This window comes from Vibrio kagoshimensis, assembly GCF_050337535.1.
In the GTDB taxonomy this organism is placed as follows: Bacteria; Pseudomonadota; Gammaproteobacteria; order Enterobacterales; family Vibrionaceae; genus Vibrio; species Vibrio gallaecicus.
In genome coordinates, this window is sequence record NZ_JAKJSZ010000008.1 from 1 (window position 1) to 230,686 (window position 230,686).

Consider the following 230,686-nt stretch of genomic DNA (forward strand, 5'->3'; position numbering starts at 1 on the left):
TTTTGTATTGGTCACTCAGTTCATTGAAACCAAATTGATTTCCGAGGAAATCTTGCTTTGCTAATGCAAAACAAATTTTGATATTCATCAACGAGTGCCCACACAGATTGATAGGTTTAAATTGTTAAAGAGCTGTTCTTCTTAGTAACTAACATCACTTCGGAAGAGGCGGCTATTCTAGCTATTTAAATCTCAGTGTCAAACACTTTTGAAATTTAATTTCCACTTTTAAAAAGTAGAAGCGAATTATCGCTTTAAGCTAGCAACCTAACTAACATTCTTCGCTGAAGCCTTGTGGCGTCTACCGTGTCAGTGAGGCGGCATTATAGAGAACCTCAGTATATTGGCAAGCTTTAATTTAAGATAATTGCAAAAATAGAGGCTAAATGGCAAATAAACAACCAAACACCTATTTTATTACATTTAACCCCAAAACAAATACACCATACCCACAGACTTATCCACAAACATCATATTTTCTTAATCACCAAAATAAAAAAAGCAGCCTAAAGGCCGCTTTTTTCACTAATTAAAATCAAATACCAGATCCGTGTGACTCACCATCATCTTCATGAAGACCACATTCTCGCTTCAATCCATTGAATCGAGTTTCTTCTTCAGTCATACCTGGTTCCCACTTTTTCGTAGTGTGAGTATCGCCAATTGACAAATACCCTTGATCACGTAGCGGGTGATACTGAAGATTATGTTTCTCTAAGTAATAGTGCACATCTTTATTTGTCCAGTCGATAACAGGTAAGAATTTAAAAACACCATTTTGCAGAGACAGTATTGGAAGATTAGCACGTGATTGAGATTGCTCACGTCTCAGCCCAGAAAACCAAGTACCAGCTTCTAGTTCATCTAGCGCTCTTCTCATTGGTTCAACTTTATTAAGTTTATTGTATTTCTCTATTCCTTCGATCCCCTGCTCCCACAGCTTACCATATTGCGCTTCTTGCCAATTAGGGCTTTGGTGCGATCGAAATACTTGTAGGTTAAGAGTGAGCTTATGACTTAACTCATCAATGAAGCGATAGGTTTCTGGAAACAAATATCCAGTATCAGTAAGGATAACTGGAATATCCGGTTTAGCCTGAGTCACTAAGTGCAGCATTAACGCTGCTTGGATACCGAAGCTAGAAGAAACAACATGCGTCCCTTCTAAATTCTCTAATGCCCATTGGACTCTTTCTAATGCCGTTAGCTGCTCTAACTCAGAATTAATTTGCCCAAGACGAAGTATCTGCTGCGTCTTGGTCAATGTGAGTAGTTCTGCTAACTTCAATTTTGAAGCGACAGAGTTATGCATGTAGATCCCTCTTAGAAATAATCACCTCTTCGATGATCCCAGCTCGGATAGTGAAGTCACCAAAGCCTTCATTTTCCTCACGCTCTTTAGACCAACGATCCACCAGCGAATCAATTTCTTCTAAAATTTGAGCTGATGTGATGTTCTCTTTATACATCTTAGGGATACGAGTGCCTGCTTTATTACCACCTAGATGCATGTTGTAACGACCAGGAGCTTTACCAACTAAACCAAGTTCAGCCAACATTGCACGCCCGCAACCATTTGGACACCCGGTAATACGAAGGATGATATTGTCATCTTCTGGTAGACCGTGCTTCTTAAGAATATCTTCAACATCAGTAACAAACTCAGGAAGGAAACGTTCAGCTTCAGCCATTGCTAGCGGACATGTTGGAAACGCAACACACGCCATCGAATTTTTACGCTGTTCTGAAACAGCATCATCCATCAAACCATATTGACGAGCTAGCCCTTCAATTACTTCTTTTTGATCTTCAGGTACACCAGCCACAATTAAGTTTTGGTTTGCTGTCATACGGAAGTCACCTTTATGGATCTTCGCAATTTCTGCAACACCAGTTTTAAGTGCCTTACCAGGAAAATCCAGTAAACGACCATTTTCAATAAATAGTGCTAAATGGTGTTTACCATCGATGCCTTCAGCCCAACCGATACGATCGCCACGTTCAGTAAATTCATAAGGGCGACTCTGTGAAAACTCAACGCCAGCTCGTTTTTCAACTTCAGCTTTGAATACATCAATGCCTACTCGGTCTAACGTGTATTTAGTTTTGGCATTCTTACGATTTGAGCGATTACCCCAATCTCGTTGAGTTGTAACAACTGCAGCTGCAACTTCTAATGTTTTCTCTAACGGTACAAAGCCAAAATCATCAGCTTTACGTGCATAAGTAGAAGTATCGCCATGAGTCATCGCCAGACCACCACCGACTAATACGTTAAAGCCTACTAACTTTCCATTATCTGCAATCGCAATGAAGTTCAAATCATTAGCATGAACATCTACATCATTTTGCGGCGGAATCACTACCGTCGTTTTGAATTTACGAGGAAGGTAGTTACTGCCTAAAATTGGCTCTTCATCTGTGGTTTCTAGTTTCTCACCATCAAGCCAGATTTCTGCATAAGCGCGTGTCTTAGGTAATAAGTGCTCACTGATCTTTTTCGCCCACTCATAAGCTTCTTGGTGAAGCTCAGATTCTACTGGGTTAGTCGTACACAAAACATTTCGGTTTACATCGCCCGCAGTTGCAATCGAATCAATGCCTATACTATTGAGCGTTTGGTGCATCAACTTGATATTTGGCTTTAAAACACCGTGGAACTGGAATGTTTGACGTGTGGTTAAACGAATACTTCCGTAAGAGGTACTTTCATCCGCGAACTTATCAATCGCTAGCCACTGTGTTGGAGTAATGATTCCGCCAGGCATACGCGCACGAAGCATCACATTATGCAGAGGTTCTAGTTTCTGTTTAGCACGCTCATTACGAATGTCACGGTCATCTTGTTGATACATACCGTGGAAACGGATCAGCTGAAAGTTATCAGCCTTAAATCCACCAGTGATTCTATCTTGCAAATCTGCTTCAATCGTACCGCGAAGATGGTTACTTTCTCTCTTTAAACGTTCATTATCAGAAAGAGGACCTAATACTTGTCCTAATACTTCTTGTTTGCTCATTAGTACACATCCCTTTGGTAACGCTTCGCTTTGCGTAAATCATTAATATATTGTTCAGCTTGCTCACGCTCTAACTGACCTTGCTCTTGAGCAATTGTCACTAGTGCATCATGAACATCTTTAGCCATACGAGTTGCATCACCACACACGTACAAGTAAGCGCCATCTTGCAGCCATTGCCAAACTTGTTCTGCTTGCTCAAGTAAACGGTGTTGAACATAAACTTTTTCATTCTGGTCTCGGCTAAATGCAACATCGAGACGAGTTAACACGCCGGACTTAAGATACTTCTGCCATTCCACTTGATATAAGAAATCTTGAGTAAAGGTACGGTCACCGAATAACAACCAGTTTTTACCTTCAGCTTCGCGGTTTTCACGCTCTTGAACAAAACTACGGAACGGAGCAATGCCAGTACCAGGACCAACCATGATTATTGGAGTACTGTCATCTTGTGGAAGTTTGAAGTTATTATTATTTTCAACAAAGACTTTAACTACCCCACCTTCTTCTAGGCGTTGAGATAAGAAGCTTGATGCTCCACCGAAACGAGTCTTTTCACCTTTTTGGTATTCAACTAAACCAACCGTTAGGTGAACTTCTTCATCTACTTCCGCTTGGCTAGAAGCAATTGAGTACAATCGAGGAGTTAGCTTACGCAACAACCCAATTAATTCTTCAGCCGATAATTTAGTTTTCTTTTCAGCTAATACGTCAACAACTTGAGTATTACCTGCGTATTCACGTAATTTGTCTTTATCTGCCACCAGCTTTTCTAGTTTTTTACTGCCAGATAACTCGGAAAACTTGGTCACTAGTTGCGGGTTTGATGAAGTAATTTCATATTTACTGACAAGAGCACTATGAATAGAAAGACTCTCACCATCGACTTCAATGCTTTCAACACCAGATAAACCAACCTTCGCTAAAATTTCATTTGCTAGATCAGAGCTGTTTTCATACCACACACCAAGTGCGTCGCCAGGTTGGTAAGTAATACCTGATTCATCTAAATCAATTTCGATGTGGCGAACGTCTTTACCTGAATCTCGACCTGTTATTTTCTGGCTAGTCAGTAAAGTGGCGGTATATGGATTTTGTTTCGTGTATTGGGAATGACCAGGTGCAGCTTGACCAACAGGTAATTGAACCACTTCTGCTTCACTGCCTGAAGAAAGCGCTTCTTTAACAGTTTCTAATGCCTTGGCATTCCAGTCACTTGCCGCTTCTTCGTAATCAACATCACAATCAATACGGCCAATGAAGGGAGTCGCACCTAATTTAGCAAGGTAGCTATCAAAATCTTTACCCGTTTGGCAGAAGAATTCATAGCTAGAGTCACCTAATCCAATCACACCATATTGTAGATTGGATAACTTAGGCGCTTTCTTTGATTGTAAAAACTCGTGCAGTTCAATGGCATTATCAGGCGCTTCACCCTCACCATTTGTTGATGCTACGAAAATAACGTGCGTTTCTTTCGCAAGGTTTTTACCTTTGTAATCGCTCGCATCAAACAATTGAACTGAAATACCTAATGCCTTAGCTTCAGCTTCTAAAGTTTCAGCAACGCCTTTAGCATTACCAGTTTGAGAAGCGAAGATAATAGAAAGCTTACCTGCAGGTTTTGCAGCAACTGCGGCTGCAGCATGAGCGATAGGCGCAGCAGCTCCAACAGGTTGAGATTGACTCACTCCCCAAAGGTAACCACTCACCCAAGCAAGTTGTTGAGGTGATAATTCAGAAACAGTTTGTTGAAGTTGACCAAGTTGTTGGTCATTTAAAGGTGCAGCTAAGCCAGGTAGCGATACCGAAGCAGCGTTTCCTGATGACTCATTATTTTGTAAAGATTCTTTTTTGTGTAACGACATGGTCACGACATCCCTAATCATTGCGTGCCGTTAGATTAACCACTCCTCTTAATAACAAGAAAGAATAGATAAGTATGTTTTATAACTTTTTGGAAGTAAGAAGCCTATAAACTCAATATATTCACTTATTTTCAATACGCACTTGCTGAAAACCAACAGCCATGGCTGATTTAGAAGCAAGATCTAAATCATCATAATGGCACTCTCCACCATGGGTATCCGTTAATAACACAAAGCCACCACTTAAGTGCCTAAACTCTACAACCCAAGTCCCTTCTTGTATTGAGGGCTCTATAATAGCTTCTACTAACAAGTTTTCTCTGTATAAATTTCTCAGCTCATTGAGAGTCATAGTCTATCCTTCCTTCAAACCCTAACTTAAACGTTCGGCAATACGTTCAACTTTAAGGATGGTAGAAAGTCATGAATGTGCTAACTAATTCCAGAACGATATAATCAATAGGTATAAAAAAACGCCACTTAATAAAGTGACGTTCTAAAAATAAGCAGGAGGATCTTAAAAGCGCAGCTCTGCACCCATAAACCAGCCATCAACCATTACGAAAGCTTTACCTGCATCTGAAGCGAATACCTCATCAGAATCAAGGTCGATAACTCTATAGCCGCCTCGAAATGCAACTTCAGAATCAACAACTGGCAAACGATATTGAACACCAGCCATTAAGTCAGTGCTTTTAATGCCCTTACTGTCACCAAATTCCATTGAGCCAATAAAATCAATATTCGTTTTAGGAACGTTTATCTCAGCGCCGCCATAAAAGCTCCAAGTTAACTCGTCAAAATCAGACTGAGCACCGTTTACAGGTTCAATATACTTAGAACCAGAATACTGAGTCACAGTGATACCAGCATCAAAATGCATTAAGTCATGATCTAATACATTGTAGTAAAAAGTATAATCGTATTTATCAAATGCTAAGTCACTAGAGTCAATTGTGGTATAGCGAATGCTTGCGTTAGGAAGCATTGGAAATTTATGTTCAAATGCAAAATACAGCGAAGGTGAACTCGAGTCGTCTTTTCTAACTTCATTCAACTTAGTGCTTCCCCACCACATGTCAGCCCCCACTTTTCCTTTATAAAAAGAATCAGTTTCAGTCGCAGCGAAAGAAGAAGCATTAAAAGACAACAAGCCTACTAACGCAACCAACGGTAGTTTATTCATTTGAGATGGCTCCGATTTTATTCTGGTGCCAGCACATGGGCACTTTCAATCAATTAATGAACAAAATTCTACCACACATCTTTAAAACTAAACGACAAACATTAGCAGCGGTGACATTTAACGAGTCGAGTAGACAAAGTTCTTAAAGAACCAAACACCAAGAGCAATCACAATAAGCCAAGGTAAAAGTTTAAGCACGACACCCATCATGCCTAAGACAAACATCACAATTAATGCGATAGCGGTTGCAGCTAGGACCGTCATAAAAGTAATACCGGTAACCAACAGCGTTGCGACAAAAATTAAAACAAAAATCAATTCAAACATTCTTATTCTCCTAACTTAGCTAATTCACTACAGTTAAGACATTGCAGCATCCATACCAAGATACAAAAATAAATAAAAACCATATAAATCAACAAAATAAAAAGCCACACCTATTTAGGCGTGGCTTCTCACTTTATGGAGGAGGTAAATTTAGCCTTTAGTGGCAAAATTCACACTCAAAAACATTCTATACATTAAGCTCTTTAGGGATTTTAGCGAGAGCCGTTTCGATTACTTCGATTCCAGAGCCTTTCTTATGAGCATTCTCACTAATATAACGACGCCATTGTCTTGCGCCCGGCATGCTTTGGAACAAACCAAGCATATGACGAGAAATGTGCCCTAGGCTTGCGCCATTTGATAACTCACGTTCAATGTACGGATACATCTCTTCAACTACCTGTGAGCGCTTCTTAATTGGCGTATCTAAACCAAATATTTGCTGATCAACTTCAGCCAAGATAAACGGGCTATGATAAGCCTCACGACCAATCATCACACCATCTAAATGCTTCAGGTGCTCTTTCGAGTCTTCCAGTGTGGTGATACCACCATTCAACGCAATAACAAGCTCAGGGAAGTCTTTCTTAATTTGGTATGCTCGCTCATAGTCTAGAGGTGGGATCTCTCGATTCTCTTTTGGGCTTAGACCACTTAACCAAGCTTTACGTGCATGAATAGTGAATTGTTCACATCCGCCTTTCTCAGAGACAGTTGAAATAAACTGCGTAAGAAACTCATATGAATCTAGATCATCGATACCAATTCGCGTTTTCACAGTGATAGGAATATCAGCCACTTCTTTCATTGCGCTTACACAATCAGCCACCAGCTCTGGTTCAGCCATTAAGCACGCACCAAAACGTCCATTTTGAACACGATCAGAAGGGCAACCTACGTTAAGGTTTACTTCATCATAGCCACGCTCTGCCGCTAACTTAGCGCAAGCCGCTAAATCAACTGGGTTTGAACCGCCAAGCTGCAAAGCAATTGGATGTTCCTGCTCACTGTATTGAAGGAAATCACCTTTACCATGAAGGATTGCACCTGTCGTCACCATCTCTGTATACAAAAGCGTCTGCTGTGAAAGCAAACGGTGGAAATAACGACAATGGCGGTCAGTCCAATCGAGCATTGGAGCGACGGATAAGCGGGATGATGGATACATATTTGATACCTCTTAGAAATTCAACGATATAGCTCATAGCACACCGCTTTATGTGTTAGCTGTTCTTATGTAGAGAGAATGAACGATCACCCTCGGTTCAACATAAGGCGGGGGATTATACAGCCCTACTAACATTGCTTCAATCATAAGCAGGCTTGGCACGTTCCCTTTCATTTCAGGTCTAATTGCCAAACCATGAGCCCCTAAATGGTCTCGATAATTTCTATCAATATTCATACCTCCTAACCAGGCATAAATAGATTTATATCTAATATTGTCAGATTTTATTCTAAAAAAAGTACTATCCACGATCTAATGGTTTGCCTTATGTCCATTAAACCCATAAGCAAACCTGAATATAAAAAGGACGTATGATTAATGAAAAGAATAAATTTCTTAACAGCAGCGATTATCGTAGCTTTGGTTGGTTGTGGTGATGATGATGACTCTCCATCGCAAACCATTGATGACGCATTTATTCAAGAAAGTGTGTTTTCAACACAAGGCTTTACGCGTGATCATTTGTCTCAGTCTTATAGCAATATGCTTGAGTACGGATCGGATGAAACGATCTCCCCAGTTCGCACTGACGGCTCTTATTGCGGTGCTGCCGCTTGTCTCGATGGTCACGGGAAGACTTCGGAAGAACAAGCTGCCGCGTGGGCGAATCTCTCTGCCCTAAACATTCATGAGGGTAAAACCCTAAGATACCGCACGGAACCTGACGTGAATGGGGTTTCGTCAACCAATCCAGTTAGTGATGATGGGTATAGCCGTTTGGTAAGTGTTTTTATCAATGATAATGAACACCTAACACCTGAGCGTCGCACTTTAATTTTGGATGCAGTCCAAACAATCGAGGCACAAGTAGGTGTCAAAATCTTTAACGATGAGATTTTGGATGTGAACTTGGCACAGTTTGACCCTGATTTTTACCTAGAAGAGCAGCGCAAGCTTAAAGAGTCAATTGAAGAGGGTGACGGAAGTTACGTGATTGCAAATCAGTTTCGCAACCTATGGAAAGGGCACACATACAACAGCGATACCACCCGTAACTACGACGCAGATACTGCTACTCACACAGATCTTGAGCACCCTCAATACGGTAACGTCATTGAGACCGACAGTTATGAAGACATCGTTGATTACTATGGTGTTCGTGGTGCAATCACTATCTCATACGGTACGACTCACACAGTGTTAGATCCTTCATATTGTAACTACTATAAAGCTAACCATAGTACGTTCCCATTTTATGGTGGTGACACGGGCTTCAAGATTGATGACAAAGCCTACTTCACCAACAGCAACTGGCACATGGTTAATCTAGGTAGCCATAACAGTATCTGTAAGAATATGAACACCATCACTAAAGACATTATCATTCATGAATTAGGTCACGCACTAGGTCTTGGGGCTCACTTTAATGGCTTCGGCATGGACGGAATTTGGGATGAGCGAGCAATCGCCGTTTTGAAAGCTATCTACCATAACCCAGTGGCAACACCAATCAGCGAACTAACAGTTGTTGAGGAATAACCTCGCATAAGTCAAAACAAAACGATGCCACTTGGCATCGTTTTTAGGCAATAACCATCACCATCTAAATCAAGTGCCCCTAAACAGATATTGCCAAAAGCACACAACCACTACTTAAGAAGATAAAGCATTAATAGCGGCAGCCTTAACCTTTTCCGTCAACCAAATAATAGATGGGTCAAGGTTCCTAGATTTTGACCAATACACACACGCCTCAACTTTCTGCTCTAAAAAATTATTATCCAAAATTTTTAAATTAAATACGTCCGAGTTTTTTTCCACCATTTTACGCGTAAAAATAGCTAGGTTATTACTACTTTGAACAGAAGATAGTAACCCCCAATAACTCGCAACTTGTCTTTTCACTTTTCGTTTTTGCAGCAGTTGAATGCTCGAGGGTAATAAACTCTCGAAAAAACTATGATTACCAGAGATACTTGAAAGTGTAACGTGTTGATGTTCTAGAAACTCACTCTCGCTTATCGTATTTTCAGAAAATGCAGGATGATTTTTCCGACAGACGATAACTAACTCATCATCGTAAATCATGTGGGAAAGTATTGATGATTCAGTATCAGAAGAACCTTCTAGTGAGAGATCAATCGTACCTTGCCTCAACATATCTTTGGTTTCTTTTGTACTGTGATTATCAACTAAAATCGTCACATACGGAGCTTCATCTTCAATTTCCTTAAAAAGCTCGGGTATTAAAGTGTGCTCAAATAGACTGATGGTTGATATTTTAAATACACGCTTACTCAGACTCGGATCAAATCGAGTCCTTGTCGCTGATAATGCATCTAACTTTAAAATTGCATCAGCAATATCTGGGTAAATTTCTAACGCAAAAGCTGTCGGTCTAACGCCTAACTTCTCCCTAATGAAAAGTGGATCGTTATAGATATCTCGCAGCTTTGAAATGCTTTGGCTCACCGATGGCTGAGTTATCCCTAACCGCTTCGCCGCATTGGTATATTGCCTTTCTTCCACCACCGCAGCAAAAATAGCTAACAAGTAGTACTCATTAAAGTTCATATTGATTATTAATATAAATATTTTTATATTTAATAGTATCAGTAATACCTCTTCAGAAAGTTGACTTCATTCACTTTCCACTCGTTACACCACGCTGTTCTAGTTAGTCAATTAACAATCTGTGTCTTATTACCCCCCTCCTCTACTGCATCAACCAAAAGCTATATTCCAAAATTCACAAGCTGAATTCTCTCCAGCCAGATATAAAGTTAATTATATTTGATAGTGCCAAATTTCACCCTCAAAAACGTAGACTTCGCGATCTTATTAAATGGTTATATTTCATTTAAATCCTAATAAGACAAAGACTAAAACTCACCTACGAAGGACGTAAGAGTAATGAAAAAAATCAGCTTGCTGGCAGCGGCAGTTTCAATGGCGTTAACGGGTTGTGGGAGCGATGACTCAAACTCTTCTCCAACACCAACACCACAGTTCACAATCACAGCCATTGATGGCTACCTAAATAATGCCGAAGTTTATATTGGAAATAACTGTGACTTGTTTGTAGGTAGAACCAACCAAAGTGGTCAACTGACACTCGATCTTACGGATGACATTGTCGATCAAAAGGTGTGCATTAAAGCCATTGCAAACGAAACGATTGATATGACCCGCGGTGTTGTTATTGATGAGTTTACTCTTGCAGCCCCTTCGGTACCAAAAAGTGCTGACGAACCTGTGGTTGTTAGTCCAATGACGAACCTTGTTGTTGAACAAATTGAGCATTCCGAAGCTAATGGCACTGAAATGACTCAAGAAGAGGCAGAGCAAGCTGTTGTTAAGTCTTTCAATACTAATGACAATGTAGTTTTTACTTCTGAAGATATCTTTGGTGATTACGTCGCAGTGGCAGAAGGAGAAGGCGAAGAAGCAGAAAAGGCTAAAGCCATCAATATTGTAGGTGAAACGTTAGTTGACTATGACGATGTGCTTGCTCCGGCAGACCAACTCAATGTTATTGAAGATATATCGACAGAGACTTCAGATATTATTGCGGATGAAAACCAAACTCTAAGCGATGAGTATGCCCCTGTAGTGAACACTGGAGAAAACGGCTATATCGGTATTACACCAAATAATCGCCCTACTCATGCTGAAGACACTAGCATTCAACCAGTCACCTTCGAACTTGGCCAATCACGCAACTATGAATTAAATGCACTTTTCATTGATGCTGATGGCGACGCCTTAGTGTATACCGTTGACGCACAAGAAGAAGCAGGTGCTGATATTACGAACAGTGGTACAACTTTAACGGTTACTCCCACTCAAGCTGGTGTATACGATGTGCTGATCTATGCATCTGATGAAGCATCTCGTTCTTACCCATTAGTGCTAAATGTAACAGCAACAACACCCAATACCGCGCCAATATTAAATGAGCAAAATACCTTACAAGCCGATCTCGACGCTCTAAATCTGACTGCGACGGTAAGTACAGATGCGCGTCTATTGATTGACAATTTATTTATCGATGCCGATAACGACGAACTGACCTACGAGGTTACTGAAGCCGAACAAAGTGGGCTGAGTATCAACGTTGATAACGCAAGTGATGAGATCCACATACTTGGAACACCAGAACAAGAGGGTGTTTTTACATTTAACGTAACGGCTAATGATGGCGTAAACCCAGCAGCAGCCCAAAGCTTCTCCCTTACAGTTTCAGAAGCTCCAAATACAGCTCCTGTTACAGAACCAACACAGCAGCAGCGCGTGGCAGATGAACTGACAGCCCTTGAGTTACAAGTTGGTATTGCGGTTAACGCCAACATAAGCCTTGACCAACTATTTAGTGATGACGATACATTAACCCTGACAACGCAAGACACTATCGAAGGTGTTAATACAACAATTAACGAGGCAACTCTTTCACTAATAGGCATTCCTACCACTCAAGGTAATGCTGATCTCGAAATTTTTGCTTCTGATGGTGTTCACGATCCAGTCTTAGCCAAATTTGTTGTACCTGTAGCAAAAGAAGACTCGTCAGAGCCTACAGAGCCTGTTTTACCCACTCCAACCCCTCGCTTTGAAGAGAAGCATTTTATTGGCGGTGAGTGGCGGATGGGTGAAATCGGGAGAGATTACGGTGACATTGGAATGGGCTGGGCTTCACTGATGAAAGACCAAGATCAACACTACTTCTGTTGGAAGAAAAGTTTCGACATTGCAATCCCAGCCCAACTGGAAGCACTCGAAGATCCAGAAAATAAAAAACTAGTAATTAGCCCGAACAGTGAGGACTGCAAACCTGTCACTATCCAACCTGATGGCACCTTATTGGGTGACGGTGACATATATACTCCGGTCTACTCATCAGAAAAAAATGGTGACTATCAACTTGTATTAAAAATGAAAGATGACTTGTATTGGTTAGATTCAACTGAAGAACTTCCATTTACTGCAATGCTTCCTATTCCACCAATGGATAATACAATTTATCAAAGCATTGAATCTGTTGGATACGTTCCCTTAAGAAGCGTTAATTTTATGGTTAACGAACAACATATCTATGCTTCCGAGGTTACACAATCAGGAACATATACAGCCCGTGAACTAGAAGCCTATGATGATAACTATTTGTTACCTTCAGTTTGGGCGGGCACCTGGGAGGTATCGACCTGGAATGATGGAAAAGAGTTACTAACTTATCAAAATTGGGAAAGCGCTTTTAACGAAGGTCGATACATGCGTCAGTTTAATGATGGTGAACTAAACATCATTGTTGCACAGCATGAAGATGATATGGATGAAGAAGTTGTAATTGTCTTAGAATCACCCGATGAGTCATTATTGCGTAGTATCAATGCGGTATGGGACCCAAGCTCAACACAACCTAAGCCAACGCCAACATTACCAGAGATCCTTGACCCAAGCTTACTTAACGGCAAAACGTTCTATATGACTGAATACGGTTCATCTACTGGGGATGGGGAGTCTTTAGAGCATAGCGTTGTATGGTGTGATGCAGTCAAATTTGAAGATGGAAGTTACTACTGGAGTAAACGTAATCCATCGAACAATACCACTTGCCCCACAGATGCTGACTTGATTGAAAGCGGTACATATACCATTGATGATGAAAACTCAGTAATAGTTGTTCAAGCTGGCATTTACTCAACAATTTATACCGTGATTGGAGATGCTAGTGACCTTTCACCTGGCGCTCTATCCGTCATAGCTCATAGCTCTCGCAAAACTCACTTTACAGACAAAAGCGCTGCAGAAGAGCGTTTAAATGCGAAATCAAATATGGGTGGTCACACTGGCAATAGTTTTGATTTCTACTTACCCACAGAGCAAAAGGGAACATCTGTACTAGGGAAAGTAAGTATCAACCTGACACAATCTAACGCAAGTATTACCTTTGAAAAATCACCAAATGGTGAAGACCTCAATTGTCAGTTGATTGATGATAGTTTTGATGGATTCTGGTTAAGTTCTGGCGATAAAGCTGACTATTTGTGGGAAATTTCATCTCACTGTAGAAGCGATTATCGAGGCAATGTTTCCATTAGCATCCCTAGAAGGTTTGAACTAGAGACAAATACTATATACAGCTTTGTTGGAAAATCAGATTATGCTCATCAAGAGTCCGTTAAATACAATATTCATTGGAATCGCAATTTAGCCGATTAGTTTTTATAAAAAACACCATTATCAATAAAAGCCCTGCCATGTAGGGCTTTTTAGTTCTTTCATCAATGTAATTCAACCTTAAAAACTGCAGGTTTACCCTCTCGTTCATCTGTTCAATAAACTAAAATAAACAGTTAAAATGCCGCGCAAACATGTGTGATATGAACTTTACCTCACACTTTTTATTTAAACCGTTTTATCAATGAACAATTTCCTTTTGAACAACCACTTATACCTTGAGTCATACGGGTACTTTGAGTTACCTTGTTTAATCCAAAGTAGTGGTCCACAATACGCTCTGTACCTCACTTTAAACGTAAAATTATTGGTTCTCCCACGAAAGTAGTCTAGAAATAGTTTATGATTATAAGAGTCCAACTATTATGGTGAAAAAATTGGACCAAACATTGATAGAGCAAGTTGAAGGGATATGCGCAGCGAGAGGAGTTCGTTTAACTCCACAAAGAAAGCGAGTTTTTGAACTGATTTTATCTAACAAGAAAGCATCCAGTGCTTACGAGTTATTAGAACAATTAAAAATAAGCGAGCCGCAAGCAAAGCCTCCCACTGTATATCGCGCTTTAGATTTTTTATTGGAACAAGGTTTCATTCACCGGGTCGAGTCGACAAATAGCTTTATATGTTGCTGCTCATGCAATGCTAATAAACATTTTTCTCAGCTATTAATTTGCGATAAATGTGGCACTGTTATTGAATTGCAAGACGATGCTTTAATCGCTCAACTGGCTAGTAACGCAGAGAAGCATGGCTTCCAACTGACGAATCACGTCATTGAGTCACACGGAATATGTCAACCTTGCTCCTCCAACATGAAAGAATAAAATAGAAGAACATTATGCGCGCTGAATTTGTAAACCCGTTTTTAGCCTCTTTAATGAATGTACTAAAAACGATGGCCTCTCTAGAATTGAAGCCACAAAAACCAAGAGTAAAGAAAGACGAAATTGCTCGAGGTGATGTATCAGGCTTAATCGGTATGGTTGGCCAACAAAGTCGCGGCTCTATGTCGATTACCTTTGATGAAGGGCTTGCGCTAGAGATCATGCAAAACATGCTTGGTGAAAGACCAAATGGTCTAAACGAAGAAGTGACAGACATGGTCGGCGAAATCACCAATATGGTGACGGGCGGTGCTAAGCGCATCCTTGCTGAAAGTGGATTCGATTTCGATATGGCAACACCAGTTGTTGTATCAGGTAAAGGTCATACGATTCGCCATAAATGTGAAGGCTCTATTATTATCATGCCATTCACATCTCAATGGGGTAACGCCTTCATTGAAATTTGTTTCGAGTAATTTTTACCGCTAATGAATAAACAAAAAGCCGACGCAATTGCGTCGGCTTTTTTATACCTGGTATTTTCAAACCTGATAATAATGGCAAGTAAAGCCAAATGTATGGCTCTACTTACAGCACCCCGACCATATCGCGTTAGCAATAAGCGTCAGGCAAAACAGTTATTATGCTTTGAACGCGTTAAATGCGTTGATCAGACCATTTGTTGAACTGTCATGAGATGATACTTCAGAACCATCAGCCAGCTCAGGAAGAATTTGGTTTGCCAGTTGCTTACCAAGCTCTACACCCCATTGATCAAAGCTGAAGATATTCCAGATAACACCTTGAACAAAGATTTTATGCTCGTACATGGCAATCAAGTTACCTAGTGTGCGAGGTGTAATCTGTTTAACCAAAATAGAGTTTGTTGGGCGGTTACCCTCAAAAACTTTAAATGGTGCCAGTTCAGCCGCTTCTTCTGCAGTTTTACCCGCCGCTAGGAACTCAGCTTCAACTACTTCTTTCGTTTTACCAAACGCAAGTGCTTCAGTTTGAGCAAAAAAGTTCGACATCAGTTTTTGGTGATGATCAGATGCAGGATTATGGCTAATTGCAGGAGCAATGAAATCTGCAGGGATCAACTTAGTACCTTGGTGGATCAGTTGGTAGAAAGCGTGCTGACCGTTTGTTCCAGGTTCACCCCAAATAATAGGACCAGTTTGGTAATCCACAGGGTTGCCATTACGGTCAACAAACTTGCCATTTGATTCCATGTTACCTTGCTGGAAGTAAGCAGCAAAACGGTGCATGTACTGATCGTATGGCAAGATCGCTTCAGACTCAGCGCCATGGAAGTTATTGTACCAAATACCAATAAGAGCAAGGATTACAGGAATATTGCTTTCTAGGTCAGTTGAAGCAAAATGGTTATCCATATCATGAGCACCGTCTAATAGCTCAACGAAGTTATCGAAGCCAATAGAAAGTGAGATAGAAAGACCAATAGCAGACCATAGTGAGTAACGACCGCCAACCCAGTCCCAGAATTCGAACATATTGTCTGTATCAATACCGAACTCAGCAACAGAAGGTGCGTTCGTTGAAAGTGCAGCGAAGTGCTTAGCAACGTGTGCTTCATCACCAGCTTCAGCTAAGAACCAATCACGAGCAGAGTGTGCATTCGTCATCGTCTCTTGAGTGGTGAATGTTTTAGATGCAACCAAGAACAACGTTGTTTCTGGGTTTAGAGGCTTAAGTGTTTCAACGATGTGAGTACCATCAACGTTAGAAACAAAGTGCATATTTAGGCGAGTTTTGTATGGCGTTAGCGCCTCAGTTACCATGTATGGACCAAGATCTGAGCCGCCGATACCGATGTTTACAACGTCAGTAATCTCTTTACCTGTGTAACCTTTCCAATCACCAGAAACGATGCGGTGCGTAAACAGTTCCATTTTTGCTAGTACTGCGTTTACTGCTGGCATTACATCTTTGCCATCAACGATTACAGGGTTATCGCTGCGGTTACGTAGAGCAGTATGAAGAACAGAACGACCTTCTGTTTTATTGATTGCTTCACCACTAAACATAGCTTCAATTGCTGATTTCAGTTCTGTCTCGTTCGCAAGAGAGAACAACTTATTCATAGTGTCAGCATCAACTAGGTTCTTTGAATAATCAACTAAGATATCTGAACCAAATTTTGTAGAGAATTTTTCAAAGCGCTGCGCATCTTTTGCAAAAAGATCTTTAAGATCCATATCTTGTGCAGATTCAAAATGAGCTGTTAGATCTTTCCACGCAGATGTTTGCGTTGGGTTAATGTTTTTCAACATGATGTCTATCCCGATATTTCTGTTGGTTTTATTCTAGCCACCGTTAACGATGAGTAGAACCCCCGATTAGGCGATAATATTTTCATTCAAAAAAGTACTTAGGCTTCTCTTGAACTCTTATTTGTAATTTATTTTCATGACGTATTATGCAGCAGTTAAAAATCAACTTATTGAGATAAATCAGATTACATTTGTTGATTTAAAAAGCAGCATGAGTAAAGCTCCACTCTATTAGCAAATTGAGTCAAACCTTGTAAATTCAAGTCTAAAAGATAGCGTTAAACGATTATTTTTCCAAATACAATATAAAGGATGCCATATGTGGGTTCAGAAGACGATTCATCTCGATGCCAGAGAACGTGGCTTTCACCTTATTACTGATGAAATTGAACAACAAATTAATTCTATCGATAATCTCTCTGTTGGTTTATTACACCTTTTTATACAGCACACTTCTGCCAGCTTAACTTTAAATGAGAACGCAGATCCGACAGTTCGTATCGATATGGAGTCACATTTTAATAAATACGTTCCAGAACGAGCAAGTTACTACCTTCATACTTACGAAGGAGATGACGATATGCCAGCTCACATCAAAGCTTCTCTTTTAGGTAATAGCATTACCATCCCGATTACCAATCGTCGGTTAGCTTTAGGTACATGGCAGGGTATTTACTTAGGAGAGCACCGTGATTACGGTGGGAGCAGAACTGTCATTGCAACCATTCAAGGTGAGTGACTATTCACTGTTAGTCACAATTAACGGTGAGCAACAGTTCAAAATAAGCAACAACACGCTGGCAATGGCAAATAAAAAGGGTGGTACAGTTATGACCACCCTTTAACGATAAGAGACATGGTTTATCAAAGATGACATTCTATCTTTGGCCATAAACTTTTGATGCAGGCTTTAGATACTAGATTTAAATACTGGCTTTTAGCTTAAAAGGGTTGGTTTATCATAACCCGAAAAGTACCTTCTTCACTGCCTCTGGCTATTTCAGTACGAACTACTATACCTTCAACTTGAAAGCGTACCGCACCACCTAGGCTCCACTTCATATCCGTGTGTAAGGTCTTTAAATCGTACTCTTCAGAGACTCGTCCTACTTCAGCAAAAGCCACCCATTGCCACCAAGGCAAATCATAGTAATTGATCACTGGAATGCTCTCTAAAGGCTGCCAATCCGGGAGCACTCGATACTCTGCAGAGTAATGGATTGCCGAACGTCCGTGGAAGCGCCCGCCAGTATAGCTTCTTAATCGATATAAGCCGCCAAGACGAGCTTGCTCCATTTCTGGAGGGCGAGCACAATGATCAGAAGAGCAGTTATCCCAAGTAGGGGTATCTGATGTATAGAAATCGAACGCGACAACTTGTTGGTCAAATAACTCCCCAAGAGGTCCTAATGCGTAATAATGGCTATTTTGGAAAGTCCATTTAAGCCAAAGATCATCGTCTCCCCAACTCTCTGCACCAGTCATTAATTCAAAAGAAGTGTGAGAACCTTTGGTTGTGTTACGCGTGCTGTCACGGTTATCCCAATCAAACGCTAAGCTTAAACCAGTGGCTTTCTCATCGTCATAAAAACCATCTAATTCACGAGAGCTGAAAAAAGGCGTCACAATTATCGAACTGACTCCAGATTCTATTGGAGAAGCAAAGCTAACATCGCGAATAGGCTGGAATGCACCGAGCAAACCATGCTCAGCAACATTACCCCAGGGTAATAAATACTTAAATTCAAACTGATAGTTTTTTTCTACACCATCAATGATCGTTTTATCAGTGTTCGATGAATTGTTGTCTCCTTGAGAGCCAAGGTAGTAGGGATTGTCATTAAAGCGGGCTTGGTACATTTGAGTACTGAACAGCCACTCTTCCGATAACGCATAATTGAAAGCAGAAACGAAGCCTACATAACTGTCTTTATCAGAATACAACGCCATACCAAATAAAGCTGCTTGTGGCTGACCCGCACCTTTAGCGACACCGGCAACCCCAAAGGTATTTCCCATCACTTCCGTGCTGAAGTAAAAAGGTAAGAATGCTGAATCCTTTTCTTCACTAGCAACATTTAATGAGAAAAAAACACACATAACACTGAGCAATGAAGGTAGCAGCAAGGTGGCTATGCGCTTTGTAAAGTTCGCCAAAGGCATCATTAGTACTCGTATTCCATTTCTACTCTTGAGGTCAGTTTAGTCACTAATTCATACGCTATCGTACCGATATGCAGTGCGACCTCCTCCGATGGTAATTCCCTTCCCCACAACGTAGCTTCATCACCAACTTTATCTTTAGCATCAGGACCTAAGTCAACAGTGAGCATATCCATAGAAACTCGACCCGCAATTGGCGCTTTACGACCATTAATAAAAACAGGTGTACCATTAGGGGCTGTCCGAGGGTAACCATCACCGTAACCTATTGCGATGACACCAATTTTGGTATCTCGCTCACTAGTCCAGTTACCACCATAGCCAACACTTTCACCTGCTTTCAAATCACGCACTGCAATCAGGTGAGATGTCAGAGTCATTACCGGCAGAAAGCCTAATTCTTTAGCTGACTTATCAACAAACGGAGATACACCGTAAGAAATAATCCCAGGTCGAACCCAATCTAAATGGCTGTCAGGCCAAGCCAGTAAACCTGCTGAATTCGCAAGAGAGCGCTCCCCTTCACAGCCTTCAGTCAAAGACAGGAACAATTCAGTCTGTTGCTCGGTCGTAGCTTTGTCTAACTCATCAGCGCAACCAAAGTGGCTCATGTAGCGTAGTGGTTTTGCCACATTCGGGCATTGATGTAGGCGCTCAACAAAATCTTGATACTGTTCAGAGCGAACACCTAAACGGTGCATACCGCTATCGACTTTCAACCAAACGACAACAGGCATTTCAAGTTGAGAATTTTCTAGGGCACTTAACTGCTCTTCACAATGGACCACTGTTTGAATGTTATTAGTCACCAGAATTGGTAAGTCACCCTGGGAGTAAAACCCTTCAAGCAATAAGATGGGTTGAACAATACCGCCAGCGCGAAGCTGTAAGGCTTCTTCAATTCTAGCGACACCAAAAGCATCCGAGTTTTTAGAATGCTTGGCGATATGCAGTAAGCCGTGTCCATAACCGTTGGCTTTGACTACCGACATCACTTTACTGTTCGGCGCTTTGGACTTAATCAACCGCAAGTTATGTTCAAGCGCATTTAAGTTAATACTCGCCGTTGCGGCTTTCATATATGTCATAGCTGCTTACTCGTCATCAAATGCAGGACCTGCATAGTTATCAAAACGAGAATGCTGACCTTGGAAAGTAAGTCGAACTGAACCGATAGGACCATTACGCTGCTTACCTAAGATTATCTCTGCAATGCCTTTTAATGAGCTGTCAGGGTTATAAACTTCATCACGATAGATAAACATGATCAAATCGGCATCTTGCTCGATAGAACCTGATTCACGCAAATCTGAGTTTACAGGTCGCTTATCTGCACGTTGCTCGAGGGAACGGTTAAGCTGAGAAAGGGCTACAACCGGCACATTTAGCTCTTTGGCTAATGCTTTTAGTGAACGAGAGATCTCTGCAATTTCAAGAGTACGGTTTTCAGATAAAGCAGGAACACGCATTAATTGAAGGTAATCGATCATGATCATCGAAATACCGTCATGTTCTCTTGCAATTCTTCGAGCTCGTGAGCGAACTTCAGTAGGAGTCAGACCGGAACTGTCATCGATGTACATGTTCTTCTTATCCATAAGAATACCCATACTCGAAGAGATACGCGCCCAATCCTCATCATCTAGCTGACCCGTTCGGATCTTGGTTTGATCGACACGAGAAAGAGAAGCAAGCATACGCATCATTAATTGTTCGGCTGGCATCTCTAGAGAAAAGATTAAAACCGGCTTGTCTTGTTTCATCGCTGCGTTTTCACATAAGTTCATCGCAAACGTGGTTTTACCCATCGATGGACGAGCCGCGACAATAATTAAGTCAGAACCTTGCAGACCAGCTGTCTTCTTGTTGAGGTCATTGAAACCAGTATCGACACCTGTTACGCCATCTTGTGGTGATTTGTATAGGATCTCGATTCGTTCCAAAGTTTTCTCTAGAATGCTGTCTACATTCTGAGGGCCTTCATTTTCACTCGCACGCCCTTCAGCAATAGCAAATACTTTACTTTCGGCTAGATCCAATAAATCTTCAGAGCTGCGACCTTGAGGGTCATACCCTGAATCTGCAATTTCATTAGCGACACCAATTAAGCTACGGACAAGCGCTCTCTGCGCAACTATTTCAGCATAAGCATTAATATTAGCTGCACTTGGGGTGTTCTTAGCTAAATCAGCCAAATAAGCGAAACCGCCGACTTCTTCAAGTTGCTCGCGAACTTCTAAAAATTCGGAAAGTGTAATCAGATCAAGTGGGTTACTTTCTTCAAGAATTGCTTTTACCGCTTCAAAAATTAAGCGATGAGGTCGACTGTAAAAATCTTTACTCACCACTTTTTCTGAAACCGTATCCCAGCGTTCGTTGTCCAGCAACAAACCGCCAATCACAGATTGCTCAGCTTCTAATGAATGCGGAGGAACTTTGATTGCGTCCACCTGATCGTTGGCTGATTTCTGATTTCTGGTATCCACTATGACTACACTCAATAACTATTAATGACCGCTCATTATACGCAAGAACGATAATTTGTAATCCACCCGACAGCGTTTGTTTTACTCTTAATTAAGAATTTACTTATTGCTGACTCAAATAAGCAAAGGTACGATTACGATCCTTCTATTCATATCACTTATAATGAGGTCTGCGTGTCCAAAGTATTAGCGCTCAGCATTGGGCTTTTGAGTGCTCCGCTGGTTTTTGCAGATGGTGTCACCGCCACTACTGCAACTGATAATATGGATATTGCACCCGCAGACACTGAACTACCTAGCCCCTGGGCAACTGAAGTCGAGTTTGGTTACCAATCTCATACCGGAAATTCGGATACTCACTCGTTGAATGCACGCCTTAAGGGTGAGTATACGGCCGGTCGTCATAGGACTAACGGTGAATGGAAATACTACAATTTATATAAAGATGGTGAAGAAGATAAAAGGCAATCGACTTACTCAGCGCAAAGCGATTATAAGCTAAGCCCGAAAACCTATTTTTATGGAAGCTTTAAAGGTATAGATTCAAGGTACAGTGCGTATTTTAAGGACTATACCGTTTCTAGTGGTTTAGGTTATCAATTTTCCAACACTGAAGTCTTTGTTTTAGAAGTCGAGATGGGCCCTGGTTTTCGATACCAAGAACCTAATTTAGATGAGATTGATGATGACGATATTATCTTTCCCGATATTGTCGAAGAAGGGATTTTCCGAGGGAATATCAATACATCATGGCAAGTTTTAGACAACTTACAGTTTAAAGCGGACATGACATTGGTCTCAGGCAGAAGCAATATTCGATTGGATACAGATTTAGAAGTCATCAATGACATTACCGATAATATCGCGCTGAAAATTGCGCACTCTCGTCAGTATCACGATAAAGTTCCTGAAGGGTTGAATAAAGAAGACTCTGTATTATCCATAAACTTATTATTTCAATTCTAACCAAACCTGCTAGTTAGTAGGCTCTACTGCTCCACATTGTTAATGTTAACAGCCACACCTTTTAATACCTCATATTTTAGACATAAAAAAACACCAGCCGAAGCTGGTGTTTAAAACTTTCAAAACGAAAGAATTCGTCTCGTACTGAAATTACGCAGTAGCAACGATAGAGATTTTCGCAGTAGCAAAAACTTCAGAGTGAAGTTGGATGCTTACTTCGAATTCACCGATGTTACGTAAAGCGCCTTCAGGTAGGCGTACTTCGCTCTTAACTACTGCAACACCAGCTGCTGTAATAGCGTCTGCGATGTCACGAGTACCGATAGAACCGAATAGTTTGCCTTCGTCACCAGCTTTAGAAGCGATTGTAACGCCTTCTAGAGTGTTAACTGTCTCTGCGCGAGCTTCTGCAGCAGCTAGTTGCTCAGCAACTTTAGCTTCTAGTTCAGCACGACGAGTTTCGAACATAGCAACGTTTTCTTTAGTTGCCATAACTACTTTACCCTGTGGGATAAGGAAGTTACGAGCGTAACCAGATTTAACGTTTACTTGGTCGCCAAGGCCACCTAGGTTACCGATTTTATCAAGTAGAATAACTTGCATTATCTTAGTCCTCTTAAACTATTGTTAACTATTACCGATTACTGATGCTTGTCAGTGTATGGTAGTAGAGCTAGGTAACGAGAACGCTTGATAGCGCGAGCTAGTTGACGTTGGTATTTAGCACTTGTACCAGTGATACGGCTAGGTACAATTTTACCAGCTTCAGTGATGTAGTTTTTTAGAGTTGCTACGTCTTTGTAGTCAATCTCTTGTACGCCTTCTGCAGTAAAACGGCAGAATTTACGACGACGGAAGAAACGAGCCATGGGCTATCTCCTGATCTAAATTTAATAATGCGGTATTCACACAAACTTATAATTAAGTTAAGCAAATGCTTATAGTGAAAATACCTAAACGAGTCGAATAAAATTTAATGACCTAAACGGTCAAAAAAGAATTACTCAGCAGCAGCTTCTGGCTTAGCTTCTTCTTCACGACGTGGTGCACGTTCTTCACGGTCATCACGACGAGGAGCACGCTCTGCACGCTCTTCTTTTTGCTTAAGCATGATAGATTGCTCAGTCACAGCGCCTTTAGTGCGCATGATCATGTTACGTAGAACTGCATCGTTAAAACGGAAAGCAGTTTCTAGCTCGTCCATCACTTCTTGACCAGCTTCAACGTTCATAAGAACGTAGTGAGCTTTGTGAAGTTTGTTGATTGGGTAAGCCATTTGACGGCGGCCCCAGTCTTCTAGACGGTGGATAGTACCACCAGCTTCAGTGATTGAACCAGTGTAACGCTCGATCATGCCAGCTACTTGCTCGCTTTGATCAGGGTGAACCATGAATACGATTTCATAATGACGCATTTGGTTGCTCCTTACGGATTATTAGCTTCCACGAAAGGCTCGGTCGTCCAAGGGAAGCAAGGAACTAAAGAAAAATGACCGAGTTTTAAGGACGGCAAATATTATAGAAAGAGCTCGTTATTAGCAAGCAATATTTGGCGAAAAATAAAACAGTTTAGTGCGTATCGTTTTCGCTCTCTTATCGCAATAAAAATCCCTACTACAAGTAATAGGGATTCACGAATAAGAACTCAATAAAAACGCTAGGCTAGGCGTTGGCGAACCGCTTCAAATAAGCAGATACCTGATGCAACAGAAACGTTCAAACTTGAAACGCTACCCGCCATTGGGATCTTAATTAAGTCATCACACGTTTCACGAGTCAGTCTACGCATACCGTCACCTTCAGCGCCCATTACAATCGCTAATGGACCAGAAAGTTTAGCTTGGTAAATATCATGTGTCGCTTCACCAGCCGTACCCACAAACCATACACCTTGTTCTTGTAGTGCACGCATTGTGCGAGCGAGGTTGGTTACACGAACTAGAGGAACTGTCTCAGCAGCACCACACGCTACCTTACTTACTGTTGCCGTTAACGGCGAAGAACGGTCTTTAGGAACGATAACAGCAGCCACACCTGCGGCATCTGCATTACGTAAGCAAGCACCTAGGTTATGAGGGTCTGTCACGCCGTCTAGAACCAATAGCAGAGGCTGTTCGTGCTGAGCAAGGATATCATCTAGGTGCGTTTCATTAAGCTGTTTAGCTGGCTTAACTTTAGCAATCAAGCCTTGGTGATTAGCACCACTAGCTTTGTCATCTAAGACTTTTCGACCCATTTGCTGAATGGAAACACCAAACTGTTGTAATTGGTTCAATAGAGGAAGTAAGCGCTCATCCTGGCGCCCTTTAAGGACATAAGCTTCAATAAAGCGTGCTGGATCTTTCTCTAGTACGGCTTTCACCGCGTGAATACCGTAAATAAATTCGTTACTCATTGTCTCAAGTTACTCTTATTGCTCAGAGATGAATATCATCAATACCGATGTATCCATCTCTGTGTTGTTTATTTCGAGAGCATTCGTCTTTCGCCTGATACTCTCGCATTAAAGTGATTTCGCATTTAATTAGTTAGATGCTGAACTTTATCAGCACCAAGCCTTAAGACTTATCAGCCTTTGGCTTACGGCTTGCCGCACGTTTTTTCTTTGCACGAGCCTTAGCAGCACCAGTTTTATTCGCTGGTTTTTTCTTTTTAGCAGAGCTTTCGCTGCTGCCATCAGGTCGCTTCGTTGGTTCAACCAAAGGCTTCGCTGATACGCCCGGCTTATTACTCTTCACTGCAGAACGCTTCTTGCTTTTTGCCTTTTTCATTGCTTCTGCTGCACGCTTTTTGGCAGTTTTTCCTTTACCACGTGGCTGACGAACAGTGTCTTCTAAATCAAAGTCAATTTGGCGAGTTTCTAAGTTAACCGCAGAAACCTTCACTTTAACTGAATCACCCAAGCGGTAGATATTACCTGAGCTTTCACCAACCAGACGCTGACCAACAACATCAAACTGATAGTAGTCATTCGCTAGTGCGGAAATATGTACTAGACCATCGATGTGCAGCTCCGTTAGACGCACAAAGAAACCGAAGCCAGTCACGTTGGCAATCACGCCATCCATCACTTCGCCAACATGGTCTTGCATGTATTCACATTTCAGCCAGTCGTTCACTTCACGTGTAGCATCATCAGCACGACGCTCAGTCATTGAACACTGTTCGCCGTAGAAGTCCATATCATCGAAAGTGTAATGGTAACCACCGGTTGGCGTCCAACGTTCGCTGTTACGACCTTCTTCTTTCGCAATAAGGTACTTAATCGCACGGTGCAATAGCAAATCTGGGTAACGACGAATTGGCGAGGTAAAGTGTGCATAGCGTTTAAGAGCTAGACCAAAGTGACCCGCGTTATCCGCGTTGTATACCGCTTGCTTCATTGAGCGCAGCAGCATAGTTTGGATTAATTCACGATCTTCACGTTCATTAATCTGTTGCATCAGTTGTGCATAATCTACCGGAGATGGTGATAGACCACCTTCCAGCGTTAAACCTAATTCACTTAAGAAGCTCTTAAAGCCCATTAAGCGCTCTTCACCCGGAGTATCGTGAACACGGTACAGCGCAGGCTCTTTTGCTTTTTCTACGTAAGATGCCGATGCGATATTCGCAAGAATCATACATTCTTCGATGATCTTGTGTGCATCATTACGAATTACTGGTTCAATACGGTCAATCTTACGATCCGCATTGAAGATAAACTTAGTTTCTACCGTTTCAAATTCAATCGCACCACGTTCGTCACGCGTTTTCTTAAGCACCTTGTACATCTTATGAAGCTCTTCAAGATGTGGTACTTCTGGTTCGTAACGTTCACGTAATTCTTCATTACCATCTAAGATCGCGCCTACTTTGTTATAAGTAAGACGAGCATGAGAATTCATTACCGCTTCGTAATGCTTGTAGCCCGACAGTTTACCTTTGTCTGAGATAGTCATCTCACACACCATACATAAACGGTCTACCTGAGGGTTCAATGAACACAAACCATTTGAAAGTACTTCTGGCAGCATTGGTACTACTTGTGACGGGAAGTATACCGAGTTACCACGGTTAATCGCTTCTTTGTCTAGCGCTGTCTCAGGGCGAACATAGTAACTCACGTCAGCAATCGCTACCCATAGACGCCAGCCGCCGCCTTTCTTCGCTTCACAGTAAACCGCGTCATCGAAGTCGCGCGCATCTTCGCCATCAATCGTAACCAATGGGAGTTTACGTAGATCAACACGCCCTTCTTTTGCTTCTTCAGGAACATGCTCACCGAGATTTTCGATTTGTTTATCAACCGCTTCAGGCCACTCTTGTGGGATCTGGTGAGTACGGATCGCGATCTGCGTTTCCATACCCGGAGCCATATTTTCACCAAGAACTTCGGTCACTTTACCCATCATGTTACGAGAACGACCACCGCGATCCGTAATTTCAATCACAACCACATTACCCATTCGAGCACCGCCTTTATGCTCAGTAGGGATCTGAATATCATGACTAATACGTGAATCATCAGCAACCACGTAAGAATGACCGTACTCTAAGAAGAAACGACCAACAAGTGGGGTTTTACGCTCTTCAAGAACACGAACCAAACGACCTTCACGACGGCCACGCTTACTGTTGTCAGTAGGCTGAGCCAATACGTAATCACCGTGCATGATGGTTTTCATCTGATGATGCGGCAACACGATATCATTGTCTTTACCAACGCTTCCATCAGGACGAACCCAACCATGACCGTCTTTATGACCAATCACATAGCCTTTAATAAGTTCCATCTTCTCAGGTAATGCATAGCACTGACGACGAGTAAAGATAAGCTGCCCATCACGTTCCATTGCACGTAAACGACGACGCAGCCCTTCATATTGTTCCTCTCCAGCAAGGCCCAGAGCTTCGAATAGATCGTTACGGTTCATTGGAATATTCGCTTCTGTTAGAAACGAAATAATAAACTCTCGGCTTGGTACTGGATTTTCGTAATTTTTCGACTCTCGGTCGGCAAAAGGATCAACAGTGGTTGTCGCTGTCGTGTTTTCTGACATTGGTGTGTTTTTTGACATAGGCGGACCTGCTTAAGCAAGGAAGGTATATATCCCTAGTATATCTGATGCTAGGGGTAACCTACAGATATGCTTTGGAAATCACTCTAAATAGGGAAGATTTATACTACTTTAAATTATCGCCACTATTTAAAGCTCTAGAACTTGGAAAATTTTAAGTGCACTCCCCAACAGACTATTTTTACTCCATGATATAAACAAAAACACTTCGACAAGCGAAGTGTTTAAGTCAGATTTCAGTCTAAAACGTCATAAAGATAAAGTGCAGGTTCATCTTTATGTCAGCCTTTTACCAAAAGACATCACGGCGTTTAGCTCGAGCAATGATGTTATCAGGCATTCTTTGCTCTAAACCATTTCGCAAAACTGAAATTCTTTTATGCTGCCTTTGATCAGCAGTCACAGAGTTATATAGCCAGCGATAAGCATCTTCATAATCGAGAGGGCTTCCGTAATCACGGAGTAGCAATTCCGCTAAATGAATACGGGCTTTAAGGTTCCCCATAGCCGCAGCTTCGCGCAAGTAAGGGATGGCTCGCTCTTTATCTTGCTGAACTAAAGTACCTCTCGAGTAATAGCGCCCGAGTTGCTCTAGAGCCACAGGTAAACCTTGGTGTGCTGAGTTTTCCATGTAGTAAAGACCAAGCTCTACATCTTGTTCAACACATACTCCCCACGCAAGCATGTCACCGTATAAGAATTCATAAGACGGCAAACTAATACGCGTTGCACGGGCAACAATATCTTCAACCAACTGACATTTATCCGCCTTTACACGCTCTAAATGTTGATTGCGTTCTATTAAATTAATCAACTCAGCTTCAGTGTATATCGGTACTGGCTCTCCAACATCAGCTAAATCTGCATAGCTGAAAGTTGAGCTCAACGCGAATACTAATGAAGCTGCTACAATTCGTAGCTTCATACCTGCACTCTTTTATCTGTCTTTGAAACGCAAGACTCACTGCTTTTAATGCAGCAAAGACTTATAGCACTTCACTTACCATGATAACTGTATCGGCAACTGACATATTTGCTTTAGACAAAACTTGCCGATGATGGGCAATATTTTGCCAGATAGCGTACAAAAGATCATCAGCAATAATAAAAACTATAAATCATAGATATAAAAAAGCCGACTTAATAAAGTCGGCTTTTAGAAAACTATTTTATTATCAAAGCACTAAATTAAAGTGCTTGGTAATCACTCAAAGGCATTACGCGCCGTATGGATGAACCTTGATGATAGTTTCGTTACGATCTGGACCCGTTGATACGATATCAATTGGAACGCCAGTTAGGTCTTCAATACGCTTGATGTAATCTAGAGCAGCTTGTGGAAGCGCATCAATAGTCTTAGCACCAAATGTGTTCTCGCTCCAACCAGGCATTGTTTCGTAGATTGGCGTTGCTTCTTCAAATGACTCAGCAGCCATTGGAGAAACTTCTAGAACAGAACCATCTTTCATCTTGTAACCAGTACAGATTTTTAGCTCTTCTAGACCATCTAGAACGTCTAGTTTAGTTAGACACATACCAGATAGAGAGTTGATTTGGATTGCACGACGCATAGCAACGGCATCAAACCAGCCAGTACGACGTAGACGACCAGTTGTAGCACCGAATTCGTGACCAACATCGCCTAAGTGTTTACCTACTGGGTCTTGCTTCTCAAGACCATCGTAAAGCTCTGTAGGGAATGGACCTGAACCAACACGAGTACAGTAAGCCTTAGTAATACCAAGGATGTAGCCGATGTGACGAGGACCGAAACCAGAACCTGCAGCTACACCACCAGCAGTAGTGTTAGAAGACGTTACGTATGGGTAAGTACCGTGGTCGATATCTAGTAGCGTACCTTGAGCACCTTCGAACATGATCTTGTCGCCGCGCTTACGTGCTGCATCTAGTTCGTCAGTTACGTCGATAACCATCGCAGTTAACATATCTGCGTAGCTCATCGCTTGCTCAAGAACTTCTTCGTAGCTTACTGTTTCAGCTTTGTAGAAGTGCTCTAGTTGGAAGTTGTGGAATTCCATAACTTCTTTCAGTTTCACTGCAAACATTTCTTTATCGAAAAGGTCACCAACGCGTAGACCGCGACGAGCAACTTTATCTTCGTAAGCAGGACCGATACCACGACCCGTTGTACCAATAGCTTTAGCGCCACGAGCGATTTCACGCGCGTTGTCGATAGCAATATGGTACGGAAGAATTAGTGGACAAGCTTCAGAAATGAAAAGACGTTCACGAACAGGAATGCCGCGATCTTCAAGAGGCTTCATTTCTTTTAGAAGTGCGTCAGGCGATAATACTACACCGTTACCGATAACACATTTTACGTTATCGCGAAGAATGCCTGATGGAATTAAGTGAAGAACGGTTTTTTCACCGTCAATGACAAGAGTGTGACCTGCATTGTGACCGCCTTGGTAGCGAACCACGTATTTTGCATCTTCAGTTAAAAGGTCAACAATTTTACCTTTACCTTCGTCACCCCATTGGGTGCCCAGAACGACTACGTTATTTCCCATCTTTCCAATTTCTGTTGCTAATTAAAAATGGATTCTAGCACCGAATCGCTCTATTTGCAGTCATTTTTTGTTCATAACTCAGATTATTACCCATAGAAAATGCGGCAGGTATACTGATATGATCACAAAAACCATTGATATATTGAACATTTTCACTCACTAGGGACAAACGATGTCAAATTCAATCTGGCTTGCGATAGGACTGGTTCTAATTGTAGAAGGTCTAGGACCTTTAATTGCACCGAATGGCTGGCGAAATATGGTCGCTCAATTGAGCCAACAGCCTGATAATCAACTTAGACGAATTGGTGGGTGTTTAGTCGTTGCTGGAATTGTGATTGCGGTGATGACTGCATAAATACCAATGTTGCTAACTTCCTAAGATCCTAAGATCCTAAGATCCTAAGTAAATCATAAAATTCATAACATTTGAAAAGCAAAAAGGCTCCCTGAGGAGCCTTTTTATTATCAATACACTTCTAATCTAACTAGCTTAGATAAAGTCATCGGTCTCAATAGTTATTGAGCGCCTTTTGACGTATTCATGTACTGGAAGAAGTCCGTTTTAGGATCAAGAACTAGGATATCGCTCTTGTCACTAAATGAAGCTTCATATGCTTGAAGTGAACGTAAGAAACCGTAGAACTCAGGGTCTTTGCTGTACACATCAGAGTAAATTTTTGCAGCTTCTGCGTCAGCATCACCACGTGTTACTCGAGCTGTACGATCAGCTTCAGCAAGAACAGTAGCCACCTCTAGCTCAGCTTGAGCTCGGATAACTTCAGCCTTTTCACGACCTTGAGAACGGTGTTTACGCGCAACAGATTCACGCTCTGCACGCATACGTTTATAGATAGAGTCACTGATGTTATCTGGAAGGTTGATTTTCTTCATACGGAAATCAACGATCTCAACACCTAGATCTTTCATTGCAGAATCACGTGTACCAACCAGTACTTCTGACATGATTTGATCACGCTCACCATCAATTTCTAACGCTTCTTTTGCAGCTTCAGTCGTTACAACTTCAGTGTCATCAGCTTCAGGCAAAACATCTTTGTTTCGAGGACCAGAAACAATCTGCTTAATTTCGCGAGAACCAATTTCAGAACGAAGAACATCTGTTACTTTACGTTCAAGCAGTGCTTCAGCTGTTAGAGCATTACCACCACCAGTTGCTAAGTAATATTGTCCGAAATCTTCAATACGCCACTTCACGTAAGTATCGATGATTACATCTTTTTTCTCTGACGTTACGAAACGGTCTGAACGACCATCCATTGTTTGGATACGTGCATCAAGAGTTTTTACACGGTCAAATAGAGGTAGCTTGAAGTGTAAACCAGGTTCATGAATACGAGAGATATCATTGTTATCTTTCAGTACTCGACCAAAACGAATCACGATGCCGCGCTCGCCTTCTGGTATCACAAATACAGACATCAGCATTAGAGCCAATGCTACAACCAATACAGGGATCATTAACTTACGCATTATTAGTATCTCCCTTGACGTGAGCTGTCTGAACGAGTTTGAGAGCTAGACTGAGGATCGGCTTGAGTTTCAAGTTCAATCTGGTCATAAGTCGATGGTGCTTTTTGACTTTTCACTGCTTTCGAACCGCCTTGACCCAACTTATCGATTGGTAGGTATAGCAAATTACCGCTCGATTCAGAATCAATCAGAACTTTAGATGTGCTTGAGTACACTTTTTCCATCGTATCTAGGTACATACGGTTACGTGTTACTTCAGGTGCAGCTTGATATTCAGGTAATAGTTTCTCGAATTGAGCCACTTGACCTAGTGCACCATTAATTGTGCGCTCAGAGTAACCTACGGCTTCTTTCTTCAAACGCTCAGCACGACCTGTAGCTTTAGGAAGAATATCATTACGGTAAGCTTCAGCTTCACGCTCAAAACGCTCTTCATCCTCTCGAGCAGCAATCGCATCATCAAATGCATCTTTTACTTGCTCAGGTGGACGTGCTGACTGGAAGTTAACATCAACAATAAGAATACCCATATCATAGCCATCAATAATGCGGTTAAGCGTTTCTTGAGTGCTTTGACGAATCTGTTGACGACCACTTGTTAGGATACTATCCATCAAAGAATCACCAATTACCGCACGTAATGCAGAGTCTGTAGCTTGACGCAAACTATCGTCAGCATTCGTTACTCGGTATAGATATTTGTATGGGTCAGAAACTCGGTATTGAACACCCATTTCAACTGTGACTACGTTTTCATCTTTCGTCAGCATCGTACCCGAAGCACGTAGTGAACGAATAGCTTGAACGTTTACAAGTTGCTCTGCTTTCACTTCATCAATGAAACGCGGGTGCCAGTTAAGACCAGGTTCTTCGATTCGATCAAATTGACCTAAACGTAAAACAACAGCTCTTTCTGCTTCGCCAACGGTATAGAAACCAGCGAAGAACCAAACTGCGACAGCGATTACTGCAATGACACCAAAGCCAATTGCACCACCACCGCCAATTGATGGACCATTACCACCTTTTTTACCAAACTTGCCACCCAGCTTTTGACTCAGTTTATTAAATACTTCGTCTAAATCTGGCGGTCCTTGATCTCGGCCACCGCGATTATCTTTCTTACCCCAAGGGTCATTATCGCGGCCGTTATTGCCGTTGTTATTTCCAGGCTCATTCCACGCCATTAGAAAGCTCCATCATTTGATATGACGTTATACTCTAGCAGTCTCTTCAGTAACGATAAAGTCACCTAAGAGTGCCCCTTCTCTTTTTTCGAGTTTAGACCAATCTACTTGTTGCATTCGAATATCAATCAACAAGTTACCATCTTGGTCATATTCTTCTCGTTGAATACAATTCAGCTGAAAGAACTTACTACGAATTTTACCTTGGTACTGAGGTGGAATTCGTAATTGGTATTGCACAATTTGACTCGCTAACCGCTCAGTTAACGCTTCAAATAGTAAATCCGTACCCAAACCATCCATTGCGGAGGCCCAAACCGTGCGAGGCACGCCTTCGTCATCTCTTTCAATGCGTGGTTTTTGATTGTCCATGCGATCGATTTTATTCATGACAACTAATGTCGGCACTTCATGCGCATCAATTTCTTCTAGCACATCATGAACAGCCTGGATATTCTCACGAAAACGGTCATCACTGGCATCAACAACATGTAACAAAATGTCAGCTTCTTGCGTTTCTTGCAATGTTGCCTTGAATGCCGCAACCAAGTCATGAGGCAAATGTCGAATAAACCCAACAGTGTCTGCAAGGATAGCTGGACCCACATCGGCTAATTCGATCTTACGTAGTGTAGGATCAAGTGTTGCAAATAATTGGTCTGCAGCATAAACACCAGCTGAAGTAATTCGATTAAACAACGTCGATTTACCGGCATTGGTGTAGCCTACAAGAGAGATTGTCGGTATCTCAGCTCTATTTCGAGCACGACGACCTTGTTCACGCTGCTTAGCCACTTTAGCTAAACGACGTAATATCGCTTTAATACGATCACGCAACAAACGGCGGTCTGTTTCTAGTTGAGTTTCTCCAGGACCACGTAAGCCTATCCCACCTTTTTGTCTTTCTAGGTGAGTCCAACCACGAATCAATCGAGTCGATATATGGCGAAGCTGAGCAAGCTCAACTTGCAATTTACCTTCATGGGTTCGGGCTCTTTGAGCGAATATATCTAAGATCAAGCCAGTACGGTCAATCACTCGACATTCACACAAAGCTTCAAGGTTACGTTCTTGGGCAGGAGAGAGGGAATGGTTAAAAATTACAATTTCAGCGCCAGTAAGTTGGACAGCTTGAGCAATTTCTTGAGCCTTACCCTCACCAACATAGTATTTAGGGAGCGGGGATTGTCGACTACCAGTAATTACCTGTAGCGTTTCAACCCCTGCAGAAGAAACCAGCATTTCACACTCGCTAAGATCTTCCCACTCACCTTCTTGCGTGAAGTTGATATGAACAAGCACCGCTCGCTCACCGGATTCATAACGGTCAAACAAGCAACCAACTCCTTATTACAGCAATTGCTGTATTACTAATACTATTAATCTTCAGATTTCTCTGGACGATCAGATGGCGCACGTTGCTCGCCGCTGTGGTGGCTTACTGCACGTGCAGGTACCACAGTAGAAATAGCATGCTTGTATACCATTTGGTTTACAGTATTTTTCAGCAAGATCACGAATTGATCAAAAGACTCGATCTGACCTTGTAGTTTGATACCATTCACAAGGTAGATAGACACGGGAATACGCTCTCGACGGAGTGCATTTAGAAACGGGTCTTGTAAAGATTGCCCCTTAGCCATTTTATTTTCCTTATTTGTATTTTGTTGTAATTATTTAGCTAGTGGTGCACTCAAAGGTGCGGCCTTTGCTTCTGAGCTAAATGAATAAAAAACTCCGTTGTTATTGAAAGACTGCAAGTTTAAAAGTCTCAATAACGGATCCTTTCCAGAGTTTATTCACGAAAAAGCGATCACATTATACACAGCATTACTCATCATGTGCTATTGCATCTGATAGAGTTTCTAACGCTTGTTCAATGTTTTCACTATCTAACCAAGTTAAATTGTCCCAGCTACGTAGCCAGGTTATTTGTCGCTTGGCCAATTGACGAGTTGCGCAGACACCACGAAAAATCGCTTCGTCTAAACCACAGTTCCCATCTAAATAATCCCACATTTGTCGATAACCTACGCATCGAACAGAAGGGAGATCCGGGTGAAGATCTTCTCTAGCGTATAACGCTTTCATTTCATCTTCAAACCCTGCTTCAACCATCTTTTCAAAACGAAGTTCGATACGACGGTGTAATTCAGATCTTTCCTTTGGTGCTATCGCAAATTGCTTAACACGAAAAGGAAGGCTTTCACCTTTTGTTTGAGTAAGCTCAGTTAGAGTTTTACCTGAAATTCGGTAAACTTCCAATGCTCTTGATAATCTTTGCGGATCGTTGGGGTGAATTCGGTCACCCGCAACTGGATCTATGTTTTTTAATTCTTCGTGCAGCGCAACCCAGCCTTTCTCAGCCGCTTCAGCTTCTATTTGTTGACGAATATCTTTATCAGCGGCTGGAAGTGGTGATAGCCCTTCTAATAGAGCCTTGTAGTACAGCATAGTTCCGCCAACTAGCAACGGAATTTTCCCAGCAGCTACTATCTCATTCATTTCCTTTAAAGCATCACGTCTAAAGTCTGCCGCAGAGTAAGCTTCTTTTGGATCTAGAATATCGATTAACCGATGAGGCGCTTGTGCAAGTTCGCTTTCATCAGGCTTTGCCGTACCGATATCCATACCTTTATAGATCAGCGCTGAATCTACACTAATGATTTCCACTGGAAACTTTTGGCGTAAACGGATAGCCAAGTCAGTCTTTCCTGATGCAGTAGGGCCCATTAAAAACAGCGCTAAAGGTAACTTTTGAGTCATGATTATTTATTTCTACTATTAAAAATCGGTTTATCTAATACGCTCGTCTAGGACGAAAATATAATGCGAATAAAATATAAGGCGGTACTAGTGAGGTGAAAATGCAGCGATAGTCGCTGAAAAATCTATAGGCTTCACAAACTCTGGGTCATCTAACGGAAGTAGACCATGCCACAGTTGTTCAAGTTCCCCAACTAGTTGAATCGCTTCTGATAAAGTGTAGTCGCTTTTTACTTGAGTCGTTTGAAATGCGATCCAATGAACCAATAAAGGCATCACCTCATCAGTCCCTCTATCAGTGACATTAGTGCTATCGACTACACTATTGCTGTCAACTGCATTTATTGAAGCCGCGTACGATAACAGATCTGGGATCAAAGTCTGTAAGTTTTGCTGCCTTAACGGAGATGGCACGCCCATCACCATAATCGCTTCTTTATTTCTCGCTTTAAGCTCTATACCTAACTGCAATAGCTTTGGACCAAAAACCTGCGAAGCTTGCATAAGCTCAGGTTCAACTTTTAAAGATAAAGGAACAAGTAATGGCTGACTCTTTAGTGGGGCTTGTTGAGTATCAAGTTGCCCTATAATTCTCAATAGTTCAGCTTTAGCTAATGAAAGTAGAACACAACCATGTTTCCCGCCCATGACAAGATATTGCTTTTCTACAACTGAAACGGCTTTTCCTAACTCTGTTATTGGTTGTATCGCACTTGATACAGGTTTCGAACTATTCCCTACTTTATGAGAAATATTTAGCTCTGAGCTCATATAAGGTTCGGGACGATTAAGGCTATCCGAACTATCAAATCTAGTTGGTAAATCAATTGAAGCCTGGCTTTTCTCTTTTTTTGAATCATTAGGCTTATCGAGAATATCTGATGAATGATCCACATGAGGCGTATTTAAAAGCTCTTTATACGCCTTCACCTCTCGCTTCGAAGGTGCAGGTTCACCATAGTGTTGTTGTGACTCTTTCTCTTTTCTTGGCGCTGGTTTTGACTCAATCCAATCTTGGCGGTCCACTACCCCTTCCCTTTGATTTGGAATTGAAGTGGTTTGGAAGTAATGACTTGGTTGATCTTGAACCTTATTTTCAGCCTGAGGAGAAGGTTCTACTTTTCTAGGATAAGATGGTGTTTGCTCGATAGCCTGCAACACTCGCTCAGGAACGAAAGAATCGACATGATTTAAACCGGCCGTTTCTTCATGAACCTGCGTTGGTGATTCTTGATGAAAGGCAGACTCTCTCATAGGTACTGCATCTATTTGTTTAGTTTGAGCAAGACCATCGCTTAAAGCTTGATAAATGAAATCATGTACAAGACGAGCTTGATGAAAACGAACTTCGTGCTTTGCAGGGTGTACATTAACATCAACTTGATGAGGGTCGATTTCAATAAAGAGTACATACGTAGCAAATTGTTCTGGGCGTAAGCTGCTTTCATAGCTTTGGCGAATAGCATGATTGATCAGCTTATCTCGCATCATTCGTCCATTCACATAGCAGTACTGCAAGTCACTTTGCTGCCTTGCTCCATCTGGAGTTGTTATCCAACCATGTAATTTAAGCCCTTGGTGATCAAGCTCAATTCTAAGCATATGACGAACGAATGAATTTCCACACACAGCTGAGATACGCTTTTCAGCTTGCACTTCTGTTTTTGCCGCTCGATATTGACGAATCATCTTGCCGTTATGACGCAAATTGATAGTCACATCAAAACGACTCAGAGCAATACGCTTAAGGAGTTCATCAATATGAGTGAACTCTGTTTTCTCAGTTCTTAAAAATTTACGTCTTGCTGGCGTATTGAAGAAAAGATCGAGTACTTCAACAGATGTTCCAATTGGGTGCGCGGCAGGTTGTAATTTCACCTGCATATCACGACCTTCACTGTATGCAGACCATGCTTGATCTTGAGTAGCCGGTCTTGAAGTCATAGTCAGGCGCGCGACCGAGCTAATACTAGCAAGTGCTTCACCACGAAAGCCAAGACTAACAATGGCTTCTAGATCATCCAGAGTATGAATTTTAGATGTAGCATGTCGACTCAAAGCTAGCGCGAGTTCATCTTTCACGATCCCTTTGCCATTATCTCGGACACGGATCATTTTCGAGCCACCTTTTTCGATATCAATATCGATTCGTGTTGCCCCTGAATCCAAGCTATTTTCAACCAACTCCTTTACTACTGAAGCTGGTCTCTCTACCACCTCACCCGCTGCAATTTGGTTTGCCAAACGGGCAGGCAATATCTTTATCGTCATAACTTCATCTTTTATTCTGATTCCAGCAATTACTTATGCGGAATTATCAGTACTTGCCCAATTGCGAGTTCATCCGAACGTAACTTGTTGGCTTGTCGAATGCTATTCACACTCACCCCATATTTGGATGCGATCTTGCCTAAGAACTCCCCTCGCGTGACTTTATGCCTACGCAACGGAATATCTTTCAAACTCACGGTCACTTTCAGTTTTTGTCCAACTTTAAGTGTTTCTGATTTCAGGCGGTTTTCACGCTTAATCGATGCTACTGAAACTTTATATTTACTCGCAATCTTTCCTAAGTATTCGCCAGACTTAACAACATGAGTAACCGTTTTAGTCTCGACTGTGTTTGTTATTTTAGGCACAACTAAAGAATCTGCGGTTCCAGGGATTTTAAGTATCTGACCAATCGCTAGGCTACTTGATTTCAAACCATTTGATTTCATTATGGCTTGTGTTGAAGTTCCGTATTTTTTAGCAATAACCGATAGAGATTCTCCACGACTGACTTTATGGGAAGTTTGCTTTGAAGAGGAGCCTGAGAGGATAGTGCCTTCAGGTGGATTCGCCTTTAAATACTTCACAACAGCTTGTGCAATAGAACGAGCAAGTTTGTCTTGATGCGAACGCTGGAAAAGCAACTTTTCTTCTGTTGGGTTAGATATAAACCCCGTTTCAACCAATACTGATGGGATTTGAGGTGATCTCAATACGGCTAAACTTGTATTGATCGGCTTTGAATTATGTAATTTAGCGACTTTGCCCATCTCCGACAAAATCTCTTTCGCCAGTTTATAGCCTTCTTTCTGCGAATGACTAAACTGCAAATCCAGCAATGTTTGGTTTACATTTTTATCTGCAATGTTCCCTGTAAATGCCGCACCACTGCCACCTAATAATTCAGACTGCTTTTCTTTATTTTCAATCCAGCGTGAAATTTCCGTATTCGCTCGTCGCGTATTAAGTACAAATACAGATCCACCACGAGGTTGTGGAGTAGTAAAAGCATCGGCGTGAATAGAAATAAGCAGATGAGCTTCATTTTCACGAGCAATAGCAACCCGTCGGTTTAAATTAACAAAGTAATCCGAGTTTCGCGTTAAACGAGTTTTAATACCAGGAACGGCATTTAAGTTCGCAGCTAATTTTTTAGAAATACTCAATGTTGCATTTTTTTCATACTTACGAGAAGGGCCGATCGAGCCAGGGTCTTCACCACCATGTCCAGGGTCAATAACAATCAAAATATCTTGCTTACGAGGAACTTGAGTAATGCTCTTACTTACTGCTGGTTTAGTATTTGAAGCTGTAGGCTTAGTCGAGGAGCTTTTAGCCCCATGTGGGAAATCAATAACTAAACGATGCCCATACTGACCACCAGGAGTTGGTTTCAGCTTAAATAACTCAGCTTTAGAGGCTTTCTTTAACTCAAAGACTAATCGGTAAGTACTTTTTTCTGGAGGAGAACTTTTGCGTACTTTACTTAATACTGGGCTGTCTTTTACCGTAATAGGTAACTTACTCGCCAGCGTCGTGTTTTTGAGATCAACGACTAAACGGCTTGGACTACTCAAAGTGAAATAACTGAAGTCTACTTCCGACTTCAGATCAATCACGACTCGAGTTTCGTCCGGTGAAGGCCATACCCTCAACCCTTCAAGTGCGTTAGCAAAAGTAGGAAGGGATATAAAAAATGTAAATGCAGTGATAACCGTGATTACTGCAGAAAGAAGATGCCTAAAAATCAATTTAACTCCAACTGATCAAGCAAACGCTGCCCATATTCATTATTAGCGGTTAAAGAAACAATACGGTGATCATCTTGGTAGCGAATATCAATATCCATATCAGCTTCAGGTAACATGCCAACTCCCTTTTCAGGCCATTCCACTAAACAAATAGCATCGGGAGTAAAGTAATCACGAATACCCATAAATTCTAACTCTTCAGGATCGGCAAGTCGGTACAAGTCGAAATGATAAACCTGCCAATCAGCCAACTGATATGGTTCAACTAAAGTGTAAGTCGGGCTTTTTACATTCCCTTGATGACCAAGCGCTCTTACAAAACCACGACTAAATGTCGTTTTCCCTGCGCCAAGATCACCATGCAAGTAAATAGTCGTTTGCTGTGAGCATAGATTTGAAAGACTGGTGCCTAATTGAATCGTTGCTTGCTCATCTTTCAAAATAAATTGTTTCGTGCTCATGGATAAGTTCTCTAAATATCGATCGTTGACTATATAAAAATCAAATGAACAAGAATAGTAAACCGTGTTGCTTTTGAGAGACAAGATCTCAAATGTAAGTTATATGAAAAATAAGCAAGAAAGTACGCGAGTTCTGGTTAATTTCTTCAAGATCCGTTAAGATCCGCCCCCATTTTTTGTTTGACCTCATAAAAACAGAGCTGACAACATGAACCTTGACCAACTTGCTGAACAAATTAAAGTTTGGGCCAAAGAGCTCGGATTCCAAAAAGTAGGGATCTGTGACATTGACTTAAGCGAACACGAAGCAGCGCTGCAAGATTGGTTAGACAAAGGCTACCATGGTGAAATGGATTGGATGGCACGCCATGGAATGATGCGAGCACGCCCTGATGAACTTCATCCGGGCACCGTTCGAGTAATCAGTGCTCGAATGGATTACCTTCCTCCTGAAGCTCAGTTTGCTTCTAATCTAAATGATACTACTCAAGCTTACATCAGCCGTTATGCCCTTGGCCGCGATTACCATAAACTCGTTCGTAACCAGCTTAAAAAACTAGGGCAAAAAATCGAGCAAGAAGTGGAAGGTTTAGACTACCGTCCTTTTGTTGATTCTGCTCCAATATTAGAGCGCCCACTAGCGCAAAAGGCAGGACTAGGTTGGACAGGTAAACACTCCTTAATTCTAGATAAAGAGTCAGGTTCTTGGTTTTTCCTCGGAGAGCTACTCGTTAATATCCCATTGCCGGTAGACACACCAAGCGTTGATGAATGTGGGAAGTGCACAGCTTGTATCACTTCTTGCCCTACGGGAGCAATTATCGAAGAAGGAATTGTTGATGCTAGAAAGTGCATCTCATACCTTACGATTGAATTCGATGGAATTATCCCTGAGGAATTCAGAAAACCAATGGGAAATAGGATTTATGGCTGCGATGACTGTCAACTAGTTTGCCCTTGGAATCGACACGCTGAAGTTAGCATCCAAAAAGACTTCCACCGTAGAGACGATTTCCAAGACTCAGACCTTGTTCAACTCGCAAGCTGGGACGAAACAACATTCCTGAAAAAGATGGAAGGCTCAGCAATTCGACGTATTGGGCACCAACAATGGCTTCGCAACTTGTTCATCGCAATGGGGAACGCTCCTTACCAACAACGAATCGTCGATACCTTAGAAGGTAACTTAGGAAAAAGTGAATTATTAGATGTTCATATTTTATGGGCATTAGAGCAACAGTCTCAACAGTTACCTACAGGTACAAGTAAGGTAGCAAGCAAAAAACAACGATTGATTCGTATTGTTGAAAAGGGGCTACCAAGAGACGCATAGCCTACCTGTCTTTATACATCGCCATTGTTAATCACTACTCAGCCAGAATTGATAATGGCTTCATACGCAATGACATCTCTTTCCTGCACAAATTTATACTGCAATATTTGATATTGTTCTCAAATTCAATAATGTGGAAAAGGTTTAATAAGTTGGTGGGATTGAAGCATATCGTGAAAGTTAAACACATTCCTAATAAATGACTAAGATCAAAAAACAAGAGCTTAACGATCTTTAAATTCTAATGTAAAAATAGCCACTTGACACAATATTCAAACAAAAACAAACAGTTATGTTTGATTATTACTTTTTCAACAAACAAGAATCAAAAAAAGATCTTTTATATAGACAATAATAATTAGCTCTGAAACAAGTTTATCAACCAACTTATCCACAGCGGGGATTTTGTGGATAAGTCTGTTTACAGGTGCGAATAAACCTCAGATTCAATTATATAGATCTGATAGTTACTAGCATTCCATTTGCTAATTCATATTTGAGACGCAAAAATATCCACCGAAAAGGAGGATTAATTGTTTATTTTGGGGGATTATGCTTCGCAGCATTAAAGAAAGAGCGTGACCTAATGGTATAGGTCTATCTCAAAACTCAGGGCTTAGAGATAAATTGGAGCGATACATCGGGTTCGAACCGATGACCTCAACCTTGGCAAGGTTGCGCTCTACCAACTGAGCTAGTATCGCATGAGCTAACCGTTCATCTTGTCTGCTAAGAAGCTAAGTTCTTACTGCAAGACAGTATTAAACGTTCAACTGTAATGTGGTTGCGGGAGCCGGATTTGAACCGACGACCTTCGGGTTATGAGCCCGACGAGCTACCAAACTGCTCCATCCCGCGTCCGGATGCATTATTTAAGTTAATGACTCTATATTCCCAACATCAATCCTAAGAAAGAAATTGGAGCGATACATCGGGTTCGAACCGATGACCTCAACCTTGGCAAGGTTGCGCTCTACCAGCTGAGCTAGTATCGCTTAGTTAACCGTTAAACTTGCCTACTAAGAAGCATCAAATCAACGTTTAGCTGTAATGTGGTTGCGGGAGCCGGATTTGAACCGACGACCTTCGGGTTATGAGCCCGACGAGCTACCAAACTGCTCCATCCCGCGTCCGGATGCATTGTTTAAGACAATGAGACTAAACCATTTTCATTCTGAGCACTTTCTCAAAGAGACAGCTTCTAAGAATAGAATTTGGAGCGATACATCGGGTTCGAACCGATGACCTCAACCTTGGCAAGGTTGCGCTCTACCAACTGAGCTAGTATCGCATAAGCTAACCGTTCATCTTGTCTGCTAAGAAGCATCAAACCAACGTTTAACTGTAATGTGGTTGCGGGAGCCGGATTTGAACCGACGACCTTCGGGTTATGAGCCCGACGAGCTACCAAACTGCTCCATCCCGCGTCCGGATGCATTGTTAAGTACAATGAAACTACTATTTCTTCGAAAAGAAATTGGAGCGATACATCGGGTTCGAACCGATGACCTCAACCTTGGCAAGGTTGCGCTCTACCAACTGAGCTAGTATCGCAATCATGAACGTCTTTCGCCGTTCAGGGCTGCGAATTATAAGAGCATTTTTTTGTGATGCAAGTCCTTAATGCAAAAATATGAAAAAATTTCATTACTTGCTGAAAAAGCACACAAAAAAGAGCACTGTCAATATGCTCTTTGCCATTCGCTCAAATGGTTTCGCCATACACAGACTAGATACTTATGATTGTTTTACGGTAATACTGTAATTCAGCGATAGATTCACGAATGTCATCTAATGCAAGATGGCTTCCTGTTTTAGAAAAACCATCAAGAACTTCAGGTTTCCAACGGCGAGTAAGTTCTTTCAAAGTACTCACGTCAATGTAGCGATAATGGAAATACTGCTCTAATTCTGGCATGTGTTTATACAAGAAACGGCGATCTTGCCCTATGCTATTTCCACAAATTGGGGATTTGCCCTTTGGTACCCACTTTTCCAAAAACTCAATAGTTTGGTCAATGGCATCTTGCTCAGTAACAGAGCTTTCTTTTATACGTGCAACTAAGCCACTTCCAGTGTGAGTAGTAGTGCACCATTCATCCATTTTATCCAACTCTTCATCAGACTGATGGATAGCAAGTACCGGTCCTTCGGCGAGAATATTCAACTCGCTATCTGTAACGATAGAAGCAATTTCAATAATTTTATGAGTTTCAGGATCAAGACCTGTCATCTCAAGATCAACCCAAATTAGGTTCTGATCACTAAAGGACATAAGGGAGTTGCCTATTTGTTTACGTATAAAAGAGGTACTATACCCAAATATGTATACTCAAACTAGGTTTAGAGCAACTGAAATGCAGTCGTGCTAATTAGCACCTTGTTTGAGTCCCCTATCATCAATTTAGATGTGTTAAGTGGAAAATTGTGGCTAAAAAGAAAAAGTTAACCAAAGGTCAAGTACGACGCGTACGCAGTAACCAGAACAAACGTCTTAAAAAAGAAGATTCTATCCAGTGGGATGAGAATATGCTTGGCGGCACTAAACATGGTCTTGTTATCACTCGATTTGGTCAACATGCCGATATCGAAGATCTAGAAACGAATGAGGTTCATCGATGTAACTTACGTCGTAGCATTGAAACATTAGTCTCTGGAGACAAGGTAATCTGGCGTGCTGGGCTTGAATCGATGGCTGGTATTTCTGGTGTTGTCGAAGCGGTTGAACCTCGAACGTCAATGCTAACCCGCCCTGATTACTACGACGGCTTAAAACCTGTTGCGGCAAACGTTGACCAAATGGTTATCGTTTCAGCTGTACTACCAGAGCTATCACTTAATATCATCGACCGCTACTTGATAGCCTCTGAAACGGTGAATATTGCGCCATTAGTTGTGCTCAATAAAGTCGACTTACTGACAGAACAACAAATTAGCGAATACCGCGAAACGCTAAAAGTGTACGAAAAAATCGGTTATAAAGTGATGTTCGTGAGTAAAGAGTCTGGCTACGGTATCAAAGAGTTGGAAGCCGAATTGAAAGATCGCATCAACATTTTCGTTGGTCAATCCGGCGTGGGCAAATCCAGCCTAGTGAATGCACTTATGCCAACATTAGACATAGAAGAAGGCGCTGTTTCTGAAAACTCAGGGCTGGGGCAACACACCACCACGGCAGCACGTTTGTATCACTTCCCTTCGGGCGGCGATCTTATCGACTCTCCAGGGGTACGTGAATTCGGTCTATGGCACCTAGAACCTGACGAAATCACTGACGCTTTCATTGAATTCAAACCATACCTAGGTGGTTGTAAATTTCGCGACTGTAAACACAATGACGACCCAGGATGTCTTCTGCGTGAAGCCGTTGAAGACGGAAAAATTAGCCGTTTACGTTTTGCTAGCTACCACCGCATTATTGAAACAATGGCTGACAACAAAGATAACCGTCAGTACTCACGAAGTAAGAAAGCGGATCTATAATCGCATTCTTGTGAACAAACATGTGCATTTACTGACAAGTTGCGCGATTTTAAGTAACATCTCGCGCCCTAAATCGTCATTAATTCGTTTGCATTAAAAACGATTAGCATCAAAAACAAACAGCATCGGAAAATTAATACAATGGATAAGATTAAAGTTGGATTGCAATACTGGATTCCACAACACGGACTGACTCGTCTAGTCGGTAAACTAGCTTCTGCAAAAGCGGGCGGTTTAACCACAGCAATCATTAACTGGTTCATTAAACAATACAAAGTAAACATGGATGAAGCGCTGCACAGCGATCCTAAACACTTTAAAACATTCAATGAATTCTTTGTACGTGAACTCAAAGAAGGCATGCGCCCTATCGCTGAAGGTGATTCAGTTATTGTTCATCCTGCAGATGCTCGTGTAAGCCAATTTGGTCCAATTACTGATGGTCAGCTGATTCAAGCAAAAGGTCATGACTATTCTGCTCGTGAACTTCTAGGTGGCGACGCGGCACTAGCTGAAGAGTTTGCTGATGGTGAATTCGCAACTCTTTACCTATCTCCAAGTGATTACCACCGCGTGCATATGCCGTGTGACGGTACACTTCGCCAGATGATTTATGTCCCTGGTGACCTATTCTCTGTTAACCCATTAACAGCAGAAAATGTACCAAACCTTTTTGCTCGTAACGAACGTGTTGTGTGTATTTTCGATACTGAGTTTGGACCTATGGCTCAAGTACTGGTTGGTGCAACGATTGTTGGTAGCATTGAGCAAGTATGGGCAGGCACGATTACTCCACCTCGTGGGAACAGTGTTTACAAATGGGATTACCCAGCAGAAGGTAACAATGCGATCATCCTGAAGAAGGGTGAAGAGATGGGCCGCTTTAAACTTGGTTCAACTGTTATTAACCTATTTGCTAAAGACTCAATCAAGTTTGATGAGACTATGGTCAATGGCGAAAAAACAGTACTAGGTACGCCTTTTGCGCACAACATTGTTAGTCAAGAAAAACAGGCCGAAGCTGCAGAAGAATCAAAAGAAGAAAGCAAAGACATTCAGTCAGCTGAGTAAAAACAGCATGCTTTCATAGCGCTCTAAAGCTATCTGGGCTTAATCGTTATTATAAAGATACACGAAAGGCGAGTTTTTCATAACTCGCCTTTTTTTATACCCAAAATTCAAAAGTTAGTCGGAATATCAATTTCAGCTCCCCCTATTGCAACTCAAATTTCGACTTAAGCCAACACGCCTTCCAACTTAAAAGATTGACTAAAAACAAAACACCTGACGAATTATTAAACGAGTTTCATTTTTTATAACGCTTATCCAAGTACCGAAGTCAGAGATAACTTACTCTAATTGAAGTTATTTTTTCATAAGGTCTCGGTGTCATGCCTAAGCTCGATATTGGCGTTTTAATTAAGCTATTGATTTGCTTTTCTATCCCCCTTGGTGTGCTGTTTATGCCTATCGACTCCATACCAATTGAGAATTTAACCTTAATTCAGCATCGTTTGTTGGCTATATTTTTGCTCGCGGCATTGCTGTGGGTGCTTGAGCCCGTCCCAGTATTTGCCACTTCCATTTTGATCATCGCCCTTGAATTAGTCATGATCTCAGATAAAGGTTTGCACCTATTTCGAAACCCACCAGCAGGACATGACCTTGGTGAGTTAATCAAATATACCGACATCTTTGGTGCTTTTTCTTCGCCTATCATCATTCTTTTTATGGGTGGCTTTGCCTTAGCAATTGCCGCCTCAAAATACGAATTAGATAACAACCTAGCGCGAGTATTACTCAAACCATTTGGTACTCAACCTCGCTTTATAATGCTTGGTTTAATGCTAATCACAGCTGTGTTTTCAATGTTTATGTCCAATACTGCAACCACAGTTATGATGCTGGCATTATTAGGACCAATTGTCGCCTCTGCACCCAAAGGCGATATTGGTATCAAAGCATTGGTCCTATGTATTCCAATCGCCGCTAATACCGGGGGTATTGCAACACCAATCGGCACACCACCTAACGCAATTGCTTTGCAGTATCTTACTGGTGAAAACAGCATTGATTTCCTATCTTGGATGATGATGGGACTGCCATTTGTGATCATCCAACTCACAATTGCCTGGTTCCTGCTTCAAAAGTTTTTTCCTTCTCAGCAACAAAATATGATTTTGAAGTTAGACGGAAAATTCAAGAAAAGTTGGCGTGCTATTGTTGTGTACGCCACCTTTGCTCTTACTATTATTTTATGGATGACCACAAAACTGCATGGCATGAATACCTACGTGGTTTCCATCATCCCATTAGCTGTCTTTACCCTGACGGGTATCATGGGCAAGGAAGAGCTAAAAATGATTAACTGGGATGTGCTTTGGTTAGTCGCAGGTGGTATTGCCATTGGTATCGGTTTAGATAAAACCGGGCTTGCGGTTGCACTCGCGCACGCTATTGACTATGAATCCTTATCTCCGACTTCCGTTGTTCTGACGCTGTCTATTGTATGTTGGTTAATGGCGAACTTTATGTCGAATACAGCAACAGCAAACTTATTAATGCCGATTGCAGCTGCAATTGGTGCATCAATGGAAAGCTTAGTTGCGATTGGTGGGCTACAAGGGTTGCTGGTTGTTGTCGCCTTCTCAGCTTCGCTTGGTATGATCCTTCCAGTATCAACACCGCCTAACTCCTTAGCCTATTCAACGGGTCTTATTGAAAGTAAAGACATGGCAAAAATGGGGATAATTCTAGGGCTTGTCGGACTCGGAATTGTCTACCTTGCGCTGTTCATATTGACTTAATATTCAAATACTGCGACTTGAGCAGCAAGGCTACTGCGTTCTTTGATTAACTAAACCACCTTCAGATCAAATCTCACTTTGCTCTGAAGGTGGTTTAGTGCATATTGGATCACTACTTTCCCCTCATGGACGCTCTTTCAAATGGGATTTGAATGGCTAGCACTTGCTGCTGCATTTCTTTGGGCTATCGCAAGCCTATTATCGGTAAAGCCCGCTCAGCATCTAGGTTCGTTTGCCTATAGCCGATGGCGGATGGGTTGTACCGCCGTCATACTATCAACAATGGCCTGGGCAACTGGTGGCTGGTCTACTGTTGATAGCGCCCTTGTGACTCCCATGATGCTGTCTGGTTTGATTGGCATATTCATTGGTGACACAGCTCTATTTGCTTGCTTGAATCGAATGGGACCAAGACAAGCTGGTCTGCTATTTTCTTGTCATGCCGTATTCTCTGCCATATTAGGCTACTTCCTTTTTAGTGAAAGCATGACAGGCATGGAGCTAATCGGCTCAGCTTTAGTATTCAGTGGTGTATTAACCGCGATATTCTTTGGTCGTAAAGGGCAAACTCAAAATCAGCTAGAAGATATTAAAGGGAAAATTTGGATCGGCGTTGGCCTAGGAATCCTAGCGGCACTTTGCCAAGCGCTTGGGGGAATCATTGCTAAACCTGTTATGCAAACCAATATTGACCCTGTTGCAGCTTCTGCTATTAGGATGATCACTGCGTTTATTGCACATTCCCTTTTTCGTTTAACAGGGGCGAAGCTCTCACTTCCTATTAAACCAATGAATAGGCAAATGTTCGGTATTACAGCCATCAACGGATTCTTAGCAATGGCAGTGGGTATGACTTTGATTTTGTATGCTCTGCAAGAAGGTAACGTGGGTATGGTTGCGTTACTCTCTTCTACTACTCCTATTATGCTGCTGCCTATTCTTTGGTACTACACCAAACAAAGACCTAATATCTATGCGTGGTTAGGCGCAATAGTTGCAGTAGTAGGAACCGGTATTCTGGTTCAATAAGTGAGAGTAAAATTAAAGCCAAGAAGTTAAGAGATTAAGAAGTAATAATGAATACACTAAAAGCAGACTGCCATTGTCTGCTTTTAGTGAGACTCGTTACTCAAAAGTCACCATTGAGCTAATGAGCTAATGAGCTAAATAATTATGACCTAGGGAAAGGGAACGCTGTGACATCATCAATATGATCGTACCCTAACGCCAGCATGATTAAGCGATCAATACCTAAAGCCACCCCTGCACATTCAGGCAAACCTGCTTTTAGCGCCTCTATCAAATGATGATCGATTGGCTGAGCTGCTAACCCCATTTCTAGCCGTTTCACATTATCTTCTTCAAAACGCTTAAGCTGTTCTTGTGGGTTGTCCAATTCATGGAAACCGTTAGCTAATTCGATGCCTTTAAAATAGACCTCGAAACGATCAGCAACACGTGAGTCATGAGCGTTTATTTTAGCAAGAGCCGCTTGTGAAGCAGGGAAATCAAAGACAAATGCAGGAATAACCTGACCAATCTTAGGTTCGACCCCTATACTGAAAAGTAGCTGTAACAAAGTATCTCTATCTTTTTCAGGATCGGCTATGTCACTAAGCCCTAGTGGCGCTGCGACTTGCTTCAATTCATCCATAGACGCTTCTAATGGGCACACACCCAGCACATCCACAAAAGCTTGCTGATACGTCACTCGCTGTGCACTTCCGCACTTCAAGACTTGCTGTAAGAGTAAATCCATTTCATCCATCAAATCATGATGATTGAAACCAACGCGATACCACTCCAACATAGTAAATTCAGGGTTGTGATAACGACCGTTTTCTTCGTTACGGAAAGACTTACAAATCTGATAGATAGAGCCACTGCCTGCCGCTAGCAGTCGTTTCATATGAAACTCAGGGCTAGTCATAAAGAACAGTGGCTGACCGTGCGCATAACCCGGCCCTACGAATTCAGTTTTGAAAGTATGTAAATGCACGTCCGTCACAGTGGCGTGACTCATCGCTGGTGTATCCACTTCCATCACGTTTCTTTCTGTAAAGAACTGGCGAATTTGACTAAGGATATCAGCACGTTGCTTTAACTGCTTAATGGTTGCGGCTGGTTGCCATGTAGAGTGCATTATTAAGTTCCATATCACTGAATTCTAGGCGATGAAATTACCACCTTTCATCTCTTTTGTAAGCTTCTATCTTTCTACAAATGAAAGCAAAATATTGTTTTAATGAAGCCAGAAAATTACGTTCTACAATACAATCATCAATACAGTTTTCACATCAACATTGATAACAAAAATCATACTCAACAAGCCGTTAACACCACGCCTGTGGGTTAATCGTTTTCAACAATTCATTGCCGTGATTGCAGTCACATAACCTATAATTTCTATGCCTCCATATGCATTACCGACCTAAAAACCCAAATGCATCAACTTTTCCAATCCACTCCTCTCTTACACTGAACCTACCACTTAAGGCTTAGGGGTGATAAACGGCTAACGCTGTTTCATTCTCCCTAAATTGGCTTTTATAATAACAAGCGGAAAATTCCGCATCACACACTGGAGGATAACTGTGAAGGTAATCACCACAGATATCGCAGTCATCGGCGCAGGCGGCGCCGGTCTTCGTACTGCTATTGCAGCGGCTGAAGCTAACCCTGATTTAGAAGTAGCCCTTATTTCTAAAGTTTACCCAATGCGCTCGCACACTGTTGCAGCCGAGGGCGGTTCAGCAGCAGTAATCAAGGACGAAGATAGCTTAGATAACCACTTCAACGATACAGTTGGCGGTGGTGATTGGCTATGTGAACAGGATGTTGTTGAATACTTTGTTGAAAACTCGACTCGCGAAATGATCCAAATGGAGCAATGGGGTTGCCCATGGAGTCGTAAAGAAAACGGGGAAGTTAACGTACGCCGATTCGGCGGCATGAAAGTAGAAAGAACGTGGTTTGCAGCGGATAAAACCGGCTTCCATATGCTTCATACTCTGTTCCAGACTTCGATGAAGTACGATCAAATCAAACGATTTGACGAGTACTTTGTGGTAGACCTCATTGTTGAAAAAGATGAGAACGGCGAAGACGGTGAAATCCAAGGTCTTATCGCTATTCATATGTCTGAAGGTGAGCTTGTTACTATCAAAGCAAAATCAGTTGTTCTTGCAACTGGTGGCGCAGGTCGTGTTTATCATTGCAACACTAACGGCGGTATTGTAACTGGCGACGGCATGGCAATGGCTTATCGTCATGGTGTACCTCTGCGTGACATGGAGTTCGTTCAATACCACCCAACAGGTCTTCCTGGTACAGGGATTTTGATGACAGAAGGTTGCCGTGGTGAAGGCGGTATTATCGTCAACAAGAACGGCTACCGTTACTTGCAAGATTACGGTATGGGTCCTGAAACTCCTGTCGGCGAACCAAAGAACAAATACATGGAACTAGGACCTCGTGACAAAGTGTCGCAAGCGTTCTGGCATGAACAACAAAAAGGCAACACCATCAAGCACCCGCTTGGTGATGTCGTCCACCTAGATCTTCGCCACCTTGGTGAGGAATACCTACAAGAGCGTCTGCCTTTCATTTGTGAACTAGCAAAAGCTTACGTAAACGTAGATCCAGCAAAAGAGCCAATTCCAATTCGTCCAACGGTTCATTACACCATGGGTGGCATTGAAACTAACGGTACTTGTGAAACTCGCATTAAAGGTCTGTTTGCCGTTGGTGAATGTGCTTCTGTAGGTCTGCACGGTGCAAACCGCCTAGGCTCCAATTCATTAGCTGAGTTCGTTGTATTCGGTCGTGTTGCGGGTGAAGAAGCCGTGAAACGTGCCGCCGAGTTCAAAGGCTGGAATGAAGACGCTATAGCACAACAAATCAAAGCCGTTGAAGAGCGTATCGCAGGTTTGATGAATCAAGAAGGCGATGAAAATTGGTCTGACATTCGTACTGAAATGGGTCATACCATGGAAGCGGGTTGTGGTATCTACCGTCAAGAAGACTTGATGCAAGCAACCATCGACAAAATCACTGAACTGAAAGCACGCTACAAAAAAATCAGCATCAAAGACAAAGGTAAAGTGTTCAACACTGACCTGCTTTACGCTATCGAAGTGGGCTATGGGCTAGAAGTTGCAGAAGCAATGGTGCATTCAGCGATTCTTCGCAAAGAGTCTCGCGGCGCACACCAACGTTTAGACGATAACTGCACTGAACGTGATGATGTGAACTTCCTTAAACACTCTCTTTCTTTCTACAAAGAAGATTCTGCACCGACTATCGATTACAGCGGCGTGAAGATTACTAAATCTCAACCTAAAGCTCGTTTGTACGGTGAAGCCGCAGAGAAAGCCGCAGAAGCTGAAAAGTCTGCTAGCGAAAGTGCAAAGAAAGATGAGATAAGCGAAGAGGAGAAAGCATAATGTCAGCGAACCGTATCCAAAAAGTAGACATTCTGCGTTACGATCCAGAAAAAGACGCAGAGCCTCACCTTCAAGGCTTTGAGATTCCATTTGATGAAACGATGTCAGTCTTAGATGCGATTGGCTACATCAAGGATAACCTAGATAAAGATCTGTCTTACCGCTGGTCTTGCCGAATGGCTATCTGTGGCTCATGCGGCATCATGGTCAACGGCGTGCCAAAACTAGCCTGTAAGAGTTTCTTACGTGACTACCCTGATGGTTTAAAAATTGAGCCTCTATCGAACTTCCCAATTGAGAAAGATTTGATTGTCGATATGACGCCATTCATTGAGCGCCTAGAAGCTATCAAACCCTACATCATTGGTAATGATCGTACACCAGAAGACGGCACGAACATCCAAACGCCAGAGCAAATGGCAAAATACAAGCAGTTCGCAGGTTGCATCAACTGTGGTCTTTGCTACGCAGCATGTCCTCAATTCGGTCTAAACCCTGAATTTATAGGCCCTGCGGCTCTTACTCTTGCTCATAGATATAACTTAGACAGCCGTGATAACGGTCAAGCTGAGCGTATGGAATTGATCAACGGTGAGAATGGCGCTTGGGGCTGTACGTTTGTTGGTTACTGTTCTGACGTTTGCCCTAAAAAGGTAGACCCAGCAGCCGCAGTAAACCAAGGTAAAGTCGCTTCTTCTATGGACTTCGTAATCTCAATGTTTAAGCCAGACGGTAAACCAGTTAAATCGGCGGAGGAAGCGTAAGATGAGCAATCGTAAACCTTATGTTCGTGAGATGAAAAGAACGTGGTGGAGTAATCACCCGTTCTACCGCTTCTACATGCTACGAGAAGCGACTGTCTTGCCTTTGATCTTATTCACTATATTCCTGACCTTTGGTTTGGGGTGTTTAGTGAAAGGGCCAGAAGCTTGGCAAGGTTGGCTATCTTTCATGGCAAATCCATTAGTTGTGGGCATTAATATTGTTGCCCTTGCTGGTAGCCTACTTCATGCTCAAACCTTTTTTAGCATGATGCCGCAAGTAATGCCGATTCGATTGAAAGGCAAGCTGGTTGATAAGCGAATCATCGTACTGACCCAATGGGCAGCAGTCGCGTTTATCTCTCTTATTGTTCTGGTTGTGGTGTAGGAGACGATTTGATGAACAGTACTTACAAAGTTGACCGTAATACGGTGAATAAGCACCCTCAACGTTCAGACGAACCAATCTGGTGGGGTCTATTCGGTGCAGGTGGTACATGGTTTGCCATGATCACGCCTATCACTATTTTAGTCTTGGGTATTTTGGTTCCAATGGGAATCATTGATGCTGATGCAATGAGCTATGAGCGTGTGTCTGAATTTGCCACCAGCATTATTGGTGCACTATTCATTATCGGGACGCTAGCACTGCCTATGTGGCATGCAATGCACCGCTTACATCATGGTATGCACGACTTAAAGATCCATGCAGGTGTCGCAGGGAAAGTAGGCTGCTACTTCTTTGCAGGCTTAATTAGCGCGCTGTCTGTTATTTTCATCTTCATGATTTAATAACACTCAGTACAAGCTCTAATAAAAAAGGCTGACGAAATATCGTCAGCCTTTCTATTTATGAGCAAATATTAAGTTATTGCTTCGTAATTTTCTGAGTTTGATCCATCACACCTAATGCGCCAAAAGCCGTAATCACATCCAGGTTACTTTTCAAAGCTCCATCACTGCTTCCGCCTACGTAATTCTGTGGCATTTCAACTTTGAAGTTTTGCAAATTATTGTACAAAACATTTGCCACATCACGATTTAGCTCTGCAAGGTAAACCTCTCGGTTCGCCCCCAGTGCAGCATATTTTTCTTTCAAGATCGTCGCTTCAGCGCGACCTTTCGCAATGATCGCTTTAGCTTCAAATTCCGCCGATAGAGCATTCGCTTTTTGAATCGCCAAATTAGCTTCAGCCATCGCTAATTCTTTCTCTTTCTCAACTTCAGCCAAATGTTTTGTTTTCTCGACTTCAACAATCTCACGCTCCGCAATATGACGAGCAACCGCAACATCTTTTTGTTGAGATATAATGGCTAACTCTTTTTGGCGTTGAGCATCTTGCACTTCACGAGTTCGTTGAATTTCTTTACGTAACTGTTCAGTTTCAGCTTGAGCTTTAGACGTTTCCTGCTCTTGAATCGCTCGAATTCGATCTGCAACTAAGCGTTTCTTATCCGCAAGTAACTGATCAAGTTGCTTTTCTGGCTGAGGATCTCCAATCGTTACTTGTGTCACTTGGATACCATATTGCTGAAGCGGATTTTCTTGCCTAATCGTATGACCTGACTTATCCGTAATAGGTACCGTTTTCCACACTAACTGCTTGGTTTTCTCTAGCTTATTGCCATTCGATTGCTGTATTCCGACGGGAGCTAAATCAATTTGTTCAATTTCAACCTGACGACGCTCTGTCGAATAAATACCTTCACGTAATTGGTCGCCCAATTTAGATTTGAACTGGTTCAAACCACCTTGGAAAAATTCTTCGCCAGTGTATTGAGTTGCGGTAATAACTGTCACATTACGCGCATTCTTCACTAATAAAGCATCGATCAAGTTACTGTTATTACGGAACTCACGGTGCATTTTTTTCACTGCTTCAGGGTCATTACTGAGTTTAAACCTGAATGTGACTGGGATTTGTCCAATATACGTATCCGCAAAACGAACTTGTACTGGGTCTAGCCTCTGGTAAAAGTCCTCTCCCATATTATTGCCAAAAGATACCGTGATCACCTGATCATACTGAGTGATCTTTGATAAAAATGGCATGCGAAAGTGAATACCAGGTTCCGTGAATACATCCAGTTCACCCGTCATATTGTTTTGGTGAACATAGCTATAACCAGCATCTGTCATTAACACTGAACTGTTAATGGTAAGCCCGAGAGCCAAAAGCGGCACTCCAAATACTGCAAATTTTAAACCACGGTGTAGCAATTGACGTCTTTCATCTACTTTAAGGCTTTGTCCTAAGCTTCTATTTTCCATTATTTTTTCCTTTATGTTGAACGATGTCGTTAAATCGAATAGGTAAAATGCACCGCCAACACAGGTAATGTAACAAATAATTACATTACGGAATATTCGAAAGATTCATGGAATTTATAAGATTTAGCCGAATATCACATAAATAGATATATTAAAAAATCAAAACTGAGAAAAGGGACAAAAACAAAAAAAGGCCACCAAAGTGACCTTTCTTTCTTAACAACAAAACCTTTATAAACCATAACTTTGAAGAAACAGTTTCTACAAAAGCTGTAATTGCTACATGTTGTAATCAAATTGATTACTTAACACGACCAACGTATTCGCCAGTACGAGTGTCAACTTTCACAACTTCACCGATAGCGATGAATAGAGGTACGCGAACAACCGCACCAGTTGCTAGAGTTGCTGGTTTACCACCAGTACCTTGAGTGTCACCCTTAAGACCAGGATCTGTCTCAGTTACTGCGATCTCAACAAAGTTTGGCGGAGTTACTGTGATAGGGTTATCATTCCACAACGTTAGAGTACAAACATCATTCTCAACAAGCCATTTAGCTGAATCACCCACTGCTTTTACGTCAGCTGCGATTTGCTCAAATGTTTCGTTGTTCATGAAGTGGTAGAATTCGCCATCGCTGTATAGGTAGCCTAATTCGATATCGACAACATCAGCAAGTTCAAAGCTTTCGCCTGACTTGAATGTTTTCTCTAACACTTTGCCTGACAGCAGTTTACGAAGTTTTACACGGTTAAACGCTTGGCCTTTACCTGGCTTAACGTATTCGTTGTCGATAATTGAGCAAGGCTCGTTATCTAACATGAATTTTAAACCGCCCTTGAATTCATTGGTGCTTACTGACGCCATGATTTTCTCTTCCACATCTTTGAGTTAATTTCAATGCCGCATATCATAACCCGAAAAGTCGAATCTGTTGAGCAAAACTGGCTCAAACAACTATCGAATGCGATCTCAGACCCGACAAAACTGCTTAAAGCATTGGAAATTGACCCAACACCATGGGAGCAAGGTTTTGCCGCTCGTAACTTATTTGCTTTACGAGTTCCGCTAAGTTTTGTTGAGAGGATGGAGAAAGGCAACCCTCACGATCCATTGTTGCGTCAAGTTCTACCATTAAGTGAAGAATTTGAAGTGCACGATGGGTATTCAGCGGATCCACTCGAAGAACAAAATAATGCGCTGCCTGGGCTTCTGCACAAATATAAGAATAGAGCTCTGATGATAGTAAAAGGCGGATGCGCGATTAACTGTCGTTATTGCTTTCGCAGGCACTTCCCCTATCAAGACAACAAAGGCTCTAAATCGATTTGGAAAGACAGTATTCAATACTTTGCAGAGCACCCAGAAATCAATGAGGTCATCTTATCTGGTGGCGACCCTCTAATGGCAAAAGACAGCGAACTGGCTTGGTTAGTCAGCGCTATAGAATCGGTTCCTCATATCAATACATTGCGTATCCATAGCCGGTTACCCGTTGTAATACCAGCAAGAATAACGGCAGAGCTTTGTGAAACATTGGAAAGCACTCGCCTTCAAGTTGTATTTGTTACCCATATTAATCATGCGAATGAAATCGACCAAGAATTGAAAGGGGCACTATCCAAACTGAAACAAAGTGGTGCAATTATCCTAAACCAAGGAGTCATGCTTAAAGGGATAAACAATTCGGTTGAAGCACTGACAGATCTTAGCGAAAGCCTTTTTTCTGCTGGAGTGCTCCCTTATTACATGCATGTGTTAGATAAAGTTCAAGGTGCGGCGCACTTCTATATTCCAGACACGGAAGCCAAGCATTTGTTCTCGGGGTTGATTGAAAATGTCTCTGGCTATTTAGTGCCTAAGCTAACCAGAGAGATTGGAGGCAGAACCAGTAAGACGCCACTCGATCTACACTTAGAGTGAGTCATTGGGGAACTTGCTGTGCCACTAAAAAGGCACAGCGAAAATAAGAATTAATACTTATTCATTACATGGGGAAAAGCTTTTAGTACATTCCAGGTTCACCACGGAATATGATCCTATCATTACCTCTGTAGATACCAAATGTTACAACTGCAGTTGGGTTTTCATCCCCACGGCCATCCCAATTGTAATGTAAGTACTCCAACCCACCAGAATCTGAACCTACACAATTTTGTCCGTTTTCAAATGTACTAGGTGCCTCACCAATACGCAGCCATAATTTAACTTGTTCCCGTGCTGCATCACCAACTTGGTTTTGTTGAGCCATTAAGCTACTGCTAAGTCCATTGGCTACAGTATTCATCCCAGAAGAGAAACTTGCTAATGACGCTCCGTCTTCAGACCAAATAATTGTCCTACAATAATTAGCGCCATTAAACGCGCTATCATCGTCTAGTGTATTCGTTTCAAAGCGATTACTATCCCAATATTCAACCGTTAGCGGAACCGGCAATTCGGAAGCTGTGTTTCCACCAACATTCGATATACGCATTCGGCCGTATCGCATATCCAACTCTTCTGGCAAAGTTCTAATATCTTTATCGCCTGAGCCGTCATTTCGATAGGCGTCGGTGCTATCAAAATAGGTGCAGCCTATCGTGGCACAATCTATACTTCCTGAGTTTACTTCCAATCCCATTTGTACTCGATACGGTCCATCAGGTGTCGTTTTTAACGGTGAAGATGATGTTTCTATTTTATTGAATATCAAAGTAGAAGCGCTAATACCTAACGTACCACTAGACCAATCAGATTCCCAACCAGTCGCTATCGAGTCCATATCAATGCGGCTAGTAAGATCATTTTCTGCAGGTGACGTTTGACTCGCATCGATAGCTTTAAGCTGTATTGTCATGCGGTTGTTGTTGCTCGCATTGAAAATATCATAAGCAAAGGACTCATAGTTTTGAGTCACCGCTGCTGCAGCATTTTGTGCCTCAACTTCAAATGCAGCGCTATATCCTTGAAGCATATAAGTGAAGTCAGATTGCCCTTCATTTACCACACCAGATTTTAGTGAGAAGTGATCTGGGTAAAAACGCCCAATAGCCGCAACGCCTTGCTCTACCGCACCTAGCATATAGTCAGAATAATCGGCTTGAAGCCATAAACTACCCACCTCACTCCAGCTCAAACCATTAATGATGAGACCATCTTTTGCCTGCCCTGTATTAGCAAAGCTATAAGTTGCTTCACCAGCTAAATTTCCGGGTTGACCTCCTGATGGAGTATGCAATGCATGAGATATGTTAACCCCAGCAAACAAAGCTCCATCAGTGTAATAGTTCGGAGTCGTACTCTTAGAACATAGTGCATCTGCAACAACATCATTATCTCCATCTCCGGAGCTATCGCCAGAAATAGCGGTACCCAACCACCTAACCGGTTTAATCGTCACGCTAAATGACTCACCCGCTTTGGCGAAACCATTACCTGAAGTCGTAGTACCGTTATAACCAGCATTCAACCCTGTAGAGGTGATATTACAGATTGCAAAGGTATGAGGTCTTGAATAGACAAGCATGTCTCCCTTAAACCCATCGCTAGCCTCTTGTATCGAAAGGCTTACTTGCCCCGCATCGACATAATTAACGGTTACTTGCGCTTCTCCAGCTATAAACGTTACATTTTGAGTTAATAGTGTTGCATCATACGTTCCTGTGGAGGGGGTTATCTTTGAAGTTTCACTTATCGATAAAACTTTCGCTCCGTCATAGTCAGTAATGACATTCCCACTACTGTCTACGGCTTTAATCGTGGCGGTCGTATCTTGCCCTGCTATCATTCTTAAAGGGCTTGGTTCAAAGACATAGCCGTTATTTACAAAAGAATAAACTCCAGCACTGTCAGTCACCGTGTCCTTTTCAACCCAAGTAGCAGTAATGTTTACATCAACTTCAACGCTTGAATATAAATAATAAGTAACAATACCCGCTGAAATTGGGACAGATGAGGTATCTGAAATACAAGCACCAGCCTCCGAAGATTTCCAGCAAACATCTGAACCACCAGAGTGAGTAAGGTTAAGGTTGCCATAGACTGAACTATCTACCGCTCCTTCGCTATCCACGATGGAAAAAGTTACGGCAACGGCACTATCAATAATTTCTGAAGCTGAAGTAGGGCTAATAAGCATTTCTTGTACTGACACTTCATTACAACTGGAAATGTCACCGAGTAGCTGTCCAGTGTTATACATTTTTAAATATAATGAAGCTGCAGCGCCATAAACAATACTCTGCCCTCCATTGATATCAATAAGTGATTCTGAAATTATAAATGCCGCCGCTTTTGCCGAACCTGAGACATAAACCCCATTCTTAACCGAGTTATTATTGTTCAAATTTAAATAGTCGACGTTTGTGTCTATACCGTGAGATATCAAATGCAATTGATTAGGAGTCGTTGTTACAGCTCCCCCTGCAGTGCTGTAGTTAACCGAGGAATCTCCTGACAACTCTATTTTATGAGAATGGATTCTGACGTCACCTCTTACAAGAACGGTTGCTCCTCCGGTTACTAGAAAGTCCTCCATAAAATAATCACCGCTGCTCAACGTGACCGTTCTACCACCTTTGATGCTAATTTTTTTGTACTGACCAGGAACAAGTACATCCCCATCGGCAGGGTTCAATACACCATTACCCGGAGTGTAAGAAGCAAAATTGTATTGGGGGACTTTTAATGACGAGTCAGTGGCACATCGATAACCATCACAGAACTTAGGGTTTCCGCTTCCCCAATCAGGTTGAGTCAAATTATCAAATCCCACGCGACCATCAGGAACAGAACCCTCAATAATGACACTAGTGCCCAAGTCAATCTCACCATCAGAGCTCCAAGTTTGAGCTGCCCCAGTAAACTGAGTACATTGATTCACTTCAAACGGAACTTCAAACAAAATAAAACCAATTCGTTCTGCCACATGGCCTCGCTCAGAGTCAAGGTCCTGATCTTCATCAACCATAAAGCTCGCCCGCGCAGTTTCAAGCCGACATCGTCGAACAAAGGCACCATTATTACCTTGTCTTGAATTCATCTTTCCTATAATAACGGGGACAACATCAAGCTCATCATAAGTTGCAAAAGTTTCACAGCCTTGAGTAACTGGGTTACTTGAACTTAGTGAACTAGACGTTTGCTGGTTTCTGATTTGAAATTTTATGCCATCTTTTTCTCCTTGCCCTACGGCAGCAAGGTAAGCAATTTCTTCTGGTTGTTGGGGATAATCTCGATTCGCTAAAGACTTTCTACCATCTATTTCTAATCGCTCTAACGCAATATCAAAATTGTTCCTCGTTACTCTAGGAACAACAGAGGTAAGCCATAAATCATCTGGGTTATTCACCGTTTGGACTTGGTGCAAGATCGCAGGAATACTTGAAAAAGAAAGTATCTCATTCGAAGATTCAGTTGCATAACGTGCTCTGACCCTACTGTCCCTATTATTAGTAGGGTCAGAGTTGTTAATTTTAGTTCTGTAGCGAGCAGTATTAACAGAACCTACGAGGACTTTGACGCCATCGAAATCATGCACACCATGTTCGATAACTAAATAATCAATGACCATCATTGGTACTTGCTCCATATCCGCTGGAGCTCTTGAATTTGGCGGATACTGTTGTTCAAACTCAACGTAGGTATCAGTGACGGTTAAGATCCTAATTGCTGAGGGAGCATCTTTTTCATTTTGAAAGCCGACTGTATCCATAAAAAAGACTGCTGGAGTTGAAGCATAGGTTTCTTCAAAATCGATTCGACAAACGGTATCAATACAATCAGCATGTGAATAAGCATTTACGTTATAACGACCGTATTCAAGCTCGAGTGACCAACTTGAAAAGCTTACTAGCAGCAATAATATAGTTAATAATCGGGTAACTAAATCCATCAATGATCAGCCTCAGGCTTTCTATTAAGCTTTTAAATAAGATTAGCCCATTATTCCACAAATATATCAAACAAATACATTAACTCTGCGAACTTTATCAACAAGAAAAGAGGCATATGATTTCAGTTCTTCATAAGTCATGAAACAAGCTAAAACCACTAGTAAATACAACTTAAAAACCGAAAAAACGGCTTAAAGTACGGAAATTCCCTCAAAGAGAAAACTGTCATTTAATCGTCTGGATTAAAATTTTTTGTTCGATAGGCGGGTCTAATATCTGCATACTCCCCCATTTTCTTATTGCTACAAGTTAATGGCTGACCTTTGGAGGAGACTATGTCGCTATCGATTGAACAATTATTGGATCTCACCCCTTTTAGCTGGGCGGCTTTAGCCACTTGCATGCTATGTGGTGCACTAATTGGGATTGAAAGACAGACCCGAGGAAAACCAGTAGGAATAAGAACGTCCATCCTAATTATCATGGGCACGTATTTCTTCCTAACGATGGCTATTAGTTTGTCCCCGAACTCCTTAGATCAAGCTCGAGTACTTGGTCAGATCATTACAGGTGTCGGCTTCTTAGGGGCTGGTGTGATGATGACGCTAAATGGCAAAATTCATGGTGTCACTTCTGCTGCCATTATTTGGGTATTAGCGGCTTTAGGCATGATGATCGCACTGAATCATTTACAGCAATCTATTTTGATCACTCTGTTGATGCTTTCTATCTTGCTCGGTGTTGATAAAGTTGAAAATAGCTTTCAGAGCCTGCGTAGAGGCGTCCATCAAAAATGGATGAGGAAAGGGAAAAGTAGAAAGTAGCCTTTATTCTTCAATCATATAAAGCACATAGAAAAACAGCCCAGAAACATCTCTGAGCTGTTGTAATCGAAATATTATAATACAGTTTCTATAGCAGAAATTTGTATAACTAAGCTTGGTATAAAAAGTCTGTCTTACTTATCAATTACTTCGCAAAGTTTATAATAGGGAAACAAGGGAAAAAGCCGTTATCGGCACAGTTAATCAGCCCCACTTGCACACCTTCAATTTTGGTCGTCTTATTAAATACACCCACCTGAACCGTCGATACTTCTGAGATATTCGCAGCGCCAACATCCACCATAGTGTCACCTTCAGAATAGTTAACGAAACTCACGTTGGCACCTTGTACATCGTTAGTAATGTTTACTGCGCCAAGGTTAAGACCCGTTGCTTTACCTGTATTCCAGTTAAAAAAGCCCAGTGATGCACCTGTCATTTCTTGGTTTACTTTTGATGCACCAAAGAAGCCTAGGTTTACACCTGTGGTTTTTTGCGTTTCAGACATGCCCACAATTGCGAGATCTAACCCTTTCACTTCATCAACTTGACCATGAAGTGCAGCGACACGCACTCCTGACACTTTACTTTCTGCCGGTGCATTAAAATCATTCACTGACGAAAACATAACTGGCGTAGATGCCATTGCTACCGGTGCTGCTACTGCGGTAGATATCGCTAGAACTGAAAGTAATTTTTTCATTGGGAGTCTCCACTGACTTATTTGAATTCGATGATATTTTAATTATCAATCAGATAGTTATTTTGCTTTATATAACAGCCATCCATGTTAGACCAATGTCATAACTGCCTTTTGAATATAAACACCGTTTCAAGCATGCGCAATTTTTTATAGAACAAAATACGAATATTAGATAATAAAGATAAAAAAACCGAAGCATCACTGCTTCGGTTTCTATTCATATAAGCTTATCTATACTGTCAGCTTTGATTTAAGTAGCCAGTATAAATGGTTAGCCTATGGGAGGATTACATCATACCGCCCATGCCACCCATACCGCCCATGCCACCCATATCAGGCATTGCAGGAGCTGAATCTTGAGGCTTATCAGTGATCATAGCTTCTGTTGTGATCATAAGACCTGCAACTGATGCTGCGAACTGAAGTGCAGAACGCGTTACCTTAGTTGGATCTAGGATACCCATTGCAATCATGTCACCGTATTCGCCAGTAGCCGCGTTGTAGCCGTAGTTACCTTCACCAGCACGAACGTTGTTAGCAACAACCGATTCTTCATCACCAGCATTCTTAGTGATTTGACGAATTGGTGATTCCATTGCACGTAGTGCAACACGGATACCTACGTTTTGCTCTTCGTTGTCGCCTTCAAGACCAGCAACTTTAGACGCAGCGCGGATAAGTGCAACACCACCACCAGCAACCACACCTTCTTCAACAGCAGCGCGAGTCGCATGAAGTGCATCTTCAACACGGTCTTTCTTCTCTTTCATTTCAACTTCAGTTGCTGCGCCAACTTTGATTACTGCAACACCGCCAGCTAGTTTAGCTACGCGCTCTTGAAGTTTCTCTTTGTCGTAGTCAGACGTCGCATCTTCGATTTGTTGACGAATTTGAGCAACACGACCTTTGATCATCACTTCATCACCCGCACCATCAATGATAGTTGAGTTTTCTTTTGTGATAGTAATGCGCTTAGCTTGACCTAGGTCTTCTAGCGTTACTTTCTCAAGGTCTAGACCGATCTCTTCAGAGATCACAGTACCGCCAGTTAGGATAGCGATATCTTGAAGCATTGCTTTACGACGGTCACCGAAACCAGGCGCTTTAACAGCGGCTACTTTAACGATGCCACGCATGTTGTTCACAACTAGAGTTGCTAGAGCTTCGCCTTCTACATCTTCAGCGATGATTAGAAGTGGACGAGATGCTTTAGCAACCGCTTCTAGAGTCGGAAGAAGTTCACGGATGTTTGATACTTTCTTGTCGATAAGAAGAATGAATGGGCTTTCTAGATCAACAGAACCCGCTTCTTGGTTGTTAATGAAGTAAGGAGATAGGTAACCGCGGTCGAACTGCATACCTTCAACTACGTCTAGCTCATCTTGTAGAGCCTGACCTTCTTCAACCGTGATAACGCCATCACGACCTACTTTTTCCATCGCTTCAGCAATGATGTTACCCACTGTTGAATCAGAGTTCGCAGAAATAGTACCTACTTGCGCGATAGCTTTAGTGTCTGAACATGGAACAGAAAGGTTCTTTAGCTCTTCAACTGCAGCAATAACTGCTTTGTCGATGCCGCGCTTAAGATCCATTGGGTTCATGCCAGCAGCAACCGCTTTTAGACCTTCAGCAATGATAGATTGAGCCAATACTGTTGCTGTTGTTGTTCCGTCGCCCGCCGCATCATTTGCTTGCGAAGCCACTTCTTTAACCATTTGTGCGCCCATGTTTTGGAACTTGTCTTCAAGTTCGATTTCACGTGCAACTGAAACACCATCTTTAGTGATTGTTGGTGCGCCAAATGATTTATCTAAAACAACGTTACGACCTTTAGGACCTAGCGTTACTTTTACAGCGTCAGCCAGAACGTTTACACCTTCTAGCATTTTAATACGTGCGTCATTACCAAATTTAACGTCTTTAGCAGCCATCTTAATTTCCTTTAAAATTCTTTATTCAGTCAGTTCAATATATGTGGCGCGGATTACTCTACGATCGCCATGATGTCGTTTTCAGACATGATAAGAACTTCTTTACCGTCGATTTTTTCAGTTTTAGTGCCGTAGCCTTCTGCAAAAATAACAGTATCGCCAACCTTAACATCTAGCGCTTGTACGCTACCGTTTTCAAGAATACGACCTTTACCTACCGCTAGGATCGTACCACGTGTCGACTTCTCAGCAGCAGAGCCAGTTAGGACAATGCCACCAGCAGATTTAGATTCAACTTCTTGGCGTTCAACGATAACTCGGTCGTGTAATGGACGGATATTCATTGGTCGTCTCTCCTGATAATTTCCATTTAATTTGATAAGTGCCGATATTGGCATGTGATTAGTAAAGTATGTTGGGGAGAAACCACTAGATCCCAAGGGGGAGCAACGGAAAAAGTGTGATTAATTTAACGAAAAGGCGTGTTCACTCTCACACTCTGCTTCTAGGAGCTGAAGAGTGCTTCCTGTATCCTACGTTTTTGTTCTAGATGGTTTCGATATGTTGGGCTCACAAAGTATGCAGTTAGGTCACCAGTATGCAAGATAAGCATGGCTTACTCACCGCTCCCATACCTGAAACATTAAGAACGATGACCGTTCCGATGGTATTCGGCATGATCGCCATCTTGATGTTTAATCTCATCGATACTTTCTTTATTTCGCTGCTCGGCACACAAGCCCTGGCGGCGATCAGCTTTACCTTCCCCGTCACCTTCGCGGTAAACTGCATTACGATGGGCATTGGCGTCGGCATCTCTGCCTGTATCGGGCGACTTTTAGGGCAAGGCAATTCCGCAAATGCTGCTCGTTTTACCACTCATGGTTTGTTATTGGCCGTCACCTTAGTCATTCTCGCATCGACTCTTGGGCTTTATAGCATTGAGCCGCTGTTTTCGTTACTAGGTGCCGAGCCCGACCTTATTCCACTCATTAAGCAATACATGCAAGTGTGGTATATCACTATTCCGTTATTGGTGATCCCAATGGCGGGAAACAGTGCAATCCGAGCCACAGGGGATACTAAAACACCCGCTAAGATCATGATGTTGGCAGGATTCATCAATGGCATTCTCGATCCATTACTTATCTTTGGTTACGGTCCGTTTCCCGAACTGGGTATTCAAGGTGCCGCCATTGCCAGTGGATTCAGTTGGTTCGGAGCGCTTTGCGGATCGCTCTATGTACTCATCAAGCGTGAAAAATTACTGGCTTTGCCACGCTTTGATGAAATCATCAACGACTGGCGTACTATCTTAAAAATAGGCACACCTGCGGCATTATCTAATGCGATGAACCCATTAGCTGGCGCGATAATTATGATGATGCTCGCTAAACACGGTACGGAAGCGGTCGCCGCTTATGGTGCTGCGCAGCGTATTGAGTCCATTCTGATTTTGGTTCTCATGTCTTTGACCTCTGTGCTCACGCCTTTTATGGCGCAAAACTTTGGGGCGAATAACCCTAAACGTAGCTTTCAAGGCTTGTTTATAAGCATGCGGTTTTCATTACTCTTCCAAGCATTGATCTTTTTGATGATGGTACCACTTAGCATTCCACTTGCTGCCCTATTTTCTCAAGAAGAAACCGTTCGAGATCTATTGTGGCATTACCTGTTGGTTGTACCTTTTAGTTATGGGTTCCAAGGCATTGTGATGATGTTAGTCAGTGGGCTGAACGCCATGCATCAGCCTTTAAAAGCTTTCCAGTGGAGCTTCATGCGGCTGTTCATTTTCACCCTACCTTTTGCTTGGTTGGGCAGTTATCTATACAGCATTGAAGGACTCTTCATTGGTATCGCGTTAGGCAATATTACCGGAGGGGTTTCAGGTTATTTATTTGCAGTTAGAGAGCGAAAAGCAGCCTTAGCTGAGTGACCTTACAGCGAAAATACGCGATTCAAAAAAGTGAAACGAGAGCACTGCCCACTCTCACATTTAAAATATCCAAGGTAACCAATGAACACGAATACTTTTACTGCCGTTTATCAGGCACCTATTGGCACCATGGTGATTATCAGTAATGGCGATGCCATCATCGAAATTGACCATATAAACCATGAAGAACCCATTACTGAAAACCCAGATAAACTATGCGAGCAAGCCACCAAGCAACTTGATGAATACTTCTCAGGCTCTCGTACAGCCTTTGACTTGCCTCTCTCTTCTAAAGGCACGTCATTTCAAGAAGCGGCGTGGCTTTCATTACAAACCATACCTTACGGAGAAACCATTAGTTATGGCGAGCAAGCAAAACGCATGGAAAACGCCAAAGCGGTAAGAGCGGTTGGCGGGGCAAATGGAAAGAACCCTTTTAGCATCGTAATCCCATGCCACCGTGTGATTGGTGCAAATGGCACTTTAACGGGTTATACCGGAGGCATGAGTCGCAAAGAGTGGTTATTAAACTTCGAGAAGAAAAACTCAGAGAAATAAAAAAGCCCCGCATAAAAATGCAGGGCTTTACATAATATTAAGCCATCGAAGCGACAGCATAATGAACGATTATGCGTTCATTATTTTACTAGTACATCACCAGACATTTCTGCCGGGATATCAATACCAGATAGAGATAGCATAGTTGGTGCTAAATCAGAAAGCTTACCGCCTTCTTTAAACTCAAGGTCTTTGTTACCTACGTAGATAAGCGGAACAGGAAGGTTAGTGTGAGCAGTGTGGATGCCACCTGTCTCTGGGTTAACCATCATTTCAGCGTTACCGTGATCAGCCGTGATAAGCAATTGACCATCGACTTCTTTAATCGCAGCCACTACTTTACCAATACACTCATCTAGTGCTTCACTTGCTTTCACTGCAGCATCGTAAACACCAGTGTGACCAACCATGTCACAGTTCGGGTAGTTACAAACGATAGCATCGTATTTGCCACCTTTAATTGCAGCAACAAGCTTATCTGTTAGCTCTGGCGCGCTCATTTCTGGCTGCAAGTCGTACGTTGCTACTTTTGGAGAAGCAACAAGTTGGCGCTCTTCGCCTTCAAACTCGTCTTCTTTACCACCGTTGAAGAAGAAAGTAACGTGCGCGTATTTTTCAGTTTCTGAAATACGTAGCTGCGTTTTACCTTCTTTTGATAGCCATTCACCGTATGTGTTCTCTAGAGAGGCCGGTGGGAATGCGCAAAGAAGTGGAATGTCTGCTGCGTATTGGGTCAGCATCACGAAATCGATCGCTGGGAATACGTTACGAGCAAAACCATCGAAATCAGGTACGAATGCGCGAGTAATTTCACGAGCACGGTCAGCACGGTAGTTCATGAAGATAACCGCATCGCCATCAACGATAGCTGCAGACTCTTCACCTTCCGCTTTGATTTCAGTCGCTTTCACGAATTCATCATTTTCGTCACGAGCGTAAGCCGCTTCAAGACCTGCAACTGCAGTATCAAACGTGAATTCTGCTTTCGATTGTGTAAGAAGGTCGTAAGACTCTTGAACGCGATCCCAGTTGTTGTCACGGTCCATTGCGTAGTAACGACCAATTAGAGAAGCAACACGACCTTTACCAAGCTTTGCAAATAGCGCTTGGAAACGTGCTAGCGTGTTTTCAGCGCTGCGCGGCGGTGTATCACGACCATCTAGGAAAGCGTGTAGGTAGATTTTTTCTGCGCCACGTTCAGCAGCCATTTCAACAGCAGCGTAGATGTGGTCTTCATGAGAGTGAACGCCACCTGGAGACATAAGCCCCATGATGTGAACCGCTTTATCCGCTTTAACCGCTTTATCGACAGCATTAACTAGCGCTTCGGTTTGAGCGAATTCGCCGTCAGCAATCGACTTAGTGATACGAGTAAGATCTTGATACACAACACGACCAGCGCCGATGTTAGTGTGACCTACTTCAGAGTTACCCATTTGACCATCAGGTAGACCTACATCTAAGCCAGAAGCTGAGATTAAAGTGTTTGGTTGGCTTGCAATAAGACCATCTAAAACTGGCGTATTTGCGTTCGCAATTGCGTTGTCTTGGTTGTCTTCACGGTAACCGTAACCGTCAAGGATCACTAGAGCCATTGGCTTCTTAGCTGACATAGGACTGACCTCGTTCAATTCAAAATAAATCGGTATAAAAACAAATTAGCGTAATTTTACTACAGTTTACAGTCAAAACTGTAGTGGAAGATCAAGAAAGGTGGCAGGTAGGATGACAAGATATGAAAAAAAGCATCATTTGATGAACAGCGTGAGGCTATTTATTCCTTCATGATAAGGTGATTCTTAGCCGTTATTTTATATGACTAGCAATTCGAATAAAGCGAACCAGACAAGCCTTCTTTAAGCAGTAGACCGACTCTTTTGATACATAAACGCGACTAAGTACGCCATAGTTAAGCCCGTTAAGTTCGCGAGCCAATCATAGAAAGAGGCATGACGCGTAGCTTGAGCCCCTTGTAATAGCTCAATACCACCGCTCATAGCCCAAAAACCCACTAACGTAAATACAAAATAACGCCTTGGAACCGCAGCAAAGGCCACCAGCCCTAGAACAAAATACGCATAGGCATGTTTAATTTTATCGGCGCCATCAAAGCTCATGATCGTCGCAGAATAATTAGGTGTAAGAGATAGATAAAAAATACCAGCAAGCACACACAGTAAAGCTAACTGACAAACAATAGAGAAAAGGCGTAGATGTGAAAGCCCGAACTTACGAGAACCTTTATTAGACGCTATCGAAATATCATTAATTGGCATAAAGAGTCATTACTTAAAAAGGTGAGAGGTTCGATCGTATTTTATCTGCCTAAACCCGCGGCGGATAGTGAAAAAAATCTTCAAACTAAAACTAGGAAAATTATACAAGGTTTGAGTGAAAGAAAAGTCACCAAGCATCGATTTATCACCACGCTAAATTGATTCAGAATATTACAGCGCTCATTACCACTCGCCTCTCTATGAGTAAATTTTAATTTTCTAGTCAAAAACACAAAAGGGCTAGGTAATAAATACCTAGCCCTTTAAGCAAATAATACGTATGTAACCGACTACTTGTACCCTTCTGGATTATTCGATTGCCAGCGCCACGCATCTTCCACCATGGTTTGCAATGAACGCGTTGCTTTCCAACCCAGAACTTCTTCCGCGTAACTTGGGTCTGCCCAGCACTCCGCTATATCGCCGGCGCGGCGTGGCATCACTTGATAAGGCACAGCACGATTTGAAGCTTGCTCAAACGCGGCAACCATTTCAAGTACGCTATTGCCCTGTCCCGTACCAAGGTTAAAGATATGCAAACCTTGCTGGCTGCCCACTTTATTTAACGCCGCTAAATGGCCATCAGCCAAATCAACCACATGGATATAATCACGTACGCCCGTTCCATCCGGTGTTGGATAATCATCGCCAAAAACACCAAGCTTTTCACGGCGACCGACCGCAACCTGCGCGACAAACGGCAGAAGATTATTTGGAATACCTTGCGGATCTTCACCAAGTAAGCCCGATTCATGCGCGCCCACAGGGTTGAAGTAACGAAGCAGTGTAATGCTCCACTCTGGGTTCGCTTTATAGAAATCAGTTAAACATTCTTCGACCATCAACTTACTGCGACCGTATGGGTTGGTTGCTGATGTTGGGAAATTTTCCCGAATAGGCACAGAAGCAGGATCGCCATAGACCGTCGCTGACGAACTAAAGATGATGCTCTTTACGCCCGCTTTATCCATTTCACTGACTAGGTTTAACGTACCCGACACGTTGTTATCGTAATACATCAATGGCTTTTCAACCGATTCACCCACAGCTTTAAGACCCGCAAAGTGGATCACTCCGTCAATGTCATGCTCAGAAAAAATGGTTTGTAAAATCGCAGGATCTCGAATGTCACCTTGGTAAAAAACAGGCGTAATGCCAGCCACTTGATTCACGCGCTCTAACACCATTAACTTACTGTTGTAGAGATTATCTAAAATGATGGGCGTGATACTCGCTTCAATCATTTGAATACAAGTATGGCTGCCAATATAACCAGTACCACCGGTCACTAAAATTTTCATTGATTGCCCCGCCCCCCCCCCTCAATAAAGACTATGTGCAAGACCAGTTTCCTGCCTGTTTATCCACATACTAATCAGGAGCATAGTTCAAAATACAGACAATTCTTCTCCGATTTAAAATCTGTATTTTCAGACATAACTTATATTATAACGGTCTGTTAATAGTGAGTATCACAATATAATTACAATAATCAATATAGGTCTAGGATATATAAAGTCAATTATGAAATGACCAAATCATAATCAACTCAATGTACATCGCAACGTTTTTCACGTATGATTATTACATTTAAAATACTAATAATCATTGGCTAGAGTTAAACATGCTTTTAGAACTTTCTTTTGTTGGCTTTTTTTCTTTTACATCATTATTTCTTATGCGTAAAGTAGCGAAGTCTATAGGTCTTGTGGATAAGCCTAACGCACGTAAACTGCACACAGGAGCAGTACCACTTGTCGGAGGGATTTCAATTTGCCTCTCAATAGGACAGTACATTGCTTCTAACCCCAATATCATCCCACATAGTTACTTATTTCTTTCATGTATCGCAGCTTTAATTATAGTTGGCGCACTGGATGACAAATTCGATATCAGCTTTAAAATCAGGCTGGCAGTCCAAGCAGTTCTTTCCATTGCAATGATATGTTTTGCGGATATCCAACTGGAAAACATTGGTAATATCTTTGGTTTTGGAGACATTCATTTAGGCTTATTGAGCCCTATTATTACCATTCTTGCTGTTATTGGAGCTATTAATGCTTTCAATATGGTAGATGGTATTGATSGACTCTTAGGTGGTCTTGCGATTGTGACTTTTGCTGCAATTGCGGTTTTACTAAAGGTCGACAGCCAGCACGGGTTAGCTTATTTATGTGTTGTATTTATTGTCGCTATTATCCCTTACATCCTGATGAATTTAGGCATCTTGGGGCGGGAGCGTAAAGTCTTTATGGGCGATGCAGGGAGCATGATGATTGGATTCACCGTTATTTGGCTACTGCTTGGCGCTAGCCAAGAATCCTCAGAGATACTGATGAGACCGATCACTGCACTTTGGTTAATCGCCATCCCACTAATGGATATGGCAGCCATTATGTTTAGGCGCGTACGTCGTGGTGACTCACCGTTTAAACCAGACAGGGAACATTTGCACCACATTTTCCAGCGCCTAGGCTGCACCCCTAGGCAAACACTAGCTATCATATGCCTTATCGCTGGTGTTTTTGCTGGGTTTGGTATTTACGGAGAAATACATGGTATTTCAGAAAGAACTATGTTCACCTTATTCATCATTTGCTTTTTAGGGTATGCAATTGCAATGAGCTATGTATGGCGTATTACGGGATGGGTTAAACGTTGTAAAAAATCACCTAATAAAGCATATTAAGTACTAATTAGAGAAATATACTAGAATCCGAGAGTCCGTAGGCAATAAATTATTTATTGGCGATTTTTCCTTTCACTGTTATTGAAGACTTAATTTTCGTTAAGCTATCCGTAACGCTCATATACAAATTCCAATCAAGATATTTTGCTACGAGCTATGAAATCGCTAAATCCATTTCTTGTTTCAGCAGTAGTAGGGGTTCACGTTCTAAACATGAACCCCCTTGGTCAATAACGTTAATACCAAGAGATATATTGAGTTATTTAAACACTAACTGATTTAAGGTGTATGACCATCGATACAGAGAGCATTATATTTTTCAAGCTTACCTTTACGCCCCCTCTATCTCATCAGATAATAGCGATTCAAAATATATCCCTCCAGCCTCTTACAGCCAGCACTAGTACCTAGTATTCTTTAGAATTACCACCGCTTTTATAGGTTTACATTCACGTTTCTTCAAATCTTTATCTGAGTATATGAACAAAGCTCTATCAGCTTCAAAACACCCTCAGGCTTAGATTTACTTACGTTATAAGTATCTCAAGAAAACGGAGTATCCTTCGAACAGACGCTTTCAAGTTGATTACGTACTCTTTCATAATACATTGCTATCCAGCATACATTTCATGTAGTTAACCCATTACTCTTTGTACCGTATCCGAGCAAGCAAATATCATAAGCTGATCTTGAGAAATCATCATGTCACTTAGGGTCTTAAAAAGACAAAGCAGTCACACGCTAGACAACCATAACTTGGATAACGTGCCTGTTTAAGTGTTTTGTCTTCCCTGTAGAGGCTGTTACTTATTCGATTGCATAATATGCTTTGCTAAAAAAACAGCCACTATCAAATAAAAATCAAATTGAACCTCGGTTAAGTTTGATTTTTTTTCCTATTTTAATAAACGATTTTTCAACATATTCATATAAAAAATAAGATATTAACAATGTTATCGAAAATGATGAAAACAATAAGCACAACAAGTAATCCATTTGAGATAAATTTGTAAAATACAAGTTAATCCCATACATAGACAAATATATTACAGGCATATGAATCAAATAGAATGAATAAGACATCTTCCCAAAGGATTGGAAAATATGGATATTAACAAGACATGAAACTCTTCTAGATAATGTACTACTGCTGTCTAAGATAAGCCAAAGAAACAAACTCCAAATAAACAATGGAATAGATTTTGTCAATAAAAACACAACAGAGATTAAAATAATAAAATAATGCAATGCAATTGCAGTATTTTTAAACTTTTCATATATTAAATATGAAAAAATACCAACTATAAAAAACTCAATTTTATTAGGTAAGAAAGACGGATAACTATAGAAATACCTGATAAAAGTCATAAAAACAGCTACAACAACAACAAATGTTGTAAGTCTGCAAGCAATTTTGTTTTTAAAAATAACGCCAATAATAAAAGGGGCAATTAAGTAAAACTGCCACTCTAGTGATATGCTCCACGCGGGACCATTAATCGAATATGAAGAGTAAGGTAGAATAAAATCTAAAACACCGTGCATCATACTCATATGAGCAACTATATGAGTATAAATATTACTGCGTGATGCATCTAAATATTCTAACCTGGTAAAATTCTGCTTAATTTCCCATGGTAAAGTTTCTAGTGCTGAGATAGAAACATTTATGAGTAGTGCAGCAAAAATCGTAGTTACAAACAATATAGGAAATATTCTAAAAAATCTGGCTTTTATATAATCTATATAAGTATAAGTATTAGCCAGATACTGCTTATTTAATGTTAGAGTAATAACAAAGCCACTAAGAATTATAAATACATCTACAGCAAGACCTCCACTAAGGAATAATTTATAGAATAAATTGGCACTATCACGATCAATTCCAGCAGAAGGAAGAGCATGACTGACGAACACCCATAAGGCCATAGCGCCTCTAAGTGATTCTAGCTGTGTTAATTTCAAAGTAACTCCTGTTTATTTTAAATCATAAAATTTGTTGTTAAACGTACTATCCCATCGAATTAAGAGCGTTCAAAATAATAATCAAAATATCGCTATAGTCGAAAATCCAAACTCGCTTTAAATACATAATTAACTAAGAATCAACCCTTAGGGCTCACTGACTATTTTAGTTACAAGATAAAAAGAAATATTGCTAATTAAGAGGATACAAAAGCTAATCAGATATAATTATATATTCTTAAATTAAAACGAAAAAATGTCAAAATATAAACATCATCCAGTTATTTAAAAGATCATCTTGCTTTATAATACTCTAGAAAGGGAATTTCGCGCTATCAGCTATTCTATAGAGGCAGTGTTTATGTTTTTCTCATCTTGGGGCTGTCATATAGTCACATGACTTCTTTATTTACACCGACTATATCTAAGAAACACTTCCTAAACCAAAGGTGATTCCCTAATAGTTTCTTAAATTATATGTAAGTTATTCTTCGAGCCTTATCATTACTTGGCCGGCTAACACCCTACAAAGAGCTAAAAACAACTCATAAGGTGATACCAACCCCAATAATTAGATGCAATTATAATTATTGTACTATTAATAAATTAATGATTCTAATCTTTAAAGCTATCAACATTTTTATACATTTTATATCTTAAATATAAATTTGAAATAACTGCTTTAAATAAATACTTCCCCTTTGAATCCCCTCCTAAACCATGAACTAAGCGACAATCATCCAATAATTCTATTTTATTACCTTGTTTTCTAACTCTATCACAAAGCTCTGTATCTTCTGCATACATAGGAAATCTAATATCAAAACCACCAATCTCATAAAAAAAGCTCTTATTCAACAATATTGCTGCGCCAAAGTACCAATAACTACCTTTTGGTGATTCAGATTTAGCCCCAAACAAACTAAAAATAGTGGTCTTTGCTTGGTTAATTAAGCTAGGTTTAGCCTTGCCGTGTACCTGATAAGTTAAATCAGGATTCAACAAACTCGGGTAAAAAAGCCCCTTAGGCAAAGGAGCCTCCTTTTTAAAGAATTCAAACATACTGTTATCAATTAACTGTATATCAGGGTTTATAATTGCAATGTGCTCATGACTAGCAAGAGAAACACCAATATTATTATTGATTGAGAATGAAAATGGTGTGATATTTTTCACTAGCTTGAAATTAACAACACCCAAAGACAGAAGTAACTCATCTGTAAAAAAAGAAGAATTTAGATTGTCAATCAAAATAAATTCAAAATCCTCGGGAGAGCTAAACTTAACGAGTGAAGAAATTAAGTCACTTACCATATCATTGTGACCGTGTGAAACTGTAACAATACTAAGCATTATCTATAAAACCTAAAATATTATCTCGATAAACAGGAAAATCGAATGAACTTGCAGATGAAATAGCGTTACTAGAAAGTTTAGCGTAATCCTCGCCTTCATAAGATAAAGCTAATTTGATCTTATTACCTAAATCAACACTATCGCCAGAAAAAAAAGTAAAACCGTTATGCATAGTTACTAACTCAGGATATGCACCAACGTCACTCGCGATAATAGGAACACCAACCGACAAACACTCTAAAACGGAGAGTCCAAACGTCTCAGGCAATATTGATGGAGCGACCATAAAATCACATTTTCTAACAATATCAAGCGGTTTAATTGAAAAACCATGCTCAATCACGATGTTTTTATTTAGCTTTAAATTATCTATAAGAGTACTATATTCGTGTTCAAATAAAACATCATTTGATAACTTATCTCCGATCAAATGCAATTCAAAAGGTTCTCTTATACTCTCATTAAGAGCAGTTAGTAGTGTGATAATGCCCTTCCTAGCACTAATTCGTCCTAAATATCCAATCTTAGTAATTCCTTTATTGCGTTTTTTTACCGCCACTTTTGGTAAGTAAATACAATCAGGTATCACGGGAGAATCTAACCTACTAAACATTGAACTAGTATAATGAGAGTTACTAACCACATGATCACAAAATAATTTAAGATACCTTTCATATAAGGAAAAAAAATTACGGTAATCTATTAAGCTTTCTCGAATAAAAACAATCGACTTTATCCTGAGGAGTTTAGTAACAAAAAAAACCTCTGGAATTAGCGATATGTTGACTATAACTAGATCTGGTCTTTCTTTTTTAAATACTTTAAACCAAAACAATAACGAATAAAATGATACTCTTTTATTTTTTTTGGATACTACATTATATCTTCCAGCAACAGAATTTACAGATAAAGAGAACTCTTCTGGTACAGGAACTGCCTCATTTAGATATGTTTTAACTTCATATTTATCTTTTAATGATAAATACAGCTTTTCTAACATCAATTCTGAACCATAACTTCCAGAATAATTACTTACAAGAATTATTTTTTTCATAACTAAAAACACAAACCGAAAAATTCAACAATAAAAATAAGCTATAAAATGTATCAGCGTATAAAGAATACCCGACCATTGAACTGACAAAGAACGAAGATTTTTTATCAAACGCAAAACATTTAAACAGTAAAAGTATCCCAAGAATACCCCAAACACCATAATTTACAAAAAGATTAATATACATATTATCAGTAGTAGCCTGGAACTTATCATAGCCTAGCCAAAAGAAGTCAAACTGAAATTGTGAATATAAATCTAAAGCCATATCGACCCTAGCATTAAAAGTGCCGAAAACAGCAACTCTACCAGCATCAACTAATAACGGCTTAATAAATATTGGAAAAGCAAAAAAAATAGTCAGGTAACAAACAAGGTTGAAAAACAAAGAGGTAAAAACGGCTTTGAAGCCAGAAAATTTATTTTTGAGTATAAACATTGTTAAAAAAGCAATTGATGTTGAGACAATAACCCCTCTTGAACCAATATAAAACAACATTAAAAAGAAAACAAAACACAGAAGGTTCTGCTTTCTTTGGAATGACCAATAACAAAATATTGAACAAATGAATGCAAACTCAGGTATTCCAGAATAAAAAGAAAAAGGGCGCATACCATCATTTACGAAGTAACCTGCCTCATTAACGGCACCAACTCCTGATCTAATCCAAGCCATTTCAAATGGAAGGTAACCAAATGTCATTTGATAAACACCATAACCAAAACTAATTAAAAAGAACATAAAAAACTTTTTAAAAAAGCTGTCGAATTCAATTCCTTTGAATGCTGGTTTAAACACAAGCAACACAAATATAAATAAAATACTAATTATTTCATAGTTATTTGTTATATAGAAATATGTTACAGATAAAATTGAAATGATTATGAGAAAGATTATTGATCTAATACTAACCTTGGTACTAAGTAATAATAAAACTGGTAGATATGTAAATATCTGGTATGTCGTACTATTAAAGAAAAATATCCTTTTCAAAAAAGGACTGAAATTAAAAAGAACATACCTGAATAACAAAGGTTAACCTCTGGATTTTATATTAATTAATTCATTACAGAATTTTTTCCATGAAAAACGTAACGCCGATATTTTAGAGACATAGCTCTTATCATACTTATAAAGCTTTTCATTTTTTATTTTTATTAGAACAGATGTGATACCACTTTCTCCCAACTTCATAATTGGAAATCCATAATTATCATCTTTAATAATTTGTGTTATTGCAGTGTTCGAAATACTCGAATCAAAGCCAATAACTTTTGTGCCACAGCAAAGAGATTCAATCAAAACCTGACCAAAACCTTCATAATATGTTGGTAGTATTGTAAAATCAGCCTGACTATACAGTTCACTTAGTTCATCTTTAATTTTGGTACCTAAAAAGATAATATTATCATCTTGATATCGAGATTTTAATTCGGTTTCTAATGTTCCAGAACCAACTATATAAAGTCGACAATTAGAATCGCAATTACTTTCAAACGCTGTTAACAATAACTCAACATTCTTACCAGGTTCAAGTCTGCCAACGTATAAAAACTTTACTTTTCCATCACTTTCAAATTTTTTTTCAAATTTAAAAACACTATGATCAACACCAGGCTCTGATATAAAAGCATTCTTTTTATATTTCTTTAGAAACTGATGTTTTATATTCTGGCTAAATGTACACACAGTAACATTTTCATTAGTTACCACTTTGCATTCATAGAACCTATGTATCTTTGATACTATTTGATATTTTAAATATAAAAGAGGCTTGTCTCTAAATCTAATATCGTTCAAAACCCCTTTATAAAAATCTTCCATGACTGCAGGAGGGATATATACATGATTTTTAAAATTAAGTATTACTCCAGCAAAAGCAAATAAAGGATGGCGGCTTATAAAAAATAAATCATTGTTAAAGTTCCTATTAATATATAACACAGCGTACAATAAAGATGCTATTTCTCCGGAAAGTAAATATTTTAATAAATTATATACACCGGCTCTTTCAATAAAATGATGTTTTTCCTTTATGCTGCATATTTCTGGCTTCGAGAAAGAGACCGTTTCACAGTCTATCCCCATATCACTTAGAGATGATGTGATGTTTTTAATACTATTTTCTATCCCACCAATACCAGGATAAAACATCGAGGAGATTAAAATTTTATTCATCATTTACTCCCTAATATACCTTTCACAAACTTCATCAATTGAAATCTAAAGAAAGTTGTTGCATGGTTTTCTTTACCACTGAATTCGTTTTCTTCAATCCTTTTATAGCAAGCTATAATTGATTCATACTCTGAATCATCCAGCATATTAGGACTGTGGGTTTTTAACTTTGAAATCGATGCAATGACCCAAGCGTCAGACCTAGGGTAAAAGTTACGATCAAGTGGAGTACCTTCATTATTTAAAACAGGATAAAAGTAATCACTTTCAAACGCCTTATCCATAATCCAATTTTTAATGTCAAAGGCTGCATTACTATATTTATCATTACCATAGTATTCAAATGCATCTAAAAATGCGGCTATACATGATGAATAACCCCATAAATGAACTTGATTGTCAAACTGGTTATTATTCAAATATGGTATAACAACCCCACTTTCATATAGAGTGTATATTGTTTGCCAAAATCCTTCACATATTTTTAATGCAGTTTCATCACCAGTATACTTATACGACAAGTAGTGCATTTCTGCCTGCTGTGCTAAGTGATAAAAATCAACTTTCTCTCGGTCTTCAGGTAAAGTATTTTCATGTGGATCATTATATCTAATATACCCACCCAAATTATTAAACTCTAACTTATCGAATAAATAGCGGTTGAGCCTTTCTGATAAACTATATAACCTGTTATCATTAGTAATTTTAGCCCACATTGCTATTGAAGCTAGAGCAAATGATGTACCATTATACACAGCTATATCACGTGTACTGTATGGACCATAAGGAATATAACTTCTATCTTTATCTACCTTTTCTTCATTACTAACAATCCAGTTAATCCCTTTATCAATAGCTTTTTTTGTTTGTGTATCTTGCGTTATTTCGAATGCTCGTATTAAAGCTACAACTGATAATGTTTCTGGTGCTGTTGACTCACCTTTACGATGATAGTACCCAAAATAGAAATCATAGCCGATATCAAAACCACCATCCTTTCTTTGAATAGATATTAAGTTATCAACACAAATATTAACTCTTTTTAGGTTATCATCACTTTTATCGCTATGGTAAATATTAATTGCAAACATTAATACTTCATAAAGAGTTTGTGAGCAATTCTTTACATAAATTACTGGGAAAGTTTTTTTATAAATTTCTTTTGCAATTTTTCTTATTTTAAACATCTTTCTTTACCGTGCAGGGAATACCTGCTGCTAAAACATTTACTGGAATATCATGGGTTACTACTGAATTAGCCCCAATCAAACTTCCATCTCCTATTGTTACACCAGCAACTACGGTGACTTTAGCAGCTAGCCAAACTCCATAGCCGACCCTAACTTTCCCTTGCTCGCCTTGAGCAAATCTGAAGCTCCCTCTCTCCTTACCGTGATTCCCAGCTACGATTGTTACATAAGGACCAAGCATAACCTGATCACTGAATTCAACGCCTTCACGAAGACCATGAATCCAAGAACCATAGCCTATATATACGTCATCGCCAATTTCAATATTACGTAAACCTTGTAATTGAACGTTTCTATCAACCTGAAAATTCTTACCTATTTTTTTACAAAAAGGGCGATAAATCCACCCTCTAATTCGGTGGCAACGAGGAGTTTGAGGTAATATATCACAAAGTGTAGCGTAAATTTTAATTAATATTTCTATTATGTTCCACATATATTTTCTTCTTTAAATTAATTATAAAAATAAGCATCATAACTACTGAAATTTCAACATATATATTTTCATTTAATACAATACAGGTAATAAGTGATATGGTATTTAAAAAATAGAATAAAAAATATGAATTACCCTTCACTTGAGATATTACAGTAATTCTTTTGAGTAAAACCAATTGCCCTATAAATCCAGAAATGCATTTTATTAGTAGCAAGTCTCTCAACTCAATTGATTCATTAAAAAAGATATAAATTAACAATAAAATTAAGTATGAAGAAAAAATATATAAATTGCACTTAGTTAGATCTTTAACATCACCTAAAAATATAAGGAACTGATTATAAACCACACCTAAAGTCGTCATTGTTACAAAATATACAATTAGATCGATATTATCATATGAAAAATATAGTCTACTATTTAAATCCAAGCCTATATATTTAAAAGGTAGTACAATTAGTATAACTAAAGTAGTAATTGACATATATACTAAGGTGATTTTTCTAAAATATTCATCGCTTACGCGGGTTATCGAAGCTAAAAGCAGTTTAGATGTTTGTGTTTGTGTGTATTTTAGAAAGTTTATTATTTGTATTGCTAAAAAGTAAACACCTAAATATAGGCCACTTTCTTTTGTCGTACTAATTATCCATTGATCTAAAAAAAGAAATAAATACGAGCACAATGCATTAACTGAGTTATAAAAGAAAAACTTTCCGTTATAATACTCATTTTTTATGTTATCGGCACTTGAATTAGAAATAGACAATGTGCTTATTAATTTAAACAATGAAAAACAAACAAAAATTGAAGCAATGATAACGGACATTCTTATAACATTTTCTTGCCAGCCAACTATAACAAGAAATAATGATATAGTAATCGAGACAACATTACACTTTTCAATTACAATAGCTAAGTTACTTTTTCCTAATGCATAAAAACCACATGCTATAAAACCGCTAATCATTCCTAATATTGAGATAAATAGATAACTAATTGTTTCTTCTAAGTTATAGCCCCCCCAAATATTGATTCCAATAATAAATAAGGTTGCATTTATTAAAACTCCAAATTTAACCTTATTTATTAGTGCCTTAAAGTTATTAGCAATATCGTTACTTTTCTTTAAATAAACAATATACCCATTATATCCATAGCAAACTACAGTCTGGCCTAAATTAAAAAACATCGCTAATAATGCTATCGATGCCAATATATTACTATGAAATTCCTCTTGAGCTGCTATAAATGAGTTAAAATATGTTAAAAGTGCTATAGCATATGCTATAGCACTTACTTTCAAAAATTTACTTACTTTCATTACTATTCAATGATTTCTTGAAATCGTATATATATTCGAAGCTACATTTTTTCTCTATTAATTCCAAAACCTTATCATGTGGTACAGCTAAAAATGCGATATCAAAGCTATTATCTATCTCATTAGCGACTCGAATTGAGTATTCTGACATTGCTTCCTCTACATCAACTAATGGATCATAAATTGTAACACTTAGACCTAAAGATACCAATTTCAAATACAAATCAAAAACTTTTGTATTCCTTAGATCTGGACAATTCTCTTTAAAAGAAAAACCCAGTATTACAATTTTTTTATTGGTAAATTCTATCTTGTTCTTTACTAATTCTTCAATAAAATCACTTGCTAAATAATCACTCATTCCATTATTTATTTCTCTAGCCGTGCGAATCATATCTGGTATATAACCGATCGAAGATGACTTGTGGAGCATATAATAAGGATCAACGCTGATGCAGTGCCCACCAACCAAGCCAGGATAAAGCTTCATAAAGTTCCATTTTGTCGAAGCAGCATCAATAACCTTTTTAGTATCGATATCTAGCTTTCCAAATATCTGATGCAATTCATTAATCAAAGCAATATTCACATCTCTTTGAATATTCTCAATTAATTTCGAAGCTTCAGCAACCTTAATGCTCGCAGCCTTATGAGTACCTGCAGTTATAACAGAACGATAGAGATTATCCACAAAATTGGTCACTTCTTCAGTAGATCCACTTGTAACCTTATGAATATTTGCCACTCGATGTAATTTATCTCCTGGATTAATTCTTTCTGGAGAATATCCTGCGTAAAAATCTTTATTATACTTTAATCCAGATACCTTTTCTAATTCCGGCACGCACACTTCTTCTGTCGCACCTGGGTATACAGTCGACTCATAAATTACTACATCACCATATTTAATAACTTCACCCAACGCTCTTGAAGCACTTATTAACGGTCCTAAATCTGGTTGATTAGAGGTAGTAATAGGGGTTGGGACTGTAACTATATATACATTACAGTTTTCGATATCTTTAATGTTAGTGCAAAAAGTTATGTGTTCAGAAGCTTTAATTTCATCGGAGGTACACTCCAATGTAGTGTCAATATTATTATTGAGCTCTGTCACTCTTCTTTCATTTAGGTCATACCCAATTGTTTGATATTTTTTTCCAAACTCTAAAGCCAGCGGAAGCCCTACATAGCCAAGACCCACAATTGCAATTTTTGAATCTTCAATTAGCATTGTTATCTCCATAAATTTCTTTTATTACTTCATCAAATTTTTTTGCTTTCTTATCTTTTACAGACAAAGAAGGTTCTGATTCTAGAGGCCACTCTATACCTAACTTAGAATCGTTCCATGCAATAGAGATTTCGGCATCAGGGTTATAATAATCTGTGCACTTGTAAACAAATTCAGCACTATCCCCTGTAACATAAAAACCGTGTGCAAAACCTTCTGGCACCCAAAGCTGTCGCTTATTATCTGCAGAAAGATATTCGCCTACCCACCTTCCAAAGGTCGGCGAACCATTTCGAATATCAACAGCAACATCAAATACTTCCCCTGAAACTACTCGTACTAGCTTCCCCTGAGTGTTTTCTATCTGATAATGCATCCCACGTAAGATTCCTTTCTTAGATTTAGAATGGTTATCTTGTACAAACTGGATAGGTTTACCGGTTACTAGCTCTTCGAATTGTTTTTGATTCCAGGTTTCCATAAAAAAGCCTCGATCATCGCCAAATACGCTTGGCTCTATAATTTTAACATCGGGGATACGAGTATCGATTACTTTCATTGTCTTACCTTGTATATGCTTGAATATTGTTCAGCGCCGCCTTCCAGTTACTCCCCTTAATAGAAAAACCTTGAGTGATTTTCTCTGTACTTAGTCTAGAATTGCTTGGGCGCTTAGCCGGTGTAGGGTATTGGTCGGTGGCAATACTAGTTAAATTCGGTTTTTTATCAAGAAAGCCTTGCTCAAAGGCAATATCAAAAATTGCAGCAGCAAAGTCAAACCAACTCACATGTGGTAAGCCTGAATAGTGGTAAACACCGTACTCAACCGCATCACCCTGAGCGATGCGCTTCGCAATTTCAATCAACACGCTAGCGATATCACCTGCATAGGTTGGTCCACCAAATTGGTCACCGACAATACTCAATGCGTCTCGATTCTCCGCCAAACGCAGCATAGTTTTAACAAAGTTATTGCCATTTTCACCAAATACCCACGCAGTACGGAGGATAATGTATTTGTCACACGCCTCGGCCACTGCAATCTCGCCGGCTAGTTTACTTTCCCCGTAAACGCCTTGCGGGTTGGTGATATCCGTTTCTACATATTCACCTGCTTTGCTGCCTTCAAATACATAATCCGTTGAGATATGTAAAATCGCCGCACCGACACTTTGCGCAGCTTCTGCTAGGTATTTGGGGCCATTACGGTTTATCGCGTAAGAAAGGTCTACTTCTTCTTCAGCCTGATCTACTGCAGTATGTGCCGCTGCATTAATAATGATGCTAGGCTTAAACTCAGCAATCACTGTATTAACTGCTTCTTGACAAGTGATATCAAGATTCTCTCTATCAAGCGCTAACATTGTTATATTTTCATTGTTAGCTAACTGCTGAGTTAAACAGGAACCCACTTGGCCATAACAGCCAGTAATGAGTATTCGCATCACTTTACCACCTTGTTCTGAGTTTCGTTTACTAACCGTGTTAAATATTGACCATACTCGTTTTTCATCATTGGTTTTGCTAACGCTAGAACTTGTTCATCACTCAACCAACCGTTACGCCAAGCGATTTCTTCTAAGCAAGCCACTTTCAACCCTTGAACATTTTCAATAGTTTGAACAAATGAAGAAGCTTCATGCAGACTTTCGTGCGTACCTGTATCCAACCATGCAAAACCACGACCCAATAACTCGACATTCAGCGAACCATCATTGAGGTACATTTCATTTAGCGATGTAATTTCAAGCTCACCACGATGAGATGGCTTCACTTGCTTAGCCATTTCCACCACTCGGTTATCATAGAAATACAAACCGGTTACGGCATAACTGGACTTTGGTGCTTCCGGCTTTTCTTCAATTGAAACAGCCTTCATCTCTTCATCAAATTCAACGACACCAAAACGCTCAGGATCTTTCACTTGGTAACCAAACACAGTCGAGCCCGAATCTCTTGACGCTGCACTTTTTAATGTTTTAGAAAAAGATTGACCATAGAAGATGTTATCACCTAGCACTAAACACACGCTGTCATCACCAATGAATTTTTCACCAATAATAAACGCCTGAGCTAAGCCATCTGGGCTTGGCTGAATCGCGTACTCTAGGTTAATACCAAAATCTGAGCCATCACCAAGCAGGCGCTTAAAACCGGCGTTGTCTTCTGGTGTCGTTATAATCAAAATATCTTTAATGCCAGCGAGCATTAACGTCGAAATAGGGTAAAACACCATTGGCTTATCATAAATTGGCAATAATTGTTTTGATACACCACGGGTCAATGGGTATAGGCGCGTTCCAGAGCCGCCAGCTAATACAATACCTTTCATTATTTTCCCACCTTTGTTTCAACTACTTCTACACCCAAGCGCTCACGCTGGTAGCTACCGTCTTGTACATTTTGACACCATCTTGAGTTATCTAAATACCATTGCACCGTTTTACAAAGACCTGTTTCAAACGTTTCCTCAGGTGTCCAATCTAGCTCACGCTGCATTTTACTCGAATCAATCGCGTAACGGCGGTCGTGACCTGGACGGTCTTGAACATAGGTTATTTGCTCTGCGTATTTGGTATCTTTCGGCACTAGCGAATCTAGGATGTCACAAATAGTGTTAACCACTTCGAGGTTTTTCTTCTCGTTGTGACCACCGATGTTGTAGGTCTCACTTACTTTACCTTCCGTCACCACTTTATAGAGTGCACGCGCGTGATCTTCTACAAATAGCCAGTCACGGATTTGGTCACCTTTTCCGTAAATAGGTAACTCTTTGCCTTCAAGCGCGTTGAGGATAACCAGAGGAATCAGTTTTTCAGGAAAGTGGTAAGGACCGTAGTTGTTCGAGCAGTTGGTTACGATAGTAGGCAAACCGTAAGTACGTAACCATGCACGCACAAGGTGATCGCTCGATGCTTTTGACGCCGAATATGGGCTCGATGGCTCATACGATGTAGTCTCCAAGAACATTGGCAAGTCGGTCCCTTCAGAAACATCATCTGGGTGCGGTAGGTCACCGTAAACTTCATCCGTTGAGATGTGGTGAAAACGAAACTCTGACTTTACACTGTCTTCAAGCGTGTTCCAATACTCTCGAGTTGCTTCTAACAAGGTGTACGTGCCGACAATATTAGTTTCGATAAACGCAGCTGGACCAGTGATTGAACGGTCAACATGTGACTCTGCCGCGAGGTGCATGACGGCATCCGGTTGGTGCTTTTGAAACACTAGATCTAATTCTGTACGATTACAAATATCCACTTGTTCAAATGCATAACGTTCGTTCAAATCTACTTCAGCAAGTGATTCTAGGTTGCCCGCGTATGTGAGTTTATCAACGTTTACAACGCTGTCAGATGTATTATTAATAATATGACGAATGACTGCTGAACCGATAAAGCCAGCACCGCCAGTGACGAGGATCTTCATAGTTTTCTCTTATATTATTTTTTGAACATACTCACGAGCGTGAAGATGCATTTGAATTTTGGAACTTAATCTCAAAAAAATGTCTCAGTCACTTTAAGCCACTGAGACACTTTTTATTCATTTTGAGACAGTCTTATTTCGACCACCCCTTATAAAACCTAAATTTTACTTACTTTCAAAAAAGGAGCCCAATAGGTCCTGCCTTTTATTTCTTATCGCTTGAATATGAGTAATTGTAGTATCCATAACCGTAAGAACTTGATGCTTTTTTCTCAATCGCGTTGAATATCACACCTTTTACTTCTATACCTGATTGCTCAAAACGATTACGAGCCACTTCAATTTCTTTGATAGTATTCTGCCCATAACGAGCGACCATCAAAGTTGTCCCTGCAAATGCGCCCACAATACTCGGATCAGTTACAGCAAGAACAGGTGGGGTATCAACAATAACCAAATCATACTCTTCTGATGCCCATTCTAATAATTGAGCAAAACGAGAATGCATTAATAGTTCTGATGGGTTTGGTGGTACTTGTCCGCGAGTAATAATATCTAAGTTTTCAACAGTTGTTGTTTTTATTACTTTAGAGAATTCATCAGTATTCGATAAAATATCAGACAAACCATTATCCCACTCCATGCCAAAGCTTTGCTGTAAATAACCTTTACGCATATCAGCATCAATCAATAATACTTTTTGTCCTGTTTTAGCGGCAACAGCAGCAAAGTTTGTTGAAATGAACGACTTACCGATACCAGGGGCAGGACCTGATATCATTAGTACATTATTTTTTGCTTCTAACATCGCAAAGTGCAAGCTAGTGCGAAGACCTCTTAAAGCTTCTACAGATAGATCCGCTGGGTTTGATTCAGCAAGTAAACTTTGAGTACCTTTGGTTTTACGACGCTTTACTTTGAAGCGGTTGGTTAGTTCGATCTGCAAATCAGATTTAGGTACTGCGGCATAAACAGGAAGACCAATCTGTTCAATTTGATCCGGGCTTTCAACACCACGGTGAAACGCAGCTTTTACTAATACAAATGCAACACTTAACATCCCGCCAAGTAAAGTTGCTAACACAACAATAAGAGGTTTCTTCGGTTTTACAGCTCGATTGTAAGCTTGAGCATCATCTAGAATACGTACATTGCCAACCGTACCCGCTTTGATAATACTTAACTCTTGAACTTTATTAAGCAGCTGAATATAAATTTGTTGATTTACTTCAACGTCACGTGTCATTCGTAGAACTTCACGCTGAGTCTTCGGTAGCTTTTGAACTTGCTTATTTAAGCGTTCTTTTTCACCAAGTAACGTTTCACGCTTATCAAGTAGTGATTTATAAGCCGGGTGATCTTTCGTAAATCGTTGGCTAATTTCACTTTCTTTAAAAGTAAGTTCATTAAGTTGAGCTTCTAATTCAACCATTACCTTCAAGGTAGACTGTGCTTCTAAGCCTAGATCTATAGATTCATTTTCTTGACGATAGTTATTTAAAACGTCTTCAAAAGTTGTTAACTGGGTCTTAATCCCCGGCAAGTGCCCTTCTAAGAATGACAAACTCTTTTCAGCTTCTGCAGAGTTACGTTTAACATTTTGCAAAAAGTAAATTTGGCTAATATGGTCAAGAATTTCAGATATTAACTGTTTATCCTCGCCCTCAAAGCTTAACTTCAAAATCCCAGTTTGCTTACCTTGTTCAGACAAAGATAGAGCACTCTTGAGCCATTCAATTGCTTCCAACTTACTACGTTTGCCAATTGAAAATTCAAAGCCAGTTTTGGATTCAAAACCAGCAACAAAAATACTGTACTCATCAGAACTGGCTAAACTCCCCACTTTACCTTCAAGAATAACTCTTTCATTGTCACGGATAAGTTGGTAAGTACCTTCATCATGGTCAATAATTTTTATTGTATGAGCATATCCCCCAGCAGAGCCAGGCATGGTAAAGCGGCTTACAGATATACGATTTACATCCGAACTTAAACGAGCAAAACCTTTACCCGCTAATGGCAAGTAGTTAGGTGACGTTACAGTCGTCAAATTAAACTTATCGACAGTCTCCCCTAAAATCATTCGTGACTTTATAATTTCAATTTCTGTCGTCGCCGAAGATTCAGATGAAAAAAGCTCCCCCATATCTCCAACCATTGAAGATATACCACCTGAACTTTTTTCTTCTATTTGAATCAATGCATCAGCTTTATAAATAGGTGTTGAAAGCACAGCAAAGGCTACGCCTCCCACCGTAAATATAAAGGTCGTTATGATAATCCACCATTTAGCATCAAGTAGAATACCAAATAGTTTTCCTAAATCGATTTCATCTGAATTGTCAGCTTGTGATTGATGGGATTGTTGCTTCATCATTAGTTTACAAATTCCTAAAACTTTCGCGTATTATCACTGACGAATATATTGTCGGTGTTCATTTACATTCAGCGTTCAATAGCTAAACACCTATTACGTTCTTCTTATGTACTTTCTTCATGCTACTGCATTTTTACTAGAGTTTTTTAACCCAAGCTTGAGCCGATTCATTAATTAACTTATAAGCATGCTCAAATGCTTCCCGACTTTGTCGGTATGGATCTGGGATATCTTTTTGCCCAACCCATTGACCAAAAAGCATCGCTTTTCCTCGAGCTTCAGGTGATATTTTAGTTAATGCTTCTAAGTGACCTTTTTCCATAACTAAAATCAAATCGTATTTAGCACATAGCTCAGAAGTAAGTTGCTGCGCTTTATGGTTATCTACATTGACACCATTCTCAGCAGCAATTTCAATGGCTGTCTTATCTGCAGGCTTGTCAAGCAAACGGCTACTTTCTGCAGCAATACCAGCTGAAGCAATTTCTTTGTTGGGTAGTAGATTCTGCAAGACTCGCTCACCCGTGGGTGAACGACAAATATTACCTACGCAAACTACTAAAATTTTATTAAACATCAGCTCTTCCAATCATATAAATAAGGCCACATTTCTGCAGCCCTATCATTTATTTATAGCCTATGGCCAATTTCTAATACGCAGTACACCTTCAGTCAGCTCATTAAACCCAGTAATGGTTGGTACTAACTGACCAATCACACGATTCCAGCGAGTAATTGGAGCTGCTGTCACGTATACAATATCATAGGGTTTTAGGTCAAATTCTGTGCCAATAACCAAAGCTGAAGCATCTTGAATGTTCAGCTGATAAATGTCGGCCATACGCTCAGATTTATTATCAGACGTTCGAATCACAAACACACCAGTGGCATCTGCAGAGAGTTGATTAATACCGCCAACATTGCTTAGAGCTTCTGTCAAGCTCATGCCCACACGATCCATTTTCAGAAGTTGAGGCTCATTGACCTCACCCATAACAAACACTTTCTGATTATCGTTACGTGGTACATGAATGATATCTCCCGCCTGTAACAAACGGTTTTGAGTTAAATCACCACGTTGCATCAAGGCGTAGAGCGAAATATTTTCTTCGACACCATTTCGAGTAAGCGACACATTTCGCCAATCAGCATCTTCGCCTAAACCACCAGACCGGTTAACCGCATCTAGTAGAGTTAAAGGTATATTGGTAATCGCTTGCTGACCAGGATTACCGACTTCACCTGTGATGTATGTTTTCTTTGAACGGAATGCAGCAACGTTAACATCAACTTGCGGGCTTTCAATAAACTTAGCTAAGCGACTAGATAGTTCTGAGCGAATCTCACGGACTGTTTTTCCTGCAACTTCTACCGTTCCAATATAAGGATAAAAGATAGTACCGTCGGCATGAACCCAGTTACCCGCCTCTGCCGAACTACGGTAAGAGCCTGCAGGAATCGTTAATTCTGGATGGTCCCAAATGGTCACATTCAAAATATCACCAACCCCAACCTTGTACTCATATTTCGCTATTTCAATATCTAAGTCAGCATTCGCACGAGATACAACAGGTAAAATGTTTTGATAATTTGAAACAGTTTGAGCAGAAAGAGGATATAAATTTACGATATCTGACACGTCAGATTCTTGTTGTAACTCTTCAGGAGCAATAACATTTTTGTTATCAGTTGAAAGATATGCTCCAGGGGTAGTACAACCTGCAAGTAGGACAGGAAGAAGAGCAAAGAGAAGCCGATTTTTCTTAATTTTCATATTAACCAAATCATATAATGTGTAATCACTGTCAAGTGATTTTAACCAATGCTATTAGCTATGCACTTATAACAAACCAACAATGAAGCCTAGCTTTACATTGAAGACTAGCTTTCATCAGGCACAGCGGTATTAGTATTCTGTATGGTTAGTGTCAATTGGATACGCTACCGCCCATTGATACAACGCGACATCACACTACGCAAGCTAATCTTTTCACTGTTAGGGCTATGATTTTATTAGCCTAAAGTGTTGTCAAATTGAACTAATGATTAAATATGAATTTAATCCGCACGTATTATCCACATTTTATGTAGCCATATCAACCTAGTTTCAAATTCAAAGTAGCCTCGATTTACTAACAATAAACTGAATAACAGAAAGCTATTTGTAGTCTATATCGCTACGAATAACATCCGAGTATCTGTAAAAAAGCTTTATAGATCATCCTATAAAGCTTTTTTACATAACAATTATCAATGCGACATGACTATCGATAAAATAGGGTTAACTATACGCAGCGACTAGCACTTAATCATAAACTACTTAACTGAACTTGGTCTTTGGAACCATGTTGAGCGAGCATCTGTTTGATTGAACAACTCATATTGCTTATTCAGCATTTGACCGCCATCACGAGTTATCGGCAACCAAGTAAATCCTGCACGGCTTGCACTTGGTTTCACTGTCAATAAATCAAATGGTATTGAGATGTAAAAGCCCTTGGTGTAACTTCCTTCTCCATAATCTTCAGTGCTCATATCCGTTAAACTGACAAAAGCACCTGCAATAACACCACTTTTAAATTGTTTCGAAAAATCAATACGCGTACCGATATCTCCAGCTAAGAATTTACCGACGCCAACTTTTAATAAAGTGCTCTCTAGGAATTGCCATTGAGGCATGTAATAACCCGTAACAAATCCAGTAGTGCCCCTGTCTATCACTTTATAATAGCGACCGTCGTCGTCGTGATATTGCAGCTCTGCGTCAAATGTCGCAAACCAACTTTCAGGGTCTCTCTGGCTAATCAGGTTTGCATCAACCCCCACAGCCCAATTGCTATTGAGTGGTCTGTATAAAACCTCACCACCTACACCTGCAAACATACTTTCGAGATACCCAGCATAGGCTTGGCTATAAATACCAGAACCATAGTCTTCGAACCAAGTTAGCTGTAGGCTGTCTAAACGTACAGGATCTTCTACATATGAACGGAACATTGTGCGAACTCTTGGAGTTTGTGCTGTGCCGTCCTCAGGTACTGTATAGTTAAATTGGTCATAATTATCGAATAAGTTAACGTACAAGGAACCAGAAAATTCAACATTGTCTAGAGCCCAAAATGAGGCGTTTGTATATAAACCAAAACTATAGAGATAAAAATCCTCTGCCGAGCCAAAAGATTGGGCTAAGTGAGGAGAGACCGACACCTCAAACCTTTCCCTAGCGTCATAATGGTTCACAGCTTGATTGCTTTCTAGTTCATGTAAAATAGATGCATCTGCAACTTCCGCATTGATGTAGTGTTCATAGGCAACCGCTTTAAACTGCTTCGAGTCGATACGGGTTTCCGTTAACTCTACCGAGCTCTCCGTCTCGACAATTTTATACGTATCAATGTAAGTCGGTACATGATTGGCAATTACAGTAGCACCACGCTCCAATGCAATACCTCTGTCTCGGTATTTAACTTGCTTACCTTTGACTATAAACGTATCACCATCAACTAACAGCTGAGTTTGTTCATATCCAGCAACAGTCTCTAATTCTTCAGCAAGCTTAGCCATATCAACATCTTCAATCGAAGATGCTTCTGTTGGGCGAAGTGTTTCTACTTTGCTGTCACGCCAGATAGACTTAATCTCATTAAAGTTGGTATTTAAGTTGAAACCTAAAGTAAGAGTATCACCACGTTCATAACTGACTTTAGCAACACCCCAATCATCCAGTCGGTATATCACACCAAAATTCCACGGAGTATGCTGAGTCATATCCCCTCCCCCAACTCTTACAGGGAAATCTTGTCTATAATCGTTACTGTCGTATTCAATTTTTAAAGTGAAGGGCTTATAAATAGTTTGATATTCAAGCCCGCCATAAATTGCAGTATCACCTTTAAACCAACGTTCAAAATCAATGCTACCTCCGTTTCCTTTGAAATCAGACTGACGATCACAATACTTATCACTCGCTTTACAGAAAGGGTTAGTAATATTGCCACTTTGCCCCATGTAACCCCACCCCATACCTAGAGTGAAATCAACCGGACCAAAACGTTTCGTGCCCGCAACAAATTCACCATCAAATAGACCTGTTCCGCCAAAATCGCGAACACCAGCTGAGACTTCAGGTAGGTAATAGCTTTCTTCAATCAAACGTATTTTAAAATCAATTCCTTTATCAGCATATTTGTTACATCCACTAAACGTGTTATCTGAACAATCACCCGTTCCAGAACCGCTATAAAGCACATCCTGAACCTGAGTATAACGAACCGTTGCTTCCAACCACGGCATTAACTGCAAACTTGCACTGTAAAAATAATATTCATCATTAAATGAAGCACCAAAATTAAATTCGCCTTCTGGAGCCATGCGCCCTGTTGGCATTTGCATTAGGCCGACACCACCAAAATTCATTTGAGATGTCTTTAGTTCAGGGTGCTCAAATGGGTTCGATTCCGCATTAGCCGAAAAACTGTTCGTCATCAAAAGTGCGCTAATAACGGAAAAGCTGAGTATTGATAAGGAAAACGATGGATGAGAGTACATTACAAGTTCACCTTATTGCGTAGTAGTTCAGCGATATCTTGATTAAGAGATGAGTGTGATGATGGTAACGAGCCAAAGCCAATAAATATCATTGCGCCTGGAGCTAAATAAGTTGGTGAATTATTCCAGTAAGCATAAGGTGCTTTTTTAACGTGCCCATCAGGTTGGATAACATAAAAAAAGCTATCATCAGCGCTAGTATCAAGTGCTCCTTGTGGTATTAACTGGAGGTAATCACTTATAGAACCATGCTCAATAAGTGGGAGGCTCAAGACATCATCAAGCACACCTATAATCTGTAAATTTTCAGGGCGTTGTTCTAAATAAAGGGAAAAGTGTAAAGATGCTTTCAAATTTTCCACGTGGTCTCGTCCAATTAGCATTGGATTTTTACCAAGCTGAGAAATCACAACATTACGGTCTAAATTAATAAACTGCCTAGGTGCAAACTCAAACTTCGACAATTGCTCTTTCATCTGCAGGGCTTCGGGATTTATAGACGCATATTCAGTAAGCAGGTCGAATACTTTTTCTTTCTTGTCTTGAAATGAAGACGGTTTTGACAAGTCAAATAACTGAGCAGAAAGAGGGAAATAATCTCCAGCACCCTGTGCTAGAACATCACTCAAAACCTGATCGAGTCGAACGGGTTGAGGGTAAGATAAAGTTATCCCCTGCTTTGGAAGGTCAACAGTTAGTTTTTGATGTCCCATTAACGTATCTATTAGTGCATTTGATGCATGACTCATAGAAATAGAAGCTAACATGAGAAATGTATAAAATAAGCTTCTTACAATCGATACTGAATGTTTCATTGTATTGTCCATAATAACGGGTTTAATGACCTTTAAAGTCTTTTAAAATTGTTAGCTCTAATTGAGTCATACTAGGTCCAATTGATTGTATGGTTTTAACAACCCTACCATTTGAATCCACCCAATATATATTTTCAATTTCGGCATCTAAAGCAGGAAAGCTAACGGTTTCAATATATTTTTTTGTCTCAATCGAAGTGATCGGAGTCGTGACTACGTCTGAACCAATATAGCTACGTACTATGTCTGCTGTATATCCAAATCGGTATTCTGGTTGCCAATCATAACTGCTTTGCCACTGTTGTGATTTCGGGTTAGCTGACAAATCAAAATTTGGGGCATTATTCTCGATCGAGACTAGGTTTTCGTAAGGCAATAACAAAGTTTGAACAACACGACCGTTTTCAGTGGTGACCATAGCCCTATCTGAAGACATCCATTTCAATTGCTGTACTTGAGTTTTCGGATTAGCTTCAGCATATGCTAAAACCATAAATATCTTACCCTGCTCATTAATTTCTGCGAACATGCTTGAGTAAGGCAAATCCTGAATATAGCTTGTGGTTATTTGAACATCATCACTGCCATATATAGCTTCATAAGCGGTTGCATTTATATCTTTAAATCTCTGAGAGCAGCCAAACAAAGTAAAGCTGAGTATCAATAGGGTAAAAATTTTCATCAAACCTATACCTGTAATTCACGGGAAAAAATAAACTGCCACTAAAAAAAAACCATTCTCACTGTAAGCAAGAATGGTTTTCAATAGAATTCACTACTGCATTAACAACTAATTAGTTAGTGTTTGTTGCAGTTGTTGTTGTTGCTGTGCTGTCATTCGCAGCTACTGCTACTGCTGCACCTACAGCTACTGCACCTACAGCTACTGCTGCTGTTGCTGCTGTACCAGCTGCTGCACCACCTGCTGCTGCGCCACCTGCTGCTGCACCAGTAGTAGAAGCTGCTGGAGCTGCTGCTTCTACTGCTGCGAAAGCACCACTTGAAAAGCTAACAGCTAGTGCTGCTACTAAAGCAATCTTTTTCATAATCTTTCCCATTTATATAAACGTTTATAGTTAGGAGCTAAACCGTTAATAGTAGCCCCTTTTGGTTGTTCAGCTTAAACAACCAAGTGATTATGATAGGTAAAGTTCTTGATCAAGTAAATGCATAAATACTGAACACACAAAGTTTTTATAAGCAACAGCTTGCGAGAAGAAAATATTTATTGAGGTTTAAAGCCCTTGTACAAGCTTTCCCACTTAGCTAATACTTGCCTTTTTAAGACGGCTATACCTTTTACTCTATCGACAAACGCCTTCTTCTGTATTCTATTAAGCATTCTAGCTATACTCTCGCCCTATACTTTCAGTTCAACTAACGAAAAGAGTTTCAGACATGCAAGATTTGGTACCATTTGTTCAAGAAAATATGATTTTAGCCATTGTGTGGATTGGCTTAGTTGCAGCTATTATCATGAACACCGTTAAAACATCTACCGCCGCTTATAAAGAGATTACTGCAGCACAGACAACTCAGTTAATGAACCGTGAAAACGGCATTGTGGTTGATATTCGAACAAAAGATGAATTTAGAAAAGGTCACATTACTGACGCACTTCACATTTTGCCATCAGAGATTCAAGCAAATAACTTGGGAAGCCTTGAAAGCCATAAAGCAGACCCAATCATTGTGGTATGTAAGACAGGTCAAACTGCTCAAGCAAGTGCTAACTTATTAGCAAAAGCTGGATTTGAAAATGTAAGCTTGCTAAAAAATGGGTTAGTCGCTTGGAGCGAAGCAAACCTGCCATTAGTAAAAGGCAAAAAATAGTTACCAAGGTTTGGTTACCCATTAAATACAAAATAGATGGGATCATGTAACGAAACCTCAAAGTTAAATTTTTAAGGATTAAGAAAATGGCTGAAGCAGCACAACAAGACGCACAACAAAACTTCGCAATTCAACGTATCTTTCTAAAAGACGTATCTTTCGAAGCGCCTAACTCACCAGACATGTTCCAAAAAGAGTGGAATCCAGATGTTAAACTGGATCTTGATACTCAAAGCCGTGAGCTTGGTGAAGGTGTTTACGAAGTAATCCTTCGTCTTACTGTTACTGTTAAAAACGCTGACGACACAGCTTTCCTTTGTGAAGTTCAACAAGGCGGTATTTTCACAGCAGGCGCAATGGAAGCTGGTCAACTAGCACATTGCCTAGGCGCGTTCTGCCCGAACATTCTTTTCCCTTATGCTCGTGAGACTATCTCAAGCTTAGTAGTTAAAGGTACGTTCCCACAATTGAACCTTGCACCAGTAAACTTTGATGCATTGTTCATGAACTACCTACAAAACCAAGCTCAACAAGCAGAAGGTGAGCAAGCTTAATATTAGCTAGCTTTCAAAATTTGTTATTCAAATAAGCTGTTATATAAATAAGTTGCGCCTCCGCCTTCTGAAAATATATAGCAAATTAAAATGCACAAAGCGTCTTAACATCTAGATGCGATGTGCATTTTTTATTTATACTCAGTAACACTCTTCTCGTTTCTTAATCACTTTCAGGTGGAAGCATGACAAATACAACTCCCCGAGATGACTCTACAAAAACTAGCGCAGCGACCAACGCTTATGGTCAAGAGATAGCCATGACAGTGATCGGTGCCGGATCTTACGGAACATCTTTGGCTATCTCCTTAGCTCGTAACGGAGCTAATGTTGTATTGTGGGGACACGATCCAAAACACATGGCACAGCTTGATGAAGATCGTGCTAACCATGAGTTCTTACCTGGCATTGATTTCCCAGAAAGCCTAATTATCGAATCAGATCTTGAGAAAGCCGTTTCATCTAGCCGTGATTTATTAATCGTAGTTCCAAGCCACGTATTTGGTCTAGTTCTAAACAGCGTAAAACCTTTCCTTACAAGCGAATCACGTATTTGTTGGGCAACCAAAGGGTTAGAACCTGAAACTGGGCGCCTTTTAAAAGACGTTGCCAACGACATGCTGGGTGATAAATATTCTTTAGCCGTTCTTTCCGGACCAACATTTGCCAAAGAACTCGCAATGGGCATGCCTACCGCAATTTCTGTCGCTTCCCCTGATGACCAATTTGTTGAAGATCTCCAAGAAAAGATCCACTGCAGTAAAACATTCCGTGTTTATGCAAACTCTGACTTTACGGGGATGCAATTAGGCGGAGCCGTTAAGAATGTCATCGCCATAGGTGCAGGCATGTCTGACGGAATTGGCTTCGGTGCTAACGCTCGTACTGCACTGATTACTCGCGGATTAGCTGAAATGACTCGCTTAGGCGTTGCTCTTGGGGCTCAACCAGAGACTTTCATGGGTATGGCTGGCTTAGGTGATTTGGTACTGACTTGTACTGACAACCAATCTCGTAATCGCCGTTTTGGTTTAGCGTTAGGCTCAGGTAAAGATGTCGACACTGCTCAAGAAGAAATTGGGCAAGTGGTAGAAGGCTATAGAAATACAAAAGAAGTCTGGTTACTTTCTGAAAGAATGGGCGTGGAAATGCCTATTGTTGAACAAATTTATCAAGTATTGTATCAAGGGAAAGATGCTCGATTAGCGGCACAAGATTTACTTGCGCGTGATAAAAAATCAGAGCGTTAATTTTAAAGATATATGCGATTGACTTAAACTTAATACATCAGCAATAAAGACGGCGTAGTTTCGACTAATAATGGATGATGGTCAGATCTAGGAAATAATGATGAAACATTGTGAACAACAAAAAGTATGGCAGTGCATTGTCCGTGAAGCTCGTAAGCAATCAGAGCAAGAACCTATGCTTGCTAGCTTTTATCACGCCACGATCATAAATCATGAAAGCCTAGGTGCTGCGCTAAGTTATATTCTTGCTAATAAATTAAAAACAGCCTCAATGCCAGCAATGGCAGTAAGAGAAGTGGTTGAGCAAGCATTCGCACAAGATCAAAGTATTATTGATGCGGCGGCATGTGACATCTGCGCGACGGTAATGCGCGACCCTGCAGTAGAAATGTATTCAATGCCATTACTGTACTTGAAAGGCTATCACGCTTTGCAAGGTTACCGCGTTGCCAACTGGTTATGGAAGCAAGGTCGAATTGCATTAGCGACCTATCTGCAAAATCAAATATCAGTGGCTTGCCAAGTAGATATCCACCCGGCCGCTCGTATTGGTAAAGCCATCATGCTCGACCATGCCACAGGAATTGTGATCGGTGAAACGGCTGTTGTCGAAAATGACGTCTCTATTTTGCAAGACGTGACATTAGGCGGAACAGGAAAAGAAGGCGGCGACCGTCACCCTAAAATTCGTGAAGGTGTAATGATTGGAGCTGGGGCTAAGATCCTAGGCAACATCGAAGTCGGTGAAGGCGCAAAGATTGGCTCCTGCTCAGTAGTACTTCAGCCAGTCCCACCTCATACAACGGTAGCCGGTGTTCCTGCAAAAATTGTTGGTAAGCCTAAAACGGACAAGCCATCACTCGATATGGATCAAGCTTTTAACGGTCGTTCGCAAAATTTCATTTATGGTGATGGCATCTAAGCGCAATGAGTATTTTGTAATGAGAGACACCAATAGCACTTTGCTTAACTCTTTCACTGAAAGCCTTATTTATTCTATAAGGCTTTTTTCTACTGCGTACAAATCTCTATTCCCTTTATTTCAAAGCCCTCAACCAGCTCTACTACACCGATCAAAGTTGAATCTGCTTCTAGTCTTAGTTATGACTTTTGGCTCTCTTTCCACAACTAGTTGGGCTGCATCCCAAAATGAACTTAAAGGTGTTAAAGGCGAAATATCCCGCCAAAAGAAAGATTTAACATCACAACAGAAGAAATTAGACAACCTTCAAAATAGTCTTAAAAAACAAGAACTCTCGATTATTTCACAAGAAAAAGAGATCAAAGAAACCAAGAAGAAACTGCTTACCGCTAACGCTAACCTAGATCTACTCACAAAAAACATTGCAGAACTCTCTTCACAAAAACAAGTGCAGTCAGAGAAACTCGAACAGCTGATTCAAACTTATTATATGACGCGAAGAGCCAAAGCACCTTCCGATATTCTTAATACCGGTGTTGAAGAAGATCGCATCAGCCAGTATTACCAACATCTAGCTAAAGCACGATCCACTACTATTAAGAGCATTGAAAAAACTCAAATAGCACTTCAAGAAAGCCGGAAACAAAGACAGTTAGAACAAATCCAAATTACCAAGTTACTCAAAGAACAAACGAGTAAAAGAGATCAATTAGCCAAGACTCAGTCTAAACGTAAAACTACCGTCGGCAGTATCAAGAAAAGTATCTCAGGGGATAAAAATTACCTAGCGGAATTGCAGCGCAATGAAACTCGATTAAAAGCCGAAATAGCCAAAGCTAAAAAAGCGGCACTCGAAAAGCGCAATGCTATTCCTATGGATGGTTTAGCCAAACGCAAAGGTAAACTGCCATGGCCAATTAAAGGCAGAGTCTTACATAGCTACGGCTCACAGCAAACAGGGCAAGTTAACTGGAAAGGCATGGTCATTAATGCTCAATATGGCCAGCAGGTGAAGTCCATTTACTCTGGGACAGTGGTATTTGCAGAATACTTAAGAGGTTATGGTCTTGTTGTGCTACTCGACCACGGTAAAGGTGATATGACCCTTTATGGCTTCAACCAAGCGTTGCTCAAAAAAGAAGGGGATAAAGTAAAAGCAGGAGAAGCGATAGCGTTAGCCGGTGATACTGGCGGGCAAAGCCGTGCTTCCCTCTATTTTGAAATTCGCCGAAATAGCCAAGCTCAAAACCCTAAGCGCTGGTTAGTGAGATAAAAATTACAGTGAAAGCTATCTTGCATAGCTTTCACTCAACTTCGCTCTACTTTGTTCGAGAGTTAAGGGCTTTAACACCATCTTCAAGCAATGTTAACTCTTCCACACCTTGAGTTGTGGCTATCGGCTTCACAACTGCAATCATATGCAACATTCCCTGATGCACCACTTGCTCTGTAATTTTCGCCTTAGGTGACATGGCAGACTGATAAGCTAACCAGCTCGACGCAATTATGTGTAAAGACGTCACCATTGGCTTCATTTCTTGTTCAGAAATCACTAATAACTTCAAATCAACAAACGCTCTCATAATATCCACAAGGTTCGCCTGTAGCTTTTCTTGAACAGCCATATATTCCAAATGAAGCTGTTCATCTCTTGAAAGAATTTCAGGTAGGTTCGCGTAGAAAAAACGGTACTTCCACATTAAGGTGAAAATAGAATCAAGATAATGCCTTAATAAGGTCAAGCTTTCTTGTTGTCCTTGAATAGGAGTAAAACGTTCAAGTAGCTCCGCTGAATATAGAGCAAAAATATCACGAACAATTTCTTGTTTATTGCGGAAGTGGTAGTACAAGTTACCAGGGCTAATTTCAATATGTTCAGCAATATGATTCGTCGTAATACTACGCTCACCATGCTCGTTAAATAATTCCAAAGCCGCGTAAACAATCTTGTCTCGTGTTTTCATTATCTATCAGTATCCCTATCTGTTTGGAAATCAGTATATAGATACTACACAGATAGATCGAGCGACAGAAATGCTGGAGCAATAGAATAGGCAGTGATCAGATCAGTCGCTACCTCTACTCAGTCAAACTAATTAAGAGAGAACATACCTCACGAAGAAGGAATGCAAATACGCGATATCTGCAACTTAATGTTAAGGCATGATTCCACTAGCCCGTTTTATTCATTACTTGCTATACTCGCGATAGTTTTGTATTCAAAAAGAGTAAGAGAATTATGATCATCGTAACTGGCGGTGCTGGCATGATTGGCAGCAATATTGTTAAGGCACTCAACGAGGCAGGCCATAACGATATCCTTGTAGTGGACAACCTTAAGAATGGTAAAAAATTCAAAAACCTTGTTGATCTAGATATCACTGATTATATGGATCGCGATGATTTCCTTACTCAGGTAATGGCCGGTGATGATTTCGGTCATATTGAAGCTATTTTCCACGAAGGTGCTTGCTCAGCAACGACTGAGTGGGACGGGAAATACATGATGCTCAACAACTATGAATACTCAAAAGAGTTACTTCATTACTGTGTTGAAAGACAAATCCCATTCTTATATGCCTCTTCTGCTGCAACTTACGGTGAAACGGATACCTTCATTGAAGAGAAAGAATACGAAGGCGCACTCAACGTTTACGGTTATTCTAAGCAACAGTTTGATAATTATGTTCGCCGCTTCCAAGCCGATGCTGCAGCGCACAACGAAACTCTTTCTCAAATTACAGGATTCCGCTACTTCAATGTATACGGACCACATGAAGAACATAAAGGTAGCATGGCTTCTGTAGCCTTCCATTTGAACAATCAAATGAATGCCGGCGAAAACCCTAAACTATTTGCAGGTAGCGAAACATTCAGACGTGATTTTGTGTACGTTGGTGACGTAGCTGCCGTAAATTTATGGTTCTTAGAAAATGGCGTTTCTGGCATTTTCAACCTAGGTACAGGTAATGCGGAATCATTCCAAGAAGTCGCAAAAGCGGTAATTAAGCACCACGGCAAAGGGGAAATTGAGACAATTCCATTCCCTGAACACCTAAAAGGTGCTTACCAAGAGTTTACTCAAGCCGATCTAACAAAATTACGTGCAGCAGGTTGTGATATTGAATTCAAAACCGTGTCTGCGGGTGTTGCTGAATACATGAAAATTCAAAACCCAGCTTAAAAAGTACAGCCCTAAGTGAGTCACTTGGGGCTATATTATTTTTGTACTTCCAAGCCATATGCTCTAAGCGATACCAACCTTCCCTTTCTTGCTTTAGCAACCAGATAAATTCACTAATCCAGATCGAGTTAATATGACAGATAAACGCGATGATTTTGACCCTAACGCCTATAACCCAACGTTTGAGTGGTCTTTTCTTGCCCCTAAATTTTGGGGAACATGGCTAATTGTTCTGGTTGGTCTCCCGCTCGCGCTATTTCCTCATAAAGCAAAACTATTCATTGCGACCAAGCTCGCTCGAATGCTGATTAACAAACCGAGCAGAACCATCAATAACGCTTGGGTAAACCTTTCAGTTTGCTTTCCGGATAAATCAGAGCAAGAAATAAAAGCACTCTTAGAGAAAACGCTTGTAACGGCAGGAACCTTCCTACTTAGCTTTGCAAGCTTGACTCTACGCAGTGCTAAATGGCTACAAAACAATACAACTATCAACGGTATGGAGCATTTACAAGAAACTCTAGATAGTGGCAGTAAGGCAATTTTACTCGTGCCCCATACTTGGGGGATTGATATTCCAGCAGTTGTACTCGCTTCACATGACCTGCCGGTATCTGCTATGGCAAAAAGACAAAAAAACCCAGTAATGGACTGGCTAATGCATCGCCAACGCGTTCAATATGGCGGTAGAGTCTACGAGCGTGATAATGGCATTAAACCTTTTATCAAATCAGTACGTGATGGTTACTTAGGTTACTACCTACCCGATCAAGATCATGGGCGCGATCATAGTATCTTTGTCGACTTCTTCAATATTCCAAAAGCAACACTGCCTGGCTTAGGCAAATTGTCGAAAGTCAGCCGTGCAAAAATCATCCCAGTCTTTTCAGGGTTCGATGCTGAATCGGGGAAGTACATAATAAATATTAGCCCAGCATGGGAAGACTACCCTTCCGCTGATGAGCATATCGACACTCGAAGAATGAATGCGTACATTGAAAGTGAGCTAAACAAAACACCAGAACAATACATGTGGGTTCTAAAATTTCTTCATACGCAAGAAGATCCAAAAAGTTTTGCGTCACCGTATAATAATGAAAAAAACTGGATGGCAGGCTATAAACGATGAAGAAGATTTTAGTAATCGGTCCATCTTGGGTTGGTGATATGGTGATGTCTCAAGCCCTATACACAACCCTAAAGCAGCAAGATCCTGACTGCATTATCGATGTGATGGCACCGGCATGGTGTAAGCCTATCTTAGAGCGCATGGTTGAAGTTAACCAAGCGATTGAAATGCCACTTGGTCATGGCGATTTTAACTTTTTAGGCCGCAGAGCTTTGGGTAAACAGCTAAAGCGTGAAAACTACACTCATGCTTTTATCTGCCCAAACTCTGCTAAATCTGCTCTTATTCCTTGGTTCGCTGACATTCCAAACCGTACCGGCTGGAAAGGCGAAATGCGCTATGGTCTATTAAATGATTTACGCCCCAATAAGAAAGCTTTCCAATACATGGTTGAGCGATATGTCGCTTTAGCTCACCCTAAGAAAATCATGGTAGGCTCGGAATCATTAGGCGGTTTAGAAACGCTTCCAAAACCGAACCTATCTATAGATTCTGAATTACAGCGGAACACCATACAAAAATTTCAGTTAACTCACTCAACTGACATCATTGGTTTATGCCCAGGTGCAGAGTTTGGTCCAGCTAAGAAGTGGCCTGAAAATCATTATGCAGAAGTTGCACATACCATGTGTAAGCAAGGTCGCCATATCTGGCTGTTTGGTTCACAAAAAGACGTTGATACCTGCAATGGAATAAAACAAAAAGTACCTGAGCAATTTCATTCACAAATCCATGTACTTGCCGGGCAAACCAGCTTAATTGAAGCAGTGGATTTGCTTGGAGCCTGCCAAACCGTTATCAGTAATGACTCAGGTTTGATGCACGTTGCAGCGGCTGTTGGCTGTAATGTGGTGGCGGTATATGGTTCAACATCACCGAAGTACACACCACCTTTGGCTAAGAATGTCGATATTGTTCATACTGACATTGATTGCCGTCCTTGCTTCAAGCGTGAATGTGAATTTAAACATTTAAAATGCTTAACAGAGCTTACGCCTATCTCAGTCATTGATAGTATTCGAAAGTTAGAATCGATTGCCGTTATTGAGGTGCCTTAGGTCATATGTTTATTCGCACTTTATATACTCTTATCCTATGTCTAGCTGCGCCCTTTCTTCTTTTAGGGTTATATAAAAGCAAACCAAATAAACCTAAGTTTGGTTCTCGCTGGAAAGAGCACTTTGGTATTACTACCCAGCTCAGCTCAGCTAAAAGTAAGCCTCTGTGGATTCACGCCGTTTCTGTCGGAGAGTCAATCGCTGCGATTCCGCTGATCAAAGCCTTGAAAGAGCAAAACCCAGAACAGACTATTGTTGTAACAACAACGACGAGCACTGGCGCTCAAGAAATTCAAAAGCTGGGAGGTTTAGTTGAGCATCGCTATATGCCGATCGACTTTAGCTTTGCGGTTAAAGGCTTTATCCGCGCTATACAACCTGAGAAAATGTTAATCATTGAGACAGAGTTGTGGCCTAACACTTTACAAGCCGTTCATACAGCCAACATTCCAATCATTGTCGTCAATGCTCGTCTATCTGAAAAATCCTGCCGTAATTACGCAAAAGTTCAGGCTTTATTCAACCAAATCCACCCAAATCTAAATAAAGTACTATGCCAATCTCAAGCCGATGCAGACAGATTCAAGCGACTCGGCATCCCACAAGATAAGCTTGATATAACCGGTTCAATAAAGCTTGATATAAAAGTCTCGCCAGCAGTGATTGAAGAAGGTAAGGCTTTACGAAATGATTTAGGCTCAAAGCGCCCGGTATGGATAGCAGCGAGTACACACAAAGGTGAAGATGAAAAAATCTTATCGGCTCATAAGACTATTTTAACATCCCTTCCAGATGCTTTGCTTATTTTGGTTCCCAGACACCCTGAACGCTTTAAAGAAGCCTTCACTTTATGTGGAAGCCTCGGTTTTCAAAGCGTAACAAGAACATCCCAAGAAACAACCACGAATGACACTCAAGTTTATGTTGGTGATACGATGGGAGAAATGCTGAAACTCATTGGGGCTGCTGATGTGTGTTTCATGGGAGGAAGCTTAGTTGGCGATAAAGTTGGAGGGCATAATGTTCTTGAACCTGCGATTTTAAGCGTACCTGTCATTACAGGTCCTAGTTATTTTAACTTCAAGGAAATTGTCCACGATTTAGAATCAGAACAGGCAATAATAATTACGACTGAAAGTACCTTGATAAGTTCGACTCTGCTTTTATTGACTGATTCACAAATCAGAAAAACTCAAACATCCCGAGCACTTCATTATTTAAATAAAAACCAAGGAAGCTTAAGTAAAGTACTTAGCTATCTTTAGGGGTTCCATATTTATGAATATTTTTGTTGCAACATCACCATTCCAGTACATTTGTGCAAATGAAGCTAGAGCTGCTTACAACACCAAAAACAACATCCTTTTTCTTGTAAAGCAAAATAGAGAACCCGGCATTAGCCAACTAAATAAAATTTTTTGCTCTGAAGATTGGGATCATGTTATTTGGGTAGAAAGACACCAACGTACTTTAAATGTTCCTAAAGCCATTAAACAAGCTATCAAGATCAACAATGGCAGTTCGAACTTTGATAGTTTTTTCTATGCTGAATACAACGCATGGAGAACAAAGCTAATTCGTAGAAATATGACCTTTTCACGAGAAGTATATTTTGATGATGGAACAACGACAGTTTTTGAATATGAGCAGTATATAAGAGATGAGAAAGTATTCTATAGACCAAGGTTCCTACAAGACTTACTAATCCGTCTACAAGGTTTAACTCCCATTGGTAAAATGGGGCATTTCAAAAACTTTGAGATATTTTCAATATTTGAATTACTAGACCCTATACACCCTAGCAAAAAGAATCATTTTCTAGCTCTTAAAGAAAAATATGGGAACACCAAGGTTTTCAACAAAGATGCCCCCGCTGGCTTTTTAGGACATGGTGCCGTTGGCGGAAAAAATGGTAAGTGCATAGAAACGTACTTGGAAGAAGTCACTCAGTTTATGCAGCATGTCGATAACAAGATACTTTACTTCCCGCATCGTACTGAACTACCAGAAGTTGCCGATTCACTTAAAAAGATGCCTAACATTCAGTACCATAACTCAACACTACCATTAGAAGTTGAGCTATTAGATAAAGACATCAAATTATCAGCCCTTTACGGTACTTACTCTAATGCTCAATACAGCATCTCTGTCCTCTACCCAGATGTTCCAGTGTTCAACATAATTCCATCAGGCAAAGGAATAAATGAAACCAGGCAAGAAAGCTATACAGTGATCCATAAGCTTTTTGAAAAAATAGCCATTCCTAATGTTCAAATGTAAAAAAGCCCTGCTTAGCAGGGCTTTTTTATTAAAGATAACCAGCCATTTTCTCGTAGCTAGGAAATAGTATAAGTTGTTCTTCAATACTGCATAACAGTGCATCATCACCAGATAAAAAGGCTTCAACTTGCTTATACAAGCCGGGCTTAAACTCTTGATCTAAAGAGTTATCAACCTCAACGTTTATACAAGGAATTGTTCCCCTCTTTTGTACCTGTAGCGCCTCCATAGGGCGGAAAACATAACGATTCTCTTTCGTTAATACTTCCACTGACCATCGACCAGCCGATTCCCAGTTAGCAGCGTAATTAAACAATGCACCACCTTCACTGATTCCGGCACCCGAAAATACAGAAGATGAAGGGTGCCATTCAAGGCTACCTTGAGTAAAGCTAGCAAGCTCTTTCGGTTTACCACCAAGGTAAAACGCTAAATCGGCAACATGGGTAGAGTTTGCTAAGAACCATTTATTCAAAACATCTAATGGCTTATCTATTTTCTCAATTACATGAGCCCATTCAGTTAACTCAAAATTAAAAGAAGTCACGCCGCCTTCTTCTGCAATTTTTTCTCTTGCAGCAAGCACAGAGGAAAAGAAACGGCGGTTATAAGCAATGTAAACCTTACAAGCAAGCTCTTCACTGCGTTCTTGTAGAGTCGTAATTTCCGCAAGTGTCATTCCTCCTGGTTTCTCAACCAAGATTTGTTTTACACCGCTCTCAATAAGTTTTAACGTCGTTTCAAATAATTGTGCAACACCTACACTAACAATTGCCGTCTCCGCTAATTCAGGCTTTGAATCTAAAAACGAATTCAACCCGCCCTGAACTACCTCTTTGCCCGTTTTATTTGTGAACTCTTCAGCAGAAGCTTCACCACGGCCAATAACGATATAGTCATGCTTTTGCGCTTCTAGAACTTTCGCATAATCTACAGACATGAGGCCTGAGCCAATTAACCAAATCATTTTTTATCCTCAGTTAGGTAATAGGGCATGCATCTAATTCTTTCTCAAGAACTGCTGACATGTGAACAAGTAATGCGTTAATGAAAGGCACATGCAAATTACATGACTGTTCAAAAGGTGTTAGCCCACATGTATTAGAGCTAAGTAGCTGATCAACAGTGCCACCTGTTAACTGACTCTGGAATAATGGCTTATGGGTAAATTGCTCTGTATTTTCACCCTGAGATTTAGTCCAAACACCTTCAACTTCATTAACTACAAAGCGAGTATCTCCGTTAACCAAAGATACTGACAACTGAGGTGTCTCTTCTTGACCACTTTGTATCGTTAATGTGTGATTACCCGCTGTAAATGACAATTGACCCGTCGTTTCATAAAAGCCAACACGCTTACTCTCAATAAGTTCAGAATCTAACTTTGATTCAACAAGCTCTAACGTTGAGTTTTCCGCTAGAAAAGCAAAGACATCAAGGAAATGAACACTGTTACAAGCCATTCCCCAAGCATGACCGTCAACGACCATATTGATTGGCTTAGATGTATCTAATTGCTGTTTCAAAGCTGTATACGTTGGGAATAAACGTCTAGGGCAATTTACCCACCCCGTCGTTGATGTATCAGCAAGCAGAGCTGATATCTCAGAATAATCAGCAATTTTTTGAAATAGAACCTTTTCAAAGACAATATGCTCCACTTGATTTTTATCAAGCAATTGTTTTGTCACAGCAGCGCGCACTTGAGCAGCTGTAGCGATAATGCACACGTCTACGTTTTCATTCAGAGGTAATTCATTGCTATAGCTGACTGTAGAATTCTTATTGCCGTACTCGACTTGCCCAGCTCTTTCCTTTGCAATATTCAATGACTCTGAAGACGGATCAATAACTGTAATTTTCAGTTCATTTGGACTAAGAAGTGCACCTTGTAAATGTCGACTACCTAGTTGCCCCGCACCAATAATTAAAATGTTATGCATGTTTTTCCTTATACTTCAAAACTGTTTCTGCTAATAAGAAATCTAACTCGTGGTCGATATCTACAGAACTTTCATTATCCATTAAATAAGCGTAAATGTTTGAAGATAAAAATAGAGAATCCTCTTCATAAAAACGACTCACTTTCGCAAGATAAATAGCCCCATTCAAACGATAATATGGCTGTAAATCTTGGCTTCTTGTGTTCTTTATTTCGTCTTTAATGAAATGATCCATTGCCAAATCCGAAGGCAAGGTGTTACTCCATAAAGGGGAGTGATCGCATTCACAAACCGATACTACTGCATCCGCTTTTTTATCTTTCAGAAGATTTATCGCTTTCTCATTATGTATAGCGTTACGAATGGGAGAAGTTGGTTGTAACAATAAAACAAAATCAAAAACCTCCCCTTTTTCTTTATAGTGATCAAGAGCATGTCGAATAACATCAGAGCTAGAACTTGTATCTGTTGCTAAGCTATCTGGTCGTATAAAAGGTACTTCTGCACCAGCTTGTAATGCTATATCAGCAATTTCCTGGCAATCAGTACTTACCATCACTTTACTGATGTCTTTATTACCTAGCGCAGACTCAATCGACCACTGAATGAGCGGTTTTCCATTTAAAACTTTAATATTTTTACGAGGTAGCCTCTTACTACCACCTCTAGCTGGAACTATCGCTAAAATTTTCATGCTTATAAACCCAATGTAAGAATATCAACCTGAGCACGTTTAAAATCATCCATTCTTCCAATATCTAGCCAATATTCATGGAACGGAAATACATGCGCATTATTATCAATTAAAGACTCAAAAAGAGCTGGCATATCCAGATATTCATTCTTAGCAACATCAGCAACGATTTCCTTATCAATAACATAAATACCCGCGTTCACATGGAAACGATAGGTTGGTTTCTCAACAAGCCCTGTGATTTTATTATCTTCAGCCTCAACCACACCAAAAGGAACTTGGTAATCAAACTCTCTAACACACATCGTCGCTTTTGAGTTTTGCTTAGTATGAAACGAAAGCAGTTCTTCAAAGTTGATTTTAGTCAAGACGTCGCCGTTCATAACAATAACCGGTAGATCAGGCAGATCATCAGGTAACAAGCCTAATGCACCTCCAGTACCTAATGGGGTATCTTCATGAATATATTGAACATTAACTCCCCACTTAGAGCCATCACCAATAGCCGCATGAATCATTTCGGGTAGATAGTGAGTAGAAATATAGAAATTAGTAAAACCTGAGCGGATAAAACTCAATATAACGGTTTCAAGGATCGGTCTTTCACCCACTTTAAGTAAAGGTTTAGGGCATTTATCTGTTAACGGCTTTAATCGCGTTCCAAAGCCGCCAGCCATGAGGAATACTGGATTGTCGTATTGTGTTTTCTGCAGTAACCCATGTAATGTTTCTAACCCAACCACTTGACCATTGTTCAAAATTGGAATTGCATGCAACTCCTTTTTTTCCATTAGTCCTAAAAGGCTTTCTCGCGTCATACCTACATCAGCAGTGGTTGGCTGACGATACATTACAGTTGAGATATCATCTTCTAGAGATGCATCGCTCAAGATAGCTCTACGAATATCACCATCACTTACAGTACCAAGCAGCTGATCATCTTCACCAACTACTATCGCGAGTTTAAGCGCCTGCTGATCGATAATCTTCAAGACACTACGAACAGTTTCACTTGGTGATACTAGGATTTTTTTCCAGTTATGGCTCATAGACTGACCCTTTATTATTTGCTATTTGTTATTTCGGGAAAATTTTACAAACTTCACTTTATCGGTGAATTGTGCGAGAGCTCTATATTCAATATCAGAGGTACTTTCAAAGCCAAGTGCTTGAATTGTCTTAATTGAAGGAATATTAGATTCCGCAATCCAAGCGACTTGCGTAGAAAACTCAGCAGCAACTCTCTCTAAGCCAAGTGAAATCATAACTTTAGCTAAACCTTTACCCGACTGATATTCAGACACACCGTATGCCAGTTCAACCGTTTTATCTTTCGGTAAATGATCGACATATAGGTAACCTACAACCAAGTCAGTGGTTTTGAGTAAATAAATATCTCTTGTCGTACTGTTAATTGCCATTTGAAAATGGCTAAAAAGCTTACTTGCATTAGGAGCCTCTTCAAAACCAGACCAATAGATATTTGCAGGCTCTGATTTAAGACTTAAATAAGCATCAAAATCAGGTTCACTTGCCAACTCTAAAACAAATTGGTTATTCATCGACTAACTCCTGTATTAGGTGGCAGACACGCTCGATATCACGTTGGTTATATCGGGAGTCGAGAGGAATAGAAAGTATGTTTCGAGACAATGGATTTTGAACTTGATCAGTCTCAGGCCAATGCACCGCAAGGAAAATACCTTCACTCATTAAGGCTCGCCTAACTTTGTCTCTATTTCCCAAAATCAAAGGTAGAAAACTTGGAAATTTAGGTGAGATATCAACATATTGAGATGGCTTCAATAATTGTTTTGCTAAGGACAAATTATGACGACGAACTTGGGTTTCAGCTTCAATTGTTCGATAGAAATTTGAGGCGTGATATAAGCCAATGTCACTTGGCTGATAAATTAATTCAGCACCATTTAATACAGATTCACCGTCTGCAAATAGGTCTAAATAGTCACCTTCTTCACCCAAACCATTATTGATGTAATTATATTTAGCATTTTTTGCAGCATACTTAGCTTCAGTGAAGTTGGTTAATTCAACCTTATCAACATCACTTAAAGGTAAAGTAGATACCACTTGGCTATAATCCGCTACCGCTGAAATTTTTCTTAAACTGTTAAAATAGCACCACGGTTGAGTTCCGCTTAACGTTGGCGCTTCAGTGCCAAAAACATCATCAATAATAGTCGGCATCGTTAAAGGTGCTTTCAGAATCTCCGGATCTTCACCAAAGTAACGAATAACATACAGAGCATCGCAAAGGGCTTCCGAGTTATTTATTTCGTAAGAGAAATCAGAGCCTACATTGTAGAATATCGGTTCTATGTCATATTCATTGAGTACATCAAGAACGATCTGACATAAAAAGTCAGGCACGAGCACCCGCTTTCCTCTTAAATCCATAGATTCAAGAATCCAGCGCAATGAAGAGCGCCCACTATTTGTTACCCCATAAAACAAGTCATGAGAAGAGAGTTCTTGCTCTCCCCCCATAGATACATAGTTAGTATTCGACATCATAAAATAATTTTGATTTTAAGCTCTTCAACTCGATATTCTTCAAAACTTGTACGACTTTTTGAGAACTATCACCTTGCCCATATGGGTTTGTAGTGTCTTTTAGCTTTGATTGAAATTCATCAGTATAGACAGACCGTAGCGCCTTCTGAATGCCTTTCTTACAAACATCAACATCCAGCGTGCTCGACGCTCTAACACGACCTTTTTGTCGGTCGCCAATATTAATAGTAGCGACTTTAAAAGAAGGAGCTTCGACAATACCGCTAGAAGAATTACCAACAACGACATCTACATACTGTAGAGCGGACAAATATCTAAGCTGACCTAAAGATGTAAACGCAATTGCCTTATGACTGTTTTCAGCGACGTAATCATCAATCATTCTATTAATCAGACGCCCACCAACATCAGCGTTTGCTTTCGTGAAAATAAGCAATGTATCTTCAGTTTCATCTAATGCTTGAAGAATCTGAATAAAATCGCTCTCAATTTCAGATATCTCTTGAGTGGTTTCTGGATGGTAAGTAATAAGCAAGTTATTAGTTTTAAGCTTACAATCAATCGCTACTTCAAAATCTTCACGAGAGAGTAAAGTCATTCTTTGTAAATTATCTAACCCGACTTCACCAACATTAAATACTCTATCCGGTTGCTCTCCCATTTGAATAACTCTTCGGGAATACTCATCCATAGCGGTAAAATGAAGGTGAGATAGTTTTGTCAGAGCATGACGAATCAATTCATCAATAGCTCCCTCTGTCAGCTCCCCACCGCTAAGGTGAGCAACAGGGATTCGGGCAATATTTGCAGCCGTCACGATAGGGATTAATTCGTATCGATCGCCTAAAACAAGCACTATGTCAGGCTTTAGCTCATCGAAAGCCTCAGCAAAGCTAATTTGAGCAAGCCCCATACTTTTGCTTACACCAATCGGTGTATCTGATGACAGAAGGATTTCAATTTTCTTGCTGACAGCGAAGCCATCGGCTTCGATTTGTTGATTAGTTAAACCAAACTCTGGAGATAAGTGTGTTCCAGTAGAGATAACCTGTAGCTGTAGTTCATCATCCACTCTTATGTCATCCATCAGACATTTAAGCAGACCATATTCAGCTCTTGTTGCTGTTACAACACAAACTTTACGCACTAGATTAACTCTCCATCTTTGTAGTCTTTTTTAGCAACAGAGCCAACTACTTCATCCCAGCGAGTTGGCGAAATACCATCACCAGGTCGTTTAATTACCAAGTGCTCGCTCGTGATAATCGTTCCACAAGCAATATCACCAGCCGCTACGAGACTCTTACGAACAATGTTTCTATTCTGCTGCTCTGTTGGTGTTGGAACTTTCCAACCAGAGCCTAAAGCGACTTCAATATTACGAATCGCTTTAACCATCGCGTTCAATTCATCAGGTTCTAAACTAGCTTTATGATCCGGACCTTCCATTGTGTTATCTAACGTAAAGTGTTTTTCTATCACTTTCGCTCCCATTGCAACTGCAGCCACAGGGATTTCAATACCTAATGTATGATCCGAATAACCCACCGTAACACCCGGAAATGAGCGACCAATAGTAAGCATTGCATTAAGGTTTACATCTTCTGGAGCTGTAGGGTAATCAGTGGTCGCGTGTAAAACCGTTATGGCATCAGTAGAAAGCCCCGATTCCTGCAAAGTGAATACCGCATGTTCAACTTCAGATAAATATCCCATACCAGTAGATAAAATCACTGGCTTCCCGAAACTTGCAATGTGTCTGAGGAAAGGGGTATTGGTCAACTCACCAGAGCCGATCTTAAAGATATCTTGAAGGTCATCCAAAAACGTAGCACTCTGCTCTTCATCAGGAGTCGACATGAACAGAATATCTTTTAACTCACAATATTCTTTCAATTCAGAAAAGTCGTCATAGCTCAATTCCAATCTTTTCAACATTTGGAACTGAGACTCTACTTTTTTTGTATTATCAATCTGGTACTCAGCCATCTGAGCATCTTCAGTTACTAATAACTCTGTCTTCCAAGTCTGGAATTTTACCGCATCAACACCAGACTCTGCTGCTGCATCAATCAATTCTTTAGCTAAAGAAATATCACCATTATGGTTAACTCCAGCCTCAGCAATAATAAAAGTATGGTTGCTCATAAATTCCCCTTAAGCTCGATATAACTGAAATAATTTAGGTGATGGCTTATCTTTATTTTGGCTAACCCACAGAGAGTTTAAGTGAGCACGCCTCTCTGGCATAAAATCTAACCCAGAGATATAAAATGGCATATGTGTTGACGAAAATTTTGATTTAAATTTGAATAAATTGTCATCAGGAGATGATGTTCTCCCCCCACCAAGCATCATGTACTTACAACCCTTAGACTTAGCTAAGTCAAAAGCAGAATCTAGGAGTAGGTAGTTGCCGTTCTCTTTAGATAGGTTGGGGTTATTTGCAGACAAATGATAATGTGCAATTTCTTTTCCGCACATAAAATAACCGATGGCAGCTAATTCATCTTCTAATCGAGTTCCAATTAGAGAAACACCATCGAGCTTCATAAGATCGGTGAAGTAATTTTTTTTGAAAAAGAAAAAATCATCCGCCGCATTTTTTTCCATCGTTTGATAATAAACCGACATGAAATCATCAGCCGTGTTCACGTCAATATCGACAGATAAGCGTTTAATCGTTCTTTTTACAATATTACGCGTGGTTTTTGAGTATTGCTTACGCCTTTCTTCATCTGAATTTTGCAAATCAACAATAACGACTTGGCGTTCAGCAAAGTGCATATCGAATAATTCACCTCGGCTCGCCATAGCATTAAATGGATGAAAGCGAATAAACTCACAGACAATATTTTGATTTTTACAATGCTGTTTATAGCTAGCAAAAGCTTTTTGCAAGAATGCTTCATCGCTAGAGTTAGAAACCGGACCACCATAACCATATGGTGTTTCAAGGTCATACAGTTCTTCTTCAACTTGCACACCAGCAACATTTTCAATTAAGCGTTTAATTGCTCGAAACTTAACAAAGAGATCACCTTCTGCGTAGGTGTATTCAAAAATCTCACCATCACCACTCGTTAGGTAGAGATTTGAATACTCTTTCTGGTAGTAAATATCAGACTCAATGTCGCTAACTATTGGGGTACTCATCATTTCTCCAGCAGTACAGGGCTACTTGGCAAATTAATCAAATGCGCTTCTATATGCTCAGATTGAGTCAAATCACCACGCGGCACATCTTTAAACATTGGCAAACGATGCATTAACTGCCAAATTGGTCGAGTCATGACTCCAGAGTCATTCGTCTGCTTAAGTAGCTCGTCACGAGCCTCTGCTGATGGGCAAATCAATGCATTAAGCCAGTAGTTTGATTGGGCATATTCAGGTTCAACCACAAATTGGAAATCACTATTTTCAAAGAATGAATGGTATCGATTCGCCAACACTCTCTTTTGTGCTAAGTATTGATCTAGGACTTCCATTTGAGCACACCCGAGCGCGGCATTTAAATTCGGCATTCGATAATTAAAGCCAGCTTCGTCATGATAAAACTCATACGGATGAGGTACTTTCGCTGTCGTAGTAATATGTTTAGTTCTCGCCCCTAATTCTTGGGTTCGACATAAAACCATACCACCACCGCCAGTTGTAATAATTTTATTTCCGTTAAAACTCACAGCACCAAAATCACCAAAAGTACCCGTATGTTTGCCTTTATAAAATGAGCCTAAACTCTCGGCTGCATCTTCAACTAATGCAATATTCCATTTTTGACAAACTGCCAGCAGTTCATCAAGTTCAACGGGGTGACCAAAAGTATGCATAGGCACAACAGCTCTCACAGGTCGTTGCGTTTTCTTATGAATACACCCTGACTCTACAACTTGGCAGTGCTCAGTTAAGAACTCATCCATCGCTTTAGGACATAGACCTAGGCTCATAGGAGACACATCAACAAAAATCGGCTCAGCACCCATGTGATGAAGAGCATTGCAAGTTGCCACAAATGTCAGGGCTTGAGTAATGACAAAATCCCCTCTTTGAACACCGGCCATGTAAAGTGCAGCGTGAAGTGCGGCAGTGCCATTAACGGTTGCTACTGCTTTTTGAGTACCCGTGTACGCTTCAATATTTTGTTCAAACTGATCGACAAACTTCCCTACGCTCGAAACAAAAGTACTTTCAATGGTTTCTTGTACGTATTTTTGCTCGCTACCATTAAATGTAGGGGCATGCAGCGGAATAAAATCATCGGTTTGATATATGTCACGGACAAATTCAACTAGAGACGCAGGCTTCATATAACCTCTCCTACATTTTGCTATCTAGGTATTTACCCGTTTCTTTGTGACCAAAGTCTGGGATCATAGTAAAAAAGAGTTCAACAACTTGCTCTTTGGTCCACTCACGGTTTGATTTCATTTCACCGATCGTATTTTCAAATAAAGTTAGCAGTTCTTGCTGGTAAAGAGGGTCATTTTTGATGATACCTAGATTTTCAAAACGCTCCATATTCAGCGTTTCTTTATCAGTAAAGAACTCTTCAAAATCCTTTTCACCTGTGGTGTCACTAGATGTAAACAAACATGGCCATTTGCCCTGAGCAGGGAGAGTCTGAGCAAGTTCTCGAGCTTCATCTTCGCTATCAGTTAAACTTGGTTCATAACCAAGTTGTTCTAAATATTTAACAGCAATATCAGCAAACGAAATCAGATGAAGAGCTTCACTTAATTTAGGGAAGAATATATCTCGGTTTTCACCAAAGATACATGACATCAGGCATAGCTCGCCCGACTCTTGTGGTGTTACAAAATAACGTTTGATGTCGTTCGGTGCGACAATTGGCTGTTTTTTCTGGATGCGCTGATTAAAACCATGCAGTAAAGAACCATCTGAGAATGCAACATTCGCAAATCGTGCGGTTGAAATTGCAATTTCCTCACTTTTTCGCATTAAGAACATTTCCATAATACGTTTGGAAGCTCCCATCATATTGACTGGGTTTGCCGCTTTATCTGTTGATACACAGAAATACTTTTTCACACCAGCATCGATAGATTGTTGAATGGTTTTATCCGTATTAAAGATATTCACATCAATCATTCTCATAAGTGTGAATGGATCTTTTTCACTGCGAACATGTTTTAGTGCCGAAAGGTTAAGTACATAATCATACTGACCATCTGCTTTGATAAATGCATCGTACTCAACAGAACCAATATCTAGAGCAAACGTCTGAAAGTCACCATTAATGTAACCAAAAGAACTACGGATATCTCTGACTAATTCCACCATATTATTTTCACTAATATCAACCACATGAAGCTTTTTAGGGTTGCGTTTGAAAATTTCTTTTGTTACCGCTTGACCGATTGAGCCTGCACCACCGAGTACAAGAAAGCGTGATTCAGAAACAATATTCGATAGCTCTTGTTCGTGGTTCTGGATGTCGCCACTAAAAAGAGCTTGGGTACGCCCAATAAGAGGTAAAATGGTGTTCATAACTGTCTACTCTGACTGAATTTGATACTTCTATTGTACTATAAAGATTTCGTTGATTGCAGTTCTAGTCCAATTTTATGAACAAAGATTCGTTGGGTTTGTTAAAGGCTCTCATCTCTCAATAAAGCACCTAGACCTTTCATATTATTCGCTTAAAATACATAGATATCTGCCATTTCAATAGAATGACGTCTAAACTATCACTATGAATATTTTCCTAACCACATCACCATTACAGTTAATATGTGCAATAGAAGCTAAATCAGCATACAAAACTAAAAACAATATACTCATAATTAGAGATGAAAAAACTGAACCTGGTAAAAAACAAATTAAAAACCTATTAGTCGACAACCAATGGGATCATATAATAAAACTAGGTAGGAAAAATAAAATATGGAACACATCAAAAGTAATATGGCGATTAAAAAAAATAAACCCTTCACTTTCTTTTGAGAATTTCTTCCTAGCTGATTATTTTGCATGGCGTAGTAATGTTATTCTTGCAAACATAAAAACAGAAAATGAAATAATTATAGATGATGGTACTAATACCATTCAAACTTATAATTACTTATCAGTTAAGAGTAATAAAACTCATAGAAACAAACCCTCATTAGATAGAATGCTTTCATTATTAAACATAAAAAAACCGAGGGAGATATCATACAAAGATAACCTTTCGGCATTTACAATGTTTAACTTGAAAGAAAGTACAATTAAAGTTCAAAAAAACACCTTTAATCAACTTCAAATTAAATTAAAGACCAGTGATAGTTATGATAAAGATGGAAAGGTCGGGTTTATTGGGCAAGGGCTTGTTAATGCTAGAGGTATAAACTTAACAAGTTATTTAGAAATCTTAAATTCAATTTTAAATAAACACCCTCAAGGAATCATTTACTTCCCCCATAGAAGTGAAACACAAGAAGTATCTGATGCTATAAAAGAGTTAGATAATATAGATTTCCACAACTCAAAAAGCCCTCTTGAATTTGAAATTTCAGAACAGAAAATAAAATTATCGGCTATATATGGAATAACATCTGCAGCATCTTTCACAATTAGTAAGATATATAAAGAATTACCTGTTTATGATATACAGGTTCCAGTATCTGAATATGGCATGGAAGAATTAGGAAAGACCATTAACTATTTACATAAAGAAATTGGTCTTCCTATTGCAGATTTATAAAAATATGCATGTTATAAATAAAATGGCTTCGATTAAGAAGCCATTTTTATTTTACTTATTAAAACGACTAATTTGCTCTAGTGCTTCTTGCAGGTGAACAAAGTTCGGCTGTTGGTCTTTTACTTGACGGTTAGTTTTATCCATAAACTGATACTGCCCACCAGCGCCAACTTCTAGGATATTGTCATCAGTGATTACCGCATAGCCACTATAACTAGAAGAGATAACCCAGTTTCTATCTACAGGTTCACCCAGTAAATCTTCACCAACAGAGTAATCTTTAATATCACTCGTCACGCCTAAGTAGTTTTTCATCAGAGTTGGAATCACATCTTCATGAGATGTGAGGCTATTAACATCCCAACTGATGCTATCTGGTGAAATGCCAGGTCCAAAAATAGCAAATGGCACCTTAACTTGAGCATCTGTAAAGTTACTGTTGTGTCCCCAGAAGTTAAGCTTATTGTCATTCATCTCTTGGCCATGGTCACCAGTAATGATCACCACGGTATTATCTAGATCACCGCTTTCTTTCAATGTATCTAAAACCTGAGTAGCGACACTATCAACATAGCGAACACTGGTTTTATAACGATTAAAGAATGGGGTTGGATCCGTTTCATTATTCAACTTCAAGTAATTAACAACTTGCAGCATCGGCTCATATCTAGGCTCAAAACCTTTAGGGAAGTCATAGCCATGTGGAGCATCATAAAACAGGAATGAGAATGCAGGTTTTGACTGATCACGGGAGTCATACCACTCAAGCCAATCTTTCGTTAAATCCGCATCAAGAGCCGATGGGCGGTTACCCTTAGATCCATTACGTAGGTTTTCAACATTCGTAAAGACGGTTTGATTAAATTCAGGCTTCTTCAACTGAGCAGCAGTAAAGATACCAAGGTCGTAATCTAACTCTTGAAGGCGATCAATAAACACAGGGCTTTGTTGGTTCGCTAAGAACCCATGCCAGTATGTACCAGGCAGACCATAAAACAGCCCAAAAATACCAGTACGTGTTGAGTTACCTGTCGCCACATGATTATTCAATACAACACCAGATTGAGCGTATTCCCACATCTTCGGTGTGTTGTCTGCATTGAACGTATCGTAGCGCCATGAATCAACCACTAAGAACATAATGTTCAAAGGTTTCTGTACTGCTTCTTTTTGTAACGGTGCTAAAGGATAATTCAAATCACTCTTACGATTCATTGTTAATGATTTTTGTCGAGCAATCGCTTCTTCATCAATCCAGCCGTGTTTTTTCATCATGCTGTTTGATGTCGCCGGGTAAAACAAAGGTAAGTAACGCTTCACCATTGTCACAGGCTGGTATGCATGAGCCGCAGCCCAAATATGGATACCATTAGTTGCCAGTAAAGTTAAGAAGGTTACAAATGCGAATTTACGACCTAACTTTAGCTTACGAATTGGAGCGTCGTTTTCTAGCCAACGGATAAGCAACCATTGCCCAGCAATTAACGCCGCAACACCACCAAGTACCATTACCCAAGTCACAAGAGGGAAGCTAACAATTTGCCCCGACATAACTAAGTCGAGAACAACGGCATTAATATGAAAGCGATACTGCGCAAAAACGATAGTATCTATAAATAATGTGGCAATCCCTATTGAAGCAATTAAACACTGGATACTATTTCGAAGGTTTTTAGGCAAGAATATGCTAGGTAAAGAGATTAAACCCACTAATGCGGCAATTAAGGTCATTTGACCAAAAGTACCAACAAGAATAAAAATAATACCTAGAGGTTCTGATGGGAATTCCGGCAAAAATGCAAAGTAACGACTAGCAATACCGATCGCAAGTAACGCATTAACTAGGATAAACCAGCCATGTACATGCAACCTTTGTTTCAAAGACATATTAATTTCCTAAATCTAACTTTCTTTTGATGCAGACTGCGCTGCTAAAAAATCATCGTAACCAGCCAAGAGGTGAGCAAACTCTGACTCTTGCCAGTGAATTTGTCGCTTTCCAACTTCTTTAATAAATGAACGCTTTAATCGAGATAAATTTTTCGGTTTCCATTCATGCCCTGCTTGCTGGCTGCATTTATCAAAATCGATAATCCAAACCTTGCACGCTGAATCTAATAGAATGTTATGGATATTCAGATCCGTGTGATTGACTTGAGCTGCATGCATTTGAGCAATTTGCGCCCCGATAGTTCGATAAATATCAGATGAAAGGCTGTTTTTTTCCAGTACCACAACAAGGTCTTGAGCATTAGCTATTTTTTCACTGAGCAAGTCTGCACGGTAAAACACACCCGCTTTAAACGCACGAGCAGCAAGGGGTTTTGGCACATTAACGCCGGCTTCATCCAAGCGTTTAAGCAACATAAACTCTTGGTAGCTGCGAGTGCTCTCCCATCCAATGAACCAGTAATTATCTTTTACGATTTTGCCAAATAGCCCACCACGACGGTAATGTCTTAAAGCGGCTGCGATTACTTCAGTTTGTATGAACCAAGTCGTTCCCCGACCTTGTGCACTGCCAATAACTTTACCTTCTTGATGCCAGTATTCGGCATCAAACACGCGCTCTATTGGCTCTTTGACTAACGCTTCATCAAACCAAATCGCTTGGTCTTTTGTGATTATTTGCTTCATTACTTAGTCATTACCAATAATAGCTTAGTAAGATATACGCCCACGAAAAGCCCGCAAAGCTGAGAGCAACCAATACCGCAGCTGAACCTATATCTTTTGCGCGCCCACTTAATTCATGATGCTCAACCCCTACCCGATCAACTACCGCTTCAATCGCCGAATTGATCAATTCAACAATCAATACTAAGACCACAACACCAAGCATAATGATTCGTTCAACTACGGTGACATCAAGCCAACACAGCAAACCAATCGCAATAACAAGTAAACACAACTCTTGGCGAATAGCGGCTTCATGCTTAAATGCAGCCTTCAAACCTTGAATAGAGTAACCTGTTGCTTTAATAACTCGTTTTATTCCGGTGTTACCTGGTTTTCCTGATGACATAGTCGATAATCTTAAGTTGGGGGCTCAGAACATAATGAGTGCCATTTTACATTTATCGAGACTGTCTGCATAATCTTAGCGAATTAATTTTAAGAGCTTCAACTATGCCTCTCTTTTCTAAAGCGCCTAAATCTCTCTGCTTTTTGCGCTTATCTGCAATTGGTGATGTCTGTCATGCAGTTTCGGCAATACAAGCCGTACAGCGCCATTGGCCAGAAACTAAAATTACATGGATCATAGGAAAAGTAGAAGCTCAGCTCTTAGATGGCTTAGAAAATGTTGAATTAATCGTCTTCGATAAAAAATCTGGTTTTCAGGGAATGAAATCAGTTTGGGCGCAACTTAAAGGTCAAAACTTTGATGCTTTAATCCACATGCAGTTAGCCTTAAGGGCAAGCCTTCTTACGCTAGGTATTAAAGCTCAATATAAAGTTGGTTTTAATTTTAAACGAGCCAAAGAAGCACAATGGTTATTTACCAATAAAAAAATAACCGACACACAATCTCAGCATGTACTTGATAGTTTTTATGCTTTTATTGAGTATTTAGGCGTACCAAAGTCACCCCCTACGTGGTCAATGCCTATTTCGCAAAATGATTATGCCTTTGCAGAACAAACCATTGCCAACAAACCCACATTAGTAGTCAGCCCTGCCGCCAGCAAAGATGAGCGGAACTGGATAACTGAACGCTATGCCCAATTTGCAGATTATGTCATTGAACATGGCTACCAAGTGATCATTTGCGGGTCGCCAGCAGAACGAGAGAAAGTATTAGCGGAAGAGATTCAAAAGCAAATGACTCATACCGCAATCAGCCTCGTTGGCCAAACTAATTTAAAACAACTAACAGCGATTTTGCATCGAGCAGACGTTGTTCTTGCTCCTGACTCTGGTCCTGCACATTTAGCAACCACACAAGGTACGCCAGTTATTGGATTATATGCTCATAGCAACCCCAAACGTACTGGCCCTTATAATGACTTGCAGCATGTTGTGAGCGTATATGAGCAACATGCAGAAGAGCAGCATGGAAAGCCTGTTTCACAGTTATCATGGAGCACTCGAGTCAAAGGTGAACATGTTATGGCAGATATTTCATTTGATGCCGTAGTCCAATCATTTAATACCATTACACAAGGTAAACAGCTTAATGCAAACTAATTCAAAGCCCACTCTCGCTGTCGCACTCATTGTTAAAAATGAGGCTCAAAACCTTGATGCATGTTTAAAAACCGTGGCTGATTGGGTAGATGAAATTGTAGTTCTTGATTCTGGCAGCACAGATGAAACCGAAGCTGTTGCTCGTCAATATACTGAAAAGTTTCATACCAATATTGATTGGCCTGGGTTTGGTCCACAAAGACGAATCGCACAACAATATGTTGAGTCAGATTTTGTTCTTTGGCTTGATGCCGATGAACGTATCACGCCTGAACTACAAAGCAGTATCCAAGCCGCCGTTGCTAAGAATGAACCAAATACCCTCTATAACATTTGTCGATTAAGCTGGGTGTTTGGTCGTTATATTCGCCACTGTGGTTGGTACCCAGATCGCGTTGTTCGCCTCTACCCAACGAAGCTCACTCAATATGACAACTCGCTAGTCCATGAGAAAGTTGAAACCACTTCAGACATGCAAGTGAAAGAGCTATCGGGTGATGCCATTCACTATACCTATAACGACTTGCACCATTATTTGGTTAAGTCTGCGGGGTATGCTAAAGCTTGGGCTGAGCAAAGAGAAAAACGTGGCAAGAAAAGCAGTATTTTAGAAGGCATGGTGCATGCAATCGCCTGCTTTGTGAAAATGTATATTATTAAAGCGGGCTTTTTAGACGGTAAGCAAGGGTTCTTGTTATCTGTATTATCAGCGCATTCCACACTTGTGAAATACGCTGATCTTTGGATCAGGACAAGTACTGAGAAGCCCAAGGATTAAGTGTCTCTAGAGTCGTATCTACCTTGATACGGCTCATATCCGCTTCCTGTTCAGCACCGCCGCCTTTCGGTGGACAAAACGCTAAATGGCGACCTTCTGAATTCAGTGGCAACCAACGAAGTGGTGTTGAAGAACGCTTGCTCGGGAAGAAGCCAACCGTTGGTACATCAAGAGTAGCAGCAATATGTAAAGGACCTGTCGACCCAGCCATAAACAGATCAGCGCAAGCAATTGAACGAGTAAAATCGACTAGCCCATCGTTTTTTGCATAAACTACTCCAGAGCCACCTTTCTTTTCAACCAGCTCCAACAATTGAACCGCTTTTTCTTCTTCACCCGGTCCTGCCGTCACAACCAACTCATAGCCTGTATTCATACCAACTAGAAGGTCAGAGTATTGATCTAAAGATAAATTATTAGCGGAACCACCGGTGCCGGCATGTACAAAGACCCATGATTTTTCATGAGAGAGACCAAGATTAGCGACTAACTTCTGCTTTTGCTCAAGTAAGTCTTTCTGATCGAATGTTAAATATGGCGCATCAGGTTCAACAACGGTGCAATTGTGATCTTTCAAGAATGCACGTATCAAATCTAAATTGTATTGATATTCTGGTTTAACAGATTGAGATCGCTTTTGCTTAATTCTGTGGTTATAAAAAATTTGAGCAATCTTAGTCGCAGGAGCAAGGCGATATTTAATTCCTGCTTTCCAAACTAGTAGAGCGTTATACGTCGTTGAGAATAGGTTAATAGACGCATCAAATTGACCGGCTTTAATATCGGCAATCAACTGCTTTTGTTTCGATTTATCCTCTTTCGCTGTGCAATCAACAATCACCTCGTCAATCCAAGGACATAGCTTCGCAAGCTGCACTGTGTAATTGGGAACTAAAGCCGTAATATGACAATCAGGCATGGATTGCTTGAGCATGGCAAAGCTTGGCCAAGCCAACATGAAATCGCCAATTTTATCGTTTCTGATCACTAATATTTTTTTCATTTCAGTATTCGCTGTCTACTTTTCTCTCACTATCATACCTACTTAAATAGTTAAATAAGAGTGCTTTTGATAGCATGGTGGAAACTAACTTTTTGAGAAAACACTGTGTCTAATAAAATCATTTCTCGCGTCGTCTACCCTGGCACTTTTGATCCATTAACTAACGGGCATTTAGATTTAATTGAACGTGCTTCAAAAATGTTCGATGAAGTGATTATTGCTGTTGCTGCTAGTCCAAGCAAACAAACCATGTTTACACTTGAAGAGCGTGTGAACTTTTGCAAAGAAGTGACTCAGCATTTAGACAATGTATCAGCACAAGGCTTTAGTGGTCTCATGGTTGATTTCGCTAAGCAGGTTAATGCAAATATACTGATTCGTGGGCTGCGAACTACTGTTGATTTCGAATATGAGTTTGGTCTAACCAATATGTATAAACGCTTAATGCCCTCTCTCGAAAGCGTATTTTTAACCCCAGCTGAAGAGTACGCATTTATTTCTTCAACGATTGTTAGAGAAGTGGCTATACACGGTGGAGACGTTACTCCTTTTGTTCCTGAAATTATTGCCGACGCATTACACGGTAAAAAAAGCGTTTAACGGCTTCATATGAGAGTTTCATTTCCCTCTGAAACTCTCATAACCTACACCAGTTAAATAACCAATCTCAAAAATTACTGCTTAATAATTTGCGAACGTAAGTAATAGTTTTGAAGCTTTCTATATTCACTTCCCCATTCTGGTTCTTCATTTAATTCAGATTGAGGATTAGACAACAGCTCGCTATGCTCATCCCATGAATACAACTGTTCAGGGTTTGCATTACTGTACGCACCAGACTCTTTTATCGTCCTTGAATTATTGTACCCAATATTACTAATACCTTCCGCAGACAATAAATTTTCTCCACCCAATGAGATATAACTCTGATCCGATAAACTAAAACTGTACAACGTTGGGAAAATATCACGGTGTGAACCAATTCTTGTACGATCAAATGAGTATTCAGTATTTTTTAAAATGCTATCTGGTACATACATATAAAGTGGAACACCAAAAGTTAAACCAAACTCATCTTTACTGTCGGTTGTTAGATAACGCATACGGTGATCGCCTGATGCCGCAATAACCGTTTTATCTCCAAGAACAGACGCTTTGATCCCCTTAACAAAAGCCCCCAAAGAGTCGCTTGAGTATTGGTACGCTTTGAGTAAATCTTCACCTTGATCTTGCATAGGACCCAATAAAGTATTCAGTCTTTCACTTACTTTGACTGGTTGCGCTTGGTAATAATCCGGCGCTCTGAATGGAGAGTGGTTGGTCACTGTCATAATGTAGACCATCAGCGGTTTATTCGATTCATCCAGCAACTTACGTGCAAATTTGAACGTATATTCATCAGGCACACCCCAAGTATCGGCATCCTCTTCAGCATCAGGAAAAGCTTTTTTAATACTGTTTTCATCGTAAACCTTATCAAAGCCTTGACGAGGCAAGTAGTTCGATAGATTCCGCCACATACTGTTTCCGCCATAAATAAATACGACGTCGTACCCAGCGTCTTTATAAGGCAATACCGCAGAGCTTGGTAAGACTTTTTTCTGCGCACTAGAATGACTAATGGTTGGAATATCACTATGAAATAACATCATTACAATGCTATCTATCGTAGCGGAAGTGCCAGCCATAAAACGTTTAAAAACAAAGTCACTCTCAAACCCTTCTCTTAAAGAACCTAAGAGGTCATTGGTCTCTTTATCATCTTCAATCAAGATGTTATTGCCCATGCCTTCCATTAAAGCCATCACAACATGAGGAGGGTTATCAGCTAAGTAATCATTCTTAGGTGTTTGGTAAACTGGGGTTGGTTGACCAAGTACTTTCACCATCTGAGCTTCAACCGCTTCATCAGAGATAGGCTTAAACTTCGACTGCTTTTTATAATCACTCTTTGCCCAGTCCAACGCCATGAAAGCATTTGGCGTAACAATATTTAAAACCTTATATTGAGAAACGTTAGCATGGTAACGCTTTAATGGAAGTGACCCGACAGAGCCCCGAGCCGCGACCACATATACAGCAATAGCAACAATGACAGACACAGTTGTGATTGCCCAATGGCGAGAACTGAACTGCCATTTGGAAGATATTTTTAATAGATATCGAGATGATATATAAGCAGATATGGCAACACAGAGAGCCGTAAAGAATGAGCGTAGTATAGGAAAATCCGCCCATGCGTTGCTGAGTACCGCTTTAGTATCATCGTCTACTAAGCCAAAAACAAACACATCAAAATAGCTGCCGTAAGTGACGTAATAGTAATAGTTGGCAATCGAGACACCCGCGAGTAAGAAAAAAATCACTCCACTATAGGCGGGAATAACACGAATAAATCGACTGAATATTTTTGAAAAAGAAGCCGTTAATAGACCAAACAAGAAGATTGGAGCAAAGGCAATCGCAACAATTTTTAAGTCAAAACGCGCACCAACAAAAAAAGCACGCCACACATCGGAACTCAGCCCAGTTAGCTGAGATACTTCGACAGCTTGTATAAAGAACAAAGCGCGGGCAAGAAATAAAAGTAAAACACCACTAAGGATGTGTATTAAGGTAATGCGGCTCAAAGAGCGATAGTTATGTGAAAAAATCATCTACTGGTACTTAAAAAATATAGTTATTTTTCTGATGTGGAATAGTATTCACGAATCATCAGGCGGTCGTTTATTTTAATCGAGGCTTATGCTGGCTGAAGCTTATTACAATCTATGCCTCTCTACTTTTGGCACTCACCACAAAAGAAGGTATTTCGTTGCCCGATTTTCTGCTCTTCTATCAGAGATTGGCAATTAGGGCATTCTTTTCCCGCTTTACCATACACTTGTAGCTCTTGAGCAAAATACCCGGGCTTGCCGTCCGCCTGTGCAAAATCTTTTAAAGTCGTCCCACCTTGTTCAATAGCAGTCGCCAGTACAGACTTTATATTTTCCGTTAATACTTGCCACTCGGTAAGACTCACTTTATTTGCAGGGCGCAGAGGATGAATTCGAGAAGTAAACAAAGCTTCGTTAGCATAAATATTACCAACCCCTACTACTACTTTGTTATCCATGATGAACTGTTTTAGTGCCAGTGTCCGTTTCTTTGCTTTTTCAGCAATATACTGAGCATTAAAGTCATCAGTTAACGGTTCAGGTCCAGAGCCCTCAAGTACCTTATGACTGTCACCAGGAGCGCACCATAACCAAGCTCCGAAACGACGAGGATCGTTATAACGTAAAATTTTTCCATTCGTTAATTTAAGATCCACATGATCATGCTTTGCCGCTGGGAAGTCAGCATCAAGTACTCGAAGTGATCCAGACATGCCCAAATGCACAATAGCAGTACCAGCATTGGTTTCAATCAGCAGATATTTTGCTCTGCGGGAAATGGATTGAATGGTTTCGCCTTCAAGTCGTTTTAGCTCTGCTGGTATATCCCAACGCAATTTAGGAGTGCGGAAAGTCAGTGACTGAATCATTTGCCCGACTAAGTGAGGGCTAATCCCCATTCGGCTGACTTCGACTTCTGGTAACTCAGGCATAAAAATCCTTTATAAATGTCGTAAACGTAAAATTGGTACTTAAAGCGCTTCTAGGTAGTTAACTTTTAAGAGGAGTGGGAGATAAATACTCTTCCGCAACTGAAATGGCGATCCACTTACCCTGCCAATTCTTCAATAACCAAAAGTCCGGTAATTGGTAATAAGTGATTCTATGAGGCTCTTCTTGATCTTGGTACCACACCTCTACAGTTTGAGGCTGACCTAACTTCTCTCCCAAAGTCTGGTACATTTCCTCATCAATTTCCGTCCCCACGATACTTTTCCAGCGACTGATTAACTCATTTGCACCAATAGGTAAACGAATAGAGCTTGGTCTAACTTGCCACTGATCATTGCTTTGTTCGATGGAGAATGAAGGGAAATGCATAGATTGAAGGTCAAGTGACGGACTAAGCAGGTAAGGGTAAGCGCTCTCTTCCGGTTCAATGAGATAGGTTTTAATGATGGCAGGCAGGTTAAGTACACCGATAAATGCAACCACACATAACATTAAGATGTTGTTCCATTTGCGTCCGCGGTATCTCATTGTTCATTCTCTATGTCCAAATTTTGTGCTTTATCGATTATATCCTTGATTGACACATATCGCTAACTTGGCTGAAACCCGAAACTTCACTTAGATCTCGAATTTTAGATATAAAAAAACCCAGCCAAAAGCTGGGTTTTTAATTTTACTCTTCTACTAAAAGAAGAGGCAAAGGGGCTATCAATTACTTGATTTTAGCTTCTTTGTACATAACGTGCTGGCGAACTACTGGATCAAACTTTTTGATCTCAAATTTGCCTGGCATGTTACGCTTGTTCTTGTCAGTTGTGTAGAAGTGACCAGTTCCAGCAGAAGATACTAGACGGATTTTCTCACGAATGCCTTTAGCCATTGCTTAATTCCTCTTAAACGTTTTCGCCACGTGCACGGATATCAACAAGAACAGCATCGATGCCTTTCTTATCAATAATACGCATGCCTTTAGCAGTTAGACGTAGTTTAACAAAACGTTTTTCGCTCTCTACCCAGAAACGGTGAGTTTGTAGGTTCGGCAGAAAACGACGCTTGGTAGCATTGCGTGCGTGTGAACGGTTGTTACCCGTTACTGGACGCTTACCAGTTACTTGACATACTCGGGACATGAATGTCTCTCCAAATCGTTTCAGCTCGATATCAACCTTGGTGGCCGAACCTCTCTATCAATTCTGAAAATAGAGGTAAAAACCATAATGGAAAATCCATTCAAGGCTATCAAAGGTCGCGTATTATACTAACTTGACATGCATTGCTCAAGACCCGAACAGATCCTTTTTAAGGATTTCGTGATCTTTTTTTGAACAGAGCAGCTATTTGAGTAATCAGAGCTGATTTAAGGTTCTAAAATGTGGTCGGGATGATAGCAGATTTCTATCAACTAACAAGCCATAATGTGATTCAAATCCACCCTCTTTCTGCAAAAGACACAACTTCACCATCTCCAACAACAAAATGGTCAAGGATTTGTATGTCTACCAACTCTAAAGCATCACTTAATCTACGGGTAATTCTTCTGTCTGCATTGCTAGGCTCTGCAACGCCTGAAGGGTGATTATGCGCTAAGATCAAAGACGCCGCATTGTGATATAAAGCGCGTTTGACCACTTCTCTTGGGTAAACTGAAGCAGCATCAATTGTCCCTTCAAATAAAACTTCGTCTTTTATTACTCGGTTTTGATTATCTAAAAATAGAATATAGAAGGCTTCTCGCTGTCGATCACGTAAGACACTCGATAAATACAACTTTGTGTGGCTAGGACTCGTAAGAGCATCTCCTCGAGTTAAGGTTTCTGCCAGATACCGCTGAGTCATTTCTAAAACAGCCTGCAATTGCACATATTTGGCTTGCCCCATCCCTTTATGAAAACAGAACTCTTCTTCACTCGCTGAGAACAGCTTCCTCAATGATCCAAAATCATTAATCAGTTGGTCCGCGAGCTCAAGAACATTCATCCCTTGAGTACCCGTCCTTAAAAAAATCGCGAGAAGTTCAGCATCACTTAAAGATTCAGGTCCTCGTGCAAGTAACTTTTCTCTGGGCATCGACTCTTTGGGCAGACTTTTTAATAACATAATAGATAAATGCACTCAGTAGATGGAATGAAAGATGAAGAAGAAAGGTCTTATTATGTGAATCAGACTACAAACACACTTTAATAAGATCTTTGAACTCAGCATTTTTATTCCACCGATCTAACATGCCGATGTAATTGACTATTTTATTAGACACTATTTGATGATCGTCAAAGGTTGTTGATTGATGCACAGAGAGCCAAAGCATTGCTCTGGGAACACAAGCGTTACTCTGATATCGTAAGTCGCAGAAAATTTAAGGAATAAAAGCATGCAAAAATTGGGTAATGAACAGAGCCTGGCAGGGAAAAAAATACTGCTCGGTATTAGTGGTGGTATCGCAGCTTACAAATGTGCAGAGCTGACACGTCGTCTTATTGAACGCGGCGCTCAAGTGCAAGTCGTCATGACTCACGCAGCGAAAGAGTTTATTACCCCATTAACCATGCAAGCCGTTTCTGGCAGACCAGTATCAGACAGCTTACTTGATCCTGCTGCTGAAGCATCAATGGGGCATATCGAGTTAGCCAAGTGGGCGGATCTCGTTCTTCTCGCGCCTGCCACCGCGGATTTAATTGCGCGCATGGCTGCAGGTATGGGCAATGATTTATTAACCACATTAGTACTTGCCAGTGATGCGCCGATTGCCGTATCACCTGCAATGAATCAGCAAATGTACAGTCATCCAGCAACGCAAGAAAATATCCAGACTTTATCTCGCCGTGGGTGCCTGATTTGGGGACCAGCAGCAGGCGAACAGGCATGTGGTGATGTGGGCATGGGTCGTATGCTTGAGCCAATGCAACTGGTTGGTTTATGTGAAAGCTTTTTCCAACCAAAACTACTAGCCGGGCGTTCTGTCTTAATCACAGCAGGTCCGACTCGTGAAGCCATCGATCCAGTACGCTATATTACGAACCATAGTTCAGGAAAAATGGGCTATGCCATTGCTGATGCCGCGGCCAAATTAGGTGCACAAGTGACTTTAGTTAGCGGCCCTGTTGCTTTAAGCGCACCCAATGGCGTTCAGCGAATTGATGTTGAAAGCGCACAAGACATGTTTGATGCCACAACCAGTAATGCAAACTCACACGATATTTTCATCAGCTGTGCTGCTGTCGCAGATTACCGCCCCGATGTGATTGCTAAGCAAAAAATCAAGAAAACGGATGCAAATAATGACATGAGCATCCACATGGTGAAGAACCCAGATATCGTAGCAACCATTGCGGCAATGACAGAAAACCGCCCTTTCACCGTTGGCTTTGCCGCTGAAACTCAAGACGTTGAGCATTACGCTCGTGGGAAGTTACAAAAGAAAAATCTAGACATGATTTGCGCTAATGATGTGTCTGTTGAAGGGCAAGGTTTTAACAGTAGTGATAATGCTCTGTATTTATATTGGAAAGATACTGACAAATGGGAAGCGGGAGAAAAGTCCTTACCGTTAGACAGTAAACAAACGTTAGGCTTTAAAATTTTAGAACAAATTCAAAAACTCTCGTCCCTTTAGGTCTTTACGGCTACACATCACTCGATTCTGTTCCTAGTAAGTAGAAGCGGAATCGATTGATGTTTATAATCCCCCCTCTCAAACCTCATATCTAGCAAAGGAAGTAAATAGATGGCTGGTACTCGAAAATCAAACCGTCGTGAGGAAATCCTTCAAGCTCTAGCACATATGCTCGAATCAGCAGAAGGTGCTTCTCGCATTACAACGGCTAAGCTGGCTAAACAAGTTGGTGTATCAGAAGCTGCTCTCTATCGACACTTCCCAAGTAAAGCTCGCATGTTTGAAGGGTTAATCGAATTCATTGAAGAGGCATTAATGTCTCGCATTAATCGAATTCTTGATGAAGAAAAGGACACGTTAGAACGCATTAGACTTGTTCTACAACTCATTCTTGTCTTCTCTGAGCGTAACCCCGGCTTAACTCGAATTCTTTCTGGACATGCGCTTATGTTTGAAAATGAAAGACTGCGCGAGCGCATTAACCAATTATTCGAACGTATTGAAACTCAGCTAAGACAAATACTTCGAGAGAGAAAGATCCGCGAAGGCAAGGCATTCCCTGTTGATGAAAAAATTCTTGCAACACAACTGCTAGGTCAAGTAGAAGGCAGCTTAAACCGCTTTGTACGTTCAGACTTCAAATACCCGCCAACTGCAAACTTTGAAGAATACTGGGCACTGTTGAGTGCTCAAATCAAATAAAAATAGTGAGACTTATGACGAATAAAACAGCCGGACAGTACGTTATTACCAAGCCCACTTTTACCTTGTCTCTTCTACACCCAAAAAACTGGGGCGTTTGGCTTGGTTTCGGTTTGCTGGCTTTGGTCGTCAATGTGCTGCCCTACTCTGTTCTACTCTTCATAGGGCAAAAGCTCGGCAGCCTTGGGGCTAAATTCGGAAAGAAAAGAGTCGCAATCACGGCTCGAAATCTAGAACTGGCCTTTCCTGATAAATCCGAGGAAGAAGTTAGCACACTCGTTGCTGAAAACTTTAAGAACACTGGGCTTGCATTAATAGAAACTGGTATCGCTTGGTTCTGGCCAACATGGCGCTTGAAACGCATTCTAGTCGACAAAAACACACAAGCCCTACGAGATAATTGTGCAGAAGGAAAAGGCACACTACTTTGCTGTGTACATGCACTCAACTTGGAAATTACGGCTCGTGGGTTTGCTATCTTAGGTATTCCTGGGCTTGGGGTATATCGCCCGCACAATAACCCTGCTTATGAATTTATCCAATATCGTGGACGTACTCAGAATGGCAACCGACTGGTCCATCGTAAAGATGTGAAGCGGATGATTAAGATCCTACGTAAAAACGAGGTGCTTTTCTATCTGCCCGACCATGACTACGGTCGTAATAAATCTGTCTTTGTTCCATTTTTTGCCGTGCCTAATGCCTGTACCACCACAGGTACCAGTATTCTAGCTTACGTGAGTAAGTGCGCGCTTATACCGGGTTCTGGATTTAGAAACCCTGAAGGGAAGTATGAGCTTATCGCAGAAGAGTCCATTGAAGATAACTACCCACAAAAAGATGAAAAAGCCGCAGCGGCTTACATGAATCGCTACTTAGAAAAGACGATTTTAAGAGCTCCAGAACAATGGATGTGGATACACAAGCGTTATAAAACGATGGAAGATCCAAGCCAGCCAAAAGATACGCTCTACAAGTAAGAGCTTAATGGCTTTCAAGCATTAAACTACTCATAAATCAAAAATTCCGAAAATCAAAAGGGGCTGATAGATAACTATCAGCCCCTTTTCGTATCAACTACACTAATATTCACTAGAACGGTTTTGCTTATGAACGATTAGTTTCTCACTTATCAATAGCTAATAATTGATAAGCTAAATGCCATATTCAGCACGGTACGCTTTAACCGCTTCAAGGTTAGCTGCATCTGTACCTTTCTCTTCAAGGAAAGTCACAAGGTCAGTCAGACTAACAATTGAAATGATAGCGCAGCCAAAGTCACGTTCCACTTCCTGAATTGCAGACAGCTCACCTTTACCTTTCTCTTGGCGGTCAATCGCAACAAGAACACCAGCCAAATCAGCACCGTTAGCTTGGATAATTTCCATAGACTCACGAATTGCAGTACCAGCAGTAATAACGTCATCCACCAGCATGATACGACCTTTAAGCTCGCTACCGACTAGGTTGCCACCTTCACCGTGGTTTTTTGCTTCTTTACGGTTAAAGCAGTAAGGCGTGTCTACATCGTGGTGATCAGCCAAAGCAACAGCAGTCGTTGTCGCAATTGGGATGCCTTTGTATGCAGGACCAAACAGTACATCGAATTCAATACCTGAATCTGCCAATGCTGCCGCGTAGAAACGACCTAGACGCGCTAAATCACGACCTGTATTAAACAATCCAGCATTGAAGAAGTAAGGGCTCTTACGCCCAGACTTTAAAGTAAACTCACCAAACTTAAGTACTTCTTTTTCTAGTGCAAATTCAATAAATTCACGTTGATATGCTTTCATGTTCTTCCTCTACGTTTATTCAATAAAACTTAACTTACGTTCTGCATTACCCTTTCGGGTTTACAGACAAAAAAATAGCCCCTTATGAAAGGAGCTATTAAAAATGATTAGTCGGCCAACGCGGCTTTCTGAGCGACGACGATATCGGCAATGCCCTTATTTGCCAGGGCTAAAAGCTGCATCAGCTCTTCGTGGCTAAACGGTTCGCCTTCTGCGGTGCCTTGAATCTCAATCATCTTACCGTCTTCCGTCATTACAACGTTCATGTCGGTATCTGCTGCTGAATCTTCTACATACTCTAAATCACACAAAGCTTCTTGCTTAACAATGCCCACTGAAACAGCCGCAACATGGCCTTTCATTGGGTTTTTCTTAAGCTTACCTTTTTCGATTAGGCTTTGAATCGCATCCGCTAAAGCAACGCTTGCACCAGAAATAGAAGCAGTACGAGTGCCGCCATCCGCTTGGATAACATCACAATCAACAGTGATCATTATTTCACCCATCGCTTTTAAATCGACAACAGCGCGTAGGCTACGAGCGATCAAGCGTTGGATTTCCATAGTACGACCGCCTTGCTTACCGCTCGCCGCTTCACGACGGTTACGAGTGTGCGTTGCACGTGGCAGCATGCCGTATTCAGCCGTTACCCAGCCTTTACCTTGACCTTTCAGCCAGCGAGGAACATTTTCTTCCACAGAGGCATTACATAAAACTTTGGTATTACCAAACTCTACTAATACAGAACCTTCAGCATAAGCTGTGTAGTTACGAGTAATTTTAATTGGACGAATTTGATCTACAGCGCGGTCATTTGGACGCATTAGCATCTACCTTGTTATCTATGTAAAGAATGGGGGTGAGACGGATTTTATTGGGGCAGGATTATATAGGAAAAGAACCTCTGTGGCGAGTAGGCATCAACAGCCTCACCTTCGTTTTCCTCACTAGTTTATGTGCTACTATTGCCGCGCGTTATTTTCAGAATGATAAAAGACAGGAAAATTCGATGATTTATAGTATGACGGCTTACGCACGTAAAGAAGTGAAAGGCGATTGGGGCAGCGCAGTATGGGAAATCCGTAGTGTGAACCAGCGTTACCTAGAAACTTACTTCCGTATGCCAGAACAATTCCGTGGTCTAGAGCCAATTTTACGTGAGCGTTTCCGTAAACGCCTAGCGCGCGGAAAAGTAGAATGTAATCTACGTTTTGAAGCAAACCCTGCTGCGAAAGGTGAACTAAGCATTAATGAAGGTTTGGCTCAGCAAGTAATCAATGCCGCTAACCAAGTGATGTCGATGACTGGTGAAGAAAGCCGCCTAAACCCGTTCCAAATCATGAACTGGTCTGGCGTAATGGAAACACCAGAGCAAAACATGGATGCGATTAACAAAGATTTATTGAATGCATTTAACGATGCAATTGGTGAGTTTATTGATGCTCGTGGTCGTGAAGGCGACAACATGAAAGTTCTGATTGAGCAACGTTTAGAAGCAATTACTGAAGAAGTCGTGAAAGTACGAGCTCGTATGCCTGAAATTCTAGAATGGCAACGTGAACGTCTGATCAATAAGTTTGAAGAAGCTAAAGTAGAACTTGAAGGTTCTCGCGTAGAACAAGAGCTTATCTTATTGGCTCAAAAGTCAGATGTTGCGGAAGAGCTTGATCGCTTAGACTCTCACGTAAAAGAAGCGAATGCAGTGCTTAAGAAAGGCGGCGCATGTGGCCGTAAACTTGATTTCATGATGCAAGAGTTCAACCGTGAATCTAACACGCTAGCATCTAAGTCTATCAGCACGGATATCACAGCATCAGGTGTTGAACTGAAAGTACTTATCGAACAGATGCGTGAACAAATTCAGAATATTGAGTAATCACTAACTCATTTATTCCAATTAAATAAAAAGCCTCTGAATTTCAGAGGCTTTTTTATTCAAGCTATTCTAGAACTAAACAAACTTCGATCTAATTAATCGAGATCCAGTAAGCATAGTTCTAATTAACTTAGCGTTAAAGAATGATTCCGCCTGCAGATGGCGTGTCATCTTTTTTCTTAACGGGTGCTGCTTTAGGTTTTGCTGCTGATTTTTTTGGTCGAGGAGCATAAGTAGACTTTCTCGCTATACTCTTCGTTTTAATCGCACTGGCATCCCCTTTCACTACAGTAACGTACGCTAGTTTAGGTAAAACCTTCGTCACTTTTACTGTTCCCACTTTGACTTCATCACGACCAAGACTTTCTTTAGTCACAGGATCAACAAACTTTTCACCTAGGCTAAATACATCATAGTACTGACCTTTCTTAACCGTCGAACCACCCGAGTTAAGCACCATTGAACCATTATCACCAACAAGCAAAACTAAAGGGTAGATATTGTCTTTCAATTGGGTAAACACTTTCTTCGAAGCAATATCGACAAGTAAGCTTAAGTTATTTCGGCTTGAAGTGGTTGGGATCGTCGCTGACCATTTAACTTGGTTATTGACGACATCCACAATGCGAAACTCAACTAACACTTTAGAACTGTAGTAAGTCTTCACATCTTTGATGTTCTCACCTGTTAATTCAACTGTGCGAGAATTATCCACAACACGCTTATGCGTCTTAGCCGTCAGTACCTTGCCCGTAACAACGTATTGAAGCGCTGGATCTTTCTGGTTACTTAAGACTTTAAACTTACGGTCTTGAACAAGAAATTCTTGTACTTTTTTACCGATAGTCGAGCCTTTAGGTCCTGAAAATTGCCCTACAGCAATAGTACGACGGTTAGAGTTAAGGTCTTTTATCTTATCTCTTGGGTCAACTTTCACGCTCACTTCAAGCTTCACATTACAGAAGTCATTTAAGCACTGTTCATTTAAGATTCGGTACTTAACGTTTCCTTTTGCGGTCGTATGAATACCATCAATCATCGCCTCTTTCGCTTCGCTTTTATCTCCATTTGAAGAATAAGTCGTAGTCGAAATTCGAGAGCTATCGATGGAAACGCCAGACACTTGTTCTACAGCTCGACGTAACCCGACATCAATCGCTTGATCTAACGTTTCGCCTTGCCCAGTAGTCACTACTTTTTCGTAACTCGCAGCCTGCACAGAAGATGCACCGAATAGAAATGCACTAATTAATAAAAGCTTTTTTATCATTTAGAAATCCGCCGCATCAAACGTATCTTCAGATTCAGCAGAATGTCGAGAACCCACCACCTCTTCTTGTACTGCTTGATCTAGCTGTGCTTCGCTCTTACCACTGGCTAAGTTCTTCGCATTCGTCACTTTCTTTGGATGCCATACCAGTACAGAACCGACCATTTCATGACCCGTTACTGGGTGCTTACGACGCCAGTCATATTCAACACTCACACCTGTCATATTTCGCATTGAGGACTGCATTGAGGCACGTTTTTCCATGCTTTCATACATTGACTGCGTTAAGCCTGAAGAAGTAGAACGAACAGAGTCGATAATCAGTTCAAATTTCTCACTTTCACTTTCTTGTGCTTCAACTGACGTAGAGCTTTTTAGATCACCGTTAAGATTGTACGCACGAGTCAAATTTGCCCACGCATTATTAGTCGCAAACTCTTTCGCTACTTTGCGCTCAATTTTTTTCTTAGTCGAAGACTTAGAGTAAGTCACTCCCGACTGGCCATAAGCAACAATAAGAGGGTAACCTTCAGAATCGTACAAAACGTCGGTTCCTGCTTTTAGGTATAAAGAGTCTTTCTTAGATGAAAACATCTGTTGTAATGATGAAAATTGAGTATTCGCTTTCTCAGGTTGAGGAGCAACTTCACCATGCGATTCGATCATCGCTTTAATTTCGTCACGTTTAGTCGCAGACAAAATCATTACTACACCAATGGTTCCGTGACCAGATTCAGTGATTTCTTCGTACTGCTTAACCACGACCATGCCAGACAGATCACCGTAAGAAGTACGGACAGTTTGCTCAACTACAGATTCTTTGTATAAGTCACGCTTCATTGCAGGAGGAGCAGCGTTAAACTGCTTAGGGTCAATGCCCATTTCTTTTAATTCACTGTCGAGCTTGCCATCGATAACAGCGATAACTTTATCGAGGAAGCCTTCCATTTGTGAATCAGTTTTAAAGTCATCAACCGTTGGGATCGGTAGACCACTCATACTATTCATAGAATAAATAACATTGTTCGCAGGGCTCGTATTTAACGTCGACAAATAAGAGATTCGAGCATCTAAAACTGCTTTTTCTAAAGCCCTTTCTCGATACTTCGACCAACGAGGATCGCTACTACTAACACTCAATTCAGCCGTACCTGAATATACAAAGACTTTATGGGCTTTGCCTGATTTTTCTAAGCTACTTTTCACTTTAGTGATATAGCGATCGAGCTTACCTTCAACAACATCTAGGGTATCAACGTCTTCTTCTGCTTGAACGACATCTTTATCAGATTGCTCGCCTAAGACTTCTGCCGGTACTTCTACCGTTGTTGTTGTATCAACTAATTCTTCTGCCGCTGTCGTATCAACCGATTCTTCTGCCAAAACAGCAGGAGCGCTTGCGCCTGTCAGCATCATCGCTAATAGAAGTTTATTAAATTTCATAGGTCACCTAACTTTCTTAATAATAATGGATAGCCGAAGCTATCCATTTTTTATGTTTTACTAATCAATCACTCTACTACCAGCTTACGCTAGAGCCATCAGCAACTTTGCCGACAACGCGTTCGCCTTCCCAATATGCCAGACCATTTTCTACATTAGTCATTGATAGCTGGAAGTAGTATTCGATACGTGTGTCGTCATTATCTAACGATGTATTACGTTGTAGGATTTTGCCTGACAGGCTGAAGTCTGGTGCAAACACTTGGTCATCACCCTTCACTGTCGACTGCTTAACCATTTTTGAATCTTTTAGCTCACGCATCTTCTTAGTTGCATCGTCTTCGCCGAATGCAGTCGTTACTAAAAACTTACCTGATTGAAGTAAGTTAACGCGCAGACCTTTTGTTAGTTGGTCTGTGTCTAAACGCTGCATCGTATCGTTTTCGATATCATTTACGTAAACGATGTAACGACCGCCTTCATCAGCTTGAGGGTGCGTCATTAATTTACTTGCGACGATCTCTTCTGCCATTTCATTCGCTGCTTTTGAGAAGTCAGCGTAAGACAGAGCTGCAACTACATTCGTTTGAGTGTCTGATGCATCGATATACGCTGTTTTTGTCGCACAACCAGTAAGTGTTAGAGCTGCAACTGCGGCTGCAAGTGCCAATTTTTTCATGATATGTCCTTAGATATTAACTACTTTGATTGTCGGCTCAATTACCGGAGAAATCGCTTTTACATAAATGATGTGTTTGCTTGAATCTGCATCAAGTTCAACAGGAATCGTGAATGCCCCTGCTTTAATTTCAACTGTGTTATTTTTTGCATCGATACGTGTTGCTTGATACTCGCTTGGTAATGCCGAGAATGAACGAATATCAGCACCCGTTGTTAACATTTGCACAATTGCAAATGCATCACCCAGCAATGCGTTTTCGTCTTTCACTTGTTTTTGAGCGATAGTTTTCAACGTTACACGAGTAATTTCACGGGCAAGGATGTATGGGAAATCTTGGTCGAATTCAGCACCAATGATCTTATCCATATCTGCGATAGTTTCAGTGTCGTTGCCTTCGATAGTGATGTTATTTAGCGCTTTACCGCGTTCTTTTAGACGTGGAATGGCAATACCAGTGTATGAAACATTGTCAGAAAGGATGAAGACAGGGAGGTCGATTCGCTTTTCTTCACGTACTGTCGATTGACCATTTTCAAAGATAACCCAAACTTTATTAGCAAGTTTGTCTTGGTTATTTGAACGAGCCATCGAACGAGCAAGCTCATAATCGGCTTTCGCCGCTTTTGAATCGGTTAGTGAGTAAACACGCTTGAAAGAATCAGCTGCCTTCTGGAAATCAGATTTGCTCTTACCAGTAAGAAGAAGGTTTAGACCGTAAGAATAAGTAGTAAAAGGGTTTACATAGCCTTCATAAGGTTTCCACTGACCTTGCTCGATACCAGCATCTGCTAGAATCTTTTTAGTTTCTTCAGATTCCATAGATTGCTTAACAAGCGCACCAGATTCACCCGCCTCTTCTTTGATTTCAGCTCGGCGTTCTTTAATCACATCAGCGAAGTGCTGAGCTGCGCGGCGTTGGCGCTCTTCAGCACGGTTTAATTCAACGCGAGCGTTTTGGTAATCATTTTGGGAAATGAAGTTCCAAGCTTTAATGGTGTTAGACATTACGCCATCGTAATGAGCTTGTTCATAAGCAAGCATCGCATCATTACCCAGCATAGAGCCAACCAGCTCAGCGCCTTCTACCACTGCGCTTTCAGTATCTTCGCTCTTCATCATATTTTCTGTAGAATCTAATAACTTAGTGGATAAGTCATACTGCCCTACATAGTTTAATGTGGCGCCAGCTTGAAGCGTCCATAGAAGATCATCGGTTTCACCAGACTCTTCATCATAACCTGCATGATCAAGAGCCACTTCAGCAGCTCCATTATAATCACCGGTATTGAGCTTATTGTTAAAGCTCTCAAAATCATCTTTTTGCATCATTGACGTACAGCCTGAAAGCATAACCATGCTCACCAAGCCACTGACAAGTTTTAATTTCATAGCACAACCACTTATTTTTTATAATTAAATTTTTGGTCGTGAATATACTCGAATTATAAAACCATTCACACTGCCACTTGGTTGGTATTTGACCTGTTGCATTAATATATAAATATTTCTTTTGATTTTGTGGAGTTATTCATCAGGCTGCTTGGTTTTTCTATCAACATATGGCCAATAATGATGACCGACTCGAATTAATAAGGTTGCTGCCGCTAAGATAAAGGCTGCGACAGAAAGCCAAACTACTAGCACCGCATCCAACTCTTTCATGCCTAATGTGATGTACCTAGCTATCGCCATCATTGCAATATAAATAGGGTAGCGAACAGGGATCTTACCGTTCATCACAAATTGCTGGACCATCGCTAATACTTCAAGGTAAATGAACATCAGCAATATATCGGTAAGCTGGACTCTCTTTTCTACAAAAACATGTACAAATTCATCTACCATCGCAACCAAAGTTGCTAGCGTAATTGCAACCAGCAATACCGCTTCAAGCATATGGAAAATTTTGAGAAATGGTTTACTAAACGAAGGGGGAAGATGAGAAGGCATAATCACTATTCATAATTTATGAGCTAAAGAAATCAGTTTATCACGCCCTTTTGCATATTCACTCGATGTAATAAAAAATGATTCATTTAACTTACCAATGCTTTGATAAAAAAGCCATGTGACAAACCCCTCAGTAAAAACCGCAGATTAAACACACGTATACGATTGCCTTATCAATAACAATAAAACAATCAACAAAACAATCACTTACACATTAAACCGTGATTCATATTGTAATAAAGATCCCATGTTTCTGTAACAATTCCCCTCCAACATAAACCGCATTTAAACCATATTTAAATTTGAGGTAAACATGAAAAATTCGGGGAAAATACTACTCTCGGCAGCGATAGCAATGGCACTAGTGGGCTGTAGTGATTCAGATGATGATTTTGTCAGCATCGACTTACGCTTGATGGAAACAACCGACTTGCACGGTAACATGATGCCGTATAACTATTTCAGTGACAGTGACAAACAAAGCTATGGATTTGCTCGTACTGCTCCGGTTATCCGCGCTGTTCGTGAAGAAGCTAAAAATAGCATGTTGTTTGATAATGGTGACCTTATTCAAGGCAGCCCAATGGCTGACTATATGGCGAGCTTAGGTGAAGACAACTTGCAGTCAAACCTTCACTCCGTTTATAAAGCCATGAATTTACTCAATTATGATGCGGCTAATATTGGTAACCATGAATTTAACTACGGTTTGGATTATTTGAAAGCGGCGATTCAAGGGGCAGACTTCCCTTATGTTGTGTCGAATGTATTTAAATATGACGACACTCTACTTTCAAGCAGCGATTTTTCGAGCCAATCATGTGAGCCTCGTATCAATGAAGAATTCCTATCTCAAGCTGAAAATGCTTTTACTCCTTATCTCATTCTAGAACGTAACTTTGAAGGCAGTGATGGCAAGATGCACCCGGTGAAGGTCGGTGTCATTGGATTCACACCACCAAACATCATGAGCTGGGATAAAACCAATTTAGAGTGTCAGGTTGTCGTTTCAGATATTAAAACCACCGCCGAATTCTATGTTAGTAAAATGAAGGCTGAAGGCGCTGACATCATCGTCGCGATTCCACATTCAGGCCTTTCTGGTAGTGATGCTGATGTACCATTTATCGATAATGCAACATGGGGGCTTGCCAATATTGATGGTATTGATGCCATTATGTTTGGTCATGACCACAACAACTTCCCAACCACAACAGACACATACGATGGCATGGAAGGTGTTGATGCCGAAAATGGTAAGATTTTTAATAAACCGGCAGTCATGCCAGGCTACTGGGGAAATAATGTCGGTATTATTGACCTGAAATTGGAGTCGACTAACTCTGGGGGGACTTGGAGCGTCAATTATGGTCAAAGTACCGCTGAATTGCGTGGCTTATATGAAGACACAGAAATCATGGCTCAAGATGTGGTTGATGCAGTGGCAGATGACCACCAAGGTACCATCGACTACATGCAAACCCCTATCCTAAAAATTGACCAAAAGATTAATAGTTTCTTCTCAGCAATCGAACCTGATCTATCTGTACAAATCGTCAATGAAGCCCAATACAACTGGGGTATGACGGTGACTCAAGATGGCACTGTTCAGATGGAAGATGGCGCTATCTTATTGTCAGTATCTGCACCTTTCAAAGGTGGTCGTGGTGGCGCTGAAGATTATACCAACATTGATGGTAGCGAATTAACCAACGCCAGCGTTGCTGACCTTTATGTATTTGATAACAACACGCCAGCAATTCTTAAATTGACCGCTGCTGATGTTAAAGAATGGCTAGAAACTATTGCATCACAACAATACCAAACGGTTAGTTCTGGTGGTGATTACCTTCTGCACCAAATGTTCCGCAGCTACAATTTAGATGTGTTCTATGGCGGTTGGAAAGCAGATGGCAATTCGAACAGCTTAAATTACACAATTGATGTCGGCACCCCACCTCGTTACTACGTAAATGCTAATGGTGAGTTAATCAACGACGCTGACGATAAGCCACAACTTAATCCGAATGGTGATTACCGCCGTATCAGTGACATTACTTACAACGGTGTGGTCCTTGAAGACTCGCAAGTTCTTTATGTCGTAACCAATAACTACCGAGCTTCAAACAATTGGATTCCTGGCGTAGATCAAGCTGAAGTTGTTCATGAAGATGGAGCATTTTCAAACCGAGAGTTAGTTGATCAATACCTAAAAGGTATCGCTTCTGAAAGTGCAGAAGAAGTGCCGCTACACCGTTTTGACAATGCTGAGAACTTCTCATTAACGGGATTAACATCAGGCACAGCCGTGAAGTTCTTATCTTCTCCAAGCGGAGAAACATTTGCTGGTGAGGTCCCATCTGTATCATTCACATCAGAAACGGGTAATGTCGGTGATAACACTGGATTCAGTGTGTATACCTATACCTTTCAATAAGAGCACGTTTAATTAACACGAGCTAAAAACCGTAAAAACAAAAATGGCTTTACCTAACGTAAAGCCATTTTTTTATACTTGCGAAGTATGTAAATTAAAGCAGCACTAAATATGCCAAGAAAATTACCGAAAGTGCATAAATTAATGGGTGAACTTCTTTACCTTTGCCTGCAACAATCATTGTGAATGAATAGCTGATAAAGCCCATCGCCATACCATTTGCAGGAGAGAAGCTCAGAACAGTAAACATAATGGTAAAGAATGCCGCAATGCGTGACTCTTTCTTTTCCCAATTAATCTGACCTAAGCGACCGACCATGTAGATGCCTACCACTACCATCGCTGGCGCAACCATCGCCGCCGAGAAGATGGAAAACAGTGGGTATAAAAACAATGACACTAAGAACAAACCAGCCACTACAACCGCCGCTAGACCTGTTTTTGCACCTTGAGAAGAAGCAATACCAGATTCAGAGAACGCAGTAATTGAAGTGGTACCTAAAACAGAACCAATCACAGTACCACCAGCATCTGCTACAAGGGCTGATTTAGCGTTAGGCACTTTACCATCTTTATCAATAATCCCTGCATCACGACCTACACCAACAATCGTGCTTAACCCATCAAAGAAATCGACAATCAAGAAGATCATCACGACAAACAGCAAATCAAACATTTTCTCTGCAGTGAAGTGAGAGAAATCAAAAATCGCCCCAAACGTACCCGACATACTTGGCGGCATAGATACGAATTGCTCAGGAATAGGAGCGTTAGATGTACCCATGAAAACGTCAGCAAGAATGGTCAAAACGATTGCAGAAATGAAAGAGATAAAAGTCGCTAATTTAATGTCACGAACCATGCAGCCCAAAGCAATAAAAATACTGATGTAAGCGATAATGACCGTTGGATCTGAGATGTCGCCTAAACCCACTAAAACAAATGGATTTGAAACGATAATACCGGCGTTTTTTAAACCTAAAAACGCAATGAACAAACCGAGGGAAACGGTAATCGCCAACTTCAAGTCTTCGGGAATCGACTCAATCATCGACTTACGAATATTGGTCATCGAAAAAGCCAAGTACAAAAGACCAGACAAGAAAATCCCAAAAAGCGCTTCATTCCATAATAAAGCCACAGAGCCGCTGAGTAACATCCCTTTGAAAAAACCATTCATACTCATGCCTGGCGCAAGCATTACTGGGTAATTTCCCCAAATACCCATAATCAAAGTTGCGATAGCAGCAGACAAAGCTGTAGCCGTAAATACCGCGCCTTTATCCATTCCAGGAATCCCTCCCAGAATTGCAGGGTTAACCGCAAGAATGTAGCTCATCGCCAAAAAAGTAATAAAACCCGCATACAGCTCAGTGCTGATATTGGTTTTTCTTTCTGAGATTTTAAACAGTGCATCAAGCGAACCAGAAGACTTCTGGGCTTTGAGGGTTGATTCAGTACTCACAGCGAAACCTTTGCAATTAATTAATAAATTTGAAGATTGAAATGCTGTGCGAAATAGACGTACTTCTACACTAAAAACTGTAGTCACCAAGATAGGCTTGGTAGTAGAAACATCTAATCCATTTCATTAGATATATACAGCATTTAATCGTTTGCGCGGATTGTAAGGTTTTCGTTTAAAAGTTCAACGTCTTTATATCTAGATCACATTAAAATAGTTAAATTACATTTTATTGCACAACGGTTTTACCCTTTACGATCATAAGGAAGATCTTTTGAAAGCAAATAACGATCAAGATGATTGTTCTCAAGGATCGAAATATGCTACTCTTCGCCTCCATTTTTCTGACCTAATTTTCATCAATTCGCATTTATTATTGCTTAGTGTTGATGAGGCAGAACTATCTTTTTGTGCTGGCTTGTCAGCCTGCATTCAATCCAACAACAGTGGAAACATACAGATGGGCAAAGGTACTCTTTACATCGTATCTGCACCTAGCGGCGCAGGTAAATCGAGCTTGATCTCAGCAATGCTAGAAACCAATCCTACCTACGCAATGAAAGTGTCTGTTTCGCACACCACTCGTGGCATGCGCCCAGGTGAAGAAAATGGTGTTCACTACCACTTTGTAGAAAAGCATCACTTCGAAGACCTAATCAAGAAAGATGAATTTCTTGAGTACGCTGAAGTATTCGGCAACTACTACGGCACTTCACGAGTATGGATTGAAGAGAATCTAGAGCGAGGCATTGATGTCTTCCTAGATATCGATTGGCAAGGCGCACGTCAAATCCGCGAAAAAATGCCTTTAGCGAAGAGTGTGTTCATTCTTCCGCCATCAAATGGTGAGCTAGAGCGTCGTTTAAATGTTCGCGGTCAAGATAGCGAAGAAGTTATTGCGAAACGCATGAGTGAAGCGAAATCAGAGATCTCTCATTATAATGAGTATGATTATGTGATCGTAAATGATGATTTTGATGCTGCCTTAATGGACTTCAGAGCTATCATCCGTGCGGAACGCTTAAAAGAAGATAAGCAAGCGGCAAAATACAGCGGCATGCTTACTGCACTACTAGCGGAATAATCTAGAAGCACTAGATTTTCCATTGAGATAAGTATACGGTGAGCTAGAAAGTCTCTAGTTAAACTTGTATACTTTCTCGTCATCAAAAATTTATTAGTTAATTACTATTTGGAGTCCTCATGGCACGCGTAACTGTTCAAGACGCTGTTGAAAAAGTTGGCAACCGTTTCGACCTAGTTCTTATTGCGGCTCGCCGCGCACGTCAAATGCAAACTGGCGGTAAAGATTCACTAGTGCCTGAAGAAAACGATAAGCCTACGGTTATCGCTCTTCGCGAAATCGAAGACGGTCTTATCACTAAAGACGTACTAGACGCTCGTGAGCGTCAAGAGCAACAAGAGCAAGAAGCGGCTGAACTTGCAGCAGTTAGCAGCATCGCTCACACTCGTTAGCTCATATTCGTCGCTAATAGCGTCATTCGAACTAATTAACCTTCCGGGCCTTTAATTTGTATCTATTCGATAGCCTCAAAGACGTTGCCCAAGAATACCTAACAGAGCCTCAAATTGAGGCTCTGCGTCAATCTTATGTGGTAGCGAGAAACGCCCATGAAGGGCAAACCCGTTCAACGGGTGAACCATACATTATCCATCCTGTTGCTGTTTCAAGAATCCTGGCAGAAATGCGTCTGGATATCGAAACCCTGCAAGCCGCCCTACTCCACGATGTAATTGAAGATACTGAAGTTACAAAAGAAGAGTTAGAAGCTCAATTTGGCAATACAGTTGCTGAATTAGTGGATGGTGTATCTAAGCTGGATAAGCTTAAATTTCGTGATCGCAAAGAAGCGCAAGCAGAGAACTTCCGTAAGATGGTTCTCGCCATGGTGCAAGACATCCGCGTTATCTTGATCAAATTAGCTGACCGAACTCATAACATGCGTACGCTTGGGGCACTTCGTCCTGATAAAAAGCGCCGTATTGCACGTGAAACTCTCGAAATCTATTCTCCTCTCGCACACCGCCTTGGTATTCATAATATCAAGACCGAGCTTGAAGAATTAGGTTTTGAAGCGCTCTACCCTAACCGCTATCGCGTTCTTAAAAACGTAGTGAAAGCGGCGCGTGGTAATCGTAAAGAGATGATTCAACGTATCCATAGTGAGATTGAAGGTCGCCTTGAAGAAGTCGGCTTACCTGCTCGCGTACTTGGTCGTGAAAAGAATCTGTTCTCCATCTATAACAAGATGAAAACGAAAGAGCAGCGTTTCCACACTATTATGGATATCTACGCTTTCCGCGTTGTAGTTGATACCCCAGATACTTGTTACCGCGCACTTGGTCAGGCTCACAGCTTGTACAAGCCACGCCCTGGCCGCATGAAAGATTACATCGCGGTACCAAAAGCCAACGGCTACCAATCTCTGCATACCTCAATGATCGGCCCTCACGGGGTGCCTGTTGAAGTTCAGATCCGTACTGAAGATATGGATCAAATGGCTGATAAAGGTGTCGCGGCGCACTGGTCTTACAAAGGTAATGGCTCACGTAGCAGCAATGGGACTACCGCACAGGTTAAAGCACAGCGTTGGATGCAGAGCTTACTTGAGTTGCAACAAAGCGCAGGTAACTCATTCGAATTCATCGAGAATGTTAAGTCTGATCTCTTCCCTGATGAGATTTTCGTCTTCACGCCAAAAGGTCGCATCGTTGAACTTCCAGCAGGTGCAACAGCGGTCGATTTTGCTTACGCGGTGCATACTGACGTCGGTAACATGTGTGTAGGTGCTCGTGTAGACATGAACCCTTACCCACTAAGTAAATCGCTTAAGAATGGTCAAACGATTGAGATCATCAGTGCTCCGGGCGCACGTCCGAATGCAGCATGGCTCAACTACGTGGTGACATCACGTGCGCGCACTAAGATCCGTCAGGTTCTGAAAACAATGCGCCGTGAAGAGTCGATCACGCTTGGTCGTCGATTACTTAACCATGCGTTAGGTGAACTATCGATTAGCGATATCGCTCAAGAGAACATTGAGCATGTGCTGTCTGACCTTCGTCTCGACAATCTCGAAGACTTGCTTGCATCGATTGGTCTCGGTGAACTAATGAGCATCGTGATTGCGCGCCGCCTATTAGGTGATGCGGACGAACTGACTGAAGTCGCGAATACTAATGGTACGACGAAGAAGAAACTTCCTATTCGTGGTGCAGAAGGGTTACTGCTCACTTTTGCTAATTGTTGTCACCCAATTCCTGGCGATCACATCATTGCGCATGTCTCTCCGGGTCGTGGCTTGGTTGTTCACCGTGAAACTTGTCCAAACGTACGTGGTTACCAAAAAGAACCAGATAAGTACATGGCGGTAGAATGGTCTGAGGATTATGATCAGGAGTTCACAGCAGAGCTTCAGATCGATCTTCAAAATCACCAAGGTGCATTAGCTGAATTGACGAACGTCATTTCTAAAACAGGCTCCAACATTCACGGTATTTCCACGGAAGAACGTGACGGCCGCTTGTATACCGTGACAATACTGCTAACGACTAAAGATCGAGTTCACTTAGCGAGCATTATGAAAAAGCTGCGTGTGATGCCACATGCGCTAAAAGTAAGACGCCGTAAAAACTAAGTGATACGAGAATAGCAAGTAAGGCTGAGCTTAATTTAGCTTAGCCTTGCTTAGCTACGAAGCATTTAAAATCTCCTTAAAGTGACAAACTTTAAGGAGATTTTTTGTATCGGCTTATCGACCAAACATTCAACTTCATCCTTTACCCTCTCCCCTAAAATTCTGCCTGTACAAAAATCCAGTAAAATGATTGAATAGCTTGTCACTCTTATGTTTGCGAGCCATGTATGTCACAACTTTTATCTGCCATCCCTCTCACGTCCTTATCTGGTGTTGGAGCGAAAGTCGCTGAAAAACTCGAAAAAGTTGGGCTCAATAATGTACAAGATTTACTTTTCCACCTTCCATTACGTTATGAAGACCGCACTCGTATTTACCCAATAGCTAAACTTCACGCCGGTTTATGGGCAGCTGTGCAAGGAAAAGTCATGAGCGTAGACACGACTTTTGGTAAGCGTAAAATGCTGACCGTAAAGATCAGTGACGGAAATGGCACTGTTACTCTGCGCTTTTTCAACTTTACAGCTGGGATAAAAAATAACTTCTCTGAAGGTAAACAAGTTTACGCTTACGGGGAGATAAAACGGGGTGGTATGGGGCTAGAAATAGTACACCCTGATTACAAGTTTTTCGCCCCAAGGCAGCAGCCTGATATCGAACAAAACCTAACGCCTGTTTATCCAACAACAGAAGGATTAAGGCAGGTCACTCTACGTAACCTAACCGATCAAGCATTAGCATTACTCGATAAAGCCGCGGTTAAAGAATTACTTCCTGCAGGTTTATACGACCATCAAATCACGCTTGGTCAAGCTCTGCATACTATACACAGACCACCGCCTTCGATAGATATTGAAGCCTTTGATGAAGGCAAACACCCAGCTCAACTGCGCCTGATCATGGAAGAATTACTCGCACAAAATTTATCTATGCTTTCTGTGCGCAGTAAAGGTCAGCAGGATAACGCCTTACCTCTCACCGAAGTAAACAAACTAAAAACTCAGCTACTTGCCCAATTGCCGTTTTCTCCAACTAATGCGCAGAATCGAGTAGTGAAAGAAATCGAAGCGGACTTAGAAAAATCACACCCTATGATGCGCCTAGTTCAGGGTGATGTGGGGTCAGGTAAAACATTAGTCGCCGCTTTGGCTGCCGTAAGAGCTTTAGAGCACGGGCAGCAAGTCGCGCTAATGGCACCGACAGAGTTACTGGCTGAGCAGCATGCTATTAACTTCGCTAACTGGTTTGAGAGCATGGGCATTCAAGTTGGTTGGTTAGCCGGAAAATTAAAAGGCAAAGCAAGGGAAAAAGAGCTCGCTAGCATTGCCAGTGGTGAAGCAAAAATGGTGGTTGGAACTCATGCTTTATTTCAAGAACATGTGGAGTTTAATAACCTCGCACTGGTCATTATTGATGAACAGCACCGTTTTGGCGTTCACCAGCGTTTAGAGTTACGAGAGAAAGGGGCAAAGCAAGGTTATTACCCACATCAACTGGTAATGACAGCCACTCCAATCCCAAGAACTTTAGCCATGACGGCTTACGCTGATTTAGAAACGTCAATTATTGATGAACTTCCACCGGGAAGAACGCCAATTCAGACGGTCGCGCTGCCTGACACTAAGCGTGATGATATTGTCCAACGAGTAAGAAACGCCTGCCTCAATGAAGGTAAACAAGCATATTGGGTGTGTACCTTAATTGATGAATCAGAAGCTCTAGAAGCCCAAGCTGCCGCTGACACGGCAGAAGAGTTACAACGCACACTGCCAGACGTTAAAATAGGTTTAGTGCATGGGCGAATGAAACCAGCCGAAAAGCAAGCCGTGATGCAAGAGTTCAAAGAGAACAAGCTTCACTTACTGGTAGCAACCACCGTAATTGAAGTTGGGGTTGATGTACCCAACTCCAGCCTGATGATCATCGAAAACCCGGAGAGGCTTGGTTTAGCACAATTACACCAATTACGAGGCCGTGTCGGTCGTGGTTCAGTTGCGAGCCACTGTGTACTCTTGTACCACTCACCTTTGTCTAAAACCGCTCAGAAACGTCTAGGGGTTTTACGAGAAAGTAATGATGGGTTTGTCATTGCGCAGAAAGATCTTGAGATTAGAGGGCCAGGTGAGTTACTTGGAACAAAGCAAACAGGGTTAGCCGACTTTAAAATTGCAGATTTAATGCGAGACCAGCGTTTAATCCCAGAAGTTCAACGAATTGCTCGTCATATTCATGATCAATACCCAGACAATGCATTGGCTATTATTGATCGCTGGTTAGGCGAGCGAGACGTTTACTCTAAGGCCTAACTCTTATTAAACCCGCTAGGTTCGTTTTAACCCAACTCAATTCGGCAGCTGATAATCAGTAAATATCAAAAACGGGCTCTATTTTATAGCCCGTTTTATTATTTTAGAAATTATACCTAACTGATTATAATTTAAGACTTATATGTCGGAAAACTGATCTGCGCTTTTAAGCCACCTTGGCTACGATTATTCACCACAACGGCTCCTTGGTGTTGGCTAACAATCCTTTTTACGATTGCTAAACCTAACCCTGTACCCTCACTACCTCGTGCGGTATCACCTCGGGTAAAGGGTTCAAACAATTTACTTATTTGGTCTTGTTCAATACCAGGACCATTATCTTCAACCGTCACCCACACTAGTTTGTTATCTGCGGTCATACCCGTTGAGATCTTGACCCAACCATTACCATAGCGGAGTGAATTAACCACCAAGTTACTTACCGCTCGCTTAATCGCAATCGGGTTACCTAAAGCCGCTTTCATTGACTCAGCAATATCCGTTTCTATCTGAACTTCATACCCACCTTCAGAGCTTGCTACTTCACGAGCGATATCATCAAGGAATACATTGGTGAACGACTCGGTATTCACTGGCTTCAAATAGTCCATAAACTGGCTAATAATCTCATTACACTCTTCAGTATCACTGATGATCCCTTCCGCTAGATAAGCATCTTCCGGAGACATCATTTCTGTCGCTAAACGAATACGAGTTAATGGGGTTCTTAAATCATGGCTAATACCAGCCATTAGTAGCGCTCTGTCCTCTTCGAGCTCTTGTATTCCTTTGGACATACTATTGAATGCTCGAGTTACCGAACGAATTTCAGATGCACCTTTCTCAGATAATGGAGGTGGAATTTCACCCCGCCCAACACCTTTAGCCGCTTTTTCTAATGCAATCAAAGGTCGATTTTGTAAGCGTATAAACAACCAACCTCCTGCAATAATCAGCAACGCCATAATCAGGCTGTTTCTAAAGAGTGGTGCGAAATCTTCTTCTTGTAGTTCAGAGAGAGGAATACGAATCAGAGAATTGGGTAACGCATCAATATCCATCCACAATACGTAGCTTTCTGCACCTAAAATCAACCGGACTTCCGTTTGAGAACCCAACTCCTTGCTCATCTCCTCGCTCATTAGATCAATAGTCACTGCGTGAAAATATTCCTCTGAAATAGGACCATCTTTTGCATGAACCGTAACTCCTAATTGCTCTAATACACGACGCCTTAATGGGGCATCCATCTCTAAATCTTCCCCGCTACTTTCATCCAAAACTAAATTCAGCTCATGAGCTAAAATTTTGTTGAACTGCTGGAGACTCGGCATCAATGCGTAATTGAACACCGCGTAGTAAGAAAACACTTGGCTAGCGATTAATAGAGAAAGAAATAGAACAATAGATTGAGTGAAGGAACTACGGATACGCATAGGAAACCTTAGAAGAGCAGATAATGGAAAGCTGAGAGGCACAAGCCTCAATCATAATGTATAAACAACAAAAAGACCGAGAAACAAAAAGGCCATCGTAAATAAATACAATGGCCAGACATTTTACTTAAACCGCTTTTCCATCTGGAACAAAGACATAACCTAAACCCCAAACGGTTTGGATGTATCTAGGTTTGCTTGGATCTTCTTCAAGCATGCGTCTTAGGCGAGAAATTTGAACGTCAATCGAACGCTCCATCGCTGAATATTCACGACCACGAGCCATGTTCATCAACTTATCACGAGACATTGGCTCACGAGCATTCGTCACCAAAGATTTCAAAACAGCGAACTCACCAGACGTTAATGGCATTGGCTCTTCACCACGGAACATCTCACGAGTCCCTAGATTCAAACGGAATTCACCAAATTCAACTATTGATTCTTCAGTACTTGGTGCGCCTGGTGCTTCAATCACTTGGCGACGCATAACGGCTTTAATACGAGCCAGTAGCTCACGCGGGTTAAAAGGTTTTGGCAGATAGTCATCTGCACCTACTTCTAAACCAACAATACGATCGACTTCATCGCCTTTTGCCGTCAGCATTAGAATTGGCAACGTATTATTCGCATTACGTAAGCGGCGACAAATAGATAAACCATCTTCACCCGGTAGCATTAAATCCAGTACCATCAAATGGAAATTTTCACGAGTCAGTAGGCGGTCCATCTGCTCACTATTTGCCACGCTACGAACTTGAAAGCCCTGCTCCGACAAATAACGCTCAAGTAATGCACGCAAACGAGCATCATCATCGACCACTAAAATTTTATAGTTTTCTTGCATGTAATGATTCCACCTAATAAAAGCTTACGCCTGAAAATTTATGATTTGGGGTAAGGCATTAAAAATGTAACATTCTTAGCGCAAATGTCGCCCAAAGAATTGTTAACGTATGTTGCCTTTCTATATATTCTATCTTAGAACATGATTTAATTTAGTCAGAGTTATGAAAACAAACTTAATCACTCGTGAGGGTTATGAAAAACTCACAAAAGAACTGAATTTTCTGTGGCGAGAAGACCGCCCAGAAGTCACTAAAAAAGTAACGTGGGCTGCAAGTCTAGGTGACCGCAGTGAAAATGCAGATTATCAATATAACAAAAAACGCCTTCGAGAAATCGATCGTCGTGTGCGCTATCTCAGAAAACGCTTAGACCAAGTTAAAGTTGTCGACTATTCGCCACAACAAGAAGGCAAAGTGTTTTTTGGAGCTTGGGTCGAAATAGAAAATGAAGACGGTGATATCAAGACGTTTAGGGTTGTTGGTCCTGATGAGATCTATGGTGGCGTCAAAGATTACGTTTCGATTGATTCGCCGATGGCACGCGCATTACTCAAAAAAGAAGTGGATGATGAATTTATCGTGAGGACGCCTGAAGGTGATAAAGAATGGTTCATTAACGCGATCCGTTATGATGGCAAACCTTAAGAAATAAACGCTTCTAGCCGAGCCATATCGCAAATATGTATTTGATTACCTCGCTTTTCAATCAAGCCTTGCTCTATCAAGGTATTGAGAGCACGACGGTAAACTCGGCTTGAAGTGCCAAATCGTTCCGCTTCAAACTCTACCTTATCAAAAGCATCCAAAAAGACATTTTGACGCGCCCTATGCCAAAGGTCATAAGCGATATTATACGCTATCGAGTGCAACACTCGGTTAGTGTAAATCTCCATTGATTCTTCGTAATCATAAGCCAATGCCGACGCAAAGAAGAGCGCTAAATTGGGCTTATCGGTAATACACTTTTGTAGTTGATTCGCGCAAATCACATCAGCTTCAATGTCATCATCCGCAACCACATTCCATTGACATGCGTTACCAGAAAAAAACTCCATCTCACCAAAAATATGATGATCACACTTCACTTCACCTAATTGAAAACGTCGGCTATTCACCGCACAAATATGCATCGCTACTCGTCCGACCGAGATAATATAGAGTTTATTAACGGGCTGACCTTGCTCTAAAATCGTGTCACCACGACTAAAACGTTGGGTGCCAACCCGACATTGAAAAAGAGCCGCTTCAAAATCACCGTATTGCTGTTCTAATAGAGGAGTAAAGCGTGTATTGGCATAAGGACGTAGCTGCATTGGATTCTTCATAATAATGGAGACTGCAAGAACATACGCATTTGAGAAGGGCTTTGGAATAGATGATGTCAAAAATTGACACAATAGCACCCATTACAACGGTCTAATTATCACAAGAGCCCCCACTTAACTGAGCAGCTCTTGTAATTCGATGGCTAAGTTAATAACTAAAAAAGCTATCGCGTTAGAGCATACAGGGCCGCCAGCGTAGCGTTTTGCTCGCCTTGTGATGTCAGTGTTCCTTCATCAACATAATCGCTAATGCCTTGCTGAACATCTTGCTCGTACAGCACAACGTTATTCAGAACCGAAGCAATTTGCACGCCTCTTAATCGACCTACAGTTAATAGCGCAGATGTCTCCATATCGGCACCTAATACACCTTTTTCATGCCAATACCGGCATACATCAAGTTCATTATCGATGTAAAAACTATCATGAGAACGTACGACTCCACGATGAAAGCTCTGCAGAATTTTGTTGCTAAATTCCACCAGCCCACTCACTAAATCTATATCGGAATAGGCAGGATAATTAGGTGAAATATAACTCGCCGATCCACCTTCATCTCGTACCGCAGCTTCTACAATGATCAAGTCACCCATCGCAATATCATGCTGCAAAGCACCAGCGGAACCAACACGGATGACTTGTTTGGCACCGCACATTACTAGCTCTTCAAGGGCAATAATGGCAGAAGCCGCGCCAATACCTGTACTACAAACAGTAATATCTTGTTGATTGTATCGCCCTCGTATCAAGCGAAATTCTCGATTGTTAGCCAGTGACACCACGTCAGATAAATGTTCTGCAATGCGATCTACACGTGCAGGGTCACCACACACAATGACCTTATCAGTAACTTGTGTTTCATCGACACACAAGTGGGGTTGTTTGTTCATAATCTACCTTACTGCTCAACGACCTTACTCATCATGGTAGGCTGCGCGATACGCAGCCTCATTCAATTACACAAACAGGCCAACAACCGCCGCGTTCATTAAGTTTGCTAGTGTTGCCGCCAATAGAACTTTCATGCCCAGTTGACCAATAACACCTGCACGCTGTGGGATCATTTTACTCAATGCGCCACATACCATTGCCACCGAACCGATATTGGCAAAGCCACACAGTGCAATGGTCATAATAGCGGTGGAACGTGGGGTCATTTCAACGCCACCCATACTTGCAAAAGCAACAAATTCGTTAAGTGCGATTTTCTGACCTAAGAAAGAACCCGCAATACCCGCTTCTTCCCAAGGAATACCAATTAGCCATGCAACAGGCGAGAAAAACGTTCCTAGAATGACATCAACCGTTAGGTCTGGCTTCCCAAACCATTCGCCAATCGCTCCTAAACCGCCATTTAGCATCGCCATTAAACCGATACATGAGATAATCACAGCACCGACAATAGCGGCAATTCCCATACCTGCTATCGCACCTTTTGCAACCGCATCAATAAAGCTGCTCGGCTTTTCATCGTCTGGAAGTTCTGGTACTTCATCAACGGTCTCTTCTGTTTCAGGGATCAACAATTTAGCAAACATCAAACCAGCTGGAGCCGACATGAAACACGCCATAATAAGGTAATTAAGGTCCACTCCCATACCCGCTAAACCAGCCAGAATAGAGCCAGCAATAGAGGACAAACCGCCAACCATCACAGCAAAGATTTGAGAACGAGTTAGTACACGGTGGTAAGGCTTCACCAATAAAGGGGCTTCCGTTTGCCCCAACACAATATTGCCAGCCGCATTCATTGACTCAGCACGAGAAGTACCTAATACACGCTGTAAACTGCCGCCAATAATACGAACGAACCACTGCATAATGCCTAGGTAGTAAAGCAATGATGTTAACGATGCCGTAAAAATGATTTGTGGTAATACTTGCAGAGCCCAAACAAAGCCAATGCCATCGACACTAAAGTTCACTAAGCTACCAAAAGCGAAACGAATACCTTCAACTCCATAGCCAAAAACATTCCCCACGGCATTAGACACAGACAGCAACACACTCGCACCCACATCCGTTGCTAGTACGAAGAAAGCAACACTAATAATGACAACAAAAGCACCACCAACTGCACGCCAGCTTATTTTGCTGCGGTTTTCAGAGAAGATAAAACCAACACTCAATAGCGCGATAATTCCGAGTAAAGACTGGATCATTTTGAAACCTCTAAAGCTTGATTAACGACTTGAATAAGGCGTTGTGCATGTTGGTGAGAGAGTTCTAAAGTCATGGCTTTATCACCGCCTTCTTCTGGGGTAGCGTTCATTTCAAAGGTCACTATCGTATCGACAATGTTGACCTCTGCCGCTCTGAATGGATGTTCGTACGCGACTTGATAGGCTAAGAGAGGTAAAAAATTGAAGCCAGTTTCGCTGTATGACTCTTCTGTTGCACCAGCAGTGACAGAAAACAACACCGGCTTATCTTTAAGCTTGCTACCCTCTGGACCAAAGGCAAAGCCGTATGTGAATACTTCATCAATCCAACGCTTAAGTACAGACGGATACGTACTCCAATAAAGTGGGAACTGAACCACGATTAGATCTGCTATTTGCAGCGCAGTTTGTTCCGCTTCAATATCACCATTAAAGTTTGCAACGTGATTAACATGCCACTCGGTTTGCTGAGTAAGGTCAGCCAAAATTGTGGCATTTGCGACTGACTTGGATAAGTCAGGATGACCATCTATCACTAAAATATTCATAATTATGTCCTTGGAGTTACGCTCATTTCGCACAACACATAGCCACTCGATTACCATAGAAAAAGGTTTATCGATTATTGGCTGAATTATAAATAATAAAGATGGTTGGACAGGAGGACATTTGTCCCCTCACGAATGAGGCAGATCATAATCTTTGACGAAACAAACAGAGTAAATAAATAAACTGGAGATAAAAGGGAAGGGATATGTACAACCTAAATAAAAGAAACCCCGCTAAGCTTTCGCCTAACGGGGTTATGGTTCTTTTGCAGCAATCCGGCTACTGTTCATCTTATGAGGTTTCCCTTCAATAAGACTGATGCTCCCTGCATCTATCCTTGACTGTGGCTAAATCCTTTAACCGATTTCCATAGTTCATCGCCATCCTAGCGGTGTCCATATTGCCCATCATCCTGACTGGCTAATCTCATCCAAAGATATTACTGATTCAGTATTTTACTTCCTTGCTGATAACTCATCCTAAGTCACCAAATCTTCATCCTGAAGATACCTATTCCTTTAGGCTTTGTCCTGTTCCTGCCAACTCCCTGTCGACAAAGTGAATATTACGCGGATTGTTTGACATTCACAGAGGCTAAAAACAAAAATTCATCTGAAACATTAATTAAACAAAATCAAACATCAAATTAAATCAATCACTTATAATAAAATTCGAGACATTTCATGATAAATACGAAGCGTATTCTCACATTAGCTGTGAGAGATCTCTTACAAGCCCCATAACAGATAGAGAAACCTGTTCTAGCCCATATTATTCGGGGTTAGCTCTAGAAAACACCCAAGTGACTCCCCATATTACTTCTATGATACTAAATAAGAGATTCAACGGATGAGCCACGCTATCTGTACATTGATTGCCCAGGAACTGAATGTTCGCCCTGAGCAAGTTATCGCTGCTGTAAACCTCATTGATGACGGCAACACTGTTCCATTTATTGCGCGTTACCGTAAAGAGGTCACTGGAGCATTAGACGATACCCAACTGCGTAACTTAGACAGCCGACTTTCTTACTTACGTGAATTAGACGATCGCCGTCAAACGATCCTAAAATCAATTAAAGACCAAGATAAGCTGACACCTGAACTCGAAAAAGACATCAATCAAGCAGACAGTAAGACTCGCCTTGAAGATTTGTACCTTCCTTATAAGCCCAAGCGTCGCACCAAAGGGCAGATTGCTATTGAAGCCGGGCTTGAACCCTTAGCCGATTCCCTTTGGACCAATGCACAGCAAGATCCTGAAACGGAAGCAGCGCGTTATATCTCTACAGATAAAGGCATCGCAGACACTAAAGCTGCACTTGATGGCGCACGAGCGATCATCATGGAACGTATTGCCGAAGATGCAAACCTACTTGAAAAAATCCGCCAACACTTAACCCGCAATGCTGAACTAGCAGCTCGTGTTGTGACTGGCAAAGAACAAGAAGGTGAGAAGTTTAAAGATTACTTTGAACATAATGAAGCAATGAGCAAAGTCCCTTCACACCGAGCTTTAGCTATGCTGCGCGGTCGTAATGAAGGCTTCTTAACGTTAGCTATGAATGCAGACCCAAGCCAAGATGAAAGCATTCGAACTTCATATTGTGAAAACATCATTTCTGATCATTACGGTATTCATTTAAGCAGTGCCCCTGCCGATGCATGGCGTAAGCAAGTGATCAGCTGGGCTTGGCGTATAAAAGTTTCTATGCATATGGAAACTGAACTTATGGGCTCAATGAAAGAACGCGCTGAAATTGAAGCCATCGAAGTATTCGCGACCAACCTTAAAGACCTGTTAATGGCAGCGCCTGCTGGCCCTCGTGCGACTTTAGGTCTCGACCCTGGTTTACGTACGGGTTCTAAAATTGCGATTGTGGATGCGACAGGTAAAGTACTCGCGACAGATACGATTTACCCTCACCCACCACAAAAGCAATACGACAAGTCGGCTCATGTTGTTGAACAATTAGTCCGAAAATACAATGTTGACCTTATTGCGATTGGTAACGGCACCGCTTCACGTGAAACCGACAGTTTTGTGGCTGATGTGATTAAGCGTGGCAACTTGAACGCGCAGAAAATTATCGTCAGTGAAGCTGGAGCCTCTGTGTATTCAGCATCAGAATTAGCGGCGAAAGAATTTCCGAATATGGATGTATCGATTCGTGGCGCCGTGTCGATTGCTCGCCGATTACAAGATCCTCTCGCAGAGCTTGTGAAAATTGACCCGAAATCCATTGGTGTGGGTCAATACCAACACGATGTAAGCCAAACTATGCTTGCTAAACGCCTTGATGCGATTGTAGAAGATTGTGTGAATGCCGTTGGTGTAGACGTCAATACCGCTTCTGCTGCACTACTGACACGTGTGGCTGGGCTGTCTACCACCATCGCTCAAAACGTTGTGGATTACCGCGATGAGAATGGTCGATTCGAAGCGCGTACGACTCTAAAGAAAGTCGCTCGACTCGGACCAAAAGCGTTTGAACAATGTGCGGGCTTCTTAAGAATTATGGATGGTAAAAACCCGCTTGATGCGTCATCCGTTCACCCTGAAGCTTATCCTGTCGTGAAAGCCATTGCAGAGAAGAACCAAAAAGACATTAAGTCTCTTGTTGGGGATACGGATTTCTTACGTGGTTTGCACGCGATTGATTACACCAACGACAATTTTGGTGTTCCGACGATTACCGACATCATCAAAGAGCTTGATAAGCCAGGCCGAGACCCGCGTCCTGAGTTTAAAACCGCGACCTTTGCAGATGGCGTAAATAGCATGTCTGACTTAGAACTCGGCATGATATTAGAAGGTGTTGTCTCTAACGTGGCAAATTTCGGTGCTTTTGTGGATATTGGTGTTCACCAAGATGGCTTAGTACATATTTCTGCGCTGACTGATCGCTTTGTCTCTGACCCTAGAGAAGTCGTAAAAGCCGGTGATATCGTTAAAGTCAAAGTCATGGAAGTAGATGTTCAGCGTAAACGTATAGCTCTGACCATGCGTATGAAAGATGAACCAGGGCAAGACAATAAGTCACAACGTTCTAGTTCACCTCGCGATCAGCAGTCTAGACCTCGAAACCAGAATACCCAAGGTAACCAGCGTCGTCGTGAAGAACCACAAAACGCGGCTATGGGCGGTGCATTCGCTGCTGCTTTTGCTAAAGCAAAGAAATAAGCTGAATAGGTAGTAAACCGAAGTAAGCAGCTAACGAAAGCAATCGGTTAACAAGAGCAATCAATAAACAAAAGAAAAGCCTGACCTTCCATAAAATGGGAAGAGCCAGGCTTTTTTCTTAAGTAGCCAAAGATCTCCGTCATAAAACCGCTATAACTTCTGATGGCGTATGAGGCGCTACCGCATGACCATAGTGATACTTAATGATCTTACGCCGTTTATCCATCTGATCTTGCCTTATCGCCGCATCTAAAACATGCCTAGGCAGTCGAAAACGCATCGTGTAACCTTTTCCTTGATCAGCACTGTATGTCTGTAATGCTAATAGACCAAATAACCGATCTAAGATGTCTTTGGGTTCTTCATGATAAATCGAACTGGCTTCCGACTCGTTATCCATCTCATAACCTGGGTGATCAGAGGGATCCCATGCCGACTGCTTTCGTCGTTTCTCATCAGACTTAACCCTACGTTCTGCATTAGTTTTTGCCATTGCAACCGTTGGGGCTATTGGCTCACGAACTCTATTATCGCGCGCAACTTGCTCTGTTTGCACATTAACTGATGGGGCGATCAATGGCACACTTACAACTGATGCAGGTGGCACTATCATCGCGAAGTCTCCTCAGAATCGCCCAACGTTTATGCTTTCTTGCTTATCTATTTATCTATTTATCTATTTATCTATTTATCTATTTATCTATTTATCTATTTATCTATTTATACAGCTTTATCCCATCGATAAATTATTCTCGTTATACTCTTTTGCTTGGCTTTGACCTGGTATGGTCTCCTACCTACGAATATCTATAGATATATCTAGACCAGCAAAGAAACAACTCCCATTGATAGCCAGTTACTTAACAACTCACCTCGTTGGTTAGCTTATATATCGACCAGTTTGATCATAAATTTAGCATTTAGTTTATCTTCAAATAAAACAATAATCATTTGAAGTAGTTATCACTGGGGCGTTATCTCTGCAAAATTGAGTAACTGGCTGCAAAATGCTTCCGCTTCAGTCATGAATGGCGCATGCGATGATTGAGTAAAAATAAACTGCTCCGTATGAGGCAAAGCTTTATCTAAATCTTTCGCCACTTTAATCGGAACTAAGCCGTCTAACCGACCATATAAGCGCAGCATTGGAACGGATATTTCCGGTAGTTGCTCTCTTAGATCTACATCAGATAACATCTTCAAACCCGCTAATAATGATTCTGGATTTGGCAACGGACGAGATAACACAGCTTGCTTTAACTGTTTAACATCCTGCCTAGCTGAAGGGCTACCCATCGCTTGTAAAGCCATAAATCGTTCAATGGTGGTTTGAAAATCTTCAACAAGCTGCTCAGTAAAAGCCGTCAATACATTCGGCTGAATACCACGCCACATCACTGGTGTTTTCTCGGCTGAAAATTTAGGTGAACTGGCAACCGTCACTAATTTACGGACATAATCTGCATGGTGCAAAGCCATATGAGTAGCAACTAATCCACCTAGAGACCATCCGACCCAAATAGCATTTTTAGGTGCATCTGTAATCAATAAATCAGCAATACCAGCAAGATCTTTAGCGTGGCTGTGAGAACTGTGCCCATAACCAGGAAGGTCGACGACATGAACCGTAAAATGACTTTCTAGCGTTTTAACGGTTTGCTGCCAAACAGCGCCATTCATCCCCCAGCCATGAACCAAAACTAAGTCAGGACCTGAACCTGATACATGCCAATACAGTGCTTTACTCATTCTTGCAGTGTCTCCTACTTTTTTCAGCCACGTAAGCCAAATACGCCACCTACTATTAATGATTGTCCTTTAAAGAATTGAGCTCATGTTATCTGATTGGCTACAAAAGAACACCCAACGCCTGTTCACGCCTCTGTGCCCATTATGCCAACTAAAAAAGTCGGACGCAGATAGTGCTTCAATCTTTTGCAATACGTGCATGGAGTTTATTGTCTCAACGCCTCGCTGCTTACGCTGTGGGTTAGAAACACCTTCAGCCATTGAGCAATGCGGCAGTTGCTTATCTGCCCCTCCGCTATGGGACAGGCTATATTGTGTGAGCGACTATACCTTCCCTACGTCTTCTTATATTCATAAATTCAAATACACCAAACAGTTTTGGCTAGCTCGGGATTTAGCTTCACTCATTTCAAACCGTATAGACCAACCCGCACCGCTGATCACAAGCGTCCCTTTGCATTGGCGACGCTATCTACAACGCGGATTTAATCAGAGCGATCTACTTGCCCGTTACACAGCAAGAACACTGACGACAAATGAAATGAAGAGTGAAAGCAAAACACTTTTCAAACGAATAAGAGCGACAGCAACTCAGCAAGGCTTATCTAAGCGCCTTCGAGAGCAGAATCTCGCCAATGCATTCACACTAATAAAAACGTCATTACCTAAACACGTTGCCATTATGGATGATGTGGTCACAACAGGCAGTACCGTGAACTATTTATGCCAGTTACTACGAGAAAGAGGGGTTGAAAGAATTGATATCTATTGTATTTGTCGGACGCCCGAGCCAAGTAAATAAAGGCGACGAGCTTGATCTGTACAGCAATCCAACAAAAAGAGGCTGAATTACAATTCTGACCGGAGTAGAATGTCCGGAATAGCCTACAAATTTACTCAGGTATTAGTCGTGTCAAATATTACAATTACAGAAACAGCTCAAACTCACTTTGCCAATCTGCTTTCACAGCAACCTGAAGGCACAAACATTCGTGTATTCGTGGTAAACCCAGGAACACAAAATGCTGAATGTGGCGTATCTTACTGCCCAACAGACGCTATTGAAGCTTCAGATACTAAACTGTCTTTTGAAGCATTCGATGCTTATGTAGATGAGCTAAGCTTGCCATTCCTAGACGAAGCAGAAATTGATTTCGTTACTGACAAAATGGGCTCTCAGTTAACTCTAAAAGCACCAAACGCAAAAATGCGTAAAGTCTCTGATGATGCACCACTACTTGAGCGTGTTGAATACGCAATTCAAACACAAGTTAACCCGCAACTTGCAGGTCATGGTGGTCACGTAAGCCTTGTTGAAATTACTGAAGAAGGCGCTGCTATCGTGGCATTCGGTGGTGGTTGTAATGGTTGTTCAATGGTTGATGTAACTTTGAAAGAAGGCATCGAAAAAGAACTACTAGAACAGTTCCAAGGTGAACTGACTGCCGTTCGAGATGCAACAGAGCATGATCGCGGTGAGCACTCTTACTACTAGTCTCACTAGAAGTAACACCAAACAAACAGCAAAAGGTTGATGTGTAAGCATCAACCTTTTTTAATGCCTTATCTCATCCTATTATTGAATAAGTTCATTGCGTGAATGATGAACTCTCAGGTATTCACCCTCAGAATTTTGCATAAGGTTCAGAATTAAGTCGAAACACAAAATCCGCCAGTATCAATCTATTCCGTTTTTTCATATATTGGGGGGTATCTAATTAAAGCTAAGGAGCGAGCGTAATGACAAAAAGGAAAGTGCCAGAAATTTTGGCTCAGCAAACTGTCGCTCAATCAAAACTTTTCTCTATTGAATCTCTCGATTTACGCTTCTCTAACGGTGAAGAAAGAACTTACGAACGCATGAAGCCCAGTGGGCGAAGTGCCGTGATGATGGTTCCTATTTCTGAACAAGGTGATCTTTTACTGGTTCGTGAATACGCTGCAGGCACTGAGCGCTACGAACTTGGCTTCCCAAAAGGGTTAGTTGATGAAGGTGAGACACCCCCAGAAGCCGCAATCAGAGAGCTTAAAGAAGAGATTGGGTTCGGATCGCATAAGTTAACCCCTTTAAAAGAAGTCATCCTTGCTCCTTCCTATTTTTCGAGCAAAATGACGCTGTTCATTGCTGAAGACTTATACCCTGAAAAGCTTGAAGGTGATGAACCTGAACCTTTAGACATCATACGCTGGCCACTTGCTCAAGCCGAAGAATTACTCACTCATCTCGATTTTAGTGAAGCTCGCTGTATTACCGCCCTACTACTAGCCCTCAGAACATTAAAAGAACAAGCTAGTACATTAGAAGAATAAGAGTCAGCCCTATGCCAATAACAAAAGATCTATCCCACCTCTTACCTTCCGTCATCGAAATTGCTCGTTCTGCTGGGCAATTGATTCTCGAAATCTATGAAAAAAAGGATTACGAAGAATTTACGAAAAGCGATGACACGCCAGTAACCAGTGCCGATTTGGCCGCACATAAGCTTATAGAACAGCGCTTAACGGAGCTCACTCCTGATATCCCAGTGCTTTCTGAAGAAGCTGCTGACATTAGTTTAGAGCAACGTAAACAATGGGATCGCTACTGGTTAGTCGACCCACTCGATGGCACTCAAGAATTCATCGCGCGTAGTGGTGACTTCGCGACCATCATTGCACTAATTGAGCATAATCGACCTGTGATGGGGGTTGTGTATGCGCCGGTATCAGGTGTGACTTATTACGCTTATCATGGCAAAGGGGCATGGAAAATCCCAGAACTAGCTGACAGTGTGAAAATTAAAACACATCATCATGAGCTGCCAAACCAATCTATTGCGATGGCGATTAGCCGCCGCCAAGATATAAATCGAATCACCAGCTGCATGAGTTCAGCATGGAACTATGATTTAGTACCTTTGGGCTCTGCAGCATTAAAGGCATGCTTAGTGGCGGAAGGCGCGGTTGATTGCTACCTAAGATTAGGACCAACTGGTGAATGGGATACAGCTGCTACTCAATGTATCGTTGAAGAGGCTGGAGGGAGGATTTTAAGTACTCAATTAGAGCCCCTTTCATACAATGAAAGAGAAACTTTAGAAAACCCAAACTTTATTGTTTTAGGGGATGAGAACTTACCATGGGACGAAATCCTAACGGTTAAAAAGTAGAACGTACACATTCTAAAGCTTTATCTAAACCGCTCAATTCAATTGCCGTAACCTTGTTACGGCTTTTTTATGCCTCAAATAACCACCTTCAATTTTATAAAACCCACCAATGATAACGATTACATTTGAAATGATGAAATTGAGTAAATTATCATTAACAATCAAACAATTAATGAAGTCTGATTTTTTTAATTAAGTTAACAAATAATGTTTACAAAGTGACTCTAGTTTCATAAAAATACCATTCATAAAATCTATACCTAAAAAGTTACTAAAGGAAATGGTAATACACATGAACGTTCAGTGGTCCAAAAAAAAACTCATCGCAACTTCGATTGCATCTATTTTACTCGCCGGGTGTGGCGGTGGTAGTGACGGTGGTTCATCTACTCCTACCGATCCAGGTAATGGCTCTTTAAGCATCACCTCAACTGCAGTAACAACTGCGACTGAAGATATTCTCTACCAGTACCAATTAACAACTGATTACGCCGATGCTGTTAGCTATTCAGGGACGAATTTACCAACAGAAATGACACTTAGTACTGATGGCTTACTAACTTGGACGCCAGTCGAAAACGTTTTAACCTCAGATGAAATAACGATCAATGTAGAATCGAATTCAGATAACACACTTAAAGACTCCCAGAGCTTTACTATTCAAGTGACTCCCGTCAATGACCCTGTAGTCGTATCTTCAATACAACCTCTTTCTGTAGAGTCTGGGCAATCGATTACTCATCAAATACAAGTTACCGATCCAGATGATGAAAATAACGGAACCGATATACTTTTCTCTTTACGCAATGCACCAGCTGGTTTAACAGTATCGCCTACTGGCGAGCTGTCCATCTCTTCAACTGTGACCGCTTCAATCGATCATTCGGTGACGGTTTTGGTACAAGATGGATTAGAAGATAATGCGCAAGTCTCTGAAACAACTTTTGACCTATCAGAATTATTTTACTACTACGTAAATGGACAAGTTGCTAGCTATTATACCAATGACGTAATACCAGCAAGTACCGTTAAAGTTTCAAATGACGGTCAATTAATCAATCAAGGTCAAACAACAGCCGAAGGTACGTATTCGATAAAAGTACTCGATACTTCTCTTGATCAGTCATTACCATTGATTGTATCTGCAGACGCGGTCGGTTTCTCCGAAGCTTCTGAGGCTAAATCATTTGGTGAGCTTTCTTCTGAGATCAACCTTTTCTTACCAGAAGTTCACGCTTCAGTTACCTTTGATAGCCAAGCTCCCTCTAACTTACAGGTCGACAATGAAACGCTAGTGACTGTTGAAGCACAAAGTTTTGTGAACCAACAAGGCGAAGTGGTAACTGGTGATATATCTTCAGAACTTTTCATCATTGACCCAAGTTTAGATATTGACCTAATGCCTGGTGAAATGGTTACCGAGACACCTCAAGGTGATAGCGTACCAATCGAATCATTTGGTGCTATCACTGCAACATTCACCGACAGTGAAGGCAATGACCTTCAATTAGCTGACGGTAAAGTAGCTGAGGTAAGAATACCAGCATCAGGAAATAACCCACCCGCAACTATCCCTCTTTTCTACTATGATGACATCCAAGGTATTTGGGTCGAAGAAGGAACCGCAACTCTAGAAAATGGCTACTACGTTGGTCAAGTTTCTCACTTTACGACTTGGAATGCTGACCGTATTTATGAAACCATCTATGTAGATGGCTGTGTAGTCGACAAGGAAGACCTACCAATTGCAAATGCAAGAATCCGCTCTGAAGGTGTCGATTACAATGGCAGATCATCGGCTTATAGTGACGACCAAGGTGTATTCCGAATCCCAGTAAGACAAGAGAGTACAGTGCTGATTTCTGCAGAAAGCAACTACCAAAGCCGTACAGAAACAGTTCATACCAATACAACTGATAAAACGATAACTGAATGTCTAACACTTGATGATGCAACAACTAAGATTCAGCTCACGTGGGGCGAAAACCCAAGAGATTTAGATACCCACTTCTACGGACCTGACGGACAAGACGGGCGTTTCCATGTTTACTATTCGAATAAGAACTTCAACCAAGCAGGAAATAACATTTACTTAGATGTGGATGATACCTCTAGCTACGGTCCTGAAATCGTAACTATTCCTGATTACACAGTACCAGGGACGTACCGCTACGCTATTTACAAGTACTCTGGTAACGGTGAGATTAGACATAATGAAACTAAAGTTGAGCTTATCTTAGAAGGCAATCGAACAGTATTTACTCCGCCTGAAGGTACAGCAACACGCTGGTGGCATGTATTTGAAATCGAAGTGGCTGCTGATTTAACCCAAACTTTGACTCCTATTAATATCTGGTCAAACACTGATCCTGATTCTGCGAATGAGAATGCGGCACCTCAAGCTCAGTCTCGCTCAGCAGACGTAACAGAATCGAAAGGTATTGCTGAAACATTACTAGAAGAAAAGTACTACGCTAAATAACGATACTTTTCAGATACAATAAACAAAGAGTTAAGTACCTATAAATAAAAAGCCCTCAAATTGAGGGCTTTTTTGTGCTTCAAGCAATTGCTAAACATCAAAATAAAGCTAACTTCTAAAAACGCCCTTGGTAAGTAAACTGATATTTACCTTGCGAATCAGGGTTACCTAGCCATTTCAGTTGGCTTTGCATTGCAGTAGGGAATTCAGCACCAGGCTTAAACCAAGCCGAAGTCTTATAGCGTTTATTCGGTGTTAATTCAGCAGAGAACTCACTTGTTACGTTAGGGCTATTTTGCTCACCCTTAGCCGATATCGTATTTTCTTGGCAAGTAATATCAGCGATAACTGGACCAAGATCCAACGCACCAATTGGCGACTCAACACCCGCACTTGACCATGCTAGTGTCCCTTCAGCTTCTTGGCACCATGGCTGACCATGTAAAGCATGCTTAATAGTTAGCTCCACTTGCCCAGCAACAGAAACAGGGACTGGAATACTCGGAGCATAATCGAGTATCTTTTCTGCAGGCATAGTCGCGACTAAATTCTCAGCATAAATACCAGCTAGGCTGTAGCCAACATAACCTTTACCACGAAGAGTCATATCACTGTTACGGCCAAAACGTACCGCTAGCTCAGCTTTTGCCTGAAGCAATTTACTGAACTGAAAATCCCACTGTACCGAACCATAATTAACTCGTTGCCATGATATATTCTGAGCACTGCCCTTCCATAGCGAACCTTCTACTCCTTCAATACTCAAACCTCGAACAGGTGGCACTTGTTTCAAGGCAAAAGAAGCCGGCAGGTGAAGAATGAGGCTGACTGAAAAGCAACCGACAAAAACACTACTAAATAGCAGCCCACGTTTAGTAAATAAACCTAGCTTCACGTTATCCTCGCTTAAACTGTAGGCGGTTAATTTCAATAACACCCGGGCTTTCAGCACGGTCAATATCCATAAACTCTACTTCAACACCCTGCTTTTCCTTTAGATACGTTATCCAGTCTATGAACTGGTTAAATGAAACCGGGTTTATCCACACTTGAAGCATTTCACCGCGAGGCTGAACACGAATTAAATCAATTTTATAACGACGTATTGAGGATGATACAACTTGGTTCAGTGGCTGATTTGAGGCTTTCAGCCCACCACTTCCGCGCAGTTCAACAATTTCATCTGCTTTATCTGTCACCCATGCCAATAGCTGCTTTTCACTCTGAATACGAGTTTGAGCAAGCTCTGCCCGTTGGCTTAAGGGTTGTAATACCCCCCAATAAATCAATCCAACCACAAGCAACAATGAACATGCGATCATTAATCGCTGCTCTCTCTGGCTTACTGAACTCCACCACGCTTGGAGTGGCTCAATCATTTTTTTCATCACTGATCTCCTAACGTTTTATTGACGAGCTTTTAAAGTGAAGCTGCCAAATACCGACTCACCATTACGGTTCAACGGACCTTGTTCAACATCAAATTGCTCTGATAGCTTGGCATTAGCGCTTTCAAAACTTTGGAAGTCAGCACTCTTCGCTTGTAGGCGAACCTCTGAACGATTGCCATCATACTTAATGCTTTCAATCTCAATCGCCGTCACTGTGCCTAATGTTTTAGGTAGTAAAGTCAGCCAGCTAAGTAAAGATTCATCCGATCCAGAACCACCCAAACTGCTTGCCTCATCATTCATCTGACGCTTCAAATAGCTTACTGTTGGGATCTTACGTTTATTGGGAAATACCGTTCTAAATATCCGCTCACTTTCCGTTCGGTAAGCTTGAGCTTGTGTTTCATACTGCTGAACTAACAACACTTGCTGAGTCACTAAAACAGCAATTAATAGCGACGCAGCAATCGCGACTTTTTGCCAAATTCGCCAATACTTACTAAAAGATGATTTCGCTTTAAAGCTGCCACTCAGTAAGTTAATACTGCTGGTAATGGCTTGCTGGCTTAGCAAAGACATGATCAATTCAGCAGGCTTTGCTTGCCACGCCACGCGGCTTTGTTCAATCACATCTGAGCTTGGTAACGACGTATAACAATGAATGCTTGGTCCATTTTCATGATCCAGCCAATCTGTTTGTAGAAACAGTGCAAGCCAATCATTATCGACAGAAACCGCTTGGTATTCACCTTGACGAAGCAACCACTGAGAATCGATTTGTACAGCCGACACTCCTTCGTCTTCAACAGGTAATGCCAAAATATCAGGAAGGACTTTACGAACGGTAATGTTCACTTGTTTAAAGTCATCCATGATTTGGCTTAACCACGCTCTATCCACACCACATACCGTGGCATGAGTGGCACTCTTTTCCAAGATAGTAAAATGAAGGTCTTCAACATCTTGCGCGATTTCATCTTCTAATAAAAAAGGCAGCATGGAATCAAACTGTCTTGCAGCCCCTTTCGGGATTTCGACATGATTCAGTAAACAATCATTACCAGACAACAACGCAATACAAGTGCGTTGCTCGGCATAAGGTGTCAATTCTTCTAATTGATGCCAACCAGCAAGCTCACCACTTGCGATGACTTCCTGTTGACTTGTCGACCAGACCAACCATGGTACTGGGCTTTGTGGTTCGCTACTCAGCCGAACGGTCAGAAACTCGCTCACTGATCCCTCCAAAACGACGGCGTACTACCGTCACGGTTTTTCGATTATCACTATAGAAAAGGCTGCGAATTCTCACGCGAGACTTCTCCACTAAAATTTCTGCATCTAACTCAAAATAAGCACTATCAACAGCCAAATAAGACTTGGCTGACTTTTTAACCGCAGAGCTCACTGCGGCAACAGACGCTTCCGCCATAAAATCATCGATGCTATCCCAACCATCAAATGGTCTATTTTTAATGAGCTCTTTGGCATTACTTTCACTTAAATTTGGCGAAAACATTGCCACTAAAATAGGAGTTTGCTTTTCAGATAAGGTATTCACATTTAAGCGAAAATCATCCGTTGGCAAGGCGCACACTAAGGGAGCGACTTTTTCTATAACATCACCAGACACTTGATAAATTGCTCGAAGTTCAGAGCTGTCAGCAAGCAAACCATTCGCAGCAACATACGAAGGGCTCATAGATTCATAAGTGCTGTCTTCCACACCTGTGGATGAAGAAGTGCTGCTATTACTGTCAACAAACTCCCATGTGGAGTGTGCAATCACTTCTGCCTGATAAGGCTCAACTTCGACTTCTTCAAGCAAGGCTTGCCACACAGTGACTAAGTAAGGCGATTTACTTGAGCCCGTACTACTTTTTGCTTCAGCAAGCGCATTCAGATTAAAGCATGCTTGCTTATCAAGGATTCGACCAGAAACTTGTCCATAGTCCAAAGGAAACACTTGCTCTTCCAATGCCCAAGGCTGGTTTAGGTTGACTGTATCGCTATCTTTATAACTTTGTTCAATACCCACTTCAGCTAAACTTTCAATACCAATGCTGTACCAGTAAGCTTGCTGATAATTGAGTTGGTTTCCTACTCGTTTGAATTGAGTAAAAAGACGCTCAGACATGCTACCAGCGATGCCCGCCATGATCGCTAACAGCATCAAAATTACAATTAAAGCCACACCAGACTGACGATGCTTAGGCCTTAAAGACCTAGACTTTAGGGTGCCCGCTTTTGAATTGCTAGCTTTTGAAGTATTAGCTCTTGAAGTACTCGTTCTTGGAAACTTATCCATTGTCAGAACCTTCTGAGCTATCACTATCACTGGCACGAGTCACCTTTCCGTCTGGTGTTAAATAAACTCGCTCAACGTCACCATAGTCTTCAAGTGTGAGGATAAATTTTACGGCTTTGGGTAACGTTAGCTGCGCAGCCCATTCTTTTAGCCAGTTTTTTCCATCATAGAATTCCAACTCAAAACTTTCGACATTCGACAGCATGGGTGTAATAACGCCAAGTTGACCTGCAGGTGTATCTGGGTAACGCCACCAAACTCGCTCTAGTGCCTTTTCCTTTATGCGATAACCAACTTTTGTGACTTCACCGCGTGGAAATTGTTGTTGAGGGTTATGCCAACCTAACCGAGTAAACATCACTCCGTTACTGTCTGAATCTAATAAATAAGGCTGGGAAAAAATCAGCTTAGAAGATGCGTTTTCACCGTCCGTTCGAAATTGGCGTAATGCCATTTGGCGAAAATCATTGTCTAAGATGACTAAAGATCGTTGTAGCTCATTCAACCGAGCGCTACGTTCTATGGATACTTCATTACTGCGCTGAATTTGGCTCACAACCTGATAAGCAGCCATACTCAAAGTGGCAAAAATCGCAATAGATACCAAGACTTCAATCAGTGTGAAGCCTTTGTTTCTAGACTTAGATGGAAGTGACTTTAGACTAGCTCGATACGTATTCATCTGGTGCTTATTAATTCGGGACATAGCTGCGCACCGTCACAACAGGAGAGGAGGTTTTACTTGTTGCAACACTGACATCAAAAGCTTTCAACAAACTATCACTAGTCGCGATAGGGGTAACGGTCCAAAACCATTGGCGTCCTGCCATTTCTTGTTCACCCTTAGATTTTTTTAATTTATCAGGGTGTAACATCACCATCGCCATTTGGTTATCGACCACAATTGAGGCAAATGTTTTTTCTTCCAAATACCCTAATGTATTGATGTGCTGAGTCACCGCACGAATAACACTGATCGCTGCGGTTGCAAAAATTGCTAATGCTACAAGCACCTCTAGTAACGTCATACCACGAGTAGTATGAAGGCGTTTACTTTTCTTCATCAAGTATTTCTCCTGGTGCCAGCAAGGTTATCACCCCGTTATCTGTTACTTGAATACGCCAACCATCTTCGACGGTGTCACCCACATTCGGATGGAATGAAAGAATAAAAGGCGTGATTTCAGCACTCGAAAGAATAAAAACTTGAGGAGGCTTAGGTTTACTTTTCTCTTCAACCTCAGCAAACATGTCTTCATCAAACAGGCTACCAGGAGTAAATAGCCTGTCGCTATCAGCCCAAGCTCCACCACCTAATGTGAGTGATAAAGATTGATCTTCAGACAATTCAGTTAAAGACGGGATCTTTTCAAAATCAGTATCTTGCCAGCCATCGGAATTAAGGGACATCAAGGTATAAGTGGATTTTTTCTCATCAATACGTATCCCAAAATCCAACCCACTTAATATAGCTTCTTCATTGAGTAGTTGAATCCGCTGATAAAAACTCTGCGCATAACGCTTAGTTTCATCTTTGCTGTTGGTTGGGATTGTTGCAATAACCGCCATGGCAGTCACTGATAGCAACACGAGTACCAATAATATTTCAATTAAAGTAAAACCTTGCGAGTGCTGGCGAGAGCGAGAGGCTTGGAACATATTGGTTCTTAAAGCCCCTTTATCTTTTGGCAAGTCACTCAACTTATTAGGTTCACTTACACAATGAAACCTTGTTGGTTTTCGCATCACTATCAATCTATGCAAACTGCGTTGACGTATTCAACAAGCCGAAGCTTATTGATAGTCTTGCATGTTCCAGTTACCGATATCTGCCATCACACCTTCACCACCTTCTTGGCCATCAGCACCAAGCGTAAAGATATCAATGTTGCCATTGTCACCAGGGCTTAAGTACTGGTATGCGTTACCCCATGGGTCATTAGGTAGACGTTTGATGTAACCACCATCGCGGTAGTTACGCGGTTCTGGGCTGCTTGGCTTAGAAACCAAAGCATCCAAACCTTGATCTGTTGTTGGGTAAACACTGTTATCAAGCTTATACATATCCAATGCATTTTCTAACGCAACAATATCTGTAATGGCTTTTTGTTGATCCGCTTTCTCTTTGTTTCCTAGCAAATTAGGTACAACAAAACTGGCTAATACGCCTAAAATCACAACAACAACCATTACTTCAAGTAAGGTAAAGCCAGACTGTTTCTTCATTTTATTTTTCATTATTTTCTCCATATAACGGGCTAAGGTATTAGATCAAGATGACCTCTACTCCTTAGTTCCAAATTGTTCGACAAGTGCCATTAACCATTAAAATTAGCTATTAGCCACTCATCAAATTATTCATTTCCAGCATTGGCATTAAGGTTGCCATTACAATAAACAAAACCAAACCAGCCATCAAAGCAATTAAGGCTGGGGTAAAGATGCCTAAGGCGATATTTACCGTTGATTCAAAGCTTTGATCTTGGTTATCTGCCGCGCGAGTCAGCATCGACTCTAACTGACCACTTTGCTCACCACTGGCAATCATGTGTAGCATCATTGGCGGAAACAGCTTAGTTTGATCCAGTGCTTTTCGTAAACTCGCACCTTCTCGCACACTGTCTGATGCCAGTAAAACCTGCTGCTTAACATGATGGTTAGACATGACATCAACGGCCACCTTCATCCCTTCAAGAATCGGAATGGCGCTTGAAGTACATATGGAAAGCGTACGAGCAAAACGAGCCGTATTGATGCCTTTCGCAATTTTACCAATTAAAGGTAAAACCAATAACTTTCTATCCCAACTCATTCGTACTGACGGTTTCTTCAATACCGTTTTTAACAGCATAAATGCACCGACTGTCAGCAATAACAGTTGGATGCCCCAATTCTGAATAAATTCACTGGATGCGAGTAAAAATTGTGTGGATTGAGGAAGTTCTTGTCCCATCTGAATAATAGGTTCGACAATTTTTGGCACAACCGTAGCAAGAAGAAATGACACGATTGAGACAGCAAAAACCACCAGCACAACCGGGTAAATCATGGCTTGCATCAGCTTTGAACGCATTTTTTGACGATTCTCTGCGTAGTCTGCCAATCTTTCGAGCACAGCATCTAAATGCCCTGATTTTTCACCAGCGGCCACCATTGCACGAAACAGCTCATCAAAAATATGAGGATAATCAGCAAGACTATCTGCCAGCGTATAACCCTCTGTTACTTTTGAACGAACGGCTAATAACATGGTACGAATACGAGGTTTTTCTGATTGCTCAGCGACCGCTTTTAGACACTCTTCAAGTGGCATACCTGATTGAACAAGTGTCGATATCTGACGAGTAATCAGCGCTAGATCTGGCGTACTGATACCACGTTTGAAGCCCGTTGGTTGTCCACTAGACTTGGTCGACTTCGCTTTCGCTTCGGTCATATCTACAGGAATCAAACCCTGCTCTTTTAGACGTTGGCGAGCTTGGCGAGCATTATCAGCTTCAATCGAACCTTTTTTATGTTTGCCTTTCGAGTCCAAGGCTTTGTATTCAAACGCCGCCATCTATACTTCCTTGGTCACTCGCATCACTTCCTCAAGAGATGTGATGCCTTGTCTTACTTTCAGCAAACCGTCATCACGAATACTTGGAGTCGTGCTACGAATCGCTTTCTCAATAGCCTGCTCACCCGATTCACTATGGATAAGCTCTTGTACTGAATCATCAATCATCAACAACTCATGAATACCGGTACGACCGCGGTAACCTTTTTGATTACAGTGTTCACACCCTTTTGCATGATAAAGTGTTAAGTCATCTTTCTTTTTCAGACCAAAGATTTTCTTCTGTTCTTTGTCCGCTTCATAAGGTTCTTTGCAATCCTTACATAAAGTACGAACCAATCGTTGGGCTAATACGCCAAGTAAAGAAGAAGAAATAAGGAAAGGCTCAATGCCCATATCACGTAGACGAGTAATGGCACCCACTGCGGTATTGGTATGCAACGTAGACATAACCAAGTGACCCGTTAAAGACGCTTGAACTGCAATTTCAGCGGTTTCTAAATCACGAATCTCACCGATCATCACGACATCAGGATCTTGGCGCAAAATGGCACGTAAGCCGCGCGCAAAAGTCATATCAACTTTAGGGTTAACCTGTGTTTGACCAATGCCATCAATATCAAATTCAATCGGGTCTTCAACGGTCAAAATATTTCGTTCGTTACTGTTGAGTTCTTGCAGACCAGCATAAAGCGTGGTGGATTTACCTGAACCCGTAGGACCAGTAACCAAGATAATACCGTGCGGGCGTTGGATCAGCTTACGGAAATTTTCGTGATTTTCACCAGTCATACCAAGGCTGTGGAGATCCAGACGCGTAGCATTTTTATCAAGTAAACGCATTACCACGCGCTCACCATGAGAAGAAGGCATGGTGGATACACGAACGTCTACTGCTCGCCCCCCAATACGCAACGAAATACGACCATCTTGTGGCACGCGTTTTTCCGCAATGTCCATTTTAGACATGACTTTTACACGAGAAACCAACAAAGGTGCAAGCTTGCGACTTGGTGCTAATACATCACGTAAAACACCATCAATACGGAAACGAATACACAAAGACTTTTCAAACGTTTCGATGTGGATATCCGATGCGCCTTCTTTGATTGCTTCACCAAGCATCGCATTGATTAACTTGATGATTGGAGCGTCATCTTCCGATTCTAATAAATCTTCATCTTGTGGCAGTTCTTCTGCTAAGGAAAAGAAATCATCACTATCCGCGCCGATATCTTCCATTAACTGGCGAGCTTCTGAAGAATCTCGCTGATACGCTTGAGTAAGTTTGGTATCAAAGTCACTGGCTGAGATTGCAACAGGTGTGAAGCCACCTTTCACCACTCTACGCACTTCTAAAATGGCAGAAGCATTAAGAGGCTCAACAAAGTAAAGACTTGGTGGACGTTCAGGGTGCTGATATTCCAGCACCATTTTATAACGGTTTGCGAAGCTAAACGGTAAACGTTGATAAGCTCGCGCCATATCGACCATTTCTGCCATTATTTCGCTTCCATTTGCATTTGATCAATAAAGGCTTGGATTTCAGCTGGGTGCCTGATGTCATCACCAAACTTAGGTAGAACTGGAATATTGTCATTGTCCATCAACTTCAGACCTTGCTCGAGTTTGAACAATTGCTCTGCACGAATGTAGTTGTATTTACGCTGTGTAATACCATCGGCAGTCATACCATCGCGGATGATTGTCGGCTTAATGAAGACCATTAGGTTCTTCTTCTCAACCTGAGTGCTGGTTGATTTAAATAGGTGACCGATTACTGGGATATCACCTAATAGTGGCACTTTTGATTCACTTTCAAGCGCACGTTCATCAATCAAACCGCCAAGTACTAGCATTTGTCCATCTTGTACAATCACTGACGTGTTCAGTTGGCGTTTAGCAAAACGTACATCCACTGCGCCATTTGCACCTAAAACGTTAGACACTTCTTGTTCGATATTCAGCTGAACAGAATCACCTTCGTTAATCTGTGGCACCACTTTTAGTTTGATACCCACTTCTTTACGATCAACAGTTTGGAATGGGTTGTCGTTGCTTGAACCCGCCGTTGAACCCGTTAGTACTGGCACTTCTTCACCTACGATGAAAGAGGCTTCACCGTTATCCATCACTGTAATACTTGGAGAAGACAGAATGTTCGAGTTTGAGTCTGTCGCTACTGCACTGATTAATGCTGTCCAGTCACCCATTGCTAAGCTTACCGCAGCCCCATTCACGCCAGAAAGTGCAGATGCTAGAGTTGAGTAATCACCTTCTTCTGTTGTAGTTTCATTACGTAGGAACTTACCATCCGAGTCATAAACAGCAGTGGTGGTTGTGGTGTCTTTTGCTTCTTCTAAGCCAACCATTACACCGCCAATTGACGCACCAGTGTTTCCATATTGGATCATGGCACCCGTTTCTAGATTACCCCATTGAACACCGAGATTAACGCCATCACCTTCCGCCATTTCTACAATTAAAGCTTCAATCAATACTTGAGCTCGACGAATATCAAGCTGAGCGATCACGTCTTGTAGAGCATTCATAATGTCTGGTTGAGCAGTAATCACCAGTGAGTTGGTTTCTACATGAGCCGCGATCATCACTTGGTTACGGTTTGCATTCTTGCTCTTACTTGACGACTGCTTTTCAGATTGTAGGTTATCTGACACACCCTTAAGTACATCAACTAAATCTTCTGCTTTAGCATATTTTAGGTAAACAACTTGGTTGTTACCTTTTGTCGCCATCTCTACATCTAGCTGCTCAATCAGCTTTCTTAGACGGCTACGAACTTTAGGATCACCAGAAATAAGAATAGAGTTAGTACGATCATCAGCGACTAGTTTTGGCTGTAAGAAAGCAGGAGTACTTTTCGCGTCTGTTGTCTTATTTAAAGCATCGACGATTCTTACCATTTCAGCAGCCGATGCATTTTTTAGATCGACAACTTCAATTTCTTTATCACCCGCTTGGTCAACACGTTTAATGATTTCCGCAAGACGGTTCACAACCGCGGCACGACCAGTAATCAAAATGATATTCGCTGGATCATAGTGAACAACGTTACCTGCGCCAGCATTATCATTTAGCTGACGTAATAGCGGTGATAATTCACGAACCGATACATTACGAACCGCAACAACACGTGTAATTACGCTATCGCCTTGGATAGAGTCACGATCACCAACCACAGGAATGGCTGAAGTTTTAGAGTCTTTTGCTTTAATGATCTTAAGTACGCCAGATTCCATTTCAACAACAGCGTAGCCATACACTTCTAATACGTTGAGGAAGAAGCTGTAGTATTGCTCTTCATCAAGTACGTCGTAGCTGCGTACATCAATTTTACCTCGTACCGAAGGGTCAACGATGATCGTTTTTTCTAGGTTACGTCCAACAATATTAATAAATTCTTGGATATCTGTGCCTTTGAAGCTTGCACTAAAATCATTGGCGATAGCGGCTGGTGAACAAACCAAGCTTCCTGCTAGTAACCATGCACTTTTCTTAAACCAATGTTTCACGTTTTTCTCCTGCATTTTCGCCCAAATTCTGGCAAAAAGTCTTAAAATTCAATAAATATATCATGTTGCTGACCGTCTCTTTCAACAGTAATGCTGAGCTCTGATTGTTCTTGTAATGTACGAAATACCTTGCCCATAGCGGCAGGATCTGTGAGGTCATTACCATTCAACTGAATTGCAATATCACCCGATTCGAGCCCAACAGACTTAAATAGTTCCGGCGCTTTACCAGGACTAACACGATAGCCCAGTACGTTTCCATCTCGCTTAACCTGCGATAAACGAACGTACTGAAATAGCTGCTGTGGGTCCTTTGCGATAAGTGCTTTAATTTCCGACAATTTATCAGCAGAACTTGGGTTATTTCCACGGTTTGAAGGGGCCGGCTTTGCTTTCATTTGTGTAGCTGAAAGCTTTTTATATTCACGCCCATCTAACATTAAAGTTTCATCACGACCTGAATTATCAATAATTACACGGTCAATAAGTACGGCTTTGAGTTTTGCTCTCGTACCTTCAATTTCTTCATTGATCCCGTAAGTCGCTTGCTTACCGCGATTGGCAATAACGGCAAGACTAAGATTTGGGTTAGAACTCGCCACCGCCCCAACTAACACTAAGTTAAGTCGTGTTTTCGGTGCGTCAGTCACCACGGGCTGCTCAACAACGGGCGCAACTACTTGGCTGTAAGCACCAAATAGATTGCCTTTCTGTAAAGCTGAAATATCTAAAGATGCTTGCTGACGGTTCGATGAGGAGATACTGGCTTTCCAAGGTGTGACAGATTGCTCTGATGGCTGGATAAACCATACTAACTGACCTAAGATCCATGCTGTGATACCAAGTAGTATGCAGCAAGTTAGTACACTGATCTTTTGCTGGAATACTGTTCCATTCTGTAATAACCGGTTTAATGCAGGAAACCTATCAAGCCCACTACCGAGTTCTAATAACTTCACTCGTCTACAATCCTTTCAATACTCTAAGGGCCACAATGTTGTCGCTCTCAACTGACTAACCTTAGTGACAATATATAAGCCACAATGATTACAACATCATATAGTCATAGGTTTTTCGACTATACCACAAACCCCAATTTCGCAAGTGACTCAGCAGCTATTTTGCAATGAACCTTGAAAAAAATAGGTCGCGACACCACTTTAGCTTCTACGAAATGATTGCTCAGTCCCTTATCGTGATTTTACACACAACAATACTGAATAATTTATATCTACAATATTTCAATATAATGAGGCGCAGCGCCGTATGAAAACTCCTAATGAAGCTGTCAGGCTAGATAAATGGTTATGGGCAGCTCGCTTTTACAAAACTCGCTCAATTGCTCGTAATATGGTCGATGGTGGTAAAGTCCACTATAATGGTCAACGCAGTAAACCAAGCAAAATTGTCGAACTTGGGGCCGTAATTTTACTGCGTCAGGGTAATGAAGAGAAAACCGTTACGATCGAAAAAATTTCCGATCAACGACGTGGAGCTCCAGAAGCTCAAACTCTCTACGCCGAAACGCAAGAAAGCGTAGCAAAACGTGAAACATTCGCTGAGCAACGAAGGTTACACGCACAAAACCCAAGCCCTGAGCGCCGACCTGACAAAAAGCAGCGTCGCGACATCATCAAATTCAAGAGTCAATAAGCTGGAAGGAATAGCCACATGGCAAATAACGTTTTAAATCGCTACCTATTTGAAGACCTATCTGTACGCGGTGAATTGGTGCAACTGGATGAAGCATACCAAAATATCATTTCTAGCAAGGAATACCCTGTAGCGGTTCAAAAACTACTTGGTGAGCTATTAGTTTCTACGACTCTTCTTACTGCAACATTAAAGTTTGAAGGCTCAATCACAATGCAACTGCAAGGTGACGGTCCTGTTTCCCTTGCTGTGATTAATGGCGACAATGATCAAAAAATCCGTGGTGTCGCTCGTTTTGAAGGTGAGATCGCAGATGATGCTGGTCTTCACGATTTGATGGGTAAAGGTCACTTAGTGATCACTATCGATCCGAAAAAAGGCGAACGCTACCAAGGTATCGTAGGTCTTGAAGGCAATACATTAGCTGAAGTGCTTGAAGGGTACTTTGCTAATTCTGAACAGCTAAAGACGCGCCTATGGCTGCGTACTGGCGAACATGAAGGGAAAGCTCACGCTGCTGGTATGCTTCTACAAATCATGCCGGATGGCACTGGCTCTCCAGATGACTTTGAACATTTAGAGCAATTAACAGATACAGTTAAAAATGAAGAGCTATTCTCTTTAGAAGCGAATGATCTGCTTTACCGTTTATACAACCAAGAAAAGGTTCAGGTGTTTACACCACAACAAGTCGAATTTTTCTGTGGGTGTTCTCGTGAACGAAGTGGTGCTGCGATCATCACCGTTGCTCAAGAAGAGATTTACGACATCATTAGTACTGAAGGCAGTGTGGCACTTCACTGTGATTACTGTGGCACAAACTACGCGTTCGACAAAACTGATGTGGACGCTTTATATGCTCAAGCGGCAGATAAAGGCAATAATACGGTTCATTAATTTCACCCGTACAGTAAAGACGTAATTTACCCAAAAAAAGGCCTGCACTACGCGGGCCTTTTTGTGATCTAAGGTCAGTAAATACGGGACTTTAACGTAAGAAAAGCACCGCTTAATTTTAGTCAATTAATAAAGCATTTTGCTCTAGCGCAAAGGTTTGCGCACAGGATAGACTAGCTAGGCCAATATGTGACGAGACACTTAAAACCCTATGGTTGATATGGATATTTTTTGAGCTATATCCCTGTTTTCCCCCAGTCTCGTTGCTAGCATGGTGAGCAGATAACAATAAAAAATTAATAAAAAATCCCTACAAAATATCCTACAAGGAGCACCTATGACTGTTATGGAACATACAAAGGCTGCACAAATTGATCTAACTAAGCACGGACTTACTGGCGTTACTGAGGTTCTTCGCAACCCAAGCTACGAACAGTTATTCGTTGAAGAAACACTTCCAGGTTTAGAAGGCTACGAAAAAGGTGTAGTCACAGAGCTTGGTTCTGTTGCTGTTGACACTGGTATCTTTACTGGCCGCTCACCGAAAGATAAATACATTGTAAAAGATGACACAACACGCGATACCATGTGGTGGTCAGATCAAGGCAAAAATGACAATAAAGCAATTACTACTGAAGTATGGAGCGAGCTAAAAGAATTAGTTACGACTCAACTATCTGGTAAACGCCTATTTGTAATTGACGGTTATTGTGGTGCAAACCCAGACACTCGCCTAAGTGTTCGAATTATTACTGAAGTGGCGTGGCAAGCTCATTTCGTTAAAAACATGTTCATCCGCCCATCAGAAGAAGAATTAGCAACGTTTGAACCAGATTTCGTGGTAATGAATGGTGCTAAAACAACCAACCCTAACTGGGAAAAACAAGGTCTTAATTCAGAAAACTTCGTCGCATTCAACCTAACTGAGCGCGTACAAGTCATTGGCGGTACTTGGTATGGCGGTGAAATGAAGAAAGGCATGTTTGCAATGATGAACTACTTGCTACCTCTGCAAGGTATTGCATCAATGCACTGTAGTGCTAACGTCGGCGAAGAAGGCGATGTTGCGGTATTCTTCGGTCTTTCTGGTACAGGTAAAACAACACTGTCAACAGATCCTAAGCGTCAACTCATTGGTGATGATGAGCACGGCTGGGATGACGACGGTATCTTCAACTTTGAAGGCGGTTGTTACGCTAAGACCATCCGCTTATCTAAAGAAGCAGAACCTGAAATCTACAATGCGATTCGTCGTGATGCTCTATTAGAAAACGTCACCGTTCGTGGCGATGGCTCTATCAACTTTGATGATGGTTCTAAAACAGAAAACACTCGTGTTTCTTACCCAATTCATCATATTGATAACATTGTTAAACCAGTATCAAAAGCGGGTCATGCTCAGAAAGTTATCTTCTTAACAGCCGATGCTTTTGGGGTTCTACCACCTGTGTCTAAGCTGACACCAGAGCAAACGAAGTACCACTTCCTATCTGGCTTTACAGCGAAACTGGCAGGTACAGAGCGTGGTATCACTGAACCAACACCTACGTTCTCTGCGGCATTCGGTGCGGCATTCCTAACTCTTCACCCAACTCAGTACGCTGAAGTGCTTGTGAAGCGTATGGAAGCGGCTGGCGCTGAAGCTTACCTAGTAAATACTGGTTGGAATGGTTCTGGTAAGCGTATTTCAATTCAAGACACACGTGGCATCATTGATGCGATTCTTGATGGCTCTATTGATAATGCTGAAACGAAAGTTATCCCTATGTTTAACTTAGAGATCCCACTTTCTTTGCATGACGTTGACCCAACGATTCTGGACCCTCGTGATACCTACACTGACCCACTACAATGGGAAAGCAAAGCGAAAGATCTAGCAGAACGCTTCATCAACAACTTTGATAAGTACACTGACAACGACGAAGGTAAAGCACTGGTTGCAGCAGGTCCTCAGCTAGACTAAGCGAATAGCTAAACTGGCTTCAGACTTGTGTTAAAAGTGATATTTTTGTAGCAAGCCCCTCTTTTGAGGGGCTTTTTTGTTGCTGTTACACTTTTTTTGCTCCACTCTACTTCAAGGCTTAATGAGACTTTAAGGTATTCAAGGAATGAAAAAAGCACTGATGGCTTTTGGTATTGTGTTATCAATAATGATAGCAACCGTTGCCGCGTTGCTATTAAGCCTGCAAACCTCTTATCGTGTAGATATCGCCAACTCGATTCTTAAACAAACGGCGACTTACCCCATTACGATTGAAGACATTGCTTACAACGCCCCTTATCAGCTCTCGCTATCAGGAGTTCAACTTGGGCAAGAGAATCCCTTATATATTGATCAAATCACGCTGTGGTTAAGCTCCGATACGCTTAAAACGAGAAGCTGGATTTTCGATAGCGTACTTATCGACGGTCTTAACCTTCAACAGACTAGATCGTCACTACTATCCGCTTCGGCTTTTCTTAACAAGCACAACATTCTTCTTCATCAATTAGCATTCAATAACCTCGACTTTGCCCACGAAGGTGTATCTCCAGGTGAAACCTTTAGCGCCCGAAGCCTCAACCTACAAATTACTGAGCCCACTTGGGAAAGTGAACAACAAGTTTTTCCCTACGGAAAACTGCAGCTAAGTGCTGAGCAAATTTACTGGCAAGATGAGGCCATAGACAATTTATTAATTGATGTTGACTACAAACCTAAAGACAGCACCGCTTACGGGGTATCTTTTTTATGGCGAGACGCACAAGTTTCAGGACAAGCAGAGCAGTTTGACCAAGCTTGGTCATTAATCAACGTCACTATTGATGGATTAAGACTTAATGAGCAACAAGCCAAAAATATTCTTACGAAAGATTGGAGCCTAAGTGCTTTTAAGATCAACCACCTCAATAGCGTCGATATATTACGAAGTGATGTTCAGTGGCAAGATGGGCACTTTGCTGGGTTTGATATTTCACTAGAAAATATCCAACTTCCATTTAAACAATGGCAACAAAATAAAGGCAGTATTTCCATTCAAGCGAATAGCTTAACTTTAGGTCAGCATATTTGGGTGGAACCGAGTGTGAAGCTAAGTTTAATGCCAGACACTATCATTGTGGATGACTTATTTACTCAATGGTTGCAAGGCAGCATTCAGCTCAGCGGAGAAATCACTCCAGATTCAATGCGCCTTAATCAACTCTCAATTCAGGGGGTTAAATGGTTTAAAGAGGAAGCTAAAAATCAAGTTTTACCTTCATTCATTAACTCTGAGTGGTTAAGTGACCTCAAAGATTTATCCATAAACGAACTCAACATAGAGCGCAGTCAGTTTATCCAACTTGCCCAGCATCCCTATTGGCAAGTTTCCGGTTTTAATGTTGAAGGTCAGCAATTAACAATAGTAAAGAATCGCAAGCTGGGGCTATGGCAGGGGCAACTTAGAGCCAGTGCTAATAATGCCAGTTACCAAAGCATTGTGAGTTCACATCCTTTGCTCGAAATGAACAGTAATCAAGGTGTATGGCAATTAACGCGCTTCTTTGCTCCACTTGAGCGTGGATATGTGGATGCACACTCAACGTTTGATTTTTCGAAGCCAAGTCAGCCTTGGAGTCTATCTCTCACAGCTGATGGATTACCCATCACACCATTCACCAACTTGCTAGCTCTGCCATTTGAAGTCACAGGGCTTAGTGAATTTGAACTGCAAGCCAGCGGTTTAGGCGGTGATCTGTTGATGTTTAGCCACACTCTCGACGGTCAGGTAACCGGTAGCATTAGAAATGGAGAATTGGTTTTTCCTGCACATCATTCTCAAACCGATCAACCTCGAATCGAAAATGCGAATTTTGAAATTCCAGAGTTAGCAATAAACGCAGATAGGGGACGATTGGAGCTATCTCCCGCAGAGATATCAGGGAAAGATTGGAATGGAGATATAAGAGGGAAACTTGATTTGTCACAGGTACAAGAAAGTACATTATTCATGTCGTTAAGCAACGAATGTGCTCGTTATAGTGGTAAACCAAACGATATTAAATTCTCACAAGATAACCATTGCCAATCAAAAAACGCAGATCAACTAAATACCACTCAACTAAACGCCACCCAACCTGAGTAGCGCTTTATGGTGAACGATGTGCATGCACTGCAGGTAAATCAGATTGCGCTGTCATTACACTTTGAGCTGTAATAACACCTGAAGCGAAATGAACAGCTAGGCTGTTATTGGTTCATCAGTATTATCTGGAACCGTCAGCACCTTCTTATAATCAGGAAGAAGCATGTAAGTTCCCACGAAATCGACAGCCGCGACGTCGCCACTAAAAATGGTCACATGAATGATAATTCGAGCTTTACGACCAGAAGCTAAACGGTCTAAATCACCACTGATACCGTCTAGTGATGTTGAAGCCACTGGGTTTTGTTCAACAGGATGTCGATAGCGAATATTACTGTCTGCTAAAACGATATCACCCGTGAGGTTGCGCTCTTTCATGAGTAACCATGTCATCCCCCACCCAGTTAATGTAGCTAAGGTGAAAGCAGAACCTGCAAACATTGTATTATGTGGGTTCAAATTAGGGTTCAGCTGAGCACTACATTCAAATTGATAACCAGTATATTGGTTAATTTTGATTCCCATCTTATCGCTGATAGGGATTTGATGTTCCCAACGCTGCTGCAACTCATTACACCATTCAGGCTTTCTCAATACATCTGCCATTGGGTCTAAATGCTTCACCATTTGCTGGTGACGAACCGGACCACGCTGGTCATTAATCTCACCTCGGCGCTCAAAGCTATTTTTCTCATAAAATGAGATGGCATCTTCACGGGCGTTACATACTAAGCGCTTAGCGCCTTCTTGCCTCGCTAATGACTCCAAAGCAACCAAGATCAATGAACCCATACCTTTACTACGACGGGAATTTTTTACCGCCATATAGCGTATTTGGCCTTCAGAATCAGACGTAATGTATAAGCGACCAATCGCCATTGGCCGGCCTCGACCATCAACAATCATTCGATGGTGGCTCATGGGATCATATTCATCACGTTCCGATCCAACTGGCATACGCCAAGGCTCTCGGAGCATTTGCCATCTAAAGTGGTAATACTTGTTGAGTTGATTTTCAGTTGTCGGAGTAATGAGTTTAAACATGCTTGTCCTTTTTAAGCCTAAACTTGTAGCCAGAATGTCACCGGTCCATCATTGACGAGCGACACTTTCATATCCGCCGCAAATTGACCGCGCTCTGTGGGCAGTACTAACTCGCATTGTTCAGAAAAATAGTCATAAAGACGTTCAGCTTCACTAGGGTGAGCACCACGAGAAAAACCCGCACGCGTCCCTTTTTTAGTATCCGCAGGTAACGTAAATTGTGATACCACGAGTACCTTACCATTAACTTGTTGAACATTAAGGTTCATCTTACCTGCTTCATCCTCAAAGACGCGGTAAGTTGTCACACGTTCTACTAGACGTTTAGCTTTTGCTTCATCATCATCACGCTCAACACCTAATAATACCAATAGACCTTGGTCTATTTCGCCAACAACCTCACCATTTACTCGAACGGCGGCTTCACTCACTCTTTGGATCAGTGCTATCACTCGGATTCCCTTTTACTACAACAGTAGAATTATCAAGAGAGTGTACCATTTCTTGATTCTCTCTCCACTGTTCCTGCTCCCCTAGCGCAGCCGTCACTTCGGCACCAACCAAAACAATTAACCAGCATAAATATACCCAAACAAATAAGATTGGAATTGCCGCGAGTGCACCATAGATCAATTGATAAGAAGGGAACTGAGTAATGTAATCAGCAAAACCCTTTTTACTGAGTTCGAATAGAATAGCGGCAACAAGAGAACCAATGACCGCATGAGAAAAATGTACTTTTTTGTTCGGCACTAGTAAGTACAACCCAACAAATGCACAGAATGACAAAATAAAAGGTAATTTACGTAATAAGGTATGGTAGATCCCAGACACAGCTTCATGCTGTATCACATTTAAAGACGTAATATACGAGGTTGCCGCAATACTGGCACCAACCAAGATAGGACCAAGAGTCAACACCATCCAATACATAGAGAATGACAAGACAGCACGTCTTTTGTCTGTCACTCGCCAGATATAGTTCAGGTTTTTATCTATATTGGATATCAACATCAATGCTGCAACAAACAAGAAAGCACTACCAACTGCCGTCATCTTGCCGGTATTTGCAACGAAATCTAACAATGCACCGTGAACAGCGTCTCCGGCGGCTGGCACAAAGTTATTAATAATAAAGCTCTGTAGCACTATACCGACATCAGAGAAAACAGAAAATGAAGACAAAATAGACAGTAAAACCGTCAGCATAGGGACAATTGACAGCAAGGTTATATAAGCCAAATAACCGGCATTCACATTTACTCTGTCGTGCTTCATACGCACGAGTAAATAACGAAAAAACATCATCACGAGTGCCATTCCCTTTGCAATCTTCAACTTGTAACTCCTTTGTAACTCGTTCATAGTTCTAAGTAATACTTCCGCTATTTACCAATAGGAATCAAGGATGCCTTATTTACTCGTCATTATGCTATCTATTTTTACATTGACTGGATGTCAATCGGCATATTATTCAGCGATGGAGCAAGTCGGTTACCACAAGCGTGACATCATGGTTGATCGGGTAGAAGACGCTAAAGAGTCTCAACAAGATGCTCAAGAGGAATTTACCAGCGCCTTAGAAGCCCTCACTGCATTAACAAAGTTTAATGGTGGTGAACTGGAAGGCATGTATAACCAAGTCAATGACAAATACCAAGACAGCGAAAAAGCCGCTCAAAATGTCAGTGACCGAATTGCAGCGATAGAAGATGTATCAGACGCATTATTTGATGAATGGCAAGCTGAATTAGAACTCTACACAAGCAGTTCACTTCGCCGTTCCAGCGAGCAAAAGTTACGAGAAACTAAAGCCTCATACAAAACCATGCTTTCAGCAATGAAACGAGCTGAAAAGAAAATGGACCCAGTACTGAACACACTAAGAGACAATACTTTGTATTTAAAACATAACCTTAATGCTAGTGCGGTAGGTTCTTTACAAGGTGAGTTCATGAGCTTAGAGAAAGACATTGCTTATGCGATCAAGCAAATGAATACCGCGATTGCCGAGTCAGATAAGTTTTTAGAGCGACTCAATACTCAGTAAAATTAAGCTCAGCCATATTGAACTAAATAACATTTTAAAAGACAGCTCTATACTCTTCATAGGGTTGTCTTTCCCAAAAGTTATAACCCCCACTCGATGTTATCTCACGCCTAAACTTTCTCTGTTTGTAAGTTAAGATACTGCTCAACAAAACTCACTCGTTCAGCTACTTTTCCCCATGGCACATCGACCACTTCAAAACCCACCCCTTGATAAGCCTCAATTAAAGCTTGGTGAATTTCTAATGCTCCATCAAATGGATAGGGACGAACATCATCTTGAACATACACAGATACTTCAGGTCGGCAGAAAAAGACTTGGCTATGATAACCTTGGCACTCTTCAATATAACTCGCCGGAATAGTCAGATTCTGTTGCTTTAAATACCCGAAAATATCTGGGATAGCACGGTCTAAAAATACAGTATCAACGCGGCCCGATTGTCTCTTTTGCTGCCTCATAGAAATAAAACATAACTCAGCAAAAGCTTTCATATTAGCCCATGGAAGAATGCCATTATCTAGCTGACTTTGCTCTTCAATGAGAATACGAGAAACCTCTGGATACGTAGTATAACCAGCACTTGAAAGCGCATTAATCAGCGTCGTTTTCCCAGCACCTGGTCCACCCGTGATGATAATCGGCAGCATGGTTTTCCTTTATGGTGGCTTGTTATAAAAACAGTGCAGCATATCAATATGCAGGCAGAAGAAGTAAGCCTATAAAACAAAACCCCGAGCAGCCAAGCTACTCGGGGTTTCTTATTCTAAAATAACCTAACGGTTACATTAGCAAATTAATTAAGCTTTAGCAGGACGTGCTGCACGCTTACGTTCGTTTTCAGTAAGAAGTTTCTTACGAATACGTACGTTAAGTGGCGTTACTTCAACTAGCTCATCTTCATCGATAAACTCAAGAGCTTGCTCTAGAGTGTGTTTGATCGGTGGAGAAAGAACTTGTGCTTCATCAGTACCAGATGCACGAACGTTCGTTAGCTGTTTACCTTTCAGACAGTTTACTGTCAGGTCGTTTGAACGGTTATGAATACCGATTACTTGACCTTCATAAACTTCATCCGCGTGCTCTGCAAATAGGCGACCACGAGCTTGAAGGAAGAACAATGCGTAAGTCAATGCTTTACCAGTTGCGTTCGAAACTAGAACACCGTTATTACGCTGACCAATGATACCGCCCTTGTATGGACCGTAGTGATCGTATGAGTGGTAGATAAGACCAGAACCAGACGTCATTGTAAGGAATTCAGTTTGGAAGCCGATAAGACCACGAGAAGGCATCATGAAGTCCATGCGAACACGGCCTTTACCATCTGGTGCCATATCTGTTAGCTCACCCTTACGAAGACCGATGCTTTCCATGATTGCACCTTGGTGCTCTTCAAGTACATCGATAGTAACCGTTTCGAACGGTTCCATCTTCTGACCATCTTCTTCTTTGATGATTACTTCTGGACGAGATACAGCTAGCTCGAAACCTTCACGGCGCATGTTTTCGATCAGGATAGATAGGTGAAGTTCACCACGACCAGATACACGGAAACGGTCTGGACTATCAGTTTCTTCAACACGCAGTGCAACGTTGTGTACTAGTTCTTTTTCTAGACGCTCAAGAATGTTACGTGAAGTAACGAATTTACCTTCTTTACCAGCGAATGGAGAAGTGTTTACTTGGAATGTCATTGTTACTGTTGGTTCATCAACAGACAGTGCTTCCATCGCTTCAACATTGTTTACGTCACAGATAGTGTCTGAAATTTTCAGCTCACCAAGACCTGTGATTGCAATGATGTCACCAGCGTTTGCCACTTCAACTTCGTGACGGTCAAGACCTAGGTAACCAAGAACTGTACCTACTTTACCATTACGCTTTTTACCTTCAGCATTAACAATCGTTACTTGCTGGTTTGGTTTAACACTACCGCGAGTTACACGACATACGCCGATAACACCAACGTAAGAGCTGTAATCTAGTTGAGAAACTTGCATTTGTAGTGAACCATCAAGGTCAACTGCAGGCGCTTCAACTGTATCAACAACAGCTTGGAATAGTGGTTCCATGTTCTCGCCAGTAACACCTTCTTCCATTGTTGCCCAGCCATTAAGAGCTGATGCGTAAACAGTAGTGAAGTCTAGTTGCTCATCTGTAGCACCTAGGTTATCAAACAGGTCAAAGATTTGATCCATAACCCAATCAGGACGAGCGCCTGGACGGTCAATCTTGTTAATTACAACGATTGGCTTAAGACCGTGTGCGAATGCTTTTTGCGTTACGAAACGAGTTTGAGGCATTGGACCATCAACTGCGTCAACGATAAGCAGAACAGAATCAACCATAGACATGATACGTTCAACTTCACCACCGAAGTCCGCGTGTCCCGGAGTATCTACGATGTTGATACGGTAATCATTCCAGTTAATTGCTGTGTTCTTAGCAAGGATTGTAATGCCACGCTCTTTTTCGATGTCATTCGAATCCATGACACGCTCTTCAGCTTCACCACGAGACTCAAGAGTGCCTGACTGTTGTAGCAGTTTATCAACCAAAGTCGTTTTACCGTGGTCAACGTGCGCGATGATCGCGATATTTCTTAACTTATCAATCTGTGGAGTAGACATGGATTCTCGATTCACTCATAAAAGTAGCCGCATATAACCTCTGAAAATAGAGGAAATGCCACTAGCTTGATTTAAAAAACGGTCAATAATATACCAGATTTTAGACAAAACCCCAGAAATATGTGATCTGATACAAACGTTTTTTTATTTTTTTGATTCGCCTTGTTTTAAGTTCAACCATTTACTGGTTTTAACCTCTAATAATTTTGAACATTATTCTCTAAATCACACCATTAAAAAATGAATGTCTCGTGAAATGAAAAAAGTGGATTGACAATAAGTGCAATTCATTGCTGAATGGTATCGGGTTTGTGGCTCACATTGGTGCAAAACAACCAATTAGCACCAACTTGGTGCAAGCGCAGATCATTTTGGTGCACAGAAAGTGCAATCACACGCACCAAATAAAGTAAAACATTGAAATTAATGGAATAATTTTTTTGGCATGATTTTGGCTTTAATGAATTCAGCATCGATTAATGCAAATGACAGACATTAATCAATGCTGGTTTCATCCGAATCTAGCTAATACCGATTTAATAACACTGGAGGTTATCCAAGATGTCAGTAGAAAATGTACTATCGCTGATCCAAGAAAACGAAGTTAAATTTATCGACTTACGTTTTACCGATACAAAAGGTAAAGAGCAGCATATTTCTATCCCTTCTCACCAACTAGACGCAGACTTCTTTGAAGAAGGCAAAATGTTTGACGGCTCTTCTGTAGCTGGTTGGAAAGGCATTAACGAATCTGACATGGTAATGATGCCTGACGCATCATCTGCCGTTCTTGACCCGTTCACAGAAGACGCAACGCTAAATGTTCGTTGTGACATTCTTGAGCCTGCAACAATGCAAGGCTACGACCGTGACCCACGCTCAATCGCTAAACGTTCAGAAGAATACCTACGCTCTACTGGTATCGCAGATACAGTTCTAGTAGGTCCTGAACCAGAATTCTTCTTATTTGACGATGTTAAATTCTCAAATGACATGTCTGGTTCTTTCTTCAAGATTGATGACGTAGAAGCAGCTTGGAACACAGGTTCTGACATCGAAGGCGGTAACAAAGGTCACCGTCCTGGCGTTAAAGGCGGTTACTTCCCAGTAGCTCCTGTAGATTCTTCTCAAGACATCCGTTCTGCAATGTGTCTAGTAATGGAAGAGATGGGTCTAGTTGTTGAAGCTCACCACCACGAAGTAGCAACTGCGGGTCAAAACGAAATCGCAACTCGCTTCAACACGCTAACAACAAAAGCTGATGAGACTCAAATCTACAAGTACGTTGTACACAACGTTGCTCACGCATTTGGTAAAACAGCGACATTTATGCCTAAACCACTAGTTGGTGACAATGGTTCAGGTATGCACGTTCACATGTCTTTAAATAAAGATGGCGTTAACCTGTTTGCTGGTGATAAATACGGCGGCCTATCTGAAATGGCACTGTTCTACATCGGTGGTATCATCAAGCACGCCCGCGCAATCAACGCATTTGCTAACCCAGCAACAAACTCATACAAGCGTCTTGTTCCTGGTTTCGAAGCTCCGGTAATGCTTGCTTACTCAGCACGTAACCGTTCTGCTTCTATCCGTATCCCAGTAGTACCAACTCCGAAAGCACGTCGTATCGAGCTACGTTTTGGTGACCCAGCAGCTAACCCATACCTTGCATACTCTGCAATGCTAATGGCTGGTCTTGACGGCATTAAGAACAAGATTCACCCAGGCGAAGCTATGGATAAAGATCTATACGACCTTCCAGCAGAAGAAGCAGCTGAAATCCCAACAGTAGCTGAATCTCTACAAGAAGCTCTAGCAGCTCTTAACGAAGACCGTGAGTTCCTAACTGCTGGCGGCGTATTCTCTGACGATTTCATTGATTCTTACATCACTCTGAAATCAGACGACGTACAACGTGTGAACATGGCTACACACCCACTTGAATTTGAACTGTACTACTCAGTTTAATTTGATTGTCGGTATTGCATAGCCTCGATTTAGTCAGGTAATGCAAAATGTAACGTAGTTACAATTTATTAGGCTCGCCTCGCAGGCGGGCCTTTTTTATACTTAAAATCCTGATTCTTCTCGTAATATATTGTCGGCAACAGCTCATTATCGGCAAAAGATTAAGCTGCCCACACAAAAATAAAAACAATACAAATCCAATACGTAAACAACCTTACTAAGTGCTGAATCCAGAAGGTAGAGAAGAATGAAACAGATCCTAATATTACTTGGACTAGCCTTCGCTATTCCTACAATACATGTTACGACCTTAGCTCATGCACAAACTGTGTATACATGGGAAGATGAAAACGGTGTGCTTCATTTCAGTGATTCACCAATACAAAGCGCTAAGCAAATTACTCTACCTCAATTAGAAGCATCAGCCCCTGCCCCAAAATTTGAGTCATCCACTCCCGTCGATCCCCCTAAAATGGACGCACAGAAAAAGCCGCCTAAAAAGAAAGATAAACCAAAAAAAGATCTAGAACTCATGCTCACTATGGTTTCTCCTCAGCATGATGAAACCATTCGTAGTAACCGTGGAAACCTTACGATACAGATAGAGTTAAACCGTAAGTTGGGGATAGGTGAACAATTACAACTAATACTCGATGGTCGTCGATATGGCGCTCCACAGACCCAAGCAATGTGGCAATTAAAAAATATAGATCGAGGCACTCATACCTTATCAATTCAAGCACATAGAAGCGGCAAGCTTATTGCATCTACTAGTCCTGTCACTGTGTTTTTACACAGAGCGACAATCAAGTAGGTCAATCGGTTTAAAAAGGGAATAAACAAGTACATATTCCCTTCTTTTCCTCAATAATCAGCCTCTATTATGAATTATCTTTAGCTTCTGATTGATATGCGCCATACTTGAATTTACCACGCACCAACTTGGTGCAAGGATAAAACCAGTTCAAGGATGCGACAGTGAACCGTTCAATTCAAAGCGACAGCATAGATACCCATCAGCTTTCTAACGCAATTCTCGATAATATGGTCACGGCCATTTTATTGCTCGATGAGCAACTGTTCATTCGTCATGCCAACCCTGCAGCTGAGCAGCTTTTTTCTCAAAGTGCTAAACGTATTGTTGATCATCCTCTCACCCAGCTTATTCAGCATGCTTCATTGGATTTAGCCTTGCTCACTCAACCCCTACAAAGCGGTCAAAGTATTACTGATAGTGACGTGACCTTCGTTGTCGATGGTCGCCCTCTTATGTTGGAAGTGACAGTAAGCCCAATATCTTGGAACCGTGAGACACTGCTGCTCGTCGAGATGCGTAAGATTGATCAGCAAAGACGTTTAAGCCAAGAACTGAACCAACATGCGCAGCAGCAAGCCGCTAAATTATTAGTTCGGGGATTAGCGCATGAAATAAAGAACCCTTTAGGTGGGTTAAGAGGTGCGGCTCAGTTACTTGGAAAAATGCTGCCAGATCCATCCTTAAATGAATATACGCAAATCATTATCGAACAAGCTGACCGCCTGAGAATGCTCGTTGACCGGCTACTTGGTCCACAAAAACCAGGTAAAAAGTCAGAAGAAAATCTTCACCAAATACTAGAAAAAGTTCGTCAGTTAGTTGAGCTTGAGGCGGGACCAGCCCTTACAATTGAACGAGATTACGACCCGAGCTTACCCACTTTTCTGATGGATCCAGCTCAAGTAGAGCAAGCCATGCTAAATATTGTTAGCAATGCCGCCCAAATTTTGTCCAAGCAAGAACGGGCTAGAATCACCATTCGCACCAGAACGGTGCATCAAGCCAATATTCATGGGAAACGTTACAAGCTCGCGGCACGTGTCGAAATCAATGATAACGGCCCAGGAATTCCATCAGAGCTGCAAGACACCTTGTTCTACCCGATGGTCAGTGGCAGAGAAGGTGGTACGGGATTAGGGTTATCCATATCTCAAAACTTAATCGATCAACACCAAGGAAAAATCGACGTAGAGAGCTGGCCGGGTAATACAACTTTTACTATCTATTTCCCAATATGAGCTTCATAAGCTCGCGAAACGACAAGTTCACGGGCAAGTAAAATTGAAGATATAAAAACAACAACGCATAAAAAATATAAATTCGCACATTAAGCAGTTGCCGCAAAGGAATCACATTATGAGTAAAGGGTATGTTTGGGTGGTTGATGACGACAGTTCAATTCGTTGGGTTGTAGAAAAAACACTGTCATCCGCCAATATAAAATGCGAAACATTTGCTGATGCAGAAAGTGTGTTGCTAGCACTTGAGCGTGAAGCACCAGATGTACTCGTGTCCGACATTCGCATGCCAGGAATGGATGGTATTGAGCTACTTAACCAAGTGCATCAAAAATCCCCAGACCTCCCAGTCATTATCATGACTGCGCACTCCGATCTCGACGCTGCAGTGAATGCTTACCAAAAAGGGGCATTCGAATATTTACCTAAGCCTTTTGATATTGACGAAACCTTAACACTTGTTGAGCGTGCAATCGCACACAGTCATGAGCAAAAACGCGACCAAGCGAATGAGATCACCGACAGTAATCCACCTGAAATTATTGGTGAAGCACCTGCGATGCAAGAGGTGTTTCGTGCCATTGGTCGTTTATCACGATCTTCTATCTCTGTTCTAATTAATGGTGAATCAGGTACAGGTAAAGAATTGGTTGCTCATGCTTTACATAGGCATAGCCCTAGAGCCAAGAAGCCATTTATTGCACTTAATATGGCAGCCATCCCTAAAGACTTAATCGAATCCGAGCTATTTGGTCATGAAAAAGGCGCTTTTACTGGTGCAAATAGCGTTCGCCAAGGTCGGTTTGAGCAAGCAAACGGCGGCACGCTTTTTCTGGATGAGATAGGAGATATGCCTCTCGATATCCAAACAAGGCTATTAAGGGTCCTATCTGATGGCCAGTTCTATCGAGTAGGGGGTCACTCAGCCATAAAAGTAGATGTACGTATCGTGGCAGCTACCCACCAAGATCTTGAGCGATTAGTGAATGAAGGTGACTTCCGAGAAGATTTATTCCACCGACTGAATGTCATTCGAATCCATATTCCCGCACTGAGGGAACGTAAACAAGACATTGAGAAGCTGACTCAACATTTCCTTGTGCTTGCGGCTGAAGAGCTAGCCGTCGAAGTGAAAACATTGCATAAAGATACGGTTGCAACGTTAAACAAACTAACTTGGCCCGGAAATGTGCGTCAACTTGAAAATATATGTCGTTGGTTAACTGTAATGGCAAGCGGTAGTGAGATTTTACCTTCCGACCTTCCAACAGAATTACTCGAAGAGAAAAAAAACATTTCCAGTCAAGGCACTGAAAACTGGCAAGAAAAATTAGGTGATTGGGCAAAGTGTGCGCTTGCTTCAGGAGAAAAAGAAATACTTTCTTATGCGCTTCCTGAATTTGAACGTATACTTTTAGAAGCAGCCCTAGATCATACAAATGGTCACAAGCAAGACGCAGCGAAAGTTTTAGGCTGGGGCAGAAACACCTTAACTCGAAAATTAAAAGAGCTTTATTAGTTCGACCACCCCTAGCGAAGTAGCTAAATTTTAATCAAAAATAGTTCGCTAGGGAGACTTTGAGTGGGTACAATTACAGTACAACATACATAGTTATAGCCAAACATGTCCATAAAAGCACAAATTACATTAAGAACTGCCGTTGTTCTGCCTTTCGTGATGATTTTTCTCTTCACTATTGGTGTAATTGTGTTCGCTCAAAAGCAAAACTATGAAGAAATGGTGACTGACATTAGCGCTAGGCAGCTCACGTCATTAACTGAAAACGTAAACAAAAGCTTAACGGTTTTTCTCCAAGAACCCTTTAACGCAGCACTGGCACTAAGCCATACCATTGGCTATCACGGCTTATATAAGCCCGGTGAAACCGAAGATATTCAACACTACATGTTTGAAAGCTTTTCAAACTTGTACAGTTCAATACCACAACTTGATGTATTAGGTTTTGGTTCTGAGGATACCAATTATGTAGGTTTTCGAAAGGAATCTAATAATGGGTATACCCTAATGATTCAAGATGACCGTACAGAAGATAAGCTCGTTATTTATAGAGGAAGTCAGCTTAGCAGCGACATTCGCTCTGTTATATCCGGTTATGACCCGAGAATTCGCCCTTGGTATGCTCCGGTTGCGGCATCCAAGAAACCACTTTGGTCATCCATTTACGCCAATGCTGATGAAAGACAGGAGATCACCTTATCTGCACTTTCCCCTATCTTCGATAATCAATCCTTTATCGGCGTATTTGTCGCAGATATTAAGATCGATACTTTTAACTACTTCCTAAAAAGTATCAAAGATAAAACCGATACTTCCGTATACATTATTGATAAAGAACAGCGCCTAGTCGCTCACTCAAGCGGTGGCAGTGTGCTTTCTTGGGGTACGGACAAAACGGAAAAAGGGGTTCGATTACTAGCCACTGAAAGTTCAAACCCAATCATCAGTGAAAGTGCAAGCTATGTTGAACAGCTCAATCTAACAGCAAACAAAAACGCACAGCGCTTTAGCTTCAAGCTCAATGGTGAGCGCTACTTCAACCAAATAACGCCTTATGAAGACGAATATGGAATCACTTGGTTCATTGGCATGTCTATTCCTGAATCAGACCTACTCGGCGATTTACCGGAAAACCAACGTAATAGCTGGATAATTGGGTTAATTGTTAGCTTAATTGGCATCGCACTTGGATTAGTCACTTTCAATCACATAACACGACCAATCACTTCAACAGCCGCAGCAGCTAAGCACCTTGCTAAAGGTGATTGGGAAAGCAATATGCCGCAGCCAGGGCATATCTATGAAACCAGCATGCTAGTGTACGCTTTCACAGAAATGGCAAACAATTTGAAAGCGTCATTTAATGCTCTTCAGTCCCAGTTAACCTATGACTCCCTGACTAATTTATACAGTAGAGAAGGGTTCATTGACGCTTACAATAAGCTAGAAGATAAGAGTTGTGGCAGCCTCTATCTAATCGGGATTGACCGATTTAGAGATATCAATGACAGCTTGGGGCACTATAACGGTGATCAACTACTAATTATTGCAGCGTCTCGATTAAGAACCACATTATCGGAAGAGTACTTACTCGCACGAACGGGTGGTGATGAGTTTGCTATCTATGCGCCGGCAATAACTCAGAAAGACGACATCAGCTTACTTTCGCACCGATTAGTGCAAACTTTTGCTTCTCATTTCAGTATGGAGGCTGAAAATGTTGTAGTGAATGTCTCTATTGGTGTGGTGAAATTCACTGAACAAAATGACATGACGCTCGGGTTACGCAACAGCAGTATTGCATTAAGTAATGCCAAACAAGATAAAACACGCATCAGTATTTATAGCTCTGAAATGGGTGAGGCTTCACGCCACCGTACGACTATGCTGGCTCGTATTAATACCGCAATTGAACGCCAACAATTCGAACCTTTCTATCAGCCTATTATTGATTTAGAAACAGGAGCAACAGTTGGAGCTGAAGCTTTAGCGCGTTGGATTAGCGATAAAGGCATAATTTCACCGTTGGAATTCATTCCATTAGCGGAAGAAAGCGGCTTAATTAGCGATATTGGACACCAAATCTTACACAAAGCATGCCGTGATACCGCCAGCGCGATTGAATCTGGGAAATGGGACTTGGATTTCACAATCCACGTTAACCTATCTGTTGACCAACTGATTCAGAAAAACTTCATCCAAGATGTGAAAAATACTCTCCAGTCCACACGACTACCTGCAAGAAACCTGACACTAGAAATAACGGAATCACGCATCGTCGACAATAACCCAATCATCATTGAAAACATGCTCGCATTGAAGTCATTAGGTATTTCCATTGCCATTGATGATTTTGGTACCGGTTACTCTTCTTTGGCTTACTTGCACAAGCTTCCTTTTGACTGCTTAAAGATAGACCGCAGCTTTGTCAGTAAATTAGAAAAAGAAAATCTCGACAGCTCTATCGTTGCTGCCATTGTAAATATCACAAAAGGCTTTAAAGCGAACCTGGTAGCTGAAGGAGTGGAGACACCATTACAAGCGGAGCTGTTATCCCAATTAGGCTGCCCTCAAGCGCAAGGCTTCCTATACAGCCGCCCTGTCCCCTTCAATGAGTGGCCAACAGATTTGGTGAACATGAAGTAGAAAACAGCGAATTTCGCTGCTTTCCAACGCATTTGTTACTGACACAGCTCTTATTCATTTTTATACTGATACCACCGCACACACATTCTCGATCTGGATACTTTCTAATGATAACTAAAAATTTGCCCCTTACTGATTTGCACCGCCATTTAGACGGTAACATTCGTACTCAAACTATCTTAGATTTGGGTCAGAAGTTTGGTGTTGCGTTACCGGCTTATGACGTTGAAGCTCTCACTCCACACGTTCAAATTGTTGAAGCAGAACCATCACTAGTGGCATTTCTTTCTAAACTTGATTGGGGTGTAGCGGTACTAGGTGATTTAGAGGCTTGTCGTCGTGTTGCTTACGAAAATGTAGAAGACGCACTGAATGCTCAAATTGACTATGCTGAACTACGCTTCTCACCTTACTACATGGCAATGAAGCACAAGCTTCCAGTTGCTGGTGTGGTTGAAGCTGTTGTAGACGGTGTCGAAGCTGGTATGCGTGACTTTGGTGTAAAAGCGAACCTAATTGGTATCATGAGCCGTACATTCGGAACAGACGCATGCCAACAAGAGTTAGACGCGATTCTTACTCAAAAAGACAAAATTGTAGCTGTTGATTTAGCTGGCGATGAACTAGGTCAACCTGGTGACCGCTTTGTTACTCACTTCAAACAAGTGCGTGATGCTGGTATGAATGTCACCGTTCACGCAGGTGAAGCTGCCGGTGCAGAAAGTATGTGGCAAGCAATTCAAGAACTAGGTGCAACACGTATAGGTCACGGCGTGAAAGCTATTCACGATCCTAAACTAATGGATTACCTTGCTGAAAACCGTATTGGTATTGAGTCTTGTCTGACTTCAAACTTCCAAACAAGTACGGTTGAAACTCTTGCTAACCACCCTGTTAAGCAATTCCTTGAACACGGTGTGATGGCTTGTTTAAATACGGATGATCCAGCAGTTGAAGGCATTGAGCTACCGTATGAATACGAAGTTGCAGCACCACAAGCTGGTTTAAGCCAAGCACAAATTCGTCAAGCTCAAATCAATGGTCTTGACCTTGCTTTCATCTCTGATGTTGAGAAGCAAGAACTAAAAGACAAAGTAGCCAATCGCGCTTAATGACTTAATGCTATAACACTTTAGTTCTTTAGTGCTTAGCAAAGTCTAGAAACAAAAATGCCAGCTTAATGCTGGCATTTTTTATGGAGTCGAATATTTAACGCAACAAGTTAAATCACTCGTGAGAACTGTTGCTGACGAGCTTTAGCACGTAAGTATTTATCGAAACACATACAAATATTTCGGATCAATAATCGACCACGTAAAGTCACTCTAATCTCTTTATCATCCACTTCAACTAGCTCATCATTAATGAACGTCTGTAGAAGACCTAGGTCCTCTTTAAAGTATTGATTAAATGTGACTGCAAATTCAGACTCAATCTTCGTTTTATCCAATTTGAAATTACAAATTAGCTGTTTAATCACTTCACGGCGAAGTAAGTCATCGCCATCGAGCGCAACCCCTTTCCATAAAGCATGGCGTAGGTCATTGACTTGCGCATAGTACTTCTTCAGATCTTTTTGGTTTTGCGCGTAAGCATCCCCCATCATAGAGATAGCAGATACACCAAAGCCAACCAAATCAGCTTCACCTTGTGTGGTGTAGCCTTGGAAATTACGATGCAAAACACCTTTTCGCTGAGCAACTGCCAATTCATCATCAGGTAAAGCAAAGTGATCCATACCGATGAACTGATAACCCGCGCCCGTTAGAGTCGCGATCGTATCTTGTAAAATTCCCATGCGCTCTTCAGCAACAGGGAGATCTTCTTCTTTTATTTTACGTTGCGCAGCAAACAATTGCGGCATGTGCGCATAGTTAAATACAGATAAACGACCTGGCTGCATTTCTAGCACTTGCTTTAATGTTTCAGCAAAAGAGACTTTTGTCTGCTTAGGTAAGCCATAGATTAAATCGAGGTTCGTCGAACGGAAACCTAGGTCTTTTGCACGCTTAACCATAGCGATAATGAAATCTTCATCTTGCTCACGGTTAACCAGCTTTTGTACTTCTTTGTTGAAGTCTTGAACACCAATACTTAAACGGTTGAACCCTTCATTGCGTAGGTGATCAAGCATATCTAGCTCGATTTCACGAGGGTCAACTTCAATACTGATTTCAGCCGTTTCAACAAAGTTAAACTCATCATGAATGATCTTCATTAGACGAGTAATTTGCGCTTTATTTAAGAATGTTGGCGTACCACCACCAAAGTGCAACTGAGTCACATTTCGGTCATGTAATAGAGAAGCGCGCTGGCGAATCTCATGCTCAATCACATCAAGGTATTCATCCGCTTTGTGAGAGTGGCGGGTGATCACTTTATTACAACCGCAGTAATAGCAAAGTTTATGACAAAATGGGATATGTACATACAAAGATAGTGGTCGATCAGGGTATTGGGTACACGCCATGTCGTAGTCTGCTACGGTGAACGCTTCATGAAATTCCAACGCCGTTGGATATGAAGTGTAGCGCGGTCCAGAATAGTTGTACTTGTCTAAGATGGCTTGATCCCAAACGATTTGCTGGTTGGTTACGACTGGCTGACTCGACATGATGGTATTTCCGGTTAAGATCAGATGCGCATGGCGCTCACTGATCAGTTTTACATACTTAAAATTATAGACTGGCTATTCTGCCATATGACTTTCAAAGCAGTTTGATGCGACAACAAGTTTTGGCAATTAATATTCAGAACTGCTAGCACGATCACTCATGCTTGCTTTAAAACAAAAAGGCTTACCGGTTTCAGTAAGCCTTTGGGGTTATATCATTTGGATGTTGATTTGATTATTGAGTGGCTGCACCTTTTTCTGGAGCACCTTTAACTCTTCAATAATCGTATCATTCAAGCGGGTTTCAGCTTTATGCCGTGCTAAGTTTTGCTCCATACGCTCTTTCTTCTCAAGCGCTTGTCTGTCTTCACCACGAGCCATATTTTCTACAATATGGAACAGCTCAGACGTTGCTGGATACTCCGCGTCAAAGTCGACACGCTCATCACCTTGAACATTATCCATAATGTAATAAATACGAATGCTCAATTCTGATAGGTCACACTGACCTTGGATTCCAGCTAAACATAGCGTATTTACATTTTCGTAAATGTTCGCGTTGCGCTTTTCAATCGCTAACGCTTGATGCTGTTTTTGCAGTTCCGTCTGCTTCTTCACTTGAAGTAGAAGGTAACCTGCATAAGCACCTAAGCCGAGAATGATCACTCCACCAGCAATGGCTAATAAGGTTACATTCATTCGATATTACCCTTTGAAGCTGTCTAGATCGAAGTCTTCAAACTGAGATAACAAGTCCTCATCAGAACTCGCTTTCTTTTTCTTCACCACTACAGGTGCTTCTTCAAAGATTTCATCTTCAGATTCTTCGTCTTCTTCTGGCTCTAATAAGCCTAAGCGACCCATTAGATGTTCGATACGATCCAGCTTCTCATCAACAAATTTCTGTAGACCAGCACCTAGGTTTTCACCATTTTCAATGCGATCTAGCAGAGTATTCAGTTGAGCATCGTTCTCAAGCATTTCAAGCTCTTGCTCGTTAGAAAGCTTACGCTCTTGCTTATTCGGCTTCTTAGCCGGCTCAACGATCAATGGAATTTTTTTCTTACTGCCTAAACGAGGGTCACGATTTTGTGCTGCTTTACGCTGCTGTGCATCGCTACCATCTGAATGACGGCTACCTGATTTTAAGCCTTTACGCTTTTTAATACGCTTACGTTCACGACCTTCAACGTTAGACTCACTACGGTTTCTTGTTACCATAGGCTCTGGAGCACCTAATGCTCCCGGCTTTCTTGATTTCTTACTACGACCCATTACTGCAGTTTCCTCAGTAAAATTACATCATTTCCAACAAATTCTAGTTCGAGCTTATCCCGCTCAGCCAAAAACTGGAATGTTTGACGACTAAAGAAGACTACATGCGTAGGATCATTCTTATAGTGCCAACCAGCAAACGCATCCACGTCTATTACTAGCTTGGTCATAAGACCAATCCAGCCTTCTGGCTTAACTAAATTTAACCATTGCTGCCAAACTTTATCCGGTTGATAGAGATGCTCTATTACCTCAGTGGCAGTCATAAAGTCGTACGTTTTTTCCAACACCGAAGTTTCGGGATGGTAATAGATATCGTACAAATCCATGGTGTGTCCGGCTTCTTCTAACATAATAGATAATGTAGGACCGGGACCACAACCAAAATCCAATCCATGTGAATTGGATGAAATTTTGCCTGTTAATGGCTCAGCTATTCGAGATAAAAATCGACGATAGCCTGCATCATTCGGATCGTTCTCATGGAGATCGTATTGCGCTTTTTCTTCGCTTGCAGCTAATCGTTGCCGAGGATTAACAAATACCAACTCACATTGCTGACATTGCAAAAATTCTCTGCGTTTGTCTTCAAAGTAGTGATTCACATCATCGTGATGGCATAAGGGACAAGTATACATGCGCACATCCTTAAACAGGGATGCGAAACATACCAGAAAGTGCGTATATAGTGGAGTGGTATTGGGTGTTTTTTCATCAAACCAATAAAAAAAGCGATAGGAAAACCTATCGCTCTCTAAATCTGCCTATTATGGCCAAAGTTTGTATACTCAACTTGGTACACAAATCTCCATTTGTTATTGGTGCTTTCCTTGCCAAATTTGTTTGTTGGTCATCGTCCTGATGAATTTTGGCTTTCCTTTTCTAACATCTTGTTACTGGGCTATCCTAGCCTGATCCGTTTCTGTCTATACCTTCAGACAAGTCGATCATCCATATCTAGTTCAGCTCCTTGCTGATGGCGGATACTCTACCCTCATGGGCTTAGACTGCAATGGCTTAACTTCACAGTTTTCGAACGTTATTCCATCAACTTATAAAACATCTAATTTTCATTATCTTAGAAATTAAGACCTATGATCGTGCGGTAAATAATAGTCGATCTCTCACAAACAAAGAGGGGAAATAGAACTTCGCTCAACCACTCCCTACAGCCATCTATCGAAAACAACTTCATAAGCACTCGTGAATTATATATTTCCCATATAAAAGAAACGCCCCTATCGTATTCCGATAGGGGCGTTTCTCAATTCTGTGCTCGAACGTATATGTAATTCAGACCTATTTATTATTTTTATAGGTTAAGAATGATTAGTGTAGGCCACCAACATATTTAGATAGGGTGTCGATATCTGCATCTGTTAACTTTTTAGCAACATCACGCATCATCGCATTCATATCATTATTACGGCTACCATCGCGGAACTTTTCTAGCTGCGCTTTGATATAATCAGCATGCTGACCTGAAACTTTTGGGAAACCTGAAAGTTCAGTACCGTTACCACGCGGTCCGTGACACGCGATACAAGCGGTAATTCCACGCTCTGCATCACCAGCGGTATATAAAGCTTTACCTTCCGCAACCACGTTTTCTGGGGTTGAATTGTTTGAAATTGGTAAAGAGGCATAATATGCCGCCAGATCTGCCATATCTTCTTCAGATAAAGGCATCGCCATTGCACCCATTACAGGTTCATACCGACCTTGCTTACCACCACTAGTCATACCTAGCTTAAGCTCTTTTAACTGCTTCTCTAGATACTTAGCATGTTGACCAGCCAGTTTAGGGTACTGTGTGATCAGGCTGTTGCCGTCAGCACCGTGGCAGGCAACACATGTTTGTGATTTGGCTTTACCAGCTTCAATACTGCCTTCCGCCCATACTGAGCAGCTGGCTAAAAGACTCAAAATTAGCGCTAATTTCTTCATGACATTCCATTATAATTATCAAGCTTCCAGTACCACTCTATGTTGCCACTCATGGTACAATAGGCGACCTTATGCCGAGCACGGTTATTTTACACAAATTCACAAAAAAGTAATCAATCGACTACACAAAGTCGAGATGGAGTTAACAGTGAGCGTAAAAATTCATTATCAAAAGACGCATTTCATTACTAGTGCACCCGATATTCGTCATTTACCAGAAGACGAAGGTATCGAAATTGCGTTTGCAGGACGCTCCAATGCTGGTAAATCTAGTGCACTAAATCGCCTAACCAACCAGAAAGGTTTAGCGAAAACCAGTAAAACACCAGGTCGAACTCAACTTATTAACCTATTTAAGGTTGATGAAGGCTGCCACATTGTCGATCTTCCTGGATATGGATTCGCACAAGTTCCACTAGAGCTAAAGAAAAAGTGGCAACAGTCGCTTGGTGAATACCTACAACGTCGTGAATGCTTAAAAGGTCTTGTCGTGTTGATGGATATCCGTCATCCGATGAAAGATCTCGATCAGCAAATGATCTACTGGGCAATCGACAGCCGTATTCCAGTACAAGTTCTACTAACTAAAGCTGACAAATTAAAAAGTGGTGCTCGTAAAGCACAACTTCTTAAGATCCGTAAAGATGCCGAATCTTTTGGTGGTGATGTGAACGTTGATGTTTTCTCTTCACTGAAAGGTTTAGGGGTTGATCAGCTGCGCAGTAAACTTGACTCTTGGTTTGCTCCTGCATTTGCTCATCTTCTAGAAGAAGATCTGGATAACGATGTAGATTCAAACGACGAATAAACACTATCGCAATAACTGCTTTATAAATGACAGCGGTTAAAAAAGATAAGTTCGAAGAACAAGTTAAATATAGCCTCGCATCATTGCGGGGCTTTTTTATGCCAGTTGAAAATTGATGAAGGTAAGGAAAAGGAAACCTACCCTCCCAACAGCAAATAAGAAGAAAGAATAGTTAAGCCTAGTATCGGGCGAGATAAGCAGATAAGCAGATAAGCGATCTTGATTTATAAAGAGAAATAACCCAATTAGAAAAGAAATAAACTTACAAATAGGAATTTTTCGTTAATAACGGATAAGTGCTAAAGATAAGAAAAAGAGAGAGGGAAAAGAGACTTGTAGAAATTTTCTTTGCCACAAGAAAAAACGCCCCAGTCAAATACTGACTGGGGCGGCTGAATCAGCCTAATCCAATAACGTGAAACAAAAGGTCTGAAAGATAGAACATCTTACCTCTGTACCCTACGAGATTAATGTACAACAATTGCTCAGAAATGGAAATAGATTTTGTAGTTTTTTTTCACTTAAGTTTTATTAAAGAACACAATAGCCATTCATCGAATAACTTTTTTTTAGACAAAAAAAAGCCAGCGTTTGTGCGCTGGCTCATGCTAATTATGTCAATAAGCTCTATTTTTGACTAATGAGCTTGGTCCCAGTTGTCTCCACTCCCAGCTTCGGCAACTAAAGGTACTTCTAGATTCGCGGCAGATTCCATCAATTCTTGTACTTTACTTTCAATTTCAGCCAAAGCTGACTCTTCAACTTCAAAAACCAATTCATCGTGAACTTGCATAAGAAGTTTCACACGACCATCACCTTCCGCTTGAATCCACTCATCAACGAGTAACATCGCTTTTTTGATGATATCCGCAGCGGTACCTTGCATTGGAGCATTAATCGCAGCGCGTTCAGCAGCTTTACGACGCATACCGTTACGTGATGAGATTTCAGGAAGGTGTAATCGACGACCATAGATAGTTTCAACAAAGCCTTGCTCAGATGCATTACTACGGGTGTCTTCCATATATTGCATGACGCCAGGGTAACGTTCGAAGTAAGTATCCATATAGTGCTGCGCTTCACCACGTGGAATGCCTAACTGCTTTGCTAAGCCAAATGCGCTCATGCCATAAATCAGCCCGAAGTTAACGGCTTTAGCACGGCGACGCTGCTCTGTAGTGACATCATCAATGCTCACACCAATAATTTCAGCTGCAGTTGCCGCGTGAATATCTTTACCTTGTTGGAAAGCTTCTAATAATGCTTTATCGCCAGATAAGTGCGCCATAATACGCAGCTCAATCTGAGAGTAATCGACTGCTAAAATTTTCCAGCCGTGAGGTGCTACGAATGCCTGACGAATTCGGCGCCCCTCATCGTTACGAATTGGGATATTTTGTAGGTTTGGATCGGTCGAAGATAAACGCCCAGTTGCCGTAACAGCCTGATGATAAGAGGTATGCACCCGACCAGTTTCAGCATTGATCATCTTAGGCAACTTATCAGTATAAGTAGACTTCAGCTTCGCCAAGCCGCGATATTCAATAATCAATTTAGGCAGCGGGTAATCTAATGCTAGCTCTTGAAGCACTTCTTCATTAGTAGAAGCAGCACCCGATGGGGTTTTCTTAATAACGGGCAAGCCCATCTTTTCGAATAAGATAGCTTGAAGTTGCTTAGGTGAATTCATATTGAATTCTTGCTCTGCAATCTCGTAAGCTTTTTGCTCTAACTCATCTAAGCGAACTGCGATTTCTTGAGATTGAGCCCCCAGCAGCATGTCATCAATAAATACACCAGTACGTTCAATTCTCGACATTACTGGTACAAGAGGGATTTCAATCTCCTCATAAATGGTTTTCAGCTTTTCATCTTGCTCAATGTTTTCCATTAAACGATTGTGCAGACGTAAAGTGACGTCAGCATCTTCAGCCGCATATGGCGATGCTTCTTCAATATCGATTTGATTAAATGTAAGCTGCTTTTTGCCCTTACCTGCAATCTGCTCGAATGAAATGCAGCTATGTTGTAAGAAACGAAGCGCTAAGCTATCCATATCATGCTTACCACCTACGCTATTAAATACGTAAGACGCCAGCATGGTGTCGTGCTTAATGCCTTTCATTTCAATATCGTAACGAGCAAGTACACTTGCATCGTATTTTAGGTTCTGACCGACTTTAGCTTGAGCGTCATCTTCTAAAATAGGTTTTAACTGTTCTAATACCCAATCACGATCAAGTTGCTCAGGAACATCTAAATAATCATGGGCAACAGGTACATAAGCCGCAATACCCTCTTCTGTCGCAAACGACAAACCAACTAGGTTAGCCACCATGTAGTCTAAATTGTCAGTTTCCGTGTCAAAGGCAAATACATCGGTCGCTTTAAGCTTATCTAGCCACTGATTAAAAGTGTCTTGATCAAGAATGGTCTCATATTGGCTGCGATCGATCGTCACTGCTGAAGTGTTCATTTCTGCGGTAGAAGATGCAGCAGGCGCATTGCTACGTACCGCTCCCGACTTTTCATCCGCTTCTACAACGCCACTGCCACCTTCAAGTAACTCATTAAGCCATGACTTAAAGACTAATTGACCATAAAGTTTGATAAGCTCATCAGTATTAGGCGTTGCTTTCACTAGTGATTCTGGCGTCTCTTCCAGCTCCACATCAAGCTTAATAGTGGCAAGTTCATAAGACATGGTTGCATTATCTTTGTTATCGATAAGCTTTTTCGCCATGGTTTTAGAACCACGGAAACCAAGTGCTGCTATGCCATCAAGGTTTTCGTATAACTTCTCGATACTTCCTATACCTTGAAGTAAAGCCGTTGCCGTTTTATCTCCAACACCTGGTACTCCAGGAATGTTATCAACCTTATCGCCCATAAGTGCGAGGTAGTCGATAATAAGCTCTGGTGGAATACCAAATTTCTCTATCACACCTTCTCTATCCATCACAACGTTAGTCATTGTATTGATAAGAGTGACGTTCTCATCCACCAATTGAGCCATATCTTTATCGCCCGTACTGATCAGCACAGGGATACCGGCTTTAGAAGCTTGCGAAGCTAAAGTGCCAATCACATCATCGGCTTCTACGCCAGAGATAGAGATAAGAGGTAGACCCATAGCTCGAATAACGTTGTGCAAAGGTTCTATCTGACAACGTAAATCATCTGGCATTGGTGGGCGATTTGCTTTGTACTCTGGATACATGTCATCACGGAACGTTTTTCCCTTCGCATCAAAGATTACTGCAATACGATCAGAAGCAAACTGGCGCATCATACTTCGAAGCATGTTCACCACACCGTAAACGGCATTTGTTGGAATATCACCATTACTCATGGTGCCTGGGTAGGCATGAAAAGCACGATAAAGGTAAGAAGAGCCATCAATAAGGATCAATGGATTATCAGGAATACGAGCCATAATATTTGTGTATCCAGTAAGTACAGAAATGATCTGTTAAGGATGCCACGTCTCATGTTTTGATGCTACGTTATCAGACTTACCGCACCAGCTTTAAAGTTAATACTTTTTATCCAAGACTCACCTAAATTGTGGATAACTCTGTTTATATTATTTATACACACAATCTAAACAATGCAAGTTAAGAGCAGAAATTGCATTTAAGTGATTGATAAAAATAAAAATAAACACAGATCGAACAATACAACAATGATCTTTTTTCGATCTTGCTCTGTGGAAAAAAATACTGGTGTTGTTTTATTCACAAGAAATGAAGATTTGGTTTGCGCAAATAGAAAAAAAGCGACACCCGAAGATGTCGCCTAGCAAAAAGCGGTAAAGCCATTCAAATTGAATACTACAGCTCTACCAAAAAGCTATAAATTACACTGGAAGCAATGTGAGCAATGTCGTGTCAAAAAAGAACTTAGTACAAGTTCGCTAGAAATCTGTTCTCAGCCAGTCTAAACAAGCTGATTCAACATCCTTGTGAACTGTTTCCTCATTCCCTAAGACGTGGTTAATAATAATGATTCTCATTTAATAGTCAACATCTAAATGAGAAAAAGTCTCATTTAATTTAATATGGCACTACAACTGCTTTATAAAGTGGATACGACTTTCTAGTAAAATCTCTTTTTTTTCATAGTGTTCAATAAGATAACCATTACGAAGTAACAGCCTTAGCATAGCGGGAAATTGATTACGAGATTTCACCTTTAAGCACTTATAGCCCTTATCTCTCACCCACAGCTCTTGAGCTTCGAGTTGTAATTGTGCCACACCCTTATTTCTCGCTAATGGAGATACACCACCAAACCAACTATAAAAAGTGTGTTCATTTAATTGATAACCAATTTTAAAGCCAAGCAATTCACCTTCTTCCTCCGCAATCAATATTAAAGAATTTTTTCCTTCAATACGGGAAGCTAAAGACTCGACAGTTTCTTTGTGAAGAAATTCATCAACCTGATCAACAACATGAATCACTTCTTCTAACGAGCCTTCTCGAATCAACACAGCCATAATGCCATCCCCCAATGAAAAAGAGCCGGTATAAACCAGCTCTTTGTGTACTCAAATGCCTAACCGATTATTCTGTTGCAGATAAATGCTCTGCAGCTTGAGCATTATCCTCAGCAAGCCACTCTGCTACATCTTTAGCAAAGTAAGTTAAAATACCGTCAGCACCCGCGCGTTTGAAACACAGTAGAGACTCTAAAACGGTCTCACGCTCTTTTAACCAACCATTCTGAATCGCCGCTTTGTGCATCGCGTATTCTCCAGAAACTTGGTAAGCAAAAGTAGGCGCCTGAAGCTCATGCTTCACTCGGCGAACAATATCCAAATACGGCATACCAGGCTTCACCATCACCATATCCGCACCTTCGTTAAGATCCATAGCCACTTCATGAATGGCTTCATCACTATTCGCCGGATCCATTTGGTAGTTTTTCTTATCACCACCTTTAAGGTTTGAAGCACTGCCCACTGCATCACGGAAAGGTCCGTAGTAACAAGAAGCATATTTTGCAGAGTAAGCCATTATTTGAGTATGAATGTGACCCGCTTCTTCTAGCGCTTCACGGATCTTACCAATACGACCATCCATCATATCTGATGGAGCAACGACATCAGCACCGGCTTCGGCATGCGAAATCGCCTGTTTGATCAAAACTTCGGTTGTTTCATCATTTTGAACATAGCCTGTTTCATCGATGATGCCATCTTGACCATGAGTCGTGAATGGGTCTAAAGCCACATCCGTAATGACACCAATTTGAGGGATGTGCTCTTTTAGTGCACGGACGGCACGTTGAACTAAACCTTCAGGGTTATAAGATTCAACCGCACACAAGCTTTTCGCATCTTGATTCACGACGGGGAATAACGCGATAGCTGGAACGCCTAAATTCGCTAAGTATTGCGCTTCTTCTAGCATTAGGTCGATAGATAAACGTTCGATACCCGGCATAGATTCAACGGTTTCGCGACGATCTTTACCCATTAAGATGAACATTGGGTAAATTAAGTCACTTACAGATAGTTGGTTTTCTGCCATAAGGCGACGGCTGAAGTCATGTTTACGCATACGGCGCATACGACGACCTGGGAATTGACCTTGAATTGAAACAGACACGAGATTCTCCTTGCCTAGTCTAAACATCAATATGCCTAGATATGAAAGTGCTAAATACTGATAAAAGCATATCACCGATGGTTACAGACGCTAACAGTAAAGCTCAGATCTGAATGAAAAAATCGAACAAATGACAAAAAATGACCTTCCTCTCACACTACCGTATACTCAGCGCAACTTTAGATTTTCAGGACAGCATGATGATTGACACTCACGCCCATATTTATGCCAGCGAATTCGACAATGACCGTGAAGAAGTGGTGCAGCGAGCTCTTGCACAAGGCATCGATACAATTCTTCTCCCGAATATTGATCTAGACTCTATCGAGCCGATGTTAAACACAGAAAAACAATTTCCTGATGTCTGTCGTTCAATGATGGGGCTGCATCCGTGTTATGTAGACGCGAATATTGAGCAAACCTTAGCGACCATTCGCGGTTGGTTTGAAAAACATAACTTTATTGCTGTCGGTGAAATTGGGATTGATCTGTACTGGGATAAAACATTCAAAGCAGAACAAGAGCTTGCTTTTGTGACTCAACTGCAATGGGCAAAAGAACTCAACCTGCCTGTCGTAATCCATACTCGTGATTCAATCCAAGAAACGTTATCACTTTTACAACAAGAACAAGATGGCAGTTTACGTGGTGTTTTTCACTGTTTTGGTAGCAGCTTGGAAGAAGCACAGGCTATCAATGAATTAGGTTTTCATTTAGGGCTTGGAGGAGTGTCTACCTTTAAAAACTCAGGAATGGATAAGGTGATACCTCACTTAGATATGGAATACGTTATTCTTGAAACTGACTGCCCTTATCTAGCTCCTACACCAAATAGAGGAAAACGCAATGAGCCAGCCTACACAAATCTTGTCGCAAAACGTGTCGCAGAGCTCAGAAATATAAGTCTAGAAGAAGTTAACCGCATTACAACCAGCAACGCAAAAAAATTATTTTCTCTTTAAGTATTAATTTTTATAATATTTTTTTATCTTGACGACTTGAGTTGCATAGTCAACAACGTTAATATTCGCGCTCACTTTAAAATAATACTAAAGAGTGAGTTATATGTGTGAACACGATACCATTCACTTACAACGTCAACATCGAACATTTTGGCACAAAATCATTGGCATCAAAGAAATTTACGTATGCCAAATTTGCGGTCACAAAGTAACAGTCCGATAGTTAAAATAAAAAAGCAGCCCTATGGCTGCTTTTTTATTTTAACGTGATTGCTTAGTCTGCGTTTACTCTTCTATTTCTTCTTCGCCTTCCACAGGTTTTCGTACATAAAAACGAGCGAAAAACAGACCAATTTCAAACAATATGCACATTGGAATGGCAAGTAATGTTTGAGAAATCATGTCTGGCGGAGTTAGCATCATACCGATAATGAATGCACCCACGACAATATACGGACGCTTTTCAGATAAAGCTTTCGGAGTCGTAGCACCCGTCCAACATAGCAAGATAATGGCAACTGGCACTTCAAACGCAATACCAAAAGCAAAAAATAGCGCTAAGACAAAATCTAGATAACTGGATATATCGGTCGCAAATTCAACTTGCCCGAGAGAAATAGCAGTAAAGAAGCTAAATACCAGAGGGAAAACAACAAAATAAGCGAACGCAACACCACAATAGAAAAGCAATGAGCTAGAGGCCAGTAATGGCATGATCAAACGCTTTTCGTGCTTGTACAGCCCAGGAGCAACAAACGCCCACACCTGATACAAAATAAACGGGACAGCTACAAAAATCGACGCTATCAATGTTAACTTCAAAGGTGTGAAAAATGGTGACGCTACATCAGTAGCAATCATTGTTGCTCCTTCAGGTAAACGATCTACCAAAGGTGCTGAAACAAACTCATAAATATCATTAGAAAAATAAATTAGCCCAACAAAGATTACAAGAACCGCAACAATTGCGCGCAAAAGTCGGTTACGTAGTTCAAGTAAATGGCTAATCAAAGGTTGTGTCTGCTGAGTCGAAGACATGTCAAACCTCTATAACAGGAAGATCGAAAAGGAGCCAATCACATGCACATTACACAAAGCATTGTGTTGCATGAGCTTATTGTGGCTCCTCCTTGCGAGACTATTCGGCTTTTTTATCTGACGCTACTGAAGCTTCTTTACGAATTTGAATACTTTCATTCTCACTCGTTTCGGTGATTGGCGTCGTTTCCACTTCACTTGCTTTTTCAGTATCAGGCTTCGCATATGGTCTTTGAACAGTAGCAGCTGCCTGCTTTAATTCATCAACCGATGCTTTTAGATCTGGAGATAAATCTTCCATACCCATTTGCTCAGCCTTACGCAGGTTCTCTTGCAATTCTTGAACTTTAAGCTCGTGAGAAAGTTCATCTTTCACACTGTTTGCCATGCTTTTTGCAGTACCAATAAACTTGGATACACTGCGAATTGCAACAGGCAAACGCTCAGGTCCTAAAACAACTAACCCGACGACAGATATTAATACCAGTTCCCAAAAACCGATATCAAACACGACTTACGCCTGCTCTTTGTCTTTCTTTGTTTCAGCAGTAGCGTCTGTTTTCTGCTGTTCAATATTTTTTGGTTCAAAGTCTGCGTCTTTTTTATCGGCAGGCTTGTCTTCATCGCTCATTGCTTTTTTAAAGCCTTTAACCGCTGAACCTAAATCACCACCCATGCCACGTAGTTTCTTAGTACCAAATAGTAAGATTACGATTACAGCAATGATTAGAAGTTGCCAAATACTGATACCACCCATTGTATTGTCCTCGGGTTTGTCTACACAAAAATTATTAAGGGAGTCTACCGTTTAACGACGGTAAGCTCGCCAACTTAGCAGCCAAAATGTGACACCAGCGATGCCACAGCCCATGCTTAACTGCTCGTAAGGGCTTGAAACTAATATTGCGGAGCATACGACTAAAGTTGCTCCAATACCAAACAAAAACTTACCCGTTGCTTGTTGGCGTTTACTATCACGGTAACCTTGGTAAAGCTGATCCATACGTTGGTTCATGGCTTTACCTTGACGCAAGCTATCATATAGAAGCTCAGGTAATTCAGGTAATTTTTCAGCCCAAAATGGTGCACGCTCTTTCACCGCATTGATGACAGCTTGCGGACCAACTTGGTTCATCATCCAAGTTTCTAAAAATGGTTTTGCCGTTGCCCATAAGTCGAGTTGCGGATACAACTGACGACCTAAACCTTCCACATACAATAACGTCTTTTGCAATAAAACCAGCTGAGGCTGTACTTCCATATTGAAACGTCTTGCTGTGTTGAACAGGTTCAATAACACATGACCAAATGAAATTTCACCAAGCGGTTTAGCAAAAATAGGTTCACATACGGTACGAATCGCGAATTCAAATTCATTCACATTGGTATCGTGTGGTACCCAACCAGAATCAACATGCAGCTCTGCGACTTTTCGATAATCACGATTAAAGAACGCCAATAAATTTTCGGCTAGGTAACGTTTGTCTTCACTATTTAACGTTCCAACAATACCGCAATCTAAACCAATCCATTGTGGGTTCTCTGGATTCTCTGGGTTTACAAAGACATTCCCCGGATGCATATCGGCATGGAAAAAGCTGTCACGAAATACTTGTGTAAAGAATACTGTGACGCCACGTTCAGCCAATAACTTCATGTTAGTGCCATTAGCTTCTAACATGGGAATATCCGAAACTTGGATGCCGTAAATCCGTTCAGATACCATTAAAGATTCACTGCTTAAATCAGTGATCACTTCAGGTACGTATAATTCTTCACTGCCTTCAAAGTTACGTCGAAGTTGAATGGCATTCGCGGCTTCTCGGCGTAAATCCAATTCATCAATCAGTGTTTTTTCGTACTCTCGTACTACTTCAACAGGCTTCAAACGACGTGCTTCAGGCAGTGCTTTCGCGACTATACTCGCCATTCGGTGCATCAGTTTTAGATCTGCATCAATGACAGGGCGAATATCAGGGCGAATCACCTTCAGAACGATTTCGCGACCCGATTCTTTTAGTTTAGCAGTATGCACCTGAGCGATCGAAGCTGAAGCTAATGGCTTGATATCAAAATCAGTGAACCAGTTATCTAAACTTCCACCCAGCGCTTCTTCCATATGCTGCTTAGCCAACTCACCATTAAATGGGGCAACTTGATCTTGCAGTAATGCCAGTTGATCAGCGATATGAGGCAGAAATAAATCCCGTCTTGTCGACATCATTTGACCAAATTTGATCCATACCGGACCAAGCTCTTGAAGCGCTAAGCGAAGGCGAATACCTAATTCTTTATCTGGATGCTTGTTCTTTACCCAAAATAGCGACTTTCTTGCCAGCAAAGGCGCTTTAGTCAATTGGTGAACCGGCATTAATTCATCAAGACCGTACTCTAACTGTACCTTGATAATATGATAAAGACGTTTCAATTCAGTTGGGGTCATGCTTTCTCCAACAGCGCGTTTAGTTTTGCTTCCAAACGTGCCGTTGCACTTTTCACATCGTCCACTTGATCACAGAAATAAGCGATCTCTAACGGAGCTGGAGCAATTTTCCACTCTTCCGTTAGCACTTGAGCAATATGGTTTTGGTGCTTAGTCGCTTGCTTAGAAACGAAGCCACCCACGTTTTTCACACCTTGAACTAAAGTATGTGCCACCACATCTCCAGTAATGCGGGATAACCACTCTTCAAGATCAGGTTTGCAGTCTGTCATGAGCTGTGCAAATTTTTGCGCGAGTTGAATATCACCTTCTAAAATCAGTTTATCTTGCTTGATTAGCTTGGTGATATTGGACTGTTCACGTAATTCAGGTAGTACCGAAAGATTCAGCGACAAATAACAATCAGGCTGACCTTCATAATCGCCTAAAACATCAATCTGCTGGCTGAATACGAAAGTAAGCGTTTTATTAAGCTCTTTTAAATTAACTTGGATTACTTGCCCCTTTAAACGAGATAAACGACGCACCAATTCTGGGTCGTCGTTTACGAAGGTATTTAAAGAGGTTTCAATAACCGCAGTCACTAATGGATCAAATGGCATGACAGTCCTTAGCTTGTATAAAAGATAAACGGCATAACGGATGAATAGTCACTCATCCGTTTTAATCATTTCATTGAATACGTTTATCTCGAAATCCGAGTTAGAACTTATAACCGCGGTGTAAGGCAACAATGCCACCCGTCAGGTTAAAGTACTTAGTATTTTCGAAACCGGCACCTTGCATCATGCCTTCCAGAGTCTCTTGATCTGGGTGCATGCGGATAGACTCCGCTAGGTAGCGGTAACTGTCAGCATCGTTTGCAATCAACTCGCCCATTTTAGGCAGCAAGTGGAAAGAATACGCATCGTACACTTTAGATAAAGGCTCAAGAACCGGCTTAGAAAACTCAAGAACCAGCAAACGACCGCCCGGCTTTAACACACGGTACATCGAGCGTAATGCTTTATCTTTGTCTGTTACATTACGTAAGCAGAAGCTAATCGTGATGCAGTCAAAGTAGTTATCTGGGAAAGGCAGTTCTTCCGCATTCGCTTGTACATAGTGCACATTACCTACAATGCCGCTGTCGCGAAGTTTGTCACGACCGACGTTAAGCATTGAGTTGTTGATATCAGCCAGTACCACATGACCTTTCTCACCGACAATACGTGAGAACTTAGCCGTTAGGTCACCAGTACCTCCACCAAGGTCAAGAATACGCTGACCAGGGCGAACGCCACTGCAATCTATTGTGAATCGCTTCCACAAACGGTGAACACCACCCGACATAAGATCATTCATGATGTCGTATTTAGCGGCTACAGAGTGAAACACCTCTGCTACTTTTGCGACTTTTTCGTCTTTCGCGACGGTTTCAAAACCAAAGTGTGTGGTTTCTGATTCTACTGCTGAATTTGTCTGCACGCTTGTGTCCATAATGCTGTTATCTACCATGGTAAGTTTTTCATCGACAGCGCGTGATACCTAAATACATCTAAGGGCGCTGCGGTCGATTAGTTTACTTTATCCTCAGCAGGTTGTCTTTCTACTAACGAGGCATTTTCTGAAAAAGCCTCATTTTGCGCGATCTCGGTAAGGTTTATCGAAATTGGCTTCTTCACCTCTACCCCTAATTCTTTAAAGCTTTCCGCTTGTCGAATCACATTGCCACGCCCTGTTGCCAGTTTATTCATAGCACCTTGGTAGTTTTGATTCGCTCTGTCTAAAGCCCCGCCAAGCCCTTCCATATCATCAACAAACAAGCGTAATTTGTCATACAGCTTGCTTGCGCGATCCGCAATTATTTGTGCATTTTGGTTTTGACGGTCATTTCTCCATAAATTATCAATCGTTCTCAGTGCCACCAGCAAAGTGGTTGGGCTCACCAAAATGATATTTTGTTCCATGGCGTCTTTGACCAAGCTTGGATCCGCTTGAATAGCGACTTGGAAAGCCGGCTCAACAGGGATGAACATCAAGACGTAATCTAAACTTTGAATGCCCTTTAGTTGATGATAATCCTTCTGACTCAACCCTTTAATGTGCGCTCGCAAAGCAATTAAATGATCACGTAATGCTGAATCTCGCTGCAGATCATTTTCAGCATTGAAATAGCGTTCAAAAGCGACCAATGCCATTTTTGAGTCAACCACCACTTGCTTTTCTTGTGGCAAATGCACAATGACATCAGGTTGATAGCGCTTACCTGCATCATTTTGTAGGTTCACTTGTGTGTGGTACTCATGCCCTTCTCGCAGACCTGACTCGGCTAATACACGAGCTAGCACTACTTCCCCCCAATTGCCTTGTTGCTTGTTATCTCCTTTCAAAGCTTGAGTCAGGTTTGTCGCTTCACGTGTCATGGTTTCATTTAAGCGCTGTAAATTTTTCAGCTCATGCACCAAAGTATGTCGCTCTTTGGCTTCTTGACCAAAACTGTCGTTCACTTGCTTTTTAAAGCCTTCTAACTGTTCACGCAATGGGGACAAAAGCCCTTCTAAGCTTTGCTTATTTTGCTGATCCACTTTGGCTGTTTTGGTTTCAAACAGCTGATTGGCGAGAATTTCAAATTGTTGTTTCAAACGAGATTCAGCTTGCTCCAACAACTGTAGTTTTTCACTGCTGGCTAGGTTTTCTTGGTCATGCCGAGCTTCTTGCTCGCGTAATTCTGCCTCTAACTCAGATTTTTGATCTTTTAGGTAATTTATCTCATCTGCATATTGCTGACGCTCTTGCTTCACCGCTTCAAAATATCGCAGCTTTTCTACCGCCGCCATCACTTTGCCATGAGCTTGCTTAAGTTCAAACGCGGCTTTGTCTCGCTCATCATCCAATTCATCTAACTCTTTTTGCGCTTGTTCTAGAGATGATTTGAGTTGCTGAGCTTGGGATTCATGCAATTGCTTGTCAGATTCAATCTGCTGCTCTAAAAGCTGTTGCTGGAAAGAAAACTTCTGTTTTACCCACCAACTGACCGCGATACCACTTGCGAGAGCGCTTGATATAGCAGTGATAAGTGTCATTTGATGTTCAATAATCCATTGCATGATAAAGATTTAGCCTATTTAGGAGTGACTCTTTAAATGGTATTTTGATACTGGATAAATGTCCAGTTTGCCGTATTAAATTTCGACAGATAGACTAGGTCTCCGTATCCTATTCCAACAATAATAATGAGTTACTATGAATGAACGTCGCGCCTTAGGTTTTGGCCTTTCTGCCGTATTGCTTTGGTCAACGGTTGCTACCGCCTTTAAGCTCACCCTTGCGGAGTTTTCACCTATTCAAATGCTCGCGGTCGCCAGCGTTGTTTCTTCCTTCGCCCTTATCGCGGTTTGCTTTTTCCAGGGTAAGCTTTCTCAACTCAGCACGACCTTTCTCTCTAACCCTTGGTACTACTTATTATTAGGGCTCGTAAACCCACTAGCCTATTACCTGATACTTTTTAAAGCCTACGATTTATTACCGGCATCACAAGCTCAAGCCATTAACTACAGTTGGGCCATCACCCTCACTCTTATGGCTGCCGTTTTTTTGGGGCAAAAGATTCGTAAGCAGGATTGGGTGGCCTGTACCTTCAGCTACTTGGGAGTCGTGGTTATCGCCACAAAAGGTGATCTCTTAGGTCTAGAATTTGACAGCCCATTCGGCGTTGCACTTGCTCTGGTTTCTACATTGCTTTGGGCGGGTTACTGGATCCTCAATACCAAAAATAAAGCTGATCCAGTTGTAGGTGTGCTTTTAGGTTTCTTAGTAGCACTACCACTTGCGATTGGTTTAGCGATTTATGAAGGTAACAGTTGGGCGCATATCACTGCAAAAGGCTGGATGGCGGTGACTTACGTAGGGCTTTTTGAGATGGGTATTACGTTTGTGTTATGGCTTTCAGCGTTAAAACTAACCAACAATACCGCTCGCATCAGCAATTTAATTTTTGCATCACCTTTTATTTCATTAATGCTGCTGGCCACCATTATTGGGGAAGACATTCACCCTTCAACGTTATTCGGCTTAGTGCTGATCATCGTGGGGTTAGTGATACAGCAAATTAAGTTTTCTAAAAAGAACGCGTTAGAGAGCCCAAGTTCTTAAACGCTCACTTCCCCATTCAAGCCTTACAAAATAAAGAATGGCGAGTTCACCTTCCAATGAACTCGCCGTTTTCTCGTTAATAAATAGAGTTAAGTGCGCTCTCTTGTCTAATCAGCAAACAGTTCATACGCCAATTCACTTCCCTGACCACGTACACTATCAATCACTGCAATCATTTCATCAGAAATATTCAGAGCTTTAGCCGCAGGGTGACTTTGTAGGAAGTCTTGCTTTTCGGCATCATCTAAAAATGAATCCCAACGATCATTAACTGCCCTTGAAAAATACAACAAACAAGCTAGTTTCTTAGACACGCGCGCCTTACCCGGTCTATTGACGTTTGCAATCGCATCCACCATTTCAGCTGGGAATTGCCAAGCTTGTGCCAAACGAGCCCCGAGTTCTGGTGCATCTGTCAATAACACATCTCTTTGTACCTTCAACATGCTTTCACCAGCTTCAACCCGTTTAGATATTTCAACAGCTTGCTCTGGTACAAGAGAATGAATCATGAGTTCACCAATATTGTGCAGCACACCAGTGGTAAATACTTCATTGGGATCTAAGTCGACACTAGGTGCAAGTTTGCTGGCGATCATCGAGATTTCAAAGGTGTTTGACCAATAATCTTTCACATTGAGAGTTTCAATTTTAGGAAAGGCACTTGAAAGGATAGAGGAAGAAACAAGAGTACGAACCGCACCGCTTCCGACTCTGATGATGGCATCATTAATCGAGGAGACCGATTTATTACCGCCAAATTGAGCAGAATTCGCCATCCTCAAAATGCGGGCGCTTAAGACCTGCTCCATCGACATCTTCCTCGATAGTTCATTGAAATCGACGTTTTCTTTATTCACCATTTCAAGCAGTTCTTGCAGGATACTCTCAATGCGAGGTAGTTCATTGAGACGAGAAATCAAGGCTTGCTGGCTCATTAGCTCACTCCTTTTAGCATGTCACCATTCTTAATATAGAACAGATTTAATGCTTTGGAGTGAGTCATTGCAGGATCTGATAGTGTTATCAGTAAAGTTTAGAATGGCGCATAGCAATCAAGATTGGACGGCTATGCGATTACAAAGCACCACATTTATTACTCAGGGTACTTATTACGTCACTTTGCTTACAGGTTAACTTTATTGTCTCTACAAAATTATGCCCACTGCCCAGCAACATAACCGCTAGACCAACACCATTGGAAGTTATACCCACCAAGCCAGCCTGTCACATCCATCACTTCACCAATGAAGTACAAGCCAGACACTGTCTTACATTCCATTGTTTTAGAAGATAAATGGTCGGTATCCACGCCACCTAACGTGACTTCCGCCGTTCTATAGCCTTCAGTGCCATTTGGGGCAATTTTCCAGTTCTCTAAGTACTCTGTGATCGCCTTTAGCTGCTTTTCATTAAACTGTTTCAGCGGTTTATCTTCTAGCTCTTTACGCTCAATTAATACTTCAACTAGACGCTTTGGCAGCACTTTTGCGAGTGTGTTTTTTAAACTTTGATTAGGGTGTTGCTCACGAGATTGCTCCAATAACGCATCCACATCGGCTTCTGGTACCAAGTTGATTGAAACCGCTTGACCTGCTTTCCAAAAAGATGAGATTTGTAATACAGAAGGTCCGGACAACCCTCGGTGAGTGAACAATAATGCTTCTTTAAATAAAGTCCCATCTTGAGCGGTAATCTCAGCGGGTACTGCAATACCAGAGAGCTCAGCAAAGTCTTCTTTGTCTGCTTTATGCAATGTGAAAGGGACTAAACCCGCGGTCGTTGGGATGATAGACAAACCGAACTGTTCAGCAACTTTATAGCCAAATGGAGTGGCGCCTAACTTAGGCATTGAAAGCCCACCAGTCGCCACCACTAGTGATTCACATTCGACGACATCTGTATTTAAGTGCAATTTAAAACCGGACTCTTGCTTCTCAATTGAGTGCACATCACAGCGATAGCGCTGCTCAACATTCGCTTGCTTACATTCTTCTAGCAGCATGCTCACGATGTCTTTTGCCGTAGAGTCATTTACACAGAATAACTGGCTATGATCGCGCTCTTCAAAATCAATACCGTGCTTGCATACCATTGAAACAAAATCCCAGTTGGTATACTGAGATAAAGCAGACTTAACGAAGTGTGGGTTTTTACAAAGGAAGTTATTAGCTGTCACATCGTAGTTAGTGAAATTACAACGACCACCACCAGAAATCAGGATTTTGCGCCCTGGCTTTTTCGCATGATCGACCACAAGCACTCGGCGTCCACGTTTTCCCGCTTCTGCTGCGCACATTAGACCGGCTGCGCCAGCGCCAATTACGATTACATCAAATTTTTCACTCATAGTGGTCTGTTTTAACTCTTCACTTACTGATCAGCCGAGCTACGTCCTGTAGTGGTGATTTCACCAATAAAAAAGGATGTGCATTAACAGCACATCCTTACTAATTTGTCGCTATTTTAGCGGCAAAACTTAACTTTGCAATTGATGATCAATTACCCAGTTCAGTGGCAACCCAAAACGGTTCCACTCTATGTCTATTTGCTTAGCTCTACACTATGAATGCAGCAAGCAGTGTTACCCCAAGTAAAGATACCGATAAGATAAACAGCTCTCTTACTCGGCTACATTTAGTGATAAACATAGTATCGTGATGATGGTGATACTCTTTACTTTTAATATAACTAAATAAGCGAACTTGCTTAGTCATATTGCCATGCGTGGTGAAGAACCCACCTCCATCTACTTGTTGATAAAGTAGTGGGTGAGCTTCTCGCATAATGTAGATTAATGTACGTAAAGCCGTTAAATAACGAGCCCAGTTAACGCATGTCACAAACATAAGCGCAAATAGAATAGTGTCTCCGCTGATCATCCTTTCCTCCCTACATCTTCATCGACGCTCAAAAGAAAAAGACAATCAGCTGACTATTTTCTTACAACTTTACGCTGCAGGAGCTTCCATAATTGAAGATGAACCATCTTTTGCCAATTGAGCTAAATCTTTATCAATGAAGAACAACGCTTTACCGTCTTCACCAACAAGCTCTAACTTGTCTAGAACGCCTTTAAATAACTTCTCTTCTTCGTGCTGCTCAGCCACGTACCACTGTAGGAAGTTAAACGTTGAGTAATCTTGTGATGTAAAAGCAACGTGAGCCAGTTTGTTGATTTGTTGAGTAATCATCTGCTCATGTTCGTAAGTTTCACGGAACACATCACCTAAACTACCAAATTCATGTTTTGGAGCTTCAATAGCACCTAAAATTGGCATTGCACCAGTCTCACTCACGTAAGTGAATAGACGTTGCATGTGTTCCATTTCTTCTACGGCATGAACACGCAGAAACTCAGCTGCACCTTCAAATCCTTTATCTTCACACCAAGCACTCATTTGTAAGTATAGATTGGATGAGAAAAATTCTAGATTAATTTGCTCATTCAGTTGTTCGACCATAGTTTTAGATAGCATTAAAGTCTCCTAGTTACCTCTTTAATTTGGTTTACTATATCACTATTTAAGCGATATCTCTTAGTCCAATACTTCACCGAACAAGATTAGTATTCCTACGCAATACAATGGATATGAGATCACTCTGGCAAAAAAACGTACAGGACGGTGCTAATCTATAATAAGACCGATAATAGGGAGATAGCAGTATGAGTTACCAACATATTTTAGTCGCCGTCGATTTGTCCGATGACAGTAAGCTATTGGTAGATAAGGCGGTAGCGCTCGCCAAGCCGTTAGGTTCTAAAGTGTCTTTTATCCATATTGATATCAATTATGCGGAGCTTTATACCGGGCTTATTGACATCAACATGGCTGAAACCCAACATAACGCAATGGAAGCTTCTCGTATTCAACTGCAAAATTTTGCGGAGCATGCACAGTATCCAGTCACTCATACTTTAGTCGGAAGCGGCGATTTAAGTAATGAACTCTGTGACACGATTAATGAATTCAACGTTGATTTAGTCGTTTGCGGCCACCATCAAGATTTTTGGAGCAAACTACTTTCGTCCACTCGCCAACTGATCAATGCCTCTCCTGTCGACATGCTGGTCGTACCCCTGCGGGATTCTCAAGACTAAGACTACAAGATTCGGTAGACTGCAGAACATTCATTTAACAAATAGATCGATTTATGAGTTATTTAGCTGCAGTCACCCTACTTTGGGCGTTTTCTTTTAGCTTGATCGGCGTTTACCTCGCAGGTCAGGTAGATGCTTGGTTCTCGGTATTAATGCGCGTTGCCTTAGCAGGCTTAGTCTTTTTACCTTTCTTAAAATTCCGTAATGTCCCTAAACCTTTAATTGCTAAACTAATGGCAATTGGCGGTATTCAATTAGGGTTAATGTATTGCTTCTACTATCAATCTTTCTTACTACTTTCTGTACCTGAAGTGCTGCTGTTTACGGTTTTCACCCCAATTTACGTCACTCTTTTTTATGACTTCCTAAAAGGTCGCTTCTCTCCTTGGTATTTAGTCACAGCTGCAATTGCGGTAGTTGGCGCAGTATTCATAAAGTTTGCCGGTATTAATGAAAATTTCTTAATGGGCTTTTTGGTGGTGCAAGGTGCGAACCTGTGCTTTGCGATTGGTCAGGTGAGCTACAAAGTGGTGATGGAGAAAGAATCAATAGATTTGCCTCAACATACCATCTTTGGCTACTTCTACTTAGGCGCATTATGTGTGGCATCTGTCGCTTTCATGCTCCTCGGCAATCCAGACAAATTACCGACGACATCATTACAATGGGGCGTACTTATTTATTTAGGGCTAATAGCTTCCGGTTTAGGCTATTTTGTGTGGAACAAAGGCGCGTGCATGGTTAATGCAGGTGCTTTAGCAGTGATGAATAACGCATTAGTCCCAGCAGGGCTTGTGGTGAATATTTTGATTTGGAATAGAGATGTTGATTTAGTCAGGCTTTCTATTGGTGGCGGTATTATTTTACTGTCATTGTGGGTCAATGAAACTTGGGTAAAAAAGCGAGTAGCACAAGCACACTAACAAATAAAAATAGCGACTGGTGACAGTCGCTATTTTTTAATCTTTATAATTACTTAATAGGGCTAATTACCCGTTTGTTATTTCCAGTTAGTGGATATGCTTGGTTGAGTCTGAAATTTGCCTTTCATTCAATACTGCACTTTCGATATGTGCGCTCATTCTTTCGAATTGGCTTTCAAGCTTCTGACTCTTTTTAAGCAGCTTTCTGTGCTGCTTCACTACTTTTGCTAGCTTTTTATTGTATTTCTCACGCTTTTTAAGCGATTTTTTCGCACGCTTCAGTTCTTTACGACCCAGCTTATCATTTTTTTCTATCGCTAGTTTTTGCTCTAGCGCTAATGCTTCAACACCAATTTTGGCTGCCTTTTTCACTTTTTTCTTAGAAACATTAGTCTCTAAAACAGCCTGCTCTTCTAAAGATGTAGGTTCGAAAATTTGTACCACTTCTGCTTGAGGCTCCGCAAATGACACGGGAATTTGATCAGCTAAGGTCAGTTCAGGAGTTGGAAGAGTTTCAGCAAGCAAACCACAAGCGGCTTTTTCTGCTACCGACTTAGTTTGGCAACCCACAGGTGGTATTGCTGATGGCTTGCATAGATTGGCTTTATCTGCAGATGAACGGGCACAAGAACGGCACACAAATTTAGGTTCCGTCACCAAGTTATGGATTTCACCTAAATGTTCAGTGATGTCTCGTCGGTTCAGCTTACAAAAACGTTTAGCCATTTCTACAACTCCAGCTAAGAATGGTAATAATTCTTAGTTAGATATACATCTAGATTTCACCGACCGCAAGCAATAAATAGTAATTTTTCGTATTTATGTCGGTTAAATAAAACAGCCTTTCGCTAAGTCATTGAAGCCTTTACATACACATCAAAACGGTTCTTTTTTGTCTCAATAGCCATACTTGGTTTTTTCTCATCTAACCAGTCTGCGTAATCTGGTCTTTTCACGACCACTCGCTTGCTGGCCAGTAACAATGAAGGCTGTAATAAACCATCAGCGTCTAAATCTGCTCCCACTAAAGACTGGAAAACTCGCATTTCTTTTTTGACTAACGCGGATTTCTTTTTATTTTCAGGATGTGGGTACATAGGGTCCAAGTACACTACATCTGGTTGTTGAAAGTTTGGGTCATTGGCGAGTTTATCTAAAGCGTCATGGCTTGAGGCATGAATTAAGCTCATGCGTTCGCTTACCCATGAACCAATGCCTGCGTCTTGCTTGGCACGCTCTAAACCATCATCTAATAAAGCGGCGACGACCGGATGGCGCTCAACCATTTGAACTTTGCACCCTAAAGATGCCAATACAAAAGCATCACGCCCCAAACCAGCAGTACCATCTAAAATAGTGGGAGTTGCCCCTTTATTTAACCCAGCGGCTTTGGCAATAGCTTGACCTTTCCCGCCACCAAACTTGCGTCTGTGACCTACAGCCCCACCGACTAAATCGACATAAATCGCACCCAGTTTAGGTTCATCTACCTTACGAAGCTCTAACCTTTCACAGGTCAGCACCAAGGCAAAATCACTGGCATCATCATGAGATAAGTTCCAACGTTCAGCTAAATCATTCAGGCGATCGGTTTGATTAGCATCTTCGCAGATCAGTTGTAGGTGCAAGGTCGTCTCCAGCAGGTCGATATTCAAATCTCAATCAAATTGAGAGGGCAAATAAATAAGGCAAGCAGTTTACCTGATTACCTCAAAAATAAGTATTAGATGGTGTGGCGATAAATGCACATTTCTTCAATGCTTTAATATTCAGCTTAATGATTGCGCCTTACCATAGCTATCTCTAGAGTTATGCCAGCCACTCATTGAGCATTCTTAGATGTTCTTCTCTCTAATCAGCTCTTCCACCAGCTCCGCTAATGGCTTAGGTTTGCCAATGATATAACCTTGAGCATAATCGACCCCAAGCTCCATGAGTCTGTCGATAATCTGAGTATTTTCAACAAATTCAGCGACCGTTCGTTTGCCCATTTGTTTCGCTAAGTCATTAATAGAGCGAACCATCACTCTATCCATTTCATTGACATCAATATCCCGTACAAACAAACCATCAATTTTTACAATGTCGACAGGCAATTTTTTCAAATACCCAAACGAAGACAAACCCGAACCAAAGTCATCTAATGCAATCAAACAACCAAGCTCTTTCACTTTGGTGAAAAACTCAATGGCTTGATTCATATTACTCATGGCGGCAGTTTCAGTAATTTCTAAGCAAATCTTACAGTTCGGTACCCTAGTGTTTTTCAAGCTTTCTAAAAAGAAATCAATGAATTCTTGGTTCCCCATCGAGTGACCCGATAAGTTAATTGAACATAGCCCCAAGTCATTAAAGGTTTCAAAGTTATCTTCTAACCATTGCAAGGTTTGCTTTATTACTTGGCGATCAATGTTATGTGCGACGTTATAGCGCTCAGAGGCTGGTACAAAGATCCCCGGTGAAATGTATTCACCTTTGCTGTTTTTTATTCGAGCTAAGATTTCAAAGTGCATCTTGTCATGATCACTATCTAGACCAAGGATACGCTGAGCAAACAACTCTAAACGATCATGAGCCAATGCATCATGAACCAAATTCACACATTCCATTTCTAAATGGCGACGACGTAAATCCTCATCATCTTGATGATAAAGGTTATAACGATTACGACCTTCCTCTTTGGCGATATGACAAGCCGCATCTGCTTGTGCGTGAACCATTTGTGGCGAAGAAGCCGTATGATCAATTAAGCGAATACCTATTGAACTGGTTAAATTTAGGCGAATGTCATCCCACAAGAATGGGGCTTCTCTCATCGTCGAAATAATGCTGCGACAGACATTGATAGCATCTCGTTCTGTGCAATCTTTAAGTAACACGGCAAATTCATCCCCGCCCATACGCGCTAAAATGGCGTTATAAGGCAAGACATCTTCAAGCAGCCCTGCGCAAAATAAAATGGCGGCATCTCCGGCTTCATGCCCTGCGGTGTCATTCAATACTTTCAGTTGGTCGAGATCGAGAAATAACATCGCATGAGTTCTCATATGACTCGCGACTTCTTTCAGTGCTTTTTCAAGCTCTTGCTCGAAATGGTTACGATTAAACGTATTCGTTAATAAATCATAACGAGCTTGGTATTCAAGTTGCTCCGACAGCGCATGTGTTTCACTGATGTCTTCTCCAACAATCAGCAGCTGGTCCGAATCGACTAACGGGCGAATATTTTCGCGAATCCAAATAGTGTGACCATCTGCATGGCGATATTGAATATCTCGTCGCCATACTCCTTTCAAAGACTGCTGAGGCAGCAACAAGACTTGGCGAGGAATCATTACGTTTTTTTCTAAATAGAACTCTCTTGGGCGATGACCTAATAACTCATCGAGTGGATAACCCAATAATTGTTCAGCAAATTGGTTCGCCTGTTGAATCCGGTTATTTCCATCTAAAGTAATCATCATGACAGGCTGTTTGTCGTAGTACAGCTTCAAATTCGCCTCTCGCTGAAACAACTTATTTTCGGTTAATTTACGAGAAGTGATATCCCTTGCTTCAAGTAAAAACTGAACGTCTTCTAAATCTGAATTTGGCATCGGCTTCAGCGACACTTCCAACACCATTGAACCTCGGTCTTGGCACCATACTTCCCCTTCAAACCTAAGAGCTGAATGTGGTGTGCCAGCAGCAAAATAGTCTTTTAACGTTTGGCTCGCAGAGTCTTCCCAGTGTTGATGTTCAAAGAGAGGAGAACCCAATTTATAGCCTTGGTTATAAAGCAGTTCATGCAGTTGTGTATTACTCGACACAAGCACCCCATTCTGTTCAACAATCCCCATAAACTGAAGGCTTTGATCAAAAATGGATTCTAGAAGTAATTGATTTTTTCGGCTGTTTTTTTCACTGATTCGTAAGCGATTCACATAATAGATCAAGATGAAAATTACGATTGCCATCAATAGAAACACGCTACCAATAGTGCGTATCTCATCTCGATAGCGGGTAATAAATGATTCGGGTTTATTCAATAAGGTTACTGACGCTTCAGTTTCAGCACCTAAATTCCAACGGTTAAGTTGTTGATGATCTAACTTAACTTCAGAAGAACCGGACTTGGCTCTTGGAAGTGGCTCATTTGGCGATGCTAATACATCAACTAACACTTCTCCGGTTTCTCGACCTTGAGATGAACCACTTTGGATAACCCCACCAACAGCACCAAAACCTAACCCTAAATCATGAACCATATAGATAGGAACATTCGTTAACTGGTTTAGCTTGCGCCAATCATCTTCACTACTGATGTAGCCATTTTTATCTCGGTAATACACCCAAAACAACACACTATTTGTCATGTCGCTTCGTTGTGCAAACTGAATGAGTTCTTGGTAAGTATCAGGAGTGAAGTGTTCAACCAAGTCATCAAACTCAGGATTCTGAGCCAAGAAACCATCAACTTGGGCACGCACTGCTTCTCCTGTCACAGAGTAGTCAGACACAATATAAACGGTATCTACAGACGCTTGCAGGCGTTGAATGAGGTTTAGGTTATTAAGGATATCGATATCTTCGGTGACGCCTGTCGCGTTTAGGTCTTTGTGCATCTCTGGTGAGTAATCATTAATCCCCCCAAAAATTACCGGTGTACCTTTTAGCTCAGGAGCTAAACGCTGCATTAAATGCAGTGCAATATTATCGCTCACCACCACTGCAGAAAATTCTTCATGAGAAAATTTTGATTTATAAAGCTGGTACACTTTTTCTAAGTACGCTTGGCTTTGCACTCGCTTGGCATCTAGGTAAACAACCCGATAAGAAATCCCTTCGTCATTCAACGGCTTTGATAGTCCCTCTTGAAAACCATCGGTCCAGAAGAAGCCTTGATGATACGAATGCACAACCAAAACATCTTTCGGTTTCGCCATTTCTTTCTGTTGTGCTATTTCTTTCGGTTGTGCGATTACCTTCTGCTGTGCAATAGCAAAAAAACTGCAAACCATCATGAGAATAAATAACGAAAAGCGCACTGAGTTAACCTTATCAATGTAGATACTGTTAATATTATCACCCTTGGCTATGAAATGTACTCTAGCTAACCATTTTTCACTCTGTACAAGGACTTTGCATGTCGACGACAACAGCCCGCTTAGATGACCTGGATCGCGCTATTCTAAAAACCCTGATGGAAGACGCACGTACCCCTTATGCAGAAATGGCAAAGCAATTTGATGTTAGCCCTGCCACCATTCACGTTCGTATCGAAAAAATGAAAGCCGCCGATGTCATCGAAAAAACGGAAGTGGTCGTCAATACAAAAAAACTGGGGTATGACGTTTGTTGCTTCATTGGGATTAACCTCAATGCCGCACGAGATTACCATTCCGCCATTGAAAAGCTGAATGCATTGGATGAGGTTGTCGAGGCATATTACACAACAGGTGCTTACAATATCTTTGTGAAGTTGATGTGCAAGTCGATTGAAGAGCTGCAATTTGTATTGATAGATAAGCTACAAGCGATTGATGAAGTGCAATCCACAGAAACGCTGATTTCTCTGCAAAACCCAATTAACCGTAATGTGAACCCTTAGCTCTCTAGCGATATTTTTCGGTAATAACGATAAAGCTAAGTCACAACGAGAAGGCTTATTCATCACGATAGAGTTTCAGAAGGATGAAGCTTTTGGTCAATAAAGCAAAAATAGACGCATACAAAAAAGGCTGAACTCATAAGTTCAGCCTTTTGCTTTATACAGTTTTAATTACGCTTCAATACCAGCGTGACGC

General features: G+C 41.2%; 204 protein-coding genes, 7 tRNA genes, 1 pseudogene and 1 riboswitch (1 of these 213 cut by a window edge). Of the genes and pseudogenes, 68 read left to right on the plus strand and 144 right to left on the minus strand.

Annotated elements, in window-relative coordinates; translation table 11 throughout:
- Positions 1-535: 535 nt before the first annotated feature.
- The 7 genes from L4C37_RS08765 to dusA form a co-directional block, all read right to left on the minus strand.
- Entirely contained in the window at positions 536-1,312 is a 777-nt protein-coding gene (locus tag L4C37_RS08765; RefSeq protein WP_372268035.1) for a phosphoadenylyl-sulfate reductase, read from the minus strand.
- Entirely contained in the window at positions 1,305-3,020 is a 1,716-nt protein-coding gene (cysI, locus tag L4C37_RS08770) for an assimilatory sulfite reductase (NADPH) hemoprotein subunit (protein ID WP_137374119.1), read from the minus strand. The genes L4C37_RS08765 and cysI overlap by 8 nt, the downstream gene beginning before the upstream one ends.
- Positions 3,020-4,891 carry an assimilatory sulfite reductase (NADPH) flavoprotein subunit gene (locus tag L4C37_RS08775; protein WP_429768360.1) on the minus strand — a complete coding sequence of 624 codons (1,872 nt, stop codon included), beginning with the start codon at positions 4,889-4,891 and terminating at the stop codon, positions 3,020-3,022. Before L4C37_RS08775 ends, cysI begins: the two co-directional genes overlap by 1 nt.
- Before the next feature lie 121 nt (positions 4,892-5,012).
- On the minus strand, positions 5,013-5,243 hold the full coding sequence (locus L4C37_RS08780; protein ID WP_137374117.1) for a hypothetical protein: 231 nt from the start codon (positions 5,241-5,243) through the stop codon (positions 5,013-5,015).
- Between the two features lie 165 nt (positions 5,244-5,408).
- On the minus strand, positions 5,409-6,077 hold the full coding sequence (locus L4C37_RS08785; RefSeq protein WP_429768361.1) for a TIGR04219 family outer membrane beta-barrel protein: 669 nt from the start codon (positions 6,075-6,077) through the stop codon (positions 5,409-5,411).
- 117 nt (positions 6,078-6,194) lie between these two features.
- Positions 6,195-6,404: an envelope stress response protein PspG gene (gene pspG / locus L4C37_RS08790; protein ID WP_137374115.1), complete on the minus strand. Its 210-nt coding sequence runs from the start codon at positions 6,402-6,404 to the stop codon at positions 6,195-6,197.
- Positions 6,405-6,591: 187 nt separating this feature from the next.
- Entirely contained in the window at positions 6,592-7,572 is a 981-nt protein-coding gene (dusA, locus tag L4C37_RS08795; RefSeq protein WP_273295955.1) for a tRNA dihydrouridine(20/20a) synthase DusA, read from the minus strand.
- Between the two features lie 378 nt (positions 7,573-7,950).
- Here dusA and L4C37_RS08800 point away from each other — a divergent pair, with 378 nt between their 5' ends.
- The gene (locus tag L4C37_RS08800; RefSeq protein WP_429768362.1) at positions 7,951-9,111 is read left to right on the plus strand and encodes a zinc metalloprotease; all 1,161 of its coding nucleotides are present in this window, start codon (positions 7,951-7,953) and stop codon (positions 9,109-9,111) included.
- Between the two features lie 114 nt (positions 9,112-9,225).
- Here L4C37_RS08800 and L4C37_RS08805 read toward each other — a convergent pair whose 3' ends face one another.
- A complete protein-coding gene (locus L4C37_RS08805) occupies positions 9,226-10,125 on the minus strand; it encodes a LysR family transcriptional regulator (RefSeq protein ID WP_429768363.1) in 900 nt (299 codons plus the stop codon).
- 360 nt (positions 10,126-10,485) lie between these two features.
- Here L4C37_RS08805 and L4C37_RS08810 point away from each other — a divergent pair, with 360 nt between their 5' ends.
- From L4C37_RS08810 to L4C37_RS08820, 3 genes are all read left to right on the plus strand, one after another.
- Positions 10,486-13,791 carry a putative Ig domain-containing protein gene (locus L4C37_RS08810; protein ID WP_429768364.1) on the plus strand — a complete coding sequence of 1,102 codons (3,306 nt, stop codon included), beginning with the start codon at positions 10,486-10,488 and terminating at the stop codon, positions 13,789-13,791.
- 383 nt (positions 13,792-14,174) lie between these two features.
- A complete protein-coding gene (gene zur, locus L4C37_RS08815; RefSeq protein WP_137374101.1) occupies positions 14,175-14,633 on the plus strand; it encodes a zinc uptake transcriptional repressor Zur in 459 nt (152 codons plus the stop codon).
- 14 nt (positions 14,634-14,647) lie between these two features.
- Complete coding sequence (locus L4C37_RS08820) at positions 14,648-15,109, plus strand: chemotaxis protein CheX (RefSeq protein ID WP_137374100.1); 462 nt, start codon at positions 14,648-14,650, stop codon at positions 15,107-15,109.
- A 165-nt stretch (positions 15,110-15,274) separates the two neighbouring features.
- Here the strand turns inward: L4C37_RS08820 and pgi are convergent, their stop codons facing one another.
- A complete protein-coding gene (gene pgi / locus L4C37_RS08825; protein ID WP_372268045.1) occupies positions 15,275-16,927 on the minus strand; it encodes a glucose-6-phosphate isomerase in 1,653 nt (550 codons plus the stop codon).
- Between the two features lie 319 nt (positions 16,928-17,246).
- Between pgi and L4C37_RS08830 the strand changes: the two genes are divergently transcribed.
- Positions 17,247-17,666, plus strand: coding sequence for a secondary thiamine-phosphate synthase enzyme YjbQ (locus L4C37_RS08830; RefSeq protein ID WP_429768365.1), 420 nt, complete (start codon positions 17,247-17,249; stop codon positions 17,664-17,666).
- A gap of 203 nt (positions 17,667-17,869) precedes the next feature.
- Here the strand turns inward: L4C37_RS08830 and L4C37_RS08835 are convergent, their stop codons facing one another.
- The 3 genes from L4C37_RS08835 to L4C37_RS08845 form a co-directional block, all read right to left on the minus strand.
- Complete coding sequence (locus L4C37_RS08835; protein ID WP_429768472.1) at positions 17,870-19,027, minus strand: BamA/TamA family outer membrane protein; 1,158 nt, start codon at positions 19,025-19,027, stop codon at positions 17,870-17,872.
- A gap of 65 nt (positions 19,028-19,092) precedes the next feature.
- The gene (alr, locus tag L4C37_RS08840; protein ID WP_429768473.1) at positions 19,093-20,169 is read right to left on the minus strand and encodes an alanine racemase; all 1,077 of its coding nucleotides are present in this window, start codon (positions 20,167-20,169) and stop codon (positions 19,093-19,095) included.
- 15 nt (positions 20,170-20,184) lie between these two features.
- Positions 20,185-21,576 carry a replicative DNA helicase gene (locus L4C37_RS08845; protein ID WP_171737316.1) on the minus strand — a complete coding sequence of 464 codons (1,392 nt, stop codon included), beginning with the start codon at positions 21,574-21,576 and terminating at the stop codon, positions 20,185-20,187.
- Between the two features lie 174 nt (positions 21,577-21,750).
- On the opposite strand from L4C37_RS08845, the gene L4C37_RS08850 reads away from it, so the two are divergent.
- The gene (locus tag L4C37_RS08850) at positions 21,751-22,542 is read left to right on the plus strand and encodes a DUF481 domain-containing protein (protein WP_372268050.1); all 792 of its coding nucleotides are present in this window, start codon (positions 21,751-21,753) and stop codon (positions 22,540-22,542) included.
- A gap of 150 nt (positions 22,543-22,692) precedes the next feature.
- Here the strand turns inward: L4C37_RS08850 and rplI are convergent, their stop codons facing one another.
- From rplI to L4C37_RS08885, 7 genes are all read right to left on the minus strand, one after another.
- Positions 22,693-23,145, minus strand: coding sequence for a 50S ribosomal protein L9 (gene rplI, locus L4C37_RS08855; protein ID WP_273296569.1), 453 nt, complete (start codon positions 23,143-23,145; stop codon positions 22,693-22,695).
- Between the two features lie 38 nt (positions 23,146-23,183).
- Positions 23,184-23,411: a 30S ribosomal protein S18 gene (gene rpsR / locus L4C37_RS08860; protein WP_000090472.1), complete on the minus strand. Its 228-nt coding sequence runs from the start codon at positions 23,409-23,411 to the stop codon at positions 23,184-23,186.
- A 131-nt stretch (positions 23,412-23,542) separates the two neighbouring features.
- Positions 23,543-23,956: a 30S ribosomal protein S6 gene (gene rpsF, locus L4C37_RS08865; RefSeq protein WP_004735855.1), complete on the minus strand. Its 414-nt coding sequence runs from the start codon at positions 23,954-23,956 to the stop codon at positions 23,543-23,545.
- A 242-nt stretch (positions 23,957-24,198) separates the two neighbouring features.
- Entirely contained in the window at positions 24,199-24,936 is a 738-nt protein-coding gene (gene rlmB / locus L4C37_RS08870) for a 23S rRNA (guanosine(2251)-2'-O)-methyltransferase RlmB (protein ID WP_137374093.1), read from the minus strand.
- A gap of 163 nt (positions 24,937-25,099) precedes the next feature.
- Positions 25,100-27,601, minus strand: coding sequence for a ribonuclease R (gene rnr / locus L4C37_RS08875; protein WP_429768366.1), 2,502 nt, complete (start codon positions 27,599-27,601; stop codon positions 25,100-25,102).
- A gap of 289 nt (positions 27,602-27,890) precedes the next feature.
- A complete protein-coding gene (motX, locus tag L4C37_RS08880; RefSeq protein ID WP_137374091.1) occupies positions 27,891-28,526 on the minus strand; it encodes a flagellar protein MotX in 636 nt (211 codons plus the stop codon).
- A gap of 292 nt (positions 28,527-28,818) precedes the next feature.
- Complete coding sequence (locus L4C37_RS08885) at positions 28,819-30,135, minus strand: adenylosuccinate synthase (RefSeq protein WP_137374090.1); 1,317 nt, start codon at positions 30,133-30,135, stop codon at positions 28,819-28,821.
- A 172-nt stretch (positions 30,136-30,307) separates the two neighbouring features.
- Between L4C37_RS08885 and L4C37_RS08890 the strand changes: the two genes are divergently transcribed.
- Entirely contained in the window at positions 30,308-30,493 is a 186-nt protein-coding gene (locus L4C37_RS08890; RefSeq protein ID WP_137374089.1) for a DUF2065 domain-containing protein, read from the plus strand.
- A 161-nt stretch (positions 30,494-30,654) separates the two neighbouring features.
- Here the strand turns inward: L4C37_RS08890 and hflC are convergent, their stop codons facing one another.
- The 8 genes from hflC to tsaE form a co-directional block, all read right to left on the minus strand.
- The gene (hflC, locus tag L4C37_RS08895) at positions 30,655-31,629 is read right to left on the minus strand and encodes a protease modulator HflC (protein WP_137374088.1); all 975 of its coding nucleotides are present in this window, start codon (positions 31,627-31,629) and stop codon (positions 30,655-30,657) included.
- A 2-nt stretch (positions 31,630-31,631) separates the two neighbouring features.
- Positions 31,632-32,816, minus strand: coding sequence for an FtsH protease activity modulator HflK (hflK, locus tag L4C37_RS08900; RefSeq protein ID WP_137374087.1), 1,185 nt, complete (start codon positions 32,814-32,816; stop codon positions 31,632-31,634).
- Positions 32,817-32,843: 27 nt separating this feature from the next.
- A complete protein-coding gene (gene hflX, locus L4C37_RS08905) occupies positions 32,844-34,151 on the minus strand; it encodes a ribosome rescue GTPase HflX (protein WP_429768368.1) in 1,308 nt (435 codons plus the stop codon).
- A gap of 44 nt (positions 34,152-34,195) precedes the next feature.
- The gene (hfq, locus tag L4C37_RS08910; protein WP_137374085.1) at positions 34,196-34,459 is read right to left on the minus strand and encodes an RNA chaperone Hfq; all 264 of its coding nucleotides are present in this window, start codon (positions 34,457-34,459) and stop codon (positions 34,196-34,198) included.
- Positions 34,460-34,646: 187 nt separating this feature from the next.
- The gene (gene miaA / locus L4C37_RS08915; protein WP_137374084.1) at positions 34,647-35,582 is read right to left on the minus strand and encodes a tRNA (adenosine(37)-N6)-dimethylallyltransferase MiaA; all 936 of its coding nucleotides are present in this window, start codon (positions 35,580-35,582) and stop codon (positions 34,647-34,649) included.
- A gap of 87 nt (positions 35,583-35,669) precedes the next feature.
- The gene (gene mutL / locus L4C37_RS08920; RefSeq protein ID WP_429768370.1) at positions 35,670-37,853 is read right to left on the minus strand and encodes a DNA mismatch repair endonuclease MutL; all 2,184 of its coding nucleotides are present in this window, start codon (positions 37,851-37,853) and stop codon (positions 35,670-35,672) included.
- Between the two features lie 29 nt (positions 37,854-37,882).
- On the minus strand, positions 37,883-39,574 hold the full coding sequence (locus L4C37_RS08925) for an N-acetylmuramoyl-L-alanine amidase (RefSeq protein WP_429768474.1): 1,692 nt from the start codon (positions 39,572-39,574) through the stop codon (positions 37,883-37,885).
- A 26-nt stretch (positions 39,575-39,600) separates the two neighbouring features.
- Positions 39,601-40,065, minus strand: coding sequence for a tRNA (adenosine(37)-N6)-threonylcarbamoyltransferase complex ATPase subunit type 1 TsaE (gene tsaE, locus L4C37_RS08930; protein WP_137374081.1), 465 nt, complete (start codon positions 40,063-40,065; stop codon positions 39,601-39,603).
- Between the two features lie 208 nt (positions 40,066-40,273).
- On the opposite strand from tsaE, the gene queG reads away from it, so the two are divergent.
- Positions 40,274-41,398, plus strand: coding sequence for a tRNA epoxyqueuosine(34) reductase QueG (gene queG, locus L4C37_RS08935; protein ID WP_273294444.1), 1,125 nt, complete (start codon positions 40,274-40,276; stop codon positions 41,396-41,398).
- Positions 41,399-42,026: 628 nt separating this feature from the next.
- On the opposite strand, the gene L4C37_RS08940 is transcribed toward queG, so the two are convergent.
- The 8 genes from L4C37_RS08940 to orn all read right to left on the minus strand — a co-directional run bounded on the left by L4C37_RS08940 (position 42,027) and on the right by orn (position 43,673).
- Positions 42,027-42,102 (minus strand) — tRNA-Gly (locus L4C37_RS08940).
- A 77-nt stretch (positions 42,103-42,179) separates the two neighbouring features.
- Positions 42,180-42,256 (minus strand) — tRNA-Met (locus L4C37_RS08945).
- Positions 42,257-42,317: 61 nt separating this feature from the next.
- Positions 42,318-42,393: transfer RNA gene (locus L4C37_RS08950), tRNA-Gly, on the minus strand.
- 58 nt (positions 42,394-42,451) lie between these two features.
- Positions 42,452-42,528, minus strand: a tRNA-Met gene (locus tag L4C37_RS08955).
- Between the two features lie 85 nt (positions 42,529-42,613).
- Positions 42,614-42,689 (minus strand) — tRNA-Gly (locus L4C37_RS08960).
- 59 nt (positions 42,690-42,748) lie between these two features.
- Positions 42,749-42,825, minus strand: a tRNA-Met gene (locus tag L4C37_RS08965).
- Between the two features lie 51 nt (positions 42,826-42,876).
- Positions 42,877-42,952, minus strand: a tRNA-Gly gene (locus tag L4C37_RS08970).
- A gap of 175 nt (positions 42,953-43,127) precedes the next feature.
- The gene (gene orn, locus L4C37_RS08975) at positions 43,128-43,673 is read right to left on the minus strand and encodes an oligoribonuclease (RefSeq protein ID WP_137374079.1); all 546 of its coding nucleotides are present in this window, start codon (positions 43,671-43,673) and stop codon (positions 43,128-43,130) included.
- Positions 43,674-43,825: 152 nt separating this feature from the next.
- Here orn and rsgA point away from each other — a divergent pair, with 152 nt between their 5' ends.
- The 4 genes from rsgA (at position 43,826) to L4C37_RS08995 (ending at position 48,717) form a co-directional block, all read left to right on the plus strand.
- Complete coding sequence (rsgA, locus tag L4C37_RS08980) at positions 43,826-44,881, plus strand: small ribosomal subunit biogenesis GTPase RsgA (protein ID WP_137374078.1); 1,056 nt, start codon at positions 43,826-43,828, stop codon at positions 44,879-44,881.
- A 141-nt stretch (positions 44,882-45,022) separates the two neighbouring features.
- Positions 45,023-45,952, plus strand: coding sequence for an archaetidylserine decarboxylase (asd, locus tag L4C37_RS08985; protein ID WP_372265776.1), 930 nt, complete (start codon positions 45,023-45,025; stop codon positions 45,950-45,952).
- Positions 45,953-46,272: 320 nt separating this feature from the next.
- Positions 46,273-47,688 (plus strand): SLC13 family permease, encoded by a 1,416-nt coding sequence (locus tag L4C37_RS08990; RefSeq protein ID WP_429768371.1) that lies wholly within the window; start codon positions 46,273-46,275, stop codon positions 47,686-47,688.
- Positions 47,689-47,829: 141 nt separating this feature from the next.
- Positions 47,830-48,717, plus strand: coding sequence for a DMT family transporter (locus L4C37_RS08995; protein ID WP_273297290.1), 888 nt, complete (start codon positions 47,830-47,832; stop codon positions 48,715-48,717).
- 142 nt (positions 48,718-48,859) lie between these two features.
- Here L4C37_RS08995 and epmA read toward each other — a convergent pair whose 3' ends face one another.
- Entirely contained in the window at positions 48,860-49,831 is a 972-nt protein-coding gene (gene epmA, locus L4C37_RS09000) for an elongation factor P--(R)-beta-lysine ligase (protein WP_429768372.1), read from the minus strand.
- A 451-nt stretch (positions 49,832-50,282) separates the two neighbouring features.
- Between epmA and frdA the strand changes: the two genes are divergently transcribed.
- The 4 genes from frdA to frdD are packed head-to-tail and all read left to right on the plus strand — an operon-like array spanning position 50,283 to position 53,686.
- Positions 50,283-52,133 (plus strand): fumarate reductase (quinol) flavoprotein subunit, encoded by a 1,851-nt coding sequence (gene frdA / locus L4C37_RS09005; protein WP_429768373.1) that lies wholly within the window; start codon positions 50,283-50,285, stop codon positions 52,131-52,133.
- A complete protein-coding gene (locus L4C37_RS09010; protein ID WP_137374072.1) occupies positions 52,133-52,897 on the plus strand; it encodes a succinate dehydrogenase/fumarate reductase iron-sulfur subunit in 765 nt (254 codons plus the stop codon). Before frdA ends, L4C37_RS09010 begins: the two co-directional genes overlap by 1 nt.
- 1 nt (position 52,898) lies before the next feature.
- On the plus strand, positions 52,899-53,282 hold the full coding sequence (frdC, locus tag L4C37_RS09015; RefSeq protein ID WP_429768374.1) for a fumarate reductase subunit FrdC: 384 nt from the start codon (positions 52,899-52,901) through the stop codon (positions 53,280-53,282).
- Between the two features lie 11 nt (positions 53,283-53,293).
- On the plus strand, positions 53,294-53,686 hold the full coding sequence (gene frdD / locus L4C37_RS09020) for a fumarate reductase subunit FrdD (protein WP_137374070.1): 393 nt from the start codon (positions 53,294-53,296) through the stop codon (positions 53,684-53,686).
- Positions 53,687-53,762: 76 nt separating this feature from the next.
- Here frdD and L4C37_RS09025 read toward each other — a convergent pair whose 3' ends face one another.
- Together L4C37_RS09025 and efp are read right to left on the minus strand one after the other, a co-directional pair.
- On the minus strand, positions 53,763-55,166 hold the full coding sequence (locus tag L4C37_RS09025; protein WP_137374069.1) for an SPFH domain-containing protein: 1,404 nt from the start codon (positions 55,164-55,166) through the stop codon (positions 53,763-53,765).
- A gap of 301 nt (positions 55,167-55,467) precedes the next feature.
- Positions 55,468-56,034 (minus strand): elongation factor P, encoded by a 567-nt coding sequence (gene efp / locus L4C37_RS09030; RefSeq protein WP_137374068.1) that lies wholly within the window; start codon positions 56,032-56,034, stop codon positions 55,468-55,470.
- 33 nt (positions 56,035-56,067) lie between these two features.
- Between efp and epmB the strand changes: the two genes are divergently transcribed.
- Positions 56,068-57,090 (plus strand): EF-P beta-lysylation protein EpmB, encoded by a 1,023-nt coding sequence (gene epmB / locus L4C37_RS09035; protein WP_429768376.1) that lies wholly within the window; start codon positions 56,068-56,070, stop codon positions 57,088-57,090.
- A gap of 82 nt (positions 57,091-57,172) precedes the next feature.
- On the opposite strand, the gene L4C37_RS09040 is transcribed toward epmB, so the two are convergent.
- A complete protein-coding gene (locus L4C37_RS09040) occupies positions 57,173-61,042 on the minus strand; it encodes a DUF6701 domain-containing protein (protein ID WP_429768377.1) in 3,870 nt (1,289 codons plus the stop codon).
- Positions 61,043-61,378: 336 nt separating this feature from the next.
- Here L4C37_RS09040 and L4C37_RS09045 point away from each other — a divergent pair, with 336 nt between their 5' ends.
- Positions 61,379-61,867, plus strand: coding sequence for an MgtC/SapB family protein (locus L4C37_RS09045; RefSeq protein ID WP_137374065.1), 489 nt, complete (start codon positions 61,379-61,381; stop codon positions 61,865-61,867).
- A 145-nt stretch (positions 61,868-62,012) separates the two neighbouring features.
- Here L4C37_RS09045 and L4C37_RS09050 read toward each other — a convergent pair whose 3' ends face one another.
- The 3 genes from L4C37_RS09050 to L4C37_RS09060 all read right to left on the minus strand — a co-directional run bounded on the left by L4C37_RS09050 (position 62,013) and on the right by L4C37_RS09060 (position 64,848).
- On the minus strand, positions 62,013-62,570 hold the full coding sequence (locus L4C37_RS09050) for a VC2662 family protein (protein ID WP_273293895.1): 558 nt from the start codon (positions 62,568-62,570) through the stop codon (positions 62,013-62,015).
- A gap of 287 nt (positions 62,571-62,857) precedes the next feature.
- Entirely contained in the window at positions 62,858-64,504 is a 1,647-nt protein-coding gene (gene groL, locus L4C37_RS09055; RefSeq protein WP_137374063.1) for a chaperonin GroEL, read from the minus strand.
- 53 nt (positions 64,505-64,557) lie between these two features.
- Positions 64,558-64,848 (minus strand): co-chaperone GroES, encoded by a 291-nt coding sequence (locus L4C37_RS09060; RefSeq protein WP_137374062.1) that lies wholly within the window; start codon positions 64,846-64,848, stop codon positions 64,558-64,560.
- A 254-nt stretch (positions 64,849-65,102) separates the two neighbouring features.
- Here L4C37_RS09060 and L4C37_RS09065 point away from each other — a divergent pair, with 254 nt between their 5' ends.
- Positions 65,103-66,440, plus strand: coding sequence for an MATE family efflux transporter (locus L4C37_RS09065; RefSeq protein ID WP_137374061.1), 1,338 nt, complete (start codon positions 65,103-65,105; stop codon positions 66,438-66,440).
- Positions 66,441-66,521: 81 nt separating this feature from the next.
- Positions 66,522-66,998: a methylated-DNA--[protein]-cysteine S-methyltransferase gene (locus L4C37_RS09070; protein ID WP_429768378.1), complete on the plus strand. Its 477-nt coding sequence runs from the start codon at positions 66,522-66,524 to the stop codon at positions 66,996-66,998.
- 80 nt (positions 66,999-67,078) lie between these two features.
- Here the strand turns inward: L4C37_RS09070 and gpmM are convergent, their stop codons facing one another.
- From gpmM to galE, 3 genes are all read right to left on the minus strand, one after another.
- Positions 67,079-68,611, minus strand: a complete 1,533-nt coding sequence (gpmM, locus tag L4C37_RS09075) for a 2,3-bisphosphoglycerate-independent phosphoglycerate mutase (protein WP_273296240.1) — start codon at positions 68,609-68,611, stop codon at positions 67,079-67,081.
- A gap of 243 nt (positions 68,612-68,854) precedes the next feature.
- Complete coding sequence (locus tag L4C37_RS09080) at positions 68,855-69,274, minus strand: VanZ family protein (RefSeq protein WP_429768379.1); 420 nt, start codon at positions 69,272-69,274, stop codon at positions 68,855-68,857.
- Positions 69,275-69,564: 290 nt separating this feature from the next.
- A complete protein-coding gene (gene galE / locus L4C37_RS09085) occupies positions 69,565-70,575 on the minus strand; it encodes a UDP-glucose 4-epimerase GalE (RefSeq protein ID WP_429768380.1) in 1,011 nt (336 codons plus the stop codon).
- Positions 70,576-70,898: 323 nt separating this feature from the next.
- Between galE and wecA the strand changes: the two genes are divergently transcribed.
- A complete protein-coding gene (wecA, locus tag L4C37_RS09090; protein ID WP_429768381.1) occupies positions 70,899-71,963 on the plus strand; it encodes a UDP-N-acetylglucosamine--undecaprenyl-phosphate N-acetylglucosaminephosphotransferase in 1,065 nt (354 codons plus the stop codon).
- A gap of 861 nt (positions 71,964-72,824) precedes the next feature.
- Here wecA and L4C37_RS09095 read toward each other — a convergent pair.
- The 20 genes from L4C37_RS09095 to L4C37_RS09190 all read right to left on the minus strand — a co-directional run bounded on the left by L4C37_RS09095 (position 72,825) and on the right by L4C37_RS09190 (position 94,979).
- On the minus strand, positions 72,825-73,928 hold the full coding sequence (locus L4C37_RS09095) for an acyltransferase family protein (protein ID WP_429768382.1): 1,104 nt from the start codon (positions 73,926-73,928) through the stop codon (positions 72,825-72,827).
- A gap of 615 nt (positions 73,929-74,543) precedes the next feature.
- A complete protein-coding gene (locus tag L4C37_RS09100; RefSeq protein ID WP_429768383.1) occupies positions 74,544-75,281 on the minus strand; it encodes a glycosyltransferase family 2 protein in 738 nt (245 codons plus the stop codon).
- Positions 75,274-76,338, minus strand: a complete 1,065-nt coding sequence (locus L4C37_RS09105; RefSeq protein WP_429768384.1) for a glycosyltransferase — start codon at positions 76,336-76,338, stop codon at positions 75,274-75,276. Before L4C37_RS09105 ends, L4C37_RS09100 begins: the two co-directional genes overlap by 8 nt.
- The gene (locus L4C37_RS09110; RefSeq protein WP_429768385.1) at positions 76,313-77,137 is read right to left on the minus strand and encodes a hypothetical protein; all 825 of its coding nucleotides are present in this window, start codon (positions 77,135-77,137) and stop codon (positions 76,313-76,315) included. The genes L4C37_RS09105 and L4C37_RS09110 overlap by 26 nt, the downstream gene beginning before the upstream one ends.
- Positions 77,138-77,374: 237 nt before the next feature.
- Entirely contained in the window at positions 77,375-78,517 is a 1,143-nt protein-coding gene (locus L4C37_RS09115) for a glycosyltransferase family 4 protein (RefSeq protein ID WP_429768387.1), read from the minus strand.
- On the minus strand, positions 78,517-79,704 hold the full coding sequence (locus L4C37_RS09120) for a prenyltransferase/squalene oxidase repeat-containing protein (RefSeq protein WP_429768388.1): 1,188 nt from the start codon (positions 79,702-79,704) through the stop codon (positions 78,517-78,519). The genes L4C37_RS09115 and L4C37_RS09120 overlap by 1 nt, the downstream gene beginning before the upstream one ends.
- Positions 79,697-80,203 (minus strand): acyltransferase, encoded by a 507-nt coding sequence (locus L4C37_RS09125; RefSeq protein WP_171737648.1) that lies wholly within the window; start codon positions 80,201-80,203, stop codon positions 79,697-79,699. Before L4C37_RS09125 ends, L4C37_RS09120 begins: the two co-directional genes overlap by 8 nt.
- Positions 80,175-81,530, minus strand: a complete 1,356-nt coding sequence (locus L4C37_RS09130) for a hypothetical protein (RefSeq protein ID WP_429768389.1) — start codon at positions 81,528-81,530, stop codon at positions 80,175-80,177. Before L4C37_RS09130 ends, L4C37_RS09125 begins: the two co-directional genes overlap by 29 nt.
- On the minus strand, positions 81,517-82,764 hold the full coding sequence (locus L4C37_RS09135; protein WP_171734574.1) for a nucleotide sugar dehydrogenase: 1,248 nt from the start codon (positions 82,762-82,764) through the stop codon (positions 81,517-81,519). The genes L4C37_RS09130 and L4C37_RS09135 overlap by 14 nt, the downstream gene beginning before the upstream one ends.
- Positions 82,754-83,323, minus strand: coding sequence for a dTDP-4-dehydrorhamnose 3,5-epimerase (rfbC, locus tag L4C37_RS09140; RefSeq protein ID WP_171734575.1), 570 nt, complete (start codon positions 83,321-83,323; stop codon positions 82,754-82,756). The genes L4C37_RS09135 and rfbC overlap by 11 nt, the downstream gene beginning before the upstream one ends.
- 4 nt (positions 83,324-83,327) lie before the next feature.
- Entirely contained in the window at positions 83,328-84,209 is an 882-nt protein-coding gene (gene rfbD / locus L4C37_RS09145) for a dTDP-4-dehydrorhamnose reductase (protein WP_429768391.1), read from the minus strand.
- Positions 84,209-85,096 carry a glucose-1-phosphate thymidylyltransferase RfbA gene (gene rfbA, locus L4C37_RS09150; protein WP_429768393.1) on the minus strand — a complete coding sequence of 296 codons (888 nt, stop codon included), beginning with the start codon at positions 85,094-85,096 and terminating at the stop codon, positions 84,209-84,211. The genes rfbD and rfbA overlap by 1 nt, the downstream gene beginning before the upstream one ends.
- Positions 85,096-86,193: a dTDP-glucose 4,6-dehydratase gene (gene rfbB, locus L4C37_RS09155; protein WP_429768394.1), complete on the minus strand. Its 1,098-nt coding sequence runs from the start codon at positions 86,191-86,193 to the stop codon at positions 85,096-85,098. Before rfbB ends, rfbA begins: the two co-directional genes overlap by 1 nt.
- Before the next feature lie 205 nt (positions 86,194-86,398).
- Complete coding sequence (locus tag L4C37_RS09160; RefSeq protein WP_429768395.1) at positions 86,399-88,570, minus strand: polysaccharide biosynthesis tyrosine autokinase; 2,172 nt, start codon at positions 88,568-88,570, stop codon at positions 86,399-86,401.
- 136 nt (positions 88,571-88,706) lie between these two features.
- Positions 88,707-89,147: a low molecular weight protein-tyrosine-phosphatase gene (locus L4C37_RS09165; RefSeq protein WP_171734580.1), complete on the minus strand. Its 441-nt coding sequence runs from the start codon at positions 89,145-89,147 to the stop codon at positions 88,707-88,709.
- A 60-nt stretch (positions 89,148-89,207) separates the two neighbouring features.
- Positions 89,208-90,344 (minus strand): polysaccharide export protein, encoded by a 1,137-nt coding sequence (locus L4C37_RS09170; protein ID WP_429768396.1) that lies wholly within the window; start codon positions 90,342-90,344, stop codon positions 89,208-89,210.
- 542 nt (positions 90,345-90,886) lie between these two features.
- On the minus strand, positions 90,887-93,118 hold the full coding sequence (locus tag L4C37_RS09175; RefSeq protein WP_429768397.1) for a YjbH domain-containing protein: 2,232 nt from the start codon (positions 93,116-93,118) through the stop codon (positions 90,887-90,889).
- Positions 93,118-93,933, minus strand: a complete 816-nt coding sequence (locus L4C37_RS09180) for a capsule biosynthesis GfcC family protein (protein ID WP_429768398.1) — start codon at positions 93,931-93,933, stop codon at positions 93,118-93,120. Before L4C37_RS09180 ends, L4C37_RS09175 begins: the two co-directional genes overlap by 1 nt.
- A gap of 22 nt (positions 93,934-93,955) precedes the next feature.
- The gene (locus L4C37_RS09185) at positions 93,956-94,615 is read right to left on the minus strand and encodes a YjbF family lipoprotein (protein ID WP_429768399.1); all 660 of its coding nucleotides are present in this window, start codon (positions 94,613-94,615) and stop codon (positions 93,956-93,958) included.
- Positions 94,616-94,727: 112 nt separating this feature from the next.
- A complete protein-coding gene (locus L4C37_RS09190) occupies positions 94,728-94,979 on the minus strand; it encodes a hypothetical protein (protein WP_429768400.1) in 252 nt (83 codons plus the stop codon).
- Positions 94,980-95,331: 352 nt separating this feature from the next.
- On the opposite strand from L4C37_RS09190, the gene L4C37_RS09195 reads away from it, so the two are divergent.
- The 5 genes from L4C37_RS09195 (at position 95,332) to L4C37_RS09215 (ending at position 99,765) form a co-directional block, all read left to right on the plus strand.
- Entirely contained in the window at positions 95,332-95,766 is a 435-nt protein-coding gene (locus L4C37_RS09195; RefSeq protein WP_171734585.1) for a rhodanese-like domain-containing protein, read from the plus strand.
- Positions 95,767-95,852: 86 nt separating this feature from the next.
- Entirely contained in the window at positions 95,853-96,320 is a 468-nt protein-coding gene (gene secB / locus L4C37_RS09200) for a protein-export chaperone SecB (protein ID WP_429768402.1), read from the plus strand.
- Positions 96,321-96,505: 185 nt separating this feature from the next.
- A complete protein-coding gene (gene gpsA / locus L4C37_RS09205) occupies positions 96,506-97,570 on the plus strand; it encodes an NAD(P)H-dependent glycerol-3-phosphate dehydrogenase (protein ID WP_429768403.1) in 1,065 nt (354 codons plus the stop codon).
- A 100-nt stretch (positions 97,571-97,670) separates the two neighbouring features.
- Positions 97,671-98,492, plus strand: a complete 822-nt coding sequence (gene cysE / locus L4C37_RS09210) for a serine O-acetyltransferase (protein WP_137374129.1) — start codon at positions 97,671-97,673, stop codon at positions 98,490-98,492.
- 181 nt (positions 98,493-98,673) lie between these two features.
- Positions 98,674-99,765 carry a murein hydrolase activator EnvC family protein gene (locus L4C37_RS09215; protein WP_429768404.1) on the plus strand — a complete coding sequence of 364 codons (1,092 nt, stop codon included), beginning with the start codon at positions 98,674-98,676 and terminating at the stop codon, positions 99,763-99,765.
- A 46-nt stretch (positions 99,766-99,811) separates the two neighbouring features.
- Here L4C37_RS09215 and L4C37_RS09220 read toward each other — a convergent pair whose 3' ends face one another.
- Positions 99,812-100,456, minus strand: a complete 645-nt coding sequence (locus tag L4C37_RS09220; RefSeq protein WP_137374024.1) for a TetR/AcrR family transcriptional regulator — start codon at positions 100,454-100,456, stop codon at positions 99,812-99,814.
- Between the two features lie 275 nt (positions 100,457-100,731).
- Between L4C37_RS09220 and rfaD the strand changes: the two genes are divergently transcribed.
- The 5 genes from rfaD to L4C37_RS09245 all read left to right on the plus strand — a co-directional run bounded on the left by rfaD (position 100,732) and on the right by L4C37_RS09245 (position 106,143).
- A complete protein-coding gene (gene rfaD / locus L4C37_RS09225; RefSeq protein ID WP_429768405.1) occupies positions 100,732-101,676 on the plus strand; it encodes an ADP-glyceromanno-heptose 6-epimerase in 945 nt (314 codons plus the stop codon).
- 133 nt (positions 101,677-101,809) lie between these two features.
- Entirely contained in the window at positions 101,810-102,805 is a 996-nt protein-coding gene (lpxM, locus tag L4C37_RS09230; protein ID WP_429768406.1) for a lauroyl-Kdo(2)-lipid IV(A) myristoyltransferase, read from the plus strand.
- Positions 102,802-103,863: a lipopolysaccharide heptosyltransferase II gene (gene waaF / locus L4C37_RS09235; protein WP_429768407.1), complete on the plus strand. Its 1,062-nt coding sequence runs from the start codon at positions 102,802-102,804 to the stop codon at positions 103,861-103,863. Before lpxM ends, waaF begins: the two co-directional genes overlap by 4 nt.
- Before the next feature lie 5 nt (positions 103,864-103,868).
- On the plus strand, positions 103,869-105,128 hold the full coding sequence (gene waaA / locus L4C37_RS09240; RefSeq protein ID WP_429768408.1) for a lipid IV(A) 3-deoxy-D-manno-octulosonic acid transferase: 1,260 nt from the start codon (positions 103,869-103,871) through the stop codon (positions 105,126-105,128).
- Between the two features lie 13 nt (positions 105,129-105,141).
- On the plus strand, positions 105,142-106,143 hold the full coding sequence (locus tag L4C37_RS09245) for a hypothetical protein (protein ID WP_429768409.1): 1,002 nt from the start codon (positions 105,142-105,144) through the stop codon (positions 106,141-106,143).
- Between the two features lie 28 nt (positions 106,144-106,171).
- On the opposite strand, the gene L4C37_RS09250 is transcribed toward L4C37_RS09245, so the two are convergent.
- Genes L4C37_RS09250 through L4C37_RS09300 form a run of 11 tightly spaced genes read right to left on the minus strand, consistent with a single transcriptional unit; the run spans position 106,172 to position 116,823 of the window.
- Positions 106,172-107,110: a Gfo/Idh/MocA family oxidoreductase gene (locus L4C37_RS09250; protein WP_137374018.1), complete on the minus strand. Its 939-nt coding sequence runs from the start codon at positions 107,108-107,110 to the stop codon at positions 106,172-106,174.
- Between the two features lie 13 nt (positions 107,111-107,123).
- Positions 107,124-108,086, minus strand: coding sequence for a Gfo/Idh/MocA family oxidoreductase (locus L4C37_RS09255; protein ID WP_429768410.1), 963 nt, complete (start codon positions 108,084-108,086; stop codon positions 107,124-107,126).
- Positions 108,079-108,780 (minus strand): acylneuraminate cytidylyltransferase family protein, encoded by a 702-nt coding sequence (locus tag L4C37_RS09260; RefSeq protein ID WP_273295675.1) that lies wholly within the window; start codon positions 108,778-108,780, stop codon positions 108,079-108,081. Before L4C37_RS09260 ends, L4C37_RS09255 begins: the two co-directional genes overlap by 8 nt.
- Positions 108,781-108,782: 2 nt before the next feature.
- Complete coding sequence (locus tag L4C37_RS09265) at positions 108,783-109,829, minus strand: nucleotidyltransferase family protein (RefSeq protein WP_273295673.1); 1,047 nt, start codon at positions 109,827-109,829, stop codon at positions 108,783-108,785.
- 21 nt (positions 109,830-109,850) lie between these two features.
- Positions 109,851-110,342 carry a GNAT family N-acetyltransferase gene (locus tag L4C37_RS09270; RefSeq protein WP_273295671.1) on the minus strand — a complete coding sequence of 164 codons (492 nt, stop codon included), beginning with the start codon at positions 110,340-110,342 and terminating at the stop codon, positions 109,851-109,853.
- The gene (locus L4C37_RS09275; RefSeq protein WP_273295670.1) at positions 110,335-111,315 is read right to left on the minus strand and encodes an aspartate aminotransferase family protein; all 981 of its coding nucleotides are present in this window, start codon (positions 111,313-111,315) and stop codon (positions 110,335-110,337) included. Before L4C37_RS09275 ends, L4C37_RS09270 begins: the two co-directional genes overlap by 8 nt.
- The gene (gene neuC, locus L4C37_RS09280; RefSeq protein WP_429768411.1) at positions 111,299-112,462 is read right to left on the minus strand and encodes a UDP-N-acetylglucosamine 2-epimerase; all 1,164 of its coding nucleotides are present in this window, start codon (positions 112,460-112,462) and stop codon (positions 111,299-111,301) included. The genes L4C37_RS09275 and neuC overlap by 17 nt, the downstream gene beginning before the upstream one ends.
- Positions 112,462-113,463 carry an N-acetylneuraminate synthase gene (neuB, locus tag L4C37_RS09285; RefSeq protein ID WP_273295666.1) on the minus strand — a complete coding sequence of 334 codons (1,002 nt, stop codon included), beginning with the start codon at positions 113,461-113,463 and terminating at the stop codon, positions 112,462-112,464. Before neuB ends, neuC begins: the two co-directional genes overlap by 1 nt.
- 9 nt (positions 113,464-113,472) lie before the next feature.
- A complete protein-coding gene (locus L4C37_RS09290; protein ID WP_429768412.1) occupies positions 113,473-114,471 on the minus strand; it encodes a GNAT family N-acetyltransferase in 999 nt (332 codons plus the stop codon).
- Positions 114,471-115,622 (minus strand): LegC family aminotransferase, encoded by a 1,152-nt coding sequence (locus L4C37_RS09295; protein WP_429768413.1) that lies wholly within the window; start codon positions 115,620-115,622, stop codon positions 114,471-114,473. Before L4C37_RS09295 ends, L4C37_RS09290 begins: the two co-directional genes overlap by 1 nt.
- Before the next feature lie 10 nt (positions 115,623-115,632).
- Positions 115,633-116,823, minus strand: a complete 1,191-nt coding sequence (locus tag L4C37_RS09300) for a UDP-N-acetylglucosamine 4,6-dehydratase (RefSeq protein ID WP_273295662.1) — start codon at positions 116,821-116,823, stop codon at positions 115,633-115,635.
- 205 nt (positions 116,824-117,028) lie between these two features.
- On the opposite strand from L4C37_RS09300, the gene L4C37_RS09305 reads away from it, so the two are divergent.
- Positions 117,029-118,018: a polysialyltransferase family glycosyltransferase gene (locus tag L4C37_RS09305; RefSeq protein ID WP_429768414.1), complete on the plus strand. Its 990-nt coding sequence runs from the start codon at positions 117,029-117,031 to the stop codon at positions 118,016-118,018.
- Positions 118,019-118,069: 51 nt separating this feature from the next.
- Here the strand turns inward: L4C37_RS09305 and L4C37_RS09310 are convergent, their stop codons facing one another.
- Genes L4C37_RS09310 through L4C37_RS09320 form a run of 3 tightly spaced genes read right to left on the minus strand, consistent with a single transcriptional unit; the run spans position 118,070 to position 121,043 of the window.
- Positions 118,070-119,905 (minus strand): DUF3413 domain-containing protein, encoded by a 1,836-nt coding sequence (locus L4C37_RS09310; protein ID WP_429768415.1) that lies wholly within the window; start codon positions 119,903-119,905, stop codon positions 118,070-118,072.
- 15 nt (positions 119,906-119,920) lie between these two features.
- Positions 119,921-120,655 carry a 3-deoxy-D-manno-octulosonic acid kinase gene (locus L4C37_RS09315; RefSeq protein ID WP_429768416.1) on the minus strand — a complete coding sequence of 245 codons (735 nt, stop codon included), beginning with the start codon at positions 120,653-120,655 and terminating at the stop codon, positions 119,921-119,923.
- Between the two features lie 10 nt (positions 120,656-120,665).
- Entirely contained in the window at positions 120,666-121,043 is a 378-nt protein-coding gene (locus L4C37_RS09320) for a diacylglycerol kinase (protein ID WP_429768418.1), read from the minus strand.
- A gap of 104 nt (positions 121,044-121,147) precedes the next feature.
- Between L4C37_RS09320 and L4C37_RS09325 the strand changes: the two genes are divergently transcribed.
- Both L4C37_RS09325 and L4C37_RS09330 read left to right on the plus strand, forming a co-directional pair.
- Entirely contained in the window at positions 121,148-122,206 is a 1,059-nt protein-coding gene (locus L4C37_RS09325; RefSeq protein WP_429768419.1) for a glycosyltransferase family 9 protein, read from the plus strand.
- The gene (locus L4C37_RS09330; RefSeq protein ID WP_429768420.1) at positions 122,196-122,984 is read left to right on the plus strand and encodes a glycosyltransferase family 2 protein; all 789 of its coding nucleotides are present in this window, start codon (positions 122,196-122,198) and stop codon (positions 122,982-122,984) included. The genes L4C37_RS09325 and L4C37_RS09330 overlap by 11 nt, the downstream gene beginning before the upstream one ends.
- Here L4C37_RS09330 and L4C37_RS09335 read toward each other — a convergent pair.
- The gene (locus tag L4C37_RS09335) at positions 122,953-123,987 is read right to left on the minus strand and encodes a glycosyltransferase family 9 protein (protein WP_429768421.1); all 1,035 of its coding nucleotides are present in this window, start codon (positions 123,985-123,987) and stop codon (positions 122,953-122,955) included. The genes L4C37_RS09330 and L4C37_RS09335 overlap by 32 nt on opposite strands.
- A 105-nt stretch (positions 123,988-124,092) precedes the next feature.
- Between L4C37_RS09335 and coaD the strand changes: the two genes are divergently transcribed.
- On the plus strand, positions 124,093-124,587 hold the full coding sequence (coaD, locus tag L4C37_RS09340) for a pantetheine-phosphate adenylyltransferase (protein ID WP_137374000.1): 495 nt from the start codon (positions 124,093-124,095) through the stop codon (positions 124,585-124,587).
- Between the two features lie 74 nt (positions 124,588-124,661).
- Here coaD and L4C37_RS09345 read toward each other — a convergent pair whose 3' ends face one another.
- The 6 genes from L4C37_RS09345 to radC form a co-directional block, all read right to left on the minus strand.
- On the minus strand, positions 124,662-126,644 hold the full coding sequence (locus L4C37_RS09345; RefSeq protein ID WP_429768422.1) for an LTA synthase family protein: 1,983 nt from the start codon (positions 126,642-126,644) through the stop codon (positions 124,662-124,664).
- Between the two features lie 122 nt (positions 126,645-126,766).
- The gene (gene mutM / locus L4C37_RS09350) at positions 126,767-127,576 is read right to left on the minus strand and encodes a bifunctional DNA-formamidopyrimidine glycosylase/DNA-(apurinic or apyrimidinic site) lyase (RefSeq protein ID WP_429768423.1); all 810 of its coding nucleotides are present in this window, start codon (positions 127,574-127,576) and stop codon (positions 126,767-126,769) included.
- A gap of 58 nt (positions 127,577-127,634) precedes the next feature.
- On the minus strand, positions 127,635-128,123 hold the full coding sequence (locus tag L4C37_RS09355; protein WP_273296887.1) for a hypothetical protein: 489 nt from the start codon (positions 128,121-128,123) through the stop codon (positions 127,635-127,637).
- 184 nt (positions 128,124-128,307) lie between these two features.
- Positions 128,308-128,475, minus strand: a complete 168-nt coding sequence (gene rpmG / locus L4C37_RS09360; protein ID WP_002535344.1) for a 50S ribosomal protein L33 — start codon at positions 128,473-128,475, stop codon at positions 128,308-128,310.
- Positions 128,476-128,488: 13 nt separating this feature from the next.
- Positions 128,489-128,725: a 50S ribosomal protein L28 gene (gene rpmB / locus L4C37_RS09365; protein WP_004728407.1), complete on the minus strand. Its 237-nt coding sequence runs from the start codon at positions 128,723-128,725 to the stop codon at positions 128,489-128,491.
- 292 nt (positions 128,726-129,017) lie between these two features.
- The gene (radC, locus tag L4C37_RS09370) at positions 129,018-129,692 is read right to left on the minus strand and encodes a RadC family protein (RefSeq protein ID WP_273295494.1); all 675 of its coding nucleotides are present in this window, start codon (positions 129,690-129,692) and stop codon (positions 129,018-129,020) included.
- Positions 129,693-129,963: 271 nt separating this feature from the next.
- Here radC and coaBC point away from each other — a divergent pair, with 271 nt between their 5' ends.
- The 3 genes from coaBC (at position 129,964) to lpxL (ending at position 132,887) form a co-directional block, all read left to right on the plus strand.
- Positions 129,964-131,205 (plus strand): bifunctional phosphopantothenoylcysteine decarboxylase/phosphopantothenate--cysteine ligase CoaBC, encoded by a 1,242-nt coding sequence (gene coaBC, locus L4C37_RS09375; protein ID WP_429768424.1) that lies wholly within the window; start codon positions 129,964-129,966, stop codon positions 131,203-131,205.
- A gap of 111 nt (positions 131,206-131,316) precedes the next feature.
- Positions 131,317-131,907 (plus strand): nucleoid occlusion factor SlmA, encoded by a 591-nt coding sequence (slmA, locus tag L4C37_RS09380; protein ID WP_137373994.1) that lies wholly within the window; start codon positions 131,317-131,319, stop codon positions 131,905-131,907.
- A 14-nt stretch (positions 131,908-131,921) separates the two neighbouring features.
- Positions 131,922-132,887, plus strand: a complete 966-nt coding sequence (gene lpxL / locus L4C37_RS09385) for an LpxL/LpxP family Kdo(2)-lipid IV(A) lauroyl/palmitoleoyl acyltransferase (RefSeq protein ID WP_429768425.1) — start codon at positions 131,922-131,924, stop codon at positions 132,885-132,887.
- Positions 132,888-133,061: 174 nt separating this feature from the next.
- Here lpxL and pyrE read toward each other — a convergent pair whose 3' ends face one another.
- Together pyrE and rph are read right to left on the minus strand one after the other, a co-directional pair.
- Positions 133,062-133,703, minus strand: coding sequence for an orotate phosphoribosyltransferase (pyrE, locus tag L4C37_RS09390; RefSeq protein ID WP_137373992.1), 642 nt, complete (start codon positions 133,701-133,703; stop codon positions 133,062-133,064).
- A 107-nt stretch (positions 133,704-133,810) separates the two neighbouring features.
- Positions 133,811-134,527, minus strand: a complete 717-nt coding sequence (rph, locus tag L4C37_RS09395; protein ID WP_137373991.1) for a ribonuclease PH — start codon at positions 134,525-134,527, stop codon at positions 133,811-133,813.
- A gap of 185 nt (positions 134,528-134,712) precedes the next feature.
- On the opposite strand from rph, the gene L4C37_RS09400 reads away from it, so the two are divergent.
- The gene (locus tag L4C37_RS09400; protein ID WP_429768426.1) at positions 134,713-135,579 is read left to right on the plus strand and encodes a YicC/YloC family endoribonuclease; all 867 of its coding nucleotides are present in this window, start codon (positions 134,713-134,715) and stop codon (positions 135,577-135,579) included.
- Between the two features lie 136 nt (positions 135,580-135,715).
- Here the strand turns inward: L4C37_RS09400 and L4C37_RS09405 are convergent, their stop codons facing one another.
- The 5 genes from L4C37_RS09405 to L4C37_RS09425 all read right to left on the minus strand — a co-directional run bounded on the left by L4C37_RS09405 (position 135,716) and on the right by L4C37_RS09425 (position 140,924).
- Positions 135,716-136,849: a hypothetical protein gene (locus L4C37_RS09405; RefSeq protein WP_137373989.1), complete on the minus strand. Its 1,134-nt coding sequence runs from the start codon at positions 136,847-136,849 to the stop codon at positions 135,716-135,718.
- Positions 136,850-138,292: a DUF6844 domain-containing protein gene (locus L4C37_RS09410; protein ID WP_429768427.1), complete on the minus strand. Its 1,443-nt coding sequence runs from the start codon at positions 138,290-138,292 to the stop codon at positions 136,850-136,852.
- A 76-nt stretch (positions 138,293-138,368) separates the two neighbouring features.
- Positions 138,369-138,971: a penicillin-binding protein activator LpoB gene (gene lpoB / locus L4C37_RS09415; RefSeq protein WP_137373987.1), complete on the minus strand. Its 603-nt coding sequence runs from the start codon at positions 138,969-138,971 to the stop codon at positions 138,369-138,371.
- A gap of 9 nt (positions 138,972-138,980) precedes the next feature.
- Entirely contained in the window at positions 138,981-140,363 is a 1,383-nt protein-coding gene (locus L4C37_RS09420; protein WP_429768428.1) for a COG3014 family protein, read from the minus strand.
- Positions 140,364-140,498: 135 nt separating this feature from the next.
- Complete coding sequence (locus tag L4C37_RS09425) at positions 140,499-140,924, minus strand: phosphate-starvation-inducible protein PsiE (RefSeq protein WP_167494046.1); 426 nt, start codon at positions 140,922-140,924, stop codon at positions 140,499-140,501.
- Between the two features lie 313 nt (positions 140,925-141,237).
- Between L4C37_RS09425 and L4C37_RS09430 the strand changes: the two genes are divergently transcribed.
- Complete coding sequence (locus L4C37_RS09430) at positions 141,238-143,361, plus strand: bifunctional 2',3'-cyclic-nucleotide 2'-phosphodiesterase/3'-nucleotidase (RefSeq protein WP_429768429.1); 2,124 nt, start codon at positions 141,238-141,240, stop codon at positions 143,359-143,361.
- Positions 143,362-143,455: 94 nt separating this feature from the next.
- Here L4C37_RS09430 and L4C37_RS09435 read toward each other — a convergent pair whose 3' ends face one another.
- The gene (locus L4C37_RS09435; RefSeq protein ID WP_273295550.1) at positions 143,456-144,826 is read right to left on the minus strand and encodes an NCS2 family permease; all 1,371 of its coding nucleotides are present in this window, start codon (positions 144,824-144,826) and stop codon (positions 143,456-143,458) included.
- Positions 144,827-144,886: 60 nt separating this feature from the next.
- Positions 144,887-144,986: riboswitch (purine riboswitch) on the minus strand.
- Positions 144,987-145,286: 300 nt separating this feature from the next.
- On the opposite strand from L4C37_RS09435, the gene gmk reads away from it, so the two are divergent.
- The 4 genes from gmk to recG all read left to right on the plus strand — a co-directional run bounded on the left by gmk (position 145,287) and on the right by recG (position 150,791).
- Complete coding sequence (gene gmk, locus L4C37_RS09440) at positions 145,287-145,910, plus strand: guanylate kinase (RefSeq protein ID WP_137373983.1); 624 nt, start codon at positions 145,287-145,289, stop codon at positions 145,908-145,910.
- Between the two features lie 119 nt (positions 145,911-146,029).
- The gene (gene rpoZ / locus L4C37_RS09445; protein WP_137373982.1) at positions 146,030-146,302 is read left to right on the plus strand and encodes a DNA-directed RNA polymerase subunit omega; all 273 of its coding nucleotides are present in this window, start codon (positions 146,030-146,032) and stop codon (positions 146,300-146,302) included.
- A gap of 56 nt (positions 146,303-146,358) precedes the next feature.
- Positions 146,359-148,485 carry a bifunctional GTP diphosphokinase/guanosine-3',5'-bis pyrophosphate 3'-pyrophosphohydrolase gene (spoT, locus tag L4C37_RS09450; protein WP_137373981.1) on the plus strand — a complete coding sequence of 709 codons (2,127 nt, stop codon included), beginning with the start codon at positions 146,359-146,361 and terminating at the stop codon, positions 148,483-148,485.
- Between the two features lie 227 nt (positions 148,486-148,712).
- Complete coding sequence (recG, locus tag L4C37_RS09455) at positions 148,713-150,791, plus strand: ATP-dependent DNA helicase RecG (protein WP_372265682.1); 2,079 nt, start codon at positions 148,713-148,715, stop codon at positions 150,789-150,791.
- Between the two features lie 131 nt (positions 150,792-150,922).
- On the opposite strand, the gene envZ is transcribed toward recG, so the two are convergent.
- Complete coding sequence (gene envZ, locus L4C37_RS09460; RefSeq protein ID WP_137373979.1) at positions 150,923-152,227, minus strand: two-component system sensor histidine kinase EnvZ; 1,305 nt, start codon at positions 152,225-152,227, stop codon at positions 150,923-150,925.
- Between the two features lie 127 nt (positions 152,228-152,354).
- Positions 152,355-153,074, minus strand: a complete 720-nt coding sequence (gene ompR, locus L4C37_RS09465; RefSeq protein ID WP_137373978.1) for an osmolarity response regulator transcription factor OmpR — start codon at positions 153,072-153,074, stop codon at positions 152,355-152,357.
- A 163-nt stretch (positions 153,075-153,237) separates the two neighbouring features.
- Between ompR and greB the strand changes: the two genes are divergently transcribed.
- On the plus strand, positions 153,238-153,720 hold the full coding sequence (gene greB / locus L4C37_RS09470) for a transcription elongation factor GreB (RefSeq protein WP_273295710.1): 483 nt from the start codon (positions 153,238-153,240) through the stop codon (positions 153,718-153,720).
- On the opposite strand, the gene L4C37_RS09475 is transcribed toward greB, so the two are convergent.
- The 4 genes from L4C37_RS09475 to L4C37_RS09490 all read right to left on the minus strand — a co-directional run bounded on the left by L4C37_RS09475 (position 153,717) and on the right by L4C37_RS09490 (position 157,110).
- Positions 153,717-154,388 carry a Crp/Fnr family transcriptional regulator gene (locus L4C37_RS09475; protein ID WP_137373976.1) on the minus strand — a complete coding sequence of 224 codons (672 nt, stop codon included), beginning with the start codon at positions 154,386-154,388 and terminating at the stop codon, positions 153,717-153,719. The genes greB and L4C37_RS09475 overlap by 4 nt on opposite strands.
- A gap of 176 nt (positions 154,389-154,564) precedes the next feature.
- Positions 154,565-155,290: a nucleoside phosphorylase gene (locus tag L4C37_RS09480; RefSeq protein WP_429768430.1), complete on the minus strand. Its 726-nt coding sequence runs from the start codon at positions 155,288-155,290 to the stop codon at positions 154,565-154,567.
- 66 nt (positions 155,291-155,356) lie between these two features.
- A complete protein-coding gene (locus tag L4C37_RS09485; RefSeq protein ID WP_429768431.1) occupies positions 155,357-156,562 on the minus strand; it encodes a NupC/NupG family nucleoside CNT transporter in 1,206 nt (401 codons plus the stop codon).
- The gene (locus tag L4C37_RS09490) at positions 156,559-157,110 is read right to left on the minus strand and encodes an NAD(P)H-dependent oxidoreductase (protein ID WP_273295716.1); all 552 of its coding nucleotides are present in this window, start codon (positions 157,108-157,110) and stop codon (positions 156,559-156,561) included. Before L4C37_RS09490 ends, L4C37_RS09485 begins: the two co-directional genes overlap by 4 nt.
- An 850-nt stretch (positions 157,111-157,960) precedes the next feature.
- Here L4C37_RS09490 and L4C37_RS09495 point away from each other — a divergent pair.
- On the plus strand, positions 157,961-160,294 hold the full coding sequence (locus L4C37_RS09495; RefSeq protein WP_429768432.1) for a Tex family protein: 2,334 nt from the start codon (positions 157,961-157,963) through the stop codon (positions 160,292-160,294).
- 139 nt (positions 160,295-160,433) lie between these two features.
- Here L4C37_RS09495 and L4C37_RS09500 read toward each other — a convergent pair whose 3' ends face one another.
- Together L4C37_RS09500 and bioH are read right to left on the minus strand one after the other, a co-directional pair.
- A complete protein-coding gene (locus L4C37_RS09500) occupies positions 160,434-160,907 on the minus strand; it encodes an ATP-dependent Lon protease (RefSeq protein ID WP_137373971.1) in 474 nt (157 codons plus the stop codon).
- Between the two features lie 350 nt (positions 160,908-161,257).
- Positions 161,258-162,043 (minus strand): pimeloyl-ACP methyl ester esterase BioH, encoded by a 786-nt coding sequence (gene bioH / locus L4C37_RS09505; protein WP_273295720.1) that lies wholly within the window; start codon positions 162,041-162,043, stop codon positions 161,258-161,260.
- Positions 162,044-162,128: 85 nt separating this feature from the next.
- Between bioH and L4C37_RS09510 the strand changes: the two genes are divergently transcribed.
- The 5 genes from L4C37_RS09510 to L4C37_RS09530 all read left to right on the plus strand — a co-directional run bounded on the left by L4C37_RS09510 (position 162,129) and on the right by L4C37_RS09530 (position 167,674).
- Positions 162,129-162,845, plus strand: a complete 717-nt coding sequence (locus L4C37_RS09510) for a ComF family protein (protein ID WP_429768433.1) — start codon at positions 162,129-162,131, stop codon at positions 162,843-162,845.
- A gap of 108 nt (positions 162,846-162,953) precedes the next feature.
- Positions 162,954-163,538 carry a Fe-S biogenesis protein NfuA gene (nfuA, locus tag L4C37_RS09515; protein ID WP_137373968.1) on the plus strand — a complete coding sequence of 195 codons (585 nt, stop codon included), beginning with the start codon at positions 162,954-162,956 and terminating at the stop codon, positions 163,536-163,538.
- A gap of 245 nt (positions 163,539-163,783) precedes the next feature.
- Complete coding sequence (nudE, locus tag L4C37_RS09520; RefSeq protein WP_429768434.1) at positions 163,784-164,353, plus strand: ADP compounds hydrolase NudE; 570 nt, start codon at positions 163,784-163,786, stop codon at positions 164,351-164,353.
- Positions 164,354-164,364: 11 nt separating this feature from the next.
- Positions 164,365-165,192 carry a 3'(2'),5'-bisphosphate nucleotidase CysQ gene (gene cysQ, locus L4C37_RS09525; RefSeq protein ID WP_137373966.1) on the plus strand — a complete coding sequence of 276 codons (828 nt, stop codon included), beginning with the start codon at positions 164,365-164,367 and terminating at the stop codon, positions 165,190-165,192.
- A gap of 292 nt (positions 165,193-165,484) precedes the next feature.
- A complete protein-coding gene (locus L4C37_RS09530; protein WP_429768435.1) occupies positions 165,485-167,674 on the plus strand; it encodes a putative Ig domain-containing protein in 2,190 nt (729 codons plus the stop codon).
- 115 nt (positions 167,675-167,789) lie between these two features.
- On the opposite strand, the gene L4C37_RS09535 is transcribed toward L4C37_RS09530, so the two are convergent.
- The 12 genes from L4C37_RS09535 to gspC form a co-directional block, all read right to left on the minus strand.
- The gene (locus tag L4C37_RS09535) at positions 167,790-168,569 is read right to left on the minus strand and encodes a type II secretion system protein N (RefSeq protein ID WP_429768436.1); all 780 of its coding nucleotides are present in this window, start codon (positions 168,567-168,569) and stop codon (positions 167,790-167,792) included.
- A gap of 1 nt (position 168,570) precedes the next feature.
- A complete protein-coding gene (locus L4C37_RS09540) occupies positions 168,571-169,062 on the minus strand; it encodes a type II secretion system protein M (protein WP_137373963.1) in 492 nt (163 codons plus the stop codon).
- Between the two features lie 18 nt (positions 169,063-169,080).
- Positions 169,081-170,301, minus strand: coding sequence for a type II secretion system protein GspL (gene gspL / locus L4C37_RS09545; RefSeq protein WP_429768437.1), 1,221 nt, complete (start codon positions 170,299-170,301; stop codon positions 169,081-169,083).
- Positions 170,270-171,373, minus strand: coding sequence for a type II secretion system minor pseudopilin GspK (gene gspK, locus L4C37_RS09550; RefSeq protein ID WP_429768438.1), 1,104 nt, complete (start codon positions 171,371-171,373; stop codon positions 170,270-170,272). The genes gspL and gspK overlap by 32 nt, the downstream gene beginning before the upstream one ends.
- The gene (gspJ, locus tag L4C37_RS09555) at positions 171,366-172,055 is read right to left on the minus strand and encodes a type II secretion system minor pseudopilin GspJ (RefSeq protein ID WP_429768475.1); all 690 of its coding nucleotides are present in this window, start codon (positions 172,053-172,055) and stop codon (positions 171,366-171,368) included. Before gspJ ends, gspK begins: the two co-directional genes overlap by 8 nt.
- 10 nt (positions 172,056-172,065) lie before the next feature.
- Positions 172,066-172,437, minus strand: a complete 372-nt coding sequence (gene gspI, locus L4C37_RS09560) for a type II secretion system minor pseudopilin GspI (protein ID WP_429768439.1) — start codon at positions 172,435-172,437, stop codon at positions 172,066-172,068.
- Positions 172,424-173,032 (minus strand): type II secretion system minor pseudopilin GspH, encoded by a 609-nt coding sequence (gspH, locus tag L4C37_RS09565; protein ID WP_137374127.1) that lies wholly within the window; start codon positions 173,030-173,032, stop codon positions 172,424-172,426. The genes gspI and gspH overlap by 14 nt, the downstream gene beginning before the upstream one ends.
- 135 nt (positions 173,033-173,167) lie before the next feature.
- Positions 173,168-173,611 carry a type II secretion system major pseudopilin GspG gene (gspG, locus tag L4C37_RS09570; protein ID WP_137373958.1) on the minus strand — a complete coding sequence of 148 codons (444 nt, stop codon included), beginning with the start codon at positions 173,609-173,611 and terminating at the stop codon, positions 173,168-173,170.
- Positions 173,612-173,711: 100 nt separating this feature from the next.
- Positions 173,712-174,932: a type II secretion system inner membrane protein GspF gene (gene gspF, locus L4C37_RS09575; protein ID WP_429768440.1), complete on the minus strand. Its 1,221-nt coding sequence runs from the start codon at positions 174,930-174,932 to the stop codon at positions 173,712-173,714.
- Positions 174,933-176,435, minus strand: a complete 1,503-nt coding sequence (gene gspE, locus L4C37_RS09580) for a type II secretion system ATPase GspE (RefSeq protein ID WP_429768441.1) — start codon at positions 176,433-176,435, stop codon at positions 174,933-174,935.
- Entirely contained in the window at positions 176,435-178,465 is a 2,031-nt protein-coding gene (gene gspD / locus L4C37_RS09585; protein ID WP_137373955.1) for a type II secretion system secretin GspD, read from the minus strand. The genes gspE and gspD overlap by 1 nt, the downstream gene beginning before the upstream one ends.
- Before the next feature lie 41 nt (positions 178,466-178,506).
- Positions 178,507-179,424, minus strand: a complete 918-nt coding sequence (gene gspC / locus L4C37_RS09590; RefSeq protein ID WP_137373954.1) for a type II secretion system protein GspC — start codon at positions 179,422-179,424, stop codon at positions 178,507-178,509.
- 307 nt (positions 179,425-179,731) lie between these two features.
- On the opposite strand from gspC, the gene hslR reads away from it, so the two are divergent.
- The 4 genes from hslR to L4C37_RS09610 all read left to right on the plus strand — a co-directional run bounded on the left by hslR (position 179,732) and on the right by L4C37_RS09610 (position 185,121).
- Complete coding sequence (hslR, locus tag L4C37_RS09595; protein ID WP_137373953.1) at positions 179,732-180,118, plus strand: ribosome-associated heat shock protein Hsp15; 387 nt, start codon at positions 179,732-179,734, stop codon at positions 180,116-180,118.
- 18 nt (positions 180,119-180,136) lie between these two features.
- Complete coding sequence (gene hslO, locus L4C37_RS09600; protein WP_137373952.1) at positions 180,137-181,015, plus strand: Hsp33 family molecular chaperone HslO; 879 nt, start codon at positions 180,137-180,139, stop codon at positions 181,013-181,015.
- A 337-nt stretch (positions 181,016-181,352) separates the two neighbouring features.
- A complete protein-coding gene (gene pckA / locus L4C37_RS09605) occupies positions 181,353-182,978 on the plus strand; it encodes a phosphoenolpyruvate carboxykinase (ATP) (RefSeq protein ID WP_137373951.1) in 1,626 nt (541 codons plus the stop codon).
- A gap of 145 nt (positions 182,979-183,123) precedes the next feature.
- A complete protein-coding gene (locus tag L4C37_RS09610; RefSeq protein ID WP_429768442.1) occupies positions 183,124-185,121 on the plus strand; it encodes an AsmA family protein in 1,998 nt (665 codons plus the stop codon).
- Positions 185,122-185,217: 96 nt separating this feature from the next.
- Here the strand turns inward: L4C37_RS09610 and L4C37_RS09615 are convergent, their stop codons facing one another.
- From L4C37_RS09615 to L4C37_RS09625, 3 genes are read right to left on the minus strand one after another with little or no spacing between them, the layout of a single operon-like run.
- Entirely contained in the window at positions 185,218-186,165 is a 948-nt protein-coding gene (locus L4C37_RS09615; protein ID WP_171734651.1) for a bifunctional GNAT family N-acetyltransferase/hotdog fold thioesterase, read from the minus strand.
- A 17-nt stretch (positions 186,166-186,182) separates the two neighbouring features.
- A complete protein-coding gene (dtd, locus tag L4C37_RS09620) occupies positions 186,183-186,617 on the minus strand; it encodes a D-aminoacyl-tRNA deacylase (RefSeq protein ID WP_137373948.1) in 435 nt (144 codons plus the stop codon).
- Complete coding sequence (locus tag L4C37_RS09625) at positions 186,589-187,530, minus strand: virulence factor BrkB family protein (protein ID WP_429768443.1); 942 nt, start codon at positions 187,528-187,530, stop codon at positions 186,589-186,591. The genes dtd and L4C37_RS09625 overlap by 29 nt, the downstream gene beginning before the upstream one ends.
- 43 nt (positions 187,531-187,573) lie before the next feature.
- Between L4C37_RS09625 and L4C37_RS09630 the strand changes: the two genes are divergently transcribed.
- Positions 187,574-188,215 (plus strand): DUF2959 domain-containing protein, encoded by a 642-nt coding sequence (locus L4C37_RS09630; protein WP_273294540.1) that lies wholly within the window; start codon positions 187,574-187,576, stop codon positions 188,213-188,215.
- 110 nt (positions 188,216-188,325) lie between these two features.
- Here L4C37_RS09630 and L4C37_RS09635 read toward each other — a convergent pair whose 3' ends face one another.
- Positions 188,326-188,865 carry an AAA family ATPase gene (locus L4C37_RS09635; RefSeq protein WP_429768444.1) on the minus strand — a complete coding sequence of 180 codons (540 nt, stop codon included), beginning with the start codon at positions 188,863-188,865 and terminating at the stop codon, positions 188,326-188,328.
- Between the two features lie 150 nt (positions 188,866-189,015).
- Positions 189,016-190,848, minus strand: a complete 1,833-nt coding sequence (typA, locus tag L4C37_RS09640; protein ID WP_137373944.1) for a translational GTPase TypA — start codon at positions 190,846-190,848, stop codon at positions 189,016-189,018.
- Between the two features lie 561 nt (positions 190,849-191,409).
- Between typA and glnA the strand changes: the two genes are divergently transcribed.
- The 6 genes from glnA (at position 191,410) to add (ending at position 200,151) form a co-directional block, all read left to right on the plus strand.
- Positions 191,410-192,819 (plus strand): glutamate--ammonia ligase, encoded by a 1,410-nt coding sequence (gene glnA, locus L4C37_RS09645; RefSeq protein WP_137373943.1) that lies wholly within the window; start codon positions 191,410-191,412, stop codon positions 192,817-192,819.
- 247 nt (positions 192,820-193,066) lie between these two features.
- The gene (locus L4C37_RS09650; protein WP_429768445.1) at positions 193,067-193,633 is read left to right on the plus strand and encodes a DUF4124 domain-containing protein; all 567 of its coding nucleotides are present in this window, start codon (positions 193,067-193,069) and stop codon (positions 193,631-193,633) included.
- A gap of 164 nt (positions 193,634-193,797) precedes the next feature.
- A complete protein-coding gene (gene glnL, locus L4C37_RS09655) occupies positions 193,798-194,874 on the plus strand; it encodes a nitrogen regulation protein NR(II) (RefSeq protein ID WP_372265654.1) in 1,077 nt (358 codons plus the stop codon).
- Between the two features lie 118 nt (positions 194,875-194,992).
- The gene (gene glnG / locus L4C37_RS09660; RefSeq protein ID WP_137373941.1) at positions 194,993-196,393 is read left to right on the plus strand and encodes a nitrogen regulation protein NR(I); all 1,401 of its coding nucleotides are present in this window, start codon (positions 194,993-194,995) and stop codon (positions 196,391-196,393) included.
- A gap of 105 nt (positions 196,394-196,498) precedes the next feature.
- Positions 196,499-199,039, plus strand: a complete 2,541-nt coding sequence (gene gepA / locus L4C37_RS09665; protein ID WP_137373940.1) for a phosphodiesterase GepA — start codon at positions 196,499-196,501, stop codon at positions 199,037-199,039.
- Positions 199,040-199,146: 107 nt separating this feature from the next.
- Complete coding sequence (add, locus tag L4C37_RS09670) at positions 199,147-200,151, plus strand: adenosine deaminase (protein ID WP_429768446.1); 1,005 nt, start codon at positions 199,147-199,149, stop codon at positions 200,149-200,151.
- 110 nt (positions 200,152-200,261) lie between these two features.
- Here the strand turns inward: add and hemN are convergent, their stop codons facing one another.
- The 5 genes from hemN to L4C37_RS09695 all read right to left on the minus strand — a co-directional run bounded on the left by hemN (position 200,262) and on the right by L4C37_RS09695 (position 204,875).
- Positions 200,262-201,653 (minus strand): oxygen-independent coproporphyrinogen III oxidase, encoded by a 1,392-nt coding sequence (hemN, locus tag L4C37_RS09675; protein WP_273297023.1) that lies wholly within the window; start codon positions 201,651-201,653, stop codon positions 200,262-200,264.
- 210 nt (positions 201,654-201,863) lie between these two features.
- Positions 201,864-202,352 (minus strand): DUF2489 domain-containing protein, encoded by a 489-nt coding sequence (locus L4C37_RS09680; protein ID WP_273297024.1) that lies wholly within the window; start codon positions 202,350-202,352, stop codon positions 201,864-201,866.
- A gap of 6 nt (positions 202,353-202,358) precedes the next feature.
- The gene (gene yihI, locus L4C37_RS09685; protein WP_137373936.1) at positions 202,359-202,928 is read right to left on the minus strand and encodes a Der GTPase-activating protein YihI; all 570 of its coding nucleotides are present in this window, start codon (positions 202,926-202,928) and stop codon (positions 202,359-202,361) included.
- Positions 202,928-203,566 (minus strand): class I SAM-dependent methyltransferase, encoded by a 639-nt coding sequence (locus tag L4C37_RS09690; protein ID WP_429768448.1) that lies wholly within the window; start codon positions 203,564-203,566, stop codon positions 202,928-202,930. The genes yihI and L4C37_RS09690 overlap by 1 nt, the downstream gene beginning before the upstream one ends.
- A 691-nt stretch (positions 203,567-204,257) precedes the next feature.
- Positions 204,258-204,875, minus strand: a complete 618-nt coding sequence (locus L4C37_RS09695) for a c-type cytochrome (RefSeq protein ID WP_429768450.1) — start codon at positions 204,873-204,875, stop codon at positions 204,258-204,260.
- Between the two features lie 148 nt (positions 204,876-205,023).
- Here L4C37_RS09695 and yihA point away from each other — a divergent pair, with 148 nt between their 5' ends.
- A complete protein-coding gene (gene yihA, locus L4C37_RS09700; protein ID WP_273297382.1) occupies positions 205,024-205,683 on the plus strand; it encodes a ribosome biogenesis GTP-binding protein YihA/YsxC in 660 nt (219 codons plus the stop codon).
- A gap of 397 nt (positions 205,684-206,080) precedes the next feature.
- Here yihA and spfP read toward each other — a convergent pair whose 3' ends face one another.
- The 4 genes from spfP to hemB form a co-directional block, all read right to left on the minus strand.
- On the minus strand, positions 206,081-206,128 hold the full coding sequence (gene spfP / locus L4C37_RS22465) for a small protein SpfP (protein WP_438356636.1): 48 nt from the start codon (positions 206,126-206,128) through the stop codon (positions 206,081-206,083).
- 192 nt (positions 206,129-206,320) lie between these two features.
- A complete protein-coding gene (gene polA / locus L4C37_RS09705; RefSeq protein WP_429768451.1) occupies positions 206,321-209,119 on the minus strand; it encodes a DNA polymerase I in 2,799 nt (932 codons plus the stop codon).
- 630 nt (positions 209,120-209,749) lie between these two features.
- Positions 209,750-210,184, minus strand: coding sequence for a GNAT family N-acetyltransferase (locus tag L4C37_RS09710; RefSeq protein WP_429768452.1), 435 nt, complete (start codon positions 210,182-210,184; stop codon positions 209,750-209,752).
- 67 nt (positions 210,185-210,251) lie between these two features.
- Positions 210,252-211,298 (minus strand): porphobilinogen synthase, encoded by a 1,047-nt coding sequence (gene hemB / locus L4C37_RS09715; protein ID WP_137373931.1) that lies wholly within the window; start codon positions 211,296-211,298, stop codon positions 210,252-210,254.
- A gap of 200 nt (positions 211,299-211,498) precedes the next feature.
- Here hemB and L4C37_RS09720 point away from each other — a divergent pair, with 200 nt between their 5' ends.
- Positions 211,499-212,260, plus strand: coding sequence for a TatD family hydrolase (locus tag L4C37_RS09720; RefSeq protein WP_429768476.1), 762 nt, complete (start codon positions 211,499-211,501; stop codon positions 212,258-212,260).
- A 285-nt stretch (positions 212,261-212,545) separates the two neighbouring features.
- Here L4C37_RS09720 and tatC read toward each other — a convergent pair whose 3' ends face one another.
- The 7 genes and pseudogenes from tatC to rmuC all read right to left on the minus strand — a co-directional run bounded on the left by tatC (position 212,546) and on the right by rmuC (position 218,830).
- Positions 212,546-213,298, minus strand: a complete 753-nt coding sequence (gene tatC, locus L4C37_RS09725) for a twin-arginine translocase subunit TatC (RefSeq protein ID WP_137373930.1) — start codon at positions 213,296-213,298, stop codon at positions 212,546-212,548.
- Between the two features lie 213 nt (positions 213,299-213,511).
- Positions 213,512-213,809: pseudogene (gene tatB, locus L4C37_RS09730) on the minus strand (Sec-independent protein translocase protein TatB); the annotation flags it as partial.
- Between the two features lie 3 nt (positions 213,810-213,812).
- Positions 213,813-214,055, minus strand: a complete 243-nt coding sequence (tatA, locus tag L4C37_RS09735; protein ID WP_137373928.1) for a Sec-independent protein translocase subunit TatA — start codon at positions 214,053-214,055, stop codon at positions 213,813-213,815.
- A gap of 51 nt (positions 214,056-214,106) precedes the next feature.
- Positions 214,107-215,741 carry a ubiquinone biosynthesis regulatory protein kinase UbiB gene (ubiB, locus tag L4C37_RS09740; RefSeq protein WP_429768453.1) on the minus strand — a complete coding sequence of 545 codons (1,635 nt, stop codon included), beginning with the start codon at positions 215,739-215,741 and terminating at the stop codon, positions 214,107-214,109.
- The gene (locus L4C37_RS09745; RefSeq protein WP_137373926.1) at positions 215,738-216,343 is read right to left on the minus strand and encodes a ubiquinone biosynthesis accessory factor UbiJ; all 606 of its coding nucleotides are present in this window, start codon (positions 216,341-216,343) and stop codon (positions 215,738-215,740) included. The genes ubiB and L4C37_RS09745 overlap by 4 nt, the downstream gene beginning before the upstream one ends.
- 100 nt (positions 216,344-216,443) lie before the next feature.
- A complete protein-coding gene (gene ubiE / locus L4C37_RS09750) occupies positions 216,444-217,223 on the minus strand; it encodes a bifunctional demethylmenaquinone methyltransferase/2-methoxy-6-polyprenyl-1,4-benzoquinol methylase UbiE (protein WP_137374123.1) in 780 nt (259 codons plus the stop codon).
- Between the two features lie 74 nt (positions 217,224-217,297).
- Positions 217,298-218,830, minus strand: coding sequence for a DNA recombination protein RmuC (rmuC, locus tag L4C37_RS09755; RefSeq protein ID WP_429768454.1), 1,533 nt, complete (start codon positions 218,828-218,830; stop codon positions 217,298-217,300).
- A gap of 136 nt (positions 218,831-218,966) precedes the next feature.
- Between rmuC and L4C37_RS09760 the strand changes: the two genes are divergently transcribed.
- Positions 218,967-219,875, plus strand: a complete 909-nt coding sequence (locus tag L4C37_RS09760; protein ID WP_429768455.1) for a DMT family transporter — start codon at positions 218,967-218,969, stop codon at positions 219,873-219,875.
- A 107-nt stretch (positions 219,876-219,982) separates the two neighbouring features.
- Here L4C37_RS09760 and L4C37_RS09765 read toward each other — a convergent pair whose 3' ends face one another.
- The 4 genes from L4C37_RS09765 to ftnA form a co-directional block, all read right to left on the minus strand.
- Positions 219,983-220,813 carry an HDOD domain-containing protein gene (locus L4C37_RS09765; protein ID WP_429768456.1) on the minus strand — a complete coding sequence of 277 codons (831 nt, stop codon included), beginning with the start codon at positions 220,811-220,813 and terminating at the stop codon, positions 219,983-219,985.
- A 218-nt stretch (positions 220,814-221,031) separates the two neighbouring features.
- Complete coding sequence (locus L4C37_RS09770; RefSeq protein WP_273295966.1) at positions 221,032-222,225, minus strand: BaiN/RdsA family NAD(P)/FAD-dependent oxidoreductase; 1,194 nt, start codon at positions 222,223-222,225, stop codon at positions 221,032-221,034.
- A 208-nt stretch (positions 222,226-222,433) separates the two neighbouring features.
- On the minus strand, positions 222,434-222,757 hold the full coding sequence (gene uspB, locus L4C37_RS09775) for a universal stress protein UspB (protein ID WP_137373904.1): 324 nt from the start codon (positions 222,755-222,757) through the stop codon (positions 222,434-222,436).
- Between the two features lie 69 nt (positions 222,758-222,826).
- Entirely contained in the window at positions 222,827-223,354 is a 528-nt protein-coding gene (ftnA, locus tag L4C37_RS09780) for a non-heme ferritin (RefSeq protein WP_137373903.1), read from the minus strand.
- A 188-nt stretch (positions 223,355-223,542) separates the two neighbouring features.
- Between ftnA and uspA the strand changes: the two genes are divergently transcribed.
- Positions 223,543-223,977 (plus strand): universal stress protein UspA, encoded by a 435-nt coding sequence (uspA, locus tag L4C37_RS09785; RefSeq protein WP_137373902.1) that lies wholly within the window; start codon positions 223,543-223,545, stop codon positions 223,975-223,977.
- Positions 223,978-224,030: 53 nt separating this feature from the next.
- Positions 224,031-224,900, plus strand: coding sequence for a carboxylate/amino acid/amine transporter (locus L4C37_RS09790; RefSeq protein ID WP_273295967.1), 870 nt, complete (start codon positions 224,031-224,033; stop codon positions 224,898-224,900).
- An 87-nt stretch (positions 224,901-224,987) separates the two neighbouring features.
- Here the strand turns inward: L4C37_RS09790 and L4C37_RS09795 are convergent, their stop codons facing one another.
- From L4C37_RS09795 to L4C37_RS09805, 3 genes are all read right to left on the minus strand, one after another.
- On the minus strand, positions 224,988-225,626 hold the full coding sequence (locus L4C37_RS09795) for a hypothetical protein (RefSeq protein ID WP_429768458.1): 639 nt from the start codon (positions 225,624-225,626) through the stop codon (positions 224,988-224,990).
- 122 nt (positions 225,627-225,748) lie between these two features.
- Entirely contained in the window at positions 225,749-226,528 is a 780-nt protein-coding gene (locus L4C37_RS09800; RefSeq protein ID WP_429768459.1) for a class I SAM-dependent methyltransferase, read from the minus strand.
- A 207-nt stretch (positions 226,529-226,735) separates the two neighbouring features.
- Positions 226,736-229,927 (minus strand): EAL domain-containing protein, encoded by a 3,192-nt coding sequence (locus L4C37_RS09805; RefSeq protein WP_429768460.1) that lies wholly within the window; start codon positions 229,925-229,927, stop codon positions 226,736-226,738.
- A 98-nt stretch (positions 229,928-230,025) separates the two neighbouring features.
- Between L4C37_RS09805 and asnC the strand changes: the two genes are divergently transcribed.
- Positions 230,026-230,490 carry a transcriptional regulator AsnC gene (asnC, locus tag L4C37_RS09810; protein ID WP_137373898.1) on the plus strand — a complete coding sequence of 155 codons (465 nt, stop codon included), beginning with the start codon at positions 230,026-230,028 and terminating at the stop codon, positions 230,488-230,490.
- A gap of 171 nt (positions 230,491-230,661) precedes the next feature.
- On the opposite strand, the gene prlC is transcribed toward asnC, so the two are convergent.
- Positions 230,662-230,686, minus strand: partial view of an oligopeptidase A gene (gene prlC, locus L4C37_RS09815; RefSeq protein ID WP_429768461.1) — the end only. Its footprint extends 2,018 nt past the window's final position; 25 of the gene's 2,043 nt are visible here — the last part of the coding sequence; its start codon lies off the right edge, out of view; the stop codon is at positions 230,662-230,664.

Bases quoted from the DNA above. Each gene is read 5' to 3' on its own strand.
- L4C37_RS08765 (WP_372268035.1), bottom strand. From the start codon at position 1,312: ATGCATAACTCTGTCGCTTCAAAATTGAAGTTAGCAGAACTACTCACA.
- cysI (WP_137374119.1), bottom strand. From the start codon at position 3,020: ATGAGCAAACAAGAAGTATTAGGACAAGTATTAGGTCCTCTTTCTGAT.
- L4C37_RS08775 (WP_429768360.1), bottom strand. From the start codon at position 4,891: ATGTCGTTACACAAAAAAGAATCTTTACAAAATAATGAGTCATCAGGA.
- L4C37_RS08780 (WP_137374117.1), bottom strand. From the start codon at position 5,243: ATGACTCTCAATGAGCTGAGAAATTTATACAGAGAAAACTTGTTAGTA.
- L4C37_RS08785 (WP_429768361.1), bottom strand. From the start codon at position 6,077: ATGAATAAACTACCGTTGGTTGCGTTAGTAGGCTTGTTGTCTTTTAAT.
- pspG (WP_137374115.1), bottom strand. From the start codon at position 6,404: ATGTTTGAATTGATTTTTGTTTTAATTTTTGTCGCAACGCTGTTGGTT.
- dusA (WP_273295955.1), bottom strand. From the start codon at position 7,572: ATGTATCCATCATCCCGCTTATCCGTCGCTCCAATGCTCGATTGGACT.
- L4C37_RS08800 (WP_429768362.1), top strand. From the start codon at position 7,951: ATGAAAAGAATAAATTTCTTAACAGCAGCGATTATCGTAGCTTTGGTT.
- L4C37_RS08810 (WP_429768364.1), top strand. From the start codon at position 10,486: ATGAAAAAAATCAGCTTGCTGGCAGCGGCAGTTTCAATGGCGTTAACG.
- zur (WP_137374101.1), top strand. From the start codon at position 14,175: ATGGTGAAAAAATTGGACCAAACATTGATAGAGCAAGTTGAAGGGATA.
- L4C37_RS08820 (WP_137374100.1), top strand. From the start codon at position 14,648: ATGCGCGCTGAATTTGTAAACCCGTTTTTAGCCTCTTTAATGAATGTA.
- pgi (WP_372268045.1), bottom strand. From the start codon at position 16,927: ATGTTGAAAAACATTAACCCAACGCAAACATCTGCGTGGAAAGATCTA.
- L4C37_RS08830 (WP_429768365.1), top strand. From the start codon at position 17,247: ATGTGGGTTCAGAAGACGATTCATCTCGATGCCAGAGAACGTGGCTTT.
- L4C37_RS08835 (WP_429768472.1), bottom strand. From the start codon at position 19,027: ATGTGTGTTTTTTTCTCATTAAATGTTGCTAGTGAAGAAAAGGATTCA.
- alr (WP_429768473.1), bottom strand. From the start codon at position 20,169: ATGAAAGCCGCAACGGCGAGTATTAACTTAAATGCGCTTGAACATAAC.
- rplI (WP_273296569.1), bottom strand. From the start codon at position 23,145: ATGCAAGTTATTCTACTTGATAAAATCGGTAACCTAGGTGGCCTTGGC.
- rpsR (WP_000090472.1), bottom strand. From the start codon at position 23,411: ATGGCTCGTTTCTTCCGTCGTCGTAAATTCTGCCGTTTTACTGCAGAA.
- rpsF (WP_004735855.1), bottom strand. From the start codon at position 23,956: ATGCGTCATTATGAAATCGTATTCATGGTTCACCCTGATCAAAGCGAG.
- rlmB (WP_137374093.1), bottom strand. From the start codon at position 24,936: ATGAGTAACGAATTTATTTACGGTATTCACGCGGTGAAAGCCGTACTA.
- rnr (WP_429768366.1), bottom strand. From the start codon at position 27,601: ATGTCAAAAAACACACCAATGTCAGAAAACACGACAGCGACAACCACT.
- motX (WP_137374091.1), bottom strand. From the start codon at position 28,526: ATGAAGCTACGAATTGTAGCAGCTTCATTAGTATTCGCGTTGAGCTCA.
- L4C37_RS08885 (WP_137374090.1), bottom strand. From the start codon at position 30,135: ATGGGAAATAACGTAGTCGTTCTGGGCACCCAATGGGGTGACGAAGGT.
- L4C37_RS08890 (WP_137374089.1), top strand. From the start codon at position 30,308: ATGTCAAATTCAATCTGGCTTGCGATAGGACTGGTTCTAATTGTAGAA.
- hflC (WP_137374088.1), bottom strand. From the start codon at position 31,629: ATGCGTAAGTTAATGATCCCTGTATTGGTTGTAGCATTGGCTCTAATG.
- hflK (WP_137374087.1), bottom strand. From the start codon at position 32,816: ATGGCGTGGAATGAGCCTGGAAATAACAACGGCAATAACGGCCGCGAT.
- hfq (WP_137374085.1), bottom strand. From the start codon at position 34,459: ATGGCTAAGGGGCAATCTTTACAAGACCCGTTTCTAAATGCACTCCGT.
- miaA (WP_137374084.1), bottom strand. From the start codon at position 35,582: ATGACTCAAAAGTTACCTTTAGCGCTGTTTTTAATGGGCCCTACTGCA.
- mutL (WP_429768370.1), bottom strand. From the start codon at position 37,853: ATGACGATAAAGATATTGCCTGCCCGTTTGGCAAACCAAATTGCAGCG.
- tsaE (WP_137374081.1), bottom strand. From the start codon at position 40,065: ATGAGCACGAAACAATTTATTTTGAAAGATGAGCAAGCAACGATTCAA.
- queG (WP_273294444.1), top strand. From the start codon at position 40,274: ATGAACCTTGACCAACTTGCTGAACAAATTAAAGTTTGGGCCAAAGAG.
- orn (WP_137374079.1), bottom strand. From the start codon at position 43,673: ATGTCCTTTAGTGATCAGAACCTAATTTGGGTTGATCTTGAGATGACA.
- asd (WP_372265776.1), top strand. From the start codon at position 45,023: ATGGATAAGATTAAAGTTGGATTGCAATACTGGATTCCACAACACGGA.
- L4C37_RS08990 (WP_429768371.1), top strand. From the start codon at position 46,273: ATGCCTAAGCTCGATATTGGCGTTTTAATTAAGCTATTGATTTGCTTT.
- L4C37_RS08995 (WP_273297290.1), top strand. From the start codon at position 47,830: ATGGGATTTGAATGGCTAGCACTTGCTGCTGCATTTCTTTGGGCTATC.
- epmA (WP_429768372.1), bottom strand. From the start codon at position 49,831: ATGCACTCTACATGGCAACCAGCCGCAACCATTAAGCAGTTAAAGCAA.
- L4C37_RS09010 (WP_137374072.1), top strand. From the start codon at position 52,133: ATGTCAGCGAACCGTATCCAAAAAGTAGACATTCTGCGTTACGATCCA.
- frdC (WP_429768374.1), top strand. From the start codon at position 52,899: ATGAGCAATCGTAAACCTTATGTTCGTGAGATGAAAAGAACGTGGTGG.
- frdD (WP_137374070.1), top strand. From the start codon at position 53,294: ATGAACAGTACTTACAAAGTTGACCGTAATACGGTGAATAAGCACCCT.
- L4C37_RS09025 (WP_137374069.1), bottom strand. From the start codon at position 55,166: ATGGAAAATAGAAGCTTAGGACAAAGCCTTAAAGTAGATGAAAGACGT.
- efp (WP_137374068.1), bottom strand. From the start codon at position 56,034: ATGGCGTCAGTAAGCACCAATGAATTCAAGGGCGGTTTAAAATTCATG.
- epmB (WP_429768376.1), top strand. From the start codon at position 56,068: ATGCCGCATATCATAACCCGAAAAGTCGAATCTGTTGAGCAAAACTGG.
- L4C37_RS09040 (WP_429768377.1), bottom strand. From the start codon at position 61,042: ATGGATTTAGTTACCCGATTATTAACTATATTATTGCTGCTAGTAAGC.
- L4C37_RS09045 (WP_137374065.1), top strand. From the start codon at position 61,379: ATGTCGCTATCGATTGAACAATTATTGGATCTCACCCCTTTTAGCTGG.
- L4C37_RS09050 (WP_273293895.1), bottom strand. From the start codon at position 62,570: ATGAAAAAATTACTTTCAGTTCTAGCGATATCTACCGCAGTAGCAGCA.
- groL (WP_137374063.1), bottom strand. From the start codon at position 64,504: ATGGCTGCTAAAGACGTTAAATTTGGTAATGACGCACGTATTAAAATG.
- L4C37_RS09060 (WP_137374062.1), bottom strand. From the start codon at position 64,848: ATGAATATCCGTCCATTACACGACCGAGTTATCGTTGAACGCCAAGAA.
- L4C37_RS09065 (WP_137374061.1), top strand. From the start codon at position 65,103: ATGCAAGATAAGCATGGCTTACTCACCGCTCCCATACCTGAAACATTA.
- L4C37_RS09070 (WP_429768378.1), top strand. From the start codon at position 66,522: ATGAACACGAATACTTTTACTGCCGTTTATCAGGCACCTATTGGCACC.
- gpmM (WP_273296240.1), bottom strand. From the start codon at position 68,611: ATGTCAGCTAAGAAGCCAATGGCTCTAGTGATCCTTGACGGTTACGGT.
- L4C37_RS09080 (WP_429768379.1), bottom strand. From the start codon at position 69,274: ATGCCAATTAATGATATTTCGATAGCGTCTAATAAAGGTTCTCGTAAG.
- galE (WP_429768380.1), bottom strand. From the start codon at position 70,575: ATGAAAATTTTAGTGACCGGTGGTACTGGTTATATTGGCAGCCATACT.
- L4C37_RS09100 (WP_429768383.1), bottom strand. From the start codon at position 75,281: ATGCTTAGTATTGTTACAGTTTCACACGGTCACAATGATATGGTAAGT.
- L4C37_RS09105 (WP_429768384.1), bottom strand. From the start codon at position 76,338: ATGAAAAAAATAATTCTTGTAAGTAATTATTCTGGAAGTTATGGTTCA.
- L4C37_RS09115 (WP_429768387.1), bottom strand. From the start codon at position 78,517: ATGAATAAAATTTTAATCTCCTCGATGTTTTATCCTGGTATTGGTGGG.
- L4C37_RS09120 (WP_429768388.1), bottom strand. From the start codon at position 79,704: ATGTTTAAAATAAGAAAAATTGCAAAAGAAATTTATAAAAAAACTTTC.
- L4C37_RS09125 (WP_171737648.1), bottom strand. From the start codon at position 80,203: ATGTGGAACATAATAGAAATATTAATTAAAATTTACGCTACACTTTGT.
- L4C37_RS09130 (WP_429768389.1), bottom strand. From the start codon at position 81,530: ATGAAAGTAAGTAAATTTTTGAAAGTAAGTGCTATAGCATATGCTATA.
- L4C37_RS09135 (WP_171734574.1), bottom strand. From the start codon at position 82,764: ATGCTAATTGAAGATTCAAAAATTGCAATTGTGGGTCTTGGCTATGTA.
- rfbC (WP_171734575.1), bottom strand. From the start codon at position 83,323: ATGAAAGTAATCGATACTCGTATCCCCGATGTTAAAATTATAGAGCCA.
- rfbD (WP_429768391.1), bottom strand. From the start codon at position 84,209: ATGCGAATACTCATTACTGGCTGTTATGGCCAAGTGGGTTCCTGTTTA.
- rfbA (WP_429768393.1), bottom strand. From the start codon at position 85,096: ATGAAAGGTATTGTATTAGCTGGCGGCTCTGGAACGCGCCTATACCCA.
- rfbB (WP_429768394.1), bottom strand. From the start codon at position 86,193: ATGAAGATCCTCGTCACTGGCGGTGCTGGCTTTATCGGTTCAGCAGTC.
- L4C37_RS09160 (WP_429768395.1), bottom strand. From the start codon at position 88,570: ATGATGAAGCAACAATCCCATCAATCACAAGCTGACAATTCAGATGAA.
- L4C37_RS09165 (WP_171734580.1), bottom strand. From the start codon at position 89,147: ATGTTTAATAAAATTTTAGTAGTTTGCGTAGGTAATATTTGTCGTTCA.
- L4C37_RS09170 (WP_429768396.1), bottom strand. From the start codon at position 90,344: ATGAAAATTAAGAAAAATCGGCTTCTCTTTGCTCTTCTTCCTGTCCTA.
- L4C37_RS09175 (WP_429768397.1), bottom strand. From the start codon at position 93,118: ATGTACTCTCATCCATCGTTTTCCTTATCAATACTCAGCTTTTCCGTT.
- L4C37_RS09180 (WP_429768398.1), bottom strand. From the start codon at position 93,933: ATGAAACATTCAGTATCGATTGTAAGAAGCTTATTTTATACATTTCTC.
- L4C37_RS09185 (WP_429768399.1), bottom strand. From the start codon at position 94,615: ATGAAAATTTTTACCCTATTGATACTCAGCTTTACTTTGTTTGGCTGC.
- L4C37_RS09190 (WP_429768400.1), bottom strand. From the start codon at position 94,979: ATGAAAAAGATTGCTTTAGTAGCAGCACTAGCTGTTAGCTTTTCAAGT.
- L4C37_RS09195 (WP_171734585.1), top strand. From the start codon at position 95,332: ATGCAAGATTTGGTACCATTTGTTCAAGAAAATATGATTTTAGCCATT.
- secB (WP_429768402.1), top strand. From the start codon at position 95,853: ATGGCTGAAGCAGCACAACAAGACGCACAACAAAACTTCGCAATTCAA.
- gpsA (WP_429768403.1), top strand. From the start codon at position 96,506: ATGACAAATACAACTCCCCGAGATGACTCTACAAAAACTAGCGCAGCG.
- cysE (WP_137374129.1), top strand. From the start codon at position 97,671: ATGAAACATTGTGAACAACAAAAAGTATGGCAGTGCATTGTCCGTGAA.
- L4C37_RS09215 (WP_429768404.1), top strand. From the start codon at position 98,674: ATGACTTTTGGCTCTCTTTCCACAACTAGTTGGGCTGCATCCCAAAAT.
- L4C37_RS09220 (WP_137374024.1), bottom strand. From the start codon at position 100,456: ATGAAAACACGAGACAAGATTGTTTACGCGGCTTTGGAATTATTTAAC.
- rfaD (WP_429768405.1), top strand. From the start codon at position 100,732: ATGATCATCGTAACTGGCGGTGCTGGCATGATTGGCAGCAATATTGTT.
- lpxM (WP_429768406.1), top strand. From the start codon at position 101,810: ATGACAGATAAACGCGATGATTTTGACCCTAACGCCTATAACCCAACG.
- waaF (WP_429768407.1), top strand. From the start codon at position 102,802: ATGAAGAAGATTTTAGTAATCGGTCCATCTTGGGTTGGTGATATGGTG.
- waaA (WP_429768408.1), top strand. From the start codon at position 103,869: ATGTTTATTCGCACTTTATATACTCTTATCCTATGTCTAGCTGCGCCC.
- L4C37_RS09245 (WP_429768409.1), top strand. From the start codon at position 105,142: ATGAATATTTTTGTTGCAACATCACCATTCCAGTACATTTGTGCAAAT.
- L4C37_RS09250 (WP_137374018.1), bottom strand. From the start codon at position 107,110: ATGATTTGGTTAATTGGCTCAGGCCTCATGTCTGTAGATTATGCGAAA.
- L4C37_RS09255 (WP_429768410.1), bottom strand. From the start codon at position 108,086: ATGCATAACATTTTAATTATTGGTGCGGGGCAACTAGGTAGTCGACAT.
- L4C37_RS09260 (WP_273295675.1), bottom strand. From the start codon at position 108,780: ATGAAAATTTTAGCGATAGTTCCAGCTAGAGGTGGTAGTAAGAGGCTA.
- L4C37_RS09265 (WP_273295673.1), bottom strand. From the start codon at position 109,829: ATGAGCCATAACTGGAAAAAAATCCTAGTATCACCAAGTGAAACTGTT.
- L4C37_RS09270 (WP_273295671.1), bottom strand. From the start codon at position 110,342: ATGAATAACCAATTTGTTTTAGAGTTGGCAAGTGAACCTGATTTTGAT.
- L4C37_RS09275 (WP_273295670.1), bottom strand. From the start codon at position 111,315: ATGATGTCGAATACTAACTATGTATCTATGGGGGGAGAGCAAGAACTC.
- neuB (WP_273295666.1), bottom strand. From the start codon at position 113,463: ATGAGCAACCATACTTTTATTATTGCTGAGGCTGGAGTTAACCATAAT.
- L4C37_RS09290 (WP_429768412.1), bottom strand. From the start codon at position 114,471: ATGAGTACCCCAATAGTTAGCGACATTGAGTCTGATATTTACTACCAG.
- L4C37_RS09295 (WP_429768413.1), bottom strand. From the start codon at position 115,622: ATGAAGCCTGCGTCTCTAGTTGAATTTGTCCGTGACATATATCAAACC.
- L4C37_RS09300 (WP_273295662.1), bottom strand. From the start codon at position 116,823: ATGAACACCATTTTACCTCTTATTGGGCGTACCCAAGCTCTTTTTAGT.
- L4C37_RS09305 (WP_429768414.1), top strand. From the start codon at position 117,029: ATGAATATTTTCCTAACCACATCACCATTACAGTTAATATGTGCAATA.
- L4C37_RS09310 (WP_429768415.1), bottom strand. From the start codon at position 119,905: ATGTCTTTGAAACAAAGGTTGCATGTACATGGCTGGTTTATCCTAGTT.
- L4C37_RS09315 (WP_429768416.1), bottom strand. From the start codon at position 120,655: ATGAAGCAAATAATCACAAAAGACCAAGCGATTTGGTTTGATGAAGCG.
- L4C37_RS09320 (WP_429768418.1), bottom strand. From the start codon at position 121,043: ATGTCATCAGGAAAACCAGGTAACACCGGAATAAAACGAGTTATTAAA.
- L4C37_RS09325 (WP_429768419.1), top strand. From the start codon at position 121,148: ATGCCTCTCTTTTCTAAAGCGCCTAAATCTCTCTGCTTTTTGCGCTTA.
- L4C37_RS09330 (WP_429768420.1), top strand. From the start codon at position 122,196: ATGCAAACTAATTCAAAGCCCACTCTCGCTGTCGCACTCATTGTTAAA.
- L4C37_RS09335 (WP_429768421.1), bottom strand. From the start codon at position 123,987: ATGAAAAAAATATTAGTGATCAGAAACGATAAAATTGGCGATTTCATG.
- L4C37_RS09345 (WP_429768422.1), bottom strand. From the start codon at position 126,644: ATGATTTTTTCACATAACTATCGCTCTTTGAGCCGCATTACCTTAATA.
- mutM (WP_429768423.1), bottom strand. From the start codon at position 127,576: ATGCCTGAGTTACCAGAAGTCGAAGTCAGCCGAATGGGGATTAGCCCT.
- L4C37_RS09355 (WP_273296887.1), bottom strand. From the start codon at position 128,123: ATGAGATACCGCGGACGCAAATGGAACAACATCTTAATGTTATGTGTG.
- rpmG (WP_002535344.1), bottom strand. From the start codon at position 128,475: ATGGCTAAAGGCATTCGTGAGAAAATCCGTCTAGTATCTTCTGCTGGA.
- rpmB (WP_004728407.1), bottom strand. From the start codon at position 128,725: ATGTCCCGAGTATGTCAAGTAACTGGTAAGCGTCCAGTAACGGGTAAC.
- radC (WP_273295494.1), bottom strand. From the start codon at position 129,692: ATGTTATTAAAAAGTCTGCCCAAAGAGTCGATGCCCAGAGAAAAGTTA.
- coaBC (WP_429768424.1), top strand. From the start codon at position 129,964: ATGCAAAAATTGGGTAATGAACAGAGCCTGGCAGGGAAAAAAATACTG.
- slmA (WP_137373994.1), top strand. From the start codon at position 131,317: ATGGCTGGTACTCGAAAATCAAACCGTCGTGAGGAAATCCTTCAAGCT.
- lpxL (WP_429768425.1), top strand. From the start codon at position 131,922: ATGACGAATAAAACAGCCGGACAGTACGTTATTACCAAGCCCACTTTT.
- pyrE (WP_137373992.1), bottom strand. From the start codon at position 133,703: ATGAAAGCATATCAACGTGAATTTATTGAATTTGCACTAGAAAAAGAA.
- rph (WP_137373991.1), bottom strand. From the start codon at position 134,527: ATGCGTCCAAATGACCGCGCTGTAGATCAAATTCGTCCAATTAAAATT.
- L4C37_RS09400 (WP_429768426.1), top strand. From the start codon at position 134,713: ATGATTTATAGTATGACGGCTTACGCACGTAAAGAAGTGAAAGGCGAT.
- L4C37_RS09405 (WP_137373989.1), bottom strand. From the start codon at position 136,849: ATGATAAAAAAGCTTTTATTAATTAGTGCATTTCTATTCGGTGCATCT.
- L4C37_RS09410 (WP_429768427.1), bottom strand. From the start codon at position 138,292: ATGAAATTTAATAAACTTCTATTAGCGATGATGCTGACAGGCGCAAGC.
- lpoB (WP_137373987.1), bottom strand. From the start codon at position 138,971: ATGAAAAAATTGGCACTTGCAGCCGCAGTTGCAGCTCTAACACTTACT.
- L4C37_RS09420 (WP_429768428.1), bottom strand. From the start codon at position 140,363: ATGAAATTAAAACTTGTCAGTGGCTTGGTGAGCATGGTTATGCTTTCA.
- L4C37_RS09425 (WP_167494046.1), bottom strand. From the start codon at position 140,924: ATGCCTTCTCATCTTCCCCCTTCGTTTAGTAAACCATTTCTCAAAATT.
- L4C37_RS09430 (WP_429768429.1), top strand. From the start codon at position 141,238: ATGAAAAATTCGGGGAAAATACTACTCTCGGCAGCGATAGCAATGGCA.
- gmk (WP_137373983.1), top strand. From the start codon at position 145,287: ATGGGCAAAGGTACTCTTTACATCGTATCTGCACCTAGCGGCGCAGGT.
- rpoZ (WP_137373982.1), top strand. From the start codon at position 146,030: ATGGCACGCGTAACTGTTCAAGACGCTGTTGAAAAAGTTGGCAACCGT.
- recG (WP_372265682.1), top strand. From the start codon at position 148,713: ATGTCACAACTTTTATCTGCCATCCCTCTCACGTCCTTATCTGGTGTT.
- envZ (WP_137373979.1), bottom strand. From the start codon at position 152,227: ATGCGTATCCGTAGTTCCTTCACTCAATCTATTGTTCTATTTCTTTCT.
- ompR (WP_137373978.1), bottom strand. From the start codon at position 153,074: ATGCAAGAAAACTATAAAATTTTAGTGGTCGATGATGATGCTCGTTTG.
- greB (WP_273295710.1), top strand. From the start codon at position 153,238: ATGAAAACAAACTTAATCACTCGTGAGGGTTATGAAAAACTCACAAAA.
- L4C37_RS09475 (WP_137373976.1), bottom strand. From the start codon at position 154,388: ATGCAGCTACGTCCTTATGCCAATACACGCTTTACTCCTCTATTAGAA.
- L4C37_RS09480 (WP_429768430.1), bottom strand. From the start codon at position 155,290: ATGAACAAACAACCCCACTTGTGTGTCGATGAAACACAAGTTACTGAT.
- L4C37_RS09485 (WP_429768431.1), bottom strand. From the start codon at position 156,562: ATGATCCAGTCTTTACTCGGAATTATCGCGCTATTGAGTGTTGGTTTT.
- L4C37_RS09490 (WP_273295716.1), bottom strand. From the start codon at position 157,110: ATGAATATTTTAGTGATAGATGGTCATCCTGACTTATCCAAGTCAGTC.
- L4C37_RS09495 (WP_429768432.1), top strand. From the start codon at position 157,961: ATGAGCCACGCTATCTGTACATTGATTGCCCAGGAACTGAATGTTCGC.
- L4C37_RS09500 (WP_137373971.1), bottom strand. From the start codon at position 160,907: ATGATAGTGCCACCTGCATCAGTTGTAAGTGTGCCATTGATCGCCCCA.
- bioH (WP_273295720.1), bottom strand. From the start codon at position 162,043: ATGAGTAAAGCACTGTATTGGCATGTATCAGGTTCAGGTCCTGACTTA.
- L4C37_RS09510 (WP_429768433.1), top strand. From the start codon at position 162,129: ATGTTATCTGATTGGCTACAAAAGAACACCCAACGCCTGTTCACGCCT.
- nudE (WP_429768434.1), top strand. From the start codon at position 163,784: ATGACAAAAAGGAAAGTGCCAGAAATTTTGGCTCAGCAAACTGTCGCT.
- cysQ (WP_137373966.1), top strand. From the start codon at position 164,365: ATGCCAATAACAAAAGATCTATCCCACCTCTTACCTTCCGTCATCGAA.
- L4C37_RS09530 (WP_429768435.1), top strand. From the start codon at position 165,485: ATGAACGTTCAGTGGTCCAAAAAAAAACTCATCGCAACTTCGATTGCA.
- L4C37_RS09540 (WP_137373963.1), bottom strand. From the start codon at position 169,062: ATGAAAAAAATGATTGAGCCACTCCAAGCGTGGTGGAGTTCAGTAAGC.
- gspK (WP_429768438.1), bottom strand. From the start codon at position 171,373: ATGGATAAGTTTCCAAGAACGAGTACTTCAAGAGCTAATACTTCAAAA.
- gspJ (WP_429768475.1), bottom strand. From the start codon at position 172,055: ATGAATACGTATCGAGCTAGTCTAAAGTCACTTCCATCTAAGTCTAGA.
- gspI (WP_429768439.1), bottom strand. From the start codon at position 172,437: ATGAAGAAAAGTAAACGCCTTCATACTACTCGTGGTATGACGTTACTA.
- gspH (WP_137374127.1), bottom strand. From the start codon at position 173,032: ATGTTCCAAGCCTCTCGCTCTCGCCAGCACTCGCAAGGTTTTACTTTA.
- gspG (WP_137373958.1), bottom strand. From the start codon at position 173,611: ATGAAAAATAAAATGAAGAAACAGTCTGGCTTTACCTTACTTGAAGTA.
- gspF (WP_429768440.1), bottom strand. From the start codon at position 174,932: ATGGCGGCGTTTGAATACAAAGCCTTGGACTCGAAAGGCAAACATAAA.
- gspE (WP_429768441.1), bottom strand. From the start codon at position 176,435: ATGGCAGAAATGGTCGATATGGCGCGAGCTTATCAACGTTTACCGTTT.
- hslR (WP_137373953.1), top strand. From the start codon at position 179,732: ATGAAAACTCCTAATGAAGCTGTCAGGCTAGATAAATGGTTATGGGCA.
- hslO (WP_137373952.1), top strand. From the start codon at position 180,137: ATGGCAAATAACGTTTTAAATCGCTACCTATTTGAAGACCTATCTGTA.
- pckA (WP_137373951.1), top strand. From the start codon at position 181,353: ATGACTGTTATGGAACATACAAAGGCTGCACAAATTGATCTAACTAAG.
- L4C37_RS09610 (WP_429768442.1), top strand. From the start codon at position 183,124: ATGAAAAAAGCACTGATGGCTTTTGGTATTGTGTTATCAATAATGATA.
- L4C37_RS09615 (WP_171734651.1), bottom strand. From the start codon at position 186,165: ATGTTTAAACTCATTACTCCGACAACTGAAAATCAACTCAACAAGTAT.
- L4C37_RS09625 (WP_429768443.1), bottom strand. From the start codon at position 187,530: ATGAACGAGTTACAAAGGAGTTACAAGTTGAAGATTGCAAAGGGAATG.
- L4C37_RS09630 (WP_273294540.1), top strand. From the start codon at position 187,574: ATGCCTTATTTACTCGTCATTATGCTATCTATTTTTACATTGACTGGA.
- L4C37_RS09635 (WP_429768444.1), bottom strand. From the start codon at position 188,865: ATGCTGCCGATTATCATCACGGGTGGACCAGGTGCTGGGAAAACGACG.
- typA (WP_137373944.1), bottom strand. From the start codon at position 190,848: ATGTCTACTCCACAGATTGATAAGTTAAGAAATATCGCGATCATCGCG.
- glnA (WP_137373943.1), top strand. From the start codon at position 191,410: ATGTCAGTAGAAAATGTACTATCGCTGATCCAAGAAAACGAAGTTAAA.
- L4C37_RS09650 (WP_429768445.1), top strand. From the start codon at position 193,067: ATGAAACAGATCCTAATATTACTTGGACTAGCCTTCGCTATTCCTACA.
- glnG (WP_137373941.1), top strand. From the start codon at position 194,993: ATGAGTAAAGGGTATGTTTGGGTGGTTGATGACGACAGTTCAATTCGT.
- gepA (WP_137373940.1), top strand. From the start codon at position 196,499: ATGTCCATAAAAGCACAAATTACATTAAGAACTGCCGTTGTTCTGCCT.
- add (WP_429768446.1), top strand. From the start codon at position 199,147: ATGATAACTAAAAATTTGCCCCTTACTGATTTGCACCGCCATTTAGAC.
- hemN (WP_273297023.1), bottom strand. From the start codon at position 201,653: ATGTCGAGTCAGCCAGTCGTAACCAACCAGCAAATCGTTTGGGATCAA.
- L4C37_RS09680 (WP_273297024.1), bottom strand. From the start codon at position 202,352: ATGAATGTAACCTTATTAGCCATTGCTGGTGGAGTGATCATTCTCGGC.
- yihI (WP_137373936.1), bottom strand. From the start codon at position 202,928: ATGGGTCGTAGTAAGAAATCAAGAAAGCCGGGAGCATTAGGTGCTCCA.
- L4C37_RS09690 (WP_429768448.1), bottom strand. From the start codon at position 203,566: ATGTATACTTGTCCCTTATGCCATCACGATGATGTGAATCACTACTTT.
- L4C37_RS09695 (WP_429768450.1), bottom strand. From the start codon at position 204,875: ATGAAGAAATTAGCGCTAATTTTGAGTCTTTTAGCCAGCTGCTCAGTA.
- polA (WP_429768451.1), bottom strand. From the start codon at position 209,119: ATGGCTCGTATTCCTGATAATCCATTGATCCTTATTGATGGCTCTTCT.
- L4C37_RS09710 (WP_429768452.1), bottom strand. From the start codon at position 210,184: ATGGCTGTGTTGATTCGAGAAGGCTCGTTAGAAGAAGTGATTCATGTT.
- L4C37_RS09720 (WP_429768476.1), top strand. From the start codon at position 211,499: ATGATTGACACTCACGCCCATATTTATGCCAGCGAATTCGACAATGAC.
- tatC (WP_137373930.1), bottom strand. From the start codon at position 213,298: ATGTCTTCGACTCAGCAGACACAACCTTTGATTAGCCATTTACTTGAA.
- tatA (WP_137373928.1), bottom strand. From the start codon at position 214,055: ATGGGTGGTATCAGTATTTGGCAACTTCTAATCATTGCTGTAATCGTA.
- ubiB (WP_429768453.1), bottom strand. From the start codon at position 215,741: ATGACCCCAACTGAATTGAAACGTCTTTATCATATTATCAAGGTACAG.
- L4C37_RS09745 (WP_137373926.1), bottom strand. From the start codon at position 216,343: ATGCCATTTGATCCATTAGTGACTGCGGTTATTGAAACCTCTTTAAAT.
- rmuC (WP_429768454.1), bottom strand. From the start codon at position 218,830: ATGCAATGGATTATTGAACATCAAATGACACTTATCACTGCTATATCA.
- L4C37_RS09760 (WP_429768455.1), top strand. From the start codon at position 218,967: ATGAATGAACGTCGCGCCTTAGGTTTTGGCCTTTCTGCCGTATTGCTT.
- L4C37_RS09765 (WP_429768456.1), bottom strand. From the start codon at position 220,813: ATGAGCCAGCAAGCCTTGATTTCTCGTCTCAATGAACTACCTCGCATT.
- L4C37_RS09770 (WP_273295966.1), bottom strand. From the start codon at position 222,225: ATGAGTGAAAAATTTGATGTAATCGTAATTGGCGCTGGCGCAGCCGGT.
- uspB (WP_137373904.1), bottom strand. From the start codon at position 222,757: ATGATCAGCGGAGACACTATTCTATTTGCGCTTATGTTTGTGACATGC.
- ftnA (WP_137373903.1), bottom strand. From the start codon at position 223,354: ATGCTATCTAAAACTATGGTCGAACAACTGAATGAGCAAATTAATCTA.
- uspA (WP_137373902.1), top strand. From the start codon at position 223,543: ATGAGTTACCAACATATTTTAGTCGCCGTCGATTTGTCCGATGACAGT.
- L4C37_RS09790 (WP_273295967.1), top strand. From the start codon at position 224,031: ATGAGTTATTTAGCTGCAGTCACCCTACTTTGGGCGTTTTCTTTTAGC.
- L4C37_RS09795 (WP_429768458.1), bottom strand. From the start codon at position 225,626: ATGGCTAAACGTTTTTGTAAGCTGAACCGACGAGACATCACTGAACAT.
- asnC (WP_137373898.1), top strand. From the start codon at position 230,026: ATGTCGACGACAACAGCCCGCTTAGATGACCTGGATCGCGCTATTCTA.